This window comes from Plantactinospora sp. CA-294935 (assembly GCF_050936445.1).
In the GTDB taxonomy this organism is placed as follows: Bacteria; Actinomycetota; Actinomycetes; order Mycobacteriales; family Micromonosporaceae; genus Plantactinospora.
Genome location: NZ_JBNJMU010000001.1, coordinates 6,482,931 through 6,713,616 on the forward strand (window position 1 = coordinate 6,482,931; position 230,686 = coordinate 6,713,616).

A 230,686-nucleotide genomic window follows, 5' to 3' on the forward strand; every position below is an offset into this window, starting at 1 on the left:
CGGGGGTGCGCGGGCTTGTTGCCCGCGTCCTTGCCGTAGTTGCCGGCGTACACCTTGTGCACCCCGACGTGGTCGCCGAACATCGTGTCCGGGCCGAACGTCACATGGTCGATGCCGACCAGGTCGACACAGTAGGTGAAGTGGTCCATCACCGACTCGAGGGAGTGCTCCAGGTGCGCCTCGGACAGGGTGGTGTGCGGGGCGGCCTCGATCCCGATCACCCCGCCCCGCTCGGCGCAGGCCCGGATCACCTCGTCCGGCTTCATCCGCGAGGTGTTCCACACCGACCGCGCCCCGGCGTGGGTGATGAAGACCGGCACCCGGCTGGCCTCGATGGTGTCCAGGCAGGTCTGGTCGCCGGAGTGTGAGATGTCGATGGCGATGCCGAGCTTGTTCATCCGGTCGACCGCGCGCCGGCCGAAGTGGGTCAGCCCGCCGTCCCGGGCCTCGGACAGCCCACCGCCGAGCATGTTCGCCTGGCTGTACGCGATGCCGAGCTGCCGCACCCCGAAGCCGTACAGGATGTCGATCCGGTCGAGTTCGTTCTCGATCGGGCTGCTGCACTCCAGGCCGGCGACGAGGGCCAGCCGACCGTCCCGCTTCGCCGCCCGGATGCCGTCCAGCGAGGTGGCCAGCGTGACGTAGTCCTGCTGGTAGAGGTCGCTCATCCGCATCCCGAGGGCGTAGACGAGGTCGTTCCACTTCCAGCCGTTTTCGCTGGTCACGCAGGAGGCGCCGGCCATGAAGTTGTCGAAGACGGCGGTCAGGCCGGACCGGGCCAGCCCCTCGTAGCCGGTCCGCTGCCGGGCGGTCCGGTTGTAGGCGCGCAGCTCGGTGACGTCCGCCGGCAGGATCACCGGGTGCTCGTGCAGGGAGATCGCGATGTGCTCGGCGAGCAGGCGCGTGACCCGCTGCCGCTGCGTGTCGGAGAGCCCGAGGTCGTGCTCGGGCACCCGACCGATCTCCGGGGCCAGCTCGAACACCCGGTAGTCGGCATCTGGCTCCAGGTACGAGTAGGACTTGTGGCCCTGGTACCGGGACGCGGGTTCTTGCAGCAACACTTTCTCCTTACGCGACGGAACGGTGCGTGGCTAGGCGGCGGCCAGCGGGTAGTGGCAGGCGACCGCGCGGTCGCCGCCGGCCAGCGGCGGTTCGGTGATGGCACAGGTCTCGGTCGCCTGCCAGCAGCGGGTGCGGAAGCGGCAGCCGGATGGGGGGTCGACCGGGCTGGGCGGATCGCCGCTGAGGAGAATCCGGCTCCGCTCCGCCCGGCCGACCGGCTCGGGGACCGGCACCGCCGACAGCAGTGCCTTGGTGTACGGGTGGGCCGGCGCGTCGTACAGCATCGGCTCGGGGCCGCTCTCCACCAGCTTGCCGAGGTACATCACCGCCACCCGGTCGGAGATGTGCCGGACCACCGACAGGTCGTGCGCGATGAAGACGTACGCCACGCCCAGCTCCCGCTGGAGCCGTTCCAGCAGGTTGACCACCTGGGCCTGGACCGAGACGTCGAGCGCGGAGACCGGCTCGTCGCAGACGATCACGTCGGGTTGCAGGGCCAGTGCCCGGGCGATGCCGATCCGCTGCCGCTGCCCGCCGGAGAACTGGTGCGGATAGCGGTCCAGGTGCACGCTCGGATCGAGCCCGACCAGGTCGAGCAGCTCCTTCACCCGGTCCAGCCGGCGCCTGCGGTCCAGCACGTCCGGGTGGATCTCGAACGGCTGGAACAGGATCTCCCGGATCGTCCGGCGCGGGTTCAGCGAGGTGTACGGGTCCTGGAGCACGATCTGGATCCGCCGGCGCAGCGCCCGCAGGTCCCGCCCCCGGGCGGCGTGCACCACCGCGTCGCCGAAGCGCACCGAGCCTGCGGTCGGCCGCTCCAGCCCGACCAGCATCCGGGCCAGGGTGCTCTTGCCGCAGCCGGACTCGCCGACGATGCCGAGCGTCTCGCCCCGGCGCAGTGTGAAGGAGACCCCGTCGACGGCCTTGACCACCCCGCCGGAGGTGAACGGCAGCCTCCCCTTCACCGGAAAGTGCCGGACCAACTTGTCGACCCGCAGCACCAGCTCGTCATCTGCGGACATGCAGCAACTCCTCCCGGTGGTGGCAGGCGCTGGCGCGGCCCTCGGGCAGCGGCTCCAGCGCCGGCAGCGTGGCCCGGCAGACGTCGTCGGCGCGCGGGCAGCGCAGGTGGAACGGGCACCCGCTGGGCAGCCGGGCCGGGTTCGGCGGTGCGCCGGGGATGGCGTACAGCTCCTCGTCGCGCCGGTCGATCCGGGGCATCGAGGCGAGCAGCCCCTCGGTGTAGGGATGTGCCGGACCGGCGAAGATCTGCTGCACGGTGGCCCGTTCGACGATCCGGCCGGCGTACATCACCGCCACGTCGTCGGCGACCTCGGCCACCACACCCAGGTCGTGGGTGATCAGCAGCAGCGCCATCCCGCTGTCCCGCTGGATCTCCGCGATCAGCTCCATCACCTGCGCCTGCACGGTCACGTCCAGCGCCGTGGTCGGCTCGTCGGCGATCAGCACGTCCGGCTCCAGCGCGATGGCCAGCGCGATCATGATGCGTTGTCGCATCCCGCCGGAGAACTGGTGCGGATAGTCGCGTACCCGGTCCTTCGCGGCCGGGATGTGCACCCGGTCGATCAGCTCGATCGCGCGGCGCCGGGCGGCGGACCGGGAGAGCCCCCGGCGGACCCGGAGCAGTTCGCCGAGCTGCTCGCCGACGGTGTAGACCGGGTTGAGCGCGGCCATCGCGTCCTGGAAGACCATGCCGATCTCCTCGCCGCTGACCCGGTCCCGCTGCTTCGGGGTCAGGGTCAGCAACTCCCGGCCGCGCAGCCGGACCGAGCCGCTGACCCGGGCCGGCGGCACGTCGAGGATCCCCATCACCGCCTGCGCGGTGACGCTCTTGCCGGAGCCGGACTCGCCGAGGATCGCCAACGTCCGGCCGGACTCCAGCGCCAGCGACACCCCGTTGACCGCGTGCACCGCGCCGGCCGACCCGGGGCCGCCGCCCGGCCCGGGGAAGCTGACCCGCAGCTCCTCCACCTCCAGCAGGGCCATTACCGGATCCCGGCCGAGTCGAGGAAGTCCCGCACGGTCCGCTGGAACAGCTCCGGCTCCTCCAGTTGCGGCGAGTGCCCGGAGTGCTCGAAGACCACCAGTTCGGCGTTCGGGATCAGGTCGGCGATCACCTGCGAGGCGGCCACCGGGGTACGCCAGTCGTGCCGGCCGACGGTGACCAGGGTCGGGCAGGTGATCGAGGGAAGCGTCGGCTTGAGGTCGTAGCGCGGCATGTTCTGCCCGAACGCGGCGTTGTGGGTCCGGTAGTGGAACCGGGTCGCGTGCAGCTTCGCGGCGTCCTTGGCCGGGTCGTGCCGGTGGTCGTAGAGCGGCAGGATCGCCTTCCAGTACTCCCGCAGCTCCTCGTTGCCGGCGAACCGGCCGGTGCCGATCCGGTCGATCGCCCACTGCGGGATCACCGTACGGTCGGTGTTCTTCGCCTTCTCGACCGCGAGTTCGTTGTGCCCGTTGTCGGCGGCGGTGTCCCGCAGGATCAGCGCGGCGACCCGGTCCGGATGTGCGACGGCGTATTCGAGGGAGATGAAGCCGCCGTACGAGCCGCCGGCCATCACGATCCGCTCGTAGCCGAAGTACTCCCGGATCGCGTCCACGTCGGCGACCCACTGTGCGTGCGTGAACGGCTCGTCGTCGCTGGACTCGCCGGAGCCGCGTGCGTCGAAGACGATCACCCGGTACCGGTCGGCGAACGGCCCGAACGACCGCTTCGGCTCCGACCGGGAACCCAGCCCGGGCGCGCCGTGGTGCACGATCATCGCCGGCGCGTCAACCGGTCCGAACGCCTCGACGACCAGCTCGGCACCGTTGATCGTCAGCCGGCCGGAAAAGCCGGACGAGTTGTCGACCGTCATCGGACCTCCTCGATGATGTTGGACGCGAGATCGCGCGGATAGCCGGTCAGCCGGCGCGGCCCGGCCTCCTCGACCAGTACGGTGTCGGAGATCCGGTAGCCGGCGTGCCCGGGCACGTAGACGCCGGGCTCGCTGGAGAGCAGCATCCCGGGCTCCAGCACGGTGTGGTCGCCGTCCTCCACCCAGGGCGCCTCGTGGTTCTGCAGGCCGATGCCGTGCCCCTGCCGGTGCCGGATGTAGTCGCCCAGACCGTGCCCGCGCAGCACATCCAGGCAGATCTTGTTCACCTCGGCGCAGGTCCGGCCGGCCCGCATCGCCTCGGTGCCGACCTCCTGCGCCTCCCGGTCCGCCTCGTAGTAGCGCCGCTGCTGCGCGGTCGGCTCGCCGACGACGAAGGTGCGCTCGCTCTCCACGAACCGGCTGGCCACCGCCGCGCCGAGGGAGAGGATCAAGGTGTCGCCGGGCTGGGCCCGCCGCCGGGTCGGCAGGCCGTGCGGCAGCGCCGAGTTCGGGCCGGCGTAGACCAGCCCGCCGGCCAGTTTGGTGGTGTAGACGACGAGGTCGTAGTCGGCGTACATCCGGTCGGTGCCGTACCCGATGACGTGCCGGGCGATCTCGTCCTCGCGGGGGAGTGCGGCGCCCCGGCGCAGCGCGTCCGCGATCAGCTCCCGGCCGGCGGCGAGCATCTGGTCGCAGATCCGTGCCGCCGCCTCGTGGAACGGGATCTCCTCGGGAAACTTGCGCAGCCGCAGCTTCGCCACCGCGTCGGTGGTGACCAGCGTGCTGCCGCCGAGCGCCCGGGACAGCGCCCGGTACGCCCCGATCGACAGCCCCGCGCTCACCCCGATCTGCTTCGCCCGCCGGCCGGCCAGCGCCGTGCCGAGGGTCTGCTCCGCGCTCACCACGCCGGGGAACTCGAAGTAGCTGACCGTTTCGACGCCGACGCCCTGCCCGGCGGCGTACTCCTGGTCGAGGCGGGGGATCACCAGCAGCGGGTCGCCGTCGCGGGGCATCCAGAGGTAGACCGGCCGTTCGGTGGCGATGTAGAAGAACCCGGACAGGAACGCCACGTCGGCGGGAGAGGTGGCCAGGAAACCGTCGAGGCCGCGTACGTCGAGCGCGTCGGCGAGTCGGGCCCGGACGGACGAGTAGAAACTGTCGGGCAGACGCACGGGTCAGCCTCCGTTCCGGCGGGGGTCTCGGATGTCGTTGAACCGCATGCCGGCGACCGTCGCGGCGAGCACCAGCAGCAGGATGGCCAGCGACGGGAAGAGGGTCTGCCACCAGGCGATGGCCACCACCCCGCTGCGCTGCGCGTTGAGCAGGATCCGCCCCCACGACCAGGCATCCGGGTCACCGAGGCCGAGGAAGCTCAGCCCGGCCTCGGAGATGACCGCCCGGGACGCGGTGAGCAGCACGCTGACCACGATCAGCGGCACCACCGCCGGCATGATCTCCCGGGTGACGATCCGCCAGCCGCTCGCGCCGAGCACCCGGGCCCCGTCGATGTATGGCATCGCGCTGACCACCAGCCCCTGCGAGCGGATCAGCCGGGCCACCTCGGGCCAGGCGAAGACGCCGATGATCACCGTCAGCGTCCAGACGCTCGGGTTGACGATCGCGGCCAGCATGATCATCAGGGGCAGCGTGGGCAGCGCCAGCATCACGTCGGTGACGACCGTGCCGACCGCGTCGACCCGGCGGAAGTACGCCGAGGCGAGCCCGATCGCCGTACCCAGCACGATGGCGATCAGTGAGGCCGCCACCCCGATCAGCAGGCTGGTCCTGGTGCCCCAGACCACCTGGGCGAAGATGTCCTGCCCGAGGTCGTCGGTGCCGAACAGGTGCCCGCCGGACGGCGACCGCAGCACGTCCGCGCTGGTACCGCCCGGCTCGTCGGCGATCAGCGGCGCGAAGACCGCGAGCAGCACCATCACGACCAGCACCGCCGCGGCGAGCAGCCCGGACGGCTGCCGGAAGAACGTCCGCCAGGCCGACCGGGCGCCGATCGCCGGCTCCGCGGACGGAGCGGTCGCCGCAGCCTCCGCCTCGGTCACCAGTGGCGCACTCATGGCTGTGCCTCTCTCGTTCGCGGCTGCGGGGCTCGCAAACCCGGCTCACTCCTCCCGCTCACAGCCGGATCCTGGGGTTGAGCACCGCGTAGAGCAGGTCGGTGAGCGCGTTGGCGACCACCACGGTGATGGCGAGCATGATGAACGCTCCTTGCAGGACGGGATAGTCGCGTTGCCCGACCGCCTCGTAGATCAGCCGGCCGACGCCGGGATAGGCGAAGACGGTCTCGGTCAGCACGGCGCCGCCGACCAGGGTGCCGAGTTGCAGCCCCATCAGGGTCAGCGCCGGCAGGATCGCGTTGCGGAGGCCGTGCTTCCACAGCCGACGCCGGCTGGACAGCCCCCGCGCCCGGGCCGCCCGGATGTAGTCCTCACCGAGTACGTCGATCAGGTTGGTCCGCAGGGTCAGCGCGTACGGGCCGAGTTGCACCAGCACCAGCGACGCGACCGGCAGCACCAGGTGGTGCGCCAGGCTCAGGTACGCCGCCACGCCCCGGGTGTCCGGGTCGATCGCGCCGCCGATCGGAAACCAGCCGAGCCGGGCGCCGAGCCAGACCAGCAGCAGCATCGCCACGCTGGGCACGAAGAGGGCGTGCCCGGCGATGCCGAAGCCCTGGAGCAGCTTGTCCGGCCAGCGGCCCCGGTGCGCCGCCGCGGACACCCCGATCGGGATGCCGATGGCGATGGTGAGCAGGAACGCCACCCCGGCCAGCAGCAGGGTCCAGGGCAGCCGGTCGAGCAGGATGTCGGTGACCGGCTGGATCTGCCGGAACGAGATGCCGAAGTTGCCGTGCAGGAGTTCGCGCAGGTACGAGACGTACTGTTCCAGCAGTGGCCGGTCCAGCCCGTACGTCTCGAGCAGCGCCGCCCGCATCTCCGGCGTCATGTCCCCCTCGACCATCAGGGTCGTGGGGTCCCCCGGCAGCAACCGGAGCAGGAAGAACGTCGCGGTGATCGCTATCCAGACGGTCAGTACGGCCTTCAGCGCCCGGTTGAGCACGAAGCGTGCCACGTGGGGGACCCCTCCCTTCTACCTCGTCGCGTCGGTCAGCCGACCGGCTTGACCTGGGCCAGCGAGTACGCGGTGACCATGCCGAGCAGGTCGGACGGCGAGGCCACGAAGCCGGTGAACTTGCTGGCGTTGTAGGCGAACTGGAAGTTCTCCACGTAGAGCGGCGTCAGGTACGCCTGCTCGTGCACCACCTTGTCGATGTTCTTGATCTTGGTGGCGAACGCCGCCGGATCGGTGGTGGCCGCGGCGTCGTTGATCAGCCGGTCGATCTCCGGCGACTTGAGCAGGTTGTAGTTGATCCCGCCCGGGTTGCTGGAGAGGTAGGTGCTGCGGAGCTGGTCCATCGGGTTGTCGAAGACGCCCCACTGCGACGCGTCGATGTCGTACTCGCCGTCCTTGGTGCGGGACAGGAAGGTGTTCCGCTCCACGCACTCGTTGGTCAGCTTGATGCCGGCCTTCGTCGCGCTCTCCCGGAAGAGCTGCACCACCCGGGTGAGGTTGGCGTTCGACTGGTCACAGGCGACGCCGAGTTCCAGGCCGTCGAAGAGCCCGTCGCCGTTGCCGTCGGAGTAGCCGGCGGCGGCGAGCTTGGCCTTCGCCCCGGCCGGGTCGAACGGGTACGGCTGGATCTCGGTGTTGTCGTAGTCGGCGAAGATCGGCGAGATCGGTCCGGACATCTCCCGGGCGTCGCCCTGGAGTACCGACGAGATGATCGACTTGGTGTCCACCGCCATCGACAGCGCCTGCCGGACCTCCTGCTTGGCCAGGTCCTTGTTGTTCATGTTGTAGGTCAGGTGGGCGAAGCCGAGCGCACCGACCTTGGTCAGCTTGATCTTCGAGTCGTTCGCGAAGGTCTTCGCCGCGGACGCCGGCACCGGGGTACCCATCAGGTCGATGTCGCCGTTGCGCAGCGCCAGCATCATCGTGTTGACGTCCGGGTAGAGCCGGAACTCGACCTTGCCGAGCGCCGGCTTGCCGCCGGGCGCCAGCGGGTACTTGTCGTTGCGCTTCATCACGTACCGCTGGCCCTTGGTGGCGCTCTCCAGCACGAACGGCCCGGCACCGACCCAGTTGGAGTCGTTGGCGAACTTCGACAGGTCACCGGCGGAGGAGAAGACGTGCTTCGGCACGATCGACATCCAGAACCCGACGCCCTCGGCGAACGGCGCGTACGGCTGGGAGAGGTGGAACTTGACCGTGGTCGGGTCGGGTGCCTCGATCGAGGTGACCCAGGTCAGCTTGGCGGCCACGTTGCCGAGCTTGTACTTCATGATCGATTCGGCGCTGAACTTGACGTCCTCGGCCACCACCGGCTTGCCGTCGGTCCAGGTGAAGTCGTCGCGCAGGTGGAAGACCGCGGTCTTGCCGCCGTTCTCGTAGCTGTACTCCTTGGCCAGCTCCGGCGCCTTCTTGGCGTTCTCGTCGATCCGCAGCAGGTGCGGGTACATCGCGTTGAGGATCCAGGAGTCGGTCTTGCTCAGCGACTGGAGCGGGTTGAAGTTCGACACGTCGGTGGTGGTGCCGATCCGCAGTACGTCGCCGCCGCCGGAGCTGTCCCCGGACGACGAGTTGCCCTCGTTGAGCCCGCATCCGGACAGGCCGAGCGCGGCCGCCGTACCGAGCGCGACGGCGACCCGCCACCGGCGGGTACGGCCGGAAATTGTCCTGCTCACCAAACCTCCCGAAGAACGCGAATGATGTTGCCGCCGATGACCTTGGCGATCTCGTCGTCGGAGTAGCCGTGCGTGACCAGCCAGCCGACGATGTTGCTGAAGCACTCGGCCGGGTTCTCCAGGCCGGAGACGTACGGCACCCGGGGATGGTCGACGGCGCCGTGCGCCTTGCCGATCGCCAGGTGGCCGGTGAAGCTGTCGTGCAGCCCGACGTGGTCACCGAAGTTGGTGTCCGGGCCGAACGCCACGTGGTCGATGCCGACCAGGTCGACGCAGTAGACGAAGTGGTCCATCACCGACTCGATCGAGTGGTGCGGATGCGCCTGCGAGAGTGTGGTGTGCGGGGCGGCCTCGATGCCGATCACACCGCCGCGCTCGGCACAGGCCCGGATGACGTTGTCCGGCTTCATTCGGGGGGTGTTCCAGACCGCGCGGGCGCCGGCGTGGGTGATGAAGGCCGGTACCCGGCTCGCCTCGATCACGTCCAGCGAGGTCTGGTCGCCGGAGTGCGAGACGTCGATGGCGATCCCGAGTTTGTTCATCCGGTCGACGGCGCGCCGGCCGAAGTGGGTCAGCCCGCCGTCGCGGTCCTCGGAGAGCCCCGAGCCGAGCATGTTCGCCTGGCTGTACGCGATGCCCATCTGGCGTACGCCGAAGCCGTACAGGATGTCGATCCGGTCCAGCTCGTTCTCGATCATCGTGGCCGCCTCCAGCCCGGCCACCAGGGCGAGCTGGCCGTTCCGCTTGGCGGTGAAGATCTCCTCCAGGGTGGTCGCCACGACCACGTAGTCCTGCTTGGCGATGTCGGCGAAGCGCAGCCCGATGTCGTAGATGACGTCGTCCCACTTCCAGGCGTGCTCGCTGGTCACGCAGCCGGTGCCGTTCATGAAGTTGTCGAACACCGCGGTCATGCCGGACCGGGCCAGCCCCGCGAAGCCGAAGGAGTTGCGCCCGGTCCGGTTGTAGTCCCGCAACTGGGTCACGTCGGCGGGCAGGATCTTGGGGTGCTCGTGCAGCGAGATCGCGGCATGCTCGCGCAGCAGCCGGGCGACCCGGTCGGACTGCTCCTCGGTCAGGCCGAGGTCGTGCGCGGGCACCCGACCGAGTTGTGGGGCGAGGTCGAACACCTTGAAGTCGACCTGCGGGGTCAGATAGTCGAACGACCGGTATCCCGTATAGCGGGAAGCACGTTCCTGCACTAGTCAGCTCACCTCGGAACACTCAGAGGCATGAGGATGGAGGTCTGACCTCCTGCCTTTCCGGGACCGTACGTGAGATCACTGCGCATTGGGAAGATCCCGTGACCCGACCGTTATCTACCGAGCGTCGCCGCGCGGGCCCGGAAACTTGCTGGTAACAGCCCTAGCCAAGCCCGAATCGGAGGACGTTCGCCGGGTTCGCCGCAGCTGCGATCGGCTGCCGGCGAACCGGGGGACCGACTGACCAGAGGTCTGACCACTGCTGATCGGTCGGCTGGCGCGACCGTTCGGTCGACCGCCGACGTCAGCGCGAGGGTCAGATTCTGGGACGACCGGCCGGGAGAGGCAGCGTGGCCGTCGACGAACTCCCACTCCGTGCGGTGACGGCGTACCGGACCCGCCGGCCGGCCGGCGCGTATCAAGATCCTTGGCGAATTGTGGTTCGCCACGAGCCCGAATTCGCCAAGGATCTTGGACGTACGCCAAGCGCCGGCAGGCACGGTGCTGGCGTGTAGGCGAACCGGAGGTTCTACACGTAGAGCGCGCCAGGCGAGAAGGATGTTCACCGGCCCTGGCATCCGTCGACTCGCCGCCGGGCGATGCAGGGGCACCGATGCAGGGGGCGCCGATGCAGGGGAACGATGCGGGGGGACGCGGCTGGGATGGCTGAAATCGTCACTGGCCTGTCATTGCTGCCAGATCGCTGCCCCGAAACGATGGACGGGTGGATGTCCGCCGGATCGTTTTCGTGATCTTCCCGAAGTTCCAGGTGCTCGACCTGACGGGCCCGCACGAGGTGTTCGCGCAGGCCAAACGGGGCGCGCAGGCCGAACGGGGTGCGCAGGCCGAACAGGTCGCCCGGACCGAACGGGTTGTGCTGGGCTACCGGCTGGAGGTGGTGGCCCCGCTGCGCGGGCCGGTCACGGCCAGCGGCGGCCTGACCGTGACGGCCGACCTCGACCTCGACGAGTGCGTCGGGCCGATCGACACGCTGGTGGTCGTCGGTGGGCCCGGTCGGGTCGAGGCGTGCGCCGACCGGCGCCTGATCGGCTGGCTCCGTGCCACCGCCGGACGGGCCCGACGGGTCGCCGCCGTGTGCAGTGGGGCGTTCCTGCTGGCCGAGGCCGGACTGCTGGACGGCCGGCGCGCGGTCACGCACTGGGGAAGCTGCGCCGAACTGGCCCGCCGGTATCCGGCGGTAACGGTGCAACCGGATCCGATCTTCGTCCGGGACGGTGCCGTGTGGACCTCGGCCGGGGTCACCGCCGGGATCGATCTCGCGCTTGCCCTGGTCGAGCAGGATCGGGGCGCGGAGGTGTCCCGGGCGATCGCCCGGCGACTGGTCATGTTCGTCCAGCGTCCCGGTGGCCAGGCCCAGTTCAGCACCCAACTGGCCGCGCAGCGGCCGGCCCGCGGCGGACTGCGCCAGCTCCAGGCATGGGTGGTCGAGCACCTCGCCGACGATCTCACCGTGCCGGTCCTCGCCGCCCGGGCCGGGATGAGCGAACGGCACTTCGCCAGGGTGTTCAGCGCGCAGACCGGGCAGACCCCCGCCGCGTACGTCGAGGCGGCCCGGGTCGAGGCCGCCCGGCGCCTGCTGGAGACCACGGACACCCCGCTCGGGTCCATCGCCCGGCGCTGCGGATTCGGCACCGTCGAGACGATGCACCGGCGCTTCCGACGCACGGTCGGGGTCACCCCCGGCCAGTACCGCCAACACTTCGGCTGAAAGGAACTCACACCATGCGGATCGTGATCCCGCTCTTCGACCGGTTCACCGCCCTCGACGCCGTCGGCCCGTACGACGTGCTCAAGCTGCTGCCCGGCGCCGAGGTGGTGTTCGTGGCGACCAGCCCCGGACCGCTCCGGAACAACGCCGGTAGCCTGGCCCTGACCGCCGACGCCGCCTTGGACGACATCGACTCCTGTGACGTACTCGTGGTGCCTGGCGGCCCCGGTGTCGATGATCACCTCGCCGGCGGGCCACTGCTGGACTGGATCCGGCGGATGCACGACGGCACCCGGTGGACGACCTCGGTCTGCACCGGCTCCCTGCTGCTCGGCGCCGCCGGACTGCTGCGCGGGCGTACCGCCACCACGCACTGGCGCAGCGCGGAGCGGCTGGCCTCCTTCGGCGCCACCTACTCGGCGCAGCGGGTGGTCACCGACGGCAAACTGCTCACCGCCGCCGGGGTCTCCGCCGGAATCGACATGGCACTCACCCTTGCCGCGCAGCTCGCCGACCGGATCACCGCCGAGGCCATCCAGCTCGCCATCGAGTACGACCCCCAGCCACCGTTCGACGCCGGCTCCCCGGCGAAGACGTCCCAGGCGGTCCGGGACCGGCACGCCGCCGGCCTGCGGGTGAGTACCCGGCCGGTGGCCGGCTGAGCGGCGGGGTGTGCGGCCGGTGTGCGAGCGGGAAGTAGGCCGGCCGTTCGGCGCTCGACCGGGACCGCGCCGGGGGACCCGGCACAGCGCCGCCGCGCCGGCCTCGGCGGAGGCTTCCTGCCGGGGGGAGCCCCGACCCGTACGCTGTCACGACCGACGGTATGTGGCGTAACCGGGCCTACGGGACCGAACCGGATGATCCGCCGCTTCTGCCGATGGCGTGCTTGCCAAAGCAGCAAGGATAGTTGCCGGGATCTCACTCTCTCGTCACCGTTGAGGCGCGAGCAGACCAGGCGGTTGCCGCCGGTCTTCCGGACGAATTCACCAGGAGCAGAGCGATGAGTGAGCCCCACGACCAGCATGGATCGCCGCACGCGGATCACCCCGCGTTCGGCCCGCAGTGGTGGGAGCGCCACTACCAGGAGCACACGGCGACGCACGGTTCGCCGAGTCCTCAGTTGGTGGCCGAGGTGACCGGCCTTCCCGTCGGGTCGGCGCTCGACGCGGGCTGCGGACGTGGAGTCGACGCGCTCTGGCTCGCCCGGCAAGGCTGGCAGGTGACGGCGGTCGACGTCTCACCGACGGCCGTCAGCGAGGCCAAGGACTTCGCGCACCACGAGCCGGACGTCGCGGCACGCATCTCCTGGGTCGTGGCCGACCTGACAACCTGGCAACCGCCGAAGCAGTACGACCTGGTGGTCAGCCAGTACGTCCACCCCACCATTCCCTTCGGGGAGTTCGTTGCCCGTCTGGCCCAGGCTGTCGCACCCACCGGCACGCTTCTCGTCGTCGGCCACGATCATGCGGATGAGCATTCGGCGGCCCACGCTCCCGAGCAGGCGTCGATCGGTCTGGACGCCGTCACCGGCTCCCTGACCCGGGAATTGTGGGAGGTCGACGTGGCGGAGTCCCGGACACGGTACGTCGAGCACGGCTCGACGCGGATGAGCATTCGCGACCTGGTGGTCAGGGCCCACCGCACGCCGATGTGAGGACGCCTCCGCGCGGAGCGACCGCTCGGGCGGGTCCACGGGTGGCCGGTTCCGAGCCACCAGAGGACCGACCGACCCGCCTCGTCGCAGCGACGCGGCGTGACGGGTCGAGCCGTGCCGGCTCCGCTGCGCAGAGCTGTCCGTCGACAGCGCTGGGCACTAGTCGGTGGCGGGCGGCTCGTCGTCCGGCGGGCGAAGCGCCGAGACCGGACGGTCCGGATCCGTGGCGACCAGGCTGAGCAGCAGCGCGAGGTCGGTGACCAGGCTCTCGACCGTCTCCGGCGCGAGATGCCGCAGGTCGTACCTGGCGTGCAGCCCGAGTCGCTCGCCAGGCACGACGAGCAGGTTGAACGGGTGATGCGACGCCGACCACCGGCCGTCGAAGCGTACGGAGAGATTCGACGCGTCGGCCGTACCGGTGAACAGGTCGTTGTCCATCGGGTAGGTCTCGAAGTCGAGCACGGTGTCGAACAGCGGCACCCCGGCGGGCAGCCCGGCCCAGGACCGGACCAGTGCCGGCGGCACGTGGTCGAACGGGCGGGCCAGCGCCTGGCGTGCCTGCAACCCGCGCAGCCACACCCCGACCGGCTGGTCGGGCCGGATCCGGACCCGGACCGGCACGGTGTTGGTCAGCGGTCCGACCAGGGCCTCCGCCGTCCCGGCCGCCCGGCCGGCGACCGTCGAACCGATGACGACGTCGCCGGTGCCGGCGCGGGTGGAGAGCAGCCGCGCCCAGCAGCCCTGGAGCACCGTTTCCAGTGCGATCCGCTGCTGACCGATGGTCTCGTGCAGCAGGTAGGTGTCCTCGCTGGTCAGTTCGAGGGAGTATTCGTCGAACGCGTCCGCCGGCTCTCCCTGCCAGTCCGGCGGATCGCTCTGAAGTGGACCGCACACGGGCCGGTCGGACAACTCCGCGCGCCAGAAATCCTCCGCCTCGGCAAGGTCGCGAGCGGCGGCCCAGGCGGCGTGGTCCCGGAACGGCGCCGGAGCCGGCAGCGGGGCGTCCCGGCCTTCGAACGCCGCCCGGTATTCGGTCAGTGCCTCGCGGAGCAGGATCGGCAGGCTCCAGCCGTCGACGACCAGGTGGTGGGCCGTCCAGACCAGCAGGTGCTCGGTCTCGGAGACGCGGAGCAGGGCGAACCGGGACAGCGGCGGGTCTTCCAGGGTGAAACTCCGAACCCGGTCGGCGGCGAGGAACTCGGCGAGGCCGCGCCGACGCTGGCAGGCCCGGATGGTCCGCAGGTCGTCGAGGTGCCATTCGGGTGCCGGCGGCTCGGCCACGACCACCTGGACAGGCTCCTCGGTCCCGTGCCGGACGAAGCCCGTGCGCAGCACCTCGTGGCGGGCGATCACCCGCTGCCAGGCCTGCTGGAACTCGGCGACCCGCAGCCGGCCACGGATGACGAGCCGTACCTGTTCGAGGTCGCGCGCCGGATCCGCCTCGTCGGAGGCCGGGTGGAGTATGCCGCGCTGGACCGGCGAGAGGGGGTAGCCATCCCGTACGTCGACCGAACTGGTCATCCCGTCACCTCCTGAGGCCGGGTGGACGCGGCCGGAGACCCGGGGACGACCACCGGGCCTGGCGCGGCCCGCACCCGCGACGCGAGAAGAACTGAGAGGCTCATGTGGACAGTGACAACTCCCTGTTCGCGCACCTGTCGGTACAAGGGACGACGGCGCACGGAAACATGGAGATCCATGATTCGACGCCGAGTGTCGCCGACGTTACCAGGGGTGGCGTCGCGCTGTCTTCCCGCCGCGCGCACGATCGGATCCGGGGCCTTTTCGCCGGAATTGTGCCTGCTCGTCGTTCCGCTCTGCGGAATGGTGCTCGCCTAGATCATCGCGTCGATCCGTTCGGTGAGCCTCGCGCACACCACACTCCGGCGAGTCCGGACGGCTGCGCTATCCCGCCTGCTCCGACGGGCCGGCAAGGTACTCGCGCCAGGTGATCCGCCCCCGGTTGCCGGTCGGGGAAACCAGCGCACCCGCCCGGAAGGCGCGGCCGAGCCGGCCCGGCACCGGGAGCCGGAGCATCCGACGCCGGATCCGCCGCGCCGCCAGCCATTCCCGGACGAGCGTGCCGCCGTCCAGTTCGGCCGGCCCGCCGAACTCCTCGGTCGCCCCGCCGGGTGCGGCGGTGACCCGCCAGCGCAGGTGTGCGGCGACGTCGGCGACGTCGACCGGCTGCGCCGTGATTCCCGGATCGACGGGCAGCACCGGCAGTCGGGCCAGCCGGGACAGCGCCTCGGCCAGGAACCCGTGGAACTGGGTGACCCGGAGCACCGTCCACGGCACCGGGCCGGCCGCGACCGCCGCCTCCGCCTCGATCTTGATCCGGAAGTACGGCCACGGCACACGGTCGGCGCCGACGATCGACAGGTACACCAGGTGCCGTACCCCGGCCCGGGCGGCGGCCTCGACCAGCCCGCGGGTGCCGGCCAGGTCGACCTGGCGGGTGTAGCTGCCCTGGTAGGGCGCGGACGCAAGGTGGACGACCGTCTCGACCCCGTCGACCGCGGCCGGTAGCCCGTCCCCGGTGGCCAGGTCGAGTCGGACCCGGCGCACCTCGCCGCCACCCCCGTCCGCCGGCCGGTCGGGGCCGGGTTTCCCGGTCGGCGCCGGAGTCCGGCCGGCGGCCCGTACGGTGTGCCCGGCCCGGGCCAGTTCCGGGGTGAGTACCCGGCCCAGCCGCCCGGTCGCCCCGGTGATCAGGATTTCCATGCATCTCTCCGCGTGTCGTCGGACCGGGCCGACCCGGACCGGCGGTCGGCGGGCGGGCCACGGTGGTGTCGCGGGAAGGACGGGCGACCACCCGTCGTTGTGACCGCGCCTCGGGCCCGCGCCACGGCACCGACGGCGGAGCGCCGTCGAGAAACTCGTCGCCGTACACGGGCGCGTACGGCGGCGGGGAACGGGCGGCCGTCGCCGTCCCGCTCGTTCCGCGTTCCCCGCCCGTCGCGCTGCGGGCGGGGGACGAGGTCGACACGCCGATACGACATCTTGGGGTATGACTTTCGGGCCATCCCTATATATGGTGTTGATCGTAGCTGGTTCGGCCGCCGCCCGGCGGTCGAGGCAAGAGGGAACCCGGTGGGAGTCCGGGACTGCCCCGCAGCGGTGAGTGGGAACGACCGCCGTCATCACGCACTGGGTCGTCCGGCCGGAAACCGGACCGCCTGGGAAGCGACGGCCAGTAGGCGAACCCGGGTACGCCCGCGGCCGGCCCACGAGTCCGAAGACCTGCCAGCGCGCCGCGTACGAGCCCGTACGCGGCGGTCCGAGGCCGCGCGGGACGGCCGACGCCACCGACGTACGCCAGCGCGTGCCCGTCGGCGTCTCCGCGCGGGCTCCTCCTCCACCGGAGGAGTCGAGTGCGCGAGGAGAGAGTTGTGACGGTCACCGAGGCCACGCCGAGCGGGGCAGCGCCGGGAGACGCCGAGCAGTCGACGATGTCGGGTACCGCCGGTCACCGTACCGGCCGGGACGCCCGACCGCCGCGGGTCCGGGGCCGCGGCGGCGGCACCGCGCCGGCCGACGTCGCCACGATCGCCCGCGCGCTGCGGCACGAGGCCGACGACCTCCCCGACGTCGACCCGGTACGGGTGGCGACCCGGGCGGTCAACGGCCTGCCCGACGGGGCGACCGCCGCCGAACTGCACCGGCTCTGCGTGCAGACCGCCGCCGACCTGATCGGGGAGGAGCCCCAGTACTCCCGGTTGGCCGCCCGGCTGCTCGCCGGATACCTCGACCAGGAGGTCCGGGGGCAGGGCGTCGGCTCGTTCAGCGAGTCGATCCGACTCGGGCACCGGCACGGCCTGATCGGCGACGAGACGGCCGAGTTCGTCCGGGCGCACGCCCGGGAGCTGGACGACGCCGTCGACCCGGCCGCCGACCGGCGCTTCGAGTACTTCGGGCTGCGTACGGTCTACGACCGGTACCTGCTGCGGCATCCGGCGGACCGGCTGGTGCTGGAGACCCCGCAGTACTGGCTGCTCCGGGTCGCCTGCGGGCTGTCCCGTACCCCGGACGAGGCGATCGGCTTCTACCGGCTGATGGCGTCGCTGGCCTACCTGCCCAGCTCACCGACGCTGTTCAACTCGGGCACCCGGCACACCCAGATGTCCTCCTGCTATCTGGTCGACTCGCCCCGAGACGAACTGGACTCGATCTACGACCGGTACGCGCAGGTGGCGCGGCTGTCCAAGTTCGCCGGTGGGATCGGCATCGCCTGGTCCCGGGTCCGCTCCCGGGGCGCGTTGATCCGGGGCACCAACGGCGCCTCCAACGGGATCGTCCCGTTCCTGCGTACCCTCGACTCGTCGGTCGCGGCGGTCAACCAGGGCGGTCGGCGCAAGGGCGCGGCCTGCGTCTATCTCGAACCGTGGCACCCGGACGTCGAGGAGTTCCTGCAACTGCGGGACAACACCGGCGAGGAGGCCCGGCGGACCCACAACCTGAACCTGGCCAACTGGATCCCGGACGAGTTCATGCGGCGGGTCGAGGCGGACGGGACGTGGTCGCTGTTCGACCCGGACGAGGTGCCGGAGCTGCCCGATCTGTGGGGTGCGGAGTTCGACGCGGCGTACCGGGCCGCCGAGGAGCAGGACCGCTACGTCCGCCAGGTCCGGGCCCGTGACCTCTACGGGCGGATGATGCGCACGCTGGCCCAGACCGGCAACGGCTGGATGACCTTCAAGGACACCTCGAACCGGCTGTGCAACCAGACCGCCGAGCCGGGCAACGTGGTGCACCTCTCCAACCTCTGCACCGAGATCCTCGAGGTCTCCAGCGACACCGAGACCGCCGTCTGCAACCTGGGTTCGGTCAACCTGGCCGCACACCTGGTCGCCGGCCCGGCCGACCCGGGCGGCTCAGCCGCCGCCCCGGACGGGATCGACTGGGTACGGCTGCGGGAGACCGTCCGGACCGCGGTGACCTTCCTGGACCGGGTGATCGACATCAACTACTACCCGAGCCGGGAGGCGGCGGCCAGCAATCCGCGCTGGCGACCGGTCGCGCTCGGTGTGATGGGGTTGCAGGACGTGTACTTCGCGCTGCGGCTGCCGTTCGACTCGCCGGCCGCCAAGGAACTCTCCACCCGGATCGCCGAGGAGATCTACCTGACCGCGCTGGAGACCTCGGCCGAGCTGGCCGAGCGGTTCGGCGCCCATCCGGCGTACCCGCAGACCCGGGCGGCGGCCGGGCAACTCCAACCCGACCTGCACGGAGTGGCCGGCCGCCAGACCGCGCGCTGGGCCGCGCTGCGGGACCGGATCTCGGCGTACGGGCTGCGCAACTCGCTGCTGGTCGCGATCGCCCCGACGGCCACCATCGCGTCGATCGCCGGCTGCTACGAGTGCATCGAGCCGCAGGTCTCCAACCTGTTCAAGCGGGAGACGCTGAGCGGGGAGTTCCTCCAGGTCAACACGGCTCTGGTGGCGGAGCTGAAGGCACGCGGGCTGTGGACGGAGCGGATCCGGACCGCGATCAAGCGGGCGGACGGCTCGGTACAGGGCATCGAGGAACTGCCGGCGCAGCTACGCGAGCTGTTCCGTACCGCCTGGGAGCTGCCGCAGCGGGCGCTGATCGACCTGGCCGCCGCCCGGGCACCCTACGTCGACCAGTCCCAGTCGCTGAACCTCTTCATGGCCGCGCCCGACATCGGCCGGCTCAGCTCGATGTACCTGTACGCCTGGAAGTCCGGGCTGAAGACGACCTACTACCTGCGGTCCCGCCCGGCCACCCGGATCCAGCAGGCGACGGTCGCGGTGCCGCAGGGTTCCCGACCCGTGCTCGCCGCGGTGACGCTGCCCGGCGCGGACTCCCCGGACGCGGCGTCGGCCTGCTCGCTGGAGAACCCGGAGTCCTGCGAGGCATGCCAGTGACCTCCGCCGGCACACCGACGACCGAACCCGGCACCACCGACCGATGCCCCGGCGACCGTGAGGGACCCATGCTGCTCGACCACGGAATGGACCTGACCCTGCGCCCGATGCGCTACCCGCACTTCTTCGACCGGTTCCGGGACGCGATCAGGAACACCTGGACCGTCGAGGAGGTGGACCTGCACGCCGACCTGGCCGACCTGGACCGGCTCTCCCCGGCCGAGCGGCACCTGGTCAGCCGGCTGGTGGCGTTCTTCGCCACCGGCGACACGATCGTGGCCAACAACCTGGTGCTCAACCTCTACCAGCACGTCAACTCGCCGGAGGGCCGGCTCTACCTGTCCCGCCAACTCTTCGAGGAGGCGGTACACGTGCAGTTCTACCTCAACCTGCTCGACACGTACGTGCCGGACGACGCGGAGCGGTTCGCCGCGTTCGCCGCGATCGAGAACATCCCGTCGATCCGCCGGAAGGCCGAGTTCTGCTTCAGGTGGATCGACTCGGTCTTCGAGTTGCGTGCGCTGAGGACCCGGGACGACCGTCGGGCCTTCCTGCTCAATCTGATCTGCTTCGCCGCCTGCATCGAGGGGCTGTTCTTCTACGGCGCGTTCGCGTACGTCTACTTCCTCCGGTCCCGGGGGCTGCTGCTCGGGCTCGCCTCCGGCACCAACTGGGTGTTCCGGGACGAGTCGATGCACATGGCCTTCGCCTTCGACGTCGTCGACACCGTACGCCGGGAGGAGCCGGACCTCTTCGACGACGAGCTGCGCGGACAGGTCCGCGAGATGCTCGCCGAGGCGGTCGAGTGCGAGGTGCAGTTCGCCGAGGACCTGCTCGAACACGGAGTCTCCGGGCTCTCCCTGCCGGACATGCGGGACTATCTCCAGTACGTTGCGGACCGCCGGTTGGCCCAGCTCGACATCGAGCCGCTGTACGGGTCGGCGAACCCGTTCGCCTTCATGGACTTGCAGGACGTGCAGGAGCTGTCCAACTTCTTCGAGCGGCGGGTCTCGGCGTACCAGGTGGGGGTGACCGGCACGGTCCGGTTCGACGACGACTTCTGACCCGCCACACTGCGCGCGCGGCGTGCCGGTCGGCCGCCGCGCGCGTACCGGTCCGGCGGACCGCGCGGCCACCGGTAGCCTGGCCGGGTGACCGGAGCGCCGCAGACGGAAGACCGAGCCCCCATCTCCGCCGCCTCGTTGTTCGACGCGCGGTTCATCGCCGACCCCTATCCCGGGTTCGCCGCGCTGCGCACGGCCGCCCCGGTGCACCGGCTCACCCTGCCCGACGGCGCGAACGTCTGGCTGGTGACCCGCTACGCCGACGTCCGTGCCGGGCTCGCCGACTCGCGGCTGTCGCTGGACAAGGCGAACTCCACCGACGGGTGGAAGGGCTTCTCGCTGCCGCCGGCGCTGGACGCCAACCTGCTGAACATGGATCCGCCGGACCACACCCGGATCCGCCGGCTGGTCCGGCACGCCTTCGGGCCACAGCGGATCGCCCGGCTGCGGCCGAAGATCGAGGCGGCGGCCGAGCGGCTGCTGGACCGGATCGCCCCGGCCGGGCGGGCGGACCTGGTCGCCGAGTACGCCGGTCCGCTGCCGGTCACCGTCATCTCCGACCTGCTGGGGGTGCCGGAGGCGGACCGGGCCGCGCTGCGCGGCTGGACCGACGTGATGCTCGCCCCGCCGACCGACGATCCCCGCTCGGCTGGCCGGGCGGTCCTGGCGATCCAGGACTTCCTGGTCCGGCTCATCGCCGACAAGCGACGGAACCCCGGCGACGACCTGCTCACCGCGATGATCGCGGCCCGGGACACCGGTGTGGACGACGCCGCTCGGGGCGTCGACGGTGCCGCTTCCGGCGCGCCGGACGGCCCCGGCCCGACGGCCGGCGGCGGCGCCGCGGACCCGGGCCGGCACAGCGGCGCCGACCGGTTGAGCGAGGACGAACTGACCTCGCTCGCCTTCCTGGTGCTCTTCGCCGGCTACGAGAACTCCGTGCACGTGATCGGTACCGGCCTGCTCGCCCTGCTGCGCAACCCGGAGCAGTTGGCGCTGGTACGTGCCGGTGCCGAACCGTCGCCGGCCGCCGTCGAGGAACTGCTCCGCTACGAGCCGCCGGGCACGGTCGCGTTGCGCCGCTTCGCGGTCACCGACCTCACGATCGGCGGGGTCACGATCCCGGCCGGGGCCACGGTGCTGCTCTGCGTCGCCGCCGCGAACCGGGATCCCGAGCGGTTCGCCGAGCCGGACGCGCTCGACCTGGAGCGGCCGGACAACGCGCACCTGACGCTCGGGCACGGCATCCACTACTGCGTCGGTGCGCCGCTGGCCCGGCTGGAGGCGCAGGTCGCGATCGGGGCGGTCCTGCACCGGTTTCCGAAGCTGGCCCTGGCGGTCGACCCGGCCGAGCTGGCCTGGCGGCCGTCGTTCCGGACCCGAGGGCTGAGCAGCCTGCCGGTCACCTTCTGAGCGGCGCTCACCGGCCTGGCTGCCGGCAGTGGTCATGCTGGGCCCGTCTCCGACGGTTCGACGGCGGGACCGGGCGCCGCTCCGCACTCGTGGCGGACGGCGCCGCGTGTCATGCGTAGCGGACGGCACCCCGCTCCCCACTCTTAGCGGACGGCGCCGCTCCCCACTCTTAGCGGACGGCGCCCCGCGTCACTCTTGACGGACGGCGCTGCTCCTCACTCTTAGCGGACGGCGCCCCGCGTCACTTCTGACGGACGGCGCCGTGCGTCACTCGTAGCGGACCAGGTCGGCGGCCCGGGTCCGGGCCAGCCGGCCGGCGGCCAGGACGCCGGCGAACGCGCCGGCCAGTGCGGTCGCCGGCACGGTCGCGGCGAGCAGCATGGCGGAGGGGGGTTCGGCGAGACCGGGACCGGCGCCGATGCCGACCAGCACCTGGTCGGTGAGCAGCCGAAACACCAGCAGGCCGATCGGCAGGCCGGCGAGCGCGGCGGCGAGGCCGAGCGCGGCACCGCCGGTCGCGGACTGGGCGAGGGTCTGCCGGACGGTGAACCCGACCGCGCGGAGCACTCCGAGGGTACGCGCCCGCTCCCGGGCACCGGTCAGCAGCGCGGCGGCCAGGTTGGCCAGGCTGACCGCCAGGACGAGGGCGGCCAGCAGGCGCATCGCCACGGTGTACGTACCGAGGTCGTCGGGGTCGGACGTCCGGGCGTGCACCGTGACGCCGGGGCCGAGCCGGTCACGCAGCGCGGCGGCCAGCGCCTCCGGCGTACCGGTCGGGCCGGCCGAGACCAGGTAGGCGTCCGGCGGTACCCCGGGCAGCATCTCGGCGCGGTACATCAGCAGTTCCCCGGTGTCCTCGGTCTCGCTGTACCAGCCCACGACGGTCAGCCGCAACGGGGTGTCACCGGCCCTGACCTCGATCGTGTCGCCGACCTGGAGCCCGAACCGGCGCAGCAGGCCGTACCCGGCGATCGCCTCGCCGGGCGCCCGCAGTGGCCTGCCCTCCCGGATCAGGAACCTGGCGTCGGCCGGATCCCCACCGATCGCGCGGGACAGGAACGTCTGGTCGCCGAGGGTGGTCCGCCGGTCGAGCTGGCTGTACCAGCCAGCGGCGCCCGGCGTACCGGCCAGCGCGGCGGTCACGGTGGCCGGGGCGGTGCCGTCCGCCACCACGACGGCGTCGTAGGGGTCACCGGTCCGGGCCGGCTCGGCGATCAGCCGGTCCACGGTGGCGGTGAAGCCGACCCCGACGACGACCGCCGCCACGGCGACCGCCAGGGCGGCGGCGGTCAGTGCGGAGCGCCCGGGACGGGTGAGTACGGCACCGAGACCGTACCGGCAGGCGGGGCCGAGCCGGAGCCGGTCGAGCATCCGGGTGACCCGGGCCGGGGCCGCGCCGCGCGGCGGGGCGTTGCCCAACACCTCGGAGACCGGTTGCCGGACCGCCCGCCAGGCCGGCAGGACGGTGGCCGCGGCGAGCACCGTGCCGACCAGCAGGGCGGAGCCGAGCAGCGACAGCGGTGCGATCCGCAGGCCCGGCCGGCCGAGCGCGCCGCCGAGGCCGATCTGGAGGTACGGGGCGAGCAGGGTGCCGGCCACCCAGCCGGCGAGTACGCCCACCGCGCCGAGCAGCAGCGCCTCGGTGAGCAGACCGGTGATCACCTGCCGGGTGGTGTAGCCGATCGACTGGAGCAGCGCGATCTCCCGCCGCCGGGCCATCAGCCGGGCGGTGGCGGTACCGGCGACCACGAACGCGGCCGCGAGCAGGACGAAGATGCCGAAGCCGGCCAGCGAGGCGCCGAAGATCCGGTCCCGGACGAGGATGTCCTCCCTGGTGTCCGGCCACGGCTGGACTCCCTCGATGCCGCTGCGGGTGCCGACCCGGGCGGCCACCGCGTCGGCCTGGCCGGGGTCGACCAGCCGGGCGACCAGCAGTGCCGTCCGGCCGCCCGCCGTCGATCGACCGGTCCCGGGCGACCCGGCGGGGTCACCGGCGCCCGGCGGGCCCGGGTTCGGAGCGGCACTCGACGGCACCGCGTTCGGAGCAGCGCCCGCCGGCGTCGGGTGGGTCGTCGGTGTCGGACGGCCGGTCGGTGTCGGGTGGGTCGTCGGTGTCGGACGGCCGGTCGGTGTCGGTTCCGTCGTCGGTGTCGAATCGGCGGTCGGCGGCGGGGTGGGCGTGGCCAGGGCGGCCAGGGTGGCCGGATCGACGAAGAGCCGGATCGGGTCACAGTCCGGATAGAAGCAGTCCGTCAGGTCGACCGCGGTGCCGACCACGGTCAGGGTCGCGGGCCGACCGCCGACGGTCAGCCGGACGCGGTCACCGGCGCGGATGCCGGCCTCGGTCGCGGCGGCCTGGTCGAAGACCACCTCCCCGGCTACGCCGGCCGCCGGCCACGCACCGGTACGCAGCAGCGGGCGGCCCACCGGGGACGGACCGGTGAGCAGGGTCGTGATCCGGGCGTCGACCGAGTCCCGGCCGAGCACGACCGCCGCATCGAGGTACGGGGTCACCGGGGCGGTCGCCGCGAACGCCGGGTCCAGGCGTACCGCTTCAAGCGCCTCCGGCGTGCCGTAGACGACCAGGTCGGGGCGGCCGGCGTCGCGGTAGATCCGGTCCACCTCCGCGCCGCCCTGATCCCGCACCGACAGCCCGGCGACCACGCCGGTGGTGGCCAGCGCGGCGACCAGCACGGTGGCGATCGCGGTGGCCCGGTTGCCGCCGCGCAGGCCGGAGCGGGCGAGCCGGAGGACGGCGGACACGGCTCAGCCCTCCAGGTCGATCAGGTTGCCGAACGCCGGCCGGCCGGCCGAGCCGGTCAGGTCCCGCTCGTCGGCGATCTGCCCGTCGAGCATGGTCACCACCCGGTCGGCGGCCGCCGCGACCCGGTGGTCGTGGGTGACCAGCACGATGCTCTGACCCTCCTCGTGGCGTCGGCGCAGCAGGTCGAGGACGGTCTCGGCGGCGGCCGAGTCCAGCGCCCCGGTCGGCTCGTCGGCCAGCAGCACGTCGGGGCGGTGCACCACCGCGCGGGCCAGGGCCACCCGCTGCTGCTGGCCGCCGGAGAGTTCGGCCGGCGCGGCGTCGGCAACCTCGGCCACGCCCAGCTCGTCGAGGACCTCCAGCACCCGGCGGCGCGCGTCCCGGCGGCCGACACCCTGGAGCACGAGCGGCAGCTCCACGTTGCCGGCCACCGTCATCGTCGGCACCAGGTTGAGGAACTGGAAAACGAAGCCCACGTGCCGGCGCCGCAGCATGGCCCGTTCGCTCTCCGAGCGGGTGTCCATCCGGTGGCCGGCCAGCCACACCTCGCCCCGGTCGGGACGGTCGAGCCCGCCGAGCAGGTGCAGCAGGGTGGACTTGCCGCAGCCGCTCGGCCCGGTCACCGCGACCCAGTCGCCGGCCGCCACCTCGATCGAGACGTCCCGCAGGGCGGCCAGCTCCCGTACGCCGCCGTGGTAGGTGCGTACCAGGCCGCGGGCGTGCAGCAGCGGCTCACTCATCGCCGTCTCCCTTCCAGGAGGTCTTGAACTCGATCTGCGTGAGTTGTTGCTGGCACGCCTCCAGCCAGCGCAGCTCGGCCTGAAGGTGCAGCGCGGTCGCCTGCACCAGCAGGCCGCTGACGCTCCCGGCGGCGGTGCGGGCCGCCTGCCGGTCGAGTTCCCGGAGTGCCTCCAGACATCGCTGCCGGTGGTCGGTGATGACCGTCCGGGGATCCACGTCCGGCAGCAGCGGCGCGGCCAGCCGGGCGGCGACCAGCCGGAGCAGCACGTCCGGCTTGACCAGCGGGGGATCCGAGGGGGCGGAGAGCCACTCGTGCAGCGCCGCCGTGCCGGGCGCGGTGAGCCGGTAGACCTTGCGGTCGCGCCGGTCGCCGCCGGACTCGGTGGTGTGTGCGACCAGCCCGTCCCGCTCCAGCCGGCCCAGTGTCACGTAGATCTGGCCGATGTTGACCTCGCCGCCGGCGTCGGCGAACAGCTCGTCGTAGCGCCGACGCAGCTCGTAGCCGTGGGCCGGGCCGGCGGCGAGCAGCCCGAGCACAACGTGTTTCATCCACCGACCTCCGATGCCTAGCCGCTAGAGTCTAACCGTTAGGCATTGATGGTCAAGCCGGACCGCGCGGCGCCGACGTGTCTTCCCCGACCCCGGCCCGCGTTCCGATCGGCGCGTGCCGGAGTGGACGGTCGGCGATAATTCCGGTCGACCCGGGCGGACGAGGGGAGGGAGGTCGGATGACCGGGACCGAGGCCGGCCCCCCACACCCCGGAGGTTCACCATCCGGACAGCCGCTACCCGACTGCTGGTCGCCGGAGCGGGGTTGGATTCCAGGTCGATCCACGGGCAGAGCCGCGCCCAGCGGCACGGCACCGCCTCGACCGACGGGAGACGACATTGGCACGTACCCTTTCCGCGCTCGGCCTGGCCGGCGCGTTGCTGGCGACCGCCGTGGCGGTGCCGGCCAGCCAGGCCGCCGCGCACGACGACCGGTCGCGGCCGGTGGCCGGTGACCGCCCGCTGGTGATCGCGCACCGCGGCGCCAGCGGCTACCGTCCGGAGCACACCCTGGAGGCCTACCGGCTGGCGATCCGGATGGGTGTGGACTTCATCGAGCCCGACCTGGTCTCGACCCGGGACGGGGTGCTGGTGGCCCGGCACGAGAACGAGATCTCCGGCACCACCGACGTCGCCGCGCACCCCGAGTTCGCCGCCCGGAAGACCACCAAGACCATCGACGGCGCCCCGGTGACCGGCTGGTTCACTGAGGACTTCACCCTGGCCGAGCTGAAGACGCTGCGAGCCAAGGAGCGGCTGCCGCAGGTACGGGTGACCAACACCGCGTTCGACGGCCAGTTGCCGGTGCCGACCCTCCAGGAGGTCATCGACCTGGCCCGCAGCGAGAGCCGCCGGCTGGGCCGGACCATCGGCATCTACCCGGAGACCAAGCACCCCAGCTACTTCCAGTCGATCGGACTGCCGCTGGAGGAGCCGCTGGTGCGGGTACTCCGGAAGAACGGCATGACAGACAAGAAGGACCCGGTGATCATCCAGTCCTTCGAGACCGCCAACCTCCGTAGGCTGAACAAGCTGACCGACGTACGGCTGGCCCAGTTGCTGGACGCGGCCGGCCGCCCGTACGACTTCACGCTGGCCGGTGACCCGCGTACCTATGCCGACCTGGTCAAGCCGGAGAACCTGCGCTGGATCGACAGCTACGCCGACGGCATCGGGACGAACAAGAACCTGCTGGTGCCCCGGGACTCCAGCGGCAAGCTGCTCGCCCCGACCACCGTGGTCCGGGACGCGCACCGGGCCGGCCTGGTGGTGCACGCCTGGACCTTCCGGGCAGAGAACCAGTTCCTGCCGACCGACTTCCGGATCGGTACCGACCCGAACGCCCGGGGCGACATCATCGCCGAGTACGAGCTCTTCTACGGACTCGGCCTGGACGGAGTGTTCAGTGACCACCCGGACACCGCCGTAGCGGCCCGGGCTGGCCTGACCTGACCGGAGGAGCACCGCGAGCCGTACGGCGCCGGTGGGCGGCTGCCCCGGGCGGGGGCGTCGCCCATCGGTCCGCCGTTATGCCCGGGCGGAGGCCGCCGGTCGTGGTATGACTGCCGAGTGACGGGGCAGATCGGGACAAGGCGGACGGTCCGTGGCGGCCGATGACCGACGCGGACACCTCGGCGACTCCAGAAGCCAGGGGCGGGCCACCTTCCTGGAACTCTTCCTCGATCTGGTGTACGTTTTCGCGCTCACCCGGCTCTCCCAGCGGCTGACCGACGACTTCACGGTCAGCCGCCGGACCCTGGTCTCCGAACTGGGACAGACCCTCCTCGTCCTGCTCGCCCTCTGGCAGGTCTGGCTGCTCACCGCCTGGACGACGAGCCGGTTCGACCCCCGCCGGATCGAGATCCAGCTCGTGGTCATCGCCTCGATGTTCGGTGCCATGATCATGGCGGTGTCGCTGCCGCAGGCCTTCGGCGAGCGCGGCGTGATCTTCGCCAGCACCTATGTCGCGGTGCAGATGAGTCGCCCGCTCATTCTGATCGTGGCGCTGCGCGGGCATCCCCGCAACGCGGAGTCGATCCGGATCCTCTGCTGGTCGACGATCGCCTCGGTGGGCTGGATCGCCGGGGCGCTCAGCGGCGGCACCGGCCGGGGGATCTTCTGGACGGCGGCGGTCGTCGTGGAGTTCCTCGGTGCCGTACTGCGCTGGTCGACGCCGGGCGTGGGCCCCAGCAACGCCGGCAACTGGGTCGTCAGCGCGGAGCACCTGGCCGAGCGCTACCAGCAGGTGCTGCTCATCGCGCTCGGCGAGGCGATCCTGGTCAGCGGCTTCGTGCTCAGCCCCGTCGGCTTCGCCGTCGAACGTACCGCGGTCTTCGTGGCGACCTTCGTCACCACCGTGCTCTTCTGGCGGATCTACTTCTACCGACCCGGGCCCGCGCTCGCCGAGGCCATCCGCCGGAGCCGTAACCAGCTCCGGTTCACCCGGATCGCCGGATACACCCACCTGGTCATGGTCTGCGGGATCATCGCCACCGCGGTCGGCTACGGCCTGCTCATCCACGATCCGTACGCCGAGCACGACATGGCCTGGATCGGGATCATCTTCGGTGGTCCGGTGCTGTTCCTCGTCGGGCGGATGTGGGACGAGCGCGAGGCGCACCGGAAGATCGCGGCGACCCGCTGGTACGCCCTGCTGGCGTTCGCCCTGCTCACCCCGGTCGCCCTCGTACTGCCCCTGCTCGCCGCGCCGTTCCTCGCCACCGCGGTCATGGCCGGGGTCGTGGTCGCCGACGCGCTGCGCGACCCGGGTCAGTTCGCGATCGAGCCGAATCCTCCGCTCTGACCACGAGCGCGTCCAGGAGAAGTCCAGGAGAAGTCCAGGAGAAGGAGTCGACCATGGCGGACGAGGCACCCGACTACTTCCGTCCCGAGGGCGGGGCAATGCTCTCCACCCTGCTGATCGTCCGGGACGTCGACCGGTCCCGGGAGTACTACCAGCGGGTGCTCGGCGCCACCTGCGTGCGGGAGCGCGAGCCCTGCATCCTGCGATTCCACAACAGCTATCTGGTGCTCAACACGGAGGGTGGCCCGACCGACGACAAGCCGACGGTCAACGCGCAGGCTCCGGCCGACCCGAACACGCTCGGCTGCGCGATGAACATCCGGGTGACCGACGTCCGGCGGGTGTACGCCGAGTGGTCGTCCCGGGGCGGCGAGTTCCTCACCGAGCCGAAGGACCACGGCGTCGAGATCCGCTGCTATCTCCGGGACCCGGACGGCTACCTGATCGAGGTCGGTCAGGGCACCGGCATCCTGGCCGAACAGGACCGGGCGTCCCGCTGACCGCCCGGCCGCCCGCCGGCCGGCACACACTCCTCGACGCAGAGCCACTCGCCGCAGAACACTCTCGCGGTACGCCCGGCGTCCCGCCGGACCGACCGGTAAGACCTGCCGGCGGTGCAGCTCCCGGGAGGCCAGCGCGCCGGCTCCATCCGGCCGCCGTGTTCGGCGGCGGTCGCCCACGATCGACGCGGGGTCGGCCACGGTCGACGCGGGGTCGGCCACCCACGGTCGACGGTAGGCACGGCGGTCAGCTCCACCTGGCAGGATCGTCGTCAGTCGACGGACGGGAGGAACGATGCTGCTGCCGGCACTGGGTGGGGTGCTGCCGGACCGTCCGGACGCGGTCCGGGTCGACGGTGAGGCGGCCTCCTGGGAGGAACTCCGGACCGCCGCCGCCGGGGTCGCCGGCCGGCTGGTGGGTGCGCCGGCCGTCGCCGTGTACGCGACCGCCTCGCTCTCCGGGGTGGTCGGCGTGCTCGGCGGGCTGATGGCCGGGGTACCGGTGGTGCCGGTGCCGGCCGACGCCGGGCCGGTGGAACTGGCGCACATCCTCACCGATTCCGGAGCCGCGCTGCTGCTGGCGGACACCCCGCCGCCGTACCCGGTGCCGGTGCCGGTCGAGCCGGTCCGCGCCGCCGGGTCGGCGCCGTCCGTCGAACTGCCGGAGCCATCGGGTACGGCCACCGCGCTGATCCTCTACACCAGCGGCACGACCGGGGCGCCCAAGGGCGTCCTGCTGACCCGGGACGCGATCGCGCACGACCTGGACGCGCTGGCCGAGGCGTGGGCGTGGACCCCGGACGACACCCTGGCGCACGGGCTACCGCTGTACCACGTACACGGGCTGGTCCTCGGCGTACTGGGGGCGTTGCGGGTCGGTTCCCGGCTGGTGCACACCGGCCGGCCCCACCCCGACCGGTACGCGGCGGCCGGCGGGACGCTGCTGTTCGGCGTACCGACGGTGTGGTCGAGGATCGCGGACGATCCCGGATCGGCCCGGGCGCTGGGCACCGCCCGGCTGCTGGTCTCCGGCAGCGCACCACTGCCGGAGCGGGTCTTCGCCCGACTGGCCGGGCTGACCGGGCACCGCCCGATCGAGCGGTACGGCATGACCGAGACCCTGATCACCCTCAGTACCCGGGTCGACGGCGACCGCCGGCCCGGACACGTCGGCCTGCCGCTGCGCGGCGTCGAGACCCGGCTGGTCGACGACGCCGGTGCCGTGTTGCCGGCCGACGGCGAGAGCATCGGGGAGCTCCAGGTCCGCGGTGCCACCCTCTTCGGCGGCTATCTCGGGATGCCGGAGGCGACCCGGGCGTCGTACGCCCCGGACGGCTGGTTCGGCACCGGCGACGTGGCGACGGTGGGGCCGGACGGGCAGCACCGGATCGTCGGGCGGGCCAGCGTCGACCTGATCAAGAGCGGCGGATACCGGATCGGCGCCGGTGAGGTGGAGAACATGCTGCTCGCCCACCCCGGTGTCCGGGAGGCGGCGGTGGTCGGCGCCCCGCACCCGGACCTCGGCCAGGAGGTGGTGGCGTACGTCGTCGGCGACGGCGTGACCGCCCAGGCACTGATCGACTTCGTCGCGTCCGGGCTGTCCCGGCACAAGCGGCCCCGCCGGGTGCACCTGGTCGACGCGCTGCCCCGCAACGCGATGGGCAAGGTGCAGAAGCGGCAGTTGCTCGGATAGGTGTTGACGATCTACCCAGGGCGCTGCGGTCCGTGATGGCACGGTTGCGATGCCGCTGACTGCCCGACGGGGGTACCGCGGGCCGTACCTGTTCACCCGGCCGCCTCGCCGATGCTTGATCCACTCGGTGGGCCCGGACGGGGCGCGGGTAGCGTGGTCGGGGGCACACCGCCGAGGAGGCGGTCGCCGGCCAGCCGGCGCGGGGTGCCATGGTGACGGCAGGCTCGTCGGGAGATCCGACGGCGTCGTAGCGGACCGGAGGAGCGCGCGTGCAGACCCGCACTGATCTCGTCGAGGACCTGATGGGGCGCTTCCCGCACATCCCGCGCGAGGCGGTCCTCAAGGAGGACCTGCTGCGCGGTGGCATGGCGTTCGACGACTCGGCGCTGACCGACAACGAGAACGGCGAGGTCAAGCCGAAGTCGTACTTCATCTTCTCCTTCGACCACCGGACCCTGCCCGAGCTGGGCTCGGCGGCGCTGCGCCGGCCGCCGGAGGAGATCGTCCTGACCGGCGGCCCGTACGAGCTGCGCCGCACCGTGGTCTCGGTACGGGTCAACCCCGACTCGCCGTACCGGGTCAAGGACGGCGGCGACGGGGTGCTCCGGCTCTACCTGGACGACCGGCCGATCGCCGACGTCGGGCTGCCGCCGATGCCGGAGTACTACCGGCACACCCTCGCGGGCGGCAAGTCGGTGATGGAGGTGGCCCCGACCATCCAGTGGGGTTACCTGATCTACCTCACCGTCTTCCGGGTCTGCCAGTACTTCGGCGCCAAGGAGGAGTGCCAGTACTGCGACATCAACCACAACTGGCGCCAGCACAAGGCGGCCGGCCGGCCGTACACCGGGGTGAAGCCGGTGGACGAGGTGCTGGAGGCGATGGAGATCATCGACCGGCACGACACCCTCGGCGCCTCGAAGGCATACACCCTGACCGGGGGTAGCGTCACCTCCAAGGTCGACGGGCTGGCCGAGGCCGACTTCTACGGCCGGTACGCGAAGGCGATCGAGGAACGGTTCCCCGGCCGGTGGATCGGCAAGGTCGTCGCCCAGGCCCTGCCAAAGGCCGACGTGCAGCGGTTCCACGACTACGGGATCCGGATCTACCACCCCAACTACGAGGTCTGGGACAAGCGGCTCTTCGAGCTCTACTGCCCCGGCAAGGAGCGGTACGTCGGTCGCGAGGAGTGGCACCGCCGGATCCTCGACTCCGCCGAGATCTTCGGGCCGCGCAACGTCATCCCGAACTTCGTGGCCGGGATCGAGATGGCCGAGCCGTTCGGCTTCAGCACCGTGGACGAGGCGATCGAGTCGACCACCGAGGGGTTGCAGTTCTTCATGTCCCGGGGGATCACCCCCCGGTTCACCACCTGGTGCCCGGAGCCGACCACGCCGCTGGGCCGGACGAACCCGCAGGGCGCGCCGCTCGAATACCACATCCGGCTGCTGGAGGCGTACCGGGCGACGATGGAGGCGAACGGGCTGAGCAGCCCGCCCGGGTACGGCCCGCCCGGTGCCGGCAACGCGGTCTTCTCGGTCAGCTCCTTCATGGACACCCTGCCGCCGAACTGACGTCCGGCCCGAGGCAGAGGGCGGTCAGTCGAGGCTGTCCGGGTCGGCCAGTGCCTGCTCCGCTGCGCGAGCAGCCCACGCATCCGTTCGGCGATCGTGTCGGGGTCGCTCGTCCCGGGCAGCTCGGCCCGGGCCTGCTCGACGAGTTGCCAGGCGTCCTCGGTGGCCGTGGCCGGCGAGTATCGCGGACCCCTACGACACGACGACGGGATCCCCTGCCCGCCCGTGACCGTCCCGCAGGACGGCGTGGGTGTACGGCCCGGCCGACCGTCGGTCGCGCCGTACCGGTACGACGAGAAGCTTGCCGGGCTGTTGGATCATGTCATCGAGGCGTTCCCGGGGTGGGAGGAGCGGCATGGCGCAGGTGGACGGCGCGGACCGGCGTAACTGCCCTGCCGCCGACGGGCGACCGCCGGACGACCGCCCGGGATGCCTGCCGGTCCGGCCGATGTCGCCGGACGGTCGTCTCCGGCCGGCGGATAACCTGGTGCCGTGACCACCGGTGGGGGATGGGCACCGGCTGGCGACGGGTGGCCCGATCCGGTGGTGCTGCCCAGGCCGAGGCTGATCAGGCGTCTCGACCAGCTCTCCACCTGCCGTTTCGTGGCCGTCGTCGCCAACCCGGGCGCCGGCAAGACGACCCTGCTGCGGGACTGGGCGGACCGGCGGCGGAGCACCTGGCACACCCTCCGTCCGGCCGATCGCGATCCGCAGCACCTCTTCGCCGCCGTCGCGGCGGCGCTGCGCGGCGCCGGCGTCCAGGTACCCGTCCCGAACACCCTGGACGACCCGGCAGTACTCGCCGGACTGCTCGTCGAGGCACTGGTCGCCGCCGGCCCGGCTGCCACTCCGCCCCCCGGCCCGGCTGCCACTCCGACCACCGACCCGGCTGCCGGCGCCACTGTCCGCCCGGTCGGGGGCAGCACGGCCGATCCGGCCGCGGCTGTCGAGACCGCCAGCGCGGGATCGGCCGCCGGTGCCGGCCCGGCCGGATCCGTTCCCGCCGCGATCCGCCTGGTGCTCGACGACGCGCACCTGCTGGTCGGTGGCCCGAGCGCGGGCCTGCTGGCGGCGCTCGCCACCCGGCTGCCCGCCGGCACGGTGCTGGTGGTCGCCGGACGGGACCCGTTGCCGTTCCCGGCCGGCCCGCTGCGATCCGCCGGCCGGCTCGGCGAGATCACCGCGGCGGACCTCGCACTCACCCCGGCCGAGGTACGCCGGATGCTGGCGGCCGCGGGCCCGGCGGGGCAACACCCGATCGTCCGGCGCAGCGCGCTCGACTGTGCCGACTCACCCGGGGTGGTCGCCGCGATCGCCGGCCTCGCCACCGAGTTCGGTGCGGGACGGGGACACCGGGCCACCCGTCCCCGCGAGGTCGGGGCACTGGCGCCGCCGGGACTGGACGAACTGTCGTCGACGCTCGACGAAGCCGACCTGGCCGCACTCTGGACACTGTCGGCGATCCGCCGGGCCGGTCCGCGCGGCCGGGTCGCGGGGGCGTACGACCGGGCGTTGCGCGAGCTGGCCGGTCGGCGCCGGCTCGCCGCCGGTCAGTTCGCCCCGCTCCGGGCGGCCCGGCTGGTCCTGGGTGGACCGTCCGGGATACCCGACGCCGACCTGGTGCTCGCCGAGTCGGCGGTACGCGACGGGCAGCACGACGAGGCGCTGCGCCACCTGGCGGCGGTACCGGCCGGGATGCCGCTGCCGGCGGCGCTGGCCTGGCAGCTCGGCACGCTGCTGCACCGGCGGGGCGAGTTCGACGACGCGGAGGCGCTGCTCGAACGGGCCTTGCCCGGCACCGGGACGCCCGGGGGCGGGACGTCCGGGGGCGGGACGTCCGGGCTGGCGGACCAGGCGCAGGTCATGGCGGGGCGGGCGGCGGTGCGGTGGGCCCGGGGAGACGGGGCCAGGACCAGGGAACTCGCCGACGAGGCGGTCCGGTTGGCCGAGGAGAGCCGGGACGACGCGGCGATCGCGGCGGCGTACGTGGCCCGGGCGCTGGCCGCGTTCAGCGCCGGGGACCGGGCCGGCAACGAGCACGCGTACGCCCGGGCGCTCGCCGCGGCCGTCCGGGCCGGTGACCTCGCCCAGCAGTTGCGGATCCACTGCAACGTCGGCTCCCGGCTCGTGGAGGAGGGCCGGTACCGGGCGGCGACCGAGGAGCTCGGCGCGGCGATCCGGCTCGGCGAGCAGACGGGGCAGCGGCTGCTGCTGGCGCTGGCCCTGCACAACCGCGCCGAGGCGTGGCTGGGGCTCGGCGAACTGGCCAGGGCCCGGACCGACTCCGACGCGGCGCTCAGCCTGTGGCAGCGCGACGGGTCGCCGCTGGCCGCGTTCGGGCTGCTGCTGACCGCCCGGGTGCACCGGGTCTGCGGCTCGACCAGCCAGGCGGTGGCCGGCTACCGGGCGGCGCTGGCGATGGCGGAACCGGACGGCAACGCGCAGGTGCTGATGGAGGCGTGTGCCGGGCTGGCCCGCACCCGCTACGCCGACGACCCGGCCGCGGCGGCCGAGTACGCCCGGCGGGCCCTGGCGATGCCGAGCGCCAACGGACCGACCGTGGCCGAACTCGCCGCCGGTTGGGTGGCGCTCTGTTCCGGAGACGTCGCCTCGGCCCGCCGGCACGCCGAGCGGGCCCGCGCCGAGGCGGGGCCCCGGCGCGACCCGGCCGGGCTGGCCGAGGCGATCGAACTCGCGGCGCTCGCCACCGGACTGGCCGGCCCGGCGGGTACGGCCGGCGGCGCCAGCGGCTCCGACGCCGGCCGTACGTCGGGCCGGCCGACGGTGGGGCTGGTCGAGGCGGCACAGATCTGGGCCGATGCCGGCAACGAGGTCGCGCTGGCCACGAACGCGCTGCTGCGGGCGCGGCTCGGGGCGGACCGGCCGGCCGAGGAGGTCGCCTACCAGCGGCTGCACCGGCTCGGCGTACGCGAAGGGGCCTGGCATGTCGCCGGGCCGCTGGCGGCGATCGGACCGGCGCCGGTGCCGGAGGTCGAGGTGCAGACCCTGGGGCACTTCGTGGTCCGGCTGGCCGGGGTGCCGGTACCGGCGGCGGCCTGGCAGTCCCGCAAGGCACGGGAACTGGTGAAGGTGCTGGCCGGCCAGCTCGGCCGGCCGCTGGGCCGGGAGACCCTGGCCGCCGTGCTGTGGCCGGAGACGCCGGCCGAGGTGGCGCTGCGCCGGCTCTCGGTGCTCGTCTCGACCGTCCGCGCCGTGCTGGACCCGGGCCGCCGGCACCCGGCCGACCGATACCTGGACACCGATCCGGCCACGGTAGGGATCAACCCGGACCAGGTGTCGGTGGACGCGGTGCGGTTTCACGACGCGGCCCGTTCGGCGATCGCGGCCGACGGTGCGAGCCCGCCGGACGGGCGTACCCGGGTGAACGGGGGTGCGCCGGTGGGGGAGCGGGACGAGGCGGGTGGCGTCGAGATACTGGGCCGGCTGGAGGCGGTGGTCGGGATGTACACCGGGGACTTCTGCGACGACGGCGAGGTGACCGGGGACTGGGTGGCCCGTCCGCGTACCGCCCTGGCCGAGTTGCACCGCGAGCTGATCCGCCGGTTGGCCCGCCGGTGCCTGCGAACGGGCCGCCCGGAGGCGGCGGTCGGCTGGTACCTGCGGCTGACCAGCGAGGACGGCTACGACGAATCGGCACACCTGGGGCTGGTCACCGCGCTGTCGGCGGCCGGGCGGCACGGCGAGGCGGCACGGCGCTACCAGGACTACCTCGACCGGATGCGGGAGATCGAGGTGCAGCCGACGGCCTTTCCGGCGGCCACCGCCGCGGCCGCCGGCCCCCTGAACGATTCCTGAACCGCCTCCGAACATCGCCGCCCATCATGGAGCCCGGACGGCGGGGTGCCGGCCGGGACGCCACGTCCCGGCTCCGGGTCCGGCCGGCGGAGGCGGCTGGCGCGGCCCGCCGGTGGCAGCCCGCCCGACGCGGCGGGATCGAGCGCGGAGGCGGCGGATGTCCAGTTGGCGGCGGTGTGGATCGCTACTTGGGGTGACCGTCCTGCTGGCCGGCGTCGCGGCGTGCGGTCTCCGGCCCGGCGGCGGCGAACCGGTGGGTGGGGCCGCCGCGAGCGAGGCGGGCCGCACCTACGGATACGGCCCGAGCCGCGACCGGTCGATCAAATACCAGCCGGACGTGGTGCTCGTCGAGGGCGGACCGGAGGCGATCCGGTCGGCCAGCGCGGACGGGACGACCTGGGTACTCGACGCCGACGCGCCGGGCGCCGACGACCTCGAACCGGGCCGGATCATGTACGCCACCAGCCGAGCGGTCGGCCGGGTGGTGCAGGCGCGGCGGACCGGGGACGATCTCGCCGTCAGCCTGGCTCCGGTGACGCTGACCGAGGTGTTCCGGGACGCCCACATCCGAAGCGATCAGCGGTTCGACGAGGCTGACCTGGCGTACCAGGAGGTCCCGAACCTGCCCGGGGCGGTGAGCGTGCCGGCCGGGACGCGGTCGCCGGAGGACGCCGTCACACCGATCGGGCTCGGCGGCGGCGCCGGGCCCCGGCCGCCGGCCGTTCCGGCTGGGCCGGCTCTTCCCGCCGCGCCGGCTCTTCCCGCCGCGCTGACTCTTCCGGCGGCGCTGACCGTTCCGGCCGCGACCCCGGCGCCGGAGGAGGACGGCACCACCGTGCTCGCGATGAATCCCGTGCGGCTCGCCCCGGCGGGTGGTGGCCGGATGCCACCGGCGCGGGAACGGAACTTCACGGTCAGCGTCGGCGACTGGGAGGCGCAGCCGTACCGGACGCCGGGCAAGCTCGGACTGAAGATCGGGTACGCGGCCAACGAGAACCTCAAGGTCTACATCGACTTCGCGATGAACGTCGCCGACCTGCGGATCCGGGCCGACGTCCCGATCTCGAACGGGCGGATCGGCGGCTCCGCCACCTTCGCGGTCGACGGCATCCGGAGCATCTCGGTCGACGTCTCGGCCGGTGCCGCGAACGGCGCGGACGACAACAAGAAGGTCCGCGTCGAGGTCCCGGTCGAGATCAACCTTCCGATTCCGGGTGAGCCGCTGGTCTACAGCAACACCTGGAAGTTCATCGTCAGCACCGGTCTGAGCGGCCGGAACACCACGGTGAAGGCGGCCGGGGAGTGGGCGGTCAACGGCACCCTCGGCATGATCGGCGGTACGTTGCAGAAGCCGACCCTCTCGGTGGTCCGCAGCATCATGGACTCGATCACCGGCATCTCGGTCGGCCCCAGCGGCCTCGCCTTCGCCGTGGAGACGAAGATCCAGTTCGGCATCGGCATCCCGGCGGCGTTCGCCGGTCCGTACGCCAAGCTCGTGGTCGACCTCGGCGTCACCAACGGCTCGGCGCTGGGCGCCCCGCTGGCCCGGTGCGTGTCGGCGAGCCTGAACGCCAAGGTCGGCGGCGGGTTCGGGATCACCGCCTCGTCGGTGGCGGTCGAGGCGCTGCAGAAGCTGTTGCCGGCGAAGCTGAAGTTCGAACTCGAGAGCGAGAAGCTGTGGCCGATCCACCGGGCGGCCCAGACCCTGCCGAACGTCCCGCTCTGCGTGGGCTGAGAGGAAGTCCCTGATGATCGTCCGTAGCCGCCTGGTGCTGGTGACCCTGACAGCGCTCGCGCTCGCCGGCGGGTGCGGCCGGTTCGGCGGCGGCGACCCGCCCGCGGCCCCGCAGGACGCCCCGCCGGCCGCCACCGGTGCCGAGCCGGCGACCGAGCCGACCTCGGCGGCACCGGCGGCCGCGTCGCTGGACCCCTGTGCACTGGTCACCAAGGCGGAGGCCGAGAAACTGGCCGGTACGCCGCTGGAGGACGCCGTACCGATCCGCGAGACGTGCAGCTACACCGGGCCGGTCACCGGCCCGACCGCGCAGGTGGAGATCTACGTCGGAGACGGGGCGAAGAAGTTTCTCGACATCGAACGCGAACTGGAGCACGAGATCTGGCCGCTGCCCGGCGTCGGCGACGAGGCGTACGCCGAGGACGGCGCCGTCTTCGTCCAGAAGGGCGGCCAGTGGGTCGCGGTCAAGCTGGTACTGCTGAACGACCCGAAGGAGAGCCGCAAGCCGCTGGAGGAGCTGGCCGGCACCGTCGCCAGCCGGATGTGAGCACGGTCGGGCGGCATGTCCCGAGTCCCGGCCCGGCTCACTCCGAGGCGGTGTTCGTGGTCGTGGGGACGCCGTCGGTACAGGTGACGGTCATCTGCACGGTGCGATTGCCGTGCCGGAACCTGACCATCGTGGCCGGCGCCGGACCCGGTTCGACCTCGTCGGTCTTGTAGGGGCGGTGCGGCGTCCAGGAGAGCAGCCAGGCGTCGCCGTCGGTGCAGGCCGCCTGGACCGAACCGCCGTCCGAGGTGAGGGTCTTCTCCTCCGGCGCCGGAGTCGGTGGCGGTGGTGACTCCGGCGCCGACGGCTCCGGCTCGCCCGGCCCGGTCGGTGTCGGGCCGCCCGGACCGCCGCCGGGTTGACCGCCCGGGGGAAATCCGGTCAGCGGGCCGGGCACCCGGCTGCCGGGCGGTGTCCCCGGGACGCCGGCGAGCGGCGTCAGCGGATCCGGCCATGGCGGTGGGGAGACGGATCCGCCACCGGTGCGCCCCGACGGCCCGGTCTCGGCGGTCGGCCGGCCGCTCGGACCGGGCTCCGCCGCTCCACTGTGCCGGCCCAGTCCCGAGCCGAGCGGATCGGCGAGCCAGAGCAGCAGCGCGGTGACCGCGACGGCCGCCGCGCCGGTCGCCAGCACTCCCGCGCGGAACCGGCCGTCTCGGCCGCCGGCGGCCCGGGGCACCAGCACGGTCGAGGGTTCCCCGTCGACCGAGGCCGGGGCCAGCGAGTGGGCGAGTTCGTCGCCGACGATCCGCACCCCGGCGGCCCGGGCGAGCACGGCGGCCACCTCCCGGGCCGCCGGGCGCCGTTCCGGGTCCTTGTCGAGGCAGCGTCGACACAGCTCGACGACCTTCGCCGGTACGTCGGGCAGCGGCGGCAGTGGCGCCGGTTCGACGTACACGTGGGCCCGCAGCATCTGGGTCGCGGTCTCCGCGCTCCAGGGCGGGCGTCCCGCCAACAGGCGGTAGAGCAGAACCCCGACGCCGTACACGTCGGAGGCGGGGACGACGGCGTCGCCGCTGATCCGTTCCGGCGCGAGATAGCCGGGGGTGCCGAGCAGTTCGTCGCCCCACTCGTCCGCGTCGCCCGGTCCGACCGCGGCGGCGATGCCGAAGTCGACGACCTTCGCCCCGGACGGCGTCACCATCACGTTGCCGGGCTTGATGTCACGGTGCACCAGGCCACGGTCATGGGCGGCGGCCAGCGCCGCGGCCACCTCGGCACAGATCCGGAAGACGACCCTCGGCGGAAGCGGCCCGGTCGCGAGGCGCTGTTCGAGGGTGCTGCCCTCGACGAGCTCCATCACCACGTACGGGATGCAGGTCAGGCCGGTGACCGACTCGCCGAAGTCGTACACCTGGGCGATGTTGGGATGCGACAGCGCCGCCGCGGCCCGCGCCTCGTGCCGGATCCGCCGTCGCGAGACCGGGTCCCGGGCGTGCGGGCCAGCCAGCAGTTTGACCGCGACCGGACGGCCGAGCACCTCGTCACGGGCCCGCCAGACCACCGCCATGCCGCCCCGACCGAGCTGGTCTTCGAGCCGGTAGCGGCCGCCGAGTACCTGCTGCGCCTCCACGCGGACAAGTCTGCGCTGCGCGGCTCCGCCCCGCCCGGCCCACACGCCGACCGTACCGGCATTGTCATCGATCGGGCAGCAACTCGACCGAACGGTCGAGGGCGGAACCGGGCGGTGGTCGACGGGGCGGATGCGATCGCCCGAGCGGGTGTCCCCGGCGTCACCTGGGCGCGACGCCCTCCGGTGCGCTATTCGGGCAGGTGGATCGGCACACTGGTGACCACCACACCGGGTACGTCCCGCAGCGCGCGACGGAGCCGCAACTCGGTCCGGGTGTGCAGCAGTTGGTGCCACAGATGCCGGACCACGATCTCCGGTACCACCACGGTCAGGGTGACCTCCGGGCGGACGGAGTGCAGGGCCGCGACGTACTGGGCGAGCGGTGCGATCACGGTCCGGTACGGCGAGATGATCGTCTCCAGCCGCAGGTGGGCGCCCCAAATCTCCCACTGCCGGCGGAACCGGTCGGCCTCCTCCTGTTCCGGACTGAGGTGCACGGCGAAGGCCGGCTGCCCGAGCGAGGTCGCGTACGCCAGCGCCCGCAGTGCGGCCAGGTTCAGCCGGGCCACCGGTACGACCACCAGGTGCCGTACCTCGCCCGGGCTGAGATCGACCCGCAGGTCACCCGGTCCGCTCGTCTCCTCCACCTCGTTCGGCCGGCGGGCATCCTCCGCCGCGCCGCTGCGCGCGGCCGCATCCCCGCCGCCCGACCCTGTCCGTTCGGCGTCGCCGCCGCCACTCGACCGTGGTTGTGCGGGCTCGGGGCCGCCGTCCGGCCGGGCCGGGTCGGTGCCGGGGGCCGCTGCCGGCAGGGTCAGTGCCTGCCGCATCGCGTCGTAGTGCCACCGGATGTGCAGGCAGAGCAGCACCAGCAGCGGCACGGCGACCACCACCACCCAGGCCCCCTCGAAGAACTTGGTGATCGCGGCGGTGACCAGGACCAGGGCGCAGAGCACCGCGCCGGTCGCGTTCAGCGCGGCCCGCCAGCGCCAGCCCCGCTCCCGGCGCCGGCGCCAGTGCATCACCATGCCGCTCTGGGAGAGGGTGAAGGCCAGGAAGACCCCGACGGCGTAGAGCGGGATCAACGACTGGGTGTAGCCGCCGAACGCCACGAAGATCAGGGCCGCCGCCACCGCCAGCGCGATGATGCCGTTGCTGAACGCGAGCCGGTCTCCCATGTGCAGGAACCGTCGGGGGGCGTAGCTGTCCCGGGCCAGGAAGAAGAGCAGCCGGGGGAAGTCGTTGAACGCCGTGTTCGCGGCCAGCAGCAGGACCAGGGTGGTGGCGGCCTGGATCAGCGCGTACCACGGCCCGGTGCGGAACGTCGCGCGGGCGAGTTGGGACAGCAGTGTCTCGTCGGCCCGGGGTACCAGCCCGTTGAAGTGGATCAGGAGGGTCAGCCCGGCGAAGAGCACGACCAGGATGCCGACCATCCAGGTCAGCGTGGTCCGCGCCTGCCGCCACTCCACCGGCCGGAACGCCGGAACCGCGTCGGCGACCGCCTCGATCCCGGTCATCGAGGCCGCGCCGGAGGCGAAGGCGCGGAGCACCACCAGCAGGCCGAGCCCCTCGACCGCGCCGACCGGAGGTGGCGGGACCGGTTCGAATCCCCGGCCCGCCGCCCGGACCAGACCGACGACGAAGAGCAGGCCGATGGCGGCGATGAAGAGGTACGTCGGCGCGGCGAAGAGCCGGCCGGCCGCCCGTACCCCGCGCAGGTTGCCGGCGAGCAGCCCGGCGATCACCAGCAGCCCGAACAGCACCGTGTACGGGGCCAGCCCGGGCAGCGCCGAGGTGATCGCCTCCACCCCGGCCGCCACCGACACCGAGACGGTCAGCACGTAGTCGAGGATCAGCCCGGCCGCGGCGGTGAGCCCGAACCGGGGACCGAGGCTGTCGGAGGCCACCAGGTAGGAGCCGGCGCCGTGCGGATAGGCGTAGACCGTCTGCCGGTACGACGTACCGACCGTGATCATCAGCACCACCAGCGCGGCGGCGATCGGCAGGGAGAGGTTCAGCGCGCCGCTGCCGGCCAGCACCAGGATGGCGATCATCGCCTCCGGCCCGTACGCCACCGAGGAGAGCAGGTCGGAGGAGAGCACCGGAAGGGCGACCAGCTTCCGCATCCGCTCCTGGAGTACCGCCGCGCTGGCCAGCGGTGGTCCGAGCAGGGCGCGTCGGAGGGCACCACCGGCCCGGCCGAACCGGCTGCCCGTGGTGCTCGCCGAGCCTGTCGCGGTCAACTGCCCCCGCCGCTCGGTCGGGAACATCTCGATCTGGCCCAGCCGGTGGAAGCGGCTCGGTGCCGGCCGGTGCCGGTACTGTTCGAGGCTCGGATCCAGCGGCAGTACGGTGTCCCGGGGTGGATGGTCCCGCAGCTCCGCCCGCCACCGCTGGCCGACGTCGTGCAGGGCGGCCAGCTCCGTCTCGTTCAGCGGCGGGAACTCGGCCGACGGGCTGAAGGTGATCGTTGGGTGCTCCGGCGGCGTCGCACCGGGCCCGTTCCGTTCCTGCCGCCCCACCATCTCCGCCTCAGTCCGGCACCGCTCCCGCCTCGCACTGTCACCGATCCGGCTCGCCCGGGGTATGCGAATGGCGATACTCGGCCGGAAAGTATCGGTCGAGCCGGCTCGCCCGGGGCATGGGAATGGCGATCCTCGGCCGGAAAGTATCGGTCGAGGTCGCGGGGGCGGCGCCGGCTGCGGGACCGCGGTGATCCCCGGTGGGGGCGCTAACGCACGTACTGCCGCCAGACGGCCAACAGGTCGTCGGCGTCGAGCGTGCTGCCGTGGGTCACGGTCAGGTCGCCGATCATCGCCGACGTGTCGTCGTCCCAGTAGATCACGAACTGGTCGGCCCGGAAGACGTACCGGATCAGGGCGCCGGATCGGGTGCGGCTGGCCGCGTACGGTTCCCGCGTCCCGCCCTGGTCCCTCACCCGCTGGGTCCGGGCCCGGTCCCGCTCGGTCTGGTCGGCGAGCGCCCGGAACTGGACCTCCCAGCCGTCCCCGGTGCAGGCGACGTACTCGGTGGCGGTCCCGCCGTAGGTGTCCGGCGGGCGCTGTTCGCAGCCGCTCACGTCGTCCAGCCACGGGCGGGCGAACTCGCGCAGCGGCGAAGACTTGATCACCTGCTCGTTCGCCCGTCCGGTCCGGCTCAGTCCGGAGTCCGGACCGGTCGCCCAGACCACGACCAGCACGGCGACGACCAGCAGCACCAGCGTGGCGGCGCCCGCACCGATCCAGACACTCCGGCGGCGACGCCGGTCGTCCCGGGCCGGCCCGTTCTGGGAGATCAACTTTGCCGCGTCAGCCGACCGGTCCGGCCCGGACCCGGTCGGCGGCGGTGGGTGACCCGGCAGCGGCGATGCGATGTTCGCCGAACCGGCCACGCCGCCGACCGTCCGCGACCCGGCGCCGGCCGCCGAGGCAGCGGGCGGGGCGCTGATCCCGGCCACGGCACCCGGTGTGGCGGTCGGGGACGTACCGGCCGGGGTGTCGGCCTCGGCGGTGAGCAGCGCGCCCTGGGCGACGACCAGCTCGGGCTGCTCGACGACGGTGGGCACGATGCCGAGCCGCCGGTGCAGGCAGGTGGCCACCAGCGGGACCCGGCTCGCTCCGCCGACCAGGAAGAGCCCGGCGATGCGCCCGGCGTCGATGCCGCTGCTGGAGACCGTCGCCGCCGTCAGCGCCACGCTCCGTTCGATCGGCGCGGCCGCCGCCGCCTCGAACTCCTCCCGGGTGACGTGCACGTCACGCTCGAAGATCGGCAGGCGCAGCCCGGCCGTGCTGCGCCGGGACAGCTCCTCCTTGGCCGCCCGGGCCTCTTCCCACAGCGACCGGTGGTGCCGCAGGTCCGGCCCGGGTCCCGGCTGGCTCAGCCGGCGCCACCGCACATCGTCCGGCCCGGCCGGTACGACGGCAGCGCGGACCCGCTCGACGACGACGTCGTCCAGGTCGAGGCCGCCGAGGTCGGAAAGGCCCTGGCTGGCGGCGACGTCCCAGCCGTCGGGCCGGCGCCGGAGCACCGCCACGTCGAAGGTGCCGGCACCGAAGTCGTAGACCACCACGGTGTCACCGGTCCGCACCGGCCGGGCGAGGACCGTGGTGAAGTGCGTGGCGGCCGCGGTGGGCTCGGCGACCATGGCCGGTGGGGGCAGCCCGGCCCGCGCGGCGGCGTCGACGAGGACCTGCCGGCGCCGGGGGCCCCAGGCCGCCGGATGGGTGAGCACGAGTTCGCGGACCGCACCGCCGACCACCCGTACCGCCTCGTCGGCGCAGCGCCCCAGCACGGCCGCGACCAGGTCGACGACCGCCACCTCCGTCCGGCCGAGCAGGATGACGCCCTCGTCGATCCGCCGTTTCGGGTGCGGCTCCAGGCTGCCCGGCTCCGTACGCCCGGCCCGTAGCGCGTCCCGGCCGACCCGCAGCCGACCGTCGGAGTCGACGAACACCGCCGACGGAAGCAGTGGCGAGGCGTCGAAGAGGAGTGGCCGCCCCGCACCCGCCTGCCACTGGCACACCGCGACCGTGTGGGACGTACCGAAGTCGATCGCGAGCCGGGGGGCGGTGACCACGGGTCACGACAATAGCGAACCGGTGTCCGTCGCAGCGGTCCCGACCTCTCCGGCAACCGCTCGCCGATCGGCGGTCCGGGTGCGGTGCCCAGGCGGCACCGAGCGCGGCGTACGTCTGTCCAGGACAGCGGGCCGCGGCCCGACCGGGGGCTGGTCGGGCCGCGGCGCAGGGGTGGGCGGATGGCCTCTGTCGGGTGTGGTCAGTCGGACGAGTCGGCCGAGCCGCCGGAGTCGGCGGAGCCGCCCGAGTCGGCCGAGCCGCCGCCGCTCTTCTTCCGCACCGGTGCCGGGGAGTCGTCCGGGCTGTCGTCCACCACCTTCGACTTCGGCTCCGGCTTGGCCTTCGGCACGTCCTTCTTCGGCTTGACCACCGGCTTCGCCTTGGCGGGCGAGTCCGCGGCCGAGGCGTTGACGCTGTCCGCCGACTCGGGCGACGGGTCGACCCAGCCCGGATCCCCGGGACTGTCCCCGGCCGAGTTCGCCGAGTCGAACGGCGACTGGTGAGCGCTGTCGGCGGACTCCGGCGAGTCGTCGACGGCGCCTGCGTCGTACTGGCCACCCTGCAACTGGATCGGCTGGACCTTGTCCCGCAGCTCGATCCCGTCGCTGGCGGTCGCCGCGCCGGCGGTGAGACCGGCGACCAGCGCGGCGGCACCCGCGCCGCCGATGACGATCTGCCACGTACGGTTGATGCGCATCTCTTCCTCCTCGATGATCTGCTCTGGTTACAGCCTCCGACCCGCGGATGAGACAGTCCTGACGCCGGGATGAGACCTGACTCATCGACCCTGACGGCTCTCCGGCCGACCCTGACGGCTCTCCGGCCGACCCTGACGGCTCTCCGGCCGACCCTGACGGCTCTCCGGCCGACCCTGACGGCTCTCCGGCCGGCACCTCGCCGACCGCACGGCGCGCTCCTGGTCAGCCGCGCCGGCGCAGCCGTCGGGCACTGTCCAGCCAGAGTTCGGCCAGTTCCAGCCGGGCCCGGGTACCCGCCGGCCAGTTCCGCTCCTGAACCCGGTGCGGACCGGTGGCCAGGGAGAGCACCACCGCCGCCGTGCGGTAGCGCAGCTCGGCGGGGTCGACGACCTGCTCGAACGCGGCCAGATAGCCGGCACCGGCCCGCTGGATCGCGGCCGCCCGGTCCCGGTGCATCAGGGCCAGCACGGAGAGGTGCCCGAGCAGGCAACCCAGGTCGTCCAGTCGCTCGCCCGGTCCGGCGGTGTCCACGTCGAGCAGACCGGTGATCCGGCCACCGGCGACCAGTAGCTGGCCCTCGTACAGGTCGCCGTGCACCACGGCCGGTGGACCGGGGTTCGACTCGTCGGTCAGCGCCTCGGCCAGCGCGGTGGCCTGGTCGGCCACCCCGGGCAGGGCGGCGGCGAGCACCGAGGCGTAGTGCGGGGCCTTCTCCCGCCAGGAGCGTCGGGGCCGGTCCCGGGTCAGCTCGGCCGGGAACTGGTCGAGCAGGTGCAGCAGGGCCCGCCCCGAGGGCAGCGGTGCCGGGCCGTGCAACGCCTGGCGCAGGCTCTGCCCGGGCAGCGCCTGGAGCACCAGCAGCCCGTCGGGGGTGTAACCCAGGCTGGGTGCGGCCGGCACCCCGGCCCGGACCAGCAGCCGGTGCCGGTCGTGCAGCTCGGACACCTGCTGGCGGCGGACCACCTTCAGGAAGACGCTGCCGCCCGCGCCGACCGCCTCGATCACCGCCCGCCGCCGGGGCCGGTAGGCGCGTACCCGCAGATCCACCGGGCCGTCGCCGAGGCCGAGGTCGCGCAGCAGGGCGGCGACGACCCCCTCGTCGTACGCGCTGCGTAGCGCCGGCAGCGCCGGATCGTACGGGAAGCGCCACGCCGCCACCCGGTCGGTGCCGTTGCCCAGCACCACCGTGCCGGCCGGGGCACGTCCGGTGCAGGCGGCCAGCCGCTCCTCCCGGACCCGCCCGTCCGGCCAACGGATCCGGGCCTGGTACGCGGCGGTGACCCGGCGGCCCGGCTGGTGCTCCACCTGGACGGCCCGCCAGTCGAGGAGTTCACCGCCGGAGGGCCGCAACGCGGCCCGGAGTACGTCCTCGGCGGCCGCTCCGGTGAGCAGGGCGAGCTGGCGGTCGCCGCTTCGCCCGGTCGGGATGGTGCTGGTCGTCGACATGCCAGCGACGATCCCGCCCGGTCGTGAGGTGGCGGTGAACCGACCATGAGAATCCGCTCAGCCACCCGCCCGACTCGGCCGCCCGCCCCGACTCAGCTACCCGCCCGGGCCCGCCCGACCGGACTCAGCTACCCGCCCGGGCCCGCCCGACCGGAGAGGGCAGAGGCGGAGACGACGGAGACGCGGAGGGGCGGAGGGGCGGAGGGGCGGTGAGTGCGGTGAGGATCAGGCGGTCAGCCGGTAGCCGATGCCGCGTACCGTCTTGATCCGGTCGGTGCCGAGCTTGCGGCGCAGATATCCGATGTAGACGTCCACCACGTTCGAGCCGGGGTCGTGGGCCAGGCCCCAGACCCGGTCCAGCAACTGTTCCCGGCTGAGCACCTGACCCGGATGGCGCAGCAGGGTCTCGGCGAGCAGGAACTCCCGGCCGGTCAGCTCGATCGGGACGCCGTCGACCGTGGCCGTACGCCGAACCAGGTCGAGCCGGACCGGCCCGGCCTGCAACACCGTCGGGGTGGCCTGGCCGTGCTCGCGCAGCCGGGCCCGGACCCGGGCGAGGAGTTCCTCGAAGCTGAACGGCTTGGTCATGTAGTCGTCGGCGCCCAGGTCGAGCCCGGCGACCCGGTCCGGTACGGCGTCCCGGGCGGTCAGCACGATCACCGGCAGCCGTTCGCCCCTGGCCCGGATCTGGGCCAGTGCCGCCAGCCCGTCCTGCCCGGGCAGTCCCAGGTCCAGGATCAGCACGTCGTAGTCGCCACTGCGGGCCGCCGCGGCCACCTCCACGCCGTTGGTCACCACCGTGGCGACGTAGCCGGCCGCCCGCAGCCCCTTGGTCAGGAACGAGGCGATCCGCGGCTCGTCTTCGGCGATGAGTACCCGGTTCACCGGTCGCCCCCGGTCGCCGGCGGCCGTACCGCGCTGGCCGGCAGCACCAGGGTGAAGGTCGACCCGGCGCCGGGCACGCTGTCCACCGCGACCGTGCCCCGGTGCGCCTCGGCGATCGCGGCCACGATGGCCAGCCCGAGGCCGGAGCCCTCGGCATGCCGTCGCGGCGCGTGCTCGGCGCGGGCGAACCTCGCGAAGATCCGTTCCCGGTCCTCGGGCTCGATGCCGACCCCGGCGTCCCGGACCGAGAGCAGCACCCGGCCCGGCTGTCCCGGCCTCTCGGCCCGGGCGGACAGCTCGATCGTGTCGCCGACGTCGGTGAACTGGACGGCGTTCTGGGCGAGCTGCATCAACGCCTGGGTGAGCCGCTGCCGGTCGGCCCACACGGCCGTCTCGCCCAGCTCACCGAGCCGCCAGTCCCGGTCCCCGAGGGCGACGGCCTTGGCGTAGACGTCGTGCATCATCATCGCGACCTCCACCTGCTCGGGATGCAGGAAGTCGGGCTGTTCGGCGCGGGCGAGCATCAGCAGGTCGTTGACCATCCGGTTCATCCGATCCAGCTCGTCGGTGATCAGCGCGACCGTCTCGGCCCGCTCGTCCGGGTCGTCGCCCATCAACTCCAGGTGGCCCCGGACGATGGTGATCGGGGTACGCAGCTCGTGGCCGGCGTCGGAGACGAACGCCTGCTGCGCGGCGAACGCCCGGTGCAACCGGCCCAGCATCCCGTTGAAGGTGTGCGCCAGGTCGGCGACCTCGTCGGTGCCGGTGACCTCGATCCGCCGGGACAGGTCGGTCTCCTCGATGGTCCGGGCGGTCTCGGTGACCGTCCGCAGCGGACGCAGCGCCCGGCCCATCGCCAGGTAACCGCCGGCGGCCACCACCACGATCACCAGCAGGCAGGCCAACGCCATCAGGCGTACCGCGCGTTCGATCTCGGCCCGCCGTTCGGCACCGAACTCGAGTACGACCACCTGGCCGCGTACCGCGCCGTCGATCACCACCGGTACGGCCAGCCAGCGCGCCGATCCGGCCGGAGTGTCGGCGATCCGCCCGTACGCGCTGTCGGTCAGCCCGGTCCACCTGCGCAGCAGGGCCGCGTCACCGCTCGGGTCGTACGGCGGGTTCGCCGTCGCCCGGTAGAACGCCCCGTCGACGAAGACGAGTACCAGTTCACCGGCCTGCGGCTCGTTGCGCAGCAGGTAGGTGTCGGCGATGGCCCGCAGGTCGGTCCCGAACGGCTGCCCGCTCTGCGGATCCCGACCGCCGACGAGCCGGCGGAACTCGGTGACCTCCTGGCGCATGTCGGCGGCGATCCGGTTCTCCAACTGGTTGAGCAGCACCTGCCGGATCACCACCACCGAGGCCAGGCTGGCGACGGCGAGCAGCGCCAGGGCCCAGCCGAGCAGCCGGAGCCGCAGCCCGAGCGTCGGTCGCCAGCGCCGGCCCGGCGGCTCAGTCGTCGTCCCCGTCCCCGTCTCCGTCATCATCTCCGTCGTTGCCGGAGCTGTCGTCGTCCCGGTCGTCCTCGGCGTCGGCTCCGTCGCTGTCGGCGGGCGGCTGGTTGCGCGGTGGCCGGCGGTCGTCACCACCAGCGGGTGCCCCGTCGTCCCCGTCGTCGTCGCCACCGCCGGTGCGGGGCGGGCCGTCGTCCCCGTCGTCGGCACCGCCTCCGTCGTCCGCTCCGTCGCCGGAACCGGTTCCGTCGCCTCCGGCGTCGTCATCATCGCCTCCGCGCTCGGCTGGGCCGAGGCTCTCGTCGTCGACCGGGCCGGCCGCATCGTCGCCCCCGTCGGTCGTCGTGGTCTGGGTGGCCGGACTGATGATCTGGATCACCGGAACCCGATCGTGCGGCAGCAGCGCCGGCAGACCGACTCCGGCGAGCAACCCGGCCAGCGCCCCCAGCCCGACTCCGGTGGCGACTTTCTGCGCGCTCATGCCGCCAGGCTGCCGGAGCCGGATGACGTCCCGATGAGGGATGGATGAGAAGCCTCTCATCGTCCGGGCCCGGCCGGGCCGGCAACGGCGGGAAGAGCGTAGACGAAACCATCGTCGGTGCCGGCGCCGCACGGTCGGGACGTGGCGCTGACCGGCCGGGAGTTCGTGCTGCCGGAGACGCTGATCCGGCATGCCGGCCGGGTGTTGGGCCGGGAGCAGTTGCTCTCGCACGCCCGGGGCTACGACTCCGATCCCGGCACGAACCTGGTCAACGTCCACGTCAGCGCGCTGCGCAAGAAGCTCGGTGAGGACGTCTTCGAGACGATGCCCGGCTTAGGCTACCGGCTGCGTACCTCCTGACCTGCGACGCGGTCGTCCCGGTCGGATGGCCCGGGTACGCCCCGGATCCCGGGCCGTAGGCTGTTGCACCGGTCAGTAGCATCGAGCCATGCCACAGCGACCCCAACTCGCGGAGTCCGACTCCACCGAGGTCATCGCGGTGACTCCCGACGGGAGGCCCACCGAAACACCGGCCCCCAAGCGGCGGCGGCGCACCAGGCGGATAGTCCTCATCACGCTGTTGGTGCTGGCCTTGCTCGGCGGCGGGGGAGCGGTTGCGGCGGGCTTCTACGTCCATTCCCTGGAATCGGGCATCGAGCGGGTCGAGGCGTTCGACACCGTTCCCGAGGAGTCGCGCCCGGTCAAGGTGGCGAAGGACGCCAAGAACATCCTGATCCTGGGCAGCGACACCCGGGACCCGTCCAGCACGGGCGGATCGCGCAGCGACACCATCATCCTCGCCCACCTGCCGGCGGACCGGTCCAGCGCGCAGCTCGTCTCGATCCCCCGGGACACCTGGGTCAACGTGCCCAAGTCCAAGGACGGCAAGCACGGTGGCCGGGACGCCAAGATCAACGCGGCCTACGCCTGGGGCGGCATCCCGCTGATGGTGCAGACGGTCGAGAAGTTCACCGGGGTCCGCGTCGACCACGTGGCGCTCGTCGACTTCGCCGGCTTCAAGGAGATCGTGGACGCGCTGGGCGGTGTGCGGATCACCGTCGAGGAGGGCTTCACCTCGACACACTCGCTGCTGCCGAGCGGCCGCCGCGAGTTCAAGCAGGGCACGCAGGTCATGGACGGCGCGCAGGCGCTGGACTACGCCCGGGAGCGCTACGCGTTCAAGGACGGGGACTTCGCCCGGATCCGGCACCAGCAGCAGGTCATCCGGGCCATCCTGGACAAGGCCGCCTCCGGGGGGACCCTGGCCAACCCCGCCAAGCTGAATTCGTTCATCCGGGCCTCCGCCGATGCGGTCTCGGTCGACAAGACCCTCTCCATGCTCGACATGGGGATGGAGCTGCGGCATCTGCGCAGCGGCAACTTGACGTTCGTCACAAGTCCGACCCAGGGCACCGGCCGGGTCGGCAGCGAGAGTGTCGTCTTCGCCGACCGGGAGAAGGCCAAGAGGTTCTACGAGGCGGTCCGCCGGGACGCGGTACCGGAGATTCTGAGCAACGCCAAGAAATAGCGGTACGCCAACCACCGTGTCCAGACGTCCACCGTGGACCGGCGGGCGGGGCACGACTCCGACCACCACCGTCCGTCGACCGTCCAGCGGGGGCACGGCAGCCTCGGCGGCTCGCTCCGCTGCGTCGCCACCGGCGCAGCCGTGCCGGAAGTGGACGGGTAGCCCCTGGAAACACGGGCGGTCGGGCCGTATCCTGCTGGCGACTTCGCACGGTTTCGGCTCGCCGCGACCGTGCTCCGGGGGGAGGTCATGGAGATGACGAGCTGGCCGGCGGTGCAGCCCGGCGCGGCGATGGAATCGGCGCTCAGCCACGACGTCGGTCGGTTGGCGCCGCCGACGGTGGAGCAGTCCCGGCCGGTCGACGAGAGTGACCAGCGGGTGCTCCCACGCCCTCGGGCGGCGGAGCAGGCCGTGACGGAGCGGGCCGGGCCCGGGCTCGACACCACCGCCGTGCTGCCCTACGCCGGCTCCGCCACCTCGAAGCGGACCCGCAGCCTGCGTGCCTGGATGGTGACAGCTCCGGTCGACCTCGTCGCCCTGCTGACCCCACTGTTGCTGACCGACCGCTACTGGCGGGGGACGCTGTTCACGGCCGCTCTCACGGTGACCATCTTCGCGGCCGGCGGGCTCTATCGTGGTCGCCGGCACGTGAGCATCCTCGACGAACTCCCCACCCTCTGCGGCCGGCTGCTCGCCTCGGCCGGCACGGTGGCGATCATCGCGGCCACGCGGCACGGCTCGGTGGAGTACGTCGCCGGCTTCATGCGGGGCGTCGCCCTCTCTGCCGGACTGGTCCTCGTCGGGCGCACCATCACCCGGCGTGCGGTCGTACTGGCTCGCCAGCGGCGCTGGGTGGAGCACAACGCCATCATCATCGGCAGCGGCCCCATCTCGCTGGAACTGGCCCGCCTGCTCCGGCGCAACCCCCGGTACGGCCTCCGGTTCGCCGGATGCGTCGACTCCACCCACCGCCACCTCCCGGGCGCGGCGCCGCTGATCGGCACCCTCGAGGACCTGGAGCAGCGGATCGCGCTGACGGAGTGCGACGTCCTGATCATCGCCGACCCGGAGTGCCCGGAGCCCGCGCTGATGGAGTTGCTGAGCCGCCCGGCAAGCGCCCGCTGCGACCTCTGGGCGGTACAACGGCTCTGGGGTTCCCGGTCACCCGGCGGGATGCCCGACCACATCGGCGCGATCCCGGTAGTGCAGATCCGGTACACCACGCTCTCCGGGCCGCGCTGGGCGGTCAAGCGGGCCTCCGACCTCGTGCTGGCCTCCGTGGCGCTCGTCCTGCTCAGTCCGGTCATCCTGCTCTGCGCGATGCTGACGTTCCTCGACGGCGGCCGGGGCATCTTTTTCCGGCAGGAGCGGATCGGGCAGTACGGCAAGCCGTTCAAGGTAATCAAGTTCCGCACCATGCGCCCCCGCGACGAGCACGAGTCCCAGACGAACTGGTCCATCGCGGACGACCGCCGGGTCGGTCCGATCGGCCGGTTCATGCGCCGTACGTCCCTCGACGAGCTGCCCCAGCTCTGGAACATCCTGCGTGGCGACATGACCGTCGTCGGGCCCCGCCCGGAGCGCCCGTACTTCGTGGAGAAGTTCTCCGCCGAGCATCCCGACTATGCGATGCGGCACCGGGTACCGGTCGGTCTGACCGGCCTTGCCCAGGTCAGCGGCTTGCGCGGCGACACCCCGATCTCCGACCGGGCCCGGTTCGACAACTACTACATCGAGAACTGGTCACTCTGGCTCGACACCAAGGTGCTGGTGCGGACGATCGCGGAGGTGTTCCGGGGCGGCGGTCGGTGATCCGGCGCCACCGGGCAGGTCATCCGGTCCGCAGCAGCGGCAGCCAGCGGCTCTGGAAACCGTCGAGATAGCGCTCCGGCTCGGCGTCCAACACCGAATCGAGCAGAGTGCCGACCACCGTCCGCAGGTCCAGGCCCGCCTTCAGGTCCCCGTCGTCCAGGTCGGTCAGGCTCGGCTGCTCGCCGTAGAAGCCGCCGGCCACCCGCGGACCGAGCACGAACACCGGGCCGGCGGTGCCGTGGTCGGTGCCGTCCGAGGCGTTCGCCCGGACCCGCCGGCCGAACTCGCTGTAGACCACCACCGTCACCTGCCGGCCGGCTTCGGTCCGGGACATCCGGGCGACGAAACCCGACAACGCGTCGTCGAGCCGCTTCAGCAGGCTCTCGTGGGCGCCGATCTCGTCGGCGTGGGTGTCGAAGCCGTCCAGGCTCACCGAGTACACCCGGGTCGGCACGCCGGCCTCGACGCAGCGCGCCACCAGGGCGAGCTGGGTACCGAGGGAACTCGTCCGGCCGGTGCCGGTGGTGAGGAGCTCGAGTTCCTGACCGGCCGGATCCTTCGGCGCCTGCTCCGCCTCGCGGATCAGGTGCTCCACGTGCAGCAGGTCCGCGTAGGCGGACGCGGCCCGGGCCCGCAGTGCCGGCTCGGCCGCCTCGGACCGGCCCAGTGCCGCGATCATCTCCGGCGTTATCCCGTTCGGCAGCTTCAGGCCGGCCGGGCTGACGCAGGCACCGGCCCGGCTCTCCCCGGCGAGCAGCGGCGGCAGCACGGGTTCGAAACTCACCGCCGTCTCCGGCGGAGCCGAGGTGCCGTCCAGCCAGCGCCCCACCCAGCCGCTCGGCACGGGGTTGGCCGGCGAGGCGGTCTGCCAGATGTCCATCGACCGGAAGTGGCTGCGGTCCGGCCGGGGATATCCGACGCCGAGGACGATGGCGAGTTGCTTGGCGTCCCAGAGCTTCTTCAGCCCTGGCATCTTCGGATTGAGCCCGAGCCGGTCGTCGAGGTGCAGCACCTCCGCCGGGTCGTACGCCAGCTCCGGCCGCGCCGAGTGGTACGCGGAATCCGCGTACGGTACGACGGTGTTGAGGCCGTCGTTGCCGCCGTACAGGGTGACCACGACGAGCTTGCCATCGGTGGCGGCACGGGCGCTCTCTGCGGTGCGGAGCAGTTCGACCAGCCCCAACGTGCCGGCTCCGGCAGCCAGTGCACCGGCACCGACCACTCCGGAGGTGAGGAGGAACCGGCGCCGCGTCCGTAGGTCCATCATGTCAGGCCACCAGGTATTCCGGGCTCACGAGTCCGAGGGTCAGTAGCCGGCGGGGGTCACTGGCCGCGTCGCGTAGCACCGCGTAGGTCCGGTTGGACCAGGCGTCCACACAGAGCAGATATGCCAGACTCTCCGGCGTCAGCCGGTCGATCGCCGCCCGTTCGGCGATCTTGCCGGCGAGACGTAGCCGGACCTGGGCCGCGGCGGAGGTCAGCCAGGCGCCGCCGGAGCGCCAGCCTCCGACGTTGGGCGGCGCGAACGGAAGCTGGCCCAGGTCTTCCAGGATCTTGAGCAACTCGTCGTGGGTTTCCGTCGGCAGAGCTGCCGGCCGCAGCCCGAGCTGGCGCAGGGCGCCGATGAACCACTCGATCGGCTGCTTCACCATCTCGCCGTTGGTGGCGTGGAACGCGTCGTCGGAGAACATCACCTTGAGCATCGCCATCGGGATCGGGAACGCGGCGACCATCTTGTCCCGCAGCGCCTCAGGCAGTGGACGGGTCGACGACCCGTAGCGGAACCAGAGCCGGGACGCGATGAACCGTGGACATGCCTCCTGGGCCAGCAACAGGTCGATCAGGGTGGCCGCGGTGAAGTCCAGGGTTGAGCCGAGGATCGTCTTGCTGCCCGGGTCGTGTTCCGCCGGGTTGAAGATGGAGCGTTCCTGGGCCAGGCTGTAACGCCACCCGGTCAGGGCCCGGCCCGCCTCCTTGACGTCCTTCTCCGTGTAGTGGCCGATGCCGAGCATGAACAGCTCGAACAGCTCACGGGCGAGGTTCTCGTTCGGCGCTCGCCGGGTGTTGCGGTTGCCGTCCAGATAGAGCGAGAGCGCCGCGTCGACCACCATCTGTCGGGCCATGGTCACGAAGTCGGTGGACTGCCGGAAGGTGCGGTGCTGCACCATCATCAGCTGCGGGCTGCGGACCTTCTTGATCGAGGTCGCCCAGTGCCCGTGCCAGAAGAAGATCAGCTTCTCCACCGCCTGGTGGCTGGCGACCGTCATGCGATCCACCCACCACCGGGTGATCTGTTCGGTCTCGATCTCCCGGCGACGCTCGAACGCGACCTTCTGCTCCGGGGTGGGGTCGCGCTGTCCCGCGTACGGATCCCGAGCCAGCACGGGCACGGGGGCACTGGTCGCGCCGACGTCCGGGCCGGCGGGGGAGAGCAGGGCGGACAACGTCGCCGGGTAGCCGGCCTGTCGCGCCGCCGACAGCTCGCTCGCGGTGGGACCGAAACCGGCCCGGCGCAGCAGGAGCGCGACGACGTCGGTCATACAGCAAACATAGGGGACAGACTCCGATCAGGAAAACCCGGGCCGCGGCCCGGCCGGAACGGGTCGTCGACCGTCCGGCAGGCCGAGCACGGCGAGCGAGTAGCCGACCATGCCGAGCGACGACCCGACGAGGTAGCCGGCCGCACCCCACCAGAGAGTCATCAGCGGTGCCGCGAGCACGGTGAGGCCGAGCATGACGTAGCGGGCGCGCAGCAGGACGTCGAACTCACCTCGGACGAACCTGCTCAACGAGCAGCCGTAGGAGAAGCCGAGCGCCGCCTTCTCCACACCGGCGGCGACCAGCGCGGCGCCGACCGGGATGAAGGCCAGTGCGGGCACGAGCCGCCGACCGAGGACCACCGCCAGACCGATCAGCACCGCACCGGCGGCCATCAGGGCCAGCGACAGCAACCCGTCGCGGAGATCCTGCCAGACCGTACTGGTGCTGTCGGCGCGCCGCCGGTATATCAGTACCCGCCGGAAGGTGATCGAGACGAACGCCAGCGGTGCGAGCACCTGTTGCAGTACCCGGATGACGCCGAGCGTGGCGGCCGTACTGACAAACGCCGTGACCTGCATGGCGAGTACGGGTGTCACGCCGACGACGAAGGCGTCCAGCGAAGCCGCTCCCATGCTCGCCCGGCGGGAGCGCAGCCACCGCAGCAGCCCGCGCAGCGCCGGCCGGCGATCGGGCTGGCCGGCGGCGACGAGGAAGAAGACGGCGTTCACCACGGCCCAGGACAGACAGATGCCGACCGGCGAGCCCAGCGCCGCGAAGCACAGCATCGACGCCGTCTGGACGACGAGCCAGAGCGCCGACTCCAGGAACGCCGACCGGGCCGCGCCGGCGGCCACCGCTGCGGACCGGCCGACGTCGAGCGCGAGTACGAACGGGATCCCGGCCGCGTAGCCGAGGGCCAACTCCACCGGTACGTCCGGGACGGCGAGGCTGGACAGCAGTGCCACGACGGCGCCGAGCAGGCCGCCGCCCAGCGCGGCGGCCACCGACCACCGGCAGGTCGCCCGCTCGGCGGGCCGGCCCTCGTGGGCGGTGGCCAGCAGCGTCGCCTCGGCGAGGGTACGTTGCAGGACTCCGCAGCTTAGTTGGAAGACCAGCATCGCCGGTGCGACGGCGCCGACCGCCGCCAGCCCGCCCGCATAACCGAGGGAGAGGCTGAATACCAGGCTGGTGGCCATCAGCGCGAGCTGACCCAGGGTCAGTGCCGGCGTCGACCAGGATCGCCCGCCGGACCGTGCGGCTCCGCCGGTCGCCGTCGCCGTCTCCGTCACGCCGGTTGCTCCTCCCGGTTTCCGGGCCAGCCCTGCAACGCCCGCGCGACGGCGGTCACCACGCCCTGCTCCAGCGGCATCGCCGGGCCCGGCGCCGGTGCGGACGTGGAGTCCGGCTGCGGGTCGAGGAGTTCGCCGAGGGCGCGGGCGGCGGCCTCCGGGTCGGTGAAGTCGGTGAAGGCGTACCGTCCCCCCGAGACGGCGGCGGCCTCGGGGAGGCCGCCCACCCGCGAGACGAGCATGGGTCGACCGTGGCTGCCCACCTCCACCGCCACCCGGCCGAACGGTTCCATCCAGGTGGACGGGATCAGCGCCGCGTCGATCCGGGCGCAGAACGCCTCGACGTCCAGGTGTCCCGCGAAGTCCACGTCGACCTGCTGCCCGGTGGCGAGGTCCGCCAGCCTCCGCAGGTAGTCCGGCTGGCCCTCGCCGGCCACGAGCATGGTGACGGCCGCGCCCGTGTTCCGCCGGTACGCCGCGGCGGTGCGGATCGCCGCCTCGACGCCCTTCACCGGGGCGACCCGACCCAGATAACCGAGGACCACCCGCGCCGGGTCGCGGCGGTGCGCCTGCGGCGGGGCCGACGGCGGGCCGATCAGCGGATAGCCCACCAGGCTGGTCTCCCCGCTGGTCAGGCCAGCCCGTGCCAACTCGTCCCGGACGAAGCCGGAGACGCAGACGGCGATCGTCGCGGGTGGCGTCGCCCGGCGCATGACCCGGGTCTTGACCCGACAGTCCGCGCAGATCTCGACGCAGTTCCGGGCGCCCCGGCGCCGGGACCGCCGCCAGCAGGTGTCGCTCAGGTCGTGGTACGACCGCACCAGCCGGACACCGTTCGCCCTGGCCCAGCGCAGCAGCCACGGGCCGGTGCGGGAGATGTTGGTCGCGACGACCACGTCCGGGCGGTACGCCCGCAGCGCGCGGATCTGCCGGGAGGCGACCGTCGGCAGCAGCCACGCGGTCAACAGCTCCAGCCCACGCCGGAGCGCCGAGTCGGCGTGCACCCGCCGGGCGTACGGCCGTCGCACGGCGTGCACGGTGAGCGGCCCGTCGGGGTACACCTGGTCTGCCGGTGCGGGTACGAAGACCGCGACCTCGGCGGTCCGGGCGAGTTCCAGCGCGGCGGACCGGGACGACCGCTCCGCCCCGCCCACCAGGTTCGGCCACCACCAGTCGGCGAGGACGGCGATCCTGGGGCGGCTCACGTCGGCACCTGGACCGGGTCGCTCGGCTCCGCCACCGGGCCGACCTCGTCCGGCCGGGTGAGGCCCCAGACCCGACCATGCCAGCCGAAGACTCCGACCAGCAGCACCACGAACGCGGCGCCGACGAACGGGATCTGGGCGCCGAGCGGCCCCCGCAGCAGCCCGATCTGGCAGGCGGCGAAGATGACGGCCAGCGCGACCGGCAGGTTCGCCGGCGAGGTGTTCAGCGCCCGGTCGAGTCGCCGGGCCAGCTTGCCGTAGCAGAAGAACAGCACCACCACGCCGACGAAGCTGAACTCGACGAAGACCTCGGCCCAGAACGGCAGGGCCAGGTTCTGGAACTCGTAACCGCGGCTGTCCGCGACGACGTTTCCGGCCGGGATCGCCTTGCCCTCCCACAGCGACCTCGGCACCCAGAAGAAGAGCGCCGAGATCAGGTGGTGCCCCCAGGTGTGGCCCTGGCTGTCGACGTAGAAGGCGGCGTTGACGGTCTGCTGGAACCCGTCGAAGTCCCAGGTGTAGTAGGCGTCCAGGCCCAGCCGCAGGTTTCCGCGTGACCGGTCGTTGCGGAACAGGTTGGCCAGTGGATAGAGGACGGCGAGCCCGAGCAGCATCCCGACCGAGAAGAGGGTACGCCAGCGTTGCCGGCGGAGCCTGACCAGCGCCAGCCCGGCGGCCAGCATCACGCTGAACGACGAGAACCGGTTCGCGGTCAGCGGATTGTTGTAGACGAGGTTCAGGGCCACCGCGACAGCCGTACCGGCGGCCAGGATCAGCCGCGCCCTCGGATCGGCATAGCAGCGGTTGCGCCAGCAGAGCAGGCACAGGATCAACGCGACCACGCTGATCGCGGCCGGCAGCGTGCTGAGCAGCCCGAGGAGGGCGAGGTCCTGGCCGCCCCGCAGACCGGCCTGCTCGATGGCGCGTTGCAGGTCGTCGCGACTGGTGAACCGGACCGCCAGTCCACCGGTGCGGGGCAGGCAGACCACCGCCATCACCAGGGCCAGCCCGGTCAGCACGACCGCCTTCTCCACGGTGACCTGGAGGCGGCCGGACGAGACCGTCCGGGGCGCGGGCAGCCGGCGGGTGTAACCGGCCCAGTACGCGGTGACGGCCAGGATGAGGATCACCTGGGCCGTGACGTAGTGCTGGTAGAGCGGCAGGTCGGGCCAGGGCAGCCGGCGGTCCCGGATCTGCAGCAGCGGCGCGAAGCCGACCCACACCCCGACGAACGCCCAGAACGTCACCGCGACAGGTGCGAACGACTCGGCGACGGTGGCGTGGTAGAGCGCGGCCAGGCAGATCGCCACCACGACCAGTCCGAGCACCCCGGCCACGGTGGGCCGGGGGAGCACGGTGGTGACGCCGAGGGCCGCGACGAGTAGGGTTCCGGCCGCCGACGCGACGACGGGAGCGGTACGCCAGCGGGTGACGTTCGCGGCCACGCCGGCACCGTCGCCGCGGTCAGTGCGCTTCATCGGTGACCCACGACGCCACGTTGCCCGCGAACACGTCCGCCGAGAAGTCGGCGGCGCGGGCGGTGATCCGGGACGGGTCCAGTTCGTCGAGGCGGCGCAGCGCGTCGGCGTACCGGTGCGGGTCTGCCGAGTCGAGCAGGAAGCCGGTCTCCCCGTCGACCACGGTCTCCAGCAGGCCGCCGCGCCGGGCGCCGATCACCGGCGTGGCGCAGGCCATCGCCTCGACGGGGATGATGCCGAAGTCCTCGTGCGCGGGGAAGAGCAGCGCCCTGGCACCCCAGTAGAGTTCGCGGAGCCGTTCCTGCGACGGACGGTGCTCGAAGCTGACCGGCACCCGTACCCGGGCGGCGGCACGTCGCAGGGACTCCTCCGCCGGCCCGGAGCCGGCGATGACCAGTGGCAGGCCGGCGGCGTCGGCGATCTCGATCATGAGGTCGAAGTTCTTGTACGGGATCCAGCGCCCCACCCCGAGCAGGTAGTCGCGATTCTGTCGGCGTTGCGGCGCGGGCGGGTCCACGTAGTAGTTCACGTCGACCGGCGGGTTGATCACCCGGGCGTCGCGGCGCCAGAACCGCTGGATGCGTGAGCGCACCTCGGCCGAGTTCGCGGCGTAGCTGTGCACATGGCGGCTGAGTCGCCGGTCGGTGTGCCGCAACGCGGACCGGGGTAGCGCGAGGAGCCCGCCGGAGCCGCGTCCGTCGAAGTCGGGACTCCACAGGTAGCGGGCCGGCGAATGGACGTAACTGAGGTATCGGGTGCCCTGGTCCTGACGGAGCTTGACCGTGTGCGCGAACGCGTGGCTCGACGAGATGACCACGTCGAACCGTTCACGGGTCAGGGTACGCCAGGTCAGCGGCATGACCGGCAGGGCGAGCGCCTTCGCCCGGCGCAGCGGCGTACGGGCGAGCCAGGACTCCCGGAACTCGAGCCCGCGCCGGGCGTCCCGGTCCCGCCAGAGCACGAACCCGGTGGCGTGCGGGACTATCGCGTGCAGTGAGAGAAACACGTTCTCCGAGCCGCCCGTCGCGCCGAACCACTCGTGCACCAGTGCGACGGAGCGCCCTGCCAACGGTGCGGTCCGGGCGCCGGATGTCTCCGCAGATGACGCCGCGATGTCCGTTCCTCCCCTCGAGCCCCCGTCACGGCCGCGCAGCGGGCCGCCCGGAATTCCACCGGCGCGGGACCGTGCGGCGAGCCGCGCCAGATAGTAGTACAGGGATGAAACGCCGGACGCGGCCGGCGGCGACGATGAGCAGGACTCCCGCGGCCGCCGAGAGCAGATAGCGGAGCCACTGCGCCGAGTTCTCGACCGCGTCGCCGTCGACCTCGAGCCGGTGCTGCGCCCGTTCCCGGTACGTCCGTGCGGAGCTGTGCGACGGCGCCAGGCGGAGGAGTTCGTCGAACCGGCGGACGGCGGTGGAGAACTGTCCCGCGAAGTAGGCCCGCAGCCCGTCCCGGTACGCACGGTCGACCTCGCTCAACCGGTTCGCGACGTCGGCCTCCGCGAGCAGTGCGGCGACCTCGCTGGCGGGGACGAGTAGCCGGCTGCGTCCGTCGGTGGTCGACGGGTCGCTGTCCAGGATCGCCAGGAGCCGCCCGTCGGTGTCCAGCACCGGACTGCCCCGGAAGCTGGGTCCGAGGCCGTCGCCGGCCAGCCGGTCCGGTCCGGTCCAGCCGCTGCCCTCGACCGGCCGGGCCCGCTGCCGGTAGTCGCCGGATCCGGTCTCCGGCTCGTCGGGCCCGTAGCCCAGGACCACCACTTCGCTGCCCGGCTCGGGGCCGGCACCGGCGCCGACCTCGATCGCCGACAGACCCGAGCGGGAGAGCTTGACCAGGGCCAGGCTCTGCTGCGCCGCATCCCGATCCGGCTCGACCACGCTGGCCCGGATCGCGGGTTCGGCGGTGATTCCCGGCCGGGCGACACCCAACTGCCCCCACAGCGCCGACGAGGGTTTCGTGCCGGGACGCGGGCCCGAGAAACTGGCCGTCTCGCCGATGCCGCGGACGAAATCCTCCAGCCCGTCGGCGGGGAGCCGTTCCGCCTCGACCAGCGCCTGGGCCAGCGCGTACCGGGCCTCGACCAGCAGTTCCCGCTCGTCGGGACGTACGCAGCCGTTGGCGGTGGCGACGTGTCCGTCCGGGTTGACTATCACGCCACCACACCGGCGGTGTACGGTGACCCGCTCCTGCCGGCTGGTGCCGTCCGGTGCGGCGTACCGCAGGTAGCCGGTGAACGTCGCCTCGAGATAGACCGTGCTCCTACCGGCCACCGCGGTCGCCGGCTCGTTCGGGGCGAGCCCCGGCGCGGCGGCCGCCGGCGGGCCGGCCATGCCGACGACGATGCCTGCGAGTGCCGCCGCGAACAGCGGTGTACGGGAGGTCCGCGGGATTCGCCGTGGACGCGACCGGCCACGCCGGTCGGCGTCGGTGTCCCGGTGAGACGAGGCGTTCTCTGCGCCGCGATGGACGTCTCTGCTCACTGACGACCCGAATCCGTTCTCGGCAACGCGTGGATGGCAATCGGAAGAGCGCTGATCTTCAATTCAGAAGATCAGCGTGTCGCGCAGGTAGTTCGCGACCCGGCGGATCTGGCCGGCACCGTCCACCGGTGAGGTCATCCGGAGCACGATCTGCCGGTCGACATTGGTGCCGGTGCGGTAGTAGGCGATCAGGACCAGGCCGTACCGCCGGTCGGGATTGCCCTCGAGCTGGAACGACTCGGCGTAGAGGGCCGACCCTCCGGCGCGGTTCCACTGCAGCCCCCACGCCTCCTCGGCCAGGCGCATCCTGAACCGCGTGTCCCCGTCGCACGGGGTGCAGGACCGGACGACCAACTCGCCCCCGATCTCGGGTCCCGAGCCCGGGGGTACGCCGCAGTTGTACTTCGCGTACCCCTCGGCCTGTCCGGCCGGTGTGCACTGCCAGGCCTGCGGAGTCTTGAGCGGGAAACCGAGACCCTCCAGTTCGAGGGTGTGGAAGGGGAAGCTCGGATTGAACTTCGGCCAGTCCGTCGGCCACTTCACTTCCTTCGGCGGCTCCTTGCCCGGCGCGACCGGCGGGGCGGTCGGGATCGCCACCGCCGACGGGGTGGGGCTGACCGCCTGCGGGGTCGTGGCCGGCGGCGCGGGATCGTCGTCGCCGACGGTCAGGGCCAGGGTCGTTCCACCGCCGACGAGGAGCAGTACGACCAGTGCCGCGACGCCGATCCAGAGCCCGTTGCGGCGGGGTTTCGGCTCGGAGGGCACGATGTGCCGCACCGGCGAATAGAGCGGGTCGTACCCGGACGCGTTCGCCGACGCGTCGGCCGGGTACGCGCGCGGCATCTCCGGCAGCGGCTGCGGCGGTCCGGAGACCGAGTCCGGGGGCACGGAGACCTGGTACGGCGGCGCCGAACTCTGGTCCGGCGGCACGGAGACCTGGTACGGCGGCGCCGAGGTCTGGTGCGGCGGGGCCGAGGTCTGGTGCGGCGGGGCCGAGGTCTGGTGCGGCGGCGACGACGTCGGGGTCGCGTTCACCGGCGGCGTCGGCTGCGGTGGCCCGGCCTGCCACGGGTTGGGTGGCGCCACACCCGGGGTCAGCCTGGTCGTGGGGGTGGCCAGTTCGTCGTCGGGTGTCGGCGAGCCGTCCGGCGTTCCGGCGGTCGTCGGCGCGGTGACGGCGGCGGTCTTCATGGTCGGCGACTCGCCGTCGCCCAGTCCTTCCTGTGCGGGCCGGCACTCCATGCCCAGCGCCGCGAAGAGTCGTTCGCCGCCGTTGGTCTCGCTGGCGGCGTAGGCGACCCACGGTGCGGGAGCGGCGAACTCCGCGTGCACGTAACGGGGGCCGCCCGCACCGGGCTGCGCCAGCGCCTGGGCGGTGCCGACGAACGCGTCCCGCCAGCGCTGGTCGCTCGCGACGGCGGCGTCCAGCACGGCCACCGTGTACGAGTTACCCTGCCCGTCGATGGCGGACCAGACGCTGCCGACCTGGCACAGGCTGACCGCCTCGATGAACTGGTACGGACCCACTGGCTGCATCCCAACCCACTTCCGCTTCGCTCTGTGCGGATCCTAGCGAGGCGTGACCAGTGCACCCGAGGCCCCTCCGGAGGCCCGGTGGTCGTGTAGTGCCCGCCGCAGTCGTCCGGTGATAGTACATGAGTACTGACTCAGGGTGTCGGGCGCGACAGGGGCGAAGTGGACGGTGCCCGAGGCACCCGAGCTGCTCAGTCCGGTTCCTGGTGGAGCTTGGCGAGCAGCCGCTCACCGGCGGGCCAGCGGCCGTAGCCGCTCGCGGTCTCGACATGTCCGGCGTCGCCCGCGTCGAACAGCTCCGCACCCCAGTCCTCGGCGTACTCCGCGAACTGTGCGAACGTCGTGTACGGGTCGGTACGGCTGGCCACCATGATCGACCGAAACGGCAGCCGGGTACGCGGCACCGGGCCGTAGACGCTGTCGTCCGGTGGACGGTTCGGGTCGGGCTCCCACGCCGGGTCGAGGTAGGGCGGGGTGACGAGCAGGGCGGCCCGGATCGGGCCGGTGTGCCGGGCCGCCCAGGCCGCCACGGTGAGGCAGCCGGCGCTGTGCGCCACCAGCACCGCCGGGTCCGGCGCCTCGCGGAGGGCCTCGTGCAGCGCGGCGACCCGGTCCGACAGGGTGAACGGCGGACCGGGCGGATAGGGCGCCCACCGGTACTCCGGATGTGCGTCGGCCCAGCGTCGCAACCAGTGTTCCGGCTTTGGGCGACCGCGTCCCGGCACCAGCAGGGTCCGCGTCGGCGTCCGCTTTCCGGGGTCGGTGGTCACGGCACCAAACTAGTCCGGTGTTATCCCGGTGGCTCGCGCGCGGCCGAACGGGCAGACTGAGCGGCATGACCGCGCCGACTCCAGACTGGATCCGCGTCCTGGCGTTCGAGAACACCGGTCGGCTGCACCCGGCGGCCGCGCTGCGCGGTTGACTGCGTGACCGGGGCATCGACTGGATGCCCTTCGACTCCGACGACGTCCGGTGCGGGCTGGCCTGCGGCCCCGGACCGGACGGCCGGTGGCGCGGCTGGTACGACGTCCGGGTACGGGCGGAGGCCCTGCGCCGGCTCGGGTTGCATCCGGACCAGCCGACCTCGGCGGTCACCGGGCCGTCTCCACCGGGCTGGTGGCACGCCGCCGCCGAGCGGGCCGCCCGCTGACCGGCGACGCGGACTGACCCGAGGGCGGCTGACCGTCGTCGGGTCGGCGGTCCGCTCAGCGGCTCATCGCCGCCAGCACTTCCCGGGAGGCCCGTTCGGCGACCCGGCAGGCCTCGGCGCAGATCCGGCAGTGCTCGTGCATCTTGGCGTGCCGCTCACACTCGTCGGCACAGGACCGGCAGGCGGTCGCGCAGGCCTCCAACAGGCTGCGGCTGAGGTTGGCGTCGTAGCCGGTGTGCCGGGACAGCACCCGCGCGGTGGTGGAGCAGACGTCGGCGCAGTCCAGGTCGGTCCGGATGCACTTGACGAGCTGGGCGACGTCCGCCTCGCTCAGGCAGGCGTCCGCGCACGAGGTGCAGGCCTGGGCGCAGGCGAGCAACGCGTCGATCGACCTGGCCAGCAGGTCGCGGTCGAGGTTGATCTCTCCTGGGTACGTGGCCAGCATGGGCCGGGTGGCGGCAGTCATGTTCGCGTCTCCTCGCGTCGGCGGTCGGCTCCGCGTTCGGTGGCCGTCCACCTGCCGATACCCGGTGCCGCCGAGGTCCATTCGGGCTCCGGCCGACCGGGCGGCATCTCCGTGGCGCACTGTCGAGCTGCCCCGTTTGTGCGCCCGCCGCCCCCCGTCGCGCTTCGCCCTCCGGCGTCCCGTCGGTGCCGCCTGCTCCCGCCCGGTGCTGCCCGGCGCCGCCCGTCCCGTGCCCGGTCCCGCTGCCTGCCGCCCGGCGCCGCCCGTCCCGTGCCCGGCGCCGCCCGTCCCGTGCCCGGTTCCGCCCGTCCCGTGCCCGGTTCCGCCCGTCCCGTGCCCGGTTCCGCCCGTCCCGTGCCCGGTCCCGCCCGTCCCGTGCCCGGTCCCGCCCGTCCCGTGCCCGGTCCCGCCCGTCCCGTGCCCGGTCCCGCCCGTCCCGTGCCCGGTCCCGCCCGGTCCCGCTGCCTGCCGCCCGGTCCCGCTGCCTGCCGCCCGGTCCCGCTGCCTGCCGCCCGGTCCCGCTGCCTGCCGCCCGGTCCGGCCCCGGTTCGCTGCGGCGGTTCGAGTTTCGGCCGGACGCCTAGACTTCTGTCGGTAGCGCCGTCTTTCGGACTTCTGTCCGGAGGCGCCGTGTTCCGCGCCGATCTGCCGGCGAATCGCGGAGGACCGGATATGGACGCAACGCGTGGTACCGACAACACCCCGACCACCTCCGCCCAGGAGGGCAGGCCACTGTTCCTGATGAGCGCCTGCCTGGCCGGGACCTGCTGCGCGTACGACGGTGGCGCCGCGAAGGAGGAGGTGGCGCCCGGCGCCGATGCCCGGGTCCGGCTGGTCTGTCCGGAGGTGATGGGCGGGCTGCCCACCCCGCGCGACCGTGCCGAGATCGTGGGTGGGGACGGATTCGACGTACTGGACGGCCGCGCCCGGGTGCTGACCCACCGGGGCGAGGACGTGACCGAGGCGTACCTGGCGGGTGCCCGGCGGACCCTGCGGATCGCCCAGGCATCCGGGGCGGTCGGGGCGGTACTCCAGGACTACAGCCCGTCCTGCGGCTGCCGGCAGATCAGCGACGGGACGTTCCGGCGGAACCGGGTCGCCGGCCAGGGGGTCACGGCGGCCCTGCTGCTCCGCAACGGGTTCCAGGTCGTGGCGCACCACGAATACGACGCCTCGATACCGTTCCCGCCCGCCTCGGCGGCGCCCCCGGACTGAGCGCGCCGGCCATCATCCCGGGCATGCAGACACGGGTCGGGTGCCCCGCAATCGGCGCACCTGTGCCCGGCGAGACCGTCGACCGCTTGGTCGTTGCTGCAGTAGCGGCGCTGATCGGCCGGAGACCGACCGGGACGGCCGGGGTACCCCGGGGTCCGGGTCGGGCACCGACCGTTCGACGTCCCGGACCGACCGTTCGACGCCTCAACGCACGACCTGCGGATTACCGCGCTCCCGTTACTGAAGCGTTACGGTGTACGGTTTGACTGCTCCAATGTTAGCGGTAACACTCGGCTCGCGACGTGATCGCGACCAGACCGTCGGGGCTGGCAGGAGCCATGCCCCAAGTAGGAGAGGTGGACATGCCGCCGGCCACGCATCCGCAGATCTGGTTCCTCACCGGGAGCCAGCACCTGTACGGTCCGGAGACCCTCGACCAGGTCGCGTCCCAGTCGCAGCAGATTCTGCGCACGCTCACCGGCTCCGGTCAGATCGTCGCGGACATCGTCTGGAAACCCGTACTGACCGAGGCGTCGGCGATCCGCGCTGTCCTGCTGGAGGCGAACGCCGACCCCGGCTGCCTCGGCGTGATCGCCTGGATGCACACCTTCTCGCCGGCAAAGATGTGGATCACCGGCCTGGACGCGCTGCGCAAGCCGCTGCTGCACCTGCACACCCAGCTCAACGAGGCGCTGCCCTGGGAGTCCATCGACATGGACTTCATGAACCTCAACCAGGCCGCGCACGGCGACCGCGAGTTCGGGTTCATCCAGACCCGACTCGGACTGGCCCGTAAGACGGTCGCCGGGCACGCCTCCGACCCGACCGTGGTGGCCCGGATCGACGAGTGGGCCCGCGCCGCGTTGGGCCTCGCGCACCTGCGCAACCTCCGGCTGGCGCGGTTCGGCGACAACATGCGCGACGTCGCCGTCACCGAGGGCGACAAGGTGGAGGCGGAGCTGCGGTTCGGCGTCTCGGTCAACACCTACGGGGTCAACGACCTGGTCGAGGTGGTGGACCGGGTCGCCGACCAGGAGGTCGAGCGCCTGGTCGGCGAGTACGCCGACACCTACCGGCTCGCCCCCGAGTTGGCCAAGGACGGCGACCGGCACGAGTCGCTGCGGTACGCGGCCCGGATCGAGGCCGGGCTGCGGCAGTTCCTCGCCGAAGGCGGCTTCGGCGCGTTCACCACGAACTTCCAGGACCTCGGCGGGCTGCGGCAACTTCCCGGGCTCGCCGTGCAGCGGTTGATGGCCGACGGCTACGGCTTCGGCGGCGAGGGCGACTGGAAGACCTCGACGCTGCTCGCCGCGGTCAAGGCGATGGGCGTCGGGTCCGCCCGGGGCACCTCGTTCATGGAGGACTACACCTACCACTTCGGACCGGGCGAGCCGAAGATCCTCGGCGCGCATATGCTTGAGATCTGCCCCAGCATCGCGAGTGGGCGCCCGTCGTGCGAGATCCACCCGCTCGGCATCGGCGGCCGGGAGGACCCGGTCCGGCTCGTCTTCGACGCCACTCCCGGTCCCGGGGTGGTGATCGGGATGGCCGACCTCGGCGAGCGGTTCCGCCTCGTCGCCAACGAGATCGAGGTGGTGCCGCCGGACGAGCCGATGCCCCGGCTCCCGGTCGCCCGGGCGGTGTGGAAGCCGGCACCGTCGCTGAGCACCTCCGCCGAGTCGTGGCTCACCGCCGGGGGACCGCACCACACCGTGTTGACCCAGGCGGTGGGCGCGGCCACGCTGCGCGACTTCGCGGACATGTTGCACACCGAGCTGGTGCTGATCGACGAGCGGACCACGACCGCGGACTTCCGGGACCGGCTGCGCTGGAACCAGGCATACCACCGACTCGCCCAGGGGCTGCCCGGCCGGGGCTGACCCTGACCCGTTAGGCCCGCGCCGGGGCAGCATCGCCCGGGCGGGCCCGCCCCGCCACCTCGCCGGCCGTCCCGTGACCCGGGCCGGCGGCGGACCGGAAACCCGCACGCCGTACCAGGAAATGGAGGACCAGATGAAATTCGTCCGGCTCGCGGCGGTGGCCAGCGCCGCCACGCTCGCCGCCGCGCTCACCGCGTGCGGATCGAGTACCAAGACCGTGGACCAGGAGGCCGGCTCCGGCGACAACGCCGGGGCGCTCGTCGGGGTCACCATGCCGACGAAGTCCTCCGAGCGGTGGATCCACGACGGCAACAACGTCAAGGCGGGCCTGGAGAAGCTCGGTTACACCGTCGACCTCCAGTACGCCGAGAACGACATCCCGGCCCAGGTGAACCAGATCGAGAACCAGATCACCAAGGGCGCCAAGGTGCTGATCATCGCCTCGATCGACGGCACCGCCATCACCACCCAGTTGCAGAACGCGGCGGACAACAAGATCCCGGTCATCGCGTACGACCGGCTGATCCGCAACAGCCCGAACGTCGACTACTACGCCACCTTCGACAACTTCAAGGTCGGGGTGCAGCAGGCGACCTCGCTGCTGGTCGGGTTGAAGCTCAAGAACTCCGACGGCAGCGACGGCACCGCCAAGGGACCGTTCAACGTCGAGCTGTTCGCCGGCTCGCCGGACGACAACAACGCCACCTTCTTCTTCAACGGCGCGATGTCGGTGCTCCAGCCGTACATCGACAAGGGCACCCTGGTGGTCAAGAGCGGGCAGAAGGACTTCAAGACCGTCGCCATCCTGCGCTGGGACGCCGGCACGGCGCAGCGCCGGATGGAGGACCTGCTGACCAAGACGTACGGTGGCGGCACGAAGGTCGACGGGGTGCTCTCGCCGTACGACGGGCTGTCGATCGGCATCCTGTCGGCGCTGAAGAGCAACGGCTACGGCACGGCCGGGCAGCCGTACCCGGTCGTGACCGGGCAGGACGCCGAGGTCGCCTCGGTGAAGTCCATCATCGCCGGTGAGCAGTACTCGACCATCTACAAGGACACCCGGCAGCTCGCCGAGGTGGCGGTCAAGATGGCCGACGCGGTGCTCAAGGGAAGCAAGCCCGAAGTCAACAACGAGAAGGACTACGACAACGGCAACAAGGTCGTGCCCTCCTTCCTGCTCGACCCGGTGATCGTCAACAAGGCCAACTACAAGGCCACGCTGATCGACACCGGGTACTACAAGCCGGAGCAGCTCCAGTAGTACGGTCGCGGCGGTCGCCCCGGGTCGATCCCCGAGGCGGCCGCCGCGCCATGCCGGCCCGACCGGCGACACCGGCCCACCCACCGACCCTGGAGGCGATCCGTTGGCATGACCGACGACATTCTGCGGATGCGGGACATCACCAAGACCTTTCCCGGGGTACGGGCACTGCACCAGGTCAGCCTCTCGGTGCGCCGGGGTGAGATCCACGCGATCTGCGGCGAGAACGGCGCCGGGAAGTCCACCCTGATGAAGGTGCTCTCCGGGGTCTACCCGCACGGCTCGTACTCCGGGGAGATCTCCTTCGACGGCGAGCCCTGCGAGTTCTCCGACATCCGGGACAGCGAGCGGCGCGGGATCGTCATCATCCACCAGGAGTTGGCGCTCTGCCCACAGCTCTCGATCGCCGAGAACATCTTCCTCGGCAACGAGCGGGCCAGCCGTGGCCTGATCGACTGGAACCGGACCAACCACGAGGCCGCCGAGCTGCTGGCCCGGGTCGGACTCCACGAGAACCCGGTGACCCAGGTCAGCGACATCGGCGTCGGCAAGCAGCAGCTCGTCGAGATCGCCAAGGCGCTCTCCAAGCGGGTCCGGTTGCTCATCCTCGACGAGCCCACCGCGGCGCTCAACGACCGGGACTCGGCGCACCTGCTCGACCTGCTGCGCGGCCTGCGCGACCAGGGCATCACCTGCGTGATCATCTCGCACAAGCTGAACGAGATCGCGGCGATCGCCGACCGGATCACCATCCTGCGGGACGGCCGGACGATCGAGACCCTGGACCCCGAGTCCGACCAGGTGACCGAGGACCGGATCATCTCCGGGATGGTCGGCCGGGACCTCGACCACCGGTTCCCGCCGCGCGAGCCGCGCATCGGCAGCGAGGTGCTGCGGATCGAGGACTGGACGGTGCACAGCCCCAGTCAGCACGGCCGGGTGGTGGTCTCGAACGCCAACCTGACGCTGCGGCGCGGCGAGATCGTCGGGCTGGCCGGGCTGATGGGCGCCGGCCGTACCGAACTCGCGATGAGCGTCTTCGGGCGCTCGTACGGGACGAACATCTCCGGCCGGCTGGTCAAGGACGGCCGGGAAATCAGCGTACGGTCGGTGCGGGACGCGATCCGGCACGGCATCGCGTACGCGACCGAGGACCGCAAGCGGTACGGCCTCAACCTGATCGAGGACATCAAGCGCAACGTCTCGGCCGCCGGCCTGACCCGGCTGGCCCGGCGCGGCTGGGTCGACGACCACCGGGAATACCAGGTCGCCGACGAATACCGGACCAGCATGAACATCAAGGCGCCGAGCGTGCTGAGCGTGACCGGCAAGCTCAGCGGCGGCAACCAGCAGAAGGTCGTACTCTCGAAGTGGATCTTCACCAATCCCGACGTGCTGATCCTCGACGAGCCGACCCGGGGCATCGACGTCGGCGCCAAGTACGAGATCTACTCGATCATCAACCGGCTCGCCGACGAGGGTAAGGCCGTTCTGGTCATCTCGTCGGAGCTGCCCGAACTGCTCGGCCTCTGCGACCGCATCTACACCCTCTCCGCCGGCCGGGTCACCGCCGAGGTGCCGCGCGCGGAGGCGACCCAGGAGCACCTGATGCGGTACATGACCAAGGGCCAGGCCGACCACGGCGACGCCCGCACCAGCTCGGACGACCCGGGTCCGGCGGCCGCCGGCCGGCCGGGCGACCCGACGAACGGACAGGAGTAGACCTCGATGAGCGCCACCGCACCCACCAACGCCGACGTCGCGGTGAGCGGGCCCGGTCTCGGTGAACCGTCCGCCCCGGCCGGCGGCTCCGGCCGCCGGCTGTCGGTGAACCTGCGGCAGAGCGGCATCTACGTCGCCTTCGCGCTGATCGTGCTGCTCTTCTCGGTGCTGACCGACGGGGCACTGCTCCAGCCGCAGAACATCTCCAACATCGTCGTGCAGAACTCGTACGTGCTGATCCTGGCGATCGGCATGATCCTGATCATCATCGCCGGGCACATCGACCTCTCCGCCGGCTCGGTGGTGGCGGTCACCGGGGCGATCGCGGCGGTACTGATGGTCGAACACGACGTACCGTGGCCGCTGGCCCTGCTGATCACCCTTGTCGTCGGCGGGCTGATCGGTGCCTGGCAGGGGTTCTGGATCGCCTACTTCGGCATCCCGGCCTTCATCGTGACCCTGGCCGGCATGCTGCTGTTCCGGGCGCTCACCCTGACCGTCCTCGGCAACCAGGGCATCGGCCCGTTCCCGGACCCGGTGCGTACTCTCGCCAACGGCTTCACCGAGGGCTACCTGGGCAACGTGGGGCTCGGCCCGCTGGGCGGGGCGGACCTGTTCAGCCTGCTGGTCGGGATCGCCGCGATGGCCGGCATCGCGCTGGTGCAGTGGCGTAGCCGGGTGGCCCGGCTCGGCTACCAGCAGAGCGTCGAGCCGCTGCCGCTCTTCGTCCTCAAGCTCGTCCTGGCCGGCGTCGTGGTGATGACGGTGATCGTGCAGCTGGCCCGGTTCAAGAACCTGCCCTGGGTGCTGATCCTGCTCGCGGGGCTGATCCTGGCGTACTCGCTGCTGACCAACCGGGCCGTCTTCGGCCGGCAGATCTACGCCGTCGGCGGCAACCTCCAGGCCGCGACCCTGAGCGGCGTCAAGGTCAAGTCGGTGATCTTCTGGATCTTCGTCAACATGGGCGTACTGGCCGCGCTTGCCGGGGTCATCTTCGCCGGCCGGCTCAACCAGGCCGGGCCGACCGCCGGCAACGCCTTCGAACTCGACGCCATCGCGGCGGCGTTCATCGGCGGGGCGGCCGTGCAGGGCGGCGTCGGCAAGGTGGTCGGGGCGATCACCGGCGGTCTGATCATGGGCGTCATCAACAACGGCATGTCGTTGATGGGTGCGCCCAGCGAGCGGGTGATGCTGGTCAAGGGCGCGGTACTGCTCGCGGCGGTGGCCTTCGACGTCTGGACCAAGCGGCGCGCCGGAGCCTCCCGGTAGTACCCGCTCCTCGTTGATCGGGCAGCGCGGCTCGCTGTCGGTACGGCGAGCCGCGCGGCGTCGGAGGGCCATGGCGCTTACGGTGGAAATCCGGATGAACCATCAGGATCGTGGTGGCGCCGGAGCCGGGCGTGCCCGATGCCGTGCGACCCACTCAGGAGTCGGGAGGCGGGCCGGTGGCCGATCCGGGACGCGCCCCGGCGAGCGGGCCCGCGCCGGGGAATCCCGACTGAGATGGACTGGGCTGGATGGGCACTGTTCGGCGTGGTGGCCACCGCCGCGCTGACCGCGGCGATGATCACGGCGCAGCTCGCCGGGCTCACCCGGGTCGACCTGCCGCTGATCCTCGGCAGCCTGGTCACCGAGGACCCGGACCGGGCCCGGGTCGCCGGGTTCTTCCTCCACCTCCTGGCCGGTCAGGGATTCGCGCTCGGCTACGCCGCGACGTTCGCCCTGCTCGGGCGGGCCACCTGGTGGCTCGGAGCGCTGCTCGGCGTACTGCACGTCGGCATCGCGCTGACGGTGTTGCTGCCGCTGCTGCCGGGCGTACATCCCCGGATGGCATCGGCGCGGGCCGGCCTGTCCAGTACGGCGGTGCTGGAGCCGCCGGGCCTGCTGGCCCTCAACTACGGCATGCAGACTCCGCTGGTCACGGTGGTCATGCACGTCCTCTACGGGACCCTCCTCGGCCTGCTCCTCCAGGCCCGGTGAGCCGAACTCCGGCCGGACCGGCACACCGCGTCGCCAGCCGGCCGGCACACCGCGCCGCCAGCCGGCCGGCACACCGCGTCGCCAGCCGGCCGGCACACCGCGTCGCCAGCCGGCCGGCACACCGCGCCGCCAGCGAGCTGTCACACCGGGCTGACGGCGGACCGGCACACCGGGCTGACGGGTCCCGGTCGGGGCGCCGGAGAGGGACGCGATGACCAGCGGACCGGCCGCCGGCCCGGGGCTGCCACCGATCGCGGACTACGGGCTGCTCGGGGACACCCGTACGGCGGCCCTGGTCTCCAGCGCCGGCGCGATCGACTGGATGTGCGTACCCCGGTTCGACGGCGCGCCCCTGTTCGGCCGGCTCGTCGGCGGCCCGGCGGCGGGCACCTTCCGGATCGGCCCGGCCCGACCGGCCGAGGTGGTCGAGCGGCGGTACCGGCGGCACGCGGCAACCCTGCGGACGACCTGGGCGGTCGGCGACCGGCGTCTCACCCTCACCGAGGGGATGGTGGCCGAGGTCGCCGGACGGATGCTCCCGGCGATGCTCCTGGTCCGACGGCTCCACGTCGCCGGAGGTCCGGCCGAGGCCGTCGTCGAGTTCGACCCCCGGCTCGGCGCCGACCACCGGCCGCCCCGGGTACGCCGCCGCCGGTCGCTGCTCGTCTGCGAATGGGGCTCGCTCGCGGTGTCACTGACCTGCGCTCCCGGGCCCCTCGTCGAACCCGGCCGACCGGTCCCGGTGACCGTCCACCCGGACCGACCGGTCACCTTCGTACTGGTCATGGCGCACCGGGAACCACTGCTGTACGTCGATCCGGAGGCGGCCTGGGAACTGCTGCGCGCCGACGAGGCGCACTGGCGGGCATGGATCGCCGACGTCGACCCCGAACTGCCGTTCCGGGACGCGGTGGCGCGCAGCCTGCTCACGTTGCGGCTGTTGACGTACTCGCCGTCGCATGCCCCGGTCGCCGCGCCGACCACCTCGCTGCCGGAGCAGCCCGGCGGAGTACGGAACTGGGACTACCGCTACGTCTGGCCCCGCGACGCCAGCATCTCGATCGCCGCCTTTCTCGGCGTCGGCAAGCCCGATCAGGCCCGTGGCTTCCTCGCCTGGCTGTTGCGGGCCAGCCGGTTGCAGCGACCGCGCCTACCGGCTCTGTTCACCCTGGACGGACTGCGGGTGCCGGGGGAGCGGCGGCTCGACGGCTGGCCCGGCTACGCCGGCAGCACCCCGGTACGCCTCGGCAACGGTGCCGCCGGTCAGCACCAGCTCGACGGCTACGGCTGGGTCGTCGACGCCGTCTGGGTGTACGCCCGGGCCGGACACCGCCTCGACGCGGAAACCTGGCGGACCGTACGCGGCTTCGCCGAGGTGGTCGCCCGGCGGTGGCGGGAACCCGACGCCGGTATCTGGGAGCTGCGGCACGCCACGCAGCAGGTGCACTCCAAGCTGATGGGTTGGCTCGCGCTGGACCGGGCGCTGCGGATAGCCGAGACCCATGCACTTCCCGAGCGGCAGCGGCGACGCTGGCGCGACGCCCGACAGGCGATCGCCGACGACGTGCGGGCGCACGGCGTCGACCCGGAGCGGTCGAACTTCGTCCGAGGCTACGGCTCCCGGGAAGTCGACGCGGCGCTGCTGGTGCTGCCGCTGCTCGGCATCGAGGACGCCGGCTCGGCCCGCGTCGCGCGCACCATCGAGGCCATCCGGAGCGACCTGGACGCGGGCGGCCCGCTGCTCTACCGCTACCCACCCGGACGCGACGGCCTGCCCGGCGCGGAGGCCGCCTTCCTACCCTGCTCGTTCTGGCTGGCCCAGGCCCTCGCCGCCACCGGACGGCGGGTCGAGGCGGTCGAACTGTTCGAGGCACTCCTTGACCGGGCCAGCCCGTTGGGTCTCTACGCCGAGGAGATGGACCCGGCCACCGGCGCCCACCTCGGCAACTATCCGCAGACCCTGACCCACGCCGCGCTGGTCCAGGCCGTGCTCGCGATCCGGTCCGCATAGTCCAGGACGCCACCTGCGAACACCCCTGCCCGCACCCGCCCGGAACCGGATGGCCGCGCACCGCCCGTGGCTCCGGGCGGTGCTGACCGGTGGCAGCCGCCGCCTGCCGGGCGTCCGTCGGGACCTGCTATCCGCCGCGTCGACCACCGGCGGTCGCGGCGGGGCGGTGCTGGCCGAGCCGGTCGAGGACGAAGGTGAGGAAGGCGTGCACCTGCGCGTCGTCCACTGTGTCGTCGGCGGTCCGGCCCCGGGCGTAGCCGTGCAGTGCCGCGTGGATCAGCGGACCGAACTCCGGCGCGGCGCCGGCCGCCCACTGCGCCGCCGGCCGCTTCGCGTACCACCGGCGTTGGCTGGCGTACCGCAGCGAGCGGCAGCCGTTGAGTACCGCGTTGTCGCCGAGATCGAGGTCTGTGTGCAGGCGCGCCTCGACCGACTCGACCAGTACCGGCAGCAGCGCGTCGAACGGCACCGGCGCCAGCAACGTGGCGGGTGGCGGACCGAGCAGCGCGACGCCCTGCTGGCTACTGATCGACCGGTCGATGGGATACCAGAACACCGCCTCGTCCTCGCTCGCCCCGAAGCCGACCTTCGGCGGCAGTTCCCGTCCGGTGTTGAGATTGAGTGCGAAGCCCGCGCCGTTACCCGCGCCGGCCACCGCCGACCGTTCGTACAGCACGAACTCCAGGCCGGTGGCGGGGCAGGGCAGCACGTCGTGGGACAACTCGGCGGCGAGCGTCTCCAGTACCGCCGGACCGGCGCGCTCGACCACGGCGATCAGGTCGATGTCGCTGCGCCCCGGCGAATAGCCGTCGAGCGCCAGGGATCCGGTCGGGTAGACGCCGAGCAGCGCGTCCCCGAGTACGGTGCGCAGCCGGTCCAGCACCCGGGCGAGGTAGCCGCTGACGTCGGGCGGAAGGGTCGATGTCACGGCGATACCCTGCCATGCCGGCAGGCGCCTCGCCCGTGCCTCGCCGCCGGAACGACCGACCTCACCGGACGGGACGGTCGACGTCGGAGCGATCTCCCGCCGCACCGGGCGTCCGCATCCGGGACGGGAGCGTGCGGAGGGCCGGGCGAGCGGCCAGGCGTACGGCGGGGGGACCTCCGGGGGTGCGGAGGTTTCGTACGATTCCCAGCGTCCGACGACCGCTCGTCCCCAGACCCGAAGGAAGAACGTGGACTCGTCCCTCGCGATCCTCATCGGCGGCACGGCTGTCTGCGCTGGCGCCGTCGCCTACCTGGTTCTTCTTCGCGACCTCGGCCCACGGCGCGCCGCCGGGGCCGCCGGAGCCGTGACGATCGGCATCACCGCCAGTTTCCTGTTGATGCTCTACCTCGCCACGCTCGCCCTTCCGGCCGTGGTGGGTTTTGTCGCCGTCTTCGCCGCCGGTGTCGCCTACCCTGTCTTCCTGCGCGACCTCGGCCCACGCCGGGCCGGTGTGGCCGCCGCGGGTGCGGCTGCCGTCGTCGCCGCGAGCTTCCTGCTCGTGATCTACCTCGCGGTGATCGCCTTCATCGCCGCCATCGGCGTGTACCTGCTGCTGCGGGTCCGGGTCCGGATCGCCCCGGCGTTGGTCCTCATGGCGACCACCCTCGGCGGGCTGCTCGCCGCCTCCGCACTCGTCTTCTGGGTCAGCCTCACCTACGTCATGTGACCCGCACGTACGTCAGGCCGGGTTCACCCACGTCAGGCCGGGCGGGTCCGTCCCGTGCGGCGGATCACCTGGTCCCGATGGCGTCCCGTGCGGCGGATCAGCTCGTCCCGATGGCGTCCCGTGCGGCGGATCATCTCGTCCCGATGGCGTCCCGTGCGGCGGCGACGAGGGCGGGGAGCACCTGGGCCGCGGTGCCGCGTAGGTTGATCGCGCAGACCTCGTCGAGCGGTGTCGGTTCCGGGTTGACCTGGATAACGGTGGCGCCGGAGCGTGCCGCGATCCGGGGAATCTCGGCGGCCGGATAGACGACACCAGAGGTACCGACCGTCAGCAGGACGTCGCAGCCCACCGCGGCTTCGACCGCCGCGGTCAACGCCGCCTCGGGCAGTGCCTCCCCGAACCACACCACACCGGGACGGACGAGCGCGCCGCAGTGTGTGCAACGGGGCGGTGGCATCCGGCTGCCCTCGTCCGGTCCGGCGGTCTCGCCGTGCGGCGTCTCTGGCAGGGCCGCCGGGTGGGCGGCCTCGGCGATGCAGCGGGGCGCGAAGAGGCTGCCGTGCAGATGGACCGGGGATCGGGAGCCGGCCCGCTCGTGCAGGTCGTCGACATTCTGGGTGACGACCACGGTGTCGGGGACCAGAGCCTCGATGGCGGCCGTGGCGAGGTGCCCGGGGTTGGGCTTCGCCCGGCGTACCCGGGCACGCCGCCACTCGTACCAGCCCCAGACCAGGTCCGGGTCGGTGTGGAACGCCTCCGGGGTGGCGAGTTGCATGGCGTCGAAGCGGGCCCACAGCCCGGTCAGGTCATCGCGGAAGGTCGGCACACCGCTTTCGGCCGACATCCCGGCGCCGGTGAAGACGACGACCCGACGCGCCTGGCCGAGGGGAGCGGCCGCACCGGGCGGCAGGACGTACTCCATCCGGGAGATCCTGCCACCACCGGCTCCGTCCCGACGTGCGCGGCCGTGACTTGGAAGCCGTCGGGGTCGCTGTTCTCGACGGCAGGCACCGGGTCCCCGTCGGGTTGTTCGGTGCTGGCGTGGCAGTGGGTTCGGGGACTGTGTGGATCGGTTTCAGAGCCCGCAGGCGACGGCAGCGGCGATGAACAGCACTCCGGCTCAGCGGCGCGATCACCGAGAGCACCACCGGCGACGCGGCGACGACCGCCCGATCCGTACTCCAGGTCATGCTCGACCAACTGCTCCGCAACCTCCCGCCCTCCCGTCAGGCCCTGATCCGCGATGAGATTGCCGTCCGGGGGCCGGCATGGAGCGGCGCAGCAGCACCGCCGTTTCGCGTGGGACCTGCCCAGGGCGAGCGCCGGCCCGGCCCGGCACGCCACGAATCCGGATCCGGATCCTCGGCCCTGGTCCGGACGGGGTCAGGGCCGCTCGGCGGCGGTCCGCACGGGGCGGACGGCGTCGCACCGGAACGAGGTGTGGGACGCTGGTCCGGATACGATCCCCAGCCGTCGGCCGTCGGTGATGACGAGGTGGTGGTGGACGAGGCGCCCCGCCCGCTCGCGTCGACCGACGGCGTGCACGCGGGCGCGTCCGGCGGCCCGGCGGCGGGGCCGGGCCCGGACGGCGACCGCCGGATCCACGGTCTCGACCTGACGGTGGTGCGGCACGGCCAGAGCACCGCGAACGTGGCGTTCGCGGTGGCCGAAGCGGCCGGTCACGGCGAGACGGGTCTGGTCGGTCGGGACCGGGACATTCCGCTGTCGCCGTTGGGCGAGCGGCAGGCCGCCGCGGTCGGGCGGCGTCTGGCAGGGTTGCCGGCGGGTCAGCGGCCGGAGGTGGTGATCTGCTCGCCTTACCGGCGGGCGCGGCAGACCTGGCGGTTCGCGGTGGCGGCGGCCGACGCGGCCGGTGTCCGGCTGCCGGCGCCGCTCATCGACGACCGGTTGCGGGATCGCGAGATGGGCGAGCTGGAGCTGCTGACGAGGGCCGCGATCGGGGTACGGTTCCCGGGCGAGGCCGCCCGCTGGCGGGAAACGGACGAGCTCCGGTACCGGCCGCCCGGCGGCGAATCGCTGCTCGACGTCGGGGCCCGGCTCGCGCCGCTCCTCGCTGACCTGCGCACCTCCCACGCCGGCCGGCGACTGCTGCTGGTCGCCCACGACTCCGTGGTACTCATGCTGCGTCACCTGATCGAGCGGCTGTCGCTGGACGAGCTGCGCGCCGTGGTCGCCGCCGGCCCGGTCGCCAACGCGTCGTTCACCACCTGGGCCGATGTGGACGGGGACGACGGCCCGGTGCTGGTGGAGTACGACGTCGTCGATCATCTGCCCTCCGATCCCGCCTGAGGGCTCCCGGCGACCCGGGCCGGGCGGAGGCGTCGGGTCGGGTACGGCCTTTCGGTGGCTCTTCGGTCGGCGGCCGTAGGCTCGGTCGTCATGGTTTCCGCAGCTACGCCCCAGCAGGGGCCGCCGGCCGGCCGGGGGCCGTGGCGGCGCGACGACCTGACCGACGTGGTGCTGCTGGTCGGCCCGGCGCAGGCGTACCGCGACGCGGTGCACGACGACTTCAAGCTGGTGCTGCTGGAGGGGCATGGCGGTACGGTGCGGCGCCGCGACGCCGAGTACCCGGTGCCACCGGGCCGGCTGGTCGTGCACCATCCCGGTACGGCCCACGCCGGCACGCCGGACGACCCCGACGGACGGTGGCGGGTGATGTGCGTACCGGTGGATCTGGTCGCCGAGGTGACCGACCCGGTGTGGCTGCGGTTCGACCCACCGGTGCTGCCCGATCCCGGCCTTGCCCACCGCTACGTGGAGCTGTTCGGGCTGTTCGAAGGGCCGACCTCGGCGCTGGCCTGCGAGGCGGGCCTGTTCGACCTCGTGCTGGCGCTGGCCCGGGTCGCCGGCGCGGCGCCGCCTCCGGGCACCGTCCGGGCCGCCGCGATCGCCGAGACGGCGCGCGACCACCTCGCCGCGCACCTCGACCGGAACGTCACGCTGGCCGCACTGGCCGGGCTGACCGGTACCAGCCGCTTCGGCGTCACCCGGGCCTGCGTCGCACACTTCGGACTGCCGCCGCACGCGTTGCACCTGCGGCTGCGGCTCGACCACGGGTGCGGGCTGATCCGGCGCGGCGTGCCGCTGGCCGAGGCGAGCGTGCTGACCGGCTTCCACGACCAGGCGCACTTCGCCCGTACCTTCGCCCGGACGTACGGGATGACTCCCCGTCAGTTCCGCGACTCCTGGACGGGACGCCCCGGCCCGTACCGGAAGCAGGTCCGCCGCCTCTGAGTCTGGGTACGCCGGCCGAACGGCCGCAGGTCGCTGGCGGTTGACCTATTGACATTCGATAGGTAACGAGTGATAGTCGATGTATGTTTACCGAACATCGGGCGGTAGCCCCGCTCCGAGTGCTCCTGGTTCTGCTTTTCGGGGTCCTGGTCATGTTCCAGACCTTCTCCCTGCCCGGACAGTTCGCGCACATGGCCGAGGAGTCTCCGGACCTCGCGTACCTGAGGTGGCCGATGACCGCCGTCTCGGTGTTCTGGGTGCTCTGCATCCAGGTGGTGATCGTGGCCACCTGGAAGTTGCTCACGATGGTCAAGAACGACCGCATCTTCAGCGAGGCGTCGCTGGCCTGGGTGGACGCGATCGTGTGGGCCATCGCCGCCGCCTGGGTGGTGCTGGTCGGCGTTCTGCTCTACGTCGGTTTCACCTCGGACGACCCCGGGCTGCCCCTGCTGCTGTTCCTGATGTCGATCGGTGTTGCCGTGCTCGGGCTTCTGATGGTGGTGATGCGCGCACTGCTGCGCCAGGCAACCACGCTGCGGACCGACATGGAAGCGGTGATCTGATGCCCATCGTCGTGCGCATCGACGTCGAACTGGCCAAGCGCAAGATGAGCGTCGGTGAGTTCGCCGAGCGTGTCGGGCTCACTCCGGCGAACGTGGCCGTGCTGAAGAACGGCCGGGCCAAGGCCGTCCGGTTCAGCACCCTGGAAGCCATGTGCCGGGTGCTCGACTGCCAGCCCGGTGACCTGCTCGAGTGGGTCGAGGAACAACCATCCCCAACCGCCGGACCCGGTGGAGAAGCCGATCCTGGAACGGAGACCCCATGAAGTATCTGCTCGCCATCGGCGCCCTCCTCGCCATCGGGATCGGCGTCGCCGGAATCGTGTACGGAGGTCACGACGATTCGCCGGGCCTCCAGTTCCTGAGCGCCCTACTCGTCATCGGCACGATCGCGTACGGCGTCCGGGTCGCCCGGCGCAGCCGCTAGCTGGTTAGAGCCGGCCGTCCGGGTAGCGGGTCAGGTAGCCGCCCATGGTCCGGAAGTAGTCGGTGGCGGCGTACTCCTGGCCGTCGTCGGTGCGTACCCGGGTGATCGCCAGGCCGGGCCGCTGCCCGCGCCGCGCGTCGGCGCCGGCCACGATCACCACGCCGTCGCCCTCGCGGTAGAAGATCCGGCCGGGCGTGCCGCCGTAGCGGCCCTCGGAGACCCGGGCCGCCAGGATCCGCAGTCGCGCGCCGTCGTGGTGGGTGAAGGCGTTCGGGTACGGGTCGGACTGCGCCCGCACCAGCCGCTCGATCTCCTCGGCCGGCCAGTTCCAGTCGATCCGGCTCTCCTCGATCGAGCGCTTGTGGAAGAAGCTCGCCTTCGACCGGTCCTGCGGGGTCCAGTCGGTGCGTCCGGAGGCGATCAGCGCCAGTCCGTCCACGGTGATCGGGCCGAACAGCTCCAGCGTGCGGTGGAACAGGTCGGTGGTGGTGTCGGTCGGACCGACCGGTATCGCGCGTTGCAGCACGATGTCGCCGGCGTCCAGGGTCTCGTCCATCAGGTGCGCGGTGACCCCGACCTCGCGCTCGCCGTTGAGCAGCGCCCAGATCAGCGGGCTGAACCCGGCGTACGCCGGCAGCAGCGAGTCGTGCACGTTCAGCGTCCCGTACGGCGGCAGGTTGAAGATCTCCGGCGGGATCCAGGTACGCCAGTTGGTCGCCACGATCACGTCGGGTGCCGCCTGCCGGAGCCGCTCCAGCAGCTCGGGATCACCGGGTCGCTTGCGCAGCAGCACCGGTACCTCGTGCTTCTCGGCCAGTTCGGCCACGGAGTCGTCCCAGATCTTCTCGTACGCGTGCTCGCTGCGCGGATGCGTGACGACCAGGGTCACCTCGTGCTCGGAGTCCAGCAGCGCCTGTAGGGTGCGGTGCCCCCAGGTCTGGTAGCCGAACATCACAACCCGCATCGACGGTCTCCTCTTCGGTCGGTCTGTCTCGCCCTGGTCGCACTGGTCAGGTGGTCCATATTGTTCTTGACCTTGGTGTAGGTTAGCCTAACCTAAATGCCACGGATGGTCGACCGTCCGCGCCAGCCGCACCGGGTCCGTACGGGATCCAGTCCTCCACCACGCCGCCGACCGGCCGGCAGACTGATGGGACAGGTATGTCACGAACCAATCGCAGCGACGATTCCCAGGTCCACGATCTCCTCGGCATCGGCTTCGGCCCGTCGAACCTCGCCCTGGCCATCGCCATCCGCGAGGCGACCGCCGGCCCCGGCCGGATCGACAGCGCCGTCTTCCTGGAGCGCCAGCCCAGCTTCGGCTGGCACCGGGGGATGCTGCTCGACGACGCCACCATGCAGGTGTCGTTCCTCAAGGACCTGGTGACGCTGCGCAACCCGGCGAGCGGGTTCAGCTTCCTCTGTTACCTACAGAGCCGGGGTCGGCTGATCGACTTCATCAACCACAAGAACCTCTTCCCGTCCCGGGTCGAGTTCCACGACTACCTGGAGTGGGCGGCGGCCCAGGTCGACGACATGGTCCGGTACGGGCACGACGTGGTCGACGTACGCCCGGTCTGGCGGGACGGCGAACTCGACCACTACGAGGTACTCGCCCAGGCCGGCCCCTGCTCCGCCGCCCCGGTCAGCTACCGGGCCCGCAACCTGGTGCTGGGCGTGGGGCTGCGGCCGTACCTGCCGGACGGGATCACTTTGGACACCCGGGTCTGGCACAGCCGCGACCTGCTGCCCAACCTGCGCGGCCTGGTCCCGTCGGAGCCGTCCCGGTTCGTCGTGGTCGGCGCCGGGCAGAGCGCGGCCGAGGCCGTCGACCACCTGCACCGCGAGTTCCCCGCCGCCGAGGTCTGCGCGGTCTTCTCCCGGTACGGCTACAGCCCGGCCGACGACAGCTCCTTCGCCAACCGGATCTTCGACCCGGCGGCCGTGCAGGAGTACTTCACCGCTCCGGCCGAGGTGAAGGAGATGATGCTCGCCTACCACGGCAACACCAACTACTCCGTGGTCGACCAGGAACTCATCGACGAGCTGTACCGGCGCGTCTACCAGGAGAAGGTACGCGGCGTCGAGCGGCTCCGGATCCTCAACCTGTCCCGGCTGGTCGAGACGGTCCGTACCCCCGAGGGGGTGCGGATGGTGGTGGAGTCCCTGGTCACCAACGAAAAGACGGTGCTCGACACCGACGTGGTGGTCTTCGCCACCGGATACCGGCCGGTCGACCCGTTCGACCTGCTCGGCGAGGCGGCGCAGGTGTGCCTGCGGGACAACGCCGGGCGGGCACTGGTCGACCGCGACTACCGGCTGCGGACCGGCCCGGAGGTCCGGGCCGGCATCTACCTCCAGGGCGGCACCGAACACAGCCACGGCATCTCCTCCTCGCTGCTCTCCAACACCGCCATCCGGGCCGCCGAGATCCTCGGCTCGATCTGCGCCCGCTCCGCCGACCCGGCACTCGACCGCGAACCCGAGTACGCCGGCGCGCCCGGTTCCGCCTGACTCCGCTGACTCGCCGGCCGTTCTCGTCGCCGGTGCGCGCCGGACTTGTCGGCGGACGGTCGGGGCTGTCCGCGGTCGGCGGACGGTCGGCGGATGTTCGCCGGCAGGTAGCCGGGAGCGGGCCGGAGGTTCACCTGCCCCGGTAACCCTGCGCGAATGCGGGAGAGCCTCTCACCGGCCCGACTGCGCTGGCTGGGCCTGCTCGGCAGCGCACTCATGGCCGCCAGCGCCCACCTGGCCGGCTCGGCCACCGACCGGGGGCCGGGTTGGGCGGTCGGCGTCGGGCTGTGGCTGGTCGGCGCCGGTGGACTGGCCGCCGTCTGGTGGCGACTGCGCACCGTCGCCGCGCCGGGCTGGCTGCTGGGTACCGGCGCGCTCTGGGCGGTGCCACTGCTGCTGGCACCGCCGCTGGGCAGCTCCGACGTCTACGCGTACGCCTGCCAGGGCGAGATCGTCCGGGCCGGGCTCGACCCGTACGCCGTGGGACCGGACGCGCTGCCGTGCCGGTGGTTGGACGCGGTGGCGCCGAGCTGGCGGGACACGCCCGCACCGTACGGCTCCCTCTGGCTGCTCGTCGAGAGGTTCGCCGCGAGCGTGTCGGCCGGCAGCCTGCCGCTGGCCGTCACGGTGCTGCGGCTGGTGGCGATCGTCGGCATCCTGCTGGCCACCGCCGCCGCTGCCCGGCTGGCCCGGCACTGCGGCGGCAACCCGGCCCGGGTGGTCTGGCTCGGCGCGATCGGCCCGCTGCCGCTGGTACACGTCGTCTCGGGGGCGCACAACGACGCCCTGCTCGCCGGGCTGGTCGTACTCGGGCTGCTGGCCGCGGCCGAGCTGCGTACCGTGGTCGGCCGGCTGGCCCTTGCCGGCGTCGCGTTCGGGGCCGCCGCCTCGGTCAAGGCAACCGCGCTGGTGGCGGTACCGTTCGCGCTCGCGGTCGTACCCTGGGCGCGCACCGGCCGGCGTCGCGTCGCGGCCGGTGCCGTCCTGACCGGCGCGACCCTCGGCACCGTCCTGCTGCTGGCCGGCGTGACCGGGCACGGCCTCGGCTTCGTCCGGAGTTGGCCGGCGACCGCCGGCAGCGTGCAGTGGTCGTCGATCCCGACCGGAGTCGGGATGGCGGTCGGCTACGGGCTACGCGCGGCGGGCCGGCCCGAGGCGTTCGGCAACGCCGTCGAGGTCGCCCGGTTGCTGGGGCTGGCGGCGCTCGGCGCCGTCCTGCTGCTCGCCTGGCGCCGGGCGCTGCGCGGCGGCGTCGCGGTCGCCGTACCGGCGGCCGGGGTGGCACTGCTCGCCACCGCGCTGCTCGGCCCGGTCTTCTACGCCTGGTACGCCCTCGCCGGGGTCGCCGTGCTGGCCGCCGCCGCACCCCGGGGACGGCTGGGTACCCTGCTCGACGCCGGCTCCGCCGGGCTGGTCTTCCTCACCCTGCCGGACAGCCTCGGACTGGTCACCAAGACCAAGGTCCCAGGGGCGCTGCTCGACCTGGCCCTGGTCGGCTGGCTGCTGACCCGCTGGGCGGGGCGGAGGCCGACCCAGCCGGCCGGGCCGGTCCGGATGCCGGCCGGGCGCTCGCGGGAGTTGGCACGACGTTCACCTCTGATGCCCGGGCCTTCGCGGATGCTGGTGAGGCGCTCACGGACGGTGCTCCGGCGCTCCGGGGAGCTGGTAGGGCGGTCGCGGATGTTGCTCGGCCGGGTCGACGCGTGGCGGCGGCGCCGGGTCCGCGCCGTCGTCAGACAGCCGCGGTCGCCGGTGTAGCCGGTCGCCCGCTGTTCACCTCGGCAGGGCACCCTTCCCGGGTGACCGCCGACGTGATTCCGGCCGCCGGACCGCCCGCCGTGCCGCCCACGGCCGCCCGCCGCGGCTACCTGGCCGTCGAGTACACGCTGCTCTTCTTCGGCGCGGTGCTCGGCTACGTGCTGGCCGGCAGTCCGGGTAGCCCGATCCCGCCGTTGCTGCTGCTGGCCGGGCTCGCCGCCGGCTACCTGTGGCGGCGCCCGGACTTCGACCGGCAGAGCTGGTGGGGCCGGGCGGCGCTGCGTGCCGAGTGGCTCCCGATGCTCCGGCTGTGGACGGTCGCCGCCGTACTGGCGGTCGGCGCGCTGGCCGTGCTCGCGCCGGACCGGCTCTTCACGCTGCCCCGGCAGTCGCCACTGCTCTGGGGCGCGATCGTGCTCTTCTACCCGCTCTTCTCCGTCTATCCGCAGGAGCTGATCTTCCGGGCATTCCTGATGCACCGGTACGCCCCGCTCTTCGGTTCCGGTCGCTGGCTGCTGGCGGCCAGTGCCGTGGCGTTCGGGTTCGTCCACCTGATCTTCGGGAACGTCCTGTCGGTGCTGGCCACCCTGGCCGGCGGCTGGCTCTTCGCCCGCCGCTACCAGCGCACCGGTTCGCTGCTGGTCGCCTCGGTCGAACACGCCCTGTACGGGCTGCTGGTCTTCACCGTCGGGCTGGGCGACTTCTTCTACCACGGCGCGGCGTAGGCGTCCGGCCGCGCCGGTCAGCCGGCGGTGGTCGACGGGTCCGCGACCGCCGATCGGTCCGACGTGTCGTCGGGGTCTGCGGCCTGCTCCCCGGGGGCGCCCTGGTCCGGCTCAGCGGCGCCGGGAACCGGCGCGGCGCGGCGGTTCCACTCGAAGGTGACCTTCATGTGCGCCTCACCGGTGGTCTCGGCGACCACAAAACCACCCTTCGCGGCGACCTTGAGACCGAATTCGATCGCCACCCGGTCGGCCCCGCCAGCGTCGCGGGCCCGTGCGGCCGCACTCTGGGCGAGCCGGTGGAACCGGTCGAACGCCTCGCCGAACGTCTCCGACAGCCGGGCGACCACCTCGCGGGGACGACCGGCCGGCGCGACTCCGGCGACCTGGTGGGTCACCTCGACCAGCACCGTGCTGTCGTCGTCGACCGGAATCTCCACGTAGTAGGTCATTGCCGTCCTCACCGGTCGACGAACTGCGGCCGGCTCATTCTAGTGGCGGACTACCACCCCTTCGGACGGTCGGCGAAGCCCTCGGTCGAACTCCGACCCGGCCACCTTGTCCGACGTCGATACCCTCGAAGGTCCAGTGCAGAGCGACGCGGTTGCGAACGGGAGGGTGGCCGATGCCCCACCACACGTCGTCGGACGTACCCAGCTCTGGAAGGTGACACCGCGAGTGGTGCGTCGGCTGTCGTCCATCCCCGGCCAGGAGGCCTGATGCCGCGAGTGCAGTCGTACACCCGCCGGGACGGCACCCGGGTCAGGGGACACTACCGATCCCGTACGCGCCGCCCGCGCCTCCGCCGCTCGTACACCCGCCGACGCCGGGGCGGCAACCCGGCGTCGGACCGGTCGGGCTGGTGGCCCGCCGGGGTGGCCGGCGCGCTGGTGCTGGGCTGGCTGGTCGTGGACTTCGTCCAGCGGCATCCGGTCTGGGCACTGGTCATCGGGGTCGGCCTGGCAGCGGCCGGCGCCGGGATCCTGACCCTGCTGGTCAGGGCGCGGTTCCGCGAGGAGGCCGACGCGGCGGTACGGGCCCGGCACGTCGAGGCGACCGACACGATGACCGGGCCGGAGTTCGAGCGTTGGGTGGCTGCCCTGCTCAGCAGGTCGGGATTCTCCCGGGTGACCGTCTGCGGCGGTGCCGCCGACCGGGGCGCGGACATCACGGCTGTCGCCCGGGACGGGTGCCGGGTGGTCGTGCAGTGCAAGCGGCACAGCGCGGCGAACCGGGTCGGCAGCGCGGTGATCCAGCGCTTCGCCGGTACGTGCCGGAGCATTCACCGGGGCGAGATCTGCGTGATCGTCACCAACGGGTTCTTCGCGGCCGGTGACGGGTTGCGGCTGGCTCGCGAGTTGGGGATCGGGCTGGTGGATCGCTCGGAGCTGGGGGAGTGGGCGTACACCGGCCTGCCGCCCGCGTCACTGGGCCGGGGCTGAGCAGTCGATCCCCCGTGGGGTGGACCGGTCTGCCGCTTCGGCACGTACGCGTTGAGGTAGCTCCGGTGCCAGCAGTCGATCGGTCGCTCCGACCCGGCTATGCGCGTTGGTCAATGCGGTTGTGGCGGTGCTTGCGGTTCGGTGGCATGAGCGGCGGCGGGACGGTCACTGGCGTCAGCGGGTGGAATTCCGTCGAGAGCGGCGCACGCCTCGGCGATCAGGCTGGCGTCGGCAGGGATGTCTCGCAAGAGGCAGCCTTGGAGGAGACCGCGGGCGAGCCCGGCGGCCGCGGTTGCGACTCGCTGCGCCGACAGCTTGTCGAGGATGACGCCGTGCGCGGCTGGCCGGCCGGTGAGGGCTGTGCCGAGTGTGTCGACGACCGGGTCGCCGTCTTGGCGTACCTGGTCGGCGAAGCGTCTGTCGTGCAAGGCCAGGGCGGTCAGTTCAAGCTCGAACAGGTACAGGCGCCGGAGGCCGGGCGTTGCCGCGGCACCGGCCATCACCGTGCCGAAGCGGTGGAGTACCTCGGCCGCCGTGCACCGAGGCGGCAGGTTCACCTTCAGCCGGGGTAGCAGTTCATCCCGGCAGGAGGCGATGGCTGCATAGAACAGCTCCCGCTTGCCGCCGAAGCTTGAGTACACCGCGCCGGTCGTCAGGTCGGCCCGGGCTGCGATCGCCTCGACGGTCGCGGCCCGGTATCCCTGGGTGGCGATCAGGTCGATCGCGGCCTCCAGCAGCGCCTGCCGGTTCCTCTCCTGGATCTGCGCGCGCGTTGCCATCGTCCTCCTTGAGATAACATCCTTATCCGAGTAACGTCATTATCCATGGATTCGGAGCTCGCCGCGATTCTGGACGGCATCCCGCACCAGCATTGCTTTCCCGGTCCCGGCCAGGTTGGCGAGCGGCTGGCCGCGATAGCAGACCGCCATCCAGGCCTGGCGTGCCGCCAGCGCGTCGGCACCTCCCGTCAGGGCAGGCCCATCGAGTTGGTGACCATCGGTTCTGGCCCGTGCGACGTGCTGGTGTTCGCCGGCCCGCATCCCAACGAGCCGGCCGGCTTTCTCACCGTCCCGTACCTGGCCGAACTGCTCTGCACCGACGACGCCCTCCGTGAACGGCTGGGCTGCACCTGGCATCTCATCGGTTGCGTCGACCCCGACGGCGCACGGCTGAACGAAGACTGGTACGTCGGCCCGCTCACACGCCGGCACTACGCCCGCCGGCACTACCGGCCACCGTTGCGCGAGCAGGTGGAGTGGACGTTCCCGCTTCCGGGCGGCTCGGATGCCGGGCTGCCCGAAACCCGCGCGCTGATGCACGCGATCGATACTCTCCGGCCGGAGCTGATGTGCTCGCTGCACAACGCCGAGTTCGGCGGGGTGTACTACTACATCGGCGAGGAGCGGCCAGACATCGCCGACGCGCTGGCGGGCCTGTCCGCATGGACCGGCATCCCGCTGCACATCGGTGATGCCGAACTGCCCGGCACCAGGCGCATCCGCCCCGGCGTGTTCGCTGTCCCGTCGCTGAGAGCAGCCCATCACGCCATGACCGGGACCGGCGGTCCGATGGGCGCTTCCAGCCTGCACTACGCCGGGCGGCGCGGCACCTTCCCCCTCGTCATCGAAGTGCCGCTCTGGGCCAGCCCGCAGAGCGCTGAGGAAACCACGTGCGACCAGCGGCGCTCCGGCGTGCTGGCCGGCACGGCCGACATGCTGCAAGCGGTCTCCCCGGACATCGGCGAGGCCATCGATCCGGTACTCGAAATGATGACCACCCCCGGCTCGCCGTTCGCCCGCTCGCTGGCCGACGTTCGCCGGTCCGCCAGCGCCCTGGCCGCAGTGCTTCGAGAGCAGGCACGGCAGGCCGGTGACGGCCTGACCACCGTCGCCGAACGATTCGCCGCGCGGCAGACCGCCCACACCCTTCGCCTGCGCGCCTGCGGCACCGCACTGCGGCTGCTCGACGAAGAGGCCGGCCGCGGCAATCACACGCCGGCCGTCCAGGATGCCCGCCACGCCCTCGACGATCTGTTCACGGACTGGGTGAATGACGCTGACGCTGACGCACCGTGCACACCCGTGCCGCTCCACCGCCTGCTCGGCGCTCAACTCGGCGCCATCCTCACCACCGCAGCACTCCTCACCGAGGCGCACACAGCCGGCACCGGCCGGTAGTACGCCACCCTCGCGCAGAGAGCACCTGCCTGACCGGAAGAGAAGAAATGGACCCTGCACAGGCGCGCGAATTCCTCCGAACCCATCACCACGCCGTTCTCAGCACCTTCCGCAAGGACGGGCATCCCCAGCTTTCACCGGTCATCGTCGCACTCGACGGCACCGGCCGAGTCGTGCTCAGCACGACCAGCGCGCGAGCCAAGACCCGTAACCTACAGCGATGTCCGCAGGTCTCTGCATGCGTCTTCACCAGCCCGTTCTTCGGGCCATGGATACACATCGAGGGCACGGCCGAGATCCTGCCTCCAGCCCTGGGCCTGGATCGTGAGGCCCTGGAAGGCCTGCACAGCGCGCTCGGCGGCGAGTACCCGGACCGGGAAGCATTCAACGAAGGCATTCATGCCGACGGACGGGTAGTCATCCGCTTTGCCATCGAGCGCGCCAGCGGCATCACCGGGCGATAGAAATGGCGGCTGGACGCAGCCTGGCCCGGTCACCGTTACCACCGCCTACGCGCGGCCGGCCGGTACCGGTCCGGTGCTGTCCCGGACCAGCAGTCGGGGTTGGAAGTGCACGTCGTGCCCGGCCGGCCCGCCGCCCAGCAGCGCCCAGAGCCGGTCCCAGGCCTGCCGGCCGAGTTCGTTACGGGGGATCGAGGCGGTGGTAAGCGGCGGGGTGGTGTAGCGGGCGAACGGGATGTCGTCGAAGCCGGTAACCGAAAGGTCCCTCGGCACCCCGATGCCCAGCTCGTGCAGGCCGCTGAGCGCGCCGAACGCCACCATGTCGTTGAACGCGACCACGGCGGTCGCGCCGCTGCGCAGCACGGCCCGGGCCGCCGCGTACCCGTCGTCGAAGGTGGCGCCGCAGGGCAGTTCGGTGAGCGCGCAGACCGGTTCGGCGGCGCAGGTGGCCCGGAGTGCGGCCTGCCGTTCCCGGTTGGACGTGCTGGCCGCCGGGCCGGCCAGATAGACGATCCGGCGGTGGCCGAGGGACCGCAGGTGGGCCACGATCGCGGCGATCCCCGCCGCGTAGTCGACCGAGAGCGACGGGACGTTGCTGCCCGGCAGGTCCCGGTTGACCAGGACGAGCGGGGCGAGTCGGTCGCTGAGGGCCCGCAGTTCGGCCTCCGGTACCCGGGGCGAGGCCAGCACCAGCCCGTCGGAGCGGCGCCGCGCCTCCACCGCCAGGATCGCCTCCTCGGCGACGTTCTCGTTCGACTCGGCGACCAGCAGCCGGTGACCCCGGGTGGCGGCGGCGTGGCTGAGCCCGCGCAGCACGTCCTGGAACATCGGGTTGGACAGATCCGGCACGATCAGCGACACCGTGCTGGTACGCCCCAGCGCCAGGCTGCGGGCGACCAGGCTGGGTTCGTAGTTCAGCTCCTCGGCGGCGGCGCGGACCCGGGCGGCGAGGTCGGCCGCCACGGTCGGGCTACCGTTCATCACCCGGGAGACGGTCGCCCGGGAGACTCCGGCGGCCTCGGCGACCCGGCCGATCGTGGCCGAGGGGCGGTCCGACCGGGCGGATCTGCGGCGCCCCGGTCGCGATCCGCCGGTCGGTTGGTCGGCCGACTGCCCGGCGCGGCGGTCTCCGGTCAGGCTCATCTCGAATCTCCCAAGGGTGGCCGCCGTGCCGACCGTCCACTGCGGATATCGGGCAGTGATCGTCCGTTGACGCCCTGATGGCCATCTCGTGGGCACCGAAGATACCGGTTACCGATCTTGGAGGCAACCGGTTTCTCTCACCTGGCCACCGGCCTGTGCTGCGACGTTTCCACAGCTAGTTGACGAGTGTTCGATCCGTTGACAGTTGATGTTGGCTTTGTTAGAAACTGGTTACCCAGCCCGGATGTGGGCCGTGCGGGCATGGCGGGCATGACGGGCAGCACCGAGGCTCCACCCGCGACGTATCTCCGCCGAAGGGTGCTCCGATGAGCGATCGCACGGGCAGACCCACCGCACGGTCCGGGCCGCGCCGCCGGGAGACCCGGGTGGCGTACGGCTTCCTGACGCCGTGGATCGTCGGGATGGTCGTGTTCACCATCGGGCCGATCCTGGCCTCGCTCTATCTCTCCTTCACCGACTACACCCTGCTCAGTCCGCCGGAGTGGCTGGGGCTGGAGAACTACCGGCGGATGCTGGAGGATTCCCGGCTGCACAAGTCGCTGCTGGTCACCTTCCAGTACGTCTTCGTCTCCGTACCGTTGCAGCTCGTCCTGGCCCTCGGCCTGGCCATGCTGCTCAACCGGGGCGTACGCGGGCTGCCCATCTACCGCTCGGTCTACTACCTGCCGTCGCTGCTGGCCGGAAGCGTCTCCATCGCGATCCTGTGGCGGCAGATCTTCGGCAGCGAGGGGCTGATCAACCAGTTGCTCGCCAAGGTCGGCGTCGAGGGTGTGAGCTGGGTGTCCCATCCGGACTACGCGCTCGGCACCCTGGTCGTGCTGAACGCCTGGACGTTCGGCGCGCCGATGGTGATCTTCCTGGCCGGGCTCCGCCAGATCCCGAGCATGTACTACGAGGCGGCCTCGGTCGACGGCGCCGGCGCGGTCTCGCAGTTCTTCCGGATCACCATCCCGCTGCTCACCCCGATCATCTTCTTCAACCTGATCCTCCAGATGATCGGCGCCTTCCAGAGCTTCACCCAGGCGTTCGTGGTCAGCGGCGGCAGCGGCGGCCCGGCCGACTCCACCCTGCTCTACACGCTCTACCTCTACGAGCGCGGCTTCGGCTCGTTCGAGATGGGCTACGCGTCCGCGCTGGCCTGGACGCTGCTGGTCATCATCGCCGTGCTGACCGGCGTCAACTTCCTCTTCGCCAAGCGATGGGTGTTCTACGGTGACTGACCTGACCACCGCCGCCGGGGCCAGCGTACGGCCGGCGGCCCGCGCCGACCCGCCCGCGCGGCGGATCTCCAAGCACGCCCTGCTGATCGTCTTCGGCGTCGTGATGATCTATCCGCTGCTCTGGATGGTCTCCAGCTCGGTCAAGCCGACCGAGGTCATCTTCCGGGATCCGTCGATCTGGCCCCGCGAGTTCGACCTCGGCAACTACACCGGCGGCTGGACGGCGCTGGAGCACCCGTTCCAGCACTACCTGTGGAACTCGGCGGTGATCGCGATCGCCTCGATCGTCGGCAACCTGCTCTCCTGCTCGCTCGCGGCGTACGCGTTCGCCCGGCTGGAGTTCCGGGGCCGGCGGGTCCTCTTCGCCGCGATGCTCGCCACGATGATGCTGCCGATCCACGTGCTGATCGTGCCGCAGTACGTCCTCTTCTCGCAGCTCGACTGGATCAACACCAGCCTGCCGCTGATCGTGCCGAAGTTCCTCGCCACGGACGCCTTCTTCATCTTCCTGATGGTGCAGTTCATCCGCTCCCTGCCCAGGGAGCTGGACGAGGCGGCCCGGATGGACGGCTGCGGGCACCTACGGATCTACTGGCGGATCATCATGCCGCTCTCCGTACCCGCGCTGGCCACCTCGGCGCTGTTCACCTTCATCTGGACCTGGAACGACTTCTTCAGCCAGCTCATCTTCCTGACCAACCCCGACCTCTACACCGTCCCGGTCGCGCTCCGGTCCTTCATGGACGGTCAGGGCGAGACCGCCTGGGGTCAGCTCTTCGCCATGTCCATCGTCGGACTTGCGCCGATCTTCGGCTTTTTCCTCGCCGGCCAGCGTTATCTGACGCAGGGGCTGGCTACGACCGGCCTCAAGTGAACCGTTCCAACCCACCGCTTCGCACACCCACCGTCAGCGAAGGAGTTCCGATGAGAGCCAGATCCGTCCGGACCCGCCTGGGCACCGTCGCCGTCTCCGCCACCCTGCTGCTCTCGGTCGCCGCCTGCGGCGACTCCGGGGGCGACGGCGGGCCCGTGGAGTTGCGGTTCTCCTGGTGGGGGAACAACGACCGGGCCCAGGCCACCCAGAAGGTGATCGACGCCTTCCAGGCGCAGAACCCGGACATCAAGGTCACCGGCTCGTCGTCCGACTTCAACGCGTACTTCGACAAGCTCGCCACCGAGGTCGCGGCCGGCGACGCGCCGGACGTCATCACGCTGGGCGGCGCCTATCCCCGGGAGTACGGCGACCGGGGTGCGCTGCTCGACCTGGCCCGGGTGCAGAACGAACTGAAGACCGACAAGATCGACGCCGCCGCACTCGGCAACGGGCGCTTCGAGGAGAAGCAGTACGGCGTGCCGACCGGGGTCAACACCTTCGCGGTGGTGGTCAACCCGACCGTCTTCCAGAAGACCGGCGTACCGCTGCCGGACGACAGCACGTGGACCTGGGAGGACTTCGCCCGGATCGCCCGGGAGATCTCGGCGAAGTCGCCGAAGGGCACCTACGGGGCGGCCGACCCGAGCAGCGCCGACATGTTCGACCTCTACTCCCGGCAGCGCGGCGAGGGGCTGTACACCCCGGACGGCAAGGTCGCGATCAGCCGGAACACCATCACCGAGTGGTGGACGATGACCGTCGGGCTGCGCGACTCCGGCGCCACCCCGCCGGCCTCGGTCACCACCGAGCTGGAGGGTCAGCCGGCCCCGGAGCAGACCCTGATGGGTCGAGGGCTGGCCGGGATGCAGTTCGACTGGAGCAACCAGCTCGGCTCGCTGCGCAAGGCGTCCGGACAGCCGCTCGAGCTGCTGCGGGCGCCGGGGGAGGGCGCCCAGAAGCCGGGGATGTGGTTGCAGGCCTCGCAGATCTACACCATCAACGCCCGTACCGAACACCCGAAGGAGGCGGCGAAGTTCGTCGACTTCCTGGTCAACAGCCCGGAGGCCGGAAAGATCATCCTGACCGACCGGGGCATTCCGGCCAATTCCGAGGTGCTCTCGGCGGTGGTGCCGGCACTCAACCCGGACCAGTCCGCCCAGGCGAAGTTCATCGAGCGGGTCACCCCGCAGGTGGGTCCGCCGCTGGTGATCGGGCCGACCGGCTCCACCGACACCCGGCTCATCCTGCAACGGCTCAACGCCGAGGTGCTCTTCGACCGGAAATCCCCGGCCGACGCGGCGGACGAGTTCGTCAAGCAGGTGGAGGCGGCGATCGGCAAGTGACCCCGGACCGGAACGGGGACGACGGCCGGCTGGCGGAGCAGGGCGGGCCCCGGATCGACCGCCGGGCCCTCGTCGACCGGCACGCGGTCGAGCTGACCGGCATCCTGCCGGAGTCCCCGCTCTCGGTCGGCAACGGGGAGTTCTGCTACACCGTCGACGTCACCGGCTTGCAGACCTTTCCGGAGCACTACCCGGTGCACAACCCCGGCGGCATCGGCACACCGGGCACGCTGCTCGGCACCCAGGCACAGTGGGGCTGGCACAGCGTGCCGGCCGGGCGGGCGTACGACCTGGCGGAGACCTGCCGGGCCTATCCGACGCCGCGCGGCCCCGTCGAGTACGTCGACATGCGCGGCACGCTCTCCGGCACCCGCGAGGCCCCGGAGTCGCCGGCCGAGTCCTGGCTGCGCGGCAATCCACACCGGCTCGACCTGGGCCGGATCGGGCTGGTCTGGACGGCCCGCTCGGCCGGCTCCGGAGTCGGCATCCGGGCGCCCGAGCCGGCCGAGCTGACCGACCCGCACCAGCGGCTCGACCTGTGGACCGGCACCATCACCAGCCGGTTCCGGCTGGCCGGCACACCCGTCCAGGTGCACACGGTCTGCCATCCGGACCGCGACGTCGTCGCCGTACGCGTCGAGTCGGCGCTGCTCGCCGAGGGCCTCGCGGTGCGGATCGCCTTCCCGTACGGCTCGCCGGAGTGGAGCAACGCCGCCGACTGGTCCCGGCCGCAGGCGCACTCCTCCAGGCTGCGCCCGACCCCGGACGGGGCGGTGCTGCGCCGGGTACTCGACGACACCGCGTACTCGGTCGGGATCGCGCTGCCGGACGGCGCCCGGATCCTGCACGTCGGCCGGCACGAGTTCCTGGTCAGCACCGGGCTGGCCGCCGTCGAGCTGGTCGTCGCGTTCGCGCCCGGCGCCGGCTCGGCCGCCGGCACCGCGCTGCCGTCCTTTCCCGAGGTCGCGGCCGCGTCCGCCCGGCACTGGCCGGAATTCTGGCGCGGCGGTGGCGCGGTCGAACTGGCCGGCAGCCGGGACGAGCGGGCGGTCGAGCTGGAACGGCGGGTGGTGCTCTCCCAGTACCTGACCGCGGTGCACTGCGCCGGCACGCTGCCCCCGCAGGAGACCGGCCTGATGGTGAACTCCTGGCGCGGCCGGTTCCACCTGGAGATGCACTGGTGGCACGCGGCGCACTTCCCGCTCTGGGGCCGTCCCGGCCTGCTGGAACGCAGTCTCTGCTGGTACGCCGGCATCCTGCCCCGGGCCCGGGAGACCGCCCGCCGGCAGGGCTGTGCCGGTGCCCGCTGGCCCAAGCAGGTCGGCCCGGACGGCCGGGAGAGTCCGAGCCCGATCGGGCCGTTCCTGCTCTGGCAGCAGCCGCACCCGATCTTCCTCGCCGAGCTGGTCCGGCGTACCAGCACCGACCCGGAGGCCGCGTTGCACCGGTACGCCGACGTCGTCCTCGACACGGCGACGTTCATGGCCGACCACCCGGTCCGGGGCGAGCGCGGCTACCAGCTCGGCCCGCCGCTGGTCCCGGCCCAGGAGTCGTACGCCGACGTCCGGGAGAGCCTCACCAACCCCACCTTCGAGCTGGCGTACTGGTCCTGGGGGCTGCGGATCGCGCAGTCCTGGCGGATACTGCTCGGCCTGCCGGCGGAGCCGTCCTGGGAGAAGGTCGCCGCCAACCTGGTCCGGCCGCACGTCCGGGACGGGGTCTACACCGCCGTCGACGTGCCGCCGTACACGGTGCGGGACGACCACCCGTCGATGCTGTACGCGTTCGGCCTCGTACCACCCACCGAGCTGGTCGACCCGGAGGTCATGCGGGCCACCCTGCACGGGGTACTGGCCGACTGGGACTGGCCGTCGACCTGGGGCTGGGACTATCCGGCCATCGCGATGACGGCGACCCGGCTGGGCGAGCCGCACACCGCCGTCGACGCGCTGCTGCGACCCGAACCGAAGAACGGCTACCTGCCCAACGGGCACAACCGGCAGACCGCCGCGCTGCCGGTCTACCTGCCCGGCAACGGTGGGCTGCTGGCCGCCGTCGCGCTGATGGCCCGGGGCTCGGACGCGGACGCCGGCCGGCCGACCCCCGGCTTTCCCGACGACGGAAGCTGGACGGTCCGGCACGAGGGACTGCACCCGATGCCCTGACCGACCAGGGGATGCGCTGACCGGCCTCAGTCGGTCGCCGCTCCGGTGGTGAAGTCGCTGGATGCCCTGACCGACCTCAGCCGGCGCCCGGCCCGATGGTGAACTCGCTGACCCGCAGGCCGGCGCCGAGCCGCAGGTACACGTCCCGGACCCCGGTCGTGCCGGCCAGCGCCGCCTGCACGGTGGTGTACGCGTACCGGTCGCCGGTGCTGGGCACGGTGGCCCGGCCCAGCAGCGGACCGGTCGGGGAGTCGAGGCGTACCTCGATGGTTTCGTCGCCCGGCGCGGACCTCGCGGCCCGGACGGTGAGGGTGCGCGAGCGGGCGTCGAGGGCCGTGCCGGTGAACGCGATCCAGCCGCCGGAGCCGGCACCCTCGACGGCGGTGCCGCGCACCTTCGTCTCGTCCACCAGCAGGATTCCGTCGTAGTCGTCGAAGTTCTCCGCCCGGGTCGACCGGGACAGGTCCCGGGGCGGAATCGTCTCGCCGCGCACCCGCAGCGTGCCATGCTGCCGGACGTCGGTGGCGGAGGCGCCGACCAGCAGGTCGTGTTCGGCGGACTCGACCACCCAGCGGTCCCGGGTCACGTCCCAGTGCCCCAGTTCGGTCGCCCGGACGGCGAACGTCACCCGGCGGGTCTGGCCGGGGGCGAGGGTCACCCGCCCGAAGGCGCGGAGCTGCCGCAGCGGCATCCGGTCCCGGGACGTGCGTTGCCGGGTGTAGAGCTGCACCACCTCGTCGCCGGTCCGCCGACCGGTGTTGGTCACCTCGACCGTCACCGTCACCGAGTCGTCCGGCCCGGCCGACGGCGCGCCCACCCGCAGGTTCGCATACCGGAAGCGGGTGTAGGACAGGCCGTGCCCGAACGGGAAGAGCGGCTCGCCCCGGTGGTACAGGTAGGTCTGCCCGGACCGGATGATGTCGTAGTCGCGCAGGTCCGGCGGCAGGTCGGCGTCGGCGCGAGGCCAGGTCTGGCTGAGCCGCCCGCCCGGGTTGCGGTCGCCGAAGAGTGTGCCCGCCAGTGCCCGGCCGGTCTCCGGCCCGGCGTGGGTGGTCCAGAGCAGCGTCGCCGGCTCGGCCGCCAGGGTCACCGGATAGCTGGTTTCCAGCACCACCGCGGTGTCCGGGTTGGCCGAGGTGACCGCCTCGACCAGTGCGGACTGGCTGGCACCGAGCGCCAGACTGCGCCGGTCGGCGTTCTCCCGCCCGTAGACCAGCGGATGGCTGCCGACCACGACCACCGCCGCGTCGGCCCGGGCAGCCGCCGCGGCGGCGGTGGCGGCACCGCTTTCCACCACCTCCCGGGCGAACCGGGCGGCGGCGGCGCGCTCGCCGGTGCCGACCGCGCCGTCCGGGGACACCGTCAGATACCGACCGGGGTACGGCCACCAGCTCTCGTTGGTCTCGTAGCCCGCGTACCGGATCAGGTACGCACCGTCCGGCTCCCGTTCCAGCGCGAACTGCTGCGGTACGAACCATCCGCCGATCTCCGTCTCGGCGGTGTGGTACGGCCCCCAGTTGCCGGCGAGGTAGCGCCCGTTGCCGGCGTTGCGCAGCGTGCTGACGTCGCCCGCCCAGTCGTTCTGGTCCCACTGTGCGGCGGCGGTGGCCGGCCCGGCCGCCGCGACGACGTTCTCCCCGGTGGCGGTGCCGGTGGCGGTCAGGTACCGCCCGGTCGCCAGGTCGCGCAGCGCCACCCGGTCGAGCGCCTCGACGCCGGTGACCGTGACGCGGTCGCCGAGCCGTTCCCGGATCCCGGCCAGCGGTGTCACCCGGTACGGCAGGGCGCCGCCGTACCAGTCGCCGTGCAGCGCGTCGTGCAGCGGGCCGATCACGGCGACGTTCCGGACCCGGGTCGGGTCCACCGGCAGGGTGCCGGCCGAGTTGCGCAGCAGCACCATCGCCCGCTCCGCCGCCTCCCGGTTGAGGCGTCGGTGCGCGGGGCTGCCGATCACCTCCGGACCGATGTGTGCGTACGGGCCGCCGTCCGGGTCGAAGTGCCCGAGCCGGAGCCGGATCGACAGCACCCGCCGCACCGAGGCGTCCACGTCGGCGACGGTGAGCAGCCCTCGGTCGAGCGCGGCGCGCAGGGTGGCCACCATCGGACCGGGCTGGCCGTCGTCGACGGTGAAGCTGTCCAGCCCGGCCTTGAGCATCGCCGCGTACGCCTCGGTCTCGTCGGCGTAGTAGCCCTGGAGCTGGGTCAGCGCGTGCGGAGCCCAGGCGTCGCTGACGTGGTAGAGGTCGCGGTCGGTCCACGCCCGGATCACCTCGGCGAAGTCCGGGTTGACGTGGCTCGGGCGGCCGTTGACCAGGTTGTAGCCGGCCATCACCCCGGTGGCGGCGCCGGCCGCGATCGCGGACCGGAAGGCCGGATCCTCGTATTCGTGCCGCAGCCGTGGTCGCAGGCCGGCCGAGGTCAGGCTCCGCTCCGCCTCCCGGTTGTACGCCGCGTAGTGCTTCAGCACCGGTGCGGTCTTGAGTCGCTCGGGATGGTCCCCGCTCAGGCCCCGTCCGTACGCGGTGGCGATCGCGCCGGTCAGCAGCGGGTCCTCGGAGTAGCCCTCCTCGTTCTTGCCCCACCGGGGGTCCCGCAGCAGGTTCACCACCGGCGCCCAGACCTGGAGGCCCCAGACGTCCGGATCGGCGGCGTGGTGGCCGCGCACCTCGTCGCCGACGGCCGAGCCGATCCGCCGGACCAGGTCCGGATCCCAGGTGCTGGCCAGGCCGAGCGCCTGCGGGAAGACCGTGGCCTCGGTGGCGGTCACCACGTTCCAGTCGGCGTCGACGTCGTTGGACCAGGCCACCCCGTGCAGGGCCTCGGTGCCGGTCTTGAAATATCCGACGCCCAGGCGGGGGATGGCCGGTTGCGACTGGTGCAGCAGGGAGAGTTTCTCGTCCAGGGTCAGCCGGCCGAGAAGGTCGTCGATCCGTTGCCCGTCGGGCAGCCGAGGGTCCCGGAAGGGAAACCCGTCGGCCGGGTCCGCGGTGCCGGTGCCGGCCGTGACCACCATGCTGAGCAGCACCGCCACCAGTGCCGCCGCGCCACTGCGGACGAGCCGACGTCCGTCGGTGCCGCGTCCCATGCGTCCCCCGTCCGTCGAACCTTTCCGACCTGGACGGCGTGGCGCGCGCGTCCCGACTCTGACCTGCGGCCACCACGGATCGCAAGGGGAGGTGGAAAGGTTCGTTGTGCTAGCCCGGCACGACTTTGTTTAATTACCCAACGATCTCATCATCGATGGGAGTGCGGAAGGGGAGGAACCGATGAAGAAGTTCGCCACCCGGATCGCGGTGCTCGCGATCGTCGGGGCCGGCGCGGCGGTCGGAGTCACCGCCGTACCGGCACAGGCCGCACAGGCCCGGCCGTGCAGCGCCGACGGTCTCAGCCTGTACGGCCGCTATCCGGTCGACCACGACCAGCGGATCTACCAGTGCGTGCCGGACCCGTTCACCCCGCGCTGGGTGCTCTCCGAGACCTGTCCGGCGGGGACCCAACCGGCGACCACGCTCACGCCGTACTACCCGGGCAGCAGCACCGGGCCGTACCTCGCGACGACGACCTGCGCCAGCGACTGAACCTTCTCCACCTGGACCGCGCGGCGCTCACGGACCGCGTCCGGCCCTGCGGTCCACCGCCGCAAGGGGAGGTCGAAAAGGGTCACTGAACCGTCGCCGCTGACGCGGGCGGTGGTCGCCGGAGCCCTGTGGACGGTCGAGCCAGGACCGGTCAGGCGCCGGCGGCCACCGGCATCAGCGGCCGGGGGTGGTGCCGGCTGGTCGGGATCACCAGCGGTGTGCCGGTCAGCGGGTCGACGCTCACCTCGCACCGCACGTCGAAGACCTCGTCGACCAGTTCGGTGGTGACCACACTCGACGGTTCGCCCTGCGCGACGATCCGGCCACCCTTCATCGCGATCACGTGGTCGGCGTACCGGCACGCCTGGTTGAGGTCGTGCAGCACCATCACCACGGTCCGGCCGTCCCGCCGGTTCAGGTCCACCACCAGGTCGAGTACGTCGATCTGGTGCGACAGGTCCAGGAAGGTGGTCGGCTCGTCCAGTAGCAGCACCGGGGTCTGTTGGGCCACCGCCATGGCGATCCAGGCCCGTTGCCGCTGCCCGCCGGAGAGTTCGTCCACCGGTCGGTCGACCAGCTCGGTGACCCCGGTCGCGGCCAGCGCGTCGGTCACCGCCCGCTCGTCCTCCGGCGACCACTGCCGCCACCAGGTCTGGTGCGGCGAGCGCCCCCGGCCGACCAGGTCGAGCACGGTCAGGCCGTCCGGCGCGACCGGTGCCTGCGGCAGGATCCCCACCTGCCGGGCCACCTGCCGGGTGGGCAGGGAGTGGATCGCCCGGCCGTCGAGCTGGACGCTGCCGGCCGTCGGGTTGAGCAGCCGGGCCAGCGCCCGGAGCAGGGTGGACTTGCCGCAGGCGTTGGCGCCGACGATCACACTGATCCGGCCCGCCGGTATCACCAGGTCGAGGTCGTCGACGACCACCCGCTCGCCGTACGCCAGGCGCAGCCGCTCGGCCCGCAGCTCGGGGTGACCGGCCGCGCCCGGCGGCGGGGCGTCGAGCGCGGTGTCGGTGATGGTCAGGTCCACGGTCATCGTCAGCCTCCAGAACCGGCGCGGTTGGTCCGGACGAGCAGCCAGAGCAGGAACGCCGCGCCGAGCGCCCCGGTGACCACGCCGACCGGCAGGTCGACGTCCGGGATGATCCAGCGGGCCACCAGGTCGCTGGCCGAGACCATCAGGGCCCCGGTCAGCGCGGACGCCAGCAGTGGCGGCGCGGGGAGCCCCGCCAGCCGCTGGGCGATCTGCGGTGCGGCCAGTGCCACGAACAGCACCGGCCCGGTGGCGGCGGTGGCGAACGCGACCAACGCGACGCCGACGACCACCAGGCAGAGCCGGGCCAGTTGCACGGGCGTGCCGAGCCCCCGGGCCACCTCGTCGCCGAGGTGCAGGGTCCGGGTCCACCGCCCGAGCAGCATCCCGGCGGGCAGCAGGGTCAGCACCGCGGCGGAGAGCGGACCGACCGTCTCCCAGCCGCGACCGCTGAGGTTGCCGACCAGCCAGCCGAGCGCCGCCTGCGCCTCGGCGAGTTGGGCCCGGGTCAGCAGGTAGTCGGTGGCGCTGGCGCACATCCAGGAGACGGCGATGCCGACCAGCACGATCCGGTAGCCGGTGGCGCCACGCCGCCAGGCCAGCAGGTAGATCAGCGCGGCGGTGACCAGCCCGCCGATCAGGCCCAGCGCCGGCAGGCTCAGCCCGGCACCGCCGAGCACGATGGCGGCCACCACGGCGGTGGTGGCACCGGCGTTGATGCCGATCATGTCGGGACTGGCCAGCGGGTTACGGGTGATGGTCTGGAAGATCGCCCCGGAGACGGCGAACGCGGCACCGGCGAGTACGGCGGTCAGCGCCCGGGGCAACCGCAGCTCCCGCACGATGAAGACCTGGCCCGGATCGCCGGAACCCCAGAGCGCGGGGACCACCCGCAGCGGGCTGACCGGGTAGTCGCCGGTGGCGATGCCGACGCAGAAGACCACGAAGGCCAGTGCGGCGAGCCCGAGGCAGCAGGTCAGCAGCCGCGCCCGGAGTACGCCGGAGACCGGTGGCCGGCCGATCCGGAACGCGGTACGCCCGCCGGTGCGGCGCAGGTCGAGGAGGGTCACCGGATCAGAGCTCCGCGAGCCGGCGGCGCCGGACCAGCATGATGAAGAACGGACCGCCGATGAACGCGGCGATGATGCCGACGCCGACCTCGCTCGGCCGGGCGACGACCCGACCGACGATGTCGGCCAGCAGCAGCAGGCTCGGTGCGAGCACCATGGTGAACGGCAGCAGCCAGCGGTGGTTCGGGCCGGTGATCAGCCGGGCCACGTGCGGCACCACCAGCCCGACGAAGACGATCGACCCGGCGACCGCGACCGCGGCCCCGGCGAGCAGGGTCACCGCCAGGGTGCCCTGGAGGCGTACCAGTCCGACCCGGCGGCCCAGCGCGGCCGCGACGTCGTCGCCGAGGGCGAGGCTGTTCAGCGCGGGGGCGGCGGCCAGCGCGAGTACGGTGCCGGCGGCCAGGAACGGCAGGAGCTGGCCGATGGTGCCGAAGTCCGGCCCGGAGAGCGAGCCGGCCGCCCAGAAGCGGTACCGGTTGAGCGCCTCCGGGTCGCGCAGCACGACCGCGCTGGTCACCGAGTTGAGCAGGAAGGTGATCGCGATGCCGGCCAGCGCCACCTTGACCGGGGTGGAGCCGCCCCGGCCGAGCCCGCCGAGCAGGTAGACGACCACGCTGGCCAGCAGGGCACCGGCGAAGGCGAACCAGATGTAGCCGTAGAGCGTGGCGATGCCGAACCAGGCGATCGCGACGACGATGCCGAGCGCGGCACCGGCGCTGACCCCGAGCAGGCCGGGATCGGCGAGCGGGTTGCGGGTCAGCCCCTGCATCAGGGCGCCGGAGAGGCCCAGTGCCATCCCGACCAGCAGGCCGAGCACGGTGCGCGGCAGGCGTACGCCCCAGACGATCGCCTCGATCTGCGGGTCGACGCCGCGCGCCCCGGCCCGGTCGAGGAGGGTCTGCACCACCTGGTCCAGCGGGATCTGCCGGCTGCCCACCGCGACGGAGAGCAGGGACAGCACAATCAGGACGGTCGTGGCGACCAGGAAGAGCCCGACCGGACGCCTGGATCGGTGACCCGTCGCCCGGACGGGCGCGGGTCGGCTCACCGGTGGTGCCTGGTCGGTCGTCACGCGGTCCTCGGGTTTCTTCCGCCGGCAAATCGGGTCTCGTCCGCCGGCAATGTGCAGGGGTTTCGCTTCTTAGGGTAGGTATACCTTAGTTCACGGCTTCGATGGTTGGGGAGGCCCGTCCCGGCGAAGCTGTTGAGGTTAGGTAAGGATTACCTTACTATCACCGTCATCGGAACCGGACGCCGGTGCCGGGCCCGACGTCGAGGCACCGTCGCCGGATGTCGCGCGACCGCATTCCGAGCCGGCGCACAGTGCCGGGCCCGCCGAGACGGATGTCCGTCCGACCGCCGAACCGGCGGGGGAACCCGAGAGACCGAAGAGGAGCCGATGTCCACGACACCTGCCCGCACGATGCGTCCCCGGCCCGTCCGACTGGCGGCGGCGCTGGCCGCCCTCGTACTCGTACTCGGCCTGGCCGGCTGCGGCGGTGGCGACGACGGCGCCGACCCGACGCCTTCGACGAGCGCCGGTGGCACCTTCCCGGTGACCGTCGAGCACAAGTACGGCAGCACCGAGATCACCAAGGCGCCCAGCCGGGTGGTCACGCTCGGGCTCAGCGACCAGGACCCGGTGCTCGCCCTCGGCGTCGTGCCGGTCGGTGCGATCGACTGGTTCCTGGAGCGGCCGTACGGCAAGTGGCCGTGGGCGCAGCCGCTGTGGGGCAGCACCCCGCCGGAGATCGTCGGTGAGCGGGACGACTACAACCTCGAGAAGATCGCCGCGTTGCGTCCGGATCTGATCATCGGGCTCTACTCTGGAATGACCCAGGAGCAGTACCAGAAGCTCTCCCAACTCGCCCCGACCGTGGCCCAGCCGAAGGGCTTCGCCGACTACGCCGCGCCGTGGCAGGAGATGACCCGGCAGGCCGGCCGCGCGCTCGGCAAGCCGGAGCAGGCCGACAAGCTGATCGCCGACGTGGACGCCCGGTTCGCCAAGGCCCGGCAGGAACACCCCGGTTTCGCCGGCAAGACCGTGGCGGTGGTCGACCCGTACGAGGCCGGCAAGTACGCGGTCTTCGCGCCGAGCGACCCGAAGGTGGTCTTCATGACCCAGCTCGGCTTCACGGTGCCGGACAGCATCGTGCAGGCGGCCGGCAAGGAGTACGCCGCCGAGATCGGCTCCGAGCGGCTCGACCTGGTCGACGTGGACAGGCTGCTCTTCCTCACCTCGGACGCCAGCGCGGAGCCGCGGGTGAAGGCGGACAAGGTCTACGCCACCCTGGACGTGGCGAAGCAGAACCGGGCGGTCTTCCTGCCGTACGAGAACCCGCCGCTCGGCGGTGCGCTCTCGTTCAGCACCGTGCTCAGCGTCCCGTACGCGCTGGACCAGATCCTGCCGCTGCTCGGCGACGGCTGACCGCCGGCCGATTCCCGACACTCCGCACACCGGACCGTTCCCACCCGCTCGCGAGAGGCGGTACTTCGTCGTGCCCACAAGTGACCTGAACCGCGCCGAGACCGGGCCGACGACCGAGACCGGGCCGACGACCGAGACCGGGCCGACGACCGAGACCGGGCCGACGACCGAGACCGGGCCGACGACCCAGGCCGGGCCGACGGTAGAGGCCGGGCCGACGGCAGAGGCCGGGGTGACGGCGGTGGAGCGGCACCGGATCCTCGTCGAGTGGAACGAGACGGTCCGGCCGGCACCCCCGGCGACCTGGCCGGAACTCTTCGCCGAGCAGGTACGCCGGGCACCCGGGGCGGTCGCGGTGGTCTGCGAGGACGTCGAGCTGACGTACGCGGAACTGGACGCCCGGGCGGACCGGCTCGGGTACGCGCTGCGGGCCCGGGGGGTCGGGCCGGAGCGGGTGGTCGCGCTCTGCCTGCCCCGCTCGGTGGACATGATCGTGGCCGAGGTGGCGGTGCTCAAGGCCGGCGGCGCGTACCTGCCGGTGGACCAGGACTATCCGGCCGAGCGGATCGGCTTCATGCTGGCCGACGCCCGGCCGGTCTGCCTGGTCAGCACGGCGGAACTGGTCGGCGAGCTGCCGGAGACCCCGGGCCTGCCCAGGCTGCTGCTCGACGAGCTGACCGACACCGATCAGGTCGAGTCGGGCCCGGGGGACCTGCCGTCGCCGGCACCGGAGAACGCCGCCTACGTCATCTACACCTCCGGCTCGACCGGCCGGCCCAAGGGCGTCGTCGTCTCGCACGCCGGGGTGGCCAAACTGGTCGCCACCCAGAGCGCCCGGCTCGGCGTCGGGCCGCACAGCCGGGTACTCCAGTTCGCCTCGCCCAGCTTCGACGTGGCGTTCTGGGACCTCTGCCTCGGGCTGCTCTCCGGCGGCCGGCTGGTGGTGGTGCCCGCCGAGCGTCGGGTGCCCGGCCCGGCGCTGACCGAGTACGCCCACCGGCACGGCGTGACCTTCATGATCCTGCCGCCGGCGCTGCTCGCCGCGATGCCCCCGGAGCTGACCCTGCCGGCCGGGGCGACCCTGCTGGCCGGTACCGAGCGGGTCTCCCCGGAACTGGTCGCCCGGTGGGCCCAGGGCCGGCCGATGTTCAACGCGTACGGGCCGACCGAGGCGACGGTCAACTCGACGCTGGGGGAGTGCGACCCGCAGACCCCGCCCGGTGGCGTGGTGCCGATCGGCCGCCCCGACCCCGGCACCCGGTGCTACGTGCTGGACGCCGCCCTCCAGCCGGTGCCGGTCGGCGCCACCGGCGAGCTGTACCTCGGCGGCACCGGGCTGGCCCGGGGTTATCTCGGCCAGCCGGGGCTGACCGCGCAGCGCTTCGTCGCCGACCCGTACGGGCCGGCCGGCGGGCGGCTCTACCGCACCGGTGACCTGGTGCGCTGGCTGCCGGACGGGCGGCTGGAGTTCCTCGGCCGCGCCGACGACCAGGTGAAGATCCGGGGGTACCGGATCGAGCCGGGCGAGATCGAGTCGGTACTGGCCCAGCATCCGGCGGTCGGCCAGGTCGCCGTACTGGCCCGGCCCGGGCGCGACGGTCAGCAACGGCTCGCCGCGTACGTCGTACCGGCGCTGGACCGGCCGGCGGAGCGGGACGGGGTCGAGTCGGCCCGGGTGGACGACTGGCGGGAGCTGCACGAACTGCTCTACACCGCCGGGCGCACCGAGCGGTTCGGGGAGAACTTCACCGGCTGGAACAGCAGCTACGACGGGCTGCCGATCCCGCTGGCCGAGATGCGCCAGTGGCGGGACCGGACGGTGGAGCGGATCCTCGCGCTGCGCCCGCGCCGGGTGCTGGAGATCGGCGTCGGCAGCGGCCTGCTGCTGGCCAGGGTGGCGCCGGAGGTGGAGGCGTACTGGGGTACCGACCTCTCCCCGGCGGCGATCGAGGCGCTGCGCGACCAGGTGGCGGAAGTCCCGGCGCTGGCCGACCGGGTCGAGCTGCGGGCCCAGCCGGCCGACGTCACCGACGGGCTGCCGGCCGGCTACTTCGACACCGTCGTGCTGAACTCCGTGGTCCAGTACTTCCCGAGCGTCGACTACCTGGCCGACGTGCTGCGCCGGGCGGTCGGCCTGCTGGCACCGGGCGGCACGGTCTTCGTCGGCGACGTGCGCAACCTGCGGCTGCACCGCGCGTTGCGCGGGGCGATCGAGGCGGGTCGCCGCCGGCCGGACCCGGACGGCCGGCAGGCCGCGCTGGCCGCCGTCGAGCAGAGCCTGCGCTGGGAGGGCGAGCTGCTGCTCGATCCCGACCTCTTCCCGGCGCTGGCCCGGGAGGTGTCGGCGATCACCGCGGTCGACCTCTGGGTCAAGCGCGGCCACGCGCACAACGAACTCACCCGCTACCGGTACGACGTGGTGCTGCGCACCGCCGCCAGCGCACAGTCCGGGACGGACGCTGTCGTGGAGCTGCCCTGGGCGGCCGAGCCGGCCGGGCTCGCCGGGCTGGCCGACCGGCTCGACTCGGCGCGGCCGGCCGCGCTGCGGGTGACCGGGGTGCCGAACGCCCGGCTGGACGCCGACCTCGCCGCCTACCGGGAACTCTCCGTCGGCACCGGCCCGAACGGCGGCACCGGCCCGAACGGCGGCACCGGCCCGAACGGCGGCACCGGCCCGAACGGCGGCACCGGCCCGAACGGCGGCACCGGCCCGAACGGCGGCACCGGCCCGAACGGCGGCACCGGCCCGAACGGCGGCACCGGCCCGAACGGCGGCACCGGCCCGAACGGCGGCACCGGCCCGAACGGCGGCACCGGCCCGAACGGCGGCACCGGCCCGAACGGCGGCACCGGCCCGAACGGCGGCACCGGCCCGAACGGCGGCACCGGCCCGAACGGCGGTACCGGCCCGAACGGCGGTACCGGCCCGGCCGTCGACACCGGGCCGGCGGGTGGGTCGGCCGTCGATCCCGAGGCGGTGTACGAGCTGGCCGCACGGCACGGCTACCGGGTCGAGGTCACCTGGTCCGGTACCGTCGGCGACGGCCGCCTCGACCTGCTCTTCTCCCGCCCGGACGCGGTACCCGCCGAACCGGCGTACCGGCCGGCCCGGCCGGAGCCGGCCCCGCCGCACGGGTACGCCAACCGGCCCGCGCCGTTCCGGGACGTCACCGCCCTCCTGGCCGAGCTGCGCGCGTACGCCCGGAGTTGGCTGCCCGACCACATGGTGCCGGCCGCCTTCGTACCGCTGCACAGGCTGCCGGTGCTGCCCAGCGGCAAGCTGGACCGGGCCGCCCTGCCGGCGCCGGACTTCGCGGCGCGCAGCACCGGAGCCCGGCCCCGGGACGCCCGCGAGGAGGTGCTCTGCGCCCTCTACGCCGAGGTGCTGGGGCTGCCCGAGGTCGGGGTGGAGGACGACTTCTTCGCCCTCGGCGGGGACAGCATCGTCTCGATCCAGCTCGTGATCCGGGCCCGGCAGGCCGGGTTGGTGGTCACGCCGCGCCAGGTCTTCCAGCGCCGTACCGTCGCCGAGCTGGCGCCGGTGGCCGAGTCGCTGTCGCGGGCCGTGCAGGACGACCCCCGGGCCGGGGTCGGCGAGTTCCCGCTCACCCCGATCATGCGCTGGCTGGACGAGTGCGGCGGGCCGATCGACGCGTTCGCGCAGTGGCTGGCGGTCCGGGTACCGGCCGAGGCGAGCGTCGAGCGGCTGGCCGCAGCGCTCCAGGCGGTGGTCGACCGGCACGACGTACTCCGGTCCCGGCTGGTCCGGGCCACTCCGCAGCGTCCGGGCCGGCTGGTGGTACCGGCGCCCGGTACCGTACCTGCGGCGGACCGCCTGCACCGGGTCGACGCTGCCGGGCTGACCGACGAGGCGCTGCGGGACCGGATCTCCGCGGCCGCCGACTTCGCGGGCGCCCGGCTGGCACCGGAGGCCGGCGTGATGCTCCAGGCGGTCTGGCTGGACGCCGGCCCGGACCGGGCCGGCCGGCTGGTCGTTGTGGTGCACCACGCGGTGGTCGACGGGGTCTCCTGGCGGATCCTGCTGCCCGACCTGGCCGCCGCCTGGACCGACGTGCTGGCCGGGCGGACGCCCCGGCTGGAGCCGGTCGGCACCCCGCTGCGCCGCTGGGCCGAGCTGGTGCACGCCGACGCCGAGTCGGCGGACCGGACCGCCGAGCTGCCACTCTGGACGGAGCTGCTGCGCGGCGACGACCCGGCGCTGGCGGACCGCCCGCTGAACCCGGTGGGCGACCTCGACAGCGTCCGCCGGCTCACCCTGCGGCTGCCGGCCGAGCAGACCGCACCGCTGCTCACCAGTATTCCGGCGGCGTTCGCCGCCGGGGTCAACGACGTGCTGCTCACCGCGTTCGCCCTGGCGCTCGCCGACTGGCGCCGGCGCCGGGGGACCGGTCTGCCCGGACCCGCGCTGGTGGCGCTGGAGGGGCACGGCCGGGAGGAGCAGCTCGCCGACGGCGTCGACCTGTCCCGCACCCTCGGCTGGTTCACCAGCATCTTCCCGGTACGGCTCGATGTCGGGCCGATCGACCTCGACGAGGCGCTGTCCGGCGGCGAGGACGCCGGCCGGGCGCTGAAGCGGATCAAGGAAGGGCTGCGGGCCATCCCCGACCATGGGCTCGGCTACGGGCTGCTCCGGCACCTCAACCCGGAGACCGCCGCCGTACTGGCCGGGCTGCCCCAGCCGCAGATCAGCTTCAACTACCTCGGCCGGTTCGGGGTGGAGTCCTCCGCCGACGGCTGCTGGACGGCGCTGCCCGGGCTCGGCCTGCTCGCCGGTGGCTTCGACGCGGGCATGCCGGTGGCGCCGTACACGCTGGAGGTGAACGCGTTCACCGAAGACCGGGCGGACGGGCCCGGGCTCGGCGTGACCTGGGCCTGGCCGGCGACGCTGCTCGCCGAGGCGGACGTGGCGGAGCTGGCGCAGGGCTGGTTCGCCGCGCTGGAGGCGCTGGTCCGGCACGCCGCCCGGCCGGGGGCCGGCGGGCCGAGCCCGTCGGACTTCCCATTGCTGCCACTGCGCCAGGAGGACGTGGACGCCCTCGCCGCCGCCGTACCGGTGGTCGCCGACGTGCTGCCGCTGACCCCGTTGCAGGAGGGCTTCTACTTCCACGCGGTCGCCGCCGGAGCGGACCGGGACCCGTACCGGGTACAGCAGGTGATCGAGCTGCGCGGACCGCTGGACGCCGCCGCGCTGCGCCGGGCCGGGCAGGACGTGCTCGACCGGCACGCCCCGCTGCGGGCCGCGTTCCCGCAGCTCGCCGATTGGCGGCCGGTGCAGCTCGTCGCGGACGGCATCACCCTGCCGTGGCGCGAGGTCGACCTGACCGGGTACCCGGAACCGGAGCGGGCGGCCGAGTTCGAGGCGCTGGCCGAGGCGGAGCGGGCCGCCCCGTTCGACCTGACCCGACCGCCGCTGCTGCGCTGCGTACTGGTCAGGTGGGCGGAACAGCGGCACAGCCTGCTGCTCACCCACCACCACATCGTCACCGACGGCTGGTCGGCCGGGGTGACCCTGCGAGACCTGCTTGCCCGGTACGCCCCGGACGGCGAGCCGGACCGGTTGCCGCCGGTCACCCCGTACCGGCGGTACCTCGAGTGGCTGGCCGGCCGGGACCGGGCGGCGGCCGGCGATGCCTGGCGGGCCGCGCTGGCCGGACTGGACGGTCCGACCCGGCTCGCCGCCGAGGCCGAGGAGGGCTTCGACGGCATGTTCCACCCCGAGCGGGTCCGGGTGGCGCTGCCGCCCGAGGTGGCCGCCGGGTTGGCCGGGCGGGTCCGGGCGGCCGGGCTGACCGTGGGCAGCGTGCTGCACGCCGCCTGGGCGGTGGTGCTGGGCCGGCGCCTCGGCCGGCGTGACGTCGTCTTCGGCAGTACGGTCTCCGGCCGGCCCGCCGAACTGGACGGTGTCGAGGCGATGGTCGGGCTGTTCATCAACACCCTGCCGGTCCGGCTGCGCTGGACTCCGGCCGAACCGCTGGTCGAGCTGGCCGGCCGGCTCCAGCGGGAGCAGGCCGAACTCCTCGACGCACAGCATCTCGGGCTGCCGGCGATCCAGCGGCTGGCCGGCGGCGGCGAGCTGTTCGACAGCCTGGTGGTGATGGAGAACTATCCGGTCGACCCGGTCCCGGCCGGGCGGGCCGGCGGTCTCGCCCTGGCCGGGGTCGAGTTCCGGGAGGCGACCCACTATCCGGTCACCCTGCTGGTGTCGCCGGCCGGCGAGTCGCTGGACCTCACCGTCGAGTACGACCCGGACCGGATCGACGCCGCGACCGTACGCCAGCTCCGTTGCGGCCTGGCCGAGGTGCTCGGCGTATTCGTCGCCGAGCCGGACCGGCCGGTCGGGCGGATCGACCTGCTGCCGGCGGCCGAGCGCGGCACGGCGCTGGCCCGGCTCACCGGCCCGGCCGCCCCGGTGCCGCCGGAGACCCTGCACGGCCTGGTCGCCGCGCAGGCGGCCCGGACGCCGGACGCGGTCGCGCTGATCGACGGCGAACGGCTACTCGACTACACCGAGCTGGACCGCCGGGCCGCCGGGCTGGCCCGGCGACTGGCCGCCCGTGGGGTCCGGCCGGGTGACGTCGTCGCGGTGGCGGTGCCCCGGTCGGCCGAACTGGTGGTGGCACTGCTCGGCGTCCTCAAGGCGGGTGCCGCGTACCTGCCGCTGGACGTCACGCATCCCCGGGAGCGGCTCTCCGTCGTGCTCACCGACTCGGGCGCCCGGGCCGTCGTATCCACTGTGGACGTGATGGCCCGGCTGCCCCGGCCGGCCGGCGTGGCGCACCTGCTGGTCTCGGCGACGGCCGGACCGGAGGAACCGTCGGGCGCGGTCGTTCCGGCCGGTGACGGCAGCGATCCGGAATCACCGGCGTACCTGATCTACACCTCGGGATCGACGGGCCACCCGAAGGGCGTACTCGTCGGCCACCGGGCGATCGTCAGCCAGCTCGCCTGGTCGCAGCGGCGGTTCGGCCTCGGCACCGACGACCGGATGCTGCAACTCGCCCCGGCCAGCTTCGACACCTCGGTCTGGGAGATCTTCTGGCCGCTGACCGCCGGTGCCGCCGTGGTGCTGCCCGGCGAGGACGAGGCCGGTGACCCGAGCCGACTCGCCGGGCTGGTCCACCGGCACCGGGTCACCGCGGTCACCTTCGTACCCTCGCTGGTCGAGGCGTTCCTGCTCGCCGACGAGCTGACCGCCGATCCCGGCTGGGCGGCCAGCCTGCGCTGGGTCTCCTGCGGCGGCGAGGCACTCTCGCCGGAACTGGCCCGGCGCTGGCACGCGCAGACCGGCACGGCGCTGGACAACTTCTACGGACCGACCGAGACGGCGGTGCAGGTCACCTGGTGGGCGAATGACGGCGGCGCGGAACGCACCGTGCCGATCGGCCGCCCGGTGGCCAACACCCGGCTGTACGTGCTGGACGACTGCCTCCGTCCGGTCCCGCCCGGCGTACCCGGTGAGCTGTACGTCGCCGGAACCCAGCTCGGGTACGGCTACCACGCCCGGTTCGGGCTGACCGCGCAGCGTTTCGTCGCCGACCCGTACGGGCCGGCGGGGCAGCGCATGTACCGCACCGGTGACCTGGTGCGGTGGCGTACCGACGGCGTACTCGAATACGTCGGCCGCAGCGACGACCAGGTCAAGATCCGGGGGCACCGGATCGACCTCGGCGAGGTGGAGGCGGTGCTCCGGACCGGGCCGGGTGTGGCGCAGGCGGTCGCCGCCGCCCGGGTCGACGGTCGGGGCCGGACCGGTCTGGTCGGCTACCTGGTGCCGGCGGCGGGACTCCGGCTCGACGTCGAGGCGGTCCGCGCGGCGGCCCGGGCCGGGCTGCCCGAGTCGATGGTGCCGGGCCGGTTCGTGGTGCTCGACGCGCTGCCCCTGACCCCCAGCGGCAAACTCGACCGGGCCGCCCTGCCCGCTCCGCAGGGCACCGGCACGACGGCCGCCGTCGCCCCGGCACCGCCCAAGACGTCGGAGGTGGACGGTCCGGTACGGCCCGCCAGGGGCGGCGCGGCCGAGCGGCTGCTCCGGGAGGTCTTCGCCGAGGTCCTCGGGGTGCCCGAGGTCGGTGCCGACGCGGACTTCTTCGCCCTCGGCGGCGACAGCATCCTCTCCATCGCGGTTTCCAGCCGGGCCCGCCGGCACGGACTGGCGGTCGCCCCGCGCGACGTCTTCCGGCACCGGACCCCACGAGCGCTGGCCCGGGCCGGCGGCGGCGACACCGCCCTGTCCCCGAGCGACCCGCCGGCCAGGGCCGGCGCCGCCTCGACGACCGCCGCCTCGACGACCGCCGCCTCGACGACCGCCGCCTCGACGACCGCCGCCTCGACGACCGCCGCACCGGCGGCCGGTTCTCCGTCGGCCGGCACCGCGACCCCGGTCGGCGATCGCGCCGTCGGCGTACCGGGCGCGGATCCGGACGAGCTGGGTGAGGTGCCGCTGCTGCCGATCGTGCACTGGCTCCGGGAGACCGGACTGCCGATCGACCGGTTCACCCTGAGCACCCTGCTGGTCGTACCGGCCGAGCTGGACCTCGGGTCGCTGACCGACGTCCTCCAGGCGGTGCTGGACCGGCACGCCGGCCTGCGGCTCCGGCTGCGCCGGATCGCCTCCGTGCTCTGGTCGCTCCAGACGACCCCGGCCGGTGTGGTGCGGGCGGCCGACCTGGTACGCCGGGTCGACGTGGCCGGGCTGGACGACGCCGGGCTGCGTGCCGTGCTGGCCACCGAGTCCGCCGCCGCCACCGACCGGCTGGATCCGGACGAGGGGAGCCTGCTCCAGGCGGTCTGGTTCGACTGCGGCGACCGGCCCGGCCGGCTGCTGCTCGCCGCCCACCACCTGGCGGTCGACGGCGTCTCCTGGCGGATCCTCCTGGCGGACCTGGCCGCCGCCTGGGCATCGGTACGGGCCGGGCAGCCCCCGATTCTCGCCCCGGTCGGCACCTCGCTGCGGCGGTACGCCCGGGTGCTCGGCGAGCACGCGCAGCGCCCCGAGCGGCTGGCGGAGCTGGCGCACTGGGTCGAGACGCTCGCCCCGGGAGCGGAGCTGCTGCCGGCGCAGGCTCGGCCGGCCGGGGAACCGCCCCGCCAGTACGTCGTACGCCTCGACCCGGCCGAGACGCTGCCGCTGCTCACCGCCGTACCGGCGGCGGTCGGTGCCGAGGTGACCGCAGTACTGCTCGCGGCGTTCCGGCTCGGGGTGACCCGGTGGCAGCAGCGGCACGGCCGCGACGGTGCTGCCGACCTGCTGGTCGACCTCGAACGGCACGGCCGGGAGGAGATCGAACCCGAGCTCGACCTCTCCCGCACGGTCGGCTGGTTCACCAGCGTCCAGCCGGTACGCCTGCCGGCCGGCACCGACCCGATCGACCTGCTGGCCGCGGTCGGCGAGCGGATCCGGGCGGTTCCGGACGGTGGCCTCGGCTACGGGCTGCTGCGGCACCTGAACGCACAGGCGGCGCCGATCCTGGCCGGACTCTCCTCGGCCCAGGTGCTGTTCCACTACTACGGTCGGTTCCCCGGTGGCACCGAGCTGGACTGGACGCCGGCGGCCGAGTCCGACGCGATCATCGCCGTCAACGGCGGGCTGGGCCTGACCCATCTGATCCAGGTCGACGTGGTCGCCACCGAGACGCCGGCCGGGCCGGCGCTGACCGCGACCTGGACGTGGCCGGACGGCGTGCTCGACGAGCCGGACGTGACCGGGTTGGCCGCCGAGTGGCTCGACGCGCTACGCCAGCTCAGCACCGCCGCCGGCCAGCCGGCGGGCACCGCCGGTCCGGACGGTGCGGAGGCCCGGCCCACCCCGGCGATCGCGGCCGGACTGTCGCTGAGTCGGGACGACATCGACCGGATCGAGCGGACCAGCCCGGTACCGGTGGCGGAGATCTGGCCGCTCTCGCCGTTGCAGGAGGGGCTGTACTTCCACGCCAGCTACGACACCTCGGCGCTGGACGTCTACACCGCGCAGGACGCCTTCGACCTCGGGTACCGGCTGGATCTGGACCGGCTGCGCCGGGCCGGAGCCGCGCTGCTGGCCCGCAACCCCAGCATGCGGGCCGGGTTCGCCAGCGAGGGGCTGTCCCAGCCGGTGCAGTTCGTCGGGGTGGCCCCCGAGTTGCCGGTGGTTGAGGTGGACCTGACCGACCTCGACCCGGAGGCCCAGCGGGCCCGGATGACCGAGCTGATGGTCGAGGACCGGCGTACCCGGTTCGACCTGACCCGGCCGCCGCTGTGCCGGCTGCTGCTGCTCCGGCTCGGCGACGACCGGGACCGGCTCGTCGTCAGCCACCACCTGGTGCTCTGGGACGGCTGGTCCGAGGAACTCTTCGTCGAACAGCTCTTCACCCTCTACGAGCGGGACGGCGACGACCGGGACCTGCCGCCGGCCGGCTCCTACCGGGACCACCTGGAATGGCTGGCCACCCAGGACACCGAGCGGGCCGGTCGGGCCTGGCGGGACGCTCTCGCGGGCCTCGCCGAGCCGACCCTGGTCGCCCCGGAGGCGAGCCTGGCACCGGTCGTACCGCACCGGGTCCGGGCCGAACTGCCGACCGCGCTCGGCGACCGGCTGCGCGGACTGGCCCGCCGGCACGGGCTGACCCTCAACACCGTGCTCACCGCTGCCTGGGGGCTGGTCCTCGGCGGTCACCTCGGCCGCACCGACGTGGTCTTCGGGATGACCGTCGCCGGTCGGCACGCGGACGTGCCGGACGTGGAGAACATCATCGGGCTCTTCCTCAACACCGTGCCGGTACGCGTCACCGCCGAGCCCGGCGAACCGGTGCGCGGCCTGCTGCGTCGGTTGGCGGAACAGCGCATCGATCTGATGCCGCACGACCACCTCGGGCTCGGCGCGGTGCAGCGGGCCAGCGGGCACGCCCGGCTCTTCGACACCCTCTACGTGTTGCAGAACTTCGTCGACGAGGGGGAGTCGGCCCGGCTGCGGGACCGGCACGGGATCGCCGCCCTCGACGGGGTGGACGCCACCCACTATCCGCTGACCCTGGTGGTCACCCCGGCACAGCGGCTCCGGGTCGCCCTGGACCACCGCCCGGACGTCGTACCCGGCCAGCTGGCCCGGACCCTGCTGGACCGGTTCGTCGCGCTGCTCGCCCGGCTGGTCGCCGAGCCGGAGATCCCGGTCGGCCGGCTCGACCTGCTCACCGGGGCGGAACGGGCCGAGCTGGCCGCCGAGTGGACCGCCACCCGACACCCGATCGGCACCGAATCCGTCGCCGACCTGCTCGCCGAGCAGGCCGCCCGGACCCCGGACGAGATTGCAGTGGTCAACGCCTGCCGCACCCTGACCTACGCCGAGTTCGACGCCCGGATCAACCGGCTGGCCCGGCTGCTGGTCGCCCGGGGCGCCGGACCCGAGCGGGTGGTCGCGCTGGCGCTGCCCCGGTCGATCGAGATGGTGGTCGCGCTCTTCGCGGTGCTGCGCACCGGGGCCGCGTACCTGCCGCTGGAGCTGGACCATCCGGCCGAACGGCTGGCCTTCGTACTCGCCGACACCGCCCCGATGTGCCTGCTGACGGTGACCCCGGTCCGGGCGGGGCTGCCGGGGACCGACACCCCGACGGTGCCGCTCGACGATCCGGCGGTACAGGCCGAGCTGGCCGGGCTCTCCGGCGCGGCGCTCGCCGACGCCGAACTGCCGGCCGGGTTCGCCCGGAGCGAGCCGGACCGGCTGGAGCACCCGGCGTACCTGATCTACACCTCCGGCTCGACGGGGCGGCCGAAGGGGGTGGTGACGCCGTACCGGGGGTTGACGAACATGCAGCTCAACCACCGGGAGGCGATCTTCGACCCGACCGTGGCGGCGGCCGGTGGCCGGCGGCTGCGGATCGCGCACACCGTCTCGTTCGCCTTCGACATGTCCTGGGAGGAGCTGCTCTGGCTGGTCGAGGGGCACGAGGTGCACGTCTGCGACGAGGAGCTGCGCCGGGACGCCCAGGCGCTGGTCGCCTACTGTGACCGGCACCGGATCGACGTTGTCAACGTCACCCCGAGCTACGCACACCACCTGATCGAGGAGGGCCTGCTCGACCGGGACGACCTTGCCGGCGAGCCGCTGGGGCAGCCGGTCGACGAGCCGCTCGGCGAGCCGACGGACGACACCGGCGGGACTCCTCGACACCGGCCGGTGCTGGTGCTGCTCGGCGGCGAGGCGGTCTCCGAGGCGGTCTGGAACCGGTTGCGGGACACCGAGGGTACGGCCGGCTACAACCTGTACGGGCCGACCGAGTACACCATCAACACCCTCGGTGGCGGCACCGGAGACAGCGTCACTTCGACCGTCGGCCGGGCGATCTGGAACACCCGGGCGTACGTACTCGACGCGTACCTGCGACTCGTCCCGCCCGGCGCCCCCGGTGAGCTGTACATCGGCGGGATCGGACTGGCCCGGGGCTACCACCGGCGGCTCGGGCTGACCGCCGAGCGCTTCGTCGCCGACCCGTACGGTGCGCCGGGGGAGCGGATGTACCGCACCGGCGACCTGGTCCGGCGCCGGTCGGACGGGAACCTGGACTTCCTCGGGCGCACCGACGACCAGGTGAAGATCCGCGGGTACCGGATCGAGCTGGGCGAGGTCGAGAGCGCGCTGGCCGAGCACCCGCTGGTGGCGCACGCCGCGGTGGTGGTCGACTCCTCGACCGACCCGGCGGTACGCCGGCTGGCCGGTTACCTCGTCCGCGCCGCAGAGTGGACGGAGCCGGACGACGACGCCGTGCTGGCCGCCCTCCGGGCGGACCTGAAGCGGCGGCTGCCGGACTACATGGTGCCGGCCGCGCTGGTGCCGCTGGACCGGCTGCCGCTGACCGTGAACGGCAAGCTCGACGTGGCGGCGCTGCCGGCCCCGACGGTCCGGGCCGGTGCGGCCGCCCGTCCGCCGGCCACCGCCGCCGAGGAGGCGCTCTGTGCCCTCTTCGGCGAGCTGCTCGGCGTGCCGGAGATCGGCGTCGACGACAACTTCTTCGACCTCGGCGGCCACTCCCTGCTGGCGATCCGGCTGGTCAGCCGGGCCCGGGTGGCGCTCGGCGCCGAGCTGGCGATCCGCGACCTGTTCGAGGCGCCGACGGTCGTCGAGCTGGCCGCCCGGATCGGGCCCGCCGGGCCGGACGGCGCGGCCGATGACGGTGCGGCCCGGATCGCGCTGGTCCCGGCCGAGCGCCCAGCCGTTCTGCCGCTCTCCTCCGCGCAGCAGCGGCTCTGGATGATCCAGCAGCTCGCGCCGGAGTCCGCGGCGTACAACTTCCCGATCGCGGTACGGCTGCGCGGGCCGCTGGACGTGGCGGCGCTGCGTACCGCGTTGGCCGACCTGACCGGCCGGCACGAGACGCTGCGGACCCTGCTCGGCGAGCGGGACGGCCGGCCGTACCAGCGGGTACTGCCGGCGGCCGACGCCCGGCCGGTGCTGGAGAACATCGCCGCCGCTCCGGACGAGGTGACCGGGATCGTCCGGGACACGGTGCGTCGCCCGTTCGATCTGACCACCGAGCTGCCGCTGCGGGCCGCTCTCGTCGCGGTCGGCCCGGAGCCGGGTGGTCCGGAGTCGGGTGGTCCGGAGTCGGGTGGCCTGGAGTCGGGTGGCCTGGAGTCGGGTGGTCCGGAGGAGCACGTCCTGGTGCTGGTGCTGCACCACGTCGCCACCGACGAGTGGTCGGACCGGCCGTTCCTGCGCGACCTCGGCACGGCGTACGCGGCCCGGCGGGCGGGACGGGCGCCGGAGTGGGCACCGCTGCCGGTCCAGTACGCCGACTACACCCTGTGGCAGCGCCGGCTGCTCGGCGACCCGGCAGACCCGGCCAGCCTGGCCGCCCGGCAGCTCGACTACTGGCGTACCACGTTGAGCGGGGCGCCGGAGGAGCTGGTGCTGCCCACCGACCGGGCCCGGTCGGGACGACCGGACCCGGCCGGGGCGGAACTTTCCGTGGTGCTGCCCGCCGAGGTCGGCGCGGGGCTGCGCCGGCTCGCCTCCCGGACCGGTACCAGCCTGTTCATGGTGGCGCACGCGCTGGTCGCGGCGCTGCTGCACCGGCTCGGCGCCGGCACCGACATCCCGCTCGGCGCGCCGATCGCGGGGCGGGGTGACGCGGCCCTCGACGATCTTGTCGGGTTCTTCGTCAACACCCTGGTACTCCGGACCGACGTGTCCGGCGACCCGACCTTCACCGAGCTGCTGGCCCGGGTCCGGCAGACCGACCTGGCCGCCTTCTCCGCCCAGGAGGTGCCGTTCGAGGCCGTGGTCGAGGCGGTCAACCCGGCCCGCTCGGTCTCCCGGAACCCGCTGTTCCAGGTGATGGTGGTGCACCGCAACCGGACCGCCGAGTGGAGTGGCCTGGCCGGGCTGACTGTCACCGACGAGCCGGTCGACACCCCGGCCGCGAAGTTCGACCTGGTCTTCGACTTCGCCGAGTCCGTCGCGCCGGGCGGGTCCGTCGCGCCGGGCGGGTCCGTCGCGCCGGGCGGGTCCGTCGCGCCGGGCGGGTCCGTCGCGCCGGGCGGGTCGGTCGGAACCGCCGGGTCCGTCGGGACGGCCGGGACGGCCGACTCCGTCGAGCCGGACGACGACGCGCTGAGCTGCCTGCTGAAGTACCGGACCGACCTGTTCGACCGGGAGACGGTCGCGCTCCTCGGCGAGCGGCTGCTCCGGCTGGCGAAGGCGGTCGTCGCCGACCCCGCAACGCCGGTGGGCCGGATCGACGCCTTCGTCGGCGATGAGCGCGACCGGGTGCTGCGCGAGTTCAACGCCACCGGCCGGCCGGTGCCGGAGGAGACCCTGCCGGCGATGTTCGCCCGGCGGGTGGCACAGAACCCGGAGGCCGTCGCCGTGGTCGACCGGCGGCGGACCCTGTCGTACGCCCAGCTCGACGCCGAGGCGGCCCGGATGGCACGACTGCTCGCCGGGTACGGCGTCGGTCCGGAAACGGTGGTCGGGGTGGCGGTGCCCCGCTCGCTGGAGACCGTGGCGGTGGTGCTCGGGGTACTGCGGCTCGGTGCCGCGTTCCTGCCGCTGGACCTCGGCCATCCGGCCGACCGGCTGGCATACATGGTCGAGGACTCCGGCGCCCGGACCGTGGTGACGACACCGGAGGCCGCCGAGCGGCTGCCGGAGCTGCCCGGAGTGGACCGGCTGCTCGTCGAGCCGGTCCGGCCGGAGCCGGTGCCGACGACGCCGGCCGTCCCGGCCGGGACCGGGCCGGTGGTACCGGCCGGGCTGGACCACGCGGCGTACGTCATCTACACCTCGGGCAGCACCGGTCGGCCCAAGGGCGTGGTGGTGCCGCACGAGGGAATCGGCAGTCTGGTCGCGACCGCCGCCGACCGGATGGGGGTGGACGCCTCCTCCCGGGTGCTCCAGTTCGCCTCGACCGGCTTCGACGTCTTCGTCTTCGAGTTGGCCATGGCGCTGTGTGCCGGTGGCCGGCTGGTGCTGGCCCCGGACGAGGCCCGGGCGCCCGGCCGGCCCCTGGTGGACCTGCTGGAGCGGGAACGGGTGAGCCACGCCATCCTGCCGCCGTCCCTGGTGTCGGCACTGCCGCCGGACTGCCAACTGCCGGCCGGGCTGGTGGTGCTGGTCGGCACCGAGACGGTGCCGCCGGACCTGATCGGGCGATGGGCGCAGCGGCTACGGCTGTTCGCCGCGTACGGGCTGACCGAGGCGACGGTGAACTCCACGCTCTGGCGGGCCGAGCCGGACTGGGCCGCTGCGGTGCCGATCGGACTGCCCGACCCGAACACCCGGGCCTACGTGCTGGACGAGGGGCTCCGCCCGGTGCCGCCCGGGGTGGCCGGTGAACTGTACGTCGGCGGTCGCGGTCTGGCCCGGGGCTATCTCGGCCGTCCCGGGCTGACCGCCGAACGATTCGTCGCCGACCCGTACGGCCCGGCTGGCGCCCGGATGTACCGGACCGGTGACCGGGCGCGGTGGCGGGCCGACGGCATCCTGGACTTCCTCGGCCGGGTCGACGACCAGGTGAAGATCCGCGGCTTCCGGATCGAGCTGGGCGAGGTGGAGGCGGTGCTGGCCCGGCACCCGGGGGTACGCCAGGCGGCGGTGGTGGTGCACCGCAACGCCGACCTGACCCGACTCGCCGGGTACGTGGTGCCGGCGGCCGGACCACTCGACCCCGCCGAGGTACGCGCACACGCGGCCGAGCTGCTCCCCGACTACATGGTCCCGTCCGCCGTGCTGGTACTCGACGGACCGCTGCCGCTGACCGCCAACGGCAAGCTCGACCGGCGTGCCCTGCCGGCGCCGGACTGGGCGGCGCTGACCGGCGACGAGGCGCCCTCCACCCCGGCACAGCAGACCCTCGCCGAACTGGTCGCGGAGGTACTCCGGCTGCCGAAGGTGGGGATCTCGGACGACTTCTTCGCCCTCGGCGGCCACTCGATGGCGGCGATGCGGCTGCTCGGCCGGGTCCGGGCGGCGCTCGGCGTCGACCTGGCGGTGCGGGACATCTTCGAGGCGCCGACGGTGGCCGGGCTGGCGGACCGGCTCGCCGGGGCGGTGGCGGAGCGTCCGGCACTGCGCCCGGCACAGGAGGTCGCCGAGCCGGTCGCGGCCCCGGTGCAACGGATCTGGTGGGACCTGCACCGTAACCCGGCCGAGCGGGACTCCGCCGGTCGGACCGGCTGGGACCTCGCCCTGCTGGTCCGACCGGCCAGCGGACCGGCCGATTCGGCGGGCAGCGGGCGAGGCGATTCGGCGGGCAGCGGGCCGGGTGACGGGCCTGGCGACGGGGCGGGCAGCGGGTCGGGCGACGGGGCGAGGCTGGACGTGGCGGCGCTGGCGGCGGCGCTGGCCGACCTGGTGGAGCGGCACGAGCCGCTGCGTACCGCGCTGGCGGCCGGTGCTGGCGGCGAGCCCGTACCGGTGCCGGCGACCGACCGGGCACTTCTGGAGGTGCTGCCGGGGAGCGGGGTGCCGCTGAACGAGCGGATCACCGAGCTGGTCAGGGCCGGCGTGGACCCGACCCGGGAGCCGCCGCTGCGGGCCCGGTTGCTGACCGGTCCGGACGGCGATCGGGTACTGCTGCTGACGATGCACTACCTCGGGGTGGACGAGTGGTCGGTGGTGCCACTGGCCCGGGACCTCGGCACCGCGTACGCGGCCCGGGTCGCCGGTCGGGCACCGGAGTGGGCGCCGCTGCCGGTCGGCTATCCGGACTACGCCCGCTGGGCGCGTACCCTGCTCGGCGATCCGGTCGACTCCGGCAGCCGGCACGCCCGGCAGCTCGACTGGTGGCGGGGGGCGCTGTCCGGCGTACCGGATCGGCTGGTCCTGCCGACCGACCGGCGGCGACCGGTGGCGCTGTCCGGGCGCGGCGGCCGGGTCGAGTTCGTGCTGGACCCGGCGTCGCACCGGGCCGTCGACGAGCTGGCCCGGCAGACCGGGACCAGCATGTTCATGGTGTTCCAGGCCGCTCTGGCGGCGCTGCTGCACCGGATCGGCGCCGGGCCGGACGTGTCGATCGGCACCCTGGTGGCCGGCCGGACCGAGGCGGCCCTCGGCGACCTGGTCGGCTGCTTCGTCAACCCGCTGGTGCTGCGCACCGACACCGGTGGCGACCCGACCTTCACCGAACTGCTCGGCCGGATCCGCGAGGCGGACCTGAGCGCCTTCGACCGCCAGGACGTCCCGTTCGACGCGGTACGCCGCATCCTGCCGGCCGGCTGGACGCTGCCGCCGGTGATGCTGGTGCACCACGAGGAGGCCGGGCTGGACGGCCCGGGCGGCGCGGCGGCGCTGCGGTTCGCGCCGGTGCCGACCGGGACGACCCGGGCGGAACTGACGGTCAGCTTCTACGAGCCGGTCGGCGACGGCCCGGTGCACGGCGAACTGGAGTACGCGGTCGAGCTGTTCGACCCGGCGACCGCACGCCGGCTCACCGACGAGCTGCTCGGGCTGCTCGCCTCGGCCCTTGTCCGGCCGGACCTGCCGCTCTCGGCGCTCGGGACCGGAACCGCCGATCAGGCACCACCCCTGCCCACCCAGTCGGACGGCGTACCCGCCGACCAGCCGGAAAGGATCGAATCATGACCACCAATCCGTTCGAGGACCCGGACGGGCAGTATCTCGTGCTCGTCAACGACGAGGGGCAGCACTCGCTCTGGCCGTCCTTCATGGACGTACCGGCCGGCTGGGCGGTGACGTTCGGCGCGGACGGCCCGCAGTCCCGGGACGACTGCCTGGCGTACGTGGAGGCGAACTGGACCGACCTGCGCCCGCGCAGCCTGCGGGAGCGGATGGCCGGGTCGGCAGTCGCCGACCCGGCACGCTGACCGTCCTCGGTGGACGGGGAGGCGAGGAAGGACCCCCTGTCGCTTTCTGTATAGGGGCACCGGCCAACCGGGGTGGGCGCTCGCCTTTGCCGCCACGCGCGCGGGATATGCGAGAATGTGGACCCCTCGTCTCCTGGTGGCTAGCCCGTGACAGATCGCCATGCCCTGCTGATCGGTGTGCCCGCCTGCGACAGCGACCTGTTTCCGCCGATCCGCGACGTGGTGGCCAACGACATCGACCGGATGACCACAGCGCTGGGGCAGTCCGGTTACCAGGTCCGGCACTGCGGGGTGGGTGGCGGCGTGGAGCGGGAGCCGACCGGGAGCCGGATCCGCGCCGCCGTGCTGCGGGCGTGCCAGGAGGCACCGCCCGGCGGGGTACTGCTGCTGTACTTTTCGGGTCACGGTGTGGTCATCGACGGGCAGAGCTATCTGGCTCCCTGTGACGCCTATCCGGAGCCGGGCGGGCAGCGGCCCGACCGGGACGGCCTGGTGCCGCTCGTGCCGCGCTACCTGGAATACTGCCGGGCCCGGCTGGTGGTCTTCTTCGTGGACGCCTGTCGGGAGGATCCGGCCGGCGCGCTGGGCTCCACTCCGCAGGGCGGGTTGCTGCCGTACCCGGCCGGTGGCGACTTCGCCCTGGTCAACAGCTGCCGCCCCGGACAGCGCAGCCGGTACGCCGACACCGGCAGCTTCTTCACCCAGGTGCTGGCCGAGGCATTGGACCGGCGCAGTCCGGCCCGTACCCTCGACGAGGTCTACGCCGAGGTCGAGCGGCAGATGGCCCGCAGGGCCGCCCGGATCGACGGGGTGGAACAGGCCCCGGAGATCGTCTGGGCCCGGCACGGTGCCGGCACCGGGGTCCGGGGCGACGTGGTCATCTGCGAGGGCGACCAGGTCAGCGAGGCGTGGCGGCGCGCGGTCGCCGACACCCCGCTGTGGGACCGGTGCCGCTCCGGGACGGACCCCGAACGGATCAGGGCTGCGGTGACCGGGGTGGTCGAGGAGTGTGCGCGGCGCTGGGGCGAGGCGCAGGAGGCCCTCGCCGAGCGGGCCGGGGTGCGGGACCCATGGTCGACCCAGGACTATCCGGTGCGGGTGCTGGCGGCGGTCGAGTCGTTCGTGACCGCGCCGGCCGGCCTGACTCCCGAGGAGGTCGGCATCCTCGCGGCGGTGCCGTTCCTGCGCGAGGCAGCGATCGCGGGCGGCCTGCGGGAGGCGGCGGCGATAGCGCCTACCGACTTCTCCCGGACCTACCGGGACGGTCCCCGGGCCGACCTGGAGATCACGCACGCGATGCACGAGCACGTCTGCCGGCGGGCCGAGGGACTGGCCCGGCGGGACCGGCCGGAGGCGCGGGACGCGCTGGCCATGTGGCTGGTGCACCGCTGGCTCGGCGACCGGCTCCGGCTGTGGGAAAGTGCCGCCGCCACCGCGGTCTGCCGTCGGCTCGCCGCCACCCTGGCGTCCGGACCGACCGGCACGATGACCGAGAGTGAACTCTGTTCGGTGCTGCGGGCGCTGATGCACGGCGTCGGTGCGGACCCGGAAGATCGGCGGCTGGTCGAGCGGCTGAACCGACCGGACTTCGATGCGCGGTTCCGGAGCCTGGCCGTCGCGCTCTGGCTCGCCGGGATCGTCGCCGCCGATCCCCGGCGGATGCCGACCGTGGTGGTCGACCACGTCGGCATCGGGGCCGAGCTGCCGCTGTCGGCGCTGCTGGCGGCCATGGCCCGGCTGGACTGGCGGCGCGGCGCCGACGTGCTGCACCTGCATGCCGTCTGTGACCACCCGGCCATGCATGACGCGTTCAGCGAGGTGGCGATGCGCGCCGAACGGGCCAGGGAGACGACCCGCGACCTGGCCGTCGCCGACGAGCTGCTGGGCAACCTGCCGGCCCGGTTCGACGCCGCCGGGCTGCGGCCCGAGCACCACCACGACGGCACGCCCGCGTACGAGACCCCGCTGCTGCGGTTCCGGCTCTCCGACGAGAAGATCCGGGAGCTGCTGATGGGCCGCCAGCTGTACGGCGAGCCGGCCCTGGCGATCCGGGAGCTGTACCAGAACGCCCTGGACGCCTGCCGCTACCGGCACGTCCGGCGGCGCTACCGGGAACGGATCGGCCGGCCGACCGCCCCGTGGACCGGCCTGATCACCTTCCGGCAGGGCCGGGACAGCGCCGACGGCCGGGAGTACGTCGAGTGCGTCGACAACGGCGTCGGGATGACCGTCGAGGCGCTGAAGAACACCTTCGCCAACGCCGGTGAGCGGTTCGTCTACCGGCAGGGCTTCCGGCACGAGCAGGCCCGCTGGCAAGATCTCGACCCGCCGCTGCGACTCGTACCGAACAGCCAGTTCGGGGTCGGGGTGTTCAGCTATTTCATGATCGCGGACGAGATACAGATCGTGACCCGGCCGGTCGGCGAGGAGGACCTTGTCGCGCCGCAGGCGCACAGCGTGCGGATTGCCAGCAGCGGCAGCCTGTTCCAGATCACCACCGCCCCGGACGAGTTGCCGACCGGCGGTACCCGGGTCCGCCTCTACCTGACCGGCGAGGAGCGGATCTCCGTACTGCGTACGATGCGCCGGCTGCTCTGGCTGGCCGAGTTCCGGGTCGAGGTTGCCGAGGACGGCGCCGGACACGAGACGTGGCAGGAGGAGGAACTCCGCTATCCGGACGCCACGGCGCCGCCGCTGAAGTACGGTGCCGACCTGTGGTGGGTCTCCGGGGAGGGCGGGCTCGCCGCCGACGGCATCCAGACGAACGAGGAGACCCACGGCTTCGTGGTGAACCTGCGGGACGTCCGCCGCCCGCAGTTCACGGTGGACCGCAACACGCTGCGGAACTGGGACAAGGCCTGGGTACGCGATCAGATCCGGGACTCGCTGCCCGAACTCGCCCGCTGGCCCGGACTGAACCTCTCCTGGCTCTGGGAGGTGACCCGATCCACCCCGTCGGTGGCCCAGGACGTCTTCAGCTACCTGGCCGGGGTGGACCAGGAGCTGCCGGTCGAGGGGCCCTGGGGACACGGCGTCTCGGTGCCGATCCGTCGGGTCGGCTGCCTGCCGGTGGACCTCGACCTGTTCACCGGCGAGGGCGCATGGTGGGCCGGCCAGGACCAGGCGTGGCTGCGGGCGTGGCGGTTCGGCGTGTGGCGCGGCTCCGCGCCGTCTCTGGGTGCCGACTTCGTCCCGGCCGTCGTGCATACCGACGGGTTGCCGACCGTGGAGCCCTTCGACGCGGACATGCTCGAATCGCTCTACCGGGGCAACTACCGCGACCCGGCCCGGTACGGCCGACCCACCGCGGACACGCTGCTCGAACTCGCCGCCCACGAGGAGCACCGCGGGACCGAGCGGCTGCGCCGGCTGCGCCGGTTCGCGATCGTCGGACTGGACCTGTCGGCCGCCCGGGTCATCCCGCCGCTCGCCCGGACCTTCGAGCCCGACGACCAGGTGCTGGTGCTGGCCCTGGCCGCCTGGGCACCACCGGGCGAGCCGCCGCGGAGCGCGGTCGGCGGCTGGCTCGGCCGGGTCTCCACCGGGCTGCACATCCCGCTGGACGAGGTGCTCCGCCGCGCCGGGCAGCTCGTGCCGCCCGGCTGGTCCCCGCCGCCCGGCGACCTTGCGGCGCTGCGGGACCACGTGTTCAGCCAGGCGGAGCTGAACCTGTTCTCCCAGGACCTCGACGGTGGGCCGCCGTGGATCGGACCTTTGGTCAGCCCCGCCCACGTGCTGCGGGCCAGCTCCAACCTCGGCCGGCCGGTCGACCAGGTGCTCGCGCTCTTCGACAAGTTCGCCCCGCTCGGCTACACCGTCGCCGGCCGGGACCGCTACCCGGACGAGCTGACCACGCTGGAGCGGGAGGCGCTGCGCCACGTACACACCGTCGGTCAGCGCCTCACCCCGCTGCACCTGCTCGTGCTGAGCGCCCGGACCGGGACGAGTACCGGGCAGATCCACCGGGACCTTGCCCGGCTCGCCGGGACGGGCCTGCTCCGGCTGCCCGACATGAACGCGTACCCGGACTTCACCCCCACCGACGCGGAGCGGGCCTTCGCCGTCGACGACCTGCAGTGGTACGACGCGGTGACCGGCTCGTACACGCTGCATACCGGATGGCAGGCGTTACGCGCGATCGCCCGGGAGATCGGGTCGCGGAACTTCGCCGGGTTCGACGAACGGCTGGCCCGGTTCCGCCGGCTGCTCGACATCGTCGACCCGGGAGGGCCGGTGACCGTACCGCACCTGGTCGACCTGGCCTATTACCTGGACTGCAGCATCGGGGCGGTCACCGAATACCTGCGTACCCTGCTGCCGGACACGATCGACCTCAGCCAGCTTCCCACCGAAGCGTTGACCAGTGCCGCCACCTGCCACCACTGGGAGGAGCGGCTCGCCCTGATCGGCCCGTGGCACCGGACCTCCGAGCCGGACGCCGAGCTGTCCTGGCAGTTGGGCGCGGGCGACATCGTCGTCGCCGCGTCCACCGCCCGGCAGTCGGTGGGCGAGTTCCTGGACGACCTCGAACCGTACCGGGCGCTTGGCGCCCCGCTGCCCGAGTTGGACGAGGCGACCCTGGCAGCCTTCCGCGACCTGGTGCCGGACCGGTACGACCGGGCCCTGCTCACCCGGGTCGACCAGCACGGCCAGGAGTTCTACCGGGACACCGTCGACGCGCTGGAGCTGATCCAGGTCGCCGGCCGGTCCGGCTGGACGGTGGCGTACGCCCACGAGCGGCTGGCCCGGTTCGTTCCGCTCGGCGTCACCCTCGACTACCCGGTCGACGCCTGCCCGGACGACCTCGTGCACTGGCAGGACCTGCTGGTCGTCACCCGGCACCTGGACGGGCAGGCGCCCGCGCTGCGCGGCACGGTCGGCCCGGCACACGTCGCGGCGGCGGCGGACGAGGTGGGCGAGTCGACCGGGCAGGTCCGCGCCCGGCTGCGCCGGTACGCCGCACTGCTCGGATTCCAGGTCGACGAGCCCGGGACGCGAGACGAGGAGGAGGTCCAGGGTGACGGAACCCCGCATCGAGCACCATCGCCCGGTCGAGTACCGACTGGCTGACCACCGGTTGCAGCGGGACGGGTTTACCGTCGCGCCGGCGGCGGACGGACGCCGGATCGAGGTGACCGGATCGTGTCCGGGGTGTGGTGGACACACCACCGTCGTCTGGGAGTACGGCATCCCCTCCGGACACAAGGGATTCCTCGGCCGCAGCAAAGCGCGCAGCATCGACCGGCCGGTAGGCGCGCGTACCGTCTACTGCGACTGCGGCCACGTGCACGCCAACCGGCCGGCGGAGGCGTGGGACCAGGGCTGCGGGGCGTATTGGCAGGTGGAACTGCCGTGAGTATCGAGCGCTGGCGGTGGGCGCAGCGGGCTGACCAACTCCGGTTCCACCAGCTCGACGCGGCCCGCAAGCAGGCGGAGAGCTGGCGTACCGGACTGGCCGGACTCACCACGCTGCTCGGCGCCGTACTGATCGTCAAGGGGCGGGACACCGTGGCGACCCTGGCCGCCCCGTACCGCTGGTTGGTGGTGCTGCTGCTCGGGCTGGCCCTGGCCGGGCTGGTCTGGGCGACCCTGACCGCAATCCGCGCCGCGGCCGGTACGCCGTCCGACGAGTGCCTGCTGACGGGGGAGGACCTGGCCGAATGGACCCGGGCCGAGGTGGTGGGCGTACGGCGGGCGATCGTGCGCGCCGGCCGGCTGACCCTGGCCGGTATCGGTCTGGTGGCGGTGGCGGTTGGATTCACCTGGCTGGGTCCGGGCGCCACCCCTGCGGCCGGCGCGCTGGTCACCGTCACCACCGAGGGCGGCACACTCTGCGGAGCCCTGATCGGGACCGATCGGGGCAGCCTGATCATCCAGGTGGGGCAGGGGAACCCGGTGCACCGGATCGTGCCGCTCAGCACGGTCACCGGGCTCCAGCCCGCCCGGAACTGCCCACCCTGACCTCGCTGTCGTCGGCCGGGGTCGGCGGAGCCGGCCCGGCTCCGCTGCGTAGTCCGCTCCGGGCTGCGTAGTCCGCTCCGGAGTCAGCCGGTCGGAGTCAGCCGGATCATGTTCCAGGACAGCGGCGGCAGCACGGCGCTCACCCGCCCGTCCTCGACCTTGAGGTCGGCGAGCCGGCTCGGCGTCACCCGCTCGGGCGCCTCCGCGCTGTTCGTCGCCTCCGGGTCCGCGTCGGTCAGCACGACATGCTCCCCGCCGACGAGACCGGAACAGGCCCGCAGGTCGACGTCGAGGGCGAGCGGTTCCCGCTGGTCCCGGTTGACCGCGAAGAGGGTGACCGCGCCGGACTCGTCGTCCCGGACGGCGGTGGCGGTGACCGTCGGCACCTCGCCGTGCCGGGTGGTGTCGTGCGCAGGGCCGGTCGGCTCGACCCGCAGCACGGTGCCGCGACCGTGCCGGGAGGTCAGCGCGAACGGGTGGTACGTCGGCTGCATCCAGGCCGGCCCGCCCGGCTCGCTGCGGATCGGCGCGATGACGTTGACGAGCTGTGCCAGGCAGGCAATCTTGACCCGGTCGGCATGCCGGAGCAGCGAGATCAGCAGATCGCCGACGACCACCGCGTCGACCACCGAGTAGGTGTCCTCGATCAGCCGGGGCGCCTCCGCCCAGTCGAGCTTCTCCTCGCCGACGAACCGGCTCTGGTACCAGACGTTCCACTCGTCGACCGAGAGGTTGATCCGCTTCCGGTGCCGGCCGGCCGCCCGGACGTGGTCGCAGGTGGCCACCACCGACTCCATGAACCGGTCCAGGTCGACCGCGCTGGCCAGGAAGCTGTCCCGGTCGCCGTCGTGCTCCTGGTAATAGCTGTGTACCGAGACGTAGTCGACCAGGTCGTAGGTCTCCTCCAGTACGGTCGCCTCCCAACTGCCGAAGGTCGGCATCCCGCTGCCCGAGCTGCCGCAGGCGACGAGTTCGATCGAGGGGTCGACCCGGCGCATCGCCTGCGCGGTCTGCGCCGCCAGCCGGCCGTACTCCCGAGCCGTGGTGAATCCGGTCTGCCACGGACCGTCCATCTCGTTGCCGAGACACCACAGCTTGATGTCGTACGGGTCCGGGCTGCCGTGCTGCCGCCGCAGGTCGGACCAGTACGTCCCGGACGGGTGGTTCGTGTATTCCAGCAGGCTCCGGGCGGCGTCCACCCCCCGGGTACCGAGGTTGACCGCCATCATCGGTTCGCTGCCGACCCGGCGGGTCCAGCCGACGAACTCGTCGACCCCGACCTCGTTGGTCTCGATGGAGCGCCAGGCCAGGTCGAGCCGGCGTGGTCGCGCCTCGCGCGGGCCGATGCCGTCCTCCCAGTTGTAGCCCGAGACGAAGTTGCCGCCCGGATAGCGCAGTACGGGTACGCCGAGCCGCCGGACCAGCTCCGCCACGTCCCGGCGGAATCCGTGTTCGTCGGCGGTCGGATGTCCCGGCTCGTAGATTCCGGTGTAGACGCAGCGCCCGAGGTGCTCCACGAAGGAGCCGTAGATCCTCGGGTCCACCTCGGCGATCCGGAACGCGGGATCGATGGTCAACGCGGCCTGGTGCACAGAACCTCCAACGGTCGATCTTCGGTGCGGTGGTCAGCCTTTCAGCCCGGTGCCGGCGATGCCCTCGACGATCCGGCGCTGGAAGAGCAGGAAGACCAGGACCAGCGGCAGCGCGCCGAGGATTCCCGAGGCCATGGTGTCGGCGTAGCGGATGCCGTAGGTGCCCTGGATGGCGGCGAGGCCGACCGGGATGGTCATCAGCTCCGGGTCGGTGACGGCGAGCAGCGGCCAGAGCAGGTTGTTCCAGCTCCAGACGAAGGTGAAGATCGTCACGGCCGAGACCGCGGGCCGGGACAGCGGCATGACGACCCGACGGTACGTCCGGAAGAAGCCGGCGCCGTCCATCCGGGCGGCCTCGTCGAGGTCCCGCGGGATCCCGTCGAAGAACTGCTTGAAGATGAAGACCGCGATGGCGGTGGGGACCTGCGGCAGGAACACCGCCCACCAGGTGTTCAGCAGGTGCACGTTGCCGAGTTCCCGGAACTGCGGCACGACCAGCACCTGACTCGGGATCAGGAGGCCGCAGAGCAGGAACCAGTAGGCCAGCCGGCGGTACCGGAACCGCAGCCGGGACAGCGCGTACGCCGCCATGCTCGCGGTGAGCACCGTACAGGCCGCGCACAGGGTCGAGGTGACGAAGCTGGAGAGGTACCAGTTGAGGATGTCGCTCTCCGTCAGCACGGTGCGGTAGGAGAGCAGCGTCGGATTCTCGATCAGCCAGGTCGGGTCGGTGGTCTCCCCGTTCGGCTTCAACGAAGTGTCCAGCGCCCAGGCCAGCGGCACCAGCCAGAGCAGTGCGAACGCGACCAGGACCGCGATGCAGCAGCGGTTGAACAGCCGCAGCCGTCGGTCCACCGAGTTCGCCAGCGCCGAGGCACCGGCCTCGGCGCGGCGGTCCCGGTCGGTGTCGCGGGTCGATTCGAGGAGGGCCATCCTCACACCTCCGATTCCTGGCGGCGGGTCATGACCAGCCAGACCGCGGAGACCGCCAGCACCAACAGGAAGAACAGGGTGGACGCGGCGGCGGCGTAGCCGGTGCGGTAATCGGCGAAGCCGACCTCGTAGACGTACTGGAGCGTCGAGCGGGTGCTGAAGTTCGGGCCGCCGCTGGTCATCAGGTACATCTGGTCGAAGACCTTCAGCGAGGCGATCACCTGGAGCACCACCACCAGCGTGGTGGTGCGGGCCAGCAGCGGCAGGGTGATCCGGCGGATCTGCTGCCACGGCCCGGCGCCGTCGATCGCGGACGCCTCGTATAGATCCCGGGGGACGTCCTGGAGGCCGGCGAGGTAGAGCACGAAGTTGAAGCCGAGCGTCCACCAGACGGTGGTGATCGCCAGCGAGACCATCGCCCAGTCCGGGTCGCCGAGCCAGTTCGGCGCGGTGAGGCCGATCGCGTCGACGGTCCGGCTGAGCAGGCCGAGTTCCGGCGTGTAGATCCACATCCAGATCAGCGCCACCACGGCGGAGGGCAGCACGTACGGCAGGAAGAAGGCCAGCCGGAAGAACCAGCGCCCCCGGCGGGCGCGCTCGGCCAGCAGCGCGAAGACCAGCGCCAGGAGGACCAGCGGCGGGGTGGTCAGCAGGGTGAACCAGCCGGTGTGCCAGAGCGCCCACCAGAAGTCGGAACTGCCCAGCGCCTCGGCGTAGTTGCTCAGGCCGGCGAAGTCGCCGAGCCCGGATCGGACCATGCTGGTGTGGAAGAAGCTCATCACCAGCCCGTAGAGCGCGGGGCCGATGATGAACAGCAGGTAGAGCGCGAGGAACGGGGACAGGAAGAGCAGCGCCGGCCGGCCGTTGCGGGGCCGCCGCTCGGCGGCGGGCCGCGATGAAGCGGATCCGGTACCGGTCCGGTCGGGGGAGTGGGTGGTGGTGGCCACGGCAAACCTCCTCGATGAGGTCAGATCACACCGGCGACGGGGTCTGGGCGAGGATGGATAGCTGCGACCGGATTTGCGCGATCGCGGCCTGGGAGGTGAGCTGCCCACCCTCCACCGCGCCGACCGCCGAGCCGATCACGTTCTCGAAGCTGGAGCCGGAGCCGGAGTACCAGCCGGGCGGGTCGTAGACGGCGGTGTCCGCCGCGGCGGCGTAGCTCGACTGTGGACTGAGCCGGCGGTAGGCGTCGCTCTCGGCGAACGGCAGCCAGGTCGGGACGTGCCCGCCCTCCGCCCAGGTGAGGCTCTGGTCGAGAACGAACCGGACGAAGTGCAGCGCCCGGTCCAGCCGGGCCTGGTCGGAGTCGGGGCGGGCCGGCAGGATGAGGGTGTGCGAGTCGGCCTGCACGGCGTGCGGCCCGCCGAAGATGTTGGGCACCAGCGTCATCCCGAACGGCATCTTGGCGGTCTGGAAGGTGCTGATCTCCCATTCGCCGTTCAGGTGGAAGCCGACCTGCCCGGTGGCGAACATCGCGATCGCACCCGGGTAGTCGGCACCGCCCGGGATCAGCCCCTGCTCGACGGTGAGGGCGCGCAGGTAGTCGAGCACCCGGCCCGCCTTGGCGTCGTCGAGCACCACCCGGGTGCCGTCGTCGGCCAGGATCTCGCCTTCGAGTTGCGAGTAGAGGGTCTGGAAGAACCGGAATGGCGACGCCGGGTCGGAGTTGATGCCGTGCGTGGCGGCGTACCCGCCGGTCACCTGCTTGACCCGGGTGAGCGCGTCGGCGAACGCCGCCTCGCCGACGATCGGCCTGAGCTGGCCGTCGGAGTCGAGCAGTCCGGCCTGCTGGCAGATGTCGGTGTTGTAGAACAGGACGAACGGGTGCGTGTCCAGCGGGATCGCGTACGCCCGGCCGTCGACCAGCCCGGCCTGCCAGGCCCGCTGGTTGAAGTTCTCCGCTGCCATGCCGTGCCGGGCCAGGTCCTCGGGGCGCAGTTCCTGGAGCAGTCCCGCGTCGACCAGGGTCTTCATCCGGGTGAGGTGCGAGATCGCCACGTCCGGCGGTTCCTCGCCGACGGTGGCCAGGGAGAGCTTGGTGTAGTACGGGTCGCCCCAGGCCAGCGTGATGGCCTTGAGCGGGGTGCCGGGGTTCGCCCGGCGGTAGGCGTCCTGGATCTGCTGCATCCGGACGCCGTCCCCGCCGCCGAAGAGGGTCCAGTACTCGACGGCGCCCGGCGCCGCCTCCGTCTTCAGCAGCCCGGCGCCGACCGGGGTGGCGCAGCCGGTGAGGGTCGCGGCGCCGGCACCGGCGAGCGCGCCGAGCAGTACGCCCCGGCGGCTGAGTGCGGGCCCGGGAGGCCGGGGGGCGGGTGGCGGACCATGCATGGTTCCCCTCCTGACCGGAGTAGTCGATGAACCGTTTCAGGGACCAATCCCGGGAGCTCCGGCGGCGGGCGACGCGATACTGCGCCAGCGGTCGCTATCGGAACAGCCCGATGTTAGCGGTCACACTGGTGCAGATTGTTGCCGCTCGCGGCAAGGTCGTCAATCGGTAGTCACCGTTTTCCGCAGAAAGCGGCGCGGTGCTCCGGGCGCGGTCGCCGTCCGACAGTTCAGGACCCGAGGGGGACCACCGACCGGATTCTTATCGTTTCAATCGGTGCTCGGTGCTCGGTGCTCGGTGCTCGGTGCGTCGGGTGCGTCGGGTGCCGGGCGAGGGCCGGGGGGTCAGGGGTCAGCCCTCGGCGCCGGTCGTCGGCTCCGGCTGCCGCTGTCCCGTCGCCGGGTCCTGCGCAGGTGTGTCCCGGGTGCCGGTCCAGGCCGCCCAGAGCGCCGCGTACCGGCCGCCGGCGGCGACGAGTTCGTCGTGCGTGCCGGTCTCCGCCACCCGGCCGGCGTCCAGCAGGATGACCCGGTCCGCGGCCGCCGCCTGGGTCAGCCGGTGCGCCACCACCAGCCCGGTACGCCCGTCCAGCGCCCGCGCCGCCGCCGTCTCCAACTGCCGGGCGCCGGCACTGCCGGCCTCGGCGGTCGCCTCGTCCAGGATCGCCACCGGCGGCGCGGCCAGTACCAACCGGGCCAGGGCCAACTGCTGGGCCTGTGCCGCCGTCAGGCGGTGTCCGCCGTCGCCGACCACCGTGGCCAACCCGTCCGGCAGCGCGCGTACCCAACCCAGCGCACCGACCCGGTCCAGCGCGGCGAGCAGTTCGTCGTCGGTGGCGTCCGCCCCGGCCAGCCGCAGGTCCTCGGCGAGCGGTCCGGCGAAGACGTGCACCTCCTGGCTGACCAGGGCCACGGTCCGGCCGGCCACGGCGGCGCCGAGGTCCTCGATCGGTACACCGCCGAGCCGGATGCTCCCGCCGCTGGGCCGGTGGATCCCGGCGATCAGCTTGGCCAGCGTGGTCTTGCCGGCGCCACTCGCCCCGACCAGCGCGACCCGCTCGTTCGGCGCCACGCTGAACGTGACGTCGTGCAGTACGTCGTGCCCCGGCACGTACGCGTGCCGCAGCTCCTTCGCCTCGACGCCGCCGTCCACCGGCACGGGCCGGTGTTCCGGCCGCCGGTGTGCCGGCAACCGGGTGACGCCGACCAGCCGGACCAGGCTGGCGACGGCCGACTGCGCGTCGTCGACCAGGCTCAGCGCGGCGTTGAGCGGGCCGAAGAGGTTGTGGAAGTAGAGCGCGGCGGCGGATGCCGTACCGACCGTGACCGCGTCCGCGCGCACCAGCAGGAAACCGGTGACCAGCACGGCGGTCAACCCGACGAACTCGGCGAGGTTGAGCCGGCTGAAGAACCGGGTCATCAGCCGGATTCCGCGCAGCGTGAGCTCGACCGCCGCGGCGGAACTGCCGGACACCCGGTGCAGGTGCGGTTCGGTGAGCCGGAACGCGCGTACGGTCCGGGCACCGCCGACGGTGTCGAGCAACTGCTGCTGCTGGGCGCCGTGCGCCACCCGCTGGCTGGCGTAGAGCGGCTGGGCCCGGCCGGCGTACCACCGGGCGGTGTGCAGTTGGATCGGCACCGCAAGCAGCGCGGCGAGCAGGAACCGCCAATCGAGCACGGCGAGCCCGACCAGCGTCAGGCCGATGGTCAGGCCGGAGCGGGCGAGCTGCGGCAGCGCCATCCGCACCGCCTCGGCGATCACCGTCACGTCCCCGGTGACCCGCGCGGTCAGGTCGCCGGACCCGGCCCGCTCGACCTGTTCCAGCGGCAGGTCCAGTACCCGGTCGATGAACCGTTCCCGCAGGTCCGCGAGCATGCCCTCGCCGAGCCGGGCGACCTGGGACAGCCCCAGCGCCAGCGAGATCCCCTGGACGACCGCGACCAGTCCGAGCAGCACCGTCGGGGTGGTGATCGCACCCGGCGGCCGTCCGTTGACGACCAGGTCCACGATGTGCCCGAGCAGCGGGGCGGTGAGCAGCCCGGCCGCGGTGGAGCCGACGAGCAGGCCGAGGGCGCGGACAGCCAGGAACCGGCGCGGCCGCAGCAACTCGGCCAGGGTGTCCCGGACCTGCCGCCCGGTCGCGGTCGGCAGCAGCTCACGGGCCGGCTGGTCGGCTCCGGCGGGCTCGCTCATCGGGGCACCTCTCCCGTCGGGGTTCCTCGGCCGGCGTCCACCTCGGCATCGCCGCCCGGGAAAGCGTCCCGGGCGCCTCGGCCGGCGTTCACCGCAGCACCGACGACTGATAGGTGGCGTCCCGCCGGATGAGGTCGGGATGACTGCCCTCGGCCCGGACGACGCCGTCGTCGAGCAGCACCACCCGGTCGGTGACCGCGAGCAGCGCGGGGCTGGTGGTCACCAGCAGGGTGGTCCGGCCCTGCCGGAGTTCCCGGAGCCCGACCGCGATCCGGGCCTCGGTGGCCGCGTCGACCGCGGTGGTCGGATCGTGCAGGACCAGTACCGGCGGCTCGGCGGCCAGCGCCCGGGCCAGGGCCACCCGCTGGCGCTGCCCGCCGGAGAGCGACCGTCCGCGTTCGGTGAGCAGCGTCTCGATCCCCTGCGGCAGGGTGCGGGCCACCTCGTCCACGTCGGCGGCGGCCAGCGCCCGGCGTACGTCGGTCTCACCGGTCGCCGGTGCGCTCACGTTGTCCCGCAGGGTGCCCTCGAACAGGTCGGCGTCGTGCGGCGCGACCAGGACGGTGGCCCGCAACCGCTCGGGGTCCAGGGTGTGCAGCCCGACGCCGTCGAGTTCGACGGTGCCGGCGTCCGGATCGACGTCGCGACCGAGGCAGCGCAGCAGGTCGTCGGCGACGGCCGGGTCGGTCGCCACGATGCCGACCAGTTCGCCGGCGGCGGCGTGCAGGCTGACGCCGCGCAGCGTGCCGTGCCGGACGTCCCGCAGGTCCACCCGGCCGAGTACCGGGGTGCCGGGGGAGCCGCTTCCGGTGGGCGTCGCGGGAGGTGCGCCGAGTACCGAGGCGATCCGGTCGGCGGAGGCGCGGCCCTGGGCGAACTCGGCGTTCACCCAGCCGAAGATGGAGAGCGGTCCGAGCAGGAACAGCGCCAGGCCGACCGCCGCGACGAGTTGCCCGACGCTGAGGTCGCCCTGCGCCGCGAGCCGGCCGCCGAGCAGGCCGACGGCGGCCACGAAGAGTCCGGTGATGATGAGCAGGGTGCCGTCGTACCAGGCCTGGGCCTGTGCCGCCCGGACCGTGGCGGCCAGCGACTCGCGGCTGGTCCGCCGGTAGCGCTGGGCCGCGGCCGGCGCCGCGCCGAGACCCTTGAGGACGCGCAGGCCGGCGACCAGGTCGGCGGCCACCCCGGAGGCGTACGCCGCCTGCTCCTGCTCGGCGTGGCTGCGCCGCTCCAGCGGGCGGCCGAGCCGGTGGGCCAGCCAGAGCAGCAGTGGTGCGCCGACCAGCACCAGCAGGCCGAGCGGGACCGAGACCACCAGCAGGGCGACGCCGCCGACCAGCAGACCGGTGGATGCCCCGATCGCGGTGGCGAAGGCCCGGTTCACCGCGCCGACCCGATCGGCGTCACCGGTGGCGGTGGCGACCAGGGCACCGGGCAGCCGCCCGGTCTCGGCTCCGCCCCGGTGGTCCAGGATCCGCCGGGTGAGCGAGATCCGGAGCTGGTGCGCGGCCTGCTCGACGGCGCGTTCGCCGGTACGGGCGCTGAACCGGAAGCTGGTCGACAGCACCGCGAACACCACGGCCAGTACGCCGATCCAGCCGATCAGGTCTACCACCCCGCCCCGGCCGACGGCCCGGTCGATGACCACTCCGATCAGCACCGGTACCAGCGCCTCGCCGGCCTGGTGACTCGCGCTGAGTCCCGCGCTGGCCAGCACGTGCCGGAGCTGGCCGGTGATGGCGCCGGTCAGCACGGTACGTGCCGTGGGACTGCCGGTCCGCACGCTCGGGCTCCTTCGCTTGATGAATTGAAGGTTAGGCTAACCTAAACCATTGCCGAGCCGCGACCCCCGGCCTAGGCCAGGAAGAGGATCGTAATCCCGATCACCGCGTCGACGACCCCGCACCACTCGGAGAAGCCGCGCGGGACCACCCGGTTGACCCGGTGGTGGGCGTAGTCCCAGACCGAGTGGGCGAGCCAGCCGAAGCCGACCAGATAGCGGCCCAGGTCGTCCGGCACCATCAGCGCGGCGGCCACCAGGAGCAGGTAGCCGGCCAGCCCGGCGAGTTGCAGCGCGAGGATCTTCCGGTCGCCGAACTGCCGGCGTACGGTGCCGATCACCAGGTAGCCGACCGGGAGGATCAGCATCACCCAGGCGTCCAGTACCAGGGGGTCGGTCCAGTTGTCGATGGTGACCATCAGGGCCAGCCAGGTCGGCCAGCGACGCTTCAGCACCTCGACCACACGCCGGGCCGTACCGCCGCCCGGGACGGTCGCGGCGGGGACGGCGGCCGGGGCAGCGCCCCGGTGTCCGCCGGTGTACTCGTCCAGCCGGCGGACCATCGCGAGCAGCATGGCGGGCAGCATCAGCACGTGACCGGCGGTCATCAGGAACTCCCCGTTCACCGCCCCCAGCCAGTACGGGGGCAGGAAGAGCAGGAACGGCAGGTACATCGCCGCGCCCATCTCGGCGACCGGTGCCCACCCGTGTGCGCGGTGGCGCATCCAGACGGTCATGCCCAGCGTCATGTTGCCGGCCATCAGCAGCGCACCCACGTCGGGGCGGTCGAGCACCTCGGGCAGGGCCAGCCCGGTCGCGGTGCCGAGGGCGGTGGCCAGCACCTCCCACACCGGGCCGAGCAGCAGCATCCCGACGACCATCGCGATCGTCATCTCGGCGAAGTGCCGGAGAAAGTGCCGGGCGGCGTGCCGCCGGGACGTCCCGACGGCGGTGGGCAGGGTGTGCGGGGTACCGGCGGATTCGGTGTTCCGGACCGTGGCGTCCGGTGTCGTCGATGTCATGGCTCCAGGCTGTCGGGGCCGCCGCTCGACCGGCAGGCGTGCGCCGCACGGTTCGACCATGCGGATCGCATGGTCGAACCGTGCGCGGCCGACAGCCTGGTACGCCGGCCCGGTCGTCACCGGGTCGGCGCCACGGTCAGGGGCGCCGGGCGGTGGTGTACGCGGCGGTGCCGACCAGTTCCAGCGACACCTGCAGCCGGGACAGGCTGATGTTCTTCTCGATGGTGTCCTCCGGGCTGTGGTACGGCGGCTCCAGCAGCGCCGGAGACTCCTCGCCCCGCCAGGAGAAGTTGGCGCTGGCGATGCCGACCTCCTGGAACGACTGGTGGTCGCTGGAACCGCGCTGCGTCACCGGCGAGATCCGGGGCTGGTAGCCGAGCCGGGTCGCCGCGGCGGCCACCTCGTCGGTGGCCCGGTTCGGCAGACCGTCGAAGGAGAGCAGCCAGTAGCGGGTCGCCGGATCCCAGCTCGTCGCCACCATGTCGTTCTGGTAGACGGCGACGATCCGGTCCCGCTCGGCCTGTGGCAGTTGGGCGACGTAGTAGCGGGAGCCGATCAGCCCCTGCTCCTCCGAGCCCCACAGTCCGAACCGGATCGTCGCGTCGACCGGCAGGCTGCGCAGTACCCGGGCCAGTTCGAGGCAGAGCACCGTACCCGAGCCGTCGTCGTTGGCGCCCGGTGCGCCGATCACGGTGTCGTAGTGCGCGCTCACCATGACCACCGGGCTGTTCCGCCCGCCCCACCGTGGTGCCCGCTCGGCGAGTACGTTGTGCGAGGTGAGGCCCCGGTGCGCCGAGGTGGTGACGGTCAGGGTCAGCGGGCGGGCGGCGAGCCGCTCCCGCAGCCGGTGCTTCTGCGCCTGGGCGACGCCGACGACCGGGATCGGCACCGGGGAGGTGGCCGAACCGGGCAGGGTGGGGGCGAAGGCCTGCGCCCGGCGCGGCTCCACGAGGTCGGCCGGCAGGAAGACCACCGCCGACACCTGCTTGGCCACGGCGGTGGCGACCAGCGTCTCGCGCCGCGCCGCGACGTAGTCGACGAGTACGACCTTGCCGGCGACGTCCGCCGGGTAGTCCTCCGGTGCTCCGGCGCCGACGTCCACCACCCGGCCGGTGACCCTGGTGTCGAGGGCGGCGTGTGGCGACGCACCGACCTGCCAGTTCAGGTCGTCGGGCAGGCCGGGACGGGAGCTGAGCTGGCCGAGGAACTTGTCGGCGACGGTGAACGGCTGGAGGGTCGTCCGGTAGCCGAGGTCGTCGAGGTCGTCGGCGAGGTATTTCGCGGCCGTCCGCTCCGAGGAGGTGCCGCCGATGCGCGGGCCGATTTTCTCGGAGAGATGCCGCAGGTGGTGCAGCGCCCGCCGGGCCGAGACCCGGCCGGCGACCAGCCGGTCGTGCACACCCAGGCTCGGCGGACGGACGGCACCGGGCCGCTGGTCGGTCACCGCCCAGGCCGGGCCGGCGGTGGCGAGGGCGGCCGCACCGCCCAGGCCGAGCGCGATTGCCCGGCGTCGGCTCACCGCGGACTTCTCGGGGCCCTTGGTGTCGGCAGTGGGGAAGTCGGGGCGACTCTCCAATGTGGTCCCTCCTGGCTGCGCCGGTCCGGCCGACATCACCGGCGCGGACCGCGGGGTGGTCACCGTCGAAAGAACGTGGTCACGGTGCGGGAATTCGGGGTTACGGTGCAGTGAATGTAGCCCCGGCCGGCGACCGAATTCAAGATCGATTTGCGGCTGCGGCTCACGGCAGCGGTGGGAGGGCGCCGCCCGCCGTCCCACCGCCGCCGTCCCCGTCACTGTCGGTCGACATCGTCCCCGTCACTGTCAGTCGATTCGGTCCGCGTCACTGTCAGTCGACATCGTCCCCCGCACTGGCGGTCGATCCAGTGCCTGCACTGTCGGTCGACATCGTCCCCCGCACTGGCGGTCGATCCGGTCCCTTGCGCTGTCGGTCGATCCAGTCCCGGTCACAGCCAGTCGACCCCGTCCCCGTCCGGGTCGGGGCAGACGCCGCTGTCCAGGTAGGAGTCGACGAGCTCCGTCGGGGCACCCGCCTCGAGCAGCAGGTCGACGGCGTTGATCGCATACCAGTTGTCGGCGACGGCGTGCATGGCGGCGGCCTGGGCGAGCAGGTCGGGGTCGGCGGCGAGATCGGCGAGCTCGGCAAGGGCGGTGGCCCGGGTCAGACCCTCGCGATAACCACCGGCGTAGTCCGTGGCGATCCGGTGCACCCGGGAGAGGACGAGTCGGCGGTCGGTGGGCTGGTGGGCGGCGAGGCGGGCGTGGCCGCCGGCCTGGTCTCGGCTGTCGTACACCTCGATATTCTATCGTACATGTGTTCTAATCGGGTGCCCGGGAGGGGATGACACGAGCCGTGGTCCACAGTGTTTCGGCAGCGCCGATCCGCAGGTAAACGGGCGTGGGCGCTCGATCGACCGGACCTTCTTCTACCACCGCCGGCGCAGCCGGTCGACCAGTCCGGCGAAGCGTTCGAGCGCGGCGACGCCATCCGTCGAGGCCACCTGGAGGGCCAGCACGTCCGGGCGGAGCCGGTCGAGCAGCCGTTCGCAGAAGCCGAGGAGTTGCCGGGGCTCGCCGACCCGCCGATACCGGGCGAGGATCGCATCCCGGCCGAGCCGGTCGGCCTGCTGGCGCAGCCGGGTCGGACTCGACGCCACCAGCCGGCCCGGCGTACGCAGCCCGCGCCAGGGCCGCAGCGCCCGCATCGCGTCGTCATCGCTGTCGGCGAGCACGACGAAGCTGCTCAGCACCACCTGCGGTGGCGTACGCCCAGCCGCCGCAGCCGCCGCCCGAGCCACGTCCACCACCTCCCGGCCGGTCCAATCGGGATCCTTCACCGAGCTGATCACCCCGTCGGCGAGCCGACCGGCGGTGGCCGCCGAGCGGGGACCGGCCGCCGCCAGGTGCACCGGTACGCCGGTCAGCGGCGGGCTGTGCAGCCGGATCGACGAGACCGGATAGTACGCCCCGTCCGGCTGCGTGACGGTCTTGCCGGCCAGCAGCGGCCGGAGCAGCCCGAGCGCCTCCGTCATCCGGGCCAGCCGCTCCGGGTACGGCGGAAACCGGCCCAGCGGTGCCTCGTTGATGCCCTCCCCGGTGCCGACCCCGAGGTGGAACCGGCCGCCGGAGAGCCGGTCGAGCGTGCCGGCCGCCTGCGCGACCAGCACCGGATGCTGGCGGAACAGCGGGCAGGCCACTGCGGAGACCAGCATGGCGCTCCGGGTCGCCGTGGCGATCGCACCCAGCGTGGCCCAGCCGTGGCCGGCCGACCCGGCGTCGTCCACCCAGGGTTGCAGATGGTCGGAGACGAGTACCGCGTCGAAACCGGCCTGCTCGGCCCGGCGGGCCTGGGCCACCAATTGCTCGGGCTGCCACTCCTCGTGACCGAGGAACCAACCGAACCGGGTCACCGGGCTCCTTCGGTCTCGATGATGCCGTCTGGCCGGTCGGGCGCTGCCGGGCCCGCCGCTCACCGCCGATCCGGAGGCGCCGGATCCGACGAGTTCGATCCGGTCTCGGCGGTGCCGTCCGGCGGGTCGGGTGCTGCCGGACCCGCCGCTACCCCGATCAGCCCGACGGCGTCGGATCTGACGAGTCCGACGGAAACGGGACCGACGGGTCGGACGGCGCCGGGCCGGGATGTCCGCCGAGCCGGGGCGGCGATGGCCGGCCCGGCCCGCCGAGGGTCGAACCGGTGGCGGGACCGACCGGACGGCCGGGGCCGAAAGCTGGGCGATAACCCTATCATCATCGATGTAACAACCTCGGTGAGCGGCGCGTCGGCGCGGTGTACCGGCCGGGCACGGGGTCGTTCGGCAGCCGCCTACCCTGGAGCCACCATTGATCAACGCAAGTCCCGGGAGCAGATCATGAGATCCCAGCGCCGTGACCCCGCCAGGCCCACGCTGAGCGAGGTCGCGGCCCGAGCGGGCGTCGGTCGCGGCACCGCCTCGCGGGTGGTCAACAACTCCTCCCAGGTCAGCCCGACGGTCCGGGCCGCGGTGTGGGCGGCGGTCCGGGAACTCGGGTACGTGCCGAACCGCGCCGCCCGGGCCCTGGTCACCCAGCGGACCGACTCGGTCGCTCTGGTCATCTCCGAGTCCGGCGAGCGGGCGTTCGGCGAGCCGTTCTTCGCCGGCATCGCCCGAGGGGTCAGCGCCGGCCTGGCCGACACCCCGCTGCAACTCTGGCTCTCCTGGATCCAGTCGCCGGGCGGGCGGGAGAAGATGGAGCACCAGCTCACCGACCAGCACGTCGACGGGGTGATGCTGATCTCGCTGCACGACGCGGATCCCCTGCCCGGCCTGCTGATGGAGCGCGGGCTGCCGACCGTCCTCGGTGGACGTCCGGCCCGGATGCTCGGCCCGGACGCGCAACCGGCGTACTTCGTGGACGTGGACAACGCGGGCGGCGCCCGGCAGGCGGTCGAGTACCTGATCGGGATCGGCCGGCGGGCGGTCGCCACGGTCGCCGGGCCGCAGGACATGGGCGCCGGGGTGACCCGGCTGACCGGCTACCGCGAGGCGCTCGCCGCACACGGTCGACCGGTCTCCGAGGACCTCATCGAGTACGGCGACTTCAGCGCGAAGAGCGGCCTCGAGGCGATGCGCCGGCTGCTGGACCGGCGCGGCGACCTGGACGGGGTCTTCGCCGCCTCGGACCTGATGGCGTTGGGAGTCATGCATGCGCTGCACGAGGCCGGCCGGCGCATCCCGGCGGACGTGGCGGTGGTCGGCTACGAGGACTCGTCGCTGGCGCTGCACGCCAACCCGCCGCTGACCTCGGTGCACCAACCGGTGATCACGATGGGCACCGAGATGGCCCGGCTGCTGGTCGCGCAGATCAGGGGCGAGGAGATCCCCTCGCCGGCCATCTTCCTGGACACCCACCTGGTCCGCCGGCAGTCGGCCTGACCCGGGGCGCCCGGTGCGGGACGCCCCCCCGCACCTCGCCGACAGGATGCGCCCGACACCCTCCGCCGAGTCGGCCCAGCGCGCCCGGGGCGGAGCCATGCACCGGACCGGGTTGGTTACCGTCGACTGGTGACACCGGACCTCGATGCCTGGGCCCCCTGGCCGCCGTCGGTGGTCGCCGACCGGCTGGCCGGCCTCGACCTGCCCTGGTACGTGGCGGCCGGCTGGGCGATCGACCTGTGCCGGGGCGCACCCTCCCGGCCGCACGACGACCTGGAGATAGCCGTACCGGCGGAGCGGTTCGCCGAGGTACGGCAGCGCTTCGGCGACTGTGGCTTCGCCGTACCGCACGACGGCCGGCTGTTGCCGTTGACTCCGGAGTCGATGCGGACCAGTCACCAGACCTGGGCGTACGAGCGGGCCACCGGACAGTGGCGGTTGGACGTGTTCCGGGAGCCGCACGACGGGGGCGTCTGGATCTGCCGTCGCGACGACCGGATCCGCCGCCCGTACGCCGACATCGTCCGGTACGACCCGGACGGGGTTCCGTACCTGGTGCCGGAGGTGGTGTTGCTGTTCAAGGCGAAGGCCGCCCGGGCGAAGGACGAGGCGGACTTCGCCACCGCCCTGCCGCTGCTGGCCGACCCGGCACGACGCTGGCTCGACGACGCGCTGGCCCTGGTGCACCCGACCCACCCGTGGCGGGCGCGGCTGACCGGCTGACCGGCCGGCCCCGCTCGGCGATCCTGGTACGGACCGATGCCGCCGGCCGTGCGGAGGGCGCACGGCCGGCGGGGGACGGTCCCGGTTACCCGGCGGTGCAGGAACTGACCTGCGGTCGGGCGCTGGAGTTGCCGTTCATCATCGTGGTGAAGCCGAAGGTGTTGCCGCTGCCGTTGGAGCGCATCGTCAGCACGGTGTTGTTACTGCTCAGGCTGGCGCTGCCGCTCCAGGTGGTGCTGATCGACTGCGGGGCGGTGACGGCCACCACCACGGTCCAGGTGCTGGCGCCGCTGATCGTCACCGACGTGTTGTACCGGTCGCCCCAGACCGTTCCGGCGGTCGTCGCCGTGGTGCAGCCGCCGCTGCCGGGGGGCGGCGTGGTCGGGTTGCCGCCGGGGTTGCCGTTGTTCAGCGCGGTGAGCACGGCGTCGTACGCCGGCTTCTTCTGGCCGCTGCCGTTGAACAGCAGCGGGCTCTCGCCGGACCGCCACGAGTCCGAGTCGCGGATGCCCCACACCGTGATGCCCTTGCAGCGGGCCACCGCGAGGCAGTCGTTGGTCACGTTGCGGTACGCGTCGGCCGGCGCGTTGCGGATGTCCAGCTCGGTGATGTGCACGTCGACGCCGAGGGCGGCGAAGCTGGACAGCGTGGTGCGGTAGTTGCTCGGGTAGTTGGAGCCGCCGGTGAAGTGCGACTGGAGGCCGACGCAGTCGATCGGTACGCCCCGGGACTTGAAGTCCTGGACCATCCGGTAGACGGCCTGGGTCTTGGCGTCGTTCCAGTTGTCGATGTTGTAGTCGTTGTAGCAGAGCTGCGCGTTCGGGTCGGCGGCGTCCGCGGCGCGGAACGCGGCCTCGATCCAGTCGTTGCCGGTGCGCTGGAGGTTGGAGTCGCGCCGGGCGCCGCTGCTGCCGTCCGCGTACGCCTCGTTCACCACGTCCCACCAGGTGACCTGGCCCCGGAAGTGGGTGGCGACCTGGGTGACGTGGTTGAGCATGGCCTGGCGCAGCGCGCTGCCGGACATGTTCTGCATCCAGCCGGGCTGCTGCGCGTGCCAGGCCAGGGTGTGGCCGCGTACCTGCATGCCCCGGCTGCGGGCGTGCTGCACGATCCGGTCCGCGTTGCCGTACGAGAACTGGCCCTGCTGCGGCTCGGTCGCGTCGATCTTCATTTCGTTCTCGGGCGTGACCTGGTTGAACTCGCGGTTCAGGATGGTCGTGTACGCGCTGTCGCTGAGCTTGTTCGCCGCCACGGCGGTGCCGAAGTAGCGGCCGCCCCGCTCGGCGGCGGAGGCACCCAGGGTGCTCGCGGCACTGGCGGTGTTGGGCAGCGCGATGGCACCGGCGGTGGCGAGCATGCCCACCGCGCCGATGACGACCGCGAGTCTGGTCCGGTAGCGCGGTGTCGGGCCGCGGGCGCCGTCGGTGAAACTCCTGATCATCTCTGCCCCTCCTGGCGGATGGCCGGACGGGCGCATGGTGGTGGACCGTCCGGGCGTCACGGTGTGGGAGGGTCGAGGGCACCTGATCCGCCCGCGTTCGATCCCTGGTGGGCGGTGTGGCGTCAATCGACCCTAATGGATGCATAGTGTTGCATCGGCGATTCCGGTGGTCAACGGTTCCCGGAACATTTCCGATGTGCCGTCGTCGCCCTGCTGTCGGCGACAGTCCAACGCTGACCAGCCAATTCGCTGACGAATCACGTTACGGACAACGGTAGGCCGAGATGACCGCAGGTCAGTGCGGCGCGGGGGCCCCGAAAATTTGCGGCGCTCGCATCTCGGGCAGCGGCGCGACCGGCGGACAGTCGAGCTGTGCCGGTGGCGGCGCGACCGGCGGACCGTCGGGCTGTGCCGGTGGCGGCGCGCCGCACCGCCGCCAGCGGTGCCGGGGCAACCGCGGGAGCGGCGTCCGGGGCAACCGCGGGAGCGGCGTCCGGGGCAACCGCGGGAGCGGCGTCCGGGGCAACCGCGGGAGCGGCGTCCGGGGCAACCGCGGGAGCGGTCCGCGGGCGCGGGGGAGTGGCTCAACCGGGGTGCCTCACGGTGCGGGCCACGAGCAGGGTGCTGCGGGCCGCGGCCGTCGCCACCACCGCCGTCGAGAGGGCGGAGAGCGCCAGTGGGTTCAGTACCAGCCCGAGCGGGCCGAGCGCGACCAGCACGATCACGGCGGTGAGATGGGTCCGGGAGCGCACGCCGAGGATCGCGCTCTTGAACAGCAGGAATCCGGCCAGGAAGAGCACCGGTCCACCGAGTACGCTGCCGATCACCGCCGGGTCGCTCTCCCCGGTCGGGTGGTGCAGCGTGCGATCGTCCCCGACCGCGGTGACGATGACGCCGGCCACCATCGGGATGTGCAGATAGGTGTACCCCGACCGGCCGAGCCGACCCGGCTCCTCGGCCACGGCGATCGCCTGCCGGGCCGCCTCGGCGCTGTGGTCGAAGTAGATCCACCACAGTGCCACGCTGCCGAGGAAGGCGCTGGCCAGTGCGGCGAGGGTGGCCCAGTCGTGTCGCAGGGCGCCGAAGACGGTGCCGGTGACCAGGATGGACTCGCCGAGCGCGATGATCACGAAGAGTCGGGCCCGCTCGGCCAGGTGCGCCCCGTTGATCGCCCACTCCGCCGGCCTCGACCGGCCCCACCCCGGCACGTAGAAGCCGCAGGCCGCCGCGGCGCTGTCAATGGCCACCGCCGCCACCCACAGGCCGAGCCGGAGCGGGCCGGAGGCGAACCCGCCGGCCAGCCAGAGCGGTGCGGAGACCGTCCGCCAGACCAGCAGGCGTTGGAAGTTGCGGTGCAGGTTGGAGCGGCGGGCCAGGGCCGAGGCGACGAAGAGCGAACGACCCACCGACAGCGCCACGTACGCCACGGCGAACCAGAGCCCCCGGTCCCCGTACGCCTCGGGTAGCGCCGAGGACATCACCAGGCTGATCCCCATCAGCCCGATCAGCAGCACCCGCACCCTGGGCTGGTCCGGGTCGAACCAGTTGGTGATCCAGGCGGTGTCCACCCAGGCCCACCAGACGGCGAGCAGCAGCACCGCGGCATCGGCCACACCGGCCGGGTGCAACCGGTGCAGCAGCAACTCGGTCAACTGGGTCACGGCCAGCACGTAGACCACGTCGAAGAAGAGTTCGATGGTGGTGACCCGGGCGTCCTCCGGCCCGCGCAGGACGTCCGGCCGGCCGCCAGGGCTGGTCAACCTGCCTCCACCCGGGGATCCTCCGGCCGGTCGTTAGAGGGGCATCAAGCGGATAACGAGGGATGATCGTCATATTATCTGTTTTTCTGCTGCAATACGGTGGTATCCGGCGAGCTGCGTGATCGGGACGGGTGCCGCGGGCTCGGGTCGGGCCGACCGGCGGTGCCGGGTCGGACCGGCGGGGCCGTTTGCGGGCCGGTCCGGACGGGGATGCGAAGCACTCGATCGCCGGAGTGCGCCAGCTCGTGACACCGAGACTTTCCGAGGTCGTACGAGACGGGGGATGGCCCCAGCGGAGGAGACATGCCCGTACTTGCCAAGAAGGTTCTCACCTGGCTATTCGTGGGTTTCCTGATTTTCTTCGTCGCGTTCCGGCCGGACGGTGCGGCCGAGCTGGTCGAGACGATCGGGGCGGTGCTGATGGCCATCGCCCAGGGGATCGGTGACTTCCTGACCCGACTGATGGCCTGACCGGCCCGTCGTTCGCCGGTGGGCTGGCGGCGGAAGATGATAAGTACATCAGTTTGATTTAAGATATGTCCTCCGGCACGTGCCGATGCCACCGAGGCACCGGCGCGTGCGGCAGCAAGCGGACCCTGGAGGATTTTCCGTGGCGGAGGCGAGCACGGCGGTCGGGCTGCCCGCACCCCCCGCCGGGTCCGCTACCGCCCTTCGCCCGATCCGGCAGGTCGGATGAACCGCGCCGCCGCCCGGCCGGGCGTGCCGCCGGGAACGGTTGCCCTCCGGTTACCCTCAAGGCACCCCAGATCCGAGCCGGGAGAACGGGCGTGACGATCGACCAACCGACTGTTCGGCGGGGGACCAACCTTCCCCGGGTGGGCGACTTCAACGAGTCGGTCGTGCTGGACGCGATCCGGCGAGCGCCCGACGGGCTGAGTCGGGTCGAGCTTGCCGCCGCGACCGGTCTGTCGGCGCAGACCGTCTCCAACATCTGCCGCCGGCTGCTCGACCGCGGACTGGTGGTCGAGGCGGGCAAGAAGGGCGGGCGGGTCGGCAAGCCCCGCACCGTGTTGCAGGTGAGCCCGGGCGGCAGCTTCGCGATCGGCGTACACCTCGATCCGGCCGTGGTGACCTATGTGGTGCTCGACCTGATCGGCGGGGTGGTGCACAGCATGCGGCAGCCGACGCCGCAGGTCGTGGACCAGGCCGAGACGCTGGCCGACATGAGTACCGCGGTGCAGCGGCTGGTCGACGAGTCCGGCATCGCGCGCGAGCGCATCCTGGGGCTGGGGGTCGCGGTGCCCGGGCCGATCGACCCGGTGGCCGGCGCGGTGGTCGAGCCGCCGCAGTTGGCCGGCTGGGAGCGGGTGCCGTTGCGGGACCAGTTGTCCCTGGCCACCGGCTGGCCGGTGGTGATGGACAAGGACGTCATCGCGGCGGCCATCGCCGAACGGTGGGCGGGCGCCGCCGTGCACTCCGGGAACTTCCTCTTCTTCTACCTCGGCACCGGCTCCGGGATGGGCGTGGTGGTCAACGACGTCGTGCTGCGCGGCGTCTCCGGCAACGCGGGCGAGATCGGCGGGCTGGACGCCAACTGCACGACGTACGCGCTGGTCGAGGAGGCGATCGAGCGAGGTGTGCTGGGCCCGGAGAAGGCGCCGGTCGGTCCCGGCGAGGCGGAGCGCAGCCTGCTCGACCTGGTGGCGCTCGCCGACGCCGGAGACGCCAGCGCGCGGAGCATCATCGACGGCTGGGCCCGCCGGGTGGGGTTCGGCGTCAGCGCCGCCGCCACCCTGGTCGACTCGGAACTGATCGTCTTCGGCGGTCCGATCTGGCCGCATCTGGGGCGGCTCTTCCTGCCGGTGATCAACCCGATCGTCGCGTCGTCGCCGTTCGTCGGGAAGATGCACGAGACGGCGGTCACCGGTACGGCGCTCGGCGACGACGTGGGCGCGGTGGGCGCCGCCTGCCTGGTACTCGATCAGACCCTCTCCGCCCGACCCCAGTCCCTGCTGCTCGCCTAGTAGTGCTTGTCGTGATTGGGCAGGTTGTTTGGCAGGTGGCGCATGTGCCGCCCACCAGGCGGCCTTGTAGTTTGCGGAGTACGGCGTAGAGGGTCAGGCCAGCGAGAGAGCCTTTGGGCCCAGGCGTTGCAGGGTACAGAAGGCGTGGGTGGCGGAGACGAGGCTGGGGCAGTGCCAGCTCGCCGGGCGCGTCCGGCCATGGCCATCGTCAAGCATGACCCTGCGATCGTGACTGCATGGCTGGACGCCAGCCCGGACCGAGAACGAATCGCAGGACCAGGGCAGCCAGGACGCCGCCGATCAGCGGCGCCACAATGAACACCCAAAGCTGGGAGAGTGCGGTCCCGCCTTCGAAGAGCGCTGGTCCGAACGAGCGTGCCGGGTTTACCGAGGTGCCGTCGAGCGCGACCCCGACCAGGTGACAGACGGCAATGGCAATACCGATCGCGACTCCGGCGATGACGCTCTGCTCGACCCGGCTGGTGACCGTCAGGACGACCAGCACCAGCAGGAAGGTGAGCACGATCTCCAGCAGGAAGGTACCGCCAAGGTTGATGTTCGCGCCGTACCCATTCGTGCCGAGCCCGCCGCTCTGGTCCTTTACGCCACCCACCTCTACCAGAATCCAGAGCAGCAGCGCGCCGATTGTCGCACCAACGAACTGTGCGATCCAGTATCCGATCGCGCCGACCGAACTGATCCGGCCGGTGAGCAGGGCACCGAGGGTCACCGCAGGGTTGACATGGCAGCCAGAGATCGGGCCGAGCAGATAGACCAGGACGAGCAGGACGAAGCCGAATGCCAGGGCTACCACCACCACCCCGCCCTCGACGCGAGCGGCGATGGCGCTGCCGACACCGAAGAAGACCAACAGCAGGGTGCCGAGGAGTTCGGCGCCGTAGCGCTTGGCATTGCTCATGCGGCCAGAATAGTTATCTCTCTCATGCGTACTTTGGCTTTCATCAGATTCCATAGGTCGTCTGACGATCTAGGGTAATGGGCCGCGCCGTCAGGGGCGGTGCGCGCTGCCGTCGGTGGCGCGCAGCAGGGCCCACCGGTCGTGCTCCAGCGGCGCGGTGACCGGGTAACGCCGTGCCGCCGCCTCGTCGAAGTCGACACCCAGCCCGGGCACCTCGGCCGGGTGGAACCGGCCGCCGACCGGCACCGGCGCACCCGGAAAGACCTCCAGGGTCGCGTCTCGGAAGGTCGCCGCCTCCTGGACGCCGAAGGCGGGAGAGGAGATGTCGAGGGCGACGTTCGCGGCCTGCCCGACCGGGCTCACGTCACCCGGCCCGTGCGGCGCGGTACGCACCCCGAACAGCTCGCAGACGGCCACCAGCTTGCGGGTCGGGGTCAGCCCGCCGAGCGTCGGGATCCGGATCCGGGCGTAGTCGACGGCCCGCTGCTCCAACAGCGGCAGATACTGGGTGACGTCCGCGTAGAGTTCGCCGACGGCCAGCGGGGTGCTGCCGGCGGCCCGCAGTCCGGGAAAGTGCGCCGCGTCCTCCGGCGCCAGGGCGTCCTCCAGGAAATAGAGCCGGGCGTCCTCGACGGCCCGGACGAACTGCCGGGCCTGCGCGGGGGTCAGCCGTTCGTGCACGTCGTGCAGCAGTTCGACGTCGGGCCCGACACGCTCGCGGATCCGGACCAGTGCCGGCGGAACGTGCCGGAGATAAGCGAGGCTGTCCCAGGACTCCCGCCGCATCCGCCGGTCCGCGGCCTGCCGCTCGTCGGCGGGGGCGGTGCCGTAGGTGTCCGTCCCGGGTACGGCCACCTGCACCCGTACGTGCCGGTAGCCCCGTTCCCGCGCGGCGAGGACCAGCTCCACCACCTGCGCCTCGTCCGCACCGTCGACGTGGGTGTACGCCTCCGCGTATCCCCGGGCGCGTCCGCCGAGTAGCTGGTGCAGGGGGAGACCGGCCACCTTGCCCTTGAGGTCCCAGAGCGCGACGTCGATCGACGCGAGGGCGTTGTTGGCGATCGAGCCGCCGCGCCAGTAGCCGCTGTTGTTCAGCAGCCGGTGCAGGTCCTCGATGTCCGCCGGGTCCCGGCCGAGCAGCATCGGGCCGAGGTAGTCGTCCACGACGGACCGGATGGCGAGGGTCCGTTGTGGATCGCTGGCGCAGCCGAGGCCGTACAGCCCGGGTTGGTCGGTCTCGACCCGGGTGATGACGTACGGGCAGCCCTGCGGGGCGCAGAGGAAGGTGCGTACCCGGGTGACCCGGATGCCGGCCGGAGCGGTCCACGGCGCCGGGGCCAGGATCGGCGCCGGGCCAGGGGATTCCGCTGGCGGGGACGGGGACATCGGGCTGCCCTCTCTGGACTCGACGACGATGTTGACACTATATATCAAATTGATTTACGTTCTGTTTCGTCGGCGCGACCAGCAAGCCCCCCGTAGGCATGGAAGAGGCGCAGCGTGAACCGATACCTACCTCGATCAGCCCGCACCTGTCTCGCACTCGCCACGATCCTCGCGCTCGCCGGGGCGGTCACCGCCTGCGGTCCGGGCGGAGGCGGTGACTCGGCGAGCGGAGACAACCTGACGATGTGGACCTTCAAGCAGTCGCACGTCGCGGCGTTGCAGAAGGCCGCCGAGAGCTTCAAGCAGAAGACCGGCGTCGGCGTGACCGTCGAGGCGATCACCCCGGACGACGCGTTCATCGCCCGGGTCCAGGCCGCGGCGCAGACCCGCAGCCTGCCCGACGTCTTCGAGGTGCACACCAACGGCGACGACTTCACCTTCGGCGCCGCCGGCCTGCTCGAGGACCTCACCGAGGAGGTCACCTGGACCGACCGCTACCTGCCGTCGGTCGCGGCCGAGGGGACCGTCACCGAGCGGTACTTCAAGCAGTCGCAGGAGAAGGGTGCCAAGACCGCGGGCATCAAGCTCAACCAGCGGTTCAGCGTACCGCTCACGATCGGCACCTTCGGGATCGTCTACGCCAACAAGGAGCGGTTGACCGCGGCCGGGGTCACCGAGTCGCCGAAGACCTGGGAGGACTTCGTCGCCGCGCTGGAAGCGGTGCGCAAGGCGCGCCCGCAGGACGGCGGACTGAGCATCGGCTTCCAGGCGCCGACCACCGGCATGGAGTGGCTGATGCAGCCGATGGCGTACGGCAAACTGGGCAAGGACGGTTTCGCCGGGCTCTTCTCAGGCGACCCGGCCCGGAACTGGACCTCCGCCAACGGCCGGTCGGTGCTGGAGAGCTACCACCAGGTGACGCCGTACTGGATGCCGGGCACCCAGACACTGACCATCGACGACGCGGACCTCGCCTTCGCGCAGGGCCGTTCCTCGTTCGTCGTCGGCGGCACGTTCACCCTCGCGTTCCTGTCCCAGAACGGGATGAACGCGGAGAACATCGTGACCTTCCCGGTGCCCTCGCCCCGGGGCGGCGCGGTGCCGGAGCTGAGCCTCGCGCCGTTCGCGCTGACCGGGCTCTCGGTCTCCGCGACGACGAAGAACAAGGACGGCGCGGTCAAGTGGCTGGAGCACCTGGCCCAGACCGACGTCGCCAGCCAGTTCGCCAGGGACGCCCTGGACATCCCGCCGGTCAACCTCGGCGACGACCCGACCGGCACCCTCGGCCCGGTGCTCGGCGCGATGATCGGCTCGTTCGGCTCCGGTGCCGAGGCGTACAACCCGGGCGACACCACGCACCAGCCGCCGTCGTACGACGCGGCCGTGGTAGCCCGGTCGCTGATGGAACTCACCCCGTTGAAGAAGGCCGACGTGCCGAGCGCGGCCGCCGGGCTCCAGAAGATCATCGACGGGTACTGGGCAGGCAAATGACCACCGACGTACCCACGTCACCCGGTGCGGTCACGGCCAGGCGTGGCCGCACCGGCCCGGCCCGCCGGGGGCGGCGGCGGTACCAGCCCCGGGAGGTCGCCTGGGCGTACGCCTTCGTCGCCCCGGCCATCGTGCTCTTCGCCGTGATGGGCGTCTACACGCTCTTCTGGGGGCTGCAACTCTCCTTCGTACAGTGGAACGGGCTCACTCCGACCTGGCTCTGGGTCGGCCTGCGCAACTACACCGACCTGCTCTGGGCCAGCCCGGTCTTCTCCCCGCCGGTCCGCGCGGCGGCACTGAACACCGTCTGGGTCATGATCGCGGCACCGCTGCTCACCGTCGCGATCTCCTTTCCGCTGGCCCTGGCGCTCAACCGGACGCGCCGGTTCGCCGGGCTGCTCCGCTCGGTCTACTTCGTCCCCTACATCACCACCGGAATCGCGGTCTACCTGGCCTGGCAGTACGTGTTGGAGCCGAACGGCGCGATCAACACCCTGCTCGGCGCGCTCGGCCTCGGCTCGCTGTCCCAGCCGCAGGGCTGGCTCGGCAATCCCGACACCGCGCTGCCGACACTCATCGTGATCATGGTCTGGTCCGCGGTACCGGTCGCGACACTGCTCTACCTGACCGGTCTGCAGACCATCGACCCGGCGCTGACCGAGGCCGCCCAGATCGACGGCGCGGGCTGGTGGCGGGTGAACCTCAGCGTGGTCTGGCCGCTGCTGCGCGGCATCACCGCGGTGATCCTGCTGCTCAACCTGCGCGACGCGCTCCAGGGCTTCCAGATCTTCCTGATCATGACCGATGGCGGTCCGGGCGACCACACCAACGTGCTCGGCCTACAGACCTACCGGCTCGCGTTCCAGTCCGAACTCGCCCCGACGCTGGGGCTGGCCAGTGCGTTGGGCTGGATGCTCTTCGTCGCCGCCCTGGTGGTGGCCTTCGTCCACCTGCGCGTCACCCGGGAGCGAGGATGACGGTCAGTGCCGCACCGGCCGCGATCGAGGCCGCCGCCCCGCCCGCACCGCCGAACCGACGGGCCCGCCGCAGGCCGCCTCGGGTCGTGGTCGCCCGGACGGTGGTCGGGCTGCTGCTCGCCGGGTACGCCGTGGTCAGCCTCTATCCTTTCCTCTGGATGGTCTCGGCGGCCTTCAAGACCCCGCAGGAGGTCATCGCGGGCGGCCACCTCGTCCCGCACGACCCGACGCTGACCACCCTGGTCGACACCTGGAACCGGCTGCACTTCTTCGACTACTTCGTGAACAGTCTCAAGGTGACCGCGGCGACCACGGTCGGCGTCGTGGTGATCTACTCGGCCGCCTCGTACGCCTTCGCCGCGCTGCACTTTCCCGGCCGTACCGCGCTGTACCGGCTCTTCGTCGCGCTGCTCTTCGTACCCGGGGTGGTCACCCTGCTCCCGGTCGTACTGCTGGAGAACCGGCTGGCGATCCTCGGTACCCACCTCGGCCTGGTCCTGCCGTTCGTCAACGGCACCGCGCCGTTCGCCGTGCTGCTGCTGACCAACGCGTTCCGGGCGGTACCGGCCGAGCTGCGCGACTCGGCCCGGGTGGACGGCGCCGGCGAGCTGCGCATCTTCGCCCGGATCTACCTGCCGCTGGCCCGGCCCGCGCTGGTGACCATCGCCCTGCTGACCGCGATCCCGACCTGGAACGAGTACCTGCTGACCCGGGTGTCGCTCAACGACCCCGCGACCTACACGCTGCCGATCGCGCTCCAGGCGCTGAGGTCCTCGCAGGTGGTGCAGTACAACTCGCTGATGGCCGGTGCGCTGATCGTGGTCATCCCGGTAGTGATCCTCTTCCTCGCCGCCCAGCGCTATTTCGTGAACGGCCTCACCGGGGCGATCAAGGGCTGACCGGGGAAGTAGGGAGAGAGCAGATGTCCCAGCAGGGGACCCGGCAATCCGTGCCGGGCGCCGACGCCGTGGTACTGGTCACCGGCGCGGCCGGGGTGATCGGCGCGGTTGTCGTGCCGTACCTGGCCGATTCGGGGTTGCGGGTGGTCGCCGTGGACCGGTCGCCGTTCGCCAGTCCCAAGGCCGAGCTGATGCTGGTCGGCGACGTCCGGGACCGGGGATTCGTGCAGGAGAGCCTGCGCCCGTTCGGCCCGCCGGTCGACGCCGTCGTGCACCTCGCCGCGATCGCCGCACCCGGCCAGGTACCCGAGGACGAGACCCTGGCCCAGAACGTCCAGGGCGCCTATCTCGTGCTCGACGGTGCCGGCCGGGCCGGCGTACGGTGCGCGGTAGCGGCGTCGAGCGTCGCGGCGTACGGGTACGCCTGGGCCGGGCGGGACCTGTCCCCGCCGTACGTACCGGTCGACGAGGCACAGCCCTCGGTGGCGATCGACTCGTACGGGCTGTCGAAGACGATGACCGAGCAGGTCGGCGCGTTCGCCACCCGGCGGTGGGGGATGCCGACGATCCTGCTGCGCTTCCCGTTCGTCGGTGACGGCGACCGGTTGACCGCCCACCTCGCCCGGATCCGCCGGGACGTGGCGGCCAACCGCCGGGAGCTGTGGGCCTGGCTCGACACCCGGGACGCGGCCCGGGCCGTGCACGCCGCGCTGACCTCGGGGCTGACCGGTCACCACGTCTTCAACGTCGCCGCACCGGACACCTCCACGACGGTGCCGACGGCCGAACTGCTGGCCCGGTTCCATCCCGGTACGCAGCTCCGGGCGCCGCTCGACGGCTTCGACTCGCCGCTGGACAGTTCCGCCGCGCGCCGGCTGCTCGGCTTCCAGACCCGGTACGGCTGGCGCGACGGCACCGGGAACGACTGACCGGCCGACCAAGTTGCTTCGGTGGGCCGAGATCACCTCGGGTCGGCGAGCCGAGGGTCGGGACAGTGCGGCGAGGGTCGGCACAGTGCCGCGAGGGTCGGCGCAGTGCGGCGAGGGTCAGCGCAGTGCCGCGAGGGTCGGCGCAGTGCCGCGAGGGTCGGCACAGTGCCGCGAGGGTCGGCGTAGCGCGGCGAGGGTCAGCGCAGTGCCGCGAGGGTCTCGGCGGCGACCTGGAGGTCCTCCCGGGGTTCGACGACCAGCACCGGGACCCGGGCGTCGGGGGCCGAGACGATCGTGTCGGTCTCCCGGTTGCCGCCCTGCGGTGGCGTGACGCCGAGCAGGCCGAGCCCGGCGCAGACGTCGTGCCGTACCTCCGGTTGGTCCCAGCCGATTTCGCCGGTGAAGACCAGCGCGTCCAGCCGGTCCAGGCTGGTGGCGGCGGCGGCCAGTTCCCGGCGTACCCGGTGGGCGTAGACCTCCAGCGCGAGTGCCGCGACCGGGTCGTCCGGGGCGGCGGCGACCAGGTCACGGGTGTCGGAGGAGCGTCCGCCGGAGAGGCCGAGCAGCCCGGACCGTGAGTTGAGCCCCTCGGACAGCTCGGCCAGGCTCAGCCGGTCGTCCTCGAGCAGCCAGAGCAGCATGCCCGGGTCGACCGCACCGGAGCGTTTCGACATCGGGATGCCGTCCAGCGGGGTGAAACCCATCGAGGTGTCGACGCTGCGGCCGTCCCGGACCGCGCAGACCGAGGCGCCGCCGCCGAGGTGGGCCAGCAGGAGCTGGAGGCCGTCGGCCGGCCGGCCGAGCAGTTCGGCGGTGCGGCGCAGGGCGTAGGCGTACGACAGGCCGTGGAAGCCGTACCGGCGCAGGCCCCACCGCCGGCGCCACTGCGCGGGTAGCGGGTAGGTGGCGGCGGACGCCGGCAGGTGGGCGTGGAAGGCGGTGTCCGGGCAGAGCACCTGCGGCACGTCGGGCAGTTGCTCCCGGATCCGGTCCAGCAGGCGTAGCGCGGGTGGCAGGTGCAGCGGGGCCAGCGTGCCCAGCCGGTCGAGTCCGGACCGGAGGGCGTCGTCCACCCGGGTCGGGGTGCGGACCAGGTCACCACCGTGCACCAGCCGGTGACCGACGGCGTCGGGCGGGTCGTGGGCGGCGAGGAAGTCGCGTACCGCCCGGTCCGCCTCGGCCGATCCGGGCGGCTCGGTCCGGGACAGGCCGTCGGTGACCTCGCCGGCCCGGACGTAGTCGAGCCGGAGGCTGGCCGACCCCGCGTTGACGGTCAGTACGACCGGCGGGCCGGGTGGCGGCCCGCTCGTCCCGGTCGGCATCGGTGCCTCCTCCGCCCCGTCGTCGCTGGCAATCGCCCGTCCCGTCCGCCCGTCCCGTCGTCGCTGGCAATCGCGTTACCCAGCCCGCCGCGGTCCACGCCCGGCAACCTGGCGGTACGCCCTTCCCGAAAGCGTTTCGAGAACCTTTTCGGAACATCCCAGAAGATCAACCACTGTTCCTCCCGATACTTACGTCTCGCCGTTACGTCCTCGTAATATGCGCAACACCTTGCCGAAAACCTTTTCGTAAGCCATCGTGTGCTGAACGCCGAAACCCCACCACCCGCCGAACCTCTGGCGGACCCGGCGCCAAGAAATTGATCATCATCAATCACTTGAGCGAAGGAGGAACTGAAGATGAGGCGATGGTGGCAGGCCCTGGTGCCACTGCTCACGGCGGTGATGCTGGTGACCGGCGTCGGGGTTGCGCAGGCCGCTCCGGCCGGCGACCCGACCCGGGACGCGACCGCCGGCGCGTTCGACACCGGGCTGTCCCGCGACGGGGCGGCGGGCCGCGCGGGAACCGACCCGACCCTGTTGTCCACCTGGAGCCCGCCGGCCAACCTGGTCACCCCGCTGGACGAGGTCTGGCGGCACCAGGAGCAGACCTACAACAACGGCAACCTGTACGGCTTCCGCAACTACGGCTGGGACCAGCTCTTCGCCAACCGGGGCTACATCAACTACTGCGTCCGCTGGGACTCCTCGGCCACCGTCACCGCCGCCCAGCGCGACCAGATCCACGCCACCCTGGCCCGGCAGTACAAGAAGTGGATGGACGTGATGGTCGGGCACAACGCGTTTCCGTACACCGACGTCCCGGTCCGGGTGGTCGGCTGGGCGGTGCGCAACCGGTCCCAGTTGCAGTGGTCGGACAACTCGGTCGACATCTACGTCAACGACATCCGGGAGAACGCCCCGCAGTGCGCGGCGCCGTGCGGTCGGTTCTTCAACCAGAACGGCCAGTACCCGAACTGTCCCGGCGGCGCGGCCCGGCACTACGACCACTCGCTCTGGCTGACCGACGGTTTCGGGGGTGGTCACGGCGGCGACTGGGGTCAGCGGTTGGGCCGCGAGTACTTCATGAACAACATCAACGCCGCGGACATGTACATCCTGCTGCACGAGATCGGCCATACCTACGGGCTGGACGACTTCTACGACTGGACGCCCACCGGGGTGTGCTGCTTCCTCATGAAGGCGGGCACCGCCAGGTCGATCACCGAGTTCGACCTCTGGATGTTCCGGGACTGGTGGCGGCACCTGAAGAGCCGCTACGGCTACTGACCTGGTCGCTCGAACCCCCATCCGGGGTCGCCCGGCCGGTCCGGCCGGGCGACCCCCCGCCCCCGGAGGTGACCAACCATGCCCAAAACCACCCTGTCCCGCCGGTCCCTGTTGCAGACCGGGGCCGCCGTCGCGGTCGGCACCGCGGTCGCCGGCACACTGCCGGCCGGACCGGCCGCCGCGGCCCGGGCCGACATCGGCGTCTCCGCGTACGCCTTCCCGCTCTCCGCGGTCACCCTGCTGGCCGGCCCGCTCCAGTCCAACGCCGGCCGTACCCAGGCGTACCTGAACTTCCTCGACCCGGACCGGCTGCTGCACACCTTCCGGCTCAACTACGGACTCTCCTCCTCGGCGACCGCCTGCGGCGGCTGGGAGTCGCCCAGCACCGAACTGCGCGGCCACTCCACCGGGCACGTGCTGACCGCACTGGCCCAGGCGTACGCGAACACCGGACAGGCGGCCTTCAAGACCAAGGGCGACTACCTGGTGGCCCAGCTCGCGATCTGCCAGAACCGGGCCACCACCGCCGGCTACCACACCGGCTACCTGTCGGCGTACCCGGAGAGCTTCATCGACCGGGTGGAGGCCCGGCAGCAGGTCTGGGCGCCGTACTACACGCTGCACAAGATCATGGCCGGGCTGCTCGACATGCACCTGCTGACCGGCAACGCCCAGGCGCTCGACGTGCTGACCCGGATGGCGGCCTGGGTCAAGTTCCGCAACGACCGGCTCAGCCAGACCCAGCGGCAGAACATGCTGGACACCGAGTTCGGCGGGATGAACGAGGTGCTGACCAACCTCTACCAGCTCACCGAGAACCCGGACCACCTCACCACGGCCCGCTACTTCGACCACGCGGAGATCTTCGACCCGCTGGCCGCGAACACCGACGCGCTGAACAACTACCACGCCAACACCCAGATCCCGAAGATCCTCGGCGCGATCCGCGAATACCACGCCACCGGCACCACCCGGTACCGCGACATCGCGGTGAACTTCTGGGACATCGTGGTCGGCCGGCACAGCTACGTGATCGGCGGCAACTCCAACGGGGAGTACTTCAAGGCGCCGAACCGGATCGCCAGCGAGCTGTCCGACAGCACCTGCGAGTGCTGCAACACGTACAACATGCTGAAGCTGACCCGGCAGCTCTTCTTCACCAACCCGAGCCGGCTGGACTACCTCGACTACTACGAGCGGGCGCTCTGGAACCACCTGATCGGCGCGCAGAACCCCAGCTCGTCGCATGGCTTCCACTGCTACTACGTGCCGCTGCGGGCCGGCGGGACCAAGACGTACAGCAACGACTACAGCAACTTCACCTGCTGCCACGGCACCGGGATGGAAACGCACACCAAGCTCGCCGACAGCATCTACTTCCACAACGGCGAGATCCTCTACGTCAACCTCTTCGCCGCCTCCCGGCTGGTCTGGCCGGGCCGGGGGATCACGGTGCAGCAGGACACCACCTTCCCGGAGGCGCCGTCCAGCCGGCTCACCGTGACCGGCTCCGGCGCGATCGACCTGCGGATCCGGATCCCCGGCTGGGCCACCGGCGCGCAGGTACGGCTCAACGGCGCGGTGCAGTCCGGGGTCACCGCCGGCAGCTTCGCCCGGATCAACCGGACCTGGTCCTCCGGTGACGTGGTCGAGATCAGCCTGCCGATGGCGCTGACCCGGGAGGCCACCCCGGACAACTCCACGGTGCAGGCGGTCAAGCACGGACCGATCGTGCTCGCCGGGGCGTACGGCAACACCAACCTCTCCTCGCTGCCGACTCTGAACCCGGCCACCATCACGCCGACCTCGACCCCGTTGCAGTACACGGCGACCGCCGGCACCGGCGCGGTCACGCTGCTGCCGTTCTACAAGATGCACGGCCAGCGCTACACCGTCTACTGGACGGTGACCGGCGCCCCGCCGGCCCCGTTCGTCGCGCACTACCGGTTCGACGAGGCCGCCGGCACCTCCGCCGCCGACGCCACCGGCAACGGCAAGACCGGCACGCTGACCGGCGGGGCGAACTGGACCACCGGCCGGACCGGCAACGCGGTCAACCTGAACGGCACCGGCGGGCACGTCAGCCTGCCGGCCGGGCTGCTGGCCGGCGCGACCGCGTTCACCGTGGCGACCTGGGTACGCCGGACCGCCGCCGCGGCCTGGGCCCGGGTCTTCGACTTCGGCACCGGGACCGGGGCGTACCTCTTCCTCACCCCGCAGAGCGGCGCCGGCACCGTCCGGTTCGCCATCACCAGCGGGGGAGCCGGAGCGGAACAGCAGATCAACGGGCCGACCGCGCTGCCGGTCGACACCTGGACGCACGTCGCGGTCACCCAGACCGGCAACACCGGCGTGCTCTACGTCAACGGCGTCGAGGTGGCCCGGAACACCGCCCTGACCACCCGCCCCGCCGCGCTCGGCTCGACCACCAACAACTGGCTCGGACGCTCGCAGTACTCCGGCGACCCCTACCTGAGCGGCGCCGTGGACGGCTTCCGGGTCTACGCCCGGGCGCTGAGTGCGGCCGAGATCGCCGAGCTGAACTCGACCGGCCTGTGACGTCGCCTCGTTCCGCCTGACCACCACCCCCGCACCGAACAGGAGAAGAGACGGTGAACCTTTTTCAACCTGAACCGCGCGGCGCGCGCGTTCCGACTTCCGCCCGCGGCCACGACGGACCGCAAGGGGAGGTGGAAAAAGGTTCAGTGCGCAGCAGACGATGGTTCCGGGTCGCGGCCGGCGGGGTCGCCGGACTGCTGGCCGGGGTCGGGCTGGCGATACCAGCCGGTCCCGCCTCGGCGGCGAACCCGATCATCACCAGCATCTACACCGCCGACCCGGCGCCACTGGTGGTCGGCAACACCATGTACATCTACGCCGGCCGGGACGAGGCGCCGGTCGGGGACAACAACTTCCGGATGCGGGAGTGGCACGTCCTCTCCTCGACCGACGCCAACACCTGGACCCACCACGGCGCCCGGGCCTCGATCGCCACCTTCGGATGGGCCGGCGCGGACGCCTGGGCCAGCGAGGTCGAGCCGCGCAACGGCAGGTACTACTGGTACACCTCGGTGAACGGTCGGGGTGCCGGCTGGATGGACATCGGGGTCGCGGTCGCGGACAGCCCGCTCGGCCCGTTCACCGACGCCAAGGGCGGACCGCTGATCAGCGACAGCACCCCGAACTCCTCCGGGCTGAACATCGACCCGACCGTCTTCGTCGACGACGACGGGCAGGCGTACATCTACTGGGGCGGCTACTGGGGTGCCCGGGCGGCCCGGCTGAAGTCGAACATGATCGAGCTGGACGGGCCGGTGGTCACCCCCACCGGGCTGAGCAACTTCTGGGAGGCCCCGTGGATGTTCAAGCGCAACGGCCTCTACTACATGATGTACGCCGCCAACGACACGAACGGCTGCGTCACCTCGTCCAGCTACGCCTGCCAGCGGTACGCCACCGCCACCAACCCGATGGGACCGTGGACGCACCGGGGCATCGTGCTCGGCCAGGTCTCCTCGACCACCAACCACGCCGGTGTGGTGGAGTTCAACGGCCAGTGGTACATGGTCTACCACACCGCCAACGCCCCCGGCGGCGGTAACTTCCGCCGATCGGTCGCGGTCGACCGGCTCTACTTCAACGCCGACGGCACCATGCAGCGGGTGGTGCAGACCAGCACCGGCCCCGGCCCTGGGCCCGGCCCCGATCCGGGCGGCCCGCCGGCCGGCACCAACCTGGCCACCTCGGCGACCGCCAGCACCTCGTACGTCTCGACCTGGGAGAGCCTGGCGGCGCTGAACAACGGCGGCGTACCGGCCAACTCGGCCGACAAGAGCAACCTGGCGTACGGCAACTGGCCGGAGCAGGGCACCCAGTGGGTCGAGTACACCTGGCCGTCGGCCCGCACCGTGAACCGGGTCGCCACCTACTGGTTCGACGACGACCAGGGCATCGACCTGCCCGCCTCCTGCCAGGTGCAGTACTGGACCGGCAGCGCGTACGCGAACGTGCCGGGCCAGTCGGGCTGCGGGGTGGCCGGCAACGCCTACAACGTCACCACCTTCAACTCCGTCAGCACCACCCGGCTGCGGCTGAACATCACCGCGCGGTCCGGCTTCTCCACCGGCCTGCTGGAGTGGCTCGCCTACCAGCCGTAGCCGTGCGGGGCCCGGCCGGTTACCCCCGTCCGGCCGGGCCCCGGACCTTCCCCGTCCCGCCGCCGACGGCGGCCGTCCACCTCGCCGAGGAGGAAGTCCTCATGGCACTCCCCGCCCATCACCCCCGTGGCCGTACCCGGCTGCTGGCCGGCGCATCCGGCCTGCTCCTCGTCCTGTTCGCCCTGGTCGGGCCCGCCGGCGCCGACCCCCGGTCCGCTCCGGCGGCCGGCCCGCCGCCCGCCGACCACCAGCACCCGCCCGGTACCGCCGACCACCACCATCCACCCGGTACCGCCGCGCACGGGCACGGACCGGTCGGTCCCGCCGCGCGGCCGCTCTCCGGAGTCCCGGCCGACGACCCGGCCCGGGGTCTGGTGTACGGCGGGCTCGTCGCCGCCCGGACCGGCCCCTGCGTCGGCGCCTACCAGGTGGCCGGGATCGTCCCGACGATGTGTACGCACGGCCCGGACAGCCCGCCCGCCGGCCTGTCGGTGCACCGGGAGATCCAGCCGATCTCGCCGCGCGCGGCCCGACTCGCCCCCCGGGCGCTGCCGGTCTGCGAGGGTGACGGCGTCTCCGGTCGGCGGGTCGAGGTGCTCTACGTGCACGGCAGCGTGAACCGGTACGCCCAGTACCTGGAGACCTTCCGTACCCTGGCCGAGAGCGTCGACGCGATCTTCTACGAGAGCGCCCGGGAGACCGGCGGGTCGCGGCGGGTCCGGTACGTCACCGAGACGGTGAACGGCGCCTGCCGCCCGGTCGTCCGGGACGTGCAGATCCCCGACGCCGCGCTGAACGCCAACGACTGGGCACCGCTGCTGAACGCGGTCCGGGCGGCCGGCTACACCCGTACCGATCGCAAGTACCTCCAGTTCGTGGACGCCCGGGTCTACTGCGGCATCGGTGGCTTTGCCGGCGACACCCGCAAGACCGACCAGAACCGCTCCAACTCCGGCCCCGAGTACGCCCGCGCGGACAGCGGCTGCTGGAACGCCGGGGTCGCGGCGCACGAACTCGGGCACACCCTCGGCGCGGTCAACAACAACGCCCCGAACGCCTCCGGCTACGCGCACTGCGTCGACGAGTGGGACGTCATGTGCTACAAGGACAACGCCAGCACGGTGATCCAGACCAGGTGCCCGGACCGGGCGCACGACCAGCGGCTGGACTGCAACCACGACGACTACTACCACACCGCCCCGGCCGCCGGCAGCTACCTGGCCACCTACTACAACGTCGCCGACAACCTGTTCCTGATCCGCAACGCCGCCGCCCCGGCTCCGGCGCCGACGACGTTCCGGATGGTCAACGGCGCCTCGGGAGGCTGCCTCGACGTACCCGACGGCGCCGCCGGCGCGGTGCAACCCGTTCTCGGGACCTGCGACGGCGGTGCCGACCAGTCGGTGCGCCAGGTGGGGGAGACCCTGCGGGTACGCGGCAGGTGCCTCGACGCGTCGGGTCCGGGCGCCGCGGCGGGGACCGCCGTGCTGCTCTCCGGCTGCGACGGCGGCGCCGGCCAGCGATGGAGCCTGCGGCCCGACGGCTCGGTGTCCGGGATGTCCGGCAGCCGGTGCCTCGCCACCACCCCCCGGCCCGGCGGCACGACCCTCGTGCTCGCCGACTGCACCGGCCAGCCCGCCCAGCAGTGGAGCCGGGGATGAGCCCGGTCCGTCGTAGCGGTCCCGTTCCCCACCGTCGACCCCCTGGAGGTGCCCCGATGCGGTTCGGTACGGGCCTGAAGCGGAGCGCACGGGCGGCCGTACTCGCGGTCGTGCTGGCCGCCGGCGCCCTCGTCGTACCCCAGACGGCGGCCACGGCCGCGCAGACCATCGGCTATCCCACCTTCTCCGGGCCGGCCGTTCCGGCACCGCCGGTCGGCTACAGCACCGGCAACACCATGCAGGCGATCTACGACGCCGAGAGCGGCGGCACCGACTTCTGGCTGGACCGGCTGCTCGCCCGGCCCGGCAACGACCCGGCCGGCACCTGGCTGATGACCCGGGGCCGGGGCATGTTCATGTACACCCACAACCCGGCCCAGATCGGCTTCGCCGGCAACGCGGCGTACTGGGACAACATCAGCAGCCAGGCCGCGTACACCGTCGCGGTCACCCCGGGCACCTTCACCGAGCAGGTCTCCAGCCGGTGGCAGTCGCCGAGCCACTGGCGGGGCGTCTACACCAGCGGCTCGGTCCGGGTCGAGGTGTCGAAGTTCATCACCGCGCAGAACGTCGCGGTGACCAACCTGAACGTGCTGAACAACGGCTCCGGCTCGGTGACCCTGCAACTGCGGGCCACCTCGCCGTACGCCGCCACCGGCAGCGGCAGCGAGCTGACCGGCACCCGGGCGGTGAAGAACAACCTGACCACGCTCTATCCCCGGCTGTCCGGGGACGGGTTCACGGTCAGCTCGGGCGGGCTGAACCGGTCGGTGACGCTCGCCGCCGGGCAGTCGGTCAGCACCAAGGTGCAGCTCGGGTTCGTGGCGAACGAGGTACCGGAGTCGCTGACCGAGTACAACGCCTACCGGGGCTACACCCCGGCGACGGCGTTCGCCACCCACGTGCGGGCGTACAACCGGTGGTGGGCGGAGAACATCCCGTACATCGACGTGCCGGACGCGGCGATCAAGAAGAACATCTACTACCGCTGGTGGCTGATGCGCTTCAACTACCTGGACGTGGACATCCCCGGCCAGGACTTCCAGTTCCCCACCTCCGTGGAGGGGGCGCTCGGCTACAACAACGCGATCGTGCTGACCCAGCCGATGCACATCGACGACCTGAAGTACCTGCGCAACCCGATCTACTCGTACGGGCCGTGGACCTCGGTCGGGCAGGTCTCCCGGAACGGCCGGTTCTCCGACAACCCCGGTGACCCGGAGAACTGGTCGAACTCCTACACCCAGTACGTCTCCGAGGCGGCCTGGCGCAGCTACCAGATCCACGGTGGCCAGCCGGCGATCGTGGCCAACCTGGCCCGCTACGCCGAGCAGGACGTCAAGGGGCAGCTCGCCAGCTACGACACCAACAACAACGGCGTGATCGAGTACGACTGGGGCGCGATGACCGGCAACGACGCCGACGCGGTGTCGTTCCACTGGCGTTCCGGCAACCTGGACCGGGCCGAGGGCGCGTACGTCTGGAGCAACGCGATGGCGGCGGTGCAGGCGTACACGCTGCTGGGCAACACCGCCAAGGCGAACGAGATGCAGACGATCGCCGACCGGATCCGCAACGGCATCGTCAACGTGCTGTGGAACCCGTCCCGGCAACTGCTGGAGCACAAGCACGTCTCCACCAACACGCACGTGCCGTGGAAGGAGATCAACAACTACTACCCGTACTCGGTCGGGCTGATGCCGAACACCGACCAGTACCGGCAGGCGCTGCGTCTCTACGACGACCCGGCGGAGTACCCGATCTTCCCGTTCTTCACCGCCAACCAGCGCGACAAGGCCGCGGCGGCGGCCGCCGGCCAGCCGGGCAGCAACAACTTCTCCACCATCAACTCGACCGTGCAGTTCCGGCTCTACTCCTCGGTGCTGCGCAACTACCCCAACCAGTGGATGACCGCGGAGAACTACAAGCAGCTCCTCTACTGGAACGCCTGGGCGCAGTACATCGGCGGCAACACCCAGTGGCCGGACGCCAACGAGTTCTGGGCGGACTGGAACCCGTCGTCCCGGACCATCGCCTACCGGTCCTGGATCCACCACAACATCCTGGGCAGCAGCAACTGGACGGTGGTCGAGGACGTCGCCGGGCTGCGGCCGCGTTCCGACAACACCGTCGAGCTGTCCCCGATCAACATCAACTGGTCGCACTTCGCCGTGAACAACCTGCGGTACCGCAACATGAACCTCAGCGTGGTCTGGGACGACCCGGCCGACGGGGTCACCCGGTACTCCGGGGTGCCGCAGGGCTACTCGGTCTATCTCAACGGCACCCGGGCGTTCACGGTGGACCGGCTGACCCGGGTGCTCTACAACCCGGCGACCGGCGCGGTCACCCTGCCGGCCGGCGGGACGACCAGCTTCAGCACCGCCGTGTCCGGCCTGCAACTGCCGCAGCAGGTGGTGCAGAACAGCGCCCGGATGGTGGACATCTTCGCCAAGGCGGGCGCCGACCTCACCTCCACCACGCCGAACCTGGCCCAGGGGTCGACGGCGACGGCGTCGTACACCGCCTCCGGCACCTCCACCGGGGCGGCGATCGACGGCTTCCCGATCAACGAACCGATCTGGGGCAGCTACGGGACGCCGAACGCCACCGACGCGTACGAGCTGAACTTCGGCCAGGCCCGGGCGGTCGACGAGGTACGGCTCTGGTTCCGCAACGACCGGGCGACGAACCGGTACCGGCCGCCGGCCTCGTACAACGTGCAGTACTGGAACGGCAGTGCCTGGGTGAACGCGGCCTCCCAGGCCAAGTCCCCGGGCGCACCGCAGTCCAACTACAACCGGGTCACCTTCACCGCGGTCAGCACCGCCCGGCTGCGGGTGCAGTTCACCCACGCCTCCGGCTCGGCCAAGACCGGGCTGACCGAGATCAAGGTCTACAACCGGGGCGGCACCAACCCCGATCCCGATCCCGATCCCGACCCGGAGCCCGAGCCGGGTGCCAACGTGGCGGGGGCGGCGACCGCCTCCGCGTCGTACACCTCGGCCTGGGAGTCGGTGGCAGCGATCAACGACGGGATCGACCCGCCGAGTTCCAACGACACCGTCAACCCGCGCTGGGGCACCTGGCCGAACACCGGCGAGCAGTGGGCCGAACTGACCTGGCCGACCAGCCGCACCCTGAACGCCGCCGAGGTCTACTTCTTCGACGACAACGGCGGGGTGCGGGTACCGGCCACCTGGAAGCTCCAGTACTGGACCGGCAGCGCCTACGCCGACGTGCCCGGCGCCAGCGGCTATCCGGTCGCGGTCAACCAGTACAACCGGGTGACCTTCCCCAACGTCGGCACCATCCGGTTGCGGGTGGCGCTGACCAGCGGCCAGGGCTCGGTGGGGCTGTTGGAGGTGAAGGCGTACAGCCCCTGAGCCCGGCCGCCGCCGGACCGACCCCGCACAGGGCCGTCCGGACGCTCCACAAGGGCGTCCGGACGGCCCGGGGCGGGGCGCACGCCGGCACCGGACCACCACCCACCCGTACCGGCGCAGCCCCCGCCATCTCGCCACCACCACCGGCGCACGAGTACCGCACACCGTCCTGACCATTTCTGGGGAGACTCCGATGACCACTTCGAGACTGCGTCGCGGCGCCGTCGCCATCGCGGCGTCGTTGGCGCTGGCGGCCTCGGCCGCCGTGCCGGCGTCCGCCGCCCCGGCCGCCGGGACCGGCCAGGCGGCCGAGGCACCCCCGGCGGTCGCTCCCGCCAAGACCGTCTACATCCCGGCCCGCTGGGCGAACGGCGAGGTGCCGTGGACCCAGAGCCGCACCCGGGAGTCGGCGAACTTCATCCTGCTCTGGGGCGACCGCTCCGGCACCGACCCCCGTAACGCGCCGAGCGCGTACCGGTTCGACCCGGACAACATCCTGAGCCAGTTGGAAAACCTGTACTCGTTCTACGTGCACACCATGCGGTTCACCCCGGAGACCGGACTGCTGGCCCAACACAAGATCATCGTCATCGTCACCCGTACCTGGTCGACGGTGCCGCTGGACGCCTGGGCCACCGGCGGCTCGGTGGACAACCGGGTCGGCGTGATCAACATCGCTCCGGCCGCCGCCGCGCCAGGTTCCTGGGGACTGGCGCACGAGTTGGCGCACGTCTTCCAGTGCTACACCTTCCTCGGCCGCGCAGGCTTCGGGCTGACCCACGCCAGTGCCGGCACCTTCTGGGAGGCCAGCGCCGAGTTCATGGCGATGCAGGTCTACCCGACCGGCAGCGCCGGGGACCTGACCCGGTTCATCCGCACCGAGAACCTGGCGTACAGCAGCAGCCGGCACCACTACGGCGCCTGGATGCTGTTGCAGTACATCAAGGACCGGGACGGGCTGGCGATGTTCAACCGGATCTGGAACGAGGCCCGCAACACCGAACACCCGCTGGAGGTGTACCGGCGGATCACCGGGATCAGCCAGGCCGAACTGAACCGCCGGCTGGGGGAGTACGCCCAGCACAACGTCACCTGGGACTACTCGAACCGGGCCGACTTCATGCCGTTCATCAACCGGCTGTACCCGTTCGTCACGGCGTACAACGGGGTCGCGGTGGAGGCGGTCAACGCCGCCGCCGGGCACTTCCGGATCTCCGACGCGCTGGCACCGTCCGACTACGGGTACAACAAGATCAAGCTGGTGCCGGCCTCGGACGGCGCGCTGATCCGGCTCCGGCTGCGCGGGCACGTCAACTCGGCCGCCCAGTCCGGCTGGACCTTCGGCTTCGTCGCGGTCCGCAACGGCACCCCCCGGTACGGCCCCCTGCTGACCAGCAGCGACGGCCAGCTCAGCTTCCAGACCCAGCCCGGGGAGCGGGAGGTGTACCTGGTGGTGACCGGCACCCCGGGCACCGTGCACAAGTACGCCTTCCTGGACGGCTACCCCAGGAACTACCGGTACCCGTACCAGTTCCGGCTGACCGGCGCGACACCGTCCGGTTTCGAGCCCGGCCACGTCCGGCCGGCGGCGCCGGGCGGCGGACGCTGGCACAGCAACGGCGGCGGCTGGGTCGACAGCCGCGCCACCGTCGCGGCCAGCGCCTACGTCGGCCCCCGGGCCGCCGTCTACGGCCGTTCCACCGTCAACGGCAACGCCCGGATCGAGGACCTGGCCTGGGTCAACGACGGCGCCACGGTCGGCGGCAACGCGATCGTCCGGCAGAACGCCCTGGTCCAGGCCGGGGCCAACCTGAGCGGCAACGTGGTGATCGGCGGGGACGCGGAACCCTCGGTGCCGTGTGGCGCCGGCACCTACCTGATGTTCGCCCCGGAGCGCGGCTGCGACGGCCGGGGCGGCGAGGCGGACGTCAACCCGGCACATCCGATCTTCAGCGACGCCGACCTGGCGATCACCGGCTGACCGCCGCAGACCGATACCGCCCCGACCCTGGTGCCGGCCGCCGATCCGCACGGCCGGCACCAGGGCGGGTAAGCCCTGGGTACGAGTTTGTCGGCCGATCAAGCCCATGTGACCATTGCCGCCGGACCAAGGAGGCGCACCATGACCGAGCCGAACGCGGAGCCGGACGTCGACGGGGACGGGTCGGCCTGTCCCGGCGACCACGTCCGGGCCTGCACGGTTCGCGAGGTTCTGGACCGGGTGGGCGGTAAGTGGAGCATCGGCATCATCATCGAGGCGAGCCGGGGACCGATCCGCTTCACCGAGCTGGAACGCTCGGTCGAGGGGATCAGCCGGCGGATGCTCACCCTCACCCTGCGCAACCTCGAACGTGACGGACTGCTGGTCCGGACCACCTATCCCACCGTCCCGCCCCGGGTCGAGTACGTCGCCACCGAGATGGCCCGGGAACTCTACGATTCCCTGCTCGTGCTGACCGGCTGGGCGGAACGGCACCGGCAGGCGATCGCCGCCGCCCGGGAGGCGTACGACCGCCGCAACGCCGGCCCGGACTGACCCCCGGCCGACGGGCGGGTCAGCGCTCGTTCGGGTCGATCCGGGCGCGAATCTCGGCGTGCTCGGCCAGCAGGTGCAGCAGGTTGGAGCCGTCGATCAGCTCCAGCGGCTTGCCGGAGGCGAACTCGAACGATTCCGGGCCGTAGCCACTGGTCGTCACCAGGATGCCCTTGGTCGCCCCCTCGCCCAGTACCGTGCCGAAGAGGTCCCGCACCGCGGACACGTCCATGGTGCCGCGGTCCCGTCGGGCCTGGATCACCACCTTGCCGCCGAAGATCGGGCGCGGGTCGAACGCCACGCAGTCGAGGCCGCCGTCCGGCGCCGTCCGGGTCGTCCGGATCTCCAGGCCGAGCCTGCCGAAGAGGCTCCGGATCACGTCCTCGAACTCGGTCCGGCTCAACTTGTGCAGGTTGGCACGATGGTCCAGGTCGGCCAGCACGTCCACCTCGTCGACGAAGCGCTTGTCGACCACGTCGAACTCCAGCACCGGGCGTACCTCGACCAGATCCTCCGGCCGGGGCGACAGGGTGGCCCGCAGGTGCCGCAGGCAGGCCGCCGGATCGACCTTGGCCAGGTTGATGGCGGTGAAGGCGTCCCGGCTGGTCCGCAGGGTCACCAGGCAGGGCCGGACCGCCTGCCCCGTGCCGGGGTGGGTGGTCTCGACGATGCCGTTGAAGACGATCGTCTCGACCAGCCCGGTACGGTCGGCCTCGAAGAGCTCGTGCACGGTACGCAGCGCCACCTGGGTGATCACGTCGGCGTACCGCTGCCGGATCTCGTCCGCCGCGCGGGCCACCGTCTGCACCTCGTCGCCGGCCTTGACGTACCGGTATTCCCGGACCCTCGGCACGACCGCGACGGTCGGCAGCAGGTATTCGACCACGATCAGCCGGGAGTCGGGGACGTAGGCGAGCCGGTAGCGCTGCGGGAAGTCCTCCGGATAGACCGAGTTGCCGAGCACCAGCCCGAAGTACTTCACCACGGCGTTCGGCTCGGCGGCGGCCAGCGCGGCACCGAATTTGTCGATCTCGGCGTTGTGGCTGGCGACCTGGGCGTCGAGCTGCTGGCAGTGCTTGTCGTACTTGCGCCGGGCCTGGGCGAGCCGCTGCTGCCGGGCCGCCTCGCCCGCCGCGTGCTTGGCCTTGGCCTTCTCGAACGCCTGCTCCGCCTCGGTCAGCAACTGCTGGTAGCGGGCCTCGCCGCCGAACATCTTGCCGAGCGCGTTCGGCTCGGGCGGCGCGAAACGTCGCCAGTCCGGCGCCCGCAGCGGCATGCCCAGCTCGCCCGGCGTGAACTCCGGATAGCTGGCCTGCTTCTTCAGCCGCTCGAGGTCGATGTGGTCGTCGATGGCGAGGGTGGTCCGCAGCAGGGTGTCCAGCTCGTCCAACTGGGACTGGAGGTTGGCGTTGGCGGCCTTGACCCGGGCCGTCCTGGCCTCCACGTAGAGTCGTCGGCGCTCCCGCTCGTCCGCCTCCGCCGCCCGCTCGGCGGCCTGCCGGGCGCGCTCGGCCTCCCAGAGCATCTGTTGGTGCTGCTGGTACGGGGTGGTCGATGCTCGTTGCTGCGCGTGCACCTGCTGTGCGTGCGCCCGCTGCATCTGCCCCATGATGCCCATGTACGTCCCCGATCAGCTTCCAGCACCGTTCACCATCGGTGACCGGTGGCGTCCCGTCCCCCCGAGCTGACGTCCCTTCTCCCGGCGTGCCGTCGACCGCCATCGCTCGATGCACATTTTGGTCCCAGGGCGCCGGGTGCGTCCAGCGGGGACCCCAGGGTAGCGTGCGGGGCGAACCGCCGATCCGGGTCCGAAACGCCCCTGGTGACGGCGGGGGTGGCCGGGCTACCCGCCAGGTCGGGCGGTGCTAGGGTGCCCCGGGTGACCGACGCAGATGTGCACCTCGTCGCCCAGCCGCGCCTCGACACCGTCGTGACGGAGTTCGCCACCGACGCGCGGCGGCTGCGCAGCGACTATGCCGGGATGGCCTGGATCGGCGACCGGCCGGATCCGGAGAGCGGCCAGTTGGGGCCCGACTACCGGCAGCGGGGCGTGGACTCGCAGCTCTTCCTGCCCGACACCCACTGGTACGACGTGGACCGGCTCGACGACGTCGAGGTGCAGGTCGGCGCGGGTCTGCTCCAGGTGGCCAGCACCGCGCTGCGGACCCAGGGCCTGGTGGGGGCAATCGCCGAGCCGGTGGTCGAGTTCTTCGAGCACCCCGAAGGGCTCCCGGGGGTGGGGCTCTGCCTCGGTCTGCGCGGCCAGATCTTCTCCAACCTCGGCGTCACCTACCGGGTGACCGTGCTCTGCGCCCCCGAAGCCGTACTCCGGCGCGGCGAGACCGCGCAGCCCGACGAGCAGACCGAGGAGAGCGACAGCGGCGACTGAGCCCTTCTCAACCTGAACACCGTTCAACCTGAACGCCGCTCGTCTGCACCGCGCTCGTCGAGGGTTTCACTCGCGCAGCCGCCAGGCCCGTCCACCGCTCGTCGCCCGTTCGGCGGGCGGGGCGTCCGAGGCCGCTGCCGGGTCGGCGGAAGTGCCGGACGCCGGCTCCGGCGGGGAGGCGTCGCCGTCCGACCCGGCGGGCGGCGCCTCCGCCCGGTCGGTGCCCCCGGACCGGGGGCGGCGCAGATACAGCCAGGCGGCGACGGCCAGTCCGAGGACCAGTCCGGCGACCAGGCCGGTGGCCAGCGAACCGAAGCCCTGGTCCGGGTCGTCGGCCGCGGTGCCGCTCTCCGGCACCGCCGCCCCGGCGGCCCCGGGCGCCGCCGCGGTCGGGCCGGCCGTGGCCGCCGGCGGGGCCAGGGTCAGCACCGGCGCCGGGAACTCCGGCTGCGGGACCTCGGACGAGGGTGGCTGGTTCCAGTTCGTGACATGACCGTCCGAGTACGTCTGCACCAGGTGGAACGTCATCCGGTCGGTCTGCGGCAGCGGGCCGAGCGAGACGACCAACTCGGCCGGACCGGCCCCCGGCGCGGGAGCACCGGCACGGGTCCAGACGATGCTGGCGACCACCTCGGTGACCTGCCCGTGGTGGATCCCGCCGAGCGTCTGGTCGACCTTCCGCATCGTCATCCGGGGCGCCCACTGCGGGTCCGACATCGGGTACGTCTCCGCGACCGGAGCCGACTCCGGCATCAACAACTCGATCTTGGTGGTGTGCGCCGGTGCCCGATCCTCGGTGACCCGGAAGGTCAGCTTCACCGCCCCACCCTGTGCGGCCTGCCCCGGCGTCATGGTCACGTCGGCGGTCGCGGCCCCGGCACCGAGGGTCGTACCCGCGACCGTGGCGGTGAGCAGGGCGACGACCCAGCACATTGCCCTGTGACGCACAGCGAAGTCCCTTCGTCCGGCCGATACTCCTGTAGTTCGGCTGTCGAGCGAAAAAGGTTCAACCAACGGGCCGGTATGTTACGCCGTCCACTCGGGGTGTCTTCGCGACCGCTTAAGAGTTATCCTCGGAAAGTTCCGATTTTGCAACTGTTGGTTGCGATCAGCCCGGATCCTGTGCGGAGGCCCGGCGTTATGAAAAACGTGCATCGACGCGTACGCCCTCTCGTCATCGTGGCCGCCTCGTTGGCGGCCACCCTCCTCACCACCTCCTGCGGGGCCGACCCGGACGACGGCTCGGAGCCGGCGGCGGCGACCGCCTCCGCCAGCGCCCACGGCGGACTGCACGGCACAGTGGAGATTCCACCGGCCGCACCGCTGCGTACCGGGGAGCGGTTCGTCAACCTGAACATGGCGCAGCCGTACCGCCCGTCGGCGCCGAACGGCGGCACCGACGAATACCGGTGCTTCCTGGTCGACCCGGGCCTGACCGAGCCCGCGTTCCTGACCGGCAGCCAGTTCCTGCCGCAGAACGGCGACATGGTGCACCACGCCATCTTCTTCCGGCTCGATCCGGCGGAGGTGGCGCCGGCCCGCAAGCTCGACGCGGAGACCCCCGGCGACGGTTGGACCTGCTTCGGCGACGCCGGGGTCGGCGACGCGGCCTGGGTGGCGCACTGGGCGCCCGGCGCGAACGAGACACTGCTGGCACCCGGCCTCGGCTACCCGATGCCGCCCGGCAGCCAACTCGTGATGCAGGTGCACTACAACCTGATGGACGTCCGGGCCGGCAGCAACGACACCGACCGGTCCGGCATCCGGCTGCGCCTCGTCGGCGGCTCCGAAGAGGTGAGCCCACTCTCCACCGAGCTGCTGCCGGCGCCGGTCGAGCTGCCCTGCGCACCCGACGAGCGTGGCGAACTCTGCCGGCGCGAGGCCGCGGTGCAGGACGTGCGGCACCGGTTCGGCGCCGAGGCCGGTGCGCAGGCGGAGCAGCTCAACCAGTACTGCAACCAGGGGCGTGCCCCGGCCGCCGGCAACACGCAGCGCTGCGACCACCAGGTCAGGGAGGCCGGCGTGGTGCAGGCGGTCGCCGGTCACATGCACCTGCTGGGCAGCGCGATCAAGATCGAGCTCAACCCCGGTACCCCGACGGCGCGGACCCTGCTCGACATTCCGACGTACAACTTCGACGAGCAGGCCAACCGTCCGCTGCCGCAACCGGTCGCGGTCAAGCCCGGCGACGTCTACCGGGTCACCTGCACCCACGACGTGACGCTGCGGCAGCGCCTGCCCCAACTGCGCAACCTGCCGCCCCGGTACGTCGTCTGGGGCGAGGGGACCAGCGACGAGATGTGCCTCGGCATCGTCATCATGTCCCGGCCCGCCTGACGCATCCCGGATCCCGCCGTACGGCGGCCGCGGCGCCCTGCCCGAACCACGGGCGAGCGTCGAGAAACCTGGGAAGGCACCGGCGCGCCAGCGAAGGCACTCCTTCGGCAGGGGGAGTGTGACGACGGTGTGGAGATGCCGGGCAGATTGTGTGCACACCGCCGTACGGGCCGGGTGGCGCCCCTATCGTCGCAGGGTGTGCAGACAGTGGATGTACTGGTCGTGGGTGCGGGCCTGGCCGGTCTGCACACAGCCCGGCTGCTCGCGCAACGGGGACTGGATGTGATGGTGGTCGACCGCCGCAGGTCGCTCTCGACGGGCATCCGGACGACAGGGATCTTCGTGCGTCGTACCCTCGACGACTTCGATCTGCCGGATCATCTGCTCGGGCCCGGCATCCGGGATGTGCTGTTGTATCCGCCGTCGCGGCGGGCACCTATCCGGCTCACCAGTGACCGGGACGAATACCGGGTGGCGGACATGGCGGCCGTGTATGAGCACGCAGACCGTGCGGCGGCGTCGGCCGGGGTACGCGTCCTGCTCGGCGTGCGGTATGTCGACGCCTCGATGGGACTTGTACGGTTCGCGGGCGCGGAACCGGTGAGGACCCGGTTCATCGTCGGGGCGGACGGCGCCCGCTCCCGGGTGGCCCGCGATCTCGGTCTCGACGTCAACCGACGCTTTCTCGTCGGTGCCGAGATCGTCCACCCGATCGCGCCGGGAGACGCCACTCCGGCGTTCCACTGCGTGCTGGACCCCCGAGTCGCCCCCGGGTACCTGGGCTGGGTCATCGACGACGGCCGGCATGCCCACGTCGGCGTCGCGGGATATCCGGACGCGATGCGTACCGGCATCCGCCACCTGCTGAGTACCTTCGCCGCGGACGCTCCCGGCCGCACCGCGCCGACCGGTCCGGTCGAGCGTCGAGGTGGTCCGATCCCGGTCGGCGGTGTGCTACGGCGGTTGGCATGTCCCGCCGGGCTGCTCGTCGGAGATGCGGCGGGTGCGGTGTCGCCGCTGACCGCCGGCGGGCTGGACCCCTGCCTACGCATGTCCGAACTGGCCGCGGCGGTCGTCGCCAGATATCTGCGTACCGGTGATCCCGGCACCCTGCGTCGCTACGACGGGAACGCGCTGCGGACCCGGTTCCGCGGCCGGCTGTTGCTCCGCCGCGCGTTCGCCGGCATCCGGTACCCGGCAGCGGCAGAGGCGGCGGTCGCCGTGCTACGCCGTCGTCCCGGTCGCCTCCTGGCAGCGCGGATCCTGTTCGGCGACGGCTCGTTTCCCGATCTCGAACCACGGCTCGCGGACCCGGCGTTCGACCGCCCGTAACGGCCTCGGCCAGCCAGCTCGGCCGGACAGACCAGACGCGGTCCGCGCTCGGTGGGGGTGGGCACGCTGATCCAGTCTGCCGACCCGTCCGGCCCGGCCGCGCCCGCATTTCCGGACGCCACCTTCGTCGGCCCGGGTGACCCGGACCGGCGACGCGGGGCCGGCGGCGACTTCCTAGCATGGTGGGGATCTGCCGCCGGACGGGCGGTGTCGGAGGCGGCGAGCGGATGTTACGGACCAGGGGACAGATGGCAGAGACCGGTAGCGGCGGACCGTCGGCGCGATCCACCCGGCTTCCGGCCGAGCCGGGGGCGTCCGGCGGGATCATCGAGCGGGCCGGTCGGATCGCCCGGCCCGACCAGCGGCTCGGCCAGCTCGTGCCGCGCCGTCCCGAGGGCATCACCGGTAACCAGTGGAACGCGGCCAGCCGGGGCCGCTTCGACTTCGTGGTCTCCGACCCGGACGGTCAGGCGGCGCCGTTCGCGGTCGAGCTGGTCGACCCCAGCGTGCAGACCGGGCGGACGCAGCGGGACGACCGGATGAAGCACGCCGTCTGCGACGCGGTCGGCCTGGAACTGCTCCGGATCGAGTCGGCGACGTTGCAGCCGGCCACGCACGGCCGGCGGATCGTCGAGTACGTCATCGACGCCCGCGCCTTCCTGCTGGCGACCGGCGACCCGGCCGAGTACGCCGAACTCGCCCCGGACGCCCCGCGCAGCTACCGCGACATCGTCGGTCGGCTGCCGGACGGCAACAGCGGACACGTCAACGATCTCGGGGCGGTCGCCCGGACGGCCGCGGTGGACGCGTACGTCAACCGGGAGCTGGTCGACCCGATCCTGCGCAGCCTGCACCTGGACTGGAAGGACGGCCCGGCCGAGGGCTGGGCCTGGCTCCAGGTGCGGCCCGGGGCGTACCTCTTCGAACGGGTCCGGATCTGGCAGCACCGCTTCTCCTGCGGCATCGAGCCGGGCCGGCTCGCCGAGGACCTGGCCACGATGGCAGTGGGGGAGCGGCTCCGGTTGCGCGAGACCGTCGAGTTGCCGTTGACCGGCCGGGAGCGGCTGGCCGGCGAGCTCGACGGGTTGCGCCGGCGCCGGGAGGAACTGCTCAACCCGTACACCTTCGAGCACGTCTCGTTCGACTAGGTTCTGTCTCGCGAATTCAGTCAGCGGGATCTTGTCGCGACTGGCTACCGTGAGGCCGGGACGATCAAGAGAGGTGCCGGCGGTGGCAGAGCGGACAGGCGACAACGGACCCGCCGAACCGGCGGAGCCGGAACCGAGGGGCGGCGGCGACGGTGGACGTCGTACCCGATCGGTCGGCGCCACGATCGGCGCCGCGTTCATCGCACTCGCCTCGGTCGCGACCTGGTACATCGACGACCGGGCCGCCTCCTTGGACGCCGAGCAGGAGGCGCGGGAGCGGGCCGTGTTCGCCGAGGTCTGCAACGATCCCGTCCGGGCCGCCGCGCTCGTCATGAACACCCCGTCGCTCGCCAGTACCTGTCCGACGGGCCTGCGTCACCTGCTGTCGATACCGGCGGACGAGGTCGATCCGGGACCGGAACTCCTGGACGCCTATCTGGACCGGCTGTTCACGTTGCTGGACGCGCGGATCCCGAGTGACGTCACGCCGTACCTCCACGCGCTGCACCGCGACGACGCCTACAGCACCGCCCTCAACGAGCTGCACCGCAACGCCCGGCGGTGTCAGGTGCTCCTGCCGACCGGCACTCCGCCACCGGCGGCACCCCGCCCGACCGGGAACTTCTGGGACGACTGGCAGCGGATCGAGGTCGCCCCGCAACCCCGGTCGGTACGGGCGACCGAGGAGCCGGACGGGCACGTCGTCGTCACGGCGAGGGTGGTCGACACGACGCCGGCCTGCCTGACCCAGCCCACCCTCGAGTCGGCCCCGCCGCCCCGGTACGTCGGCACCACGGCGCTGACCCTGTCGTTCAGTACCGGCACCGGCCCGAGCGGTGAACGGGTGTGGCTGCTCGACCGCCTCGACGCCTGCCCGGTCCGACCGGACCCGCTGGCCGCGGAACCAGTGGTCGGCACGTACTCACTGACCCGGCGCCGGTCGATCCGGAACGACGTCACCGACTCCCTCTTCCGCTACGCCGGCAGCACCTGTCCCGCGGCAACTCCCTCAGCCGGCGGCTGAGCGGGACATCCGGGTGGTGGTGAACCCGGCCCGGGAGAGTGGCCGGTTCCGGTCGGCCTGCCGGCGGATCAGCGTTGCGCGGCGGCACGCCCGACGAGCCACTTCCTGGTCCGCGAGACAGAACCTCGGCGGTCACCAGCGGTCCGGCCCGGGACAGGGATCCGCCAAAGGGTCGACGTATGCGCCGCACTGTAGGCCGGTTCCGTTCACCTTGCTTTCGGTCGACAAACGAGACCGCGCCAGGGGGCGACGGCGGCCGGCGGTTCCGCCGGACGGATCGGGCCGGGTCCGCGCCGACACGGACCCGGCCCGATGTCTGGCCGCTGCCGGAGGGGGTCAGGCGGCGGCGCAGCTCAGGGTCGGTACGGCGTTGCTGCCGGTCTGCGACCCGAGGAACCCGAAGGTGGTGCTGGCCCCGGCGGCGAGACTGCCGTTGTAGCCGGAGTTCCGGGCGGTGACGCTGGATCCGCTGGTGGTGATCGTCGCGCCCCAGGAGTTGTTGACCTGTTGCCCGTTGGCGAACGTCCAGGTCACCGTCCAGCCGCTGATCGCGGCGCTGCCGGCGGTGACCCGTACGTCGGCCTGGAAGCCACCCGACCAGGTGCCGGTGACGGTGTACGCCGCCGAGCAGCCACCCGAGCCGCCGGCCGGCGGGGTACTCGTCGGCGGCGGGGTGGTTCGGGTCGGTGTCGGGGTGGCGGTCGGCTGGGGGTTGCCGCTGCCGCCGAAGTTGACGTCGCTGCACCAGTAGTAGTTCTGGTCGGCGTGGCTGGCCTTCCAGATCACGTAGACGATGTGCCGGCCGGAGCGTCCCGGCGCGCTGACCGGGATCGTGATGGAGACGCCGTTCAGCACCGGGTCGCCGGTCTCCCGGGTGCCCTCGCCCGGTGCGTACCGGCCGGTTTCCCGGACCAGTTCGAGGTTGTTCCAGCCCAGCCGCTGGGTGAGCGGGTTGAACCCCTGCCGGGTGACGTAGATCAGGAAGTAGTCCGCCCCGTGCAGCGCCTGGTCGTGCATGGTGACGTTGAAGTTGGTGCCGACGTTGGTCGCCTGCCAGTTGCCCGGGTTGTCCAGCGCGGCGTACCGGACGCCGCCGGTCTCGCCGGCACTGCAGAGTTGGCCGCTCGGCACGGCGGCCTGGTGGTCACCGTTCACGCCCTCCCGGTAGAGGCCGTTCCAGTTCCACATGGCGTTCGGGTCGGCCTGCCAGGCCTGCCAGCACATCGGGTCCTGGGTGGCCATCGCCGGGTTCTGGAAGTCGTTGCCCCAGCGCTTCCAGCAGCCGTAGTTGCGCGAGGCCGGGTTGATCGTCGAGCCGTGCGCGTTCGCGGTGTCCCGCGAGACGGCGAGGGCGGCGGCGAGGAGGACGACGGTGGCCGCCGCGAGAGCGAGGATCCGCAGGACCATCGGGGCGCGGCGCCGGGCCGGATTCACGGGTTGGGCGAGTGAAGACATGGGATCCCCAGACGTCGGTTGCACGAGCGAGTACGCGGAAGGCTGCCCGGCGCTCCCGCACCAACCACCCGGCTCCGGCGGCGGTGTCCCTGCACAGAGATTCACATCGCCGAATGGTGCTTGTCAATAGTTTGGGGTGCCAACAAAAGAGGGCGTCGAGACCGGCGGACCGGGACCCGGCCGGTGCTCAGGTCCGGGGAAGGCCGCGTCGCTGCGCGGTGCGCTGGCGTACCTCGTCGAGGTGTTCGTTGATCGCGTCGACCTGGGCGGCGAGGCCCGGATGGTCGGCGCGGAGGTGTCGCTGCGCGTCGGAGAGCGGCCGGACCAGCGCGTTCGGGTCGGTGCCGCCGAGGGCGTCGTGCAGCCGGTCCAGGCTGGGGCGGGCCGCCGAACCGAGATCGGTCAGTGCGGTGATCTGCCCGGCGAGCTCGCGCAGGTCGGCACCGTTGTCCCGGGCCCAGCGGGCCGCCGCGCGGTCGCCGGCCCGGCGGTCCCGTTCGGCGCGTACCCGGTCGTCCCGGGTCTGCGGCGCGGCGTCGTCCTCGGCCGGGCGCAGTCGCAGGTAGCGGCGCTCGGCGGCCTGCCGGCTCGCCACCCCGAGCGCCGGCGCCAGCTCCGCCCAACTCGCCCCGCGTTGGCGCGCGGCGGCGATGAGCCGTGGTTCCCACGACTCGAGTTCCGCGCGCAGGCGCCGGAGCAGGGCGAGGGCCGTGAGCACCTGGTCGACCGGCACCTCGGCGCCGTCTGCCGCCGTGGTCGCAGGTGCAGCCGCCGGCCGGTCGGCACCCCACCTGGGGACGGGGGCGGCGGAGTCGCCGACCCGGCTGGTGACCGCCTGCACGCGGTCGAACGCCGCGCCGGTCGGTGTCACCGCAGCGCCCGCCCCGGTCGGCCGCCCCGGGTCGGCCCGCCCCTGCTGGTCCATTCCGTCTCCCGTCCTCGGCATCTGTCATCGTTTAGATGACGGATCGCCTTGTCATCATTCCGACGACATGCTACAACGGATGTGTCGCGCATTGACAGCACTGTTGCCAGCACTAGGAGGTGGATCTGATGTTGATGCGCACCGACACCTTCCGCGAGCTCGACCGGTTCGCGCAGCAGGCCCTCGGCACACCGGGTTCGGGCACCTGGTCCCGGCCGACAGCCATTCCGATGGACTCCTACCGCAACGACGACGAGTTCGTCGTCGCGTTCGACCTACCCGGGGTCGCCCCGGACGCGATCGAGATCAACGTCGAGCGCAACCTGCTGACCGTCCGCGCCGAGCGCCGGCCGCCGAGCCTCGGCGAAGGTGCCCGCGTCCAGGTCTCCGAGCGACCGCTCGGGGTCTTCTCCCGGCAGCTCTTCCTGGGCGACGGTCTGGACACCGACCGGATCGAGGCGAGCCACGAGAACGGTGTGCTGGCCGTGCGGATCCCGGTGAAGGAGCAGGCGAAGCCCCGCCGGGTGGCGATCACCTCCGGCGGATCACCGGAAGGTCATCAGCGCCTGACCGGCGCACAGAAGGTCATCAGCGCCTGACAGGTACAGCCGAACCGGTCCGGCGGTTCGCCGGCTTCCGGTGCCGTCGGCGGTGGGGGTGACGAAGATGCGCAGCGGCGTACGGCACGAGGTCTCGACGCCCCGGTCGGTGCACGAGGCATTCGTCGAGCTGGTTCAGCGGGACGACGACCTGATGCGGGCAGAGTTCGAGGCGCTCATCGACGCCTGCTGGAACCCGCCGCCACCTCCTCCGCCGGCTCGACCACAACCCGGGCCACGTCCTCCACTGTGGCCCGTCGGACCGCCCGACGGCGTACGGTTCGTCGCGGTCGAGGCCGGTCCCACAGCAAACCGATGGCGTCGGCAACGCGGTCCTCCGGGCAACCGCACGGGCCGACCAGCACGCAGAGGCAGGTGATGACTCGGCCGCATCTCTCGTCGATTTCTCTCCGGCGGGTCCGGCGGACGGCAGCTCCGGTGGCGCGGCGACGGTCCCAGACACCGCGCCAGGCGCGTAGGCGTGACGGCCGCGCCGGCACCCGACAACCATCGGCCCGGCCCACCTCGGGTGGGCCGGGCCGCCGCGCTTCTTCCCCGCCCGGACGCGGCCGCCGGCTAGGGTGGAGCCGTGCGCCTGGTGCTGATGGCGGACACCCACGTGCCCAAGCGCGCCCGGGACCTGCCGCCGCAACTGTGGGCGGCGGTCGACGAGGCGGACGTGGTCATCCACGCCGGGGACTGGGTGCACGAACCGCTGCTCGACACGTTGGAGTCCCGCGCCGCCCGACTGGTCGGGGTGTACGGCAACAACGACGGCCCGGAACTGCGGGCCCGGCTGCCGGAGGTCGCCCGCGTCGAGTTGGCCGGCCTGCGGGTCGCGGTGGTGCACGAGACCGGTCCGGCCGCCGGGCGGGAGCGCCGCTGTGCCGACCGGTTCGGCGGCTGCGACCTGCTGGTCTTCGGCCACTCCCACATCCCGTGGGACAGCGAGGCGCCGGGCGGGCTGCGGCTGCTCAACCCCGGCTCGCCGACCGACCGGCGCCGTCAGCCGTACGCCAGCTATCTGACCGCCGAGATATCGGCCGGCCGGCTCGACGACGTCGTACTGCACCGCCTGCCGCGCCGGACCTGACCCGGAAAGGAGCCGACCATGCGCGCCGAGCTGGCCGGGTACGCGCGGCAGGTGCTCGGCTCGGGGCAGGTGGTCGCGGACCGGTCCTGGGGGCACGGCGTCGCGGGCGTGCTGGAGGTGCGGGACGCCGACGGAGTCGTCTGGTTCGTGAAGGGGCACGGCGACCCGGAGCGCTACCGGCGGGAGCTGGCGGCGTACCGGCGCTGGGTGCCCGGGCTCGGCGGGCGCGCACCGAGGCTGCGGGCGTACGACGACGAACGGCTCGCGCTGGTGCTGTCGGCGGTGCCGGGCGAGGCCGGCCTGTCGTACGTGACGGATCCGGACGTGCAGCGCGAGGCGGGGGTACTGCTGCGCCGGTTGCACGGCACCGAGACGCTGCCGCCCTGGACGGACCTGGTCGCCGAGAAGCTCGACGAACTGGACCGGCTCTCGGTCCGGGCGAGCCGGCTGCTCGAACCGCGGGAACTCGACTTCGTCCGGGCCGAGCTGCGCAACCTCTCCGGCGTCGCGGCACCGGCCCGGGTGCCGTGCCATCTCGACTACAGCCCGCGCAACTGGCTGGTCGCCGGCGCCGACCGGCAGCGCGCCGGGCGGCGGGTGCACGTCATCGACTTCGAGTGGGCCGGGCCGGAGGTCTGGGTCAACGACCTGAACCGGCTCTACTTCGGCCCCTGGCGGGACCGGCCGGACCTCGCCGACGCGTTCCTGGCCGGCTACGGGCGTACCCTCGACGACGCCGACCGGGCGGTGCTGCACGCCTGCGGGGCGCTGACCGCGGTCTTCATCGTGGTCTGGGCGCACGGGCGCGGCGAGCCCGGTTTCGCCGGGGCGTGGCGGCAGAACCTGCGCCGGTTGATGGACGGCTGGCGGTGAACCGGCGGATGGGTGGCTGGCGGTGAAGCGGTGACCGCGCCGGGTAACCGGCCGATCGGCCCGGCGCGTTCCGATCATCCGCCTGCCAGACTGTAGGGGTGCATGACTTCGACGTGCTCGTGGTGGGTTCGGGGCCGGGCGGTCAGAAGGCCGCGATCGCGGCGGCCAAGCTCGGCAACCGGGTGGCGGTGGTGGAGCGGCAGCACATGGTCGGCGGGGTGTGCATCAACACCGGCACGGTCCCGTCGAAGACGCTGCGCGAGGCGGTGCTCTATCTGACCGGGCTGAGCCAGCGGGAGGTGTACGGCCAGAGCTACCGGCTCAAGGACGACATCACCGTCGCCGACCTGACGGCGCGGACCCAGCACGTCATCGGCCGGGAGGTCGACGTGGTGCGCAGCCAGTTGGCGCGCAACCGGGTACGGCTGATCACCGGCAACGCCCGGTTCGCCGACCCGCACACGGTGACCGTGACCGACCCGGTCGGGCGCGAGTCGAAGGTGACCGCCGAGAAGATCATCATCGCCGTGGGTACCCGGCCGGCGCGACCGGCCAGTGTGGACTTCGACGAGCGTACGATCATCGACTCGGACGGCATCATCAACCTGGAACAGGTGCCGAACTCGATGGTGGTGGTCGGTGCCGGGGTGATCGGCATCGAGTACGCCTCGATGTTCGCCGCGCTCGGCACCAAGGTCACCGTGGTCGAGCGGCGGGACCGGATGCTGGAGTTCTGCGACCTGGAGATCGTGGAGGCGCTGAAGTACCACCTCCGGGACCTGGCGGTGACGTTCCGGTTCAGCGAGGCGGTGGCGGCGGTGGAGCGGCATGCCCGGGGTGCCATCGCGGTGCTGGAGAGCGGCAAGCGGATCGCCGCCGACACCGTGATGTACTCCGCCGGCCGGCAGGGGCTGGGCAGCGAACTCGACCTGGAGAACGCCGGACTGGCCGCCGACGCGCGGGGCCGGATCGAGGTCGACGCGGAGTTCCGGACGACGGTGCCGCACATCTACGCGGTCGGGGACGTGATCGGCTTTCCCGCCCTCGCCTCCACCTCGATGGAGCAGGGCCGGCTGGCGGCGCACCACGCCTGCGGCGAACCGGTCCGGGCCCTGTCGGAGGTGCAGCCGATCGGCATCTACACGATTCCGGAGATCAGCTTCATCGGCCGGACCGAGGACGAACTCACCCGGGACAAGGTGCCGTTCGAGGTCGGCATCTCCCGCTACCGGGAACTGGCCCGGGGCGCGATCAGCGGCGACTCGTACGGGATGCTGAAGTTGCTGGTCGCCCCGGACACCGGCCACCTGCTCGGGGTGCACATCTTCGGCACCGGGGCCACCGAACTCGTGCACATCGGACAGGCCGTGATGGGCTGCCAGGGCACCGTCGACTATCTGGTCGACGCGGTCTTCAACTATCCGACGCTGGCCGAGGCGTACAAGGTCGCCGCGTTGGACGCGATGAACAAGATGCGGCACCTCGCCCGGCTGCGGGACTGACCGCCCCGCCGAGCCGCAAGGCCGACCACTCCGTCGACAATTACTCTCTGTCCACGATCCGTCACCTGAGTGTCGTGTCTTGGCTGTTCTCCGCCCGTTGAACCGGGTGACGGGCATTGGCCGGAGCGACCGGGGAGGCGCGACGATGATGATCCGACGATGGTATGGCGCGGTGGCCTCCGTGGTCGCCCTCCTGGCCGCCGGGGCGGGAACGGTCCGGATCGCGTACGGGAACGCCGACCGCAACGACGACGACCGGGAGCGCTGGGGCGTCGTACGGGAGCGGCTGACCGGCTACCAGGAGGACCCGTTGGCGATCTCGACCAGCGGCAAGGGCGGGTTCAGCCTCGACATCGACGAGGAGGAGCAGGAGCTGACCTACCGACTCAGCTACGAGGCGTTGGAGGGGAACGTCACCCAGGCGCACATCCACGTCGGCGGCCGGGCCCAGAGCGGCGGGATCAGCGTCTTCCTCTGCACCAACCTCGGCAACGGCCCCGCGGGTACCCAGTCCTGTCCGGCCGCCCCGGCAACGATCACCGGGACGATCCGACCGGTCGACGTGATCGGCCCGACCGCACAGGGGATCACGGCGGGACAGTTCGACGAACTGGTCGCGGCGGTCCGGGCCGGTGTCGCGTACGTGAACGTGCACAGCTCGCTCTATCCCGGCGGCGAGATCCGGGCCCAGCTCGGCCGTCACCGGCACTGACCGGCGCGACGGTCCCACGCCACCTCGTCAGCCCCGACGCGTGCGCCGGCCCGGCAGCCACCAGTTCAGGTCCCCGAGAAGCTGCATGGCCGCCGGTACCAGCACCAGCCGGACGATCGTGGCGTCGACCAGTACCGCGGTGGCCAGTCCTACCCCCATCATCTTCAGCGCGCGGTCGTCGAAGGCGGCGAACGCGACGAAGACGCACACCATGATCGCGGCGGCGGCACTGATCACCCGGGCCGTCGCGGCGAGCCCGTCGGCCACCGAGCCGGCGTTGTCGCGGGTGCGCAGGTACTCCTCCCGGATCCGGGAGAGCAGGAACACCTCGTAGTCCATGGAGAGCCCGAAGACCACCACGAAGAGCATCGTCGGCACCCAGGCGTCGACCGGGCCGCCGTCCCCGGTGCCGAGCGCCCCGGCCAACCATCCCCACTGGAAGATCGCGACGATCACGCCGTACGCCGCGCCGACCGAGAGCAGGTTCACCAGCACCGCCTTGAGCGGTACCAGCAGGCTGCGGAACACGACGGTGAGCAGCAGGAACGAGGCGAGGAGTACCGCGCCGGCCAGCCACGGCAGCCGCCGTACGCTCAGCTCGGCGAAGTCGATCCCGGCCGCGTTGGCGCCGGTGACCAGGATCGGGGATCCGGGCCCGGCGAACGGCGGCAGCACCTCGTCGCGGAGCCGGTGCACCAGCTCGGCGGTCTCCGCCGCCTGCGGACCCGTGCGTGGCGTCACCACCGCCACGCTGATCCCGCCGTCCAGCGGGACCACCTCGGAGATCCCGGCGACCCCCGATGTGCCGGCCACCGCGCCGGCGGCGGCCCGCAGCCCGGCCGGCCCGGCCGGGGCGCTGTTGCGGGCCGGGTCGGCGGCGACCAGCAGTAGCGGACCGTTCGCGCCCGGTCCGAAGCCGGCGGCGACCAGGTCGTACGCCCGGCGGGTGGTGTCGCTGGTCGGCCGGTCGCTCGCGTCCGACCAACCGAGCCGCAGCCCCAGCGCCGGCAGGGTGAGCAGCACCAGCAGGCCGAGCGCGACCGAGGTGAGCAGCCACGGCCGTCGCTGCACGACCCGGCTCCACCGGTACGCCGGTGCCGGGCGCACGGCGGCCACACCCGGGTGCGGTTCGACGGTCGGGTGGCCGGTCGACCGGCGGTGCGGCAGGCCGAACCGGTCGATCCGGCGGCCGACCAGGCCGAGCAGCGCGGGCAGCAGGGTGAGGGCGGCCAGCATCACCAGCAGCACGCCGCAACCGGCGGCCAGCGCCAGTCCGCCGCCGAGTTCCGGACCGAGGAAGAGCATTCCGGAGACCGCGATGATCACGGTCGTTCCGGCGAAGAGTACCGAGCGGCCGGCGGTCTCCATCGCCTCGACCACGGCCTCCGGCACGTCGAGTCCCCGGGCGAGCGCACTCCGGTAGCGGGTCACCACCAGCAGCGCGTAGTCGATGCCGACGCCCAGCCCGATCATGATGGTGAGGTAGATCGCGAAGTCGGGCATCGTGACGACGTGCCGGAGCAGCACCAGCAGGGCGCTGCCGCAGCCGACCCCGACCACCGCGACCAGCAGCGGCAGCCCGGCCGCGATCAGCGAGCCGAACGCCACCAGCAGGATCACCGCCGCCGCCAGCAGTCCGACACCCTCGGCGAGGCCGCCGGCCGAGGAGTCCGCGAAGGCGTCCCCGGCCAGCTCGACCGTGATCCCAGGCGCGTCGAAGGCGTCCCGGATCGCCCGGACCTGGGCGGCCCGGTTGGCCTGTTCCGGTGCACTCACCCCGGCACCGAGACCGATCTCGGCGGTGCCGATCCGCCCGTCGGCCGAGATCTGCCCGCCCGGCGGCCGGTACGGGCTGCCGACCGAGACTCCGGGTACCTGGTCGAGCCGGTGCAGCAACCCGTCGAGCGCGGCCCGGACGTCCGGGTCGCGTACGCCGGCCGTGGCGGCGACCACGAGGGTGCCGTCCGGCGCGCCGAGATCGCCGAAGCCGGCCTCGGCCAGCAGGTCGGCGGCTCGCTGGCTCTCCGAGCCGGGCATCCGGAAGTCCACTCTCGCCGTACTGGGCAGTGCGCCGGCCAGGCCGAGCAGGGCGGCGGTGAGCACGGCCCAGCCCAGCAGCACCAGCCAACGGTGCCGTACGCAGGCGCGGGCTGTCGGGGCGAGTCCGAACATGGGGTGCTCCTCGGTCGTACCGGTCGGAATGGCGGTCCCGACGCTAGGTAGGCCGACCGCGGGCGGTCATCCAACCGGGGCGGGCGTTCGGCTACCGCCGTAGGCGTAGCGGTGACCGGACGGGGCGGCGGCGGGGGGACGGTGGCGACCGGGCAGCCGGGCGGGAGAGCGTCGGCCGGTCAGAGCCAGCCGGGTCGGACCAGGCCGGTCTCGTAGCCGATCACCACGAGCTGCGCCCGGTCGTGCACCGAGAGCTTGGCCATGATCCGGTTGACGTGCGTCTTCACCGTGGCCGGGCTCATCCGCAGCCGTTCCGCGATCTCGGCGTTGCCGAGCCCCTCGGCGACCTGGCCGAGCACCTCACGCTCCCGGTCGGTCAACCCGTCCAGCCGGGCGGTGCACGGCTGCCCGTCCGGCCGGGCGGCGAACTCGGCGATCAGCCGGCGGGTGATCCCCGGTGCCAGCAGCGCGTCGCCCCGGGCCACCACCCGGACGGCGTGCCGCAACTCGTCCGGCTCGGCGTCCTTGCCGAGGAAACCGCTGGCGCCGGCCCGAAGCGCCTCGTAGACGTACTCGTCGAGGTCGAAGGTGGTCAGCACCACCACCCGTACCCCGGAAAGCCGGTCGTCGGCGACGATCCGGCGGGTGGCGGCGAGCCCGTCCAGCTCCGGCATCCGGATGTCCATCAACACGACGTCCGGCCGGACCTCCCGGGCCAGCCGGACCGCGACGGCGCCGGTGGCCGCCTCGCCGACCACGGCGATGTCGGCGGCGTTCTCCAGCAGCGCGCGGACCCCGGCCCGGGCCAGCGGCTGGTCGTCGGCGAGCAGGACGCGGATCATGCCACCGCCTCCGGCGCGAGCGGCAGCCAGGCGACGACCTGGAACCCCTGCCCGAGGGCAGGGCCGACCCGGAGTCGACCGCCGACCGCCGCCACCCGTTCGGCCATCCCGACCAGCCCGTGCCCGGTCGGCTCCGCGCACGCGGCCGGGTCGGCGCCCCGACCATCGTCGTCCACCTGCACCACCACCGCGCCGGTCTCGAACCGCAGTGTCACCACCGCCCGGCGCGCTCGGGCATGCCGCAGCACGTTGGTCAGCGCCTCCTGCACCACCCGGTACACCGTCAGGTCGAGGGCCGGCGGCAGCGGCCGGGGGAGACCGGTCTCGACGAACTCGACGCGTACCCCGGTGCCGTCGAGCGTGCCGGCGAGGCCCCGTAGTTGGGCGACCCCGGGCATCGGCCGGCGCAGCCCGGCGCCCCGGTCCGGTCGGAGCACGCCCAGCGTCGCCGTCATCTCGGCCATCGCCTGCCGGCTGGCCGTCCGGATCGCCCCGAGCGCCGTCCGGACCTGTTCCCGGCCGTCGGCCCGGTCGACCGCCTCGGTGGCGGCGGCGGCCTGGAGAGCGATCACCGAGATGGTGTGCGAGGTGACGTCGTGCAGTTCCCGGGCGATCCGGAGCCGTTCCTCGTGCGCCCGACGCAACGCCTCCTCCTCCCGGCCGTGCTCGGCCGCGACCAGCCGCCGTTCCACCTCCCAAACGTGCTCGCGCCGGGCCCGGGACACCTCGGCCAGTTGACCGACGACCACGACGACCAGCGACCACATCAGGGACGCCACCACGTCGTCCGGATTCCGGGCCAGCAGCAGGGCCGCGCCGATCGGCACCACGACGAGGCAGCCCGCCCCCGCCCAGCCCGCCACGCGGCGGCCCCGGCCGATCACCAGGTGGACCGTGATCAACGCGGCCAGCGGGGAGAGCGCGTAGGGGTACTGGAGGGCGAAGTATCCGACAGCGCCCGCCACCGTGACCGCGAGCGTCCACTCGGGATGCCGCCGCCGTACGGCCAGCGCCAGTGCGGTGCCGGCCAGGATCAGGTACGCCCACACGTCGAGCGGGCGCGCGGCGGGCTGGTTCCGAGCCGCCGCCCACGACGTGTAGAGCTGCAACACGCCCACTCCGAGTACCAGGCCGGCGTCCACGGCCCAGGCCGGTGCGGTCAGCCCCCACCACCGTCGCTCCCGGTCCACCTCCGAACCGTAGCCAGCGCCGGGGCCACCGGCATCAACCGCCCGGCGTACGGCCGCTACCGCCGCTGCGGTATGCCCCGATCCGTTGTCGTCCCCTCCGTCGGCGACAGCTTCGCCACCACCTCGTCGCACGCTCTCCGCTCGGCGCCGGTTGCCTTAATTCGGTGCACCACCCTCCCGGCTCTCCTCTCGTCACTCCAATCCGGTGATCCGGCGCAACTCTTCGTCCGTCGGCACCACCGTCGGGCGAAGGGCCTGAACCGCTGGCGGCAGGTAGTCGTCCCGGACAACCTGCAACCAGGTCGCCGCGACCTGCATCCGGGTGCAGTCCGGCAGGCCGCACGGCCGGCAGCCGTCGACACCGTACGGCCAGTGGTTGGTGAGCACCTGCCGCGCGACGGTGGTCACCAGTTTCTCTCCGACCGGGGGTGGGAAGTGCTCGGTCACAACTACCCAGAGCGCCCACTCGGCGGTCGGGCACCAGCGGGCCCGGCACTGGCCGCAGCCGCGACCCTCGGCGTGGTCGATGATGATCCGGTGTGCCCAGGTGATCGCCAGGCCCGGCGCGCTCTCCGGCACCATGCTCACCGGACCCGCTCCAGTGCCGCGCGGACGTCCCCGGCCGTCACCGCCGCCGGCAGGGTACCGCCGAGCAGCACCCTGACCGCGTGCTCCCGCCGGTGGACCTCGGCCGCCCACGACCAGAGCGGGCAGCCGTCCGGCCCGCACCGGCCACACTCCCGCAGCGCGTGCGTGCCGAGGACCAGGCGGGCGAAGGCGCACTCGACCGGGACGGGCCACTCCACCGTCAGCCAGCGCCGCACCATCCGGATCACCGTCCCGTCACCTCGGTTCGGGCGGCGAGCGCGGCGGCGAGGTCGGTACGTGCCTGGCGGCGGCGGATGACCCGAAGCATCCGCATGCAGCCGCCCCTGGGTGCGCACTCCGCACACCGGTGCCCCGCGAGGTGCTGGGCCACGACCTGCTCGTCGGTCTGCTGCTGCGTCTGCTGGATCACGGCGGACCTCCTGCGCGCCACAGCGCCCCGGATCGCAGATGACGGAGCGCCGCTCAGCTGGGCGGATGGCTGGTGCCGGCCGGGCCTACCCACGGGGGAGGACCGGCCCGACCGGCCAGGGGCACGGTTGCCGGCTGCGTATACCCGACCAGCATCCCTACCCGCAGCCTCGCCCGGTTGGCACGGTGAGGTCCAGCTTGTCGGCGTCCGCCGCATGTCCGGTGCCCTGTGCGGTGATCCGGACAGCTCCGTCAGCAGGTGCTGAGCGCCTCGCGGTACTCCATCGTCCACTCGGCATCCCGCTGATCGTCCGGCAAGCCGTCCAGCCCGGTACGCAGGTTGTCGGCGGCGGCGGCCTTGTCACCGAGCGCCAGGTACGTCAGCCCGAGACCCATCCGGGAGAACGTCGGCGTCAGCCAGTAAGCGGCTGCCGGCGCGGTCGCGGTCTCGGCCGCCTCGGCAAGGTCGCTGGCCTCGCCGAGCAGACGCCCGGCCGCGTCTCGGTCGCCGAGCAGCGCGTACCCGTGCGCTGCCTGTACCGCGTCGCCGACCCGTTGCAGCACGGTTGCACTGGGGGTGTGGTACGCGGCCAGGAAGTGCCGAACGATGCCGCGTGGGTTGCCGCGTTGGCGCTCCAGGTAGCCCCGGAAGTTCTCGACCTGCGCCGCGAGCGGGCCGCTGTCGACCGCATCGGCTTGGTCGGCGGCGTCGATCAACACCCGCGTCGCCTCGGCGTCGTCGCGGCCCTCGGCGTACAGCCAGCCGATGAACTGGGTCCACTCGGCGATGACCTCGTGCAGTTCGGCCGCGTGCGGGCCACGGGCCTGCTCGGCGAGGCCCTGCACGGTGCGCCACTGCGGCACGGACCACGGCAGCATCACCGGCGCCGGCAGCACATCGTCAAGGCGGCGTTGGGCGGCCAACGTGTCGGCGAGTGTTCGGACGGTGGCAGCGTCCAGCCGAGAGGGCTGGGTGAGCACGTACGCGATCCGCTGGTCGTCGTCGGGAGTGGTCACGGCCGGTGCTTCGACGACCAGCGCGGCGAGCGTCCCGCCTGCTTCGAGGGCGTCGTCCAGACGCCGGGCGGCTTCGACGGTTGGCCGGCTCCTCGACGTCTCAAGGTCGTGCAGCTGGCTCTTGCCGTAGTAGGTGCGGCGGGCCAGGTCCCGCAGCGACAGGCCGCGGGCGGTCCGTAGCTCGCGCAGGCGTGCCGGAAATCGTGGGTCGACGATGGGCGGGTGTGGCATGGCGTGCTCCCAGGTTACGACTGGGGTGGTGGCGGTCCGGGCCGTAACCCCGAACCGCCACTTCGGACGGTACACCGGTCATCGCCCCGGGTCACTGACACCGATCGGCGGTCCGCCCGCCCATCGCGACCAGGCACACGCTGGCGACGGCCACGAACCGCATCTCCGCCGGCTGTCCGCCTTCGGTAGCAGTTCCTACAGGTCTGGGACACAGTGCAGAAGGGGGAGGTCAGCCGGTGAGCCGGCGCGTGGACTACTTCGACGATCCGTCCGCGCCGGCGGCGAACTCGCTGGTACCCGGCGGGGCCGCGCTGGTGGTCGATGAGCAGGGCCGCATCCTGCTTCAGCGGAGGGCGGACTCCGGGAACTGGTCGCTGCCGGGCGGCACGATGAATCTCGGCGAGACCCTCGGCGACGCCGTGATCCGGGAGGTCCGGGAGGAAACCGGACTCGACGTCGAGCTGACCGGCATCCTCGGGATCTACACCGACCCCCGGCACCTGATCGCGTACGCCGACGGGGAGGTGCGACAGGAGTTCGTGGTCGCGTTCACCGCACGCCCGGCCAGCGGCACGCTCGCGGTCAGCGACGAGTCCACCGAGGTCGGCTGGTTCGCACCGGCTGCCGTCGCGGATCTCCAGATGCACGAGTCGGTCCGGCTCCGGATCGATCACTGGCTGGCTGGGGCGGCGCCGCACATCGGATGACAGGATGAGCGGCCCGACGGCCGACCGGGGAGAAGTCGGTGCGCAGACTGTCGAGCTGGGTGCACAGACGGGGCACGGAGAGCCGGGTTGTCGAGACGGCGCGTGGTGATGCGGTCGACCGGCCGGCGGGGGTCGGGGCTCGGACAGCCCGAGACAGTGGGCGCACAAGCGGGGCAGCTCGACAGTGTCTCCGGCAGATACCCCATCCCCACGCCACCTCGGACACACGACCCGACGTCAGGAGATCACCAGCCCGAACGGTAACCGGAAGCAACGGGTTGCCCGATCACCACCTTCGAAGACGGCGCACCAGGCACACACTGGCGACACCCACGAGCCCGTCGACCGAGAGCGGTGGCAGGCCAGGGCGCCGACCGGCCTGCGAGTCCACAAGGGACGCTACTCGGTACGCCCAGCCTCCACCGATCCGGTGGAATGGGCGCCCGTAGCACTGATGCTCTTGACGGGACGTTGCGCCGTGGTTAATGTCCGGTAACTTTGTGAGCCGCGCCACAACAGAGAACCGGGGGTTCCCGGATGCTGCAGGTGCGCAATCTGGAGGTCGTCTACGACGACGTGATGCTGGTGCTGCGCGGGGTGAGCCTCGCCGTACCGCCCGGCGGGATCGTCGCGCTGCTCGGCGCGAACGGCGCCGGCAAGACCACCCTGCTGCGGGCGATCAGCGGCCTGCTCGACGTGCACGACGGCGCGGTCACCAAGGGCACGGTCACGCTCGACGGGGAACCGATCCACCGGCTCCGCCCGGCCGCCGTGGTCCGCCGGGGCGTCTGCCAGGTGATGGAGGGACGCCGGATCTTCGCCGAACTGACCGTGGAGGAGAACCTGCGGCTGGGTGGACACACCGCGTACCGGCAGATCCCGGCCCGGCTGGAGCACGTCTTCGGACTCTTCCCGGTGCTGGCCCGGCGCCGCCGGCACACCGCCGGATATCTCTCCGGTGGCGAGCAGCAGATGCTCGCGATGGGCCGGGCGCTGATGGCGCAGCCGCGCTACCTGCTGCTCGACGAACCCAGCCTCGGACTCGCCCCCCGGCTGGTCGACCAGGTCCGGGAGCTGATCGTGGCGATCAACTCGACCGGTGCCGGGGTGCTGCTGGTCGAGCAGAACGCCACCATGGCGCTCTCGCTGGCCACCCACGGCTACGTACTGGAGACCGGCCAGGTGGTGCTGGACAAGCCGGCCGAACAGTTGCTGGCCGACGACGACATCCGGGAGTTCTATCTCGGTCTCGGCGCCGCGGCCGGTGCCGGCCGGCGGTCGTTCCGGGAGGTCAAGCACTACCGGCGGCGTAAGCGGTGGTTGTCGTGACCGCCGTGGCGGCGGCCGAGCGTGCGGCGGGCCGGGTCGAGGACGACCCGATCCTGCGCTTCGAGGACGTCCGGCTGCACTTCGCGGGGGTACGGGCCATCGACGGGGTGAGTTTCACGGTCGGCCGGCACGAACTCTTCGCCATCATCGGGCCGAACGGCTCGGGCAAGACCTCCATCTTCAACGTCCTCTCCGGGGTCTACCGGCCGCAGACCGGCCGGGTCGTCTTCGACGGGGTGGACCTGGTCGGTCGCCGGCCGCACAGCATCGCCGCGCTGGGCATGGCCCGGACCTTCCAGAACGTCGAACTCTTCGGCAACCTCACCGTGCTGGACAACCTGCTGCTCGGCCGGCACCACCACATCCGCTACGGCCCGCTCGCCGCGATCGGCTGGCTGGGCCGGGCCCGGCGGGCCGAGATCGCCAACCGGGCCGCGGTCGAGGAGATCGTGGACTTCCTCGAACTGGAACGGTGGCGCCGGATGCCGGTCGGGCTGCTGCCGTACGGGGTGCAGAAGCGGGTCGAGCTGGGCCGGGCCCTGGCGATGGAGCCGAAACTGCTGCTGCTGGACGAGCCGGTCGCCGGGATGAACCTGGAGGAGACCGAGGACATGGCCCGGTTCGTCCTCGACATCCGCGACGAGCTGGACATCCCGATCGTGCTGGTCGAACACGACATGGGCCTGGTGATGGACCTGGCCGACCGGGTACTGGTGGTCGACTTCGGCCAGGTCGTCGCGACCGGCAGCCCGGCGGAGATCCCGCACCACCCGGACGTCGTACGGGCCTACCTCGGCGGCAGCGCGTCCGGCACCACTGACGGCCGGCGCGACCCCGGGCAGGGCGGCGACGATCCGCGACGGGAGGAGCGGCCATGACCGAACCCGTCGCCGACGACACCGTGTCGGCCGCCGTCTCGGTGACCGCGACCACCACCGCCGGCACCGCCGACCCGCCGGCCGGCGCCGTCCCGGCCAGCACCATCGCGGTACGGGTCCGGGACCGTGCCCTCGCCACCCCGGACGCGGTGGCGATGCGGGAGAAGGACCGGGGCATCTGGCAGGAGGTGACCTGGGCCGGCTACTGGGACACGGTGCAGACCGTGGCGCACGGGCTGCTGGCGCTCGGCGTGCAGCCCGGCGACCGGGTGGCGATCCACGCCGAGAACCGTCGGGAGTGGCTCTTCACCGACGTGGCGACCGTGGCGCTGCGGGCGATGACGGTGGGGCTCTATCCGACCAATCCGCCGCCGGAGGTCGGCTACCTGCTGTCGCATTCCGGCGCCCGGGTGCTGATCGCCGAGGACCAGGAGCAGGTCGACAAGGCGCTCGAGGTGATCGACGCGTGCCCGGAGCTGGAGCGGATCGTCTATCTCGAACCGCGCGGCATCCGGCACCGCTACCGGCACCCCGCACTGCTCGGCTGGGACGAACTGCTGGCGATCGGCGCCGAACACCGGGCCGCCGAGCCCGGGGCGGTCGCCGCCCGGATGGCGGCCGCGACCGCCGGGGACGTCGCCACGCTGATCTACACCTCCGGCACCACCGGCCCGGCCAAGGGCGCGATGCTGACCGTCGCCAACGTGGACTTCGCGATCCGGGTACTGGTCGACGGTGGCGGGTTCACCGATCCGCCGCCGGGGCCGTACGACCTGCTGCTGTCGTACCTGCCGCTCTGCCACGTCGCGGAGCGGATCTTCACCACCTGGTTCAACGCCGGTGCCGGGGTGCAGGTGGCGTTCGCCGAGTCGATCGACACCGTGCAGTCGAACCTGCGGGAGATACAGCCGACCATCCTGTTCGGAGTACCCCGGATCTGGGAGAAGATCCTCGCCGGGGTGACCATCCGGCTGGCCAACGCCTCGCCGGTCAAGCGGTGGAACGCCCGGCTGTGGCTCGGGGTCGCCGACCGGATCGCCGGCACGCTGGTCCGGACCGGTGGCCGGCACACCGCCGGCACCCGGCTGGCGTACGGGATCGGCTGGCTGTTCTGCTACCGGGCGCTGCGGGTACGGATCGGGATGCGCCGGGTCCGGTACGCCGCCTCCGGTGCCGCCCCGATCGCCCCGGACGTGCTGCGGTTCTTCATGGGCATCGGCATCCGGATGCACGAGGTGTACGGGATGACCGAGAACACCGCGGTGGCCACCGGCAACCGGCCGGGCCGGGTCCGGCTCGGCACGGTCGGCGAGCCGCACCCCGGCGTGGAGGTGCGGATCGACGAGGAGACCGGGGAGATCCTGACCCGGCACGGGGGTGTCTTCGCCGGCTACTACCGGGATCCGGCGGCGACGGCGGCGGTGTTCGACGCCGACGGCTGGCTGCGCACCGGCGACGTCGGCGAGTGGGTCGACGGCACCCACCTGCGGATCACCGACCGGGCCAAGGACATCATGATCACGGCGGGTGGCAAGAACGTCGGCCCCTCCGAGATCGAGAACGCGCTGAAGGCGTCGCCGTACGTCAAGGAGGCGATCCTGGTCGGCGACCGCCGGCCGTACCTGACCGCGCTGATCGGGATCGAGCTGGAGACCGTGGGGGAGTGGGCGCAGCGCCGCGGGCTGGCGTACACCACCTATCGGGACCTGGCCGGCAAACCCGAGATCCGGGCCCTGGTCGAGGGGCTGGTCGCCGCCGTGAACGCCGGGCGGGCGCCGGTCGAGCAGGTCCGGCGGTTCGCGCTGCTGCCCAAGGAACTCGACCACGACGACGGCGAGCTGACCGCCACCCAGAAGGTACGCCGGGCCGCCGTCGCCGAACGCTTCGCCGACCTGATCGACGAGCTGTACGCCCGCGGTCCGGCGAAGACCGTTCCGGAGGCGGCCGACACCGGACCGGGGGAGGCGGGATGACCGAGCTGGTCGAGAGCCTGCTGCGCGGCCTGGGCACCGGTAGCGTCTACGCGTTGCTGGCCCTCGGCTTCGTCATCATCTACAAGGCGACCCGGGTGATCAGCTTCGCCCAGCCCGCCTTCATGCTGGCCGGCGCGGTGCTGGTCACCTATCTGGCCGGGCCGGTCGGCTTCTGGGTGGCGGTACCGGTCGCCGCCGTACTCACCGCCGGGCTGGCGCTCGGGGTGGAACGGGTGGCGGTGCGCCCGATGGTCGGCCGGCCGGCGTTCGTGGTCGCCATCATCACCCTCGGGGTGGACGTCGCCGTCCGGGTGGTGGTCAACGGGTTCATCGGGCTGGACGTCCGGCACGTCGGAGACCCGTGGGGGCTGCGTACGGTGGCGGTCCCCGGCACCGGGATCGACCTGCAACAGCGGCACCTCGCCGCACTGCTCGCCACCACGGTGCTGATCGTCGGGCTCTTCGCCTTCTTCCGCTACACCCGGATGGGGCTGGCGATGCGGGCCGCGGCGTACGACCAGGAGGCGGCGCTGGCCCAGGGCGTCTCGGTGGGTGCGGTCTTCGCCCTCTCCTGGGGGCTGGCCGGTGGGCTGGCAGCGGTGGCCGGCACCTTCGCCGCCGCCGGGGCCAGCGTCGACGCGGCGCTCTGGCTGATCGCGCTGACCGCCCTGCCGGTGATCATCCTCGGTGGGCTCGACTCGCTGCCCGGCGCGGTGGTCGGCGGGCTGGCCGTGGGCACGATCCAGGAACTCACCGCCACCTACCAGCAGCACGCGCCCTGGCTCGGTGGCAACGTCTCGGTGATCAGCCCGTACGTGCTGATGCTGCTGGTCCTGCTGGTCCGCCCGTACGGGCTCTTCGGCACGAGGGAGGTGGAACGGGTTTAACGCTTCCCTACGGCTGGAAGCCGGGGGATTTCTGGCTCGGACCGCATCCGAACGCCCTCCCCGGAAGGAGGTGATCGCATGTCTTATGTCGTCGGCGCCGGCACGGTCGCGCTCTGCCGTGGCGAGGATCGTCCTCGCGGCGTTCCGGTCGCGGCAGGCGGTGTGCCCGCAGGTGTCGCACCGGAAGACTCTGACCCCCAGCCCGAGGCGGTGCTTGGTTCTCGTACCGCACTGCGAGCAGGTCATCGTGGTGTAGGCGGGCGGTACCAGCACCACCTTCCGGCCCGCCCGCATGCCACGGTCGATCAGTTCCCGCTTCGCGGCGCCGACTGCCGCATCGGCGGCCTTACGGGCAGCCATCCGGGACCTGGTCAGGAATGTCGGCCTGAAGTCCTCGACGGCGATCGTCGCATGATTGTCGACGACCTGCCTCGCCCAGACCCGGGCGTCGTGGGTGTTCTGGCGGGCCGCCCTTTTCGCGACCTTCGCCGCATGGTGCTTGGCCCGCAGGTAGCCGTTCGACGGCCGGGCGCCCTTGTCCCGTCGGCGTCGGGCCATCCGGCGCTGCGCCCTGGCCAGTTCGGCGGCGCACCGTTTTCGGTGGCCGAGGTGCGGCAGGTCGTAGACCGGGTCGGTGGTCGTGGCGGTCGTCGTCACACCCCAGTCGACACCGATCGCCCCGTCCGCGTCGGGCGCGGCGGCGACCTCACGACGGACGACGAACGAGGCGTACCAGTGGCCAAGGTTGTCCCGGTAGACCCGGACACTGGTCGGCTCGGACGGCAGGTCCCGGGACCAGACGACCGGCGCCGACACGCCGCCGGACAGCCGCAGTCGACCGTCCCGGATCGAGAAGCCGCGCCTGGTGTATTCGAGGCTCGGCCGGGCGTCCTTGCGCCGCTTGACCTTCGGCCGGCCACGGCCCTTGACCTTGAACGAGTCGTTCAGGGCGGCGGCGTAGGTGCGCAGCGCCTGCTGCTGGGCGACCTGGGAACCGTCACGCAGCCACGACGACCGGGCACGGGCCTCGGTCAGCAGCTTCGACAGCTTGCAGAACGTCGGCCTGCGCCGGGACTTCTGCTGGTGCACGGCCTCGTTCCACAGCCAGCGACAACGGCCCCACTCGGCCAGGAGTGCGGCGGTCGCAGCCGCGCCGGGACGCAACCGGTAGGTGTACCGCACCACTTCCTCCACACCGACCAGCGTCCCCGCCGGGTACGACATTTCCACAGCTCGGGCTACCCTTACCTCCCCATGGCTGCAGCCAGGGGCTTCTCGGGTGGTAGTAGATGAGCGCCACCGGCCGATGTACCCGGCTGCGCGGACGTCCCGACCTGCACACCTCGTACGCGCAAGAGTTGAGCCTTTTCGACACCCCGGCCAAGCGGGCGGCGATGGCGGTGCTGCTGGCCGTCGCCCTCGGGTGCCCGTTCCTGCTCACCGACGAGGTACTGCAACTGCTCGCGCTCTGCTGCGTCGCGGCGATCGGGGCGATCGGGCTGGGCCTGGTCACCGGGTACGCCGGCCAGGTCTCGCTGGGGCACGCGTTCTTCCTCGCGGTCGGCGCCTACACGGCGGCGGCGGTCAGCGGCGACCCGGACGGCCGGGTGATCGGGTTCGGGATCACCAACATCGCGGTCTGGCTGCCCGCCGCCGGCCTGGCCGCCGGGCTGGCCGGAGTGGTCGTGGCCCCGCTGGCCACCCGGCTGCGCGGGCTCTACCTGGCGATCGTCACCCTCGGCCTGGTCTTCATCGGACAGCACGTCTTCAGCGAGTGGTCGGCGCTGACCGGCGGCGCCGGGGTCGGCCGGCCGGCGGCCACCCTGGAGTTCTTCGGGCAGCCGATCGCCGCCACCGGCCCGCTCGGCACCCGGGACCAGAAGCTCTACTGGCTGATGCTGCTGCTCCTGCTCGGCTTCGCGCTGGCCGCCGCCAACCTGGCCCGCTCGAAGGTGGGGCGGGCGTTCACCGCGATCCGGGACCGGGACATCGCGGCGGGGGTGATCGGGGTGAACCTGGCCCGGTACAAGACGATCGCCTTCGCCGTCTCGTCGGCGTACGCCGGCTGCGCGGGGGCGCTGCTCTACACCATCACCGGGTTCTTCGACCCGGGCTCGTTCAGCCTGCTGCTGTCCGTGCAGTACATCGCGATGGTGCTGATCGGCGGTGCGGGCACCATCTCCGGCGCGATCGCCGGGGCGTTCTTCATCACCCTGCTGCCCCGGTTCACCCGGGAGTTGCAGGCGTGGGTGCCGTTCCTCAGCGCCCAGCCGAACGAGGTGCCGAACGTCTTCCAGGTGGAGACGATCCTCTACGGCGTACTTCTCGTCGTCTTCCTCATCTTCGAGCCCCGGGGCCTGTTCGGGATCTGGGTACGGGTCCGCAACTACTGGAGAACCTGGCCGTTCTCCTACTGAACCTTTTTCCACCTGAACCGCGCGGCGCGTCCGCCCCGACTCCCACCTCCGGCCACGACGGACCGCAAGGAGAGGTTGAAAGGTTCACTGAGCTGCTCCTACTGACCTGTGAGGTAGCCATGGGAAGGAACAGTCTGTCCGGCTCCGGACCGCGTCGGGTCGCCGCCGTGACCGTCGCCCTGTTGCTCTGCACCGCACTCGCCGCATGTCGCGGCGGGGACACCGAGACCGACGCCTCCGGGGTGAAGACCGACGTCGGGGTCACCGCCGAGCCGTGTCCGGAGGCGGTGGACCGGAACAAGGGCTGCATCTATCTCGGCATCATCTCCGACCTGACCGAGGGGCCGTTCCGGGCGCTGGCGGTGCCGATCACCGACGCGCAGAAGGCGTTCTGGAAGCGGGTGAACACCGCCGGTGGGATCGGCGACTACGAGGTCGACGTGACCCGCTGGATCCGGGACAACAAATACAACCCGCAGACGCACAACCAGGTGTACCAGGAGATGAAGCCGAACGTGCTGGCCCTGGCCCAGACCCTCGGCTCGCCGACCACCGCCGCCATCCTGGCCGATATGAAGGCCAGCAGCGTGGTCGCGGCGCCGGCCGCCTGGACCTCGGCGTACGCCTTCGAGGACGTGATCGTCGAGTCCGGCGCCAACTACTGCCTGGAGTCGATGAACGCGCTCGACTACGCCCGCGAGGCGCACGGGGTGAAGTCGGTGCTGGCCGTACACCTGGCCGGGGACTACGGCGACGACGCGGCGGCCGGCGCCAAGCTCGCCGCGCAGAGCCTCGGGCTGGGCTTCACCGCGGTGAAGACCGACACCGGCGCGGACAAGCAGGCCGGCGCGATCCAGGCGATCCTCTCCGGCCGGCCGGACCTGGTGATCCTGACCATGGGGCCGGCCGACGCGGCGGCGATCGTGGGCCAGGCGGCGGCCCGGGGCTTCACCGGCCGCTTCATCGGTACCAGCCCGACCTGGAACCCGGCGCTGTTGCAGAGTGCCGCCGCCCCGGCCCTGCTGGCCCGCTACGAGCAGACCGCGCCGTGGGACGCGTGGGGCACCGACACCCCGGGGCACCAGGCGCTGCGCCAGGCGCTGGGCCAGGTCACCCCGAACGACGGGTACACCGCCGGCTGGGTGTGGTCGTATCCGATGAAGGCCGCGCTGACCAAGGCGGTGGCCGACGGCGACCTGACCCGGGCCGGGGTGCTGGCCGCGGTCAAGTCGCTGACCTCGGTCGACTACGAGGGCATGTTGCCGGCCGGTGCCGGCAACTACGCCGCCGGCCCGAACGACGGGGCGGTCCGGGTCTCCGCGGTGTACCGGCCGGACCGGGCCGCCCCGACCGGGGTGACCCAGGTCCGGCCGCTGACCGCAGGCCCGACCGCGCAGGCGTACACCCTGGACCGGCCCTGCTACGAAAAGCTCTGACCAGCGCGGGACCGGCCACCCGGGGATCCGGGTGAGCCGGGGTTGAGCGGGCCGCGGTCGACCGGTCAACGGGCCAGCCGGTCGACCGCGGCCACCACCGCGCCGGCACCGTCCTCGGCCGCCAGCCGGTCGCCGAGGGCCCGGGCCCGGCGTCGAAGCCCCGGCTCGGTCACCGCCGCCCGGATCGCGGCGGCCAGTCCGGTTTCGTCGAGCCGGCGGTACGGCAGCACCGCCGGGCCGACCCCGAGGGCGACCAGCCGGGCGGCCCAGAACGGCTGGTCGGCGAGGATCGGTACCGGCACCGCCGGCACCCCGGCGCGGAGTCCGGCACCGGTGGTGCCGGAACCGGCGTGGTGGACCAGCGCGGCCATCCGGGGAAAGAGCCACTCGTGCGGTACGTCCCCGACGGCGAGCAGGTCCCCGTCCTGAGGTTCGGCCCGTGCCGGTCCGGCGTCGCACAGCCCCTGCAACACGCCGCGTACCCCGGCCCGGCGCAGCGCACCGGCGACCAGGGCGTGCAGTCCGTCCCGGCTGTCGGCCAGACTCCCGAAGCCGACGTAGACCGGGGGCGGGCCGGCGGCGAGGAAGTCGACCAGTTCGGCCGGCGGGCACCAGCCGGGGTGGGCCAGCGGCCACCAGTAGCCGACCACGTCCAGCCCGGCCGGCCAGTCCGGTGGCCGGGGCAGCACGGCCGGGCTGAACCCGTGCAGCACCGTCCAGCCGTCTGCGGCGGCGTGGCGCTCCAGCCGGGCGAGTCCGACCGGTGGCAGGCCGAGTTGCGCGCGCAGCCGGCGGGAGGCGTCGGCGTACACCCGGTGGGCGAGTCGCCGGCCGAGCCGGCCGGCGAGCCGGTTGCCCCAGCCGCCCAGTGACCGCAGGCCCAGCACGATCGGCGGAAACGCGCTGGTGGGAGCGGTCGGCTGGAGGAAGACGCCGAGGCTCGGGATGCCGTGGTACTGCGCCACCGAGTAGCCCAGCGGTGCGGTCGTGCTGGACAGCAGCAGTACGTCGGTGTCCGCCCCCGCCGCGCTCGCGATGCCGGTCCCGAGATCGCCGACGAACCGGCCGCCGAGCCGGACGAAGTCGACCAGCCCGGGGGCGCCCGGCACGGTCCAGGAGCGGTGTTCGCCAGCGGTGGCGGCCCGGATCGCGGAGAGGTCACCGGCGATCGGCCGGAAGTCGAGCCCGGCCCCGGTGACCAGGTCGGCGTACGGGGCCGGGGCGGCGACCGCCACCCGGTGACCGGCGGCCCGTAACCGGGCACCGAGGCCGGTGTACGGCGTGACGTCGCCGAGGGAGCCAGCGGTGACGATCAGGACCCGCATGGCGACCTCCCGGTGGGCCGGGGCTCCGGCCGGCGGCGCGTTCTCGCGCGTGGGCCGGCTGTCGCGGGGTACCCGGAGTCTACGTCCGCCCGGCGTCCGGGTCGGGACCTTCGCGGAGAAGCACCGCCGGAAAGGGGTCCGCTCCGCCCTGCGGAAGCCGGTGTGGCCTTCCGAGGATTCTTCGCACCTCCTGCGGGTAGATGGCCGGATGACGTTCAGATCCGGGCGGTACGAGACGAACCGCAAGGAGGCGTCCGAGCCGCTTGCCGGCGGCATCGGTGAGCGGCGTCCACGTGTAATGATCATCTATGCCAGCGCGGGCGCCGGGCACGACGGCGCGAGCCGCGAACTGGCCAGCCGGCTGCGCGAACGCGGCCTGCTGGCGGACTGCGTGGACCTGGCCGACATCTTCCCGTGGGGACTGGGCCGGCTGCTTCGCGGCACCTACCACGGAATGCTGAGCCGGCTGCCGTGGATCTACGGGCTGCTCTTCGCGATCGGCGGCAACTTCAGCCGGGCCGCGCCGATCACCCGGGCGCTGCTCCGACCGGTGTGGCCACGGGTGCTCCGGATGCTGCCTCCGGACACCCGGGCGGTGGTGTCGACGTACCCGGTGGTCAGCCAGATCGTCGGGCCGCTGCGTCGGGAGGGGCGGCTCGCCGTACCGGTGATCACCTATCTGACCGACTTCGCGGTGAACCCGATCTGGGTGTCGCCCGGCATCGACGTGCACTGCGCCGCGCACCGCACCACCCGGGCCGAGGCCCGGGCGCTCGGCGCCGGCGAGGTCCGGGTGGCCGGCCGGCTGGTCTCGGCCGGCTTCTGCCCGGGGTCGGCGGCGGAGAAGCGCCGCGCCCGCGAGCGCCTCGGCCTGCCCGTCGACGCCCGACTGGCGCTGCTGGTCGCCGGCTCCTGGGGGATCGGCGCGGTAGCCCGGACGGCGGCCGAGATCGCGCGTACCGGGGCGGCGGTCCCGGTGGTGGTCTGCGGTCGCAACGAGGTGCTGTTCCGCCGGCTGGAGCGGCGCCGCACCGGATACGTCTTCGGCTGGGTCGACGACATGCCGGAGTTGCTGCGCGCCGCCGACGTCCTGGTGGAGAACGCCGGTGGTCTCACCGCGCTGGAGGCGATGGCCTGCGGCCTGCCGGTCGCGACCTACCGGCCGATCCCCGGACACGGCCGGGCGAACGCGGCCACCATGGCCCGGGCCGGGGTGGCGACCTGGGTACGCCGCGCGGCCGAGCTGGGCCCGACCCTGGTCCGGCTCGCCGACGGTACGGCCGGCGAGCGGCAGCGGGCCGCCGGGCTGGCCCTCTTCGAGACCGATCCCGCGACGGTGGTCGCCGACGTCGCCCGGGGTGGTGCGGTGGCCGGGCCGACGGAGGGGCGCGGGCGGGAGGTGCTGTCCCCGTTCGACGCCGCCGGTCCGGCCACCACGCCGTCGCTGGTCGACCAGCCGCTCTGCGCTGCCGGGCTGGTCGGCGGTGCGGCGCCGCTCGACGCTCCCGCCCTGGTCGACGGTGTGGTGCCGGCCGATCCGGAGGTCCCGGCCGAGGTCCCGGCCGGCGTGGCCGCGGTGCCGTCCCGCCGGACGCTGACCCGCTGGGTGGGGCTGCGGGCCGGCGTGGCGAGGTTGCGGATCGGCGCGGACCAGCCCCGGGTCGACGGTGGGCACCCGGCGAACCACCCGGACCGGCAAGGCTGAGGTGGGGGCCACAGATCGGGCCGCCCGGCCTGTCCCGGGGGCGCCGGCCGGCCGGCCCGGTGCCGGGGCGGTCCGGTGGGCCCGATCCGGAGGTGCTACCCCGTGAACGGCATCGCCATCCTGCTCGGACTCGCCTCGGCCGCCTGCTTCGCGGTCAGCTCGGTACTGGAGCAGCGTGCCGCCAAACGGGAACGGCCGACCCGGACCATCGACCCGCGGCTGCTGCTCCGGCTGCTGCACCGGCGGCTGTGGCTGCTCGGCTGGCTGCCGGACGCGCTCGGCACCTTCCTACAGGCGCTGGCGCTGCGCTTCGGTGCGCTGGCCCTGGTCGAACCGCTGCTGGTCAGCGGGCTCTTCATGGCGATTCCGCTGGAGGCGGCGCTCGAGCGTCGCCGGCCGCACCGCCGGGACATGCTGGTGGTGGTGATCGGGGTGATCGGGCTGACCGGGTTCCTGCTCGCCGCGAACCCGCGCGGCGGGGTGGAGGAGCCGAAGACGTGGGCCTGGATCGGGGTGGGTGCCGCGATCGGCGCACTGGTCACCATCTGTCTGCTGGTGGCCTGGCGGACCCAGGACGCGACCCGGGGACTGATGCTGGGCATCGCCACCGGACTGCTGTACGCGATGGCCGCCGCCCTGGTGAAGAGCGTGATCGAGAAGCTGCCGGACCATCCGGGCGAGGTCCTCACGGACTGGCACCTCTACGTCCTCATCCTGGTCGGCGGTACCGCGCTGACGCTGAACCAGAACGCCTTCCAGGGCGGCCCGATCGCCGCCCCGCTGACCGCGATCGCCCTGCTCGACCCCTTCACCAGCGTACTGATCGGGGTCTTCGCCTTCGAGGAGAAACTGTCGCTGCAGGGGCCCCGCCTCTTCTTCGGCCTGGTCGCGGTCGCGGCGATGACCATCGGCATCTGGATGGCCCGGCGTACCCAGTCAAGCTGACACGCCGACCCGCGACCGTCGATCCACCGCCCGACCCGCCCGGCCGGGGGTACGCCTCGGCGGGCGGGCGAACACGCCGAGAGGAATTCGCCAGGCCGCACCGCCGAGCGTGGGAAGTTGGGTACTCTCGGTGAAGATTACTTAGCGCGAGTGGTGGGTTACGACCAATCCGGCGCGGCGGTCTGGCGCGGCCCCGCTGAGCCGGCTGGACCTCGCGAGAGGCGGCAGCGTGCTTCATCTGACCGACGACGCTCCCGATCATCCGTCCGCGAATCGGCCGGGTGGGCGCCGGCAGCCGGACACCGTACTGACCGGGGAGAACTTCCCGGTCGCGCTGCGCGTCCTGCCGGCACGGATCCGCCGGCACCTGCTCGCCCTCTACTGGTACGCCCGCTACGTCGACGACCTCGGTGACGAGCCGGACGAGGCCGGCCGGGACGAGACGCCGGCCACCCGGCTCGGCAGGCTGGACCGGTTCGACCGCGAGGTACGCGCCCTCTATCACGGCCGCCTGCCCCGGCACCCGGTACTGGTCCGGTTGGCGCCCACCGTGGTCGACTGCCGGCTGCCGGTCGACCCGCTGCTCCGGTTGATCGAGGCGAACCGGCGCGACCAGGTGGTGACCCGCTATCCGACCTTCGGCGCCCTGGTCGACTACTGCCACCTCTCCGCCGACCCGGTCGGCGAGCTGGTGCTGCACGTCTTCGACGCCGCCTCGCCGAACCGGATCCGGCTCTCCGACCGGATCTGCACCGCCTTGCAGGTGGTCGAGCATCTCCAGGACGTCGCCGAGGACCGGCGCCGGGGCCGGATCTACCTGCCGACCGAGGAGTTGGCCGCGGCCGGGGTGTCCGAGGAGGACCTCGACGCGTCCCGGGCGGGCGACCGGCTCCGGAGCGTCGTCCGCCGCCAGGCGCAGCGCGCCGCCGACCTGCTCGACGCGGGTGCGCCGCTCGTCGGCGACCTGCACGGCTGGGCCCGGCTGGCCGTCAGTGGATACGTCGCCGGTGGGCGGGCCGCGCTCGCCGCCCTGGCCCGGGCCGACCACGACCCGCTGCCCGGGCCGCCCAAACCGTCCCGGGCCGGGATCGCCGCCGCCTGGATCAGGTCGTACTGGCCGCCCCGGGCCGCGCTGCGCCCGAGCGGGGTGCGCGGATGACCGCCGACGCCGGGCTGGAGCGCGCATACCGGGAGTGCGCCCGGGTGACCCGCAGCCAAGCGCGCAACTTCTCGTACGGGATCCGGCTGCTCCGCCCCGACCGGCGCGCCGCGCTCTGCGCCGTGTACGCCGTCGCCCGGCGCATCGACGACATCGGCGACGGCGATCTGCCCGCCGCCACCAAGCTGGCCCGGCTCGACCAGGTCCGGGCGGCGCTGCACCGGCTGCCGGAGGCCGGCGGAGACCCGGTGCTGGTCGCCCTGGCCGACGCCGCGGCCCGGCTGCCGATTCCGGTGGCCGCCTTCGACGAACTCATCGACGGCTGCGTGGCGGACGTCCGGGGCGTTCGGTACTCCACGTTCGAGGAGCTGGTCGGCTACTGCCGCTGCGTCGCCGGGTCCATCGGCCGGCTCTCGCTCGGCGTCTTCGTCCTCCGGCCCTCGGCGGACCGGGCGGCCGCCGCCGAACTCGCCGACACCCTGGGCATCGCGCTGCAACTGACCAACATCCTGCGGGACATCGTGGAGGACCGGGCCGCGGGCCGGGTCTACCTGCCCCGCCGCGACCTGGAGCGGTTCGGCTGCACCCTGGAACTCGGCCCGGACGGCACGTTGACCGACCCGCCGGACCGGCTCGCCGCGCTGCTCCGCTGGCAGGCGCACCGGGCCGAGCGCTATTACCAGACGGGTCTGCGGCTGCTGCCGCTGCTGGACCGGCGCAGTGCGGCCTGCGTGGCGGCGATGGCCGGGATCTACCACCGGTTGCTGGCCCGGATGATCGCCGACCCGTTGGCGGTGACCCGGCAGCGGGTCTCGCTGCCCGGCTGGGAGAAGGCGTATGTCGCGGCGCGGGCGATGACCCGGAGCGCACCGTGACCGACGGAGGAGTCTGCGTGGTGGGCGGTGGACTTGCCGGCATCGCCTCGGCGGTGCGGCTGCTCGACGCCGGGCACCGGGTGACCCTGGTGGAGGCCCGTCCCGCGCTCGGCGGCGCGACGTACTCGTTCCGGCGCGGCGAACTGACCGTGGACACCGGGCAACACGTCTTCCTCCGCTGCTACCAGCAGTACCGCGACCTGCTCGTCCGGCTCGGCAGCGCCGACCGGGCCGCCGTGCAGGACGGATTCGCGGTGCCGATCCTGCGGGTCGGCGGGCCGCCGCACGTACTGGCCAGCAACCGCCGGCTGCCGGCCCCGGCCCACCTGCTGCCGGCCCTGCTCGGCTACCGCCCGCTGCGGGTCGGGCAGCGGCTGGCAGCGGTCCGGGCCGCGGCCGCGCTGCGCCGGGTCGAGCCGGACGACCCGGCCGCCGACCGGGTCAGCTTCGGCGCCTGGCTGGCCGCGCACGGGCAGGACGCGCCGACCGTGGCCCGGCTCTGGGAGCTGATCTGCACCGCGGCCCTGAACGCCCCGCCGGAACGGGCCTCGCTGGCGCTGGCCGCCCGGGTCTTCCGGACCGGGCTGCTCGACCGGGCCGACGCCGCCGACATCGGCCGGCCGACCGCGCCGCTGTCCGAGCTGCACGGCGCACCGGCCACCGTACTGCTCCGGCAGCGCGGCGCGACGGTCCGCACCGGCGTACGGGTTCAGCGGATCCGTACCGACCAGGGCCGGTTCCAGGTCTCCGGCGACGGCATCGAGCTGACCGTCGACGCGGTGGTGTTGGCGGTGCCGCATCCGCAGGCCGCCCGGCTGGTGCCGGACGAGGCCGCTCCCGACCGGGCGCGCTGGGCCCGGCTGGGTGCCGCGCCCATCGTCAACGTGCACGTGCACTACCAGCAGCGGGTCACCGATCTGGAGTTCGCCGCCGGGCTGGACACCCCGGTGCAGTGGGTCTTCGATCGGACCCCGCCCGGTGGGTCCGGCCAGTACCTGGTGGTCTCCATCTCCGCCGCCGAGCAGGTGTTGAGCGTCCGGGCGAGCGAGCTGGTCCGGACCTATCTGGGTGCGCTGGCGGAACTCTTCCCGGCAGCCCGGCAGGCCCGGGTCAGGGACGCGTTCGTGACCCGGGAACCCCGGGCGACGTTCCGGCAGGAGCCGGGTTCCCGCAGCGCCCGGCCACCGGCCCAGACCCGGGCGCCCGGGCTGGCCCTGGCCGGAGCGTGGACCGACACCGGGTGGCCGGACACGATGGAGGGCGCGGTACGCAGCGGCCACCGCGCCGCCGACGTGGTCCTCGCCCACCTCGGGTCGACACCAGCCGAGACGCCAGGCGCCGGCACGACCGGGCGCGGCGAGGAGACGCTATGACCGGGCGGAGCTCGGGCATCAGGCAGCTCAGTTGTCGAGGTCATGGCGACGACGAGCGCAGCGAGGGGACGGTATGACCGAGCGGAGTGAGGTCATCGAGGGGCTCAGTTGTCGAGGTCATGGCGACGAGCGCAGCGAGGAGAGGACATGACCGTGATGCTGCCCAGCGTCCTCGCCCAGGTGGACGAACTCGTCCAGCCCGAGATCCGGGCGACGCTGGAACGGATCGACGAGCGTACCCGGCTGGTCGCCGGCTACCAGCTCGGCTACTGGGACACCTCCGGCGAGCCCGCCGGCCGGGGCGGCAAGGGGCTGCGCCCGGCGTTGGCGCTGCTCTCGGCCCAGGCCGCCGGCCAGCCGGTACGCCGGGGTCTGCCAGCGGCGGTCGCGGTGGAGCTGGTGCACAACTTTTCGCTGCTGCACGACGACGTCATCGACGGTGACCTGGAGCGGCGGCACCGGCCGACGGCCTGGGCGGCGTTCGGCGTCGGGCCGGCGATCCTGGCCGGGGACGCCCTGCTCGGCCTCGCCGACGAGGTGCTGGCGGACGACCCCGCCCTGGACGTACGCGCGGGACTGACCACCATGCACACGGCGATCCGCCGGCTGATCGCCGGGCAGGCGGCCGACGTGGCGTTCGAGTCCCGGGCCGACGTCACCCTCGACGAGTGCCTCGCGATGGCCCGGGACAAGACGGCGGCGCTGCTCTCCTGTTCCGCGACGCTCGGCGCGGTGCTCTGCGGCGCCCCGTCGGTGCTGGTGGACGGCCTGGCCCGGTACGGCGAGCGCCTCGGCCTGGCCTTCCAGCTCGTGGACGACCTGCTCGGCATCTGGGGTGAACCGGCGGTCACCGGCAAGCCGGTCCTGTCGGACCTGCGGGCCCGGAAGAAGTCGGTTCCGGTGGTCCGGGCCCTCACCTCGGGCGGTCCGGCCGGCGAGCAGCTCGCCGAGCTGTACGCCCGACCGGGCGACCTCTCCGACCCGGACCTGAGCCTGGCCGCCGCGCTGATCGAGGAGACCGGCGCCCGGGACTGGACCGAGAAGCAGGCCGACCGGCTGCTCACCGAGGCGCTGGCCGAGCTGGACCAGTTGGGCGAGCCCGGCTCGGCCGCGGAACGCTCCGGCGTGCACGCCGACCTGGTGGCGATCGCGCACTTCATGACGGGACGGGACCACTGATGGGCTCGACCCTCTCCACCAGCGACGGCAGCCCGACCGATTCACCGGCGAGCGGCACGCTCACCGGGGCGCGGGGTCCTGCCGAGACGGAGGGACGCAGTCCTGCCGAGACCGAGGGACGCAGTCCTGCCGAGACCAGGGGAGGGAGCCCCGCCGAGACCGGCGGCGACGGGTCGCGGCACACCGCCGAGGCGGCCCTGGACCGGGCCCGGGATCTGCTGCTGTCCCGGCAGCAGCCGGGCGGCTGGTGGCAGGGCGAGCTGGAGACCAACGTGACGATGGAGGCCGAGGACCTGCTGCTGCGGGAGTTCCTGGGCATCCGTACCGAGGTGGAGACCGCGCCGACGGCCCGGTGGATCCGGTCGAAGCAGGGCGCGGACGGCGCCTGGGCCACCTTCTACGGCGGGCCGGGCGACCTCTCCACCACGATCGAGGCGTACGCGGCGCTGCGGCTGGCCGGCGACCCGCCGGACGCCGAGCACATGTGCCGGGCGCGGGAGTTCGTCCTCGCGCGCGGCGGCATCGAGCGCAGCCGGGTCTTCACCCGGCTCTGGCTGGCACTGTTCGGCGAGTGGCCGTGGCACCGGCTGCCGGCGATCCCGCCCGAGGTGGTGCTGTTGCCGTCGTGGTTTCCGCTCAATGTCCACGACTTCGCCTGCTGGGCCCGGCAGACCATCGTGCCGCTGTCGATCGTCCGCTCGCTGCGCCCGGTACGCCCGCTCGGGTTCTCGCTCGGCGAACTGCGTACCGGCCTGCCGGCGGAGTCGGCGGCGCCGGGGAGCAAGGGTCGCTGGATGCACCGGCTCGACGCCGCGCTGCGCGGCTACGAGCGCCACCCGGTCGGCCCGGTACGCCGCAACGCGCTGCGCCGGGCGGCGGAGTGGATCGTCGCGCGGCAGGAGGCCGACGGGTCGTGGGGCGGCATCCAGCCGCCGTGGGTCTACTCGCTGATCGCGCTGCACCTGCTCGGCTATCCGCTCTCCCATCCGGTGCTGCGCAGCGGGCTGGCCGGGCTGGAGCGGTTCACCGTCCGGGAGGAGACCACGGACGGCCCGGTACGCCGGCTGGAGGCGTGCCAGTCGCCGGTCTGGGACACCGCGCTGGCGATGGTCGCGCTCGCCGACGCCGGAGTGCCGGCCGACCATCCGGCGCTGACCACCGCCGCCGAGTGGCTGCTGGCCGAGGAGATCCGGGTCCCCGGCGACTGGTCGGTACGCCGCCCCCGGGTCGCCCCCGGCGGCTGGGCGTTCGAGTTCGACAACGACGGCTATCCGGACACCGACGACACCGCCGAGGTGCTGCTGGCGCTGCGGCGTACCGGTGCGCCTCCGGCGTTGCGGCCGGCGATGGAGCGTGGGGTCCGGTGGCTGTGCGGGATGCAGTCCGCCGACGGCGGCTGGGCCGCGTTCGACGCGGACAACACCCGGGCAATCGCCCGTGACCTGCCGTTCTGTGATTTCGGTGAGGTGATCGACCCGCCGAGCGCGGACGTCACCGCGCACGTGGTGGAGGCGCTCTGCGCGGAGGGGCTGGCCGGTTCGATACCGGTCCGTCGGGGCGTGTCCTGGCTGCTGCGCCAGCAGGAGGCGGACGGTTCCTGGTTCGGCCGGTGGGGTGCCAACCACGTCTACGGGACCGGGGCGGTGGTGCCGGCCCTGATTGCCGCCGGGGTACGCCGGGATGATCCGGCCGTCACCCGGGCGGTCTGCTGGCTGCACCGGCGGCAGAACTCCGACGGGGGCTGGGGCGAGGACATGCGCTCGTACCGCGACCCGGCCTGGCGGGGGCAGGGCGACTCCACCGCCTCGCAGACCGGGTGGGCGCTGCTGGCCCTGCACGCCGCCCGCTCCGACGACTCGGCGTCGATCCGGCGCGGGGTGGACTGGCTGGTACGCACCCAGCGGTCCGACGGCGGCTGGGACGAGCCGCAGTACACCGGTACCGGCTTCCCCGGGGACTTCTACATCAACTACCACCTCTACCGGCTGGTGTTCCCGGTCAGCGCCCTCGGCCGGCTGCTGCGCGACCCGGACGACTTCGCGCGGCTGCGCACCGATCCGGGAGAGCCCAGTTGAACAACGGGAACTGGGTGCTGTTCGCACCGATGCGGGCGGAGGCCCTGGCGCTGCGGCGCGGCCTGCCGCCGGGCGCACCGCTGCGGCGTACCGGTCGGGGACCGGCCCGGGCCACCCGGGTCGCCGCCGGCTACCGCGACACCCCGGCGCTGGCGGTGGCCGGGATCGCCGGCGGGCTGGTGCCGACGCTGCGCACCGGGGACGTGGTGGTGGCCACCGAGGTACGCCGGGCCGGCGTCGTCGGCGGCGCCCCGGTACCCTGCCCGGCCGCCCCGATGATCGCGGCGGCGCTGCGGCGGCGCGGCCTGACCGTCCACCTCGGACCGGTGGTGACCAGCCGGCGGATCGTCGACGGCGCCGACCGGACCCGGCTCGCCGCCACCGGCGCGATCGCCGTGGACACCGAGTCGGCGGCGCTGCTGGCCGGCGCCGCCGGCCGCCCGATCGCCTGCGTCCGGGTGGTCGCGGACGTGCCACCCCATCCGCTGTACCGGCCGGCGACGCTCGGCCGGGTGCTCGCGGCGCTGCGGGTACTGCCGCAGCTCGGCCCGGCCCTGTCGGAGTGGGCGGCGGCGACCACGGCCCGGCAGGTGGTGCTGGCCGCGCCCCGGTCGTTCTGTGCCGGGGTGGAACGGGCGATCAGCGTGGTGGAGCAGGCGCTGGACCGGCACGGCCCGCCGGTCTACGTCCGCAAGCAGATCGTGCACAATCTGCACGTCATCGCCGACCTGCAACGCCGGGGCGCGGTCTTCGTCGACGAGCTGACCGAGGTCCCGGACGGCGCCACCACGGTCTTCTCCGCGCACGGGGTGGCGCCGGCCGTCCGGCAGACCGCCGCCGACCGGGGACTGCCGGTGATCGACGCGACCTGCCCACTGGTGACCAAGGTGCACAGCGAGGCCCGCCGGTTCGCCGGGCGGGGCAACACGGTGCTGCTGATCGGGCACGCCGGGCACGAGGAGACCGAGGGCACCCTCGGCGAGGCGCCCGGCCGGATCGCCCTGGTGGAGTCGGTCGGAGACGCGGAACGGATCGAGGTCGCCGACCCGGACCGGGTGTCGTACCTGGTGCAGACCACCCTGGCCGTGGACGAGGTGGCCGGGGTCCTCGACGTACTCCGGCGGCGGTTCCCCGCGCTGACCGGACCGGGCTCCGACGACATCTGCTACGCCACCACCAACCGGCAGGCGGCGTTGCGCGAGGTGGCCGCCGTCGCCGACGTGGTGCTGGTGCTCGGCTCGGCCAACTCCTCGAACTCCCGGCGCCTGGTCGAGGTGACCGAGCGCGGGGGCACCCCGGCGTACCTGGTCGACGACGTCGAGCAGGTCGACCTGCGCTGGCTCGCCGGGGTACGGACGATCGGCGTGACCGCCGGTGCGTCGGCGCCGCCCTGGCTGGTCGACCAGACCGTGGCGGCATTGGCCGGGCTCGGTGCCGGCGCGGTACGGGAACACACCACCCGCACCGAGGACGTGCATTTCACCCTTCCCAAGGAGATCCGGACACCATGACGGGGATCAGTTCGCGAAGCGCCGCGCGGTACCGCCGCGCGCCGATCGACCGGCCGACCGGAACGGGGTGCTGACCATGGGCATGCCACTGCGCCAGAGCCTGCGGGTCGGCCGCTATCTGATGGAACAGAAGCTGCGCCGCAGGACGCACTTCCCGCTGTTGGTCGAGCTGGAGCCGCTCTTCGCCTGCAACCTCGCCTGCGCCGGCTGCGGCAAGATCCAGCACCCGGCGGACGTACTGAAGCGCCGGATGCCGGTGGAGCAGGCGCTCGCCGCGATGGAGGAGTGCGGGGCGCCGATGGTCTCCATCGCCGGCGGCGAGCCGCTGATGCACCCGGAGATCGACCGGTTGGTCGACGAACTCGTCAAGCGCCGCAAGTACGTCTTCCTCTGCACCAACGCGGCGCTGCTGCGCAAGAAGCTGGACAAGTTCACCCCGTCCCGCTATTTCTCGTTCGCCGTGCACATCGACGGGCTGCGGGAGCGGCACGACGCCTCGGTCTGCAAGGAGGGCGTCTTCGACGAGGCGGTCGAGGCGGTGCGGGAGGCGAAGCGGCGCGGCTTCCGGGTCACCAGCAACACGACCTTCTTCTCCACCGACACTCCGCAGACCGTGATCGAGGTGCTCGACTACCTCAACGACGACCTGGGCGTCGACCAGATGATGCTCTCCCCGGCGTACGCCTACGACAAGGCGCCGGACCAGGAGCACTTCCTCGGGGTCGCGGAGACCCGGGCGATGTTCAAGAAGGCGTTCGGCGAGGGGCGCCGGAAGAAGTGGCGGCTGAACCACTCGCCGCTCTTCCTGGACTTCCTGGAAGGCAAGGTCGACTTCTCCTGCACCGCCTGGGCCATCCCGTCGTACTCGCTCTTCGGCTGGCAGCGCCCCTGCTATCTGCTCGGCGACGGCTACGCGCAGACGTACCGGGAGTTGATCGAGACCACCGACTGGTCGGCGTACGGCCGGGGGCGGGACAGCCGCTGCGCCAACTGCATGGCGCACTGCGGGTACGAGCCGACGGCGGTGCTCGCCACCATGTCCTCGCTGCGCCAGTCGATCCGGGCGATCCGCGCCAACTGAGGCGGTGGGGCCGGGCCGTGGGTGCGAGCCGGGCCGGTCAGCCGAACCGGTCGGCGAGCCGGCGGTAGGTGGCCGGCAGGGTGGCCCGGACCGCGATCGGCAGTACCATCCAGCGCGGCAGGCACACCTCGTGCCGGCCGGCGAGCATCCCGGTGAGCAGGGCGTCGGCGGCCCGCTCCGCCGGCACCGGCCGGGGACGGCGGCGCGGGTACGGCCGGCCCCGGCGGGCGAAGAACGGGGTGTCCACCACGGCGGGGACGAGTTCGGTGACCACGATGCCCCGACCGGTGGTCTCCTTGCGCAGGCTGTCGGCGAAGACGCTCAGCCCGGCCTTGGTGCCCGCGTAGACCGCCTCCTCGCGTACGCCGAGCCGGCCGGCGATGGAGCCGACGAAGCCGAGCCGGCCGCTGCTCCGGGCCAGCATTCCGGGCAGTACCGCCCGGGCGAGCAGCATCGGTGCGGTCAGGTTCGCCGCCACCAGTGCCTGGATCTGGGCGTCGGTCATCCCGGTGAGCGGCCCGGCATAGCCCTGGCCGGCGTTGTTGACCAGGATGTCGACCCGACCGGCGTCCTCGAGCACCCGGCCGGCGAGTTCCGCCGTCCGGTCCGGGTCGGTGAGGTCGCACGGGATCGCCGTACCGCCGGACTGCTCGGCGACCGCCGCGAGCCGCTCGGGGTCGCGACCGCTGAGGAAGACCCGCGCGCCGGCACCGGCCAGCCGCCGGGCCGCGGCGGCGCCGATCCCGGACGACGCACCGGTGACCAGGGCGACGGCACCAGCGAGGCGGCGGGAAGTCATACCGGTAGTGTGGCCCATCCCCGGCCGGTGGACCGGACGGAGCGCCGAACCGGGCCCGCTGGGCGGGCGGCGGTCTGGTCGGGAATCGCCGATCGGGTCGGGAATCGCCGGGTCCGATGGGGAATCGCCGGTCGGCCTCAGGAGTCGAGGTCGGCCAGGGCGGCGCGGAGGAACGCCGGGGTCTCGGTCGGCGAGACGGCCTCGACGCAGAGCCGTTCCATCGCCGCGGCGTAGTAGTCCACGTCGTCGCGCTTGTCGAGGTAGAGCGCGCTGGTGAGCTGTTCCATGTAGACGACGTCCGGCAACTCCTGGTCGGGGAAGCGGAGCAGGCTGAACGCGCCCCCGGCCGCGGCGTGCCCGCCGGCCCGGAACGGGATCACCTGGACGGTGACGTTGGGCAGCCGGCCTGCCTCGATCAGGTGCTCGATCTGGCCCCGCATCACGTCGGTCCCGCCGATCGGCCGGCGCAGCGCCGCCTCGTCCACCACGGCCCACAGTTGCGGCGCGCCGGGCCGGGTCAGCACCTTCTGCCGGTCCATCCGGAGCTCGACCCGGCGTTCGATCTCGTCGGGCGGTGCCCCGTCGTGGGCGAGCAGCACCACGGCCCGGGCGTACTCCCGGGTCTGCAACAGCCCGGGAATGTACTGCACCTCGTACGCCCGGATCAGCGCCGCCGCCGCCTCCAGCCCGAGGTAGGACTGGAACCAGTTCGGCAGCACGTCGCCGTACCGGTGCCACCAGCCGGGGTTGTTGGCCTGGCGCGCCAGGGCGAGCAGGGCGGACCGTTCGGTCTCGTCGGTCACCTGGTAGAGGGTCAGCAGATCGGCGACGTCGCGTTCCTTGAATCCCACCCGGCCCAGCTCCATCCGGCTGATTTTGGACCCGGACGACCTGATCTCCCAGCCCGCGTCGTCGCGGCTGACGCCCCTGGCCTCCCGCAGCTTGCGCAACTGGCTTCCGAGCAGGATCCGCAGCACGGTGGGGCCGCCCGCCATCCCGGGGTCGGCCGCTCCAGCCGCGAAGACCGGTCCACCGTCGACGATCGGTTCACCGTCGGCGACCTCGCCGTCCGGGACCGAACCATGGCCGGATGGAGCCATCGCCACGTGTCGCCTCCACACATGCTCGACACAGCCCACCGAGGGCTGGGCCAAATCCGTCGGTAAGCATGCCATGGCTTGACGGTGAGGAGGGTAGACCCAACGCGCTAATTTTCTCGACCCTCGTCCAGTCCGGATCGCGGGAGCGTGTCGGGATGGTGGCGAACGGTGGTGCCGGCGTGCCGGACGCCGTAGGTACCGTCGGTCAGCCGATGAGGTTGTCGAAGTCCCCGTCCCGGGCACCGAGGATGAAGGCGGTGATCTCGTCGATGGTGTAGATCAGCGCCGGCCCGTCGGGGTCCCGGGAGTTGCGGACGGCGATACCGGCACCGCCGGGCAACTCGGCCATCTCGACGCAGTTCCCGCTCGGGTTACTGCGGCGGCTCTTCTGCCACGCGAGGGTCGGCAGTTGGCCGGTGGACATGCCGTTGTACGTCTGAATCATCGCCAGTCTTTCTGGAGGTTCCGGAGGGCTGGGGGCGGTGGGCGTCGCGTAGGCCCGACTGCGTTCTGAATCCTCCCCGTGGACGCGTCCTCAGCCGTGACGGTGCGTGCAGCACCGCGGGTGGTCATCTCTGCATGACCATCTGCACGTGCATTCGCTCTTGCGCCTGCACCTGACAGCGAGCATGATAGCGCGGTAAGGGGTGTGTCCGTTTGTTCACTTTTCGTGATGGAGGCGGGGTGCCGTTGCCAGCGCAACCGAAGCGTCGGGGACCAGGCAAGATCGCTGGCATGCCCGCCTGCCTGGGCAGATGGGCGCCAACGGATCGCGACGGTTCGGTTCCGGCCCGTGCTGGCCTACGTGAAATTGGATCACGGACAGTCACCGATTACTCCCGGCTGCCGGCCTTCGGACAGGGTCTCGGTCCGGCCCACGACCCGTCCCCGAGCCGGGTCTGCTGAAGGGACACGGCACCGTGGATCCCTTCACCCTCGCGGCCGGCGCCGCCGCGGTTGCCGGCCTCGGCGCGGCCTGGCGGATGCGCGGCCGGGTGCGGATGGCCCAGGCGGAGGTGGTCCGGCTCCGCGAGGAGTTGCAGTCGGAACGGCACGCGGCCACCCACGACCCGCTGACCGGGCTACTCAACCGGCGGGCCTTCTACCAGATCGGCGCCGCGCTGGTCGCCGATCCAGGCCGGCCGCCGCTGGTCGCGGTGGTGCTGGACCTCGACGACTTCAAGCAGATCAACGACCGGTTCGGCCACGCCGCCGGAGACCAGGTGCTGGTCGCGGTGGCCTGGCGGTTCGCGGCGTACGCGGGCAACAACCTGGTGGCCCGGCTCGGCGGCGACGAGTTCGCCGGCCTGCTCGCCGGCACCCGTGCCGACGGACGGTGGCTGCACCAGTCCGCGCGACGGCTCGCGGAGCTGCTCTCCGCGCCGATCCAGGTGGCCGAGCGCGACCTGCGGGTCACCGCGTCGATCGGACTGGCCCCGGTGCACGGCTGCGTGCAGTTGGCCGAGGTGCTCAACCTCGCCGACGCCGCGATGTACCGGGTGAAGACCCGGCGGGCCCGACTCGCCCCGGCCGATGTCGACGCCGCCGGTTGCGTCGGCCCGTCCGCGGGGTACGTCCAGGGCCAGGCGCAGTTCGGCCTGTCCAGCGGTACGACCGGCGAGGCCACCGGCATGCCGGCCGTGCACCGTGAACTCATCGAGACGACACCCGGTGCCGAGTCAGGAGGGCAGTGACAACATGCCAGTACCCAACGTGGATCCGCACCGACGGGACCCGGCGGAGATCGACTCCACCGCCAGTTACCGGCCGACCGATCCGGTCTGGGTCTACCGGTCAGGCACCTGGCGGGCGGGGGTGGTCGAGGCGGCCTCGGCGCTGGCCGCGACGGTTACGTACCGGCCGAACAGCGCCCGCGGCACCGGCGTGGACACCCTCACCGCCCAGTACATGATCCGGCGGCAGGAGCCGGACCCGCTGCTCGACGGCGAACCCGCCGGCCGGCGCTAGGCCACCGCACACCGCAGTTCCCGTCGGCCCGTACCCCCGGGCCACCACAGCCGTAGGGGGCGGAGCAGCTCGTCGCCCGCCCCGCACGGAGACCCCGGCGGTGCCAGGCTCACCGCCGGGCCCGCCGGTACTCAGTGGGCGCGCGAACGCCGCCCCGCCAAGGCGCCGAGCGCCGCGACCAGACCGGTGCCGAGTGCCGAGCCGAGCGCCACGAGCACCGCACCGACCACCCAGAGCCCGTCGCCGTCCGGGTCGGTCGCGGCGTCGACCGAGAAGGCCACGGTGAGCACCGCCGGCACCACGATGCCGGCCAGCCACGGGCGGCCCCGGCGCCCGGTCTCGAAGACCAGCAGGGCCAGTACCACCCCGAGGCCGAGCACCTGCCAGGCCGAGTACGGACCGGTCTGCGCCCCGGTCACCGGATCGGTCTCCTTCTGCTGGTCCCAGCCGAGGAAAGCCCAGTACGCGAGCGCGGTGAGGCCGGCGAGTCCGACGATCCAGAGCGGAGTGTGCCGGGCGTGGCCCGGTTGCCGTTCGGTCATACCCCCGACTCTCCACCATCGGCCGCACCGGAGCCCGAGTACCCCTACTCAGCTCCGGCGTGCGGCCGCTCAGCCCTTCAGCCCGGAGGTGGCGACGCCCTGCACCAGGAACCGCTGGAAGAACAGGAAGAAGAGGATGACCGGCACCAGGGCCAGCATCGACATCGCCATCAGCGCACCGTAGTCCGAGACGGTGGTCTGGTCGATGTAGAGCTGCAACGCCAGCGGCAGCGGGTACTTCTCCGGGGTGCTGAGGTAGATCAGCGGGCCGAAGAAGTCGTTCCAGGTCCAGATGAAGGTGAAGATGGCCGTGGTCACCAGGGCGGGTCGGGACAGTGGCAGCACGATGTGCCAGAAGGTGGCCCAGTGCCCGGCGCCGTCGATCCGGGCCGACTCGTCCAGCTCGGCCGGGATGGTCCGCATGAACTGCACCATCAGGAAGACGAAGAACGCCTCGCCGGCCAGGAACTTGCCGACCAGCAGCGGCAGGTAGGTGTCGACCAGGTCGAGCCGCTGGAAGACCGCGTACTGCGGGATGATCAGAACGTGGAACGGTAGCAGCAGCGTCGAGATCATCAGCACGAACATCGTCCCCCGGCCCCGGAAGCGCAGCCGGGCGAAGGCGTAACCGGCGAGCGCCGACGAGGCCACCGTGCCGACCACCGAGAGCCCGGCGAGCAGCGCCGAGTTGCCGAAGAACCGCAGCACGCCGATCCCGGCCAGCCCGTCGGCGGCCCGCTGGTAGTTCGCCACCGTCGGTTCGGTCGGCAGCAGGTGCAGACTGCCGAGGATGGACTGGGACGGCTTGAACGACGCGGCCACCAGCCAGCCGACCGGATAGAGCAGTACGGCCAGGATCACCAGCGCCCCGAGGTGCCAGGCCAGGCTGCCCCACCGGCGGCGGGGTGCGGCGGACCGCCCGGCCACCGTCGGGGGCGGCGTTCCGGTCCGGGGTACCTCGGTGGTGGTCATCGCTGGTCTCCGGCGTAGTGCACCCAGCCCCGGGCGGTCCGGAACAGGAACGCGGTCACCAGGCCGACGCCGAGTAGCAGCATCCAGGCCAGCGCGGAGGCGTACCCCATCTGGAAGTCGGCGAAGCCGCGGTCGTAGAGGTAGACGGTGTAGAAGAGGGTGGAGCCGGCCGGGCTGCCGTTCCGGCCGCCGATGACGTACGCCGAGGTGAAGATCTGGAACGAGTTGATGGTCTCCAGCAGCAGGTTGAAGAAGAGCACCGGCGAGATCATCGGCAGGGTGACCGACCGGAACCGGCGCCAGCGGCCGGCCCCGTCGACCTGGGCGGCCTCGTAGAGTTCGGCCGGCACCTGCTTCAGCCCGGCCAGGAAGATCACCATCGGCGCGCCGAACTGCCAGACGGCCAGCAGCACCAGCATCAGCAGCGAGAGGTCCGGGTTGCCGACCCAGCCGCCGACGTCGAACCCGACGGCACGGAGCAGCCGGTCGACCACCGCGTCGTCGCTGAACAACGCCCGCCAGACGATCGCCACGCTGACGCTGGCCCCGATCAGCGACGGCCCGTAGAACGCCGCCCGGTAGAAGCCCTCGCCGCGGCGGCGCTGGTGCAACAGCAGTGCCACCGCGAGCGCGGCGGCCAGCTTGACCGGTACGGCGACCAGCACGTACCCGCCGGTGACCCGGACCGACTGGAGCCAGCGCGGGTCGTCGAACATCCGTCGGTAGTTCTCCAGTCCGACCCACCGCGGGGCGGTGAAGAGGTTGTAGTCGGTGAACGAGAGGTAGAGCGAGGCGGCCATCGGCCCGACGGTGAGCAGCAGCATCCCGAGGATCCACGGCGACAGGAAGAGGTAGCCGGCCGGTCCGTCGCCCGGTCGCCGGGATCGCCGCCCCGGTCCGGCACCGCCCCGGCCGGTACGCGGCACCGGACCGGCCGGCCGCTCCCGGCGTACGGTGTTCTGGCTGGTCGTCGTCATACCCTGCTGGCGCTCCTTCTCCGCCGGGCGGCCGCCAATGGTCCGGCCGGTCGGCGACCGACGGTCTCCCGCGTCATGAACCGAGCTTCTGCTCCGCCTCGGTGAAGAACTCCTGCACCGCCTGGGCGACGGAGATCCGGCCGTAGTGGAGTTCCTCGCTGATCCGGATGAAGGTCGCCTCCACGCTGCCGGCACCCTTCGGGGGCGCCGGGGGAGCCTTGGTCAACTGGTCGGCGATGCTCTTCTCGTAGGCGGCGACCTCGGCCAGCGGACCCTGGAGCTGGGCGGCGGCGCGCTGGGCGTTGGTCGCCGGCAGGCCGCGGTTGCCGCCGAAGATCCGGCCGACCTCCGGGTCGTTGATCAGGAACGAGATCAGCTTCGCCGCCTCCTCCGGGTGGTCGGTCCGGCTGGAGGCGCTGAGCAGCATGGCCGGCTTCAGGTACTGGCCGAGCTGGCCCGGGTTGTCGGTCGGCACCGGGGCCAGTTTCAACGGGGTCTTGACCTCGGCCGCGTACCGGACGAGGAAGTTGTCCCAGCCGAGTTCGGTGGCGATCAGGTCGTCGACGAAGCCGGAGCGGGGCTTGATCTGCACCGCCTTCTCGACCGGCAGCACCACCTCGGCCTCGATCAGCTCCTGGCCCTCGGTCCAGAACGCGCTGAGCTGCTCCCTGGTGAAGCCGAGCTTGCCGTCCGGGGTGAAGAGCTGCCCGCCCTGCTGGCGGAGCCGCGCCTCGAGGTTGTAGATGATGCCGGTGTAGTTGCCGCCGCCGTAGCTGTCGGTCGCCTCGGCGATCTTCGCCATGCCGGTCCGGTAGTCCTGCCAGGTCCAGCCGGCGGCCGGTTCCGGTACGCCGGCCTTGGCGAAGATGGCCGGGTTGTAGTACAGGCTCCAGGTGTTGCCGCCCACCGGTACGCCGTACAGCGCGCCGTCGACCTCGCCGGCTCCCTGGAAGCCGGCGAGCAGGTCGGAGAGGACGAGGTTGCCGCCGGTCTGCTTCTTCAGGTCGTAGAGCACGCCCCGGTCGGCGTACTCGCGCAGGTAGGAGAAGTCCATCTGGAGTACGTCCGGGGCGTTGCCGCCGGCCGTCTCGGTGGCCATCTTCTGCCAGTACGCCTCGTACTCCTGGAAGCTCGGCGTGATCTTGATGTCCGGGTTCTTCGACTCGAAGAGCGCGATCGCCTGTTTCATCAGGTCGGCCCGTTCGGCGTTGCCCCACCACGAGTACCGGAGGGTGGCCGGGCCGGACTCGGAGTCGTCGCCGCAGCCCGTGACCAGTAGGCCGAGGCAGGCCAGTGCGGCGCCGCCGGCTACGAGCATCCTGAAACGTTTCATCATCGGTCGTGAAACCTCCCGGGCCAGCGTGCCGATAGCGGCAACGGATGGGGCAAGGGGCGAGTACGGCGAACCTGTCAGGTACGGTAAGAGATTGATCTACATTCGTCAATGGATCGCTAAAACGTTCCAAAGGTGACCCGTCGGCGCCTTCCGGTCGGCTGCGGACGGGGGTGGTGCCCGCGTCGCCGGCAGGGACAACCGAAGCAACGCGCGTTTTTCTGGTTTATCGGGTGTTACGGTCAAAACCGGCAGTACTTTTCGGGGTCACGCCGAAACCTGGGAGAGGCCGGAGATGCCCAGCCAAGAGGTCGCCGGGGAGGTCGGATCACGGATCCGGCCGAGCGGGCAGCAGCAGGGGCGCGTGACCGCCGGCCGGCCCCCGCGTCCCGGTCCCGTCACCGGAGCGTCCCTGTCCGAACTGGTCGGATACCGGGCGGCAGTGGCGGACCTGCTCGCCGAGGTGGCCGGCTACGCCGGCCGCGACGACCTGCCGAGGCTGGAGCGGGCCCTGACGGACCGGATCACCGGCCCGGACTTCGCCGCCGTGCTCGGCGTGCTGCCCGGCGGCGCCGCCGACGCCACCGACCGGCTCGTCCGGGAGATCCGCGACTACCGGCCGAACAACCGCAGCGCCGCCCGCAACCTCGCCGGGCTGATCCGGATCTACCTGCTCTCCCGGATCGACGTCATGTGGTGGGGACACCTGCCCGGCTTTCCGACCGACGACGACCTGCACGGCTCGGCCGAACTGGTCGACCTTGAGGCACTCCGCCGCACCGACCTGCTCCGGTTCCGCTACCGCCGGCCGGATGGACACCTGCTGGCCGGCGCGGCCCGCGCGGTCCGGTGCCGGGTCCGGCCACCGTCGACACCGCAGGCAGGCCGGGGCGGCGTACCGGCGGCCGGTACCGGGCCGCGGACCACCCGGACCCGGCCCGAGGTGGTGGCACTGCTCAACCAGCTCGCCGTGGACCTCGCCCGGCGCCGCCCCGGGCCGACCCCGCCGTTGCGGGTGACCAGCCTCGCCCGCAGCCTCGAACACCAGCACCGGCTCCGGGCCCTCGGCTACGCGGCCATGCTGCCCAGCGGGCACTGCCTCGGGTACGCGATGGACCTGGAGATGTCCTGGCTGCGCCGGTTCGACGCGCCCGGCATGGTCGCCGCCCTGCTCCGGGAGCGGCAGGGCTGGGGCGACGTGAACGTGATCGACGAGGGTCAGACCTGGCACCTCTGTGTCAGCCCGCGCGCGGCCAGCCGGCTGCGGCGCGACTTCCTGACCGCCCTGGGAGGTTGAGCGGCATGTCCGGCATCGTCCTACTGCTCGGTCCCGGCGCCGACCGCCGCACCTTCCACCGGATGATGGCGGAACTCACCCCGCGCGGCGACCTGGCGGAGACCCAGCTCGGTCCCGACCTGCTGGCCGGCGTCCAGCGGCTGCGGATCGTCGACCGGGAGCGCGCGGCGCAGCCCTGGTGCTCCGCCGACGGCCGGTGGCTGCTCTGCTACAACGGCGAGGTCTACAACCATCGGGAACTCGCCGCCGAACTGCTCCGGCTCGGCCGGCCGCTGCGCACCGAGAGCGACACCGAGGTGGTGCTGGAGGCGTTCCTGGCCTGGGGACCGGAGGCGGTCACCCGGCTGCGCGGCGAGTTCGCGTTCGCCCTCGCGGACACCGCCACCGGACGGCTCTACCTGGCCCGCGATGCGCTCGGAGCGCGCCCGCTCTACTGGTCCCGGCACCTGCGCCGGCTGCACGTCGCCTCGGAGGTCAAGGCGCTGGTGCCGGTCGGCGCGCCGATCTCGGAGCTGCCGCCCGGGCACCACGGCTGGGCCGACGCCGTCAGCGGGCCGGAGCTGGTGCCCTACCTGGACCTGGCCCGGCTCGGCGGCGGGCAGCCGCCGGTCCGCGACACCGAGGAGGCGGCGGGGCTGCTCCGGGAAGCGGTCCGGGACAGCATCCGGGCCCGGGTCGACACCGACCTCACCGTCGGGGTGCTGCTCTCCGGCGGCCTGGCCAGCACCCTCGCCCTGCTGCACGTCCGGCAGCTCCACCACGACTGCGTGGCGTTCACCGTCGGCACCCCGGACAGCGCGGACGTGAAGTGCGCCCGCCGGCTCGCGGCCGACCTCGGTGTGCACCACGAGGTGATCGAGGTCCAGCCCCGGGATATCCGGCTCGACGACATCCGGGCGGCCATCCGGATCTCCGAACTCACCGAGTACGCGGACCTGATCGATGCGGTCATCTCGGTACCGCTGTTCCGGCGGGTCCGCGATCTCGGCGTCCGGGTGGTGCTCACCGGCGACGGCGTCGACGACCTCTTCGGCGGGCATCCGGGCTCGGGCCGGGTCGGTCCGGAGGCCGCCGGCCGGCTTTTCCGGCACCGGATCCGCAACCTCTGCCGTACCGGATTGCAGCGGATGGACCGGATCAGCCTCGGGCACGGGGTGGAGACCCGGCCGCCCTTCCTCGACCTGTCGCTGGTCGAGTTGGCGATGCGGCTGCCGGCCGAGCTGAAACTGCGGGACGGACGACGGCAGTGGCTGCTCCGGCACGCGTACGCCGACCTGCTGCCGGAGTACGTCCGGGACCGGGCGAGGGAGCCGATGGCGTACGGGTCGGGGCTGCACGAGGGGGTGCGGCCGTACCGGGCACTCTTCGCCCGCCAGTACCGGGCGTTCGGCTATGAGCTGCTGGAACCGGTACGCCGGGACTTCGACACCGTACTGGTGCGCTGCGGCCACGACCTCGACCGCGCGGTCGCCAAGGGCACGGCCCGGCCGGACGTCTTCGAACACGCCCGTGACCTGGCCGGGATGGCGAGATGGAAGGTCGGCCCCGCGTGGCGGCGGCTGACCGGTTCCGGCCGGCAGAACTGAGTCGCCGCGGGCGCGCGACGCCACCGGTTCAGCCCGGCAGCGGGGTGGACCGGCTCGACAGACCGGCCTCCCGGTACGCCCCGGCCAGCCGGCGCACCCCCTCGGCCAGCGTCTCCGGGTCACACATCGAGTACGACAGTCGCAGGTGGCGGTGCCCGGTGTCGGCCACGAAGAACTGCCGGCCGGGCACGTACGAGACCCCGGCGGCCTCGGCGTACGGCAGCAGGTCGGTGCCGCCGTACGGGTGCGGCAGCCGCAGCCACAGGAACCAGCCACCGCCGGGTACCACGAACCGGGCCTGCGACAGTTCGTCGCGTACGGCGGCCACCAGCGCGTCGCGTTGCCGGCGGTACCGGATCCGGATCGCCTCGACGTGCCGCCGGTACGCGCCGGACGCCGCGAACTCGGCCATGGCCAGCGCCACGGCGTGGTTGACCCCGCCACCACTGTCCACATAACCCCGTGCGGTCACCGCCGCGACCAGCGGCCGGGCACCGGTGAGCCAGCCGAGCCGCAGCCCGGGCGCGACGCTCTTGGCGAACGAGCCGATCCGGACCACGGTCCCCGGCTCGGCGCCGCTGAACAGCGAGGCCGGCGCCGGAGCGGGATAGGCGAGTTCCCGATAGGTGTCGTCCTCCACCACCGGTACGCCGGTGCGGGCGGCCACCGCCAGCAGGGCGGCCCGGCGCTGCGCCGGCAGTGACCGCCCGGTCGGATTGTTGAACGTCGGCACCAGGTAGAGCATCGCCACCCGCCGGCCCTGCCGGGTGATGGCCCGGATCAGCCCGGCGGTGGCGGCGGGATCGATGCCGTCCTCGTCGGCGGGGGCGGGCACCGTGTCGACCCGGTGGTCGGCGACGACCCGCAGCGCCAGATGGTAGGTGGGGGAGTCGACCAGTACGACGTCGCCGGGTCGGCAGAGGACGGAGGCGACGAGGTCTAGCGCGTGCGACGCGCCCGCGGTGACGAAGACCTGGCCGGGCTCCGGCGCTCCGGCGTCCACTTCGGCCAACCGTTCGCAGAGCCACTCGATCAGCGGACCCGGGCCGGCCGCGTGCCCGTAGGTGAGCGCGGCGGCACCGTAGCGGCGCAGCGCGGAGTGGGTCGCCTCGGCCCAGGCGTCCATCGGCAGCGCCGCCGGATGCGGGTGTCCCCAACCGAGGTCGATGGTCCCGGCCTGGCTCCGGAACTGCACGACGGGCAGTACGGGCGGGCGGGGTGCGGTCACCCGCCCACCATAAATCGGCGGGTGCCTCGGGGACGTGAGTGAACGGGTACTCCCGGCCGCGCCCGCGAGCCGGCGTGGCGTATCGGGTGCGGCGTGATAGACACTGCGTTACGCTTTCGTCCCTGTCCGCCTACTTGAGGAGCGCCTTCGCGACATGGCCGCGGTCTCAGCAGTCCGGCACGTGCCGGGTCCGGGGCGGCCGGGCCCCGGGCGGCGAGCTGTCCGACTGCTGACCCGAATTGCCCTGCTCGGCGGCGGTGCGCTGACCGGATATCTCCTTCTCGCCACGTTCGACGGACCGGCGCTCGCCGGTGACCGCGGCGCCCCGGCGAGCGGGCCGCAGCCGCTCGGCTCGCTCGCCGAGACGGTCGCGCCGGGGCTGCCGGAACTCCTCGACGATCACGTTCAGTTGACTCGAAAAGCGACACCCGAGACCGTTCGCCCCGCCGCTCGTCCGGAGTCCGCCCGTCCGGAGCGTGTCCGTCCGGACCGCGCTCGTCCGGAGAGTGTCCGTCCGGACCGCGCACGTCCGGAGTCCGCTCGTCCGGACCGCGCCCCTCCGGAACGTGGCGCTGCGGAACGGGTCCGTTACCCCTCCGGGGTGGAACGTGGTGGGCCCGCGTCGCGGCCGCAGCCGGGAGGCTCGGCCGCCGGCTCGGCGCGCGGTGGTTCCGCGTCGCGTCCGGAGCCTGCCGCGCCGGCGGCCGGCGCCTGGCGCTCGGCTCTCGCGTCCCGACTGGACGGTGCGAGCACCGCGATCCGCCCGGACCGGATGAGGTCGCAGACCCATCGCCCGGCCGCCGACCGGGCCGCTCCACTCCAGGCGGCGGCTGTCGCTCAGATCCCGACCGAGGTGCCCGTGCTGACCGGTGCGTTTCCGGAGCTGGCAACCGGGGTACCCGTGCTGACCGGTGCGCGGCCCGACCTGCTGGCCGGGGTACCGCTCGTGCTGGGGGCGCTGCCGGACGTGGTGCGAGGCGTCCCGGAAGTGGTCGTACGGTTGCCGGAGCTGGCGGGGACGGTACCGGAAATCGTCGGTAGCGTGCCGGAGGTCGTCGGTGAGGTTCCGCGCGGAGGCTACTCCGGCGGACCGTCGCCGCTGTTGCTGGCGCACCAGCCGGTCGAGCCGCCCCCCACGTCCGCCGTGGCGCCACCGGTGCTCCCGCCGGCCCTGGCCGAGTCGCCTGCGCCGGTCGCGGTTCCCGCCGAGCCGTCCAGGTCGTCCGCGCCACTGCGGGGTTCGCTCGATCCGGGTGCCGGCGGCGCGGCGGGCCCGAGCGGTCCCTCGGCCTCGCGTGCCGCCGCCCGGAGCACCGACTCCGGGCTTCCGTCCACTCCGCACTCACCCGTCGGCACCGGTGCCGGCACCCAGCAGGCCGGGCCTGCGTCGTCCAGCGGTGGACAGGCCACCGCACTGCCGGCCGGCGCCGGCTCGTCGCCGCCCACGGGAACTCCGTCGGTGTTCCCGTACGGAGCCGCCAGCCCCACCGGCCGGTCGCCGGGCGTACCAGCCTTGCCTGGCTGATCCGCTCCGGCGGCCGTACTCCCGGTCGCTCTCCATCTCCGCCGTCGCCGCTCCCGTCCCGGGAGCTGCCGGTGGAGCCTCCGTCGGTGCACCGGGCACCGCGGTACCCGTCGAGGTGGCGGGCCCGACCGACGGCGCCGTACTCAATCGTGCTCGTGATCGGCTCCGGTCGGGATGAGACCCGCTCGGACGTCGCGTTGTCGCTGAGTTTTGTGTACCGAGATCGGAGTGACCTCGTGATCCGGATTGTGATCGTGGAGGAGATGGGTTTGCTGCGGGGGGCGCTGCGGGCGGTGTTGTCGAGTGAGGAGGACCTGGACGTGGTGGCGGACCTCCACGAGCCCGCTGAGCTGGTGACGGTCGCCCGTCGGCGACGACCGGACGTGGTCGTGGTCGACATGGAACTGCCGGGTGCCGACATGCTCGACGTGATGGCGCAGCTCGGTGTGCAGGCGCCGGGCAGCGCGGTGCTGGCGTTGAGTACCCAGTTGACCCCGGAGGCGCTGCAACGGGCGATCCGGGCCGGTGCCCGGGGTTTCGTGGACAAGAACCTGCCACCGGCGGAGCTGGCCCGGCTGGTCCGGGCGGTGGCGTTCGGCGAGCGGGTGTTCGACCCGGTCGCCGCCGTCGCCGCGCTGAACCCGCCGGAGAGCCCGCTGACGAACCGGGAACTGGAGGTGCTCCGGGTGGTCGCCGAGGGTCTGCCGCTGAAGGAGATCGCCCGCCGGCTTTTTCTCGCACACGGCACGGTGCGTAACCACCTATCGGTGATCCTGCGCAAGACCGGGACCCGCAACCGGCTGGAGGCGGTCCGGCAGGCCCAGCGGGCGGGTTGGATCTGACCTCGACGGTTCCGGTCGCTCCAACGGGCGTACTCGGCGTGCTCGTGTTTGAATGTTCACGCGGGGTGATCTAGCGGTGACAAGTAGCAGGGGGGAACGTGATCCGAACGCTGCTCGCGCTGAACGGCGCTCTCATCCGTGGCGCCCTGGCCTTCGTGCTGACCACTCAGGACGACATCGAGGTCGTCGCGGAGGTCGACCGAGCCGAGGACGTCGGCACGGCGCTGCGGATGCAGCGTCCCGACGTGGCCATCGCGGACGTCAAGCTCTTCGAGGCGGGGGCGCTCTCCAACCGGGTCGCGCCGTCCGAACCGCCTCCGGTACTGGTACTGGTGGACCCGCGCCGGCCGAGGGTGCTCGGGGACGCGTTGCGTGCCCAGTGCCAGCGTCTCGGGTTCCTCGGCAGTGACGTCGCGCCGGAGCGGGTGGTCGAGGCGGTCCGCCGGCTCGCCCGCGGGGGTTCCGTCGTGGACGCGGATCTGGTGGTCGCGGCGCTCAGCCGGGACAACCCGCTCACCGAACGGGAGGTGGAGGTGCTGGAGATCGCCGCCGAAGGGTGGCCGGTGGTGGAGATCGCCAGCAAGCTGTCGCTGTCTGCCGGCACCGTGCGGAACCATCTGTCACGGATCGCCGGCAAGACCGGCGCGCGTACCCGGATCGAGGCGATCCGGATCGCCCGGGAGAAGGGCTGGATCTGAACCGGTCGACCGGGTCGGCGGCCGCAGACCGGTGGCGGGCGGGACGATCGCCGTCCCGCCCGCCGTCGCGTTCCACCGCTCGGGTCAGCCCTGCCGGGGTGACCGGGCGCCGGCGAAGGCCTGCTGGATCCAGTTCGGATAGGCCGGCGGCAGGCTGCTGACCTCGTCGAGTTCGGCGAGGTCCTGCGGGCTGAGGGCCAGCTCGGTGGCGGCGAGGTTGTCGGCGAGCTGGTCGACCCGGCGGGCACCGACGATGACGCTGGTCACCGCCGAGCGGCTCAGTAGCCAGGCGAGCGCGACCCGGGCCGGGCTGACCCG

General features: G+C 72.5%; 174 protein-coding genes, 3 pseudogenes and 1 riboswitch (2 of these 178 only partly in view). Of the genes and pseudogenes, 97 read left to right on the forward strand and 80 right to left on the reverse strand.

Annotated elements, in window-relative coordinates:
• The 9 genes in view from ACQEVC_RS28535 to ACQEVC_RS28575 are tightly spaced (at most 58 nt apart) and all read right to left on the reverse strand, a layout consistent with a single transcriptional unit that may run on beyond the window.
• On the reverse strand, positions 1–1,058 hold the 5' portion of the coding sequence (locus ACQEVC_RS28535; protein WP_432883433.1) for a dipeptidase. The gene continues 145 nt to the left of window position 1, outside the view; 1,058 of the gene's 1,203 nt are visible here — the first part of the coding sequence; the start codon lies at positions 1,056–1,058; its stop codon lies beyond the left edge, outside the window.
• Positions 1,059–1,091: 33 nt separating this feature from the next.
• The gene (locus ACQEVC_RS28540; protein WP_432883436.1) at positions 1,092–2,084 is read right to left on the reverse strand and encodes an ABC transporter ATP-binding protein; all 993 of its coding nucleotides are present in this window, start codon (positions 2,082–2,084) and stop codon (positions 1,092–1,094) included.
• Positions 2,071–3,069, reverse strand: coding sequence for an ABC transporter ATP-binding protein (locus ACQEVC_RS28545; protein ID WP_432883438.1), 999 nt, complete (start codon positions 3,067–3,069; stop codon positions 2,071–2,073). The genes ACQEVC_RS28540 and ACQEVC_RS28545 overlap by 14 nt, the downstream gene beginning before the upstream one ends.
• Positions 3,069–3,938, reverse strand: coding sequence for an alpha/beta fold hydrolase (locus ACQEVC_RS28550; RefSeq protein ID WP_432883441.1), 870 nt, complete (start codon positions 3,936–3,938; stop codon positions 3,069–3,071). Before ACQEVC_RS28550 ends, ACQEVC_RS28545 begins: the two co-directional genes overlap by 1 nt.
• Positions 3,935–5,110, reverse strand: coding sequence for a M24 family metallopeptidase (locus ACQEVC_RS28555; protein ID WP_432883444.1), 1,176 nt, complete (start codon positions 5,108–5,110; stop codon positions 3,935–3,937). The genes ACQEVC_RS28550 and ACQEVC_RS28555 overlap by 4 nt, the downstream gene beginning before the upstream one ends.
• A 3-nt stretch (positions 5,111–5,113) precedes the next feature.
• Positions 5,114–6,010 (reverse strand): ABC transporter permease, encoded by an 897-nt coding sequence (locus tag ACQEVC_RS28560; RefSeq protein WP_432883447.1) that lies wholly within the window; start codon positions 6,008–6,010, stop codon positions 5,114–5,116.
• 58 nt (positions 6,011–6,068) lie between these two features.
• Positions 6,069–7,022, reverse strand: a complete 954-nt coding sequence (locus ACQEVC_RS28565) for an ABC transporter permease (protein WP_432883449.1) — start codon at positions 7,020–7,022, stop codon at positions 6,069–6,071.
• Positions 7,023–7,057: 35 nt separating this feature from the next.
• Positions 7,058–8,695 (reverse strand): ABC transporter substrate-binding protein, encoded by a 1,638-nt coding sequence (locus ACQEVC_RS28570; RefSeq protein ID WP_432883452.1) that lies wholly within the window; start codon positions 8,693–8,695, stop codon positions 7,058–7,060.
• Positions 8,692–9,894, reverse strand: coding sequence for a dipeptidase (locus tag ACQEVC_RS28575; protein ID WP_432883455.1), 1,203 nt, complete (start codon positions 9,892–9,894; stop codon positions 8,692–8,694). Before ACQEVC_RS28575 ends, ACQEVC_RS28570 begins: the two co-directional genes overlap by 4 nt.
• A 724-nt stretch (positions 9,895–10,618) precedes the next feature.
• Between ACQEVC_RS28575 and ACQEVC_RS28580 the strand changes: the two genes are divergently transcribed.
• From ACQEVC_RS28580 to ACQEVC_RS28590, 3 genes are all read left to right on the forward strand, one after another.
• A complete protein-coding gene (locus ACQEVC_RS28580; RefSeq protein WP_432883457.1) occupies positions 10,619–11,623 on the forward strand; it encodes a GlxA family transcriptional regulator in 1,005 nt (334 codons plus the stop codon).
• A gap of 14 nt (positions 11,624–11,637) precedes the next feature.
• Positions 11,638–12,285, forward strand: a complete 648-nt coding sequence (locus ACQEVC_RS28585; RefSeq protein WP_432883460.1) for a DJ-1/PfpI family protein — start codon at positions 11,638–11,640, stop codon at positions 12,283–12,285.
• A gap of 338 nt (positions 12,286–12,623) precedes the next feature.
• The gene (locus ACQEVC_RS28590; RefSeq protein WP_432883462.1) at positions 12,624–13,277 is read left to right on the forward strand and encodes a class I SAM-dependent methyltransferase; all 654 of its coding nucleotides are present in this window, start codon (positions 12,624–12,626) and stop codon (positions 13,275–13,277) included.
• Between the two features lie 159 nt (positions 13,278–13,436).
• Here ACQEVC_RS28590 and ACQEVC_RS28595 read toward each other — a convergent pair whose 3' ends face one another.
• Positions 13,437–14,798, reverse strand: a complete 1,362-nt coding sequence (locus tag ACQEVC_RS28595) for a condensation domain-containing protein (protein WP_432883465.1) — start codon at positions 14,796–14,798, stop codon at positions 13,437–13,439.
• Between the two features lie 384 nt (positions 14,799–15,182).
• The gene (locus tag ACQEVC_RS28600; RefSeq protein WP_432883467.1) at positions 15,183–16,001 is read right to left on the reverse strand and encodes an SDR family oxidoreductase; all 819 of its coding nucleotides are present in this window, start codon (positions 15,999–16,001) and stop codon (positions 15,183–15,185) included.
• Between the two features lie 310 nt (positions 16,002–16,311).
• A riboswitch (cobalamin riboswitch) is annotated at positions 16,312–16,542 on the forward strand.
• Positions 16,543–16,729: 187 nt separating this feature from the next.
• Here ACQEVC_RS28600 and ACQEVC_RS28605 point away from each other — a divergent pair.
• The 3 genes from ACQEVC_RS28605 (at position 16,730) to ACQEVC_RS28615 (ending at position 21,642) form a co-directional block, all read left to right on the forward strand.
• Positions 16,730–19,165 carry a ribonucleoside-diphosphate reductase subunit alpha gene (locus ACQEVC_RS28605; RefSeq protein ID WP_432891741.1) on the forward strand — a complete coding sequence of 812 codons (2,436 nt, stop codon included), beginning with the start codon at positions 16,730–16,732 and terminating at the stop codon, positions 19,163–19,165.
• The gene (locus ACQEVC_RS28610; protein ID WP_432883470.1) at positions 19,156–20,229 is read left to right on the forward strand and encodes a ribonucleotide-diphosphate reductase subunit beta; all 1,074 of its coding nucleotides are present in this window, start codon (positions 19,156–19,158) and stop codon (positions 20,227–20,229) included. The genes ACQEVC_RS28605 and ACQEVC_RS28610 overlap by 10 nt, the downstream gene beginning before the upstream one ends.
• Before the next feature lie 87 nt (positions 20,230–20,316).
• Positions 20,317–21,642, forward strand: coding sequence for a cytochrome P450 family protein (locus tag ACQEVC_RS28615; RefSeq protein WP_432883473.1), 1,326 nt, complete (start codon positions 20,317–20,319; stop codon positions 21,640–21,642).
• 267 nt (positions 21,643–21,909) lie between these two features.
• On the opposite strand, the gene ACQEVC_RS28620 is transcribed toward ACQEVC_RS28615, so the two are convergent.
• Genes ACQEVC_RS28620 through ACQEVC_RS28630 form a run of 3 tightly spaced genes read right to left on the reverse strand, consistent with a single transcriptional unit; the run spans position 21,910 to position 25,696 of the window.
• Positions 21,910–24,405, reverse strand: a complete 2,496-nt coding sequence (locus tag ACQEVC_RS28620) for an FtsX-like permease family protein (RefSeq protein ID WP_432883477.1) — start codon at positions 24,403–24,405, stop codon at positions 21,910–21,912.
• A 3-nt stretch (positions 24,406–24,408) separates the two neighbouring features.
• Positions 24,409–25,146: an ABC transporter ATP-binding protein gene (locus tag ACQEVC_RS28625; protein WP_432883479.1), complete on the reverse strand. Its 738-nt coding sequence runs from the start codon at positions 25,144–25,146 to the stop codon at positions 24,409–24,411.
• Positions 25,139–25,696, reverse strand: coding sequence for a helix-turn-helix transcriptional regulator (locus tag ACQEVC_RS28630; RefSeq protein ID WP_432883482.1), 558 nt, complete (start codon positions 25,694–25,696; stop codon positions 25,139–25,141). Before ACQEVC_RS28630 ends, ACQEVC_RS28625 begins: the two co-directional genes overlap by 8 nt.
• Before the next feature lie 339 nt (positions 25,697–26,035).
• Here ACQEVC_RS28630 and ACQEVC_RS28635 point away from each other — a divergent pair, with 339 nt between their 5' ends.
• From ACQEVC_RS28635 to ACQEVC_RS28670, 8 genes are all read left to right on the forward strand, one after another.
• Positions 26,036–27,148 carry a glycerophosphodiester phosphodiesterase gene (locus tag ACQEVC_RS28635; RefSeq protein WP_432883484.1) on the forward strand — a complete coding sequence of 371 codons (1,113 nt, stop codon included), beginning with the start codon at positions 26,036–26,038 and terminating at the stop codon, positions 27,146–27,148.
• Positions 27,149–27,299: 151 nt separating this feature from the next.
• Positions 27,300–28,499: a low temperature requirement protein A gene (locus ACQEVC_RS28640; protein WP_432883487.1), complete on the forward strand. Its 1,200-nt coding sequence runs from the start codon at positions 27,300–27,302 to the stop codon at positions 28,497–28,499.
• A 53-nt stretch (positions 28,500–28,552) separates the two neighbouring features.
• Positions 28,553–28,999: a VOC family protein gene (locus tag ACQEVC_RS28645; RefSeq protein ID WP_432883489.1), complete on the forward strand. Its 447-nt coding sequence runs from the start codon at positions 28,553–28,555 to the stop codon at positions 28,997–28,999.
• A gap of 295 nt (positions 29,000–29,294) precedes the next feature.
• Positions 29,295–30,692, forward strand: coding sequence for an acyl-CoA synthetase (locus tag ACQEVC_RS28650; protein WP_432883491.1), 1,398 nt, complete (start codon positions 29,295–29,297; stop codon positions 30,690–30,692).
• A 269-nt stretch (positions 30,693–30,961) separates the two neighbouring features.
• The gene (locus tag ACQEVC_RS28655; protein WP_318393843.1) at positions 30,962–32,266 is read left to right on the forward strand and encodes a radical SAM protein; all 1,305 of its coding nucleotides are present in this window, start codon (positions 30,962–30,964) and stop codon (positions 32,264–32,266) included.
• Positions 32,267–32,758: 492 nt separating this feature from the next.
• A complete protein-coding gene (locus tag ACQEVC_RS28660; protein WP_432883494.1) occupies positions 32,759–36,082 on the forward strand; it encodes a BTAD domain-containing putative transcriptional regulator in 3,324 nt (1,107 codons plus the stop codon).
• Between the two features lie 193 nt (positions 36,083–36,275).
• Complete coding sequence (locus ACQEVC_RS28665; RefSeq protein WP_432883497.1) at positions 36,276–37,817, forward strand: hypothetical protein; 1,542 nt, start codon at positions 36,276–36,278, stop codon at positions 37,815–37,817.
• Positions 37,818–37,830: 13 nt separating this feature from the next.
• Positions 37,831–38,364, forward strand: coding sequence for a DUF3558 family protein (locus tag ACQEVC_RS28670; protein WP_432883499.1), 534 nt, complete (start codon positions 37,831–37,833; stop codon positions 38,362–38,364).
• Between the two features lie 37 nt (positions 38,365–38,401).
• Here the strand turns inward: ACQEVC_RS28670 and ACQEVC_RS28675 are convergent, their stop codons facing one another.
• The 8 genes from ACQEVC_RS28675 to ACQEVC_RS28710 form a co-directional block, all read right to left on the reverse strand.
• Positions 38,402–39,937, reverse strand: a complete 1,536-nt coding sequence (locus ACQEVC_RS28675) for a serine/threonine-protein kinase (RefSeq protein WP_432883501.1) — start codon at positions 39,935–39,937, stop codon at positions 38,402–38,404.
• 188 nt (positions 39,938–40,125) lie between these two features.
• Positions 40,126–42,462: an APC family permease gene (locus tag ACQEVC_RS28680; RefSeq protein WP_432883504.1), complete on the reverse strand. Its 2,337-nt coding sequence runs from the start codon at positions 42,460–42,462 to the stop codon at positions 40,126–40,128.
• Positions 42,463–42,668: 206 nt separating this feature from the next.
• Entirely contained in the window at positions 42,669–44,513 is a 1,845-nt protein-coding gene (locus tag ACQEVC_RS28685) for an Hsp70 family protein (protein WP_432883507.1), read from the reverse strand.
• A gap of 200 nt (positions 44,514–44,713) precedes the next feature.
• The gene (locus ACQEVC_RS28690) at positions 44,714–45,211 is read right to left on the reverse strand and encodes a hypothetical protein (protein ID WP_432883510.1); all 498 of its coding nucleotides are present in this window, start codon (positions 45,209–45,211) and stop codon (positions 44,714–44,716) included.
• Between the two features lie 223 nt (positions 45,212–45,434).
• Positions 45,435–46,658, reverse strand: coding sequence for a phosphotransferase family protein (locus ACQEVC_RS28695; protein WP_432883512.1), 1,224 nt, complete (start codon positions 46,656–46,658; stop codon positions 45,435–45,437).
• Positions 46,659–46,883: 225 nt separating this feature from the next.
• Positions 46,884–47,543 (reverse strand): response regulator transcription factor, encoded by a 660-nt coding sequence (locus ACQEVC_RS28700; RefSeq protein ID WP_318393852.1) that lies wholly within the window; start codon positions 47,541–47,543, stop codon positions 46,884–46,886.
• Positions 47,540–49,030 (reverse strand): sensor histidine kinase, encoded by a 1,491-nt coding sequence (locus ACQEVC_RS28705; RefSeq protein WP_432883515.1) that lies wholly within the window; start codon positions 49,028–49,030, stop codon positions 47,540–47,542. The genes ACQEVC_RS28700 and ACQEVC_RS28705 overlap by 4 nt, the downstream gene beginning before the upstream one ends.
• Positions 48,996–49,478, reverse strand: coding sequence for a hypothetical protein (locus tag ACQEVC_RS28710; protein ID WP_432883519.1), 483 nt, complete (start codon positions 49,476–49,478; stop codon positions 48,996–48,998). Before ACQEVC_RS28710 ends, ACQEVC_RS28705 begins: the two co-directional genes overlap by 35 nt.
• A gap of 141 nt (positions 49,479–49,619) precedes the next feature.
• Here ACQEVC_RS28710 and ACQEVC_RS28715 point away from each other — a divergent pair, with 141 nt between their 5' ends.
• The 3 genes from ACQEVC_RS28715 to ACQEVC_RS28725 all read left to right on the forward strand — a co-directional run bounded on the left by ACQEVC_RS28715 (position 49,620) and on the right by ACQEVC_RS28725 (position 52,818).
• Positions 49,620–49,838, forward strand: coding sequence for a winged helix-turn-helix domain-containing protein (locus ACQEVC_RS28715; protein ID WP_432883521.1), 219 nt, complete (start codon positions 49,620–49,622; stop codon positions 49,836–49,838).
• A gap of 88 nt (positions 49,839–49,926) precedes the next feature.
• Positions 49,927–51,006 (forward strand): LCP family protein, encoded by a 1,080-nt coding sequence (locus ACQEVC_RS28720; protein ID WP_432883523.1) that lies wholly within the window; start codon positions 49,927–49,929, stop codon positions 51,004–51,006.
• Between the two features lie 255 nt (positions 51,007–51,261).
• Complete coding sequence (locus ACQEVC_RS28725; RefSeq protein ID WP_432883525.1) at positions 51,262–52,818, forward strand: sugar transferase; 1,557 nt, start codon at positions 51,262–51,264, stop codon at positions 52,816–52,818.
• Between the two features lie 19 nt (positions 52,819–52,837).
• Here ACQEVC_RS28725 and ACQEVC_RS28730 read toward each other — a convergent pair whose 3' ends face one another.
• The 9 genes from ACQEVC_RS28730 to ACQEVC_RS28770 form a co-directional block, all read right to left on the reverse strand.
• A complete protein-coding gene (locus tag ACQEVC_RS28730; RefSeq protein ID WP_432883527.1) occupies positions 52,838–54,082 on the reverse strand; it encodes a DUF1501 domain-containing protein in 1,245 nt (414 codons plus the stop codon).
• A 4-nt stretch (positions 54,083–54,086) separates the two neighbouring features.
• The gene (locus tag ACQEVC_RS28735) at positions 54,087–55,358 is read right to left on the reverse strand and encodes a DUF1800 domain-containing protein (protein WP_432883530.1); all 1,272 of its coding nucleotides are present in this window, start codon (positions 55,356–55,358) and stop codon (positions 54,087–54,089) included.
• Between the two features lie 27 nt (positions 55,359–55,385).
• A complete protein-coding gene (locus ACQEVC_RS28740; protein WP_432883532.1) occupies positions 55,386–56,648 on the reverse strand; it encodes a hypothetical protein in 1,263 nt (420 codons plus the stop codon).
• Positions 56,645–57,853: a glycosyltransferase family 4 protein gene (locus ACQEVC_RS28745; RefSeq protein WP_432883535.1), complete on the reverse strand. Its 1,209-nt coding sequence runs from the start codon at positions 57,851–57,853 to the stop codon at positions 56,645–56,647. Before ACQEVC_RS28745 ends, ACQEVC_RS28740 begins: the two co-directional genes overlap by 4 nt.
• Positions 57,850–59,331 (reverse strand): hypothetical protein, encoded by a 1,482-nt coding sequence (locus ACQEVC_RS28750; RefSeq protein WP_432883538.1) that lies wholly within the window; start codon positions 59,329–59,331, stop codon positions 57,850–57,852. Before ACQEVC_RS28750 ends, ACQEVC_RS28745 begins: the two co-directional genes overlap by 4 nt.
• On the reverse strand, positions 59,318–60,400 hold the full coding sequence (locus ACQEVC_RS28755) for a glycosyltransferase (protein WP_432883541.1): 1,083 nt from the start codon (positions 60,398–60,400) through the stop codon (positions 59,318–59,320). The genes ACQEVC_RS28750 and ACQEVC_RS28755 overlap by 14 nt, the downstream gene beginning before the upstream one ends.
• A gap of 70 nt (positions 60,401–60,470) precedes the next feature.
• Entirely contained in the window at positions 60,471–61,661 is a 1,191-nt protein-coding gene (locus ACQEVC_RS28760) for a trypsin-like peptidase domain-containing protein (protein ID WP_432883543.1), read from the reverse strand.
• Positions 61,662–61,874: 213 nt separating this feature from the next.
• Positions 61,875–63,347, reverse strand: coding sequence for a hypothetical protein (locus tag ACQEVC_RS28765; RefSeq protein ID WP_432883545.1), 1,473 nt, complete (start codon positions 63,345–63,347; stop codon positions 61,875–61,877).
• 188 nt (positions 63,348–63,535) lie between these two features.
• Entirely contained in the window at positions 63,536–64,114 is a 579-nt protein-coding gene (locus ACQEVC_RS28770; protein WP_432883547.1) for an RBBP9/YdeN family alpha/beta hydrolase, read from the reverse strand.
• A 176-nt stretch (positions 64,115–64,290) separates the two neighbouring features.
• On the opposite strand from ACQEVC_RS28770, the gene ACQEVC_RS28775 reads away from it, so the two are divergent.
• Positions 64,291–64,494, forward strand: a complete 204-nt coding sequence (locus tag ACQEVC_RS28775) for a hypothetical protein (protein WP_432883550.1) — start codon at positions 64,291–64,293, stop codon at positions 64,492–64,494.
• Between the two features lie 55 nt (positions 64,495–64,549).
• Here ACQEVC_RS28775 and ACQEVC_RS28780 read toward each other — a convergent pair whose 3' ends face one another.
• Positions 64,550–64,960, reverse strand: a complete 411-nt coding sequence (locus tag ACQEVC_RS28780) for a four-helix bundle copper-binding protein (protein WP_432883552.1) — start codon at positions 64,958–64,960, stop codon at positions 64,550–64,552.
• Between the two features lie 672 nt (positions 64,961–65,632).
• On the opposite strand from ACQEVC_RS28780, the gene ACQEVC_RS28785 reads away from it, so the two are divergent.
• The 7 genes from ACQEVC_RS28785 to ACQEVC_RS28815 all read left to right on the forward strand — a co-directional run bounded on the left by ACQEVC_RS28785 (position 65,633) and on the right by ACQEVC_RS28815 (position 75,029).
• Positions 65,633–66,175 carry a DUF523 domain-containing protein gene (locus ACQEVC_RS28785; protein ID WP_432883554.1) on the forward strand — a complete coding sequence of 181 codons (543 nt, stop codon included), beginning with the start codon at positions 65,633–65,635 and terminating at the stop codon, positions 66,173–66,175.
• Positions 66,176–66,513: 338 nt separating this feature from the next.
• Positions 66,514–68,055 (forward strand): L-arabinose isomerase, encoded by a 1,542-nt coding sequence (gene araA / locus ACQEVC_RS28790; RefSeq protein WP_432883557.1) that lies wholly within the window; start codon positions 66,514–66,516, stop codon positions 68,053–68,055.
• Positions 68,056–68,188: 133 nt separating this feature from the next.
• Positions 68,189–69,316 carry a multiple monosaccharide ABC transporter substrate-binding protein gene (chvE, locus tag ACQEVC_RS28795; protein ID WP_432883560.1) on the forward strand — a complete coding sequence of 376 codons (1,128 nt, stop codon included), beginning with the start codon at positions 68,189–68,191 and terminating at the stop codon, positions 69,314–69,316.
• Between the two features lie 108 nt (positions 69,317–69,424).
• A complete protein-coding gene (mmsA, locus tag ACQEVC_RS28800; RefSeq protein WP_432883563.1) occupies positions 69,425–71,038 on the forward strand; it encodes a multiple monosaccharide ABC transporter ATP-binding protein in 1,614 nt (537 codons plus the stop codon).
• A 6-nt stretch (positions 71,039–71,044) separates the two neighbouring features.
• Positions 71,045–72,307, forward strand: a complete 1,263-nt coding sequence (mmsB, locus tag ACQEVC_RS28805) for a multiple monosaccharide ABC transporter permease (RefSeq protein ID WP_432883566.1) — start codon at positions 71,045–71,047, stop codon at positions 72,305–72,307.
• Between the two features lie 234 nt (positions 72,308–72,541).
• The gene (locus ACQEVC_RS28810) at positions 72,542–73,018 is read left to right on the forward strand and encodes a hypothetical protein (RefSeq protein WP_432883569.1); all 477 of its coding nucleotides are present in this window, start codon (positions 72,542–72,544) and stop codon (positions 73,016–73,018) included.
• Positions 73,019–73,229: 211 nt separating this feature from the next.
• The gene (locus tag ACQEVC_RS28815) at positions 73,230–75,029 is read left to right on the forward strand and encodes a glycoside hydrolase family 15 protein (RefSeq protein WP_432883571.1); all 1,800 of its coding nucleotides are present in this window, start codon (positions 73,230–73,232) and stop codon (positions 75,027–75,029) included.
• 127 nt (positions 75,030–75,156) lie between these two features.
• On the opposite strand, the gene ACQEVC_RS28820 is transcribed toward ACQEVC_RS28815, so the two are convergent.
• Positions 75,157–75,957: an aminoglycoside adenylyltransferase domain-containing protein gene (locus ACQEVC_RS28820; RefSeq protein WP_432883573.1), complete on the reverse strand. Its 801-nt coding sequence runs from the start codon at positions 75,955–75,957 to the stop codon at positions 75,157–75,159.
• 247 nt (positions 75,958–76,204) lie between these two features.
• Here ACQEVC_RS28820 and ACQEVC_RS28825 point away from each other — a divergent pair, with 247 nt between their 5' ends.
• Positions 76,205–76,684: a hypothetical protein gene (locus tag ACQEVC_RS28825; RefSeq protein ID WP_432883576.1), complete on the forward strand. Its 480-nt coding sequence runs from the start codon at positions 76,205–76,207 to the stop codon at positions 76,682–76,684.
• Between the two features lie 130 nt (positions 76,685–76,814).
• On the opposite strand, the gene ACQEVC_RS28830 is transcribed toward ACQEVC_RS28825, so the two are convergent.
• Positions 76,815–77,606 (reverse strand): SIR2 family NAD-dependent protein deacylase, encoded by a 792-nt coding sequence (locus ACQEVC_RS28830; protein ID WP_432883579.1) that lies wholly within the window; start codon positions 77,604–77,606, stop codon positions 76,815–76,817.
• Positions 77,607–78,124: 518 nt separating this feature from the next.
• Here ACQEVC_RS28830 and ACQEVC_RS28835 point away from each other — a divergent pair.
• The 5 genes from ACQEVC_RS28835 (at position 78,125) to ACQEVC_RS28855 (ending at position 80,926) form a co-directional block, all read left to right on the forward strand.
• A complete protein-coding gene (locus ACQEVC_RS28835; RefSeq protein WP_432883582.1) occupies positions 78,125–78,994 on the forward strand; it encodes a histidine phosphatase family protein in 870 nt (289 codons plus the stop codon).
• Positions 78,995–79,084: 90 nt separating this feature from the next.
• Positions 79,085–79,939, forward strand: a complete 855-nt coding sequence (locus tag ACQEVC_RS28840) for a helix-turn-helix domain-containing protein (RefSeq protein WP_432883584.1) — start codon at positions 79,085–79,087, stop codon at positions 79,937–79,939.
• Between the two features lie 119 nt (positions 79,940–80,058).
• Entirely contained in the window at positions 80,059–80,502 is a 444-nt protein-coding gene (locus ACQEVC_RS28845; RefSeq protein WP_432883587.1) for a DUF2975 domain-containing protein, read from the forward strand.
• A complete protein-coding gene (locus ACQEVC_RS28850; protein WP_432883589.1) occupies positions 80,502–80,765 on the forward strand; it encodes a helix-turn-helix domain-containing protein in 264 nt (87 codons plus the stop codon). The genes ACQEVC_RS28845 and ACQEVC_RS28850 overlap by 1 nt, the downstream gene beginning before the upstream one ends.
• Positions 80,762–80,926 (forward strand): hypothetical protein, encoded by a 165-nt coding sequence (locus ACQEVC_RS28855; RefSeq protein ID WP_432883591.1) that lies wholly within the window; start codon positions 80,762–80,764, stop codon positions 80,924–80,926. The genes ACQEVC_RS28850 and ACQEVC_RS28855 overlap by 4 nt, the downstream gene beginning before the upstream one ends.
• Positions 80,927–80,930: 4 nt before the next feature.
• On the opposite strand, the gene ACQEVC_RS28860 is transcribed toward ACQEVC_RS28855, so the two are convergent.
• Complete coding sequence (locus tag ACQEVC_RS28860) at positions 80,931–81,890, reverse strand: methionyl-tRNA formyltransferase (protein WP_432883593.1); 960 nt, start codon at positions 81,888–81,890, stop codon at positions 80,931–80,933.
• Positions 81,891–82,087: 197 nt separating this feature from the next.
• On the opposite strand from ACQEVC_RS28860, the gene ACQEVC_RS28865 reads away from it, so the two are divergent.
• The 3 genes from ACQEVC_RS28865 (at position 82,088) to ACQEVC_RS28875 (ending at position 85,923) form a co-directional block, all read left to right on the forward strand.
• On the forward strand, positions 82,088–83,440 hold the full coding sequence (locus ACQEVC_RS28865; protein WP_432883596.1) for a lysine N(6)-hydroxylase/L-ornithine N(5)-oxygenase family protein: 1,353 nt from the start codon (positions 82,088–82,090) through the stop codon (positions 83,438–83,440).
• A 156-nt stretch (positions 83,441–83,596) separates the two neighbouring features.
• Positions 83,597–85,198 carry a polyprenol phosphomannose-dependent alpha 1,6 mannosyltransferase MptB gene (mptB, locus tag ACQEVC_RS28870; RefSeq protein WP_432883599.1) on the forward strand — a complete coding sequence of 534 codons (1,602 nt, stop codon included), beginning with the start codon at positions 83,597–83,599 and terminating at the stop codon, positions 85,196–85,198.
• Positions 85,199–85,239: 41 nt separating this feature from the next.
• Positions 85,240–85,923 carry a CPBP family intramembrane glutamic endopeptidase gene (locus ACQEVC_RS28875; RefSeq protein WP_432883602.1) on the forward strand — a complete coding sequence of 228 codons (684 nt, stop codon included), beginning with the start codon at positions 85,240–85,242 and terminating at the stop codon, positions 85,921–85,923.
• 17 nt (positions 85,924–85,940) lie between these two features.
• Here the strand turns inward: ACQEVC_RS28875 and ACQEVC_RS28880 are convergent, their stop codons facing one another.
• Positions 85,941–86,372 (reverse strand): CU044_2847 family protein, encoded by a 432-nt coding sequence (locus tag ACQEVC_RS28880; protein WP_432883604.1) that lies wholly within the window; start codon positions 86,370–86,372, stop codon positions 85,941–85,943.
• 267 nt (positions 86,373–86,639) lie between these two features.
• Here ACQEVC_RS28880 and ACQEVC_RS28885 point away from each other — a divergent pair, with 267 nt between their 5' ends.
• Positions 86,640–87,362 carry a restriction endonuclease gene (locus tag ACQEVC_RS28885; protein ID WP_432883606.1) on the forward strand — a complete coding sequence of 241 codons (723 nt, stop codon included), beginning with the start codon at positions 86,640–86,642 and terminating at the stop codon, positions 87,360–87,362.
• A 110-nt stretch (positions 87,363–87,472) separates the two neighbouring features.
• Here ACQEVC_RS28885 and ACQEVC_RS28890 read toward each other — a convergent pair whose 3' ends face one another.
• On the reverse strand, positions 87,473–88,141 hold the full coding sequence (locus ACQEVC_RS28890; RefSeq protein WP_432883609.1) for a TetR/AcrR family transcriptional regulator: 669 nt from the start codon (positions 88,139–88,141) through the stop codon (positions 87,473–87,475).
• A 45-nt stretch (positions 88,142–88,186) separates the two neighbouring features.
• On the opposite strand from ACQEVC_RS28890, the gene ACQEVC_RS28895 reads away from it, so the two are divergent.
• Both ACQEVC_RS28895 and ACQEVC_RS28900 read left to right on the forward strand, forming a co-directional pair.
• A complete protein-coding gene (locus ACQEVC_RS28895; RefSeq protein ID WP_432883611.1) occupies positions 88,187–89,539 on the forward strand; it encodes a M14 family zinc carboxypeptidase in 1,353 nt (450 codons plus the stop codon).
• Between the two features lie 47 nt (positions 89,540–89,586).
• On the forward strand, positions 89,587–90,003 hold the full coding sequence (locus tag ACQEVC_RS28900; RefSeq protein WP_432883614.1) for a pyridoxamine 5'-phosphate oxidase family protein: 417 nt from the start codon (positions 89,587–89,589) through the stop codon (positions 90,001–90,003).
• A gap of 45 nt (positions 90,004–90,048) precedes the next feature.
• Here ACQEVC_RS28900 and ACQEVC_RS28905 read toward each other — a convergent pair whose 3' ends face one another.
• Positions 90,049–91,143: a LacI family DNA-binding transcriptional regulator gene (locus ACQEVC_RS28905; RefSeq protein ID WP_432883616.1), complete on the reverse strand. Its 1,095-nt coding sequence runs from the start codon at positions 91,141–91,143 to the stop codon at positions 90,049–90,051.
• Between the two features lie 326 nt (positions 91,144–91,469).
• On the opposite strand from ACQEVC_RS28905, the gene ACQEVC_RS28910 reads away from it, so the two are divergent.
• From ACQEVC_RS28910 to ACQEVC_RS28925, 4 genes are read left to right on the forward strand one after another with little or no spacing between them, the layout of a single operon-like run.
• A complete protein-coding gene (locus tag ACQEVC_RS28910) occupies positions 91,470–92,384 on the forward strand; it encodes a carbohydrate ABC transporter permease (RefSeq protein WP_432883619.1) in 915 nt (304 codons plus the stop codon).
• On the forward strand, positions 92,377–93,258 hold the full coding sequence (locus ACQEVC_RS28915) for a carbohydrate ABC transporter permease (protein WP_432883621.1): 882 nt from the start codon (positions 92,377–92,379) through the stop codon (positions 93,256–93,258). The genes ACQEVC_RS28910 and ACQEVC_RS28915 overlap by 8 nt, the downstream gene beginning before the upstream one ends.
• A 50-nt stretch (positions 93,259–93,308) precedes the next feature.
• Positions 93,309–94,601, forward strand: coding sequence for an ABC transporter substrate-binding protein (locus tag ACQEVC_RS28920; protein ID WP_432883623.1), 1,293 nt, complete (start codon positions 93,309–93,311; stop codon positions 94,599–94,601).
• On the forward strand, positions 94,598–96,766 hold the full coding sequence (locus ACQEVC_RS28925; protein ID WP_432883628.1) for a hypothetical protein: 2,169 nt from the start codon (positions 94,598–94,600) through the stop codon (positions 96,764–96,766). The genes ACQEVC_RS28920 and ACQEVC_RS28925 overlap by 4 nt, the downstream gene beginning before the upstream one ends.
• Before the next feature lie 76 nt (positions 96,767–96,842).
• Here ACQEVC_RS28925 and ACQEVC_RS28930 read toward each other — a convergent pair whose 3' ends face one another.
• Positions 96,843–99,851 carry a glycoside hydrolase family 3 C-terminal domain-containing protein gene (locus tag ACQEVC_RS28930; RefSeq protein ID WP_432883631.1) on the reverse strand — a complete coding sequence of 1,003 codons (3,009 nt, stop codon included), beginning with the start codon at positions 99,849–99,851 and terminating at the stop codon, positions 96,843–96,845.
• A 181-nt stretch (positions 99,852–100,032) separates the two neighbouring features.
• Between ACQEVC_RS28930 and ACQEVC_RS28935 the strand changes: the two genes are divergently transcribed.
• Positions 100,033–100,344 (forward strand): hypothetical protein, encoded by a 312-nt coding sequence (locus tag ACQEVC_RS28935; RefSeq protein WP_432883634.1) that lies wholly within the window; start codon positions 100,033–100,035, stop codon positions 100,342–100,344.
• 151 nt (positions 100,345–100,495) lie between these two features.
• On the opposite strand, the gene ACQEVC_RS28940 is transcribed toward ACQEVC_RS28935, so the two are convergent.
• The 3 genes from ACQEVC_RS28940 to ACQEVC_RS28950 are packed head-to-tail and all read right to left on the reverse strand — an operon-like array spanning position 100,496 to position 103,495.
• Positions 100,496–101,377 carry an ABC transporter ATP-binding protein gene (locus ACQEVC_RS28940; RefSeq protein ID WP_432883636.1) on the reverse strand — a complete coding sequence of 294 codons (882 nt, stop codon included), beginning with the start codon at positions 101,375–101,377 and terminating at the stop codon, positions 100,496–100,498.
• A 2-nt stretch (positions 101,378–101,379) separates the two neighbouring features.
• On the reverse strand, positions 101,380–102,444 hold the full coding sequence (locus ACQEVC_RS28945; protein WP_432883639.1) for a FecCD family ABC transporter permease: 1,065 nt from the start codon (positions 102,442–102,444) through the stop codon (positions 101,380–101,382).
• Between the two features lie 4 nt (positions 102,445–102,448).
• Positions 102,449–103,495, reverse strand: a complete 1,047-nt coding sequence (locus tag ACQEVC_RS28950; RefSeq protein ID WP_432883641.1) for a FecCD family ABC transporter permease — start codon at positions 103,493–103,495, stop codon at positions 102,449–102,451.
• A gap of 351 nt (positions 103,496–103,846) precedes the next feature.
• Here ACQEVC_RS28950 and ACQEVC_RS28955 point away from each other — a divergent pair, with 351 nt between their 5' ends.
• The 6 genes from ACQEVC_RS28955 (at position 103,847) to ACQEVC_RS28980 (ending at position 129,151) form a co-directional block, all read left to right on the forward strand.
• A complete protein-coding gene (locus ACQEVC_RS28955; protein WP_432883644.1) occupies positions 103,847–104,875 on the forward strand; it encodes an iron-siderophore ABC transporter substrate-binding protein in 1,029 nt (342 codons plus the stop codon).
• 70 nt (positions 104,876–104,945) lie between these two features.
• Positions 104,946–122,948 (forward strand): amino acid adenylation domain-containing protein, encoded by an 18,003-nt coding sequence (locus ACQEVC_RS28960; protein WP_432883647.1) that lies wholly within the window; start codon positions 104,946–104,948, stop codon positions 122,946–122,948.
• Positions 122,945–123,190: an MbtH family protein gene (locus tag ACQEVC_RS28965; RefSeq protein WP_432883649.1), complete on the forward strand. Its 246-nt coding sequence runs from the start codon at positions 122,945–122,947 to the stop codon at positions 123,188–123,190. The genes ACQEVC_RS28960 and ACQEVC_RS28965 overlap by 4 nt, the downstream gene beginning before the upstream one ends.
• A 147-nt stretch (positions 123,191–123,337) precedes the next feature.
• On the forward strand, positions 123,338–128,260 hold the full coding sequence (locus ACQEVC_RS28970; RefSeq protein ID WP_432883651.1) for an HD domain-containing protein: 4,923 nt from the start codon (positions 123,338–123,340) through the stop codon (positions 128,258–128,260).
• Positions 128,208–128,546: a hypothetical protein gene (locus ACQEVC_RS28975; protein WP_432883654.1), complete on the forward strand. Its 339-nt coding sequence runs from the start codon at positions 128,208–128,210 to the stop codon at positions 128,544–128,546. The genes ACQEVC_RS28970 and ACQEVC_RS28975 overlap by 53 nt, the downstream gene beginning before the upstream one ends.
• On the forward strand, positions 128,543–129,151 hold the full coding sequence (locus ACQEVC_RS28980; RefSeq protein ID WP_432883656.1) for a hypothetical protein: 609 nt from the start codon (positions 128,543–128,545) through the stop codon (positions 129,149–129,151). Before ACQEVC_RS28975 ends, ACQEVC_RS28980 begins: the two co-directional genes overlap by 4 nt.
• 83 nt (positions 129,152–129,234) lie before the next feature.
• On the opposite strand, the gene ACQEVC_RS28985 is transcribed toward ACQEVC_RS28980, so the two are convergent.
• From ACQEVC_RS28985 to ACQEVC_RS29030, 10 genes are all read right to left on the reverse strand, one after another.
• Entirely contained in the window at positions 129,235–130,743 is a 1,509-nt protein-coding gene (locus tag ACQEVC_RS28985) for an alpha-N-arabinofuranosidase (protein WP_432883658.1), read from the reverse strand.
• 33 nt (positions 130,744–130,776) lie between these two features.
• Positions 130,777–131,676: a carbohydrate ABC transporter permease gene (locus tag ACQEVC_RS28990; RefSeq protein WP_432883661.1), complete on the reverse strand. Its 900-nt coding sequence runs from the start codon at positions 131,674–131,676 to the stop codon at positions 130,777–130,779.
• 2 nt (positions 131,677–131,678) lie between these two features.
• Positions 131,679–132,623: a carbohydrate ABC transporter permease gene (locus ACQEVC_RS28995; protein ID WP_432883664.1), complete on the reverse strand. Its 945-nt coding sequence runs from the start codon at positions 132,621–132,623 to the stop codon at positions 131,679–131,681.
• A 25-nt stretch (positions 132,624–132,648) separates the two neighbouring features.
• Positions 132,649–134,007, reverse strand: coding sequence for an extracellular solute-binding protein (locus tag ACQEVC_RS29000; RefSeq protein ID WP_432883667.1), 1,359 nt, complete (start codon positions 134,005–134,007; stop codon positions 132,649–132,651).
• A gap of 349 nt (positions 134,008–134,356) precedes the next feature.
• The gene (locus ACQEVC_RS29005) at positions 134,357–136,198 is read right to left on the reverse strand and encodes an ABC transporter ATP-binding protein (protein ID WP_432883671.1); all 1,842 of its coding nucleotides are present in this window, start codon (positions 136,196–136,198) and stop codon (positions 134,357–134,359) included.
• 88 nt (positions 136,199–136,286) lie between these two features.
• A complete protein-coding gene (locus ACQEVC_RS29010) occupies positions 136,287–137,981 on the reverse strand; it encodes an ABC transporter ATP-binding protein (protein ID WP_432883673.1) in 1,695 nt (564 codons plus the stop codon).
• A gap of 71 nt (positions 137,982–138,052) precedes the next feature.
• Complete coding sequence (locus tag ACQEVC_RS29015) at positions 138,053–139,000, reverse strand: hypothetical protein (RefSeq protein WP_432883675.1); 948 nt, start codon at positions 138,998–139,000, stop codon at positions 138,053–138,055.
• Between the two features lie 136 nt (positions 139,001–139,136).
• Complete coding sequence (locus ACQEVC_RS29020) at positions 139,137–140,576, reverse strand: M28 family peptidase (protein WP_432883678.1); 1,440 nt, start codon at positions 140,574–140,576, stop codon at positions 139,137–139,139.
• A 389-nt stretch (positions 140,577–140,965) separates the two neighbouring features.
• A complete protein-coding gene (locus tag ACQEVC_RS29025; protein ID WP_432883681.1) occupies positions 140,966–141,313 on the reverse strand; it encodes a hypothetical protein in 348 nt (115 codons plus the stop codon).
• 132 nt (positions 141,314–141,445) lie between these two features.
• Positions 141,446–142,429 (reverse strand): LLM class flavin-dependent oxidoreductase, encoded by a 984-nt coding sequence (locus tag ACQEVC_RS29030; protein WP_432883684.1) that lies wholly within the window; start codon positions 142,427–142,429, stop codon positions 141,446–141,448.
• A 459-nt stretch (positions 142,430–142,888) separates the two neighbouring features.
• Between ACQEVC_RS29030 and ACQEVC_RS29035 the strand changes: the two genes are divergently transcribed.
• Both ACQEVC_RS29035 and ACQEVC_RS29040 read left to right on the forward strand, forming a co-directional pair.
• Complete coding sequence (locus tag ACQEVC_RS29035) at positions 142,889–143,932, forward strand: LacI family DNA-binding transcriptional regulator (RefSeq protein WP_432883686.1); 1,044 nt, start codon at positions 142,889–142,891, stop codon at positions 143,930–143,932.
• 129 nt (positions 143,933–144,061) lie between these two features.
• Complete coding sequence (locus ACQEVC_RS29040) at positions 144,062–144,655, forward strand: nucleotidyltransferase domain-containing protein (protein WP_432883689.1); 594 nt, start codon at positions 144,062–144,064, stop codon at positions 144,653–144,655.
• Between the two features lie 85 nt (positions 144,656–144,740).
• Here ACQEVC_RS29040 and ACQEVC_RS29045 read toward each other — a convergent pair whose 3' ends face one another.
• Entirely contained in the window at positions 144,741–146,096 is a 1,356-nt protein-coding gene (locus tag ACQEVC_RS29045; RefSeq protein ID WP_432883691.1) for an endo-1,4-beta-xylanase, read from the reverse strand.
• Between the two features lie 584 nt (positions 146,097–146,680).
• Complete coding sequence (locus ACQEVC_RS29050; RefSeq protein WP_432883694.1) at positions 146,681–147,856, reverse strand: low temperature requirement protein A; 1,176 nt, start codon at positions 147,854–147,856, stop codon at positions 146,681–146,683.
• A 303-nt stretch (positions 147,857–148,159) separates the two neighbouring features.
• Here ACQEVC_RS29050 and ACQEVC_RS29055 point away from each other — a divergent pair, with 303 nt between their 5' ends.
• On the forward strand, positions 148,160–148,327 hold the full coding sequence (locus ACQEVC_RS29055; protein WP_318393919.1) for a hypothetical protein: 168 nt from the start codon (positions 148,160–148,162) through the stop codon (positions 148,325–148,327).
• 317 nt (positions 148,328–148,644) lie between these two features.
• Positions 148,645–149,841, forward strand: a complete 1,197-nt coding sequence (locus ACQEVC_RS29060; RefSeq protein ID WP_432883698.1) for an ROK family transcriptional regulator — start codon at positions 148,645–148,647, stop codon at positions 149,839–149,841.
• Positions 149,842–150,049: 208 nt separating this feature from the next.
• On the opposite strand, the gene ACQEVC_RS29065 is transcribed toward ACQEVC_RS29060, so the two are convergent.
• Both ACQEVC_RS29065 and ACQEVC_RS29070 read right to left on the reverse strand, forming a co-directional pair.
• Positions 150,050–150,760, reverse strand: a complete 711-nt coding sequence (locus tag ACQEVC_RS29065) for an MIP/aquaporin family protein (protein ID WP_432883701.1) — start codon at positions 150,758–150,760, stop codon at positions 150,050–150,052.
• Positions 150,761–150,850: 90 nt separating this feature from the next.
• The gene (locus ACQEVC_RS29070) at positions 150,851–152,146 is read right to left on the reverse strand and encodes an enolase C-terminal domain-like protein (RefSeq protein ID WP_432883703.1); all 1,296 of its coding nucleotides are present in this window, start codon (positions 152,144–152,146) and stop codon (positions 150,851–150,853) included.
• Between the two features lie 114 nt (positions 152,147–152,260).
• Between ACQEVC_RS29070 and ACQEVC_RS29075 the strand changes: the two genes are divergently transcribed.
• From ACQEVC_RS29075 to ACQEVC_RS29090, 4 genes are read left to right on the forward strand one after another with little or no spacing between them, the layout of a single operon-like run.
• A complete protein-coding gene (locus ACQEVC_RS29075; RefSeq protein ID WP_432883706.1) occupies positions 152,261–153,637 on the forward strand; it encodes an ABC transporter substrate-binding protein in 1,377 nt (458 codons plus the stop codon).
• Positions 153,634–154,614 carry a carbohydrate ABC transporter permease gene (locus ACQEVC_RS29080; RefSeq protein ID WP_432883709.1) on the forward strand — a complete coding sequence of 327 codons (981 nt, stop codon included), beginning with the start codon at positions 153,634–153,636 and terminating at the stop codon, positions 154,612–154,614. Before ACQEVC_RS29075 ends, ACQEVC_RS29080 begins: the two co-directional genes overlap by 4 nt.
• Positions 154,611–155,513 carry a carbohydrate ABC transporter permease gene (locus tag ACQEVC_RS29085; RefSeq protein WP_432883711.1) on the forward strand — a complete coding sequence of 301 codons (903 nt, stop codon included), beginning with the start codon at positions 154,611–154,613 and terminating at the stop codon, positions 155,511–155,513. Before ACQEVC_RS29080 ends, ACQEVC_RS29085 begins: the two co-directional genes overlap by 4 nt.
• A gap of 23 nt (positions 155,514–155,536) precedes the next feature.
• Positions 155,537–156,442 (forward strand): NAD-dependent epimerase/dehydratase family protein, encoded by a 906-nt coding sequence (locus tag ACQEVC_RS29090; protein ID WP_432883713.1) that lies wholly within the window; start codon positions 155,537–155,539, stop codon positions 156,440–156,442.
• Between the two features lie 197 nt (positions 156,443–156,639).
• Here the strand turns inward: ACQEVC_RS29090 and ACQEVC_RS29095 are convergent, their stop codons facing one another.
• Positions 156,640–157,764 (reverse strand): acetate/propionate family kinase, encoded by a 1,125-nt coding sequence (locus ACQEVC_RS29095; RefSeq protein ID WP_432883716.1) that lies wholly within the window; start codon positions 157,762–157,764, stop codon positions 156,640–156,642.
• A 357-nt stretch (positions 157,765–158,121) separates the two neighbouring features.
• Here ACQEVC_RS29095 and ACQEVC_RS29100 point away from each other — a divergent pair, with 357 nt between their 5' ends.
• The 7 genes from ACQEVC_RS29100 to ACQEVC_RS29130 all read left to right on the forward strand — a co-directional run bounded on the left by ACQEVC_RS29100 (position 158,122) and on the right by ACQEVC_RS29130 (position 170,791).
• Positions 158,122–159,051 carry a hypothetical protein gene (locus ACQEVC_RS29100; RefSeq protein ID WP_432883718.1) on the forward strand — a complete coding sequence of 310 codons (930 nt, stop codon included), beginning with the start codon at positions 158,122–158,124 and terminating at the stop codon, positions 159,049–159,051.
• Positions 159,052–159,129: 78 nt separating this feature from the next.
• Positions 159,130–161,610 carry a beta-L-arabinofuranosidase domain-containing protein gene (locus ACQEVC_RS29105; protein WP_432883720.1) on the forward strand — a complete coding sequence of 827 codons (2,481 nt, stop codon included), beginning with the start codon at positions 159,130–159,132 and terminating at the stop codon, positions 161,608–161,610.
• 146 nt (positions 161,611–161,756) lie between these two features.
• Complete coding sequence (locus tag ACQEVC_RS29110) at positions 161,757–163,208, forward strand: glycoside hydrolase family 43 protein (protein ID WP_432883723.1); 1,452 nt, start codon at positions 161,757–161,759, stop codon at positions 163,206–163,208.
• A 101-nt stretch (positions 163,209–163,309) separates the two neighbouring features.
• The gene (locus tag ACQEVC_RS29115) at positions 163,310–164,869 is read left to right on the forward strand and encodes a ricin-type beta-trefoil lectin domain protein (RefSeq protein WP_432883725.1); all 1,560 of its coding nucleotides are present in this window, start codon (positions 163,310–163,312) and stop codon (positions 164,867–164,869) included.
• A 56-nt stretch (positions 164,870–164,925) separates the two neighbouring features.
• The gene (locus tag ACQEVC_RS29120; RefSeq protein WP_432883728.1) at positions 164,926–168,255 is read left to right on the forward strand and encodes a galactose-binding domain-containing protein; all 3,330 of its coding nucleotides are present in this window, start codon (positions 164,926–164,928) and stop codon (positions 168,253–168,255) included.
• A gap of 193 nt (positions 168,256–168,448) precedes the next feature.
• Positions 168,449–170,236, forward strand: coding sequence for a DUF6055 domain-containing protein (locus tag ACQEVC_RS29125; RefSeq protein ID WP_432883730.1), 1,788 nt, complete (start codon positions 168,449–168,451; stop codon positions 170,234–170,236).
• A gap of 141 nt (positions 170,237–170,377) precedes the next feature.
• Positions 170,378–170,791 (forward strand): winged helix-turn-helix transcriptional regulator, encoded by a 414-nt coding sequence (locus tag ACQEVC_RS29130; protein WP_432883733.1) that lies wholly within the window; start codon positions 170,378–170,380, stop codon positions 170,789–170,791.
• Between the two features lie 19 nt (positions 170,792–170,810).
• On the opposite strand, the gene ACQEVC_RS29135 is transcribed toward ACQEVC_RS29130, so the two are convergent.
• Positions 170,811–172,388 carry a restriction endonuclease gene (locus ACQEVC_RS29135; RefSeq protein WP_432883736.1) on the reverse strand — a complete coding sequence of 526 codons (1,578 nt, stop codon included), beginning with the start codon at positions 172,386–172,388 and terminating at the stop codon, positions 170,811–170,813.
• 279 nt (positions 172,389–172,667) lie between these two features.
• Here ACQEVC_RS29135 and ACQEVC_RS29140 point away from each other — a divergent pair, with 279 nt between their 5' ends.
• Positions 172,668–173,177 carry a hypothetical protein gene (locus ACQEVC_RS29140; RefSeq protein ID WP_432883738.1) on the forward strand — a complete coding sequence of 170 codons (510 nt, stop codon included), beginning with the start codon at positions 172,668–172,670 and terminating at the stop codon, positions 173,175–173,177.
• Positions 173,178–173,243: 66 nt separating this feature from the next.
• Here the strand turns inward: ACQEVC_RS29140 and ACQEVC_RS29145 are convergent, their stop codons facing one another.
• Positions 173,244–174,125 (reverse strand): YcnI family copper-binding membrane protein, encoded by an 882-nt coding sequence (locus ACQEVC_RS29145; RefSeq protein WP_432883741.1) that lies wholly within the window; start codon positions 174,123–174,125, stop codon positions 173,244–173,246.
• A 192-nt stretch (positions 174,126–174,317) separates the two neighbouring features.
• Between ACQEVC_RS29145 and ACQEVC_RS29150 the strand changes: the two genes are divergently transcribed.
• The 4 genes from ACQEVC_RS29150 (at position 174,318) to ACQEVC_RS29165 (ending at position 179,018) form a co-directional block, all read left to right on the forward strand.
• Entirely contained in the window at positions 174,318–175,514 is a 1,197-nt protein-coding gene (locus ACQEVC_RS29150) for a monooxygenase (protein ID WP_432883743.1), read from the forward strand.
• 198 nt (positions 175,515–175,712) lie between these two features.
• On the forward strand, positions 175,713–176,846 hold the full coding sequence (locus ACQEVC_RS29155; RefSeq protein ID WP_432883746.1) for an NAD(P)/FAD-dependent oxidoreductase: 1,134 nt from the start codon (positions 175,713–175,715) through the stop codon (positions 176,844–176,846).
• Between the two features lie 248 nt (positions 176,847–177,094).
• Positions 177,095–177,994, forward strand: coding sequence for a DUF2726 domain-containing protein (locus tag ACQEVC_RS29160; protein ID WP_432883748.1), 900 nt, complete (start codon positions 177,095–177,097; stop codon positions 177,992–177,994).
• 82 nt (positions 177,995–178,076) lie between these two features.
• Positions 178,077–179,018, forward strand: a complete 942-nt coding sequence (locus ACQEVC_RS29165; RefSeq protein WP_432883750.1) for a hypothetical protein — start codon at positions 178,077–178,079, stop codon at positions 179,016–179,018.
• 336 nt (positions 179,019–179,354) lie between these two features.
• Here the strand turns inward: ACQEVC_RS29165 and ACQEVC_RS29170 are convergent, their stop codons facing one another.
• Positions 179,355–180,473, reverse strand: a complete 1,119-nt coding sequence (locus tag ACQEVC_RS29170; RefSeq protein ID WP_432883752.1) for a lytic polysaccharide monooxygenase auxiliary activity family 9 protein — start codon at positions 180,471–180,473, stop codon at positions 179,355–179,357.
• A 187-nt stretch (positions 180,474–180,660) separates the two neighbouring features.
• Positions 180,661–181,419: a hypothetical protein gene (locus tag ACQEVC_RS29175; RefSeq protein ID WP_432883755.1), complete on the reverse strand. Its 759-nt coding sequence runs from the start codon at positions 181,417–181,419 to the stop codon at positions 180,661–180,663.
• A 107-nt stretch (positions 181,420–181,526) separates the two neighbouring features.
• On the opposite strand from ACQEVC_RS29175, the gene ACQEVC_RS29180 reads away from it, so the two are divergent.
• The 5 genes from ACQEVC_RS29180 (at position 181,527) to ACQEVC_RS29200 (ending at position 186,177) form a co-directional block, all read left to right on the forward strand.
• Positions 181,527–181,997, forward strand: a complete 471-nt coding sequence (locus ACQEVC_RS29180) for an Hsp20/alpha crystallin family protein (RefSeq protein ID WP_432883757.1) — start codon at positions 181,527–181,529, stop codon at positions 181,995–181,997.
• A 589-nt stretch (positions 181,998–182,586) separates the two neighbouring features.
• Positions 182,587–183,090 (forward strand): metallophosphoesterase family protein, encoded by a 504-nt coding sequence (locus ACQEVC_RS29185; RefSeq protein WP_432883759.1) that lies wholly within the window; start codon positions 182,587–182,589, stop codon positions 183,088–183,090.
• 18 nt (positions 183,091–183,108) lie between these two features.
• The gene (locus ACQEVC_RS29190; RefSeq protein WP_432883762.1) at positions 183,109–183,963 is read left to right on the forward strand and encodes a phosphotransferase; all 855 of its coding nucleotides are present in this window, start codon (positions 183,109–183,111) and stop codon (positions 183,961–183,963) included.
• Between the two features lie 98 nt (positions 183,964–184,061).
• A complete protein-coding gene (gene sthA, locus ACQEVC_RS29195) occupies positions 184,062–185,465 on the forward strand; it encodes a Si-specific NAD(P)(+) transhydrogenase (RefSeq protein WP_432883765.1) in 1,404 nt (467 codons plus the stop codon).
• A gap of 145 nt (positions 185,466–185,610) precedes the next feature.
• The gene (locus tag ACQEVC_RS29200) at positions 185,611–186,177 is read left to right on the forward strand and encodes a CHRD domain-containing protein (RefSeq protein ID WP_432883768.1); all 567 of its coding nucleotides are present in this window, start codon (positions 185,611–185,613) and stop codon (positions 186,175–186,177) included.
• A gap of 27 nt (positions 186,178–186,204) precedes the next feature.
• Here the strand turns inward: ACQEVC_RS29200 and ACQEVC_RS29205 are convergent, their stop codons facing one another.
• The 7 genes from ACQEVC_RS29205 to ACQEVC_RS29235 form a co-directional block, all read right to left on the reverse strand.
• The gene (locus tag ACQEVC_RS29205; RefSeq protein WP_432883771.1) at positions 186,205–188,349 is read right to left on the reverse strand and encodes an MMPL family transporter; all 2,145 of its coding nucleotides are present in this window, start codon (positions 188,347–188,349) and stop codon (positions 186,205–186,207) included.
• A gap of 179 nt (positions 188,350–188,528) precedes the next feature.
• The gene (locus ACQEVC_RS29210) at positions 188,529–189,191 is read right to left on the reverse strand and encodes a response regulator transcription factor (protein ID WP_318393950.1); all 663 of its coding nucleotides are present in this window, start codon (positions 189,189–189,191) and stop codon (positions 188,529–188,531) included.
• Entirely contained in the window at positions 189,188–190,381 is a 1,194-nt protein-coding gene (locus ACQEVC_RS29215) for a sensor histidine kinase (protein WP_432883774.1), read from the reverse strand. Before ACQEVC_RS29215 ends, ACQEVC_RS29210 begins: the two co-directional genes overlap by 4 nt.
• 192 nt (positions 190,382–190,573) lie before the next feature.
• Entirely contained in the window at positions 190,574–190,969 is a 396-nt protein-coding gene (locus ACQEVC_RS29220) for a hypothetical protein (protein WP_432883777.1), read from the reverse strand.
• Positions 190,966–191,217, reverse strand: coding sequence for a hypothetical protein (locus ACQEVC_RS29225; RefSeq protein WP_432883780.1), 252 nt, complete (start codon positions 191,215–191,217; stop codon positions 190,966–190,968). Before ACQEVC_RS29225 ends, ACQEVC_RS29220 begins: the two co-directional genes overlap by 4 nt.
• Positions 191,214–191,399: a hypothetical protein gene (locus tag ACQEVC_RS29230; protein WP_432883783.1), complete on the reverse strand. Its 186-nt coding sequence runs from the start codon at positions 191,397–191,399 to the stop codon at positions 191,214–191,216. The genes ACQEVC_RS29225 and ACQEVC_RS29230 overlap by 4 nt, the downstream gene beginning before the upstream one ends.
• A 251-nt stretch (positions 191,400–191,650) precedes the next feature.
• A complete protein-coding gene (locus ACQEVC_RS29235; protein ID WP_432883786.1) occupies positions 191,651–192,646 on the reverse strand; it encodes a helix-turn-helix domain-containing protein in 996 nt (331 codons plus the stop codon).
• A gap of 236 nt (positions 192,647–192,882) precedes the next feature.
• Here ACQEVC_RS29235 and ACQEVC_RS29240 point away from each other — a divergent pair, with 236 nt between their 5' ends.
• The 5 genes from ACQEVC_RS29240 (at position 192,883) to ACQEVC_RS29260 (ending at position 198,420) form a co-directional block, all read left to right on the forward strand.
• The gene (locus tag ACQEVC_RS29240) at positions 192,883–193,353 is read left to right on the forward strand and encodes an NUDIX domain-containing protein (protein ID WP_346256556.1); all 471 of its coding nucleotides are present in this window, start codon (positions 192,883–192,885) and stop codon (positions 193,351–193,353) included.
• Between the two features lie 537 nt (positions 193,354–193,890).
• Positions 193,891–194,682, forward strand: a complete 792-nt coding sequence (locus tag ACQEVC_RS29245) for an ABC transporter ATP-binding protein (RefSeq protein WP_432883789.1) — start codon at positions 193,891–193,893, stop codon at positions 194,680–194,682.
• A complete protein-coding gene (locus ACQEVC_RS29250) occupies positions 194,679–195,560 on the forward strand; it encodes an ABC transporter ATP-binding protein (RefSeq protein WP_432883791.1) in 882 nt (293 codons plus the stop codon). The genes ACQEVC_RS29245 and ACQEVC_RS29250 overlap by 4 nt, the downstream gene beginning before the upstream one ends.
• Complete coding sequence (locus ACQEVC_RS29255; protein WP_432883794.1) at positions 195,557–197,533, forward strand: AMP-dependent synthetase/ligase; 1,977 nt, start codon at positions 195,557–195,559, stop codon at positions 197,531–197,533. The genes ACQEVC_RS29250 and ACQEVC_RS29255 overlap by 4 nt, the downstream gene beginning before the upstream one ends.
• On the forward strand, positions 197,530–198,420 hold the full coding sequence (locus tag ACQEVC_RS29260; protein ID WP_318393959.1) for a branched-chain amino acid ABC transporter permease: 891 nt from the start codon (positions 197,530–197,532) through the stop codon (positions 198,418–198,420). Before ACQEVC_RS29255 ends, ACQEVC_RS29260 begins: the two co-directional genes overlap by 4 nt.
• A 132-nt stretch (positions 198,421–198,552) precedes the next feature.
• Here ACQEVC_RS29260 and ACQEVC_RS29265 read toward each other — a convergent pair.
• Positions 198,553–199,644, reverse strand: a pseudogene (locus tag ACQEVC_RS29265) (RNA-guided endonuclease InsQ/TnpB family protein); the annotation flags it as partial.
• Between the two features lie 65 nt (positions 199,645–199,709).
• Between ACQEVC_RS29265 and ACQEVC_RS29270 the strand changes: the two are divergent.
• Both ACQEVC_RS29270 and ACQEVC_RS29275 read left to right on the forward strand, forming a co-directional pair.
• Positions 199,710–200,837 (forward strand): branched-chain amino acid ABC transporter permease, encoded by a 1,128-nt coding sequence (locus tag ACQEVC_RS29270; protein WP_432883797.1) that lies wholly within the window; start codon positions 199,710–199,712, stop codon positions 200,835–200,837.
• Between the two features lie 119 nt (positions 200,838–200,956).
• On the forward strand, positions 200,957–202,273 hold the full coding sequence (locus tag ACQEVC_RS29275; protein ID WP_432883799.1) for an ABC transporter substrate-binding protein: 1,317 nt from the start codon (positions 200,957–200,959) through the stop codon (positions 202,271–202,273).
• 65 nt (positions 202,274–202,338) lie between these two features.
• Here the strand turns inward: ACQEVC_RS29275 and ACQEVC_RS29280 are convergent, their stop codons facing one another.
• Complete coding sequence (locus ACQEVC_RS29280) at positions 202,339–203,598, reverse strand: glycosyltransferase (protein WP_432883801.1); 1,260 nt, start codon at positions 203,596–203,598, stop codon at positions 202,339–202,341.
• A gap of 208 nt (positions 203,599–203,806) precedes the next feature.
• On the opposite strand from ACQEVC_RS29280, the gene ACQEVC_RS29285 reads away from it, so the two are divergent.
• The 10 genes and pseudogenes from ACQEVC_RS29285 (at position 203,807) to hpnH (ending at position 215,501) form a co-directional block, all read left to right on the forward strand.
• On the forward strand, positions 203,807–205,303 hold the full coding sequence (locus tag ACQEVC_RS29285; RefSeq protein WP_432883809.1) for a glycosyltransferase: 1,497 nt from the start codon (positions 203,807–203,809) through the stop codon (positions 205,301–205,303).
• A 102-nt stretch (positions 205,304–205,405) separates the two neighbouring features.
• Positions 205,406–206,248: a DMT family transporter gene (locus tag ACQEVC_RS29290; RefSeq protein WP_432883812.1), complete on the forward strand. Its 843-nt coding sequence runs from the start codon at positions 205,406–205,408 to the stop codon at positions 206,246–206,248.
• A 229-nt stretch (positions 206,249–206,477) separates the two neighbouring features.
• Complete coding sequence (hpnC, locus tag ACQEVC_RS29295; protein ID WP_432883814.1) at positions 206,478–207,407, forward strand: squalene synthase HpnC; 930 nt, start codon at positions 206,478–206,480, stop codon at positions 207,405–207,407.
• Positions 207,404–208,282, forward strand: a complete 879-nt coding sequence (gene hpnD, locus ACQEVC_RS29300; protein ID WP_432883817.1) for a presqualene diphosphate synthase HpnD — start codon at positions 207,404–207,406, stop codon at positions 208,280–208,282. The genes hpnC and hpnD overlap by 4 nt, the downstream gene beginning before the upstream one ends.
• A complete protein-coding gene (gene hpnE / locus ACQEVC_RS29305) occupies positions 208,279–209,655 on the forward strand; it encodes a hydroxysqualene dehydroxylase HpnE (RefSeq protein ID WP_432883820.1) in 1,377 nt (458 codons plus the stop codon). The genes hpnD and hpnE overlap by 4 nt, the downstream gene beginning before the upstream one ends.
• 147 nt (positions 209,656–209,802) lie before the next feature.
• Positions 209,803–210,834: a polyprenyl synthetase family protein gene (locus ACQEVC_RS29310; RefSeq protein ID WP_432883822.1), complete on the forward strand. Its 1,032-nt coding sequence runs from the start codon at positions 209,803–209,805 to the stop codon at positions 210,832–210,834.
• The gene (gene shc, locus ACQEVC_RS29315) at positions 210,834–212,909 is read left to right on the forward strand and encodes a squalene--hopene cyclase (RefSeq protein ID WP_432883825.1); all 2,076 of its coding nucleotides are present in this window, start codon (positions 210,834–210,836) and stop codon (positions 212,907–212,909) included. The genes ACQEVC_RS29310 and shc overlap by 1 nt, the downstream gene beginning before the upstream one ends.
• A gap of 29 nt (positions 212,910–212,938) precedes the next feature.
• A pseudogene (locus tag ACQEVC_RS29320) lies at positions 212,939–213,373 on the forward strand (hypothetical protein); the annotation flags it as partial.
• A gap of 90 nt (positions 213,374–213,463) precedes the next feature.
• The gene (gene ispH / locus ACQEVC_RS29325; protein ID WP_432891744.1) at positions 213,464–214,420 is read left to right on the forward strand and encodes a 4-hydroxy-3-methylbut-2-enyl diphosphate reductase; all 957 of its coding nucleotides are present in this window, start codon (positions 213,464–213,466) and stop codon (positions 214,418–214,420) included.
• A gap of 76 nt (positions 214,421–214,496) precedes the next feature.
• Complete coding sequence (gene hpnH / locus ACQEVC_RS29330; protein WP_432883827.1) at positions 214,497–215,501, forward strand: adenosyl-hopene transferase HpnH; 1,005 nt, start codon at positions 214,497–214,499, stop codon at positions 215,499–215,501.
• Positions 215,502–215,538: 37 nt separating this feature from the next.
• On the opposite strand, the gene ACQEVC_RS29335 is transcribed toward hpnH, so the two are convergent.
• The 3 genes from ACQEVC_RS29335 to ACQEVC_RS29345 all read right to left on the reverse strand — a co-directional run bounded on the left by ACQEVC_RS29335 (position 215,539) and on the right by ACQEVC_RS29345 (position 217,845).
• Complete coding sequence (locus ACQEVC_RS29335) at positions 215,539–216,300, reverse strand: SDR family NAD(P)-dependent oxidoreductase (protein WP_432883830.1); 762 nt, start codon at positions 216,298–216,300, stop codon at positions 215,539–215,541.
• 137 nt (positions 216,301–216,437) lie between these two features.
• Positions 216,438–217,295: a helix-turn-helix domain-containing protein gene (locus ACQEVC_RS29340; protein ID WP_432891747.1), complete on the reverse strand. Its 858-nt coding sequence runs from the start codon at positions 217,293–217,295 to the stop codon at positions 216,438–216,440.
• Between the two features lie 310 nt (positions 217,296–217,605).
• A complete protein-coding gene (locus ACQEVC_RS29345; protein ID WP_107255963.1) occupies positions 217,606–217,845 on the reverse strand; it encodes a DUF397 domain-containing protein in 240 nt (79 codons plus the stop codon).
• Between the two features lie 475 nt (positions 217,846–218,320).
• Here ACQEVC_RS29345 and ACQEVC_RS29350 point away from each other — a divergent pair.
• Both ACQEVC_RS29350 and ACQEVC_RS29355 read left to right on the forward strand, forming a co-directional pair.
• Positions 218,321–218,908 (forward strand): annotated as a pseudogene (locus ACQEVC_RS29350) (GGDEF domain-containing protein); the annotation flags it as partial.
• Positions 218,909–219,098: 190 nt separating this feature from the next.
• Complete coding sequence (locus tag ACQEVC_RS29355; protein WP_318393982.1) at positions 219,099–219,368, forward strand: hypothetical protein; 270 nt, start codon at positions 219,099–219,101, stop codon at positions 219,366–219,368.
• Positions 219,369–219,499: 131 nt separating this feature from the next.
• On the opposite strand, the gene ACQEVC_RS29360 is transcribed toward ACQEVC_RS29355, so the two are convergent.
• The 4 genes from ACQEVC_RS29360 to ACQEVC_RS29375 form a co-directional block, all read right to left on the reverse strand.
• A complete protein-coding gene (locus tag ACQEVC_RS29360) occupies positions 219,500–219,910 on the reverse strand; it encodes a hypothetical protein (protein ID WP_432883832.1) in 411 nt (136 codons plus the stop codon).
• A 69-nt stretch (positions 219,911–219,979) separates the two neighbouring features.
• Positions 219,980–220,882, reverse strand: a complete 903-nt coding sequence (locus ACQEVC_RS29365; RefSeq protein WP_432883835.1) for a carbohydrate ABC transporter permease — start codon at positions 220,880–220,882, stop codon at positions 219,980–219,982.
• Positions 220,879–221,859: a carbohydrate ABC transporter permease gene (locus tag ACQEVC_RS29370; protein WP_432883837.1), complete on the reverse strand. Its 981-nt coding sequence runs from the start codon at positions 221,857–221,859 to the stop codon at positions 220,879–220,881. The genes ACQEVC_RS29365 and ACQEVC_RS29370 overlap by 4 nt, the downstream gene beginning before the upstream one ends.
• A gap of 73 nt (positions 221,860–221,932) precedes the next feature.
• Positions 221,933–223,177 carry an ABC transporter substrate-binding protein gene (locus ACQEVC_RS29375; protein ID WP_432883840.1) on the reverse strand — a complete coding sequence of 415 codons (1,245 nt, stop codon included), beginning with the start codon at positions 223,175–223,177 and terminating at the stop codon, positions 221,933–221,935.
• A 310-nt stretch (positions 223,178–223,487) separates the two neighbouring features.
• On the opposite strand from ACQEVC_RS29375, the gene ACQEVC_RS29380 reads away from it, so the two are divergent.
• A complete protein-coding gene (locus tag ACQEVC_RS29380) occupies positions 223,488–224,489 on the forward strand; it encodes a hypothetical protein (protein ID WP_432883842.1) in 1,002 nt (333 codons plus the stop codon).
• A gap of 5 nt (positions 224,490–224,494) precedes the next feature.
• Positions 224,495–226,075, forward strand: a complete 1,581-nt coding sequence (locus ACQEVC_RS29385) for an asparagine synthetase B family protein (protein WP_432883845.1) — start codon at positions 224,495–224,497, stop codon at positions 226,073–226,075.
• Between the two features lie 28 nt (positions 226,076–226,103).
• Here ACQEVC_RS29385 and ACQEVC_RS29390 read toward each other — a convergent pair whose 3' ends face one another.
• Together ACQEVC_RS29390 and ACQEVC_RS29395 are read right to left on the reverse strand one after the other, a co-directional pair.
• Positions 226,104–227,303 (reverse strand): PLP-dependent aminotransferase family protein, encoded by a 1,200-nt coding sequence (locus tag ACQEVC_RS29390; protein ID WP_432883847.1) that lies wholly within the window; start codon positions 227,301–227,303, stop codon positions 226,104–226,106.
• Positions 227,304–227,469: 166 nt separating this feature from the next.
• Positions 227,470–227,706, reverse strand: a complete 237-nt coding sequence (locus ACQEVC_RS29395) for a hypothetical protein (protein ID WP_432883849.1) — start codon at positions 227,704–227,706, stop codon at positions 227,470–227,472.
• Between the two features lie 369 nt (positions 227,707–228,075).
• Between ACQEVC_RS29395 and ACQEVC_RS29400 the strand changes: the two genes are divergently transcribed.
• The 3 genes from ACQEVC_RS29400 (at position 228,076) to ACQEVC_RS29410 (ending at position 230,368) form a co-directional block, all read left to right on the forward strand.
• Entirely contained in the window at positions 228,076–228,828 is a 753-nt protein-coding gene (locus ACQEVC_RS29400; RefSeq protein ID WP_432883851.1) for a hypothetical protein, read from the forward strand.
• A 236-nt stretch (positions 228,829–229,064) separates the two neighbouring features.
• The gene (locus ACQEVC_RS29405; RefSeq protein ID WP_432883854.1) at positions 229,065–229,670 is read left to right on the forward strand and encodes a response regulator; all 606 of its coding nucleotides are present in this window, start codon (positions 229,065–229,067) and stop codon (positions 229,668–229,670) included.
• A 98-nt stretch (positions 229,671–229,768) separates the two neighbouring features.
• The gene (locus tag ACQEVC_RS29410) at positions 229,769–230,368 is read left to right on the forward strand and encodes a response regulator transcription factor (protein ID WP_318393993.1); all 600 of its coding nucleotides are present in this window, start codon (positions 229,769–229,771) and stop codon (positions 230,366–230,368) included.
• Between the two features lie 84 nt (positions 230,369–230,452).
• Here the strand turns inward: ACQEVC_RS29410 and ACQEVC_RS29415 are convergent, their stop codons facing one another.
• Positions 230,453–230,686, reverse strand: the end of a protein-coding gene (locus ACQEVC_RS29415; RefSeq protein WP_432883857.1) for an aldo/keto reductase. The gene runs 804 nt beyond the window's last position; the window shows 234 of its 1,038 coding nt (coding positions 805–1,038); its start codon lies beyond the right edge, outside the window — the gene reads right to left on this strand; it ends in the stop codon at positions 230,453–230,455.

Bases quoted from the DNA above. Each gene is read 5' to 3' on its own strand.
- ACQEVC_RS28955 (WP_432883644.1), top strand. From the start codon at position 103,847: ATGTCCACGACACCTGCCCGCACGATGCGTCCCCGGCCCGTCCGACTG.
- ACQEVC_RS29340 (WP_432891747.1), bottom strand. From the start codon at position 217,295: ATGGCGGGCGGCCCCACCGTGCTGCGGATCCTGCTCGGAAGCCAGTTG.
- ACQEVC_RS28705 (WP_432883515.1), bottom strand. From the start codon at position 49,030: ATGATGACGGAGACGGGGACGGGGACGACGACTGAGCCGCCGGGCCGG.
- ACQEVC_RS29065 (WP_432883701.1), bottom strand. From the start codon at position 150,760: ATGAGCAATGCCAAGCGCTACGGCGCCGAACTCCTCGGCACCCTGCTG.
- ACQEVC_RS28610 (WP_432883470.1), top strand. From the start codon at position 19,156: ATGCCAGTGACCTCCGCCGGCACACCGACGACCGAACCCGGCACCACC.
- ACQEVC_RS29270 (WP_432883797.1), top strand. From the start codon at position 199,710: ATGAGCGCCACCGGCCGATGTACCCGGCTGCGCGGACGTCCCGACCTG.
- ACQEVC_RS28645 (WP_432883489.1), top strand. From the start codon at position 28,553: ATGGCGGACGAGGCACCCGACTACTTCCGTCCCGAGGGCGGGGCAATG.
- ACQEVC_RS29105 (WP_432883720.1), top strand. From the start codon at position 159,130: ATGCCCAAAACCACCCTGTCCCGCCGGTCCCTGTTGCAGACCGGGGCC.
- ACQEVC_RS28585 (WP_432883460.1), top strand. From the start codon at position 11,638: ATGCGGATCGTGATCCCGCTCTTCGACCGGTTCACCGCCCTCGACGCC.
- ACQEVC_RS28765 (WP_432883545.1), bottom strand. From the start codon at position 63,347: ATGCAGCCAGTGGGTCCGTACCAGTTCATCGAGGCGGTCAGCCTGTGC.
- ACQEVC_RS29360 (WP_432883832.1), bottom strand. From the start codon at position 219,910: ATGACCGAACGGCAACCGGGCCACGCCCGGCACACTCCGCTCTGGATC.
- ACQEVC_RS29285 (WP_432883809.1), top strand. From the start codon at position 203,807: ATGACGTTCAGATCCGGGCGGTACGAGACGAACCGCAAGGAGGCGTCC.
- ACQEVC_RS28840 (WP_432883584.1), top strand. From the start codon at position 79,085: ATGGTTTCCGCAGCTACGCCCCAGCAGGGGCCGCCGGCCGGCCGGGGG.
- ACQEVC_RS29180 (WP_432883757.1), top strand. From the start codon at position 181,527: ATGTTGATGCGCACCGACACCTTCCGCGAGCTCGACCGGTTCGCGCAG.
- ACQEVC_RS28540 (WP_432883436.1), bottom strand. From the start codon at position 2,084: ATGTCCGCAGATGACGAGCTGGTGCTGCGGGTCGACAAGTTGGTCCGG.
- ACQEVC_RS28690 (WP_432883510.1), bottom strand. From the start codon at position 45,211: ATGCGCATCAACCGTACGTGGCAGATCGTCATCGGCGGCGCGGGTGCC.
- ACQEVC_RS28900 (WP_432883614.1), top strand. From the start codon at position 89,587: ATGGACCCTGCACAGGCGCGCGAATTCCTCCGAACCCATCACCACGCC.
- ACQEVC_RS29280 (WP_432883801.1), bottom strand. From the start codon at position 203,598: ATGCGGGTCCTGATCGTCACCGCTGGCTCCCTCGGCGACGTCACGCCG.
- ACQEVC_RS29175 (WP_432883755.1), bottom strand. From the start codon at position 181,419: ATGCCGAGGACGGGAGACGGAATGGACCAGCAGGGGCGGGCCGACCCG.
- ACQEVC_RS29080 (WP_432883709.1), top strand. From the start codon at position 153,634: ATGACCACCGACGTACCCACGTCACCCGGTGCGGTCACGGCCAGGCGT.
- ACQEVC_RS28720 (WP_432883523.1), top strand. From the start codon at position 49,927: ATGCCACAGCGACCCCAACTCGCGGAGTCCGACTCCACCGAGGTCATC.
- ACQEVC_RS28940 (WP_432883636.1), bottom strand. From the start codon at position 101,377: ATGACCGTGGACCTGACCATCACCGACACCGCGCTCGACGCCCCGCCG.
- ACQEVC_RS28695 (WP_432883512.1), bottom strand. From the start codon at position 46,658: ATGTCGACGACCAGCACCATCCCGACCGGGCGAAGCGGCGACCGCCAG.
- ACQEVC_RS28895 (WP_432883611.1), top strand. From the start codon at position 88,187: ATGGATTCGGAGCTCGCCGCGATTCTGGACGGCATCCCGCACCAGCAT.
- ACQEVC_RS29135 (WP_432883736.1), bottom strand. From the start codon at position 172,388: ATGCAGCGGGCGCACGCACAGCAGGTGCACGCGCAGCAACGAGCATCG.
- ACQEVC_RS28710 (WP_432883519.1), bottom strand. From the start codon at position 49,478: ATGAGCGCGCAGAAAGTCGCCACCGGAGTCGGGCTGGGGGCGCTGGCC.
- ACQEVC_RS29115 (WP_432883725.1), top strand. From the start codon at position 163,310: ATGGCACTCCCCGCCCATCACCCCCGTGGCCGTACCCGGCTGCTGGCC.
- ACQEVC_RS29150 (WP_432883743.1), top strand. From the start codon at position 174,318: ATGAAAAACGTGCATCGACGCGTACGCCCTCTCGTCATCGTGGCCGCC.
- ACQEVC_RS28545 (WP_432883438.1), bottom strand. From the start codon at position 3,069: ATGGCCCTGCTGGAGGTGGAGGAGCTGCGGGTCAGCTTCCCCGGGCCG.
- ACQEVC_RS28750 (WP_432883538.1), bottom strand. From the start codon at position 59,331: ATGAAGCGCACTGACCGCGGCGACGGTGCCGGCGTGGCCGCGAACGTC.
- ACQEVC_RS28850 (WP_432883589.1), top strand. From the start codon at position 80,502: ATGCCCATCGTCGTGCGCATCGACGTCGAACTGGCCAAGCGCAAGATG.
- ACQEVC_RS28855 (WP_432883591.1), top strand. From the start codon at position 80,762: ATGAAGTATCTGCTCGCCATCGGCGCCCTCCTCGCCATCGGGATCGGC.
- ACQEVC_RS29045 (WP_432883691.1), bottom strand. From the start codon at position 146,096: ATGATCAGGAGTTTCACCGACGGCGCCCGCGGCCCGACACCGCGCTAC.
- ACQEVC_RS28910 (WP_432883619.1), top strand. From the start codon at position 91,470: ATGAGCGATCGCACGGGCAGACCCACCGCACGGTCCGGGCCGCGCCGC.
- hpnD (WP_432883817.1), top strand. From the start codon at position 207,404: ATGACCGCCGACGCCGGGCTGGAGCGCGCATACCGGGAGTGCGCCCGG.
- ACQEVC_RS29365 (WP_432883835.1), bottom strand. From the start codon at position 220,882: ATGACCACCACCGAGGTACCCCGGACCGGAACGCCGCCCCCGACGGTG.
- ACQEVC_RS29190 (WP_432883762.1), top strand. From the start codon at position 183,109: ATGCGCGCCGAGCTGGCCGGGTACGCGCGGCAGGTGCTCGGCTCGGGG.
- ACQEVC_RS28605 (WP_432891741.1), top strand. From the start codon at position 16,730: ATGTCGGGTACCGCCGGTCACCGTACCGGCCGGGACGCCCGACCGCCG.
- ACQEVC_RS28935 (WP_432883634.1), top strand. From the start codon at position 100,033: ATGAAGAAGTTCGCCACCCGGATCGCGGTGCTCGCGATCGTCGGGGCC.
- ACQEVC_RS28775 (WP_432883550.1), top strand. From the start codon at position 64,291: ATGCCCTTCGACTCCGACGACGTCCGGTGCGGGCTGGCCTGCGGCCCC.
- ACQEVC_RS28600 (WP_432883467.1), bottom strand. From the start codon at position 16,001: ATGGAAATCCTGATCACCGGGGCGACCGGGCGGCTGGGCCGGGTACTC.
- ACQEVC_RS28990 (WP_432883661.1), bottom strand. From the start codon at position 131,676: ATGGCCCTCCTCGAATCGACCCGCGACACCGACCGGGACCGCCGCGCC.
- ACQEVC_RS28810 (WP_432883569.1), top strand. From the start codon at position 72,542: ATGGACTGGGCTGGATGGGCACTGTTCGGCGTGGTGGCCACCGCCGCG.
- ACQEVC_RS28920 (WP_432883623.1), top strand. From the start codon at position 93,309: ATGAGAGCCAGATCCGTCCGGACCCGCCTGGGCACCGTCGCCGTCTCC.
- ACQEVC_RS29125 (WP_432883730.1), top strand. From the start codon at position 168,449: ATGACCACTTCGAGACTGCGTCGCGGCGCCGTCGCCATCGCGGCGTCG.
- ACQEVC_RS28650 (WP_432883491.1), top strand. From the start codon at position 29,295: ATGCTGCTGCCGGCACTGGGTGGGGTGCTGCCGGACCGTCCGGACGCG.
- chvE (WP_432883560.1), top strand. From the start codon at position 68,189: ATGAAATTCGTCCGGCTCGCGGCGGTGGCCAGCGCCGCCACGCTCGCC.
- ACQEVC_RS29130 (WP_432883733.1), top strand. From the start codon at position 170,378: ATGACCGAGCCGAACGCGGAGCCGGACGTCGACGGGGACGGGTCGGCC.
- ACQEVC_RS29035 (WP_432883686.1), top strand. From the start codon at position 142,889: ATGAGATCCCAGCGCCGTGACCCCGCCAGGCCCACGCTGAGCGAGGTC.
- ACQEVC_RS29090 (WP_432883713.1), top strand. From the start codon at position 155,537: ATGTCCCAGCAGGGGACCCGGCAATCCGTGCCGGGCGCCGACGCCGTG.
- ACQEVC_RS28930 (WP_432883631.1), bottom strand. From the start codon at position 99,851: ATGGGACGCGGCACCGACGGACGTCGGCTCGTCCGCAGTGGCGCGGCG.
- ACQEVC_RS28865 (WP_432883596.1), top strand. From the start codon at position 82,088: ATGTCACGAACCAATCGCAGCGACGATTCCCAGGTCCACGATCTCCTC.
- ACQEVC_RS29170 (WP_432883752.1), bottom strand. From the start codon at position 180,473: ATGTCTTCACTCGCCCAACCCGTGAATCCGGCCCGGCGCCGCGCCCCG.
- ACQEVC_RS29245 (WP_432883789.1), top strand. From the start codon at position 193,891: ATGCTGCAGGTGCGCAATCTGGAGGTCGTCTACGACGACGTGATGCTG.
- ACQEVC_RS28965 (WP_432883649.1), top strand. From the start codon at position 122,945: ATGACCACCAATCCGTTCGAGGACCCGGACGGGCAGTATCTCGTGCTC.
- ACQEVC_RS28680 (WP_432883504.1), bottom strand. From the start codon at position 42,462: ATGGTGGGGCGGCAGGAACGGAACGGGCCCGGTGCGACGCCGCCGGAG.
- ACQEVC_RS29235 (WP_432883786.1), bottom strand. From the start codon at position 192,646: ATGCCACACCCGCCCATCGTCGACCCACGATTTCCGGCACGCCTGCGC.
- ACQEVC_RS28560 (WP_432883447.1), bottom strand. From the start codon at position 6,010: ATGAGTGCGCCACTGGTGACCGAGGCGGAGGCTGCGGCGACCGCTCCG.
- ACQEVC_RS28595 (WP_432883465.1), bottom strand. From the start codon at position 14,798: ATGACCAGTTCGGTCGACGTACGGGATGGCTACCCCCTCTCGCCGGTC.
- ACQEVC_RS29085 (WP_432883711.1), top strand. From the start codon at position 154,611: ATGACGGTCAGTGCCGCACCGGCCGCGATCGAGGCCGCCGCCCCGCCC.
- ACQEVC_RS28590 (WP_432883462.1), top strand. From the start codon at position 12,624: ATGAGTGAGCCCCACGACCAGCATGGATCGCCGCACGCGGATCACCCC.
- ACQEVC_RS28625 (WP_432883479.1), bottom strand. From the start codon at position 25,146: ATGAGTGAGCCGCTGCTGCACGCCCGCGGCCTGGTACGCACCTACCAC.
- ACQEVC_RS28780 (WP_432883552.1), bottom strand. From the start codon at position 64,960: ATGACTGCCGCCACCCGGCCCATGCTGGCCACGTACCCAGGAGAGATC.
- ACQEVC_RS29055 (WP_318393919.1), top strand. From the start codon at position 148,160: ATGCCCGTACTTGCCAAGAAGGTTCTCACCTGGCTATTCGTGGGTTTC.
- ACQEVC_RS29000 (WP_432883667.1), bottom strand. From the start codon at position 134,007: ATGCATGGTCCGCCACCCGCCCCCCGGCCTCCCGGGCCCGCACTCAGC.
- ACQEVC_RS29260 (WP_318393959.1), top strand. From the start codon at position 197,530: ATGACCGAGCTGGTCGAGAGCCTGCTGCGCGGCCTGGGCACCGGTAGC.
- ACQEVC_RS28890 (WP_432883609.1), bottom strand. From the start codon at position 88,141: ATGGCAACGCGCGCGCAGATCCAGGAGAGGAACCGGCAGGCGCTGCTG.
- ACQEVC_RS28815 (WP_432883571.1), top strand. From the start codon at position 73,230: ATGACCAGCGGACCGGCCGCCGGCCCGGGGCTGCCACCGATCGCGGAC.
- ACQEVC_RS28830 (WP_432883579.1), bottom strand. From the start codon at position 77,606: ATGGAGTACGTCCTGCCGCCCGGTGCGGCCGCTCCCCTCGGCCAGGCG.
- ACQEVC_RS28670 (WP_432883499.1), top strand. From the start codon at position 37,831: ATGATCGTCCGTAGCCGCCTGGTGCTGGTGACCCTGACAGCGCTCGCG.
- ACQEVC_RS29335 (WP_432883830.1), bottom strand. From the start codon at position 216,300: ATGACTTCCCGCCGCCTCGCTGGTGCCGTCGCCCTGGTCACCGGTGCG.
- ACQEVC_RS28885 (WP_432883606.1), top strand. From the start codon at position 86,640: ATGCCGCGAGTGCAGTCGTACACCCGCCGGGACGGCACCCGGGTCAGG.
- ACQEVC_RS29375 (WP_432883840.1), bottom strand. From the start codon at position 223,177: ATGCTCGTAGCCGGCGGCGCCGCACTGGCCTGCCTCGGCCTACTGGTC.
- ACQEVC_RS28880 (WP_432883604.1), bottom strand. From the start codon at position 86,372: ATGACCTACTACGTGGAGATTCCGGTCGACGACGACAGCACGGTGCTG.
- ACQEVC_RS28630 (WP_432883482.1), bottom strand. From the start codon at position 25,696: ATGAAACACGTTGTGCTCGGGCTGCTCGCCGCCGGCCCGGCCCACGGC.
- ACQEVC_RS29385 (WP_432883845.1), top strand. From the start codon at position 224,495: ATGTCCGGCATCGTCCTACTGCTCGGTCCCGGCGCCGACCGCCGCACC.
- ACQEVC_RS29005 (WP_432883671.1), bottom strand. From the start codon at position 136,198: ATGAGCGAGCCCGCCGGAGCCGACCAGCCGGCCCGTGAGCTGCTGCCG.
- ACQEVC_RS28905 (WP_432883616.1), bottom strand. From the start codon at position 91,143: ATGAGCCTGACCGGAGACCGCCGCGCCGGGCAGTCGGCCGACCAACCG.
- ACQEVC_RS28760 (WP_432883543.1), bottom strand. From the start codon at position 61,661: ATGGCCGGCCCGCCGGCGGCCGCCGCGCCGGGGCTCGCCCCGAACGAG.
- ACQEVC_RS29255 (WP_432883794.1), top strand. From the start codon at position 195,557: ATGACCGAACCCGTCGCCGACGACACCGTGTCGGCCGCCGTCTCGGTG.
- ACQEVC_RS29210 (WP_318393950.1), bottom strand. From the start codon at position 189,191: ATGATCCGCGTCCTGCTCGCCGACGACCAGCCGCTGGCCCGGGCCGGG.
- ACQEVC_RS29160 (WP_432883748.1), top strand. From the start codon at position 177,095: ATGGCAGAGACCGGTAGCGGCGGACCGTCGGCGCGATCCACCCGGCTT.
- ACQEVC_RS29400 (WP_432883851.1), top strand. From the start codon at position 228,076: ATGAGGTCGCAGACCCATCGCCCGGCCGCCGACCGGGCCGCTCCACTC.
- mmsB (WP_432883566.1), top strand. From the start codon at position 71,045: ATGAGCGCCACCGCACCCACCAACGCCGACGTCGCGGTGAGCGGGCCC.
- ACQEVC_RS28735 (WP_432883530.1), bottom strand. From the start codon at position 55,358: ATGACCGACGTCGTCGCGCTCCTGCTGCGCCGGGCCGGTTTCGGTCCC.
- ACQEVC_RS29200 (WP_432883768.1), top strand. From the start codon at position 185,611: ATGATGATCCGACGATGGTATGGCGCGGTGGCCTCCGTGGTCGCCCTC.
- hpnH (WP_432883827.1), top strand. From the start codon at position 214,497: ATGGGCATGCCACTGCGCCAGAGCCTGCGGGTCGGCCGCTATCTGATG.
- ACQEVC_RS29370 (WP_432883837.1), bottom strand. From the start codon at position 221,859: ATGACGACGACCAGCCAGAACACCGTACGCCGGGAGCGGCCGGCCGGT.
- ACQEVC_RS28550 (WP_432883441.1), bottom strand. From the start codon at position 3,938: ATGACGGTCGACAACTCGTCCGGCTTTTCCGGCCGGCTGACGATCAAC.
- ACQEVC_RS29095 (WP_432883716.1), bottom strand. From the start codon at position 157,764: ATGCCGACCGGGACGAGCGGGCCGCCACCCGGCCCGCCGGTCGTACTG.
- ACQEVC_RS29015 (WP_432883675.1), bottom strand. From the start codon at position 139,000: ATGACATCGACGACACCGGACGCCACGGTCCGGAACACCGAATCCGCC.
- ACQEVC_RS28785 (WP_432883554.1), top strand. From the start codon at position 65,633: ATGGACGCAACGCGTGGTACCGACAACACCCCGACCACCTCCGCCCAG.
- mmsA (WP_432883563.1), top strand. From the start codon at position 69,425: ATGACCGACGACATTCTGCGGATGCGGGACATCACCAAGACCTTTCCC.
- ACQEVC_RS29100 (WP_432883718.1), top strand. From the start codon at position 158,122: ATGAGGCGATGGTGGCAGGCCCTGGTGCCACTGCTCACGGCGGTGATG.
- ACQEVC_RS29310 (WP_432883822.1), top strand. From the start codon at position 209,803: ATGACCGTGATGCTGCCCAGCGTCCTCGCCCAGGTGGACGAACTCGTC.
- ACQEVC_RS28725 (WP_432883525.1), top strand. From the start codon at position 51,262: ATGACGAGCTGGCCGGCGGTGCAGCCCGGCGCGGCGATGGAATCGGCG.
- ACQEVC_RS29275 (WP_432883799.1), top strand. From the start codon at position 200,957: ATGGGAAGGAACAGTCTGTCCGGCTCCGGACCGCGTCGGGTCGCCGCC.
- shc (WP_432883825.1), top strand. From the start codon at position 210,834: ATGGGCTCGACCCTCTCCACCAGCGACGGCAGCCCGACCGATTCACCG.
- araA (WP_432883557.1), top strand. From the start codon at position 66,514: ATGCCCCAAGTAGGAGAGGTGGACATGCCGCCGGCCACGCATCCGCAG.
- ACQEVC_RS29345 (WP_107255963.1), bottom strand. From the start codon at position 217,845: ATGATTCAGACGTACAACGGCATGTCCACCGGCCAACTGCCGACCCTC.
- ACQEVC_RS29205 (WP_432883771.1), bottom strand. From the start codon at position 188,349: ATGTTCGGACTCGCCCCGACAGCCCGCGCCTGCGTACGGCACCGTTGG.
- ACQEVC_RS29355 (WP_318393982.1), top strand. From the start codon at position 219,099: ATGCCAGTACCCAACGTGGATCCGCACCGACGGGACCCGGCGGAGATC.
- ACQEVC_RS29120 (WP_432883728.1), top strand. From the start codon at position 164,926: ATGCGGTTCGGTACGGGCCTGAAGCGGAGCGCACGGGCGGCCGTACTC.
- mptB (WP_432883599.1), top strand. From the start codon at position 83,597: ATGCGGGAGAGCCTCTCACCGGCCCGACTGCGCTGGCTGGGCCTGCTC.
- ACQEVC_RS29070 (WP_432883703.1), bottom strand. From the start codon at position 152,146: ATGTCCCCGTCCCCGCCAGCGGAATCCCCTGGCCCGGCGCCGATCCTG.
- ACQEVC_RS29380 (WP_432883842.1), top strand. From the start codon at position 223,488: ATGCCCAGCCAAGAGGTCGCCGGGGAGGTCGGATCACGGATCCGGCCG.
- ACQEVC_RS28730 (WP_432883527.1), bottom strand. From the start codon at position 54,082: ATGGACCTACGGACGCGGCGCCGGTTCCTCCTCACCTCCGGAGTGGTC.
- ACQEVC_RS28860 (WP_432883593.1), bottom strand. From the start codon at position 81,890: ATGCGGGTTGTGATGTTCGGCTACCAGACCTGGGGGCACCGCACCCTA.